General features: G+C 33.7%; 195 protein-coding genes (2 of these 195 only partly in view). 111 read left to right on the plus strand and 84 right to left on the minus strand.

The window, feature by feature from the left end:
* The 5 genes from ACQUQZ_RS12660 to ACQUQZ_RS12680 all read left to right on the plus strand — a co-directional run.
* Positions 1–1,079, plus strand: partial view of an OmpA family protein gene (locus ACQUQZ_RS12660; RefSeq protein WP_435355359.1) — the 3' portion only. 781 nt of this gene lie to the left of the window's left edge; the window shows 1,079 of its 1,860 coding nt (coding positions 782–1,860); the start codon falls outside the window, past its left edge; its stop codon occupies positions 1,077–1,079.
* Positions 1,080–1,178: 99 nt separating this feature from the next.
* Positions 1,179–4,547, plus strand: a complete 3,369-nt coding sequence (locus ACQUQZ_RS12665) for a hypothetical protein (RefSeq protein WP_435355360.1) — start codon at positions 1,179–1,181, stop codon at positions 4,545–4,547.
* 173 nt (positions 4,548–4,720) lie between these two features.
* Complete coding sequence (locus tag ACQUQZ_RS12670; RefSeq protein ID WP_435355361.1) at positions 4,721–6,349, plus strand: sulfatase family protein; 1,629 nt, start codon at positions 4,721–4,723, stop codon at positions 6,347–6,349.
* A 220-nt stretch (positions 6,350–6,569) separates the two neighbouring features.
* Positions 6,570–8,684, plus strand: a complete 2,115-nt coding sequence (locus tag ACQUQZ_RS12675) for a PQQ-binding-like beta-propeller repeat protein (RefSeq protein ID WP_435355362.1) — start codon at positions 6,570–6,572, stop codon at positions 8,682–8,684.
* A 115-nt stretch (positions 8,685–8,799) separates the two neighbouring features.
* Positions 8,800–9,510: a hypothetical protein gene (locus ACQUQZ_RS12680; protein WP_435355363.1), complete on the plus strand. Its 711-nt coding sequence runs from the start codon at positions 8,800–8,802 to the stop codon at positions 9,508–9,510.
* A 65-nt stretch (positions 9,511–9,575) separates the two neighbouring features.
* On the opposite strand, the gene ACQUQZ_RS12685 is transcribed toward ACQUQZ_RS12680, so the two are convergent.
* Genes ACQUQZ_RS12685 through ACQUQZ_RS12700 form a run of 4 tightly spaced genes read right to left on the minus strand, consistent with a single transcriptional unit; the run spans position 9,576 to position 12,766 of the window.
* Complete coding sequence (locus ACQUQZ_RS12685; RefSeq protein ID WP_435355364.1) at positions 9,576–9,977, minus strand: hypothetical protein; 402 nt, start codon at positions 9,975–9,977, stop codon at positions 9,576–9,578.
* 6 nt (positions 9,978–9,983) lie between these two features.
* Entirely contained in the window at positions 9,984–11,111 is a 1,128-nt protein-coding gene (locus ACQUQZ_RS12690) for a flavin-containing monooxygenase (RefSeq protein ID WP_435355365.1), read from the minus strand.
* Positions 11,098–11,724 (minus strand): aminotransferase class IV, encoded by a 627-nt coding sequence (locus ACQUQZ_RS12695; RefSeq protein ID WP_435355366.1) that lies wholly within the window; start codon positions 11,722–11,724, stop codon positions 11,098–11,100. The genes ACQUQZ_RS12690 and ACQUQZ_RS12695 overlap by 14 nt, the downstream gene beginning before the upstream one ends.
* Positions 11,708–12,766, minus strand: a complete 1,059-nt coding sequence (locus tag ACQUQZ_RS12700; protein ID WP_435355367.1) for an aminodeoxychorismate synthase component I — start codon at positions 12,764–12,766, stop codon at positions 11,708–11,710. The genes ACQUQZ_RS12695 and ACQUQZ_RS12700 overlap by 17 nt, the downstream gene beginning before the upstream one ends.
* Before the next feature lie 120 nt (positions 12,767–12,886).
* On the opposite strand from ACQUQZ_RS12700, the gene ACQUQZ_RS12705 reads away from it, so the two are divergent.
* Positions 12,887–15,901, plus strand: a complete 3,015-nt coding sequence (locus tag ACQUQZ_RS12705; RefSeq protein WP_435355368.1) for an amidohydrolase family protein — start codon at positions 12,887–12,889, stop codon at positions 15,899–15,901.
* A gap of 347 nt (positions 15,902–16,248) precedes the next feature.
* Positions 16,249–19,056 carry a TonB-dependent receptor gene (locus ACQUQZ_RS12710; protein WP_435355369.1) on the plus strand — a complete coding sequence of 936 codons (2,808 nt, stop codon included), beginning with the start codon at positions 16,249–16,251 and terminating at the stop codon, positions 19,054–19,056.
* Between the two features lie 153 nt (positions 19,057–19,209).
* Here ACQUQZ_RS12710 and guaA read toward each other — a convergent pair whose 3' ends face one another.
* The gene (gene guaA, locus ACQUQZ_RS12715; RefSeq protein WP_435355370.1) at positions 19,210–20,739 is read right to left on the minus strand and encodes a glutamine-hydrolyzing GMP synthase; all 1,530 of its coding nucleotides are present in this window, start codon (positions 20,737–20,739) and stop codon (positions 19,210–19,212) included.
* 160 nt (positions 20,740–20,899) lie between these two features.
* Between guaA and ACQUQZ_RS12720 the strand changes: the two genes are divergently transcribed.
* Positions 20,900–22,072: a tyrosine-type recombinase/integrase gene (locus tag ACQUQZ_RS12720; protein WP_435355371.1), complete on the plus strand. Its 1,173-nt coding sequence runs from the start codon at positions 20,900–20,902 to the stop codon at positions 22,070–22,072.
* Here ACQUQZ_RS12720 and ACQUQZ_RS12725 read toward each other — a convergent pair.
* A complete protein-coding gene (locus ACQUQZ_RS12725; RefSeq protein ID WP_435355372.1) occupies positions 22,040–22,255 on the minus strand; it encodes a hypothetical protein in 216 nt (71 codons plus the stop codon). The genes ACQUQZ_RS12720 and ACQUQZ_RS12725 overlap by 33 nt on opposite strands.
* Positions 22,256–22,762: 507 nt before the next feature.
* Between ACQUQZ_RS12725 and ACQUQZ_RS12730 the strand changes: the two genes are divergently transcribed.
* The 10 genes from ACQUQZ_RS12730 to ACQUQZ_RS12775 all read left to right on the plus strand — a co-directional run bounded on the left by ACQUQZ_RS12730 (position 22,763) and on the right by ACQUQZ_RS12775 (position 30,804).
* A complete protein-coding gene (locus tag ACQUQZ_RS12730; RefSeq protein ID WP_435355373.1) occupies positions 22,763–23,359 on the plus strand; it encodes an HAD hydrolase-like protein in 597 nt (198 codons plus the stop codon).
* A gap of 3 nt (positions 23,360–23,362) precedes the next feature.
* Entirely contained in the window at positions 23,363–23,989 is a 627-nt protein-coding gene (locus ACQUQZ_RS12735) for a hypothetical protein (protein WP_435355374.1), read from the plus strand.
* Positions 23,990–24,001: 12 nt separating this feature from the next.
* Positions 24,002–25,000, plus strand: a complete 999-nt coding sequence (locus ACQUQZ_RS12740; protein ID WP_435355375.1) for a DNA-processing protein DprA — start codon at positions 24,002–24,004, stop codon at positions 24,998–25,000.
* Positions 24,963–25,301, plus strand: coding sequence for a hypothetical protein (locus tag ACQUQZ_RS12745; RefSeq protein ID WP_435355376.1), 339 nt, complete (start codon positions 24,963–24,965; stop codon positions 25,299–25,301). The genes ACQUQZ_RS12740 and ACQUQZ_RS12745 overlap by 38 nt, the downstream gene beginning before the upstream one ends.
* A 133-nt stretch (positions 25,302–25,434) precedes the next feature.
* Positions 25,435–25,881, plus strand: coding sequence for a hypothetical protein (locus tag ACQUQZ_RS12750; protein WP_435355377.1), 447 nt, complete (start codon positions 25,435–25,437; stop codon positions 25,879–25,881).
* A 401-nt stretch (positions 25,882–26,282) separates the two neighbouring features.
* A complete protein-coding gene (locus ACQUQZ_RS12755; RefSeq protein WP_435354955.1) occupies positions 26,283–26,837 on the plus strand; it encodes a hypothetical protein in 555 nt (184 codons plus the stop codon).
* Positions 26,838–27,209: 372 nt separating this feature from the next.
* Positions 27,210–27,719 carry a hypothetical protein gene (locus tag ACQUQZ_RS12760; RefSeq protein WP_435355378.1) on the plus strand — a complete coding sequence of 170 codons (510 nt, stop codon included), beginning with the start codon at positions 27,210–27,212 and terminating at the stop codon, positions 27,717–27,719.
* Positions 27,720–28,315: 596 nt separating this feature from the next.
* A complete protein-coding gene (locus ACQUQZ_RS12765) occupies positions 28,316–28,618 on the plus strand; it encodes a helix-turn-helix domain-containing protein (protein WP_435355379.1) in 303 nt (100 codons plus the stop codon).
* Positions 28,615–29,892 carry a DNA cytosine methyltransferase gene (locus ACQUQZ_RS12770; RefSeq protein ID WP_435355380.1) on the plus strand — a complete coding sequence of 426 codons (1,278 nt, stop codon included), beginning with the start codon at positions 28,615–28,617 and terminating at the stop codon, positions 29,890–29,892. Before ACQUQZ_RS12765 ends, ACQUQZ_RS12770 begins: the two co-directional genes overlap by 4 nt.
* Before the next feature lie 27 nt (positions 29,893–29,919).
* Complete coding sequence (locus ACQUQZ_RS12775; protein ID WP_435355381.1) at positions 29,920–30,804, plus strand: hypothetical protein; 885 nt, start codon at positions 29,920–29,922, stop codon at positions 30,802–30,804.
* A gap of 659 nt (positions 30,805–31,463) precedes the next feature.
* On the opposite strand, the gene ACQUQZ_RS12780 is transcribed toward ACQUQZ_RS12775, so the two are convergent.
* Complete coding sequence (locus ACQUQZ_RS12780; RefSeq protein ID WP_435355382.1) at positions 31,464–31,829, minus strand: hypothetical protein; 366 nt, start codon at positions 31,827–31,829, stop codon at positions 31,464–31,466.
* A gap of 126 nt (positions 31,830–31,955) precedes the next feature.
* Entirely contained in the window at positions 31,956–32,552 is a 597-nt protein-coding gene (locus ACQUQZ_RS12785) for a Crp/Fnr family transcriptional regulator (protein ID WP_435355383.1), read from the minus strand.
* Positions 32,553–33,011: 459 nt separating this feature from the next.
* On the opposite strand from ACQUQZ_RS12785, the gene ACQUQZ_RS12790 reads away from it, so the two are divergent.
* The 6 genes from ACQUQZ_RS12790 (at position 33,012) to ACQUQZ_RS12815 (ending at position 37,627) form a co-directional block, all read left to right on the plus strand.
* Positions 33,012–33,266, plus strand: a complete 255-nt coding sequence (locus tag ACQUQZ_RS12790) for a hypothetical protein (protein WP_435355384.1) — start codon at positions 33,012–33,014, stop codon at positions 33,264–33,266.
* A 416-nt stretch (positions 33,267–33,682) separates the two neighbouring features.
* Positions 33,683–35,206 carry an SBBP repeat-containing protein gene (locus tag ACQUQZ_RS12795; protein ID WP_435355385.1) on the plus strand — a complete coding sequence of 508 codons (1,524 nt, stop codon included), beginning with the start codon at positions 33,683–33,685 and terminating at the stop codon, positions 35,204–35,206.
* A gap of 395 nt (positions 35,207–35,601) precedes the next feature.
* Positions 35,602–35,952, plus strand: coding sequence for an epoxide hydrolase (locus ACQUQZ_RS12800; RefSeq protein ID WP_435355386.1), 351 nt, complete (start codon positions 35,602–35,604; stop codon positions 35,950–35,952).
* A 5-nt stretch (positions 35,953–35,957) separates the two neighbouring features.
* A complete protein-coding gene (locus ACQUQZ_RS12805; protein WP_435355387.1) occupies positions 35,958–36,455 on the plus strand; it encodes a hypothetical protein in 498 nt (165 codons plus the stop codon).
* Positions 36,452–36,592, plus strand: coding sequence for a hypothetical protein (locus ACQUQZ_RS12810; protein WP_435355388.1), 141 nt, complete (start codon positions 36,452–36,454; stop codon positions 36,590–36,592). The genes ACQUQZ_RS12805 and ACQUQZ_RS12810 overlap by 4 nt, the downstream gene beginning before the upstream one ends.
* The gene (locus ACQUQZ_RS12815) at positions 36,593–37,627 is read left to right on the plus strand and encodes a winged helix DNA-binding domain-containing protein (RefSeq protein WP_435355389.1); all 1,035 of its coding nucleotides are present in this window, start codon (positions 36,593–36,595) and stop codon (positions 37,625–37,627) included.
* A 472-nt stretch (positions 37,628–38,099) separates the two neighbouring features.
* Here the strand turns inward: ACQUQZ_RS12815 and ACQUQZ_RS12820 are convergent, their stop codons facing one another.
* Together ACQUQZ_RS12820 and ACQUQZ_RS12825 are read right to left on the minus strand one after the other, a co-directional pair.
* Positions 38,100–38,969 (minus strand): sugar phosphate isomerase/epimerase family protein, encoded by an 870-nt coding sequence (locus ACQUQZ_RS12820; protein ID WP_435355390.1) that lies wholly within the window; start codon positions 38,967–38,969, stop codon positions 38,100–38,102.
* Positions 38,970–39,305: 336 nt separating this feature from the next.
* Positions 39,306–40,229, minus strand: a complete 924-nt coding sequence (locus ACQUQZ_RS12825; protein ID WP_435355391.1) for a LysR family transcriptional regulator — start codon at positions 40,227–40,229, stop codon at positions 39,306–39,308.
* A 92-nt stretch (positions 40,230–40,321) separates the two neighbouring features.
* On the opposite strand from ACQUQZ_RS12825, the gene ACQUQZ_RS12830 reads away from it, so the two are divergent.
* Both ACQUQZ_RS12830 and ACQUQZ_RS12835 read left to right on the plus strand, forming a co-directional pair.
* Positions 40,322–41,074: a carbonic anhydrase family protein gene (locus tag ACQUQZ_RS12830; protein ID WP_435355392.1), complete on the plus strand. Its 753-nt coding sequence runs from the start codon at positions 40,322–40,324 to the stop codon at positions 41,072–41,074.
* 46 nt (positions 41,075–41,120) lie between these two features.
* On the plus strand, positions 41,121–42,086 hold the full coding sequence (locus tag ACQUQZ_RS12835; RefSeq protein ID WP_435355393.1) for a sodium-dependent bicarbonate transport family permease: 966 nt from the start codon (positions 41,121–41,123) through the stop codon (positions 42,084–42,086).
* A gap of 179 nt (positions 42,087–42,265) precedes the next feature.
* Here the strand turns inward: ACQUQZ_RS12835 and ACQUQZ_RS12840 are convergent, their stop codons facing one another.
* The 11 genes from ACQUQZ_RS12840 to ACQUQZ_RS12890 all read right to left on the minus strand — a co-directional run bounded on the left by ACQUQZ_RS12840 (position 42,266) and on the right by ACQUQZ_RS12890 (position 54,619).
* Entirely contained in the window at positions 42,266–43,777 is a 1,512-nt protein-coding gene (locus tag ACQUQZ_RS12840) for an FGGY family carbohydrate kinase (protein ID WP_435355394.1), read from the minus strand.
* 52 nt (positions 43,778–43,829) lie between these two features.
* The gene (locus ACQUQZ_RS12845; protein WP_435355395.1) at positions 43,830–44,786 is read right to left on the minus strand and encodes an ABC transporter permease; all 957 of its coding nucleotides are present in this window, start codon (positions 44,784–44,786) and stop codon (positions 43,830–43,832) included.
* A gap of 25 nt (positions 44,787–44,811) precedes the next feature.
* Positions 44,812–46,296, minus strand: coding sequence for a sugar ABC transporter ATP-binding protein (locus ACQUQZ_RS12850; protein ID WP_435355396.1), 1,485 nt, complete (start codon positions 46,294–46,296; stop codon positions 44,812–44,814).
* Between the two features lie 19 nt (positions 46,297–46,315).
* Entirely contained in the window at positions 46,316–46,912 is a 597-nt protein-coding gene (locus ACQUQZ_RS12855; protein WP_435355397.1) for a DUF2291 family protein, read from the minus strand.
* Positions 46,909–47,856, minus strand: a complete 948-nt coding sequence (locus ACQUQZ_RS12860) for a D-ribose ABC transporter substrate-binding protein (RefSeq protein WP_435355398.1) — start codon at positions 47,854–47,856, stop codon at positions 46,909–46,911. Before ACQUQZ_RS12860 ends, ACQUQZ_RS12855 begins: the two co-directional genes overlap by 4 nt.
* Positions 47,853–48,866: a transketolase family protein gene (locus tag ACQUQZ_RS12865; protein ID WP_435355399.1), complete on the minus strand. Its 1,014-nt coding sequence runs from the start codon at positions 48,864–48,866 to the stop codon at positions 47,853–47,855. Before ACQUQZ_RS12865 ends, ACQUQZ_RS12860 begins: the two co-directional genes overlap by 4 nt.
* 11 nt (positions 48,867–48,877) lie before the next feature.
* Complete coding sequence (locus tag ACQUQZ_RS12870) at positions 48,878–49,696, minus strand: transketolase (protein ID WP_435357653.1); 819 nt, start codon at positions 49,694–49,696, stop codon at positions 48,878–48,880.
* A 123-nt stretch (positions 49,697–49,819) separates the two neighbouring features.
* Entirely contained in the window at positions 49,820–51,214 is a 1,395-nt protein-coding gene (locus tag ACQUQZ_RS12875) for an L-fucose/L-arabinose isomerase family protein (RefSeq protein WP_435355400.1), read from the minus strand.
* A 90-nt stretch (positions 51,215–51,304) separates the two neighbouring features.
* Positions 51,305–52,264 (minus strand): sugar phosphate isomerase/epimerase family protein, encoded by a 960-nt coding sequence (locus ACQUQZ_RS12880; RefSeq protein ID WP_435355401.1) that lies wholly within the window; start codon positions 52,262–52,264, stop codon positions 51,305–51,307.
* 27 nt (positions 52,265–52,291) lie between these two features.
* The gene (locus ACQUQZ_RS12885) at positions 52,292–53,809 is read right to left on the minus strand and encodes a nucleoside hydrolase-like domain-containing protein (protein WP_435355402.1); all 1,518 of its coding nucleotides are present in this window, start codon (positions 53,807–53,809) and stop codon (positions 52,292–52,294) included.
* A 39-nt stretch (positions 53,810–53,848) separates the two neighbouring features.
* On the minus strand, positions 53,849–54,619 hold the full coding sequence (locus tag ACQUQZ_RS12890) for a DeoR/GlpR family DNA-binding transcription regulator (RefSeq protein ID WP_435355403.1): 771 nt from the start codon (positions 54,617–54,619) through the stop codon (positions 53,849–53,851).
* A gap of 188 nt (positions 54,620–54,807) precedes the next feature.
* Here ACQUQZ_RS12890 and ACQUQZ_RS12895 point away from each other — a divergent pair, with 188 nt between their 5' ends.
* From ACQUQZ_RS12895 to ACQUQZ_RS12905, 3 genes are read left to right on the plus strand one after another with little or no spacing between them, the layout of a single operon-like run.
* Complete coding sequence (locus ACQUQZ_RS12895; protein WP_435355404.1) at positions 54,808–55,992, plus strand: esterase; 1,185 nt, start codon at positions 54,808–54,810, stop codon at positions 55,990–55,992.
* 42 nt (positions 55,993–56,034) lie between these two features.
* Complete coding sequence (locus ACQUQZ_RS12900; protein WP_435355405.1) at positions 56,035–57,321, plus strand: nucleoside hydrolase-like domain-containing protein; 1,287 nt, start codon at positions 56,035–56,037, stop codon at positions 57,319–57,321.
* A gap of 39 nt (positions 57,322–57,360) precedes the next feature.
* Positions 57,361–58,776: a nucleoside hydrolase-like domain-containing protein gene (locus tag ACQUQZ_RS12905; protein ID WP_435355406.1), complete on the plus strand. Its 1,416-nt coding sequence runs from the start codon at positions 57,361–57,363 to the stop codon at positions 58,774–58,776.
* A gap of 82 nt (positions 58,777–58,858) precedes the next feature.
* On the opposite strand, the gene ACQUQZ_RS12910 is transcribed toward ACQUQZ_RS12905, so the two are convergent.
* From ACQUQZ_RS12910 to ACQUQZ_RS12925, 4 genes are all read right to left on the minus strand, one after another.
* Positions 58,859–61,354 carry a M4 family metallopeptidase gene (locus tag ACQUQZ_RS12910; RefSeq protein WP_435355407.1) on the minus strand — a complete coding sequence of 832 codons (2,496 nt, stop codon included), beginning with the start codon at positions 61,352–61,354 and terminating at the stop codon, positions 58,859–58,861.
* Between the two features lie 91 nt (positions 61,355–61,445).
* Positions 61,446–62,450: a hypothetical protein gene (locus tag ACQUQZ_RS12915; protein ID WP_435355408.1), complete on the minus strand. Its 1,005-nt coding sequence runs from the start codon at positions 62,448–62,450 to the stop codon at positions 61,446–61,448.
* 364 nt (positions 62,451–62,814) lie between these two features.
* Positions 62,815–64,278, minus strand: a complete 1,464-nt coding sequence (locus ACQUQZ_RS12920) for an MBOAT family O-acyltransferase (RefSeq protein ID WP_435355409.1) — start codon at positions 64,276–64,278, stop codon at positions 62,815–62,817.
* Between the two features lie 82 nt (positions 64,279–64,360).
* Entirely contained in the window at positions 64,361–65,395 is a 1,035-nt protein-coding gene (locus ACQUQZ_RS12925; protein ID WP_435355410.1) for a hypothetical protein, read from the minus strand.
* Positions 65,396–65,495: 100 nt separating this feature from the next.
* On the opposite strand from ACQUQZ_RS12925, the gene ACQUQZ_RS12930 reads away from it, so the two are divergent.
* Positions 65,496–66,716, plus strand: a complete 1,221-nt coding sequence (locus ACQUQZ_RS12930; RefSeq protein WP_435355411.1) for an ABC transporter permease — start codon at positions 65,496–65,498, stop codon at positions 66,714–66,716.
* A 93-nt stretch (positions 66,717–66,809) separates the two neighbouring features.
* Positions 66,810–68,156, plus strand: a complete 1,347-nt coding sequence (locus ACQUQZ_RS12935) for a DEAD/DEAH box helicase (protein WP_435355412.1) — start codon at positions 66,810–66,812, stop codon at positions 68,154–68,156.
* 140 nt (positions 68,157–68,296) lie between these two features.
* Here ACQUQZ_RS12935 and ACQUQZ_RS12940 read toward each other — a convergent pair whose 3' ends face one another.
* The 5 genes from ACQUQZ_RS12940 to rbfA form a co-directional block, all read right to left on the minus strand.
* Positions 68,297–69,499, minus strand: a complete 1,203-nt coding sequence (locus ACQUQZ_RS12940) for a nucleoside permease (RefSeq protein ID WP_435355413.1) — start codon at positions 69,497–69,499, stop codon at positions 68,297–68,299.
* A gap of 54 nt (positions 69,500–69,553) precedes the next feature.
* Positions 69,554–72,070, minus strand: coding sequence for a M1 family aminopeptidase (locus tag ACQUQZ_RS12945; protein ID WP_435355414.1), 2,517 nt, complete (start codon positions 72,068–72,070; stop codon positions 69,554–69,556).
* A 117-nt stretch (positions 72,071–72,187) separates the two neighbouring features.
* On the minus strand, positions 72,188–73,252 hold the full coding sequence (locus ACQUQZ_RS12950; protein WP_435355415.1) for a hypothetical protein: 1,065 nt from the start codon (positions 73,250–73,252) through the stop codon (positions 72,188–72,190).
* Positions 73,253–73,396: 144 nt separating this feature from the next.
* Positions 73,397–74,518 carry an ABC transporter permease gene (locus ACQUQZ_RS12955; RefSeq protein ID WP_435355416.1) on the minus strand — a complete coding sequence of 374 codons (1,122 nt, stop codon included), beginning with the start codon at positions 74,516–74,518 and terminating at the stop codon, positions 73,397–73,399.
* Positions 74,519–74,671: 153 nt separating this feature from the next.
* Positions 74,672–75,043 (minus strand): 30S ribosome-binding factor RbfA, encoded by a 372-nt coding sequence (gene rbfA / locus ACQUQZ_RS12960; RefSeq protein WP_435355417.1) that lies wholly within the window; start codon positions 75,041–75,043, stop codon positions 74,672–74,674.
* Positions 75,044–75,307: 264 nt separating this feature from the next.
* On the opposite strand from rbfA, the gene ACQUQZ_RS12965 reads away from it, so the two are divergent.
* Positions 75,308–76,666 carry a hypothetical protein gene (locus ACQUQZ_RS12965; protein WP_435355418.1) on the plus strand — a complete coding sequence of 453 codons (1,359 nt, stop codon included), beginning with the start codon at positions 75,308–75,310 and terminating at the stop codon, positions 76,664–76,666.
* Positions 76,667–76,819: 153 nt separating this feature from the next.
* On the opposite strand, the gene ACQUQZ_RS12970 is transcribed toward ACQUQZ_RS12965, so the two are convergent.
* From ACQUQZ_RS12970 to ACQUQZ_RS12980, 3 genes are all read right to left on the minus strand, one after another.
* Positions 76,820–78,001: a glycosyltransferase family 4 protein gene (locus tag ACQUQZ_RS12970; RefSeq protein WP_435355419.1), complete on the minus strand. Its 1,182-nt coding sequence runs from the start codon at positions 77,999–78,001 to the stop codon at positions 76,820–76,822.
* A gap of 101 nt (positions 78,002–78,102) precedes the next feature.
* The gene (locus tag ACQUQZ_RS12975; RefSeq protein WP_435355420.1) at positions 78,103–78,669 is read right to left on the minus strand and encodes a WcaF family extracellular polysaccharide biosynthesis acetyltransferase; all 567 of its coding nucleotides are present in this window, start codon (positions 78,667–78,669) and stop codon (positions 78,103–78,105) included.
* Between the two features lie 106 nt (positions 78,670–78,775).
* Positions 78,776–80,032: an NAD(P)-binding domain-containing protein gene (locus ACQUQZ_RS12980; protein WP_435355421.1), complete on the minus strand. Its 1,257-nt coding sequence runs from the start codon at positions 80,030–80,032 to the stop codon at positions 78,776–78,778.
* 149 nt (positions 80,033–80,181) lie between these two features.
* Here ACQUQZ_RS12980 and ACQUQZ_RS12985 point away from each other — a divergent pair, with 149 nt between their 5' ends.
* Positions 80,182–80,508 carry a DMT family protein gene (locus ACQUQZ_RS12985; protein WP_435355422.1) on the plus strand — a complete coding sequence of 109 codons (327 nt, stop codon included), beginning with the start codon at positions 80,182–80,184 and terminating at the stop codon, positions 80,506–80,508.
* Between the two features lie 76 nt (positions 80,509–80,584).
* Here ACQUQZ_RS12985 and ACQUQZ_RS12990 read toward each other — a convergent pair whose 3' ends face one another.
* On the minus strand, positions 80,585–81,889 hold the full coding sequence (locus tag ACQUQZ_RS12990; protein ID WP_435355423.1) for an amidohydrolase family protein: 1,305 nt from the start codon (positions 81,887–81,889) through the stop codon (positions 80,585–80,587).
* A 252-nt stretch (positions 81,890–82,141) separates the two neighbouring features.
* The gene (locus ACQUQZ_RS12995) at positions 82,142–82,420 is read right to left on the minus strand and encodes an HU family DNA-binding protein (RefSeq protein WP_435355424.1); all 279 of its coding nucleotides are present in this window, start codon (positions 82,418–82,420) and stop codon (positions 82,142–82,144) included.
* A gap of 216 nt (positions 82,421–82,636) precedes the next feature.
* Here ACQUQZ_RS12995 and ACQUQZ_RS13000 point away from each other — a divergent pair, with 216 nt between their 5' ends.
* Together ACQUQZ_RS13000 and ACQUQZ_RS13005 are read left to right on the plus strand one after the other, a co-directional pair.
* Positions 82,637–83,353 (plus strand): LytR/AlgR family response regulator transcription factor, encoded by a 717-nt coding sequence (locus ACQUQZ_RS13000; protein WP_435355425.1) that lies wholly within the window; start codon positions 82,637–82,639, stop codon positions 83,351–83,353.
* A complete protein-coding gene (locus ACQUQZ_RS13005; protein ID WP_435355426.1) occupies positions 83,350–85,242 on the plus strand; it encodes an ATP-binding protein in 1,893 nt (630 codons plus the stop codon). Before ACQUQZ_RS13000 ends, ACQUQZ_RS13005 begins: the two co-directional genes overlap by 4 nt.
* 116 nt (positions 85,243–85,358) lie before the next feature.
* Here ACQUQZ_RS13005 and ACQUQZ_RS13010 read toward each other — a convergent pair whose 3' ends face one another.
* Complete coding sequence (locus ACQUQZ_RS13010) at positions 85,359–85,601, minus strand: HU family DNA-binding protein (RefSeq protein WP_435357654.1); 243 nt, start codon at positions 85,599–85,601, stop codon at positions 85,359–85,361.
* A gap of 111 nt (positions 85,602–85,712) precedes the next feature.
* Here ACQUQZ_RS13010 and ACQUQZ_RS13015 point away from each other — a divergent pair, with 111 nt between their 5' ends.
* Both ACQUQZ_RS13015 and ACQUQZ_RS13020 read left to right on the plus strand, forming a co-directional pair.
* Entirely contained in the window at positions 85,713–86,453 is a 741-nt protein-coding gene (locus tag ACQUQZ_RS13015) for a class I SAM-dependent DNA methyltransferase (RefSeq protein WP_435355427.1), read from the plus strand.
* A 2-nt stretch (positions 86,454–86,455) separates the two neighbouring features.
* Positions 86,456–86,947 (plus strand): GNAT family N-acetyltransferase, encoded by a 492-nt coding sequence (locus ACQUQZ_RS13020; protein WP_435355428.1) that lies wholly within the window; start codon positions 86,456–86,458, stop codon positions 86,945–86,947.
* 106 nt (positions 86,948–87,053) lie between these two features.
* Here ACQUQZ_RS13020 and rpiB read toward each other — a convergent pair whose 3' ends face one another.
* A complete protein-coding gene (gene rpiB / locus ACQUQZ_RS13025; protein ID WP_435355429.1) occupies positions 87,054–87,482 on the minus strand; it encodes a ribose 5-phosphate isomerase B in 429 nt (142 codons plus the stop codon).
* Positions 87,483–87,693: 211 nt separating this feature from the next.
* Between rpiB and ACQUQZ_RS13030 the strand changes: the two genes are divergently transcribed.
* Positions 87,694–88,422, plus strand: a complete 729-nt coding sequence (locus tag ACQUQZ_RS13030) for a TIGR00730 family Rossman fold protein (protein ID WP_435355430.1) — start codon at positions 87,694–87,696, stop codon at positions 88,420–88,422.
* A gap of 84 nt (positions 88,423–88,506) precedes the next feature.
* Here ACQUQZ_RS13030 and ACQUQZ_RS13035 read toward each other — a convergent pair whose 3' ends face one another.
* The 7 genes from ACQUQZ_RS13035 to ACQUQZ_RS13065 form a co-directional block, all read right to left on the minus strand.
* Entirely contained in the window at positions 88,507–88,932 is a 426-nt protein-coding gene (locus ACQUQZ_RS13035; RefSeq protein ID WP_435355431.1) for a BrxA/BrxB family bacilliredoxin, read from the minus strand.
* Positions 88,933–89,048: 116 nt separating this feature from the next.
* Positions 89,049–89,360 carry a DUF59 domain-containing protein gene (locus ACQUQZ_RS13040; protein WP_435355432.1) on the minus strand — a complete coding sequence of 104 codons (312 nt, stop codon included), beginning with the start codon at positions 89,358–89,360 and terminating at the stop codon, positions 89,049–89,051.
* Positions 89,361–89,469: 109 nt separating this feature from the next.
* Positions 89,470–89,886, minus strand: a complete 417-nt coding sequence (locus ACQUQZ_RS13045; protein ID WP_435355433.1) for a SufE family protein — start codon at positions 89,884–89,886, stop codon at positions 89,470–89,472.
* Between the two features lie 67 nt (positions 89,887–89,953).
* Positions 89,954–91,177, minus strand: a complete 1,224-nt coding sequence (locus ACQUQZ_RS13050; RefSeq protein ID WP_435355434.1) for a SufS family cysteine desulfurase — start codon at positions 91,175–91,177, stop codon at positions 89,954–89,956.
* A gap of 105 nt (positions 91,178–91,282) precedes the next feature.
* Positions 91,283–92,053 carry an O-methyltransferase gene (locus tag ACQUQZ_RS13055; protein WP_435355435.1) on the minus strand — a complete coding sequence of 257 codons (771 nt, stop codon included), beginning with the start codon at positions 92,051–92,053 and terminating at the stop codon, positions 91,283–91,285.
* A 74-nt stretch (positions 92,054–92,127) separates the two neighbouring features.
* On the minus strand, positions 92,128–94,671 hold the full coding sequence (locus ACQUQZ_RS13060; protein WP_435355436.1) for an ATP-dependent Clp protease ATP-binding subunit: 2,544 nt from the start codon (positions 94,669–94,671) through the stop codon (positions 92,128–92,130).
* A 242-nt stretch (positions 94,672–94,913) separates the two neighbouring features.
* Positions 94,914–95,555 carry a WbqC family protein gene (locus ACQUQZ_RS13065; protein WP_435355437.1) on the minus strand — a complete coding sequence of 214 codons (642 nt, stop codon included), beginning with the start codon at positions 95,553–95,555 and terminating at the stop codon, positions 94,914–94,916.
* 112 nt (positions 95,556–95,667) lie between these two features.
* Here ACQUQZ_RS13065 and ACQUQZ_RS13070 point away from each other — a divergent pair, with 112 nt between their 5' ends.
* Positions 95,668–98,976 (plus strand): OmpA family protein, encoded by a 3,309-nt coding sequence (locus ACQUQZ_RS13070; RefSeq protein ID WP_435355438.1) that lies wholly within the window; start codon positions 95,668–95,670, stop codon positions 98,974–98,976.
* A gap of 31 nt (positions 98,977–99,007) precedes the next feature.
* On the opposite strand, the gene ACQUQZ_RS13075 is transcribed toward ACQUQZ_RS13070, so the two are convergent.
* From ACQUQZ_RS13075 to truA, 3 genes are read right to left on the minus strand one after another with little or no spacing between them, the layout of a single operon-like run.
* On the minus strand, positions 99,008–99,982 hold the full coding sequence (locus tag ACQUQZ_RS13075; protein WP_435355439.1) for an L-threonylcarbamoyladenylate synthase: 975 nt from the start codon (positions 99,980–99,982) through the stop codon (positions 99,008–99,010).
* Positions 99,982–100,452, minus strand: coding sequence for a GNAT family N-acetyltransferase (locus ACQUQZ_RS13080; protein WP_435355440.1), 471 nt, complete (start codon positions 100,450–100,452; stop codon positions 99,982–99,984). Before ACQUQZ_RS13080 ends, ACQUQZ_RS13075 begins: the two co-directional genes overlap by 1 nt.
* A gap of 27 nt (positions 100,453–100,479) precedes the next feature.
* On the minus strand, positions 100,480–101,211 hold the full coding sequence (gene truA, locus ACQUQZ_RS13085) for a tRNA pseudouridine(38-40) synthase TruA (protein ID WP_435355441.1): 732 nt from the start codon (positions 101,209–101,211) through the stop codon (positions 100,480–100,482).
* A gap of 286 nt (positions 101,212–101,497) precedes the next feature.
* On the opposite strand from truA, the gene ACQUQZ_RS13090 reads away from it, so the two are divergent.
* From ACQUQZ_RS13090 to lepB, 5 genes are all read left to right on the plus strand, one after another.
* Positions 101,498–102,280: a ParA family protein gene (locus ACQUQZ_RS13090; RefSeq protein WP_435355442.1), complete on the plus strand. Its 783-nt coding sequence runs from the start codon at positions 101,498–101,500 to the stop codon at positions 102,278–102,280.
* A gap of 156 nt (positions 102,281–102,436) precedes the next feature.
* On the plus strand, positions 102,437–103,372 hold the full coding sequence (locus tag ACQUQZ_RS13095; protein WP_435355443.1) for a ParB/RepB/Spo0J family partition protein: 936 nt from the start codon (positions 102,437–102,439) through the stop codon (positions 103,370–103,372).
* Positions 103,373–103,454: 82 nt separating this feature from the next.
* On the plus strand, positions 103,455–104,120 hold the full coding sequence (locus ACQUQZ_RS13100) for a DUF5683 domain-containing protein (protein WP_435355444.1): 666 nt from the start codon (positions 103,455–103,457) through the stop codon (positions 104,118–104,120).
* A 27-nt stretch (positions 104,121–104,147) separates the two neighbouring features.
* Positions 104,148–104,864: a 4-hydroxy-tetrahydrodipicolinate reductase gene (gene dapB / locus ACQUQZ_RS13105; RefSeq protein WP_435355445.1), complete on the plus strand. Its 717-nt coding sequence runs from the start codon at positions 104,148–104,150 to the stop codon at positions 104,862–104,864.
* Positions 104,865–104,983: 119 nt separating this feature from the next.
* Positions 104,984–106,129: a signal peptidase I gene (gene lepB, locus ACQUQZ_RS13110; RefSeq protein ID WP_435355446.1), complete on the plus strand. Its 1,146-nt coding sequence runs from the start codon at positions 104,984–104,986 to the stop codon at positions 106,127–106,129.
* A gap of 82 nt (positions 106,130–106,211) precedes the next feature.
* On the opposite strand, the gene ung is transcribed toward lepB, so the two are convergent.
* On the minus strand, positions 106,212–106,877 hold the full coding sequence (ung, locus tag ACQUQZ_RS13115) for a uracil-DNA glycosylase (protein WP_435355447.1): 666 nt from the start codon (positions 106,875–106,877) through the stop codon (positions 106,212–106,214).
* A 204-nt stretch (positions 106,878–107,081) separates the two neighbouring features.
* Here ung and apaG point away from each other — a divergent pair, with 204 nt between their 5' ends.
* From apaG to ACQUQZ_RS13195, 16 genes are all read left to right on the plus strand, one after another.
* Positions 107,082–107,471, plus strand: a complete 390-nt coding sequence (gene apaG / locus ACQUQZ_RS13120; protein WP_435355448.1) for a Co2+/Mg2+ efflux protein ApaG — start codon at positions 107,082–107,084, stop codon at positions 107,469–107,471.
* Between the two features lie 164 nt (positions 107,472–107,635).
* On the plus strand, positions 107,636–109,036 hold the full coding sequence (fumC, locus tag ACQUQZ_RS13125) for a class II fumarate hydratase (RefSeq protein WP_435355449.1): 1,401 nt from the start codon (positions 107,636–107,638) through the stop codon (positions 109,034–109,036).
* A gap of 100 nt (positions 109,037–109,136) precedes the next feature.
* Entirely contained in the window at positions 109,137–109,361 is a 225-nt protein-coding gene (locus tag ACQUQZ_RS13130; protein ID WP_435355450.1) for a hypothetical protein, read from the plus strand.
* Positions 109,351–109,683: a type II toxin-antitoxin system RelE/ParE family toxin gene (locus tag ACQUQZ_RS13135; protein WP_435355451.1), complete on the plus strand. Its 333-nt coding sequence runs from the start codon at positions 109,351–109,353 to the stop codon at positions 109,681–109,683. Before ACQUQZ_RS13130 ends, ACQUQZ_RS13135 begins: the two co-directional genes overlap by 11 nt.
* Before the next feature lie 6 nt (positions 109,684–109,689).
* Positions 109,690–110,028, plus strand: coding sequence for a tRNA-binding protein (locus tag ACQUQZ_RS13140; protein ID WP_435355452.1), 339 nt, complete (start codon positions 109,690–109,692; stop codon positions 110,026–110,028).
* An 83-nt stretch (positions 110,029–110,111) separates the two neighbouring features.
* Positions 110,112–110,540 carry an HYC_CC_PP family protein gene (locus tag ACQUQZ_RS13145; protein ID WP_435355453.1) on the plus strand — a complete coding sequence of 143 codons (429 nt, stop codon included), beginning with the start codon at positions 110,112–110,114 and terminating at the stop codon, positions 110,538–110,540.
* Positions 110,541–110,619: 79 nt separating this feature from the next.
* Entirely contained in the window at positions 110,620–111,207 is a 588-nt protein-coding gene (locus tag ACQUQZ_RS13150) for a helix-turn-helix domain-containing protein (RefSeq protein WP_435355454.1), read from the plus strand.
* A gap of 69 nt (positions 111,208–111,276) precedes the next feature.
* Positions 111,277–111,834 (plus strand): 5-fold beta-flower protein, encoded by a 558-nt coding sequence (locus tag ACQUQZ_RS13155; protein ID WP_435355455.1) that lies wholly within the window; start codon positions 111,277–111,279, stop codon positions 111,832–111,834.
* 73 nt (positions 111,835–111,907) lie between these two features.
* Positions 111,908–114,427 carry a heavy metal translocating P-type ATPase gene (locus ACQUQZ_RS13160; protein WP_435355456.1) on the plus strand — a complete coding sequence of 840 codons (2,520 nt, stop codon included), beginning with the start codon at positions 111,908–111,910 and terminating at the stop codon, positions 114,425–114,427.
* Between the two features lie 26 nt (positions 114,428–114,453).
* Positions 114,454–115,194 (plus strand): PepSY domain-containing protein, encoded by a 741-nt coding sequence (locus ACQUQZ_RS13165; RefSeq protein WP_435355457.1) that lies wholly within the window; start codon positions 114,454–114,456, stop codon positions 115,192–115,194.
* On the plus strand, positions 115,191–117,536 hold the full coding sequence (locus tag ACQUQZ_RS13170; protein WP_435355458.1) for a multicopper oxidase domain-containing protein: 2,346 nt from the start codon (positions 115,191–115,193) through the stop codon (positions 117,534–117,536). The genes ACQUQZ_RS13165 and ACQUQZ_RS13170 overlap by 4 nt, the downstream gene beginning before the upstream one ends.
* Positions 117,537–117,604: 68 nt before the next feature.
* Positions 117,605–118,126 (plus strand): DUF3347 domain-containing protein, encoded by a 522-nt coding sequence (locus tag ACQUQZ_RS13175; protein ID WP_435355459.1) that lies wholly within the window; start codon positions 117,605–117,607, stop codon positions 118,124–118,126.
* A gap of 32 nt (positions 118,127–118,158) precedes the next feature.
* On the plus strand, positions 118,159–119,217 hold the full coding sequence (locus ACQUQZ_RS13180; protein WP_435355460.1) for a YncE family protein: 1,059 nt from the start codon (positions 118,159–118,161) through the stop codon (positions 119,215–119,217).
* Between the two features lie 31 nt (positions 119,218–119,248).
* Positions 119,249–121,477 (plus strand): TonB-dependent receptor domain-containing protein, encoded by a 2,229-nt coding sequence (locus tag ACQUQZ_RS13185; RefSeq protein WP_435355461.1) that lies wholly within the window; start codon positions 119,249–119,251, stop codon positions 121,475–121,477.
* Positions 121,478–121,562: 85 nt separating this feature from the next.
* A complete protein-coding gene (locus ACQUQZ_RS13190) occupies positions 121,563–122,642 on the plus strand; it encodes a beta-propeller fold lactonase family protein (protein WP_435355462.1) in 1,080 nt (359 codons plus the stop codon).
* A 25-nt stretch (positions 122,643–122,667) separates the two neighbouring features.
* Entirely contained in the window at positions 122,668–123,021 is a 354-nt protein-coding gene (locus ACQUQZ_RS13195; RefSeq protein WP_435355463.1) for a heavy-metal-associated domain-containing protein, read from the plus strand.
* A 51-nt stretch (positions 123,022–123,072) separates the two neighbouring features.
* Here the strand turns inward: ACQUQZ_RS13195 and ACQUQZ_RS13200 are convergent, their stop codons facing one another.
* From ACQUQZ_RS13200 to sucC, 3 genes are all read right to left on the minus strand, one after another.
* Positions 123,073–123,951 carry a helix-turn-helix domain-containing protein gene (locus ACQUQZ_RS13200; protein ID WP_435355464.1) on the minus strand — a complete coding sequence of 293 codons (879 nt, stop codon included), beginning with the start codon at positions 123,949–123,951 and terminating at the stop codon, positions 123,073–123,075.
* Between the two features lie 4 nt (positions 123,952–123,955).
* On the minus strand, positions 123,956–124,699 hold the full coding sequence (locus ACQUQZ_RS13205) for an alpha/beta fold hydrolase (RefSeq protein WP_435355465.1): 744 nt from the start codon (positions 124,697–124,699) through the stop codon (positions 123,956–123,958).
* A 313-nt stretch (positions 124,700–125,012) separates the two neighbouring features.
* A complete protein-coding gene (gene sucC, locus ACQUQZ_RS13210; RefSeq protein ID WP_435355466.1) occupies positions 125,013–126,230 on the minus strand; it encodes an ADP-forming succinate--CoA ligase subunit beta in 1,218 nt (405 codons plus the stop codon).
* Positions 126,231–126,446: 216 nt separating this feature from the next.
* Between sucC and ACQUQZ_RS13215 the strand changes: the two genes are divergently transcribed.
* The 3 genes from ACQUQZ_RS13215 to ACQUQZ_RS13225 are packed head-to-tail and all read left to right on the plus strand — an operon-like array spanning position 126,447 to position 128,747.
* Positions 126,447–127,115 (plus strand): ABC transporter ATP-binding protein, encoded by a 669-nt coding sequence (locus ACQUQZ_RS13215; protein WP_435355467.1) that lies wholly within the window; start codon positions 126,447–126,449, stop codon positions 127,113–127,115.
* Between the two features lie 54 nt (positions 127,116–127,169).
* Positions 127,170–127,952 (plus strand): queuosine precursor transporter, encoded by a 783-nt coding sequence (locus ACQUQZ_RS13220; RefSeq protein WP_435355468.1) that lies wholly within the window; start codon positions 127,170–127,172, stop codon positions 127,950–127,952.
* Between the two features lie 12 nt (positions 127,953–127,964).
* The gene (locus ACQUQZ_RS13225; protein WP_435355469.1) at positions 127,965–128,747 is read left to right on the plus strand and encodes a nucleotidyltransferase domain-containing protein; all 783 of its coding nucleotides are present in this window, start codon (positions 127,965–127,967) and stop codon (positions 128,745–128,747) included.
* 159 nt (positions 128,748–128,906) lie between these two features.
* Here the strand turns inward: ACQUQZ_RS13225 and ACQUQZ_RS13230 are convergent, their stop codons facing one another.
* The 3 genes from ACQUQZ_RS13230 to ACQUQZ_RS13240 form a co-directional block, all read right to left on the minus strand.
* Positions 128,907–129,425 (minus strand): YfiT family bacillithiol transferase, encoded by a 519-nt coding sequence (locus ACQUQZ_RS13230; protein WP_435355470.1) that lies wholly within the window; start codon positions 129,423–129,425, stop codon positions 128,907–128,909.
* A gap of 55 nt (positions 129,426–129,480) precedes the next feature.
* Entirely contained in the window at positions 129,481–130,272 is a 792-nt protein-coding gene (locus tag ACQUQZ_RS13235) for an inositol monophosphatase family protein (protein WP_435355471.1), read from the minus strand.
* A gap of 67 nt (positions 130,273–130,339) precedes the next feature.
* The gene (locus tag ACQUQZ_RS13240) at positions 130,340–131,986 is read right to left on the minus strand and encodes a DUF4139 domain-containing protein (RefSeq protein ID WP_435355472.1); all 1,647 of its coding nucleotides are present in this window, start codon (positions 131,984–131,986) and stop codon (positions 130,340–130,342) included.
* Between the two features lie 213 nt (positions 131,987–132,199).
* Here ACQUQZ_RS13240 and ACQUQZ_RS13245 point away from each other — a divergent pair, with 213 nt between their 5' ends.
* The 5 genes from ACQUQZ_RS13245 to ACQUQZ_RS13265 all read left to right on the plus strand — a co-directional run bounded on the left by ACQUQZ_RS13245 (position 132,200) and on the right by ACQUQZ_RS13265 (position 139,740).
* The gene (locus ACQUQZ_RS13245; RefSeq protein WP_435355473.1) at positions 132,200–133,270 is read left to right on the plus strand and encodes an Ldh family oxidoreductase; all 1,071 of its coding nucleotides are present in this window, start codon (positions 132,200–132,202) and stop codon (positions 133,268–133,270) included.
* 148 nt (positions 133,271–133,418) lie between these two features.
* Positions 133,419–133,829 carry a hypothetical protein gene (locus tag ACQUQZ_RS13250; protein WP_435355474.1) on the plus strand — a complete coding sequence of 137 codons (411 nt, stop codon included), beginning with the start codon at positions 133,419–133,421 and terminating at the stop codon, positions 133,827–133,829.
* Between the two features lie 164 nt (positions 133,830–133,993).
* Positions 133,994–135,079: an efflux RND transporter periplasmic adaptor subunit gene (locus ACQUQZ_RS13255; protein ID WP_435355475.1), complete on the plus strand. Its 1,086-nt coding sequence runs from the start codon at positions 133,994–133,996 to the stop codon at positions 135,077–135,079.
* Between the two features lie 25 nt (positions 135,080–135,104).
* Entirely contained in the window at positions 135,105–138,302 is a 3,198-nt protein-coding gene (locus tag ACQUQZ_RS13260) for an efflux RND transporter permease subunit (RefSeq protein ID WP_435355476.1), read from the plus strand.
* A complete protein-coding gene (locus ACQUQZ_RS13265) occupies positions 138,295–139,740 on the plus strand; it encodes a TolC family protein (protein WP_435355477.1) in 1,446 nt (481 codons plus the stop codon). The genes ACQUQZ_RS13260 and ACQUQZ_RS13265 overlap by 8 nt, the downstream gene beginning before the upstream one ends.
* Positions 139,741–139,752: 12 nt before the next feature.
* Here the strand turns inward: ACQUQZ_RS13265 and ACQUQZ_RS13270 are convergent, their stop codons facing one another.
* From ACQUQZ_RS13270 to ACQUQZ_RS13280, 3 genes are all read right to left on the minus strand, one after another.
* Positions 139,753–140,592 (minus strand): MBL fold metallo-hydrolase, encoded by an 840-nt coding sequence (locus ACQUQZ_RS13270; RefSeq protein WP_435355478.1) that lies wholly within the window; start codon positions 140,590–140,592, stop codon positions 139,753–139,755.
* Positions 140,586–141,503: a serine hydrolase gene (locus ACQUQZ_RS13275; protein WP_435355479.1), complete on the minus strand. Its 918-nt coding sequence runs from the start codon at positions 141,501–141,503 to the stop codon at positions 140,586–140,588. Before ACQUQZ_RS13275 ends, ACQUQZ_RS13270 begins: the two co-directional genes overlap by 7 nt.
* A gap of 180 nt (positions 141,504–141,683) precedes the next feature.
* Positions 141,684–144,308: a TonB-dependent receptor domain-containing protein gene (locus ACQUQZ_RS13280; protein ID WP_435355480.1), complete on the minus strand. Its 2,625-nt coding sequence runs from the start codon at positions 144,306–144,308 to the stop codon at positions 141,684–141,686.
* 543 nt (positions 144,309–144,851) lie between these two features.
* On the opposite strand from ACQUQZ_RS13280, the gene ACQUQZ_RS13285 reads away from it, so the two are divergent.
* The 5 genes from ACQUQZ_RS13285 (at position 144,852) to ACQUQZ_RS13305 (ending at position 150,351) form a co-directional block, all read left to right on the plus strand.
* The gene (locus ACQUQZ_RS13285; RefSeq protein WP_435355481.1) at positions 144,852–145,892 is read left to right on the plus strand and encodes a glycoside hydrolase family 113; all 1,041 of its coding nucleotides are present in this window, start codon (positions 144,852–144,854) and stop codon (positions 145,890–145,892) included.
* A gap of 207 nt (positions 145,893–146,099) precedes the next feature.
* The gene (locus tag ACQUQZ_RS13290) at positions 146,100–146,690 is read left to right on the plus strand and encodes a M949_RS01915 family surface polysaccharide biosynthesis protein (RefSeq protein ID WP_435355482.1); all 591 of its coding nucleotides are present in this window, start codon (positions 146,100–146,102) and stop codon (positions 146,688–146,690) included.
* A 104-nt stretch (positions 146,691–146,794) separates the two neighbouring features.
* The gene (locus ACQUQZ_RS13295; RefSeq protein ID WP_435355483.1) at positions 146,795–148,390 is read left to right on the plus strand and encodes a peptide chain release factor 3; all 1,596 of its coding nucleotides are present in this window, start codon (positions 146,795–146,797) and stop codon (positions 148,388–148,390) included.
* An 85-nt stretch (positions 148,391–148,475) separates the two neighbouring features.
* Complete coding sequence (locus ACQUQZ_RS13300) at positions 148,476–149,312, plus strand: amidohydrolase family protein (RefSeq protein ID WP_435355484.1); 837 nt, start codon at positions 148,476–148,478, stop codon at positions 149,310–149,312.
* Between the two features lie 22 nt (positions 149,313–149,334).
* Entirely contained in the window at positions 149,335–150,351 is a 1,017-nt protein-coding gene (locus tag ACQUQZ_RS13305; RefSeq protein WP_435355485.1) for a zinc-binding alcohol dehydrogenase family protein, read from the plus strand.
* Between the two features lie 70 nt (positions 150,352–150,421).
* On the opposite strand, the gene ACQUQZ_RS13310 is transcribed toward ACQUQZ_RS13305, so the two are convergent.
* The 3 genes from ACQUQZ_RS13310 to ACQUQZ_RS13320 form a co-directional block, all read right to left on the minus strand.
* Positions 150,422–150,922 (minus strand): NADH-quinone oxidoreductase subunit C, encoded by a 501-nt coding sequence (locus tag ACQUQZ_RS13310; protein WP_435355486.1) that lies wholly within the window; start codon positions 150,920–150,922, stop codon positions 150,422–150,424.
* Positions 150,923–151,001: 79 nt separating this feature from the next.
* Positions 151,002–151,919, minus strand: a complete 918-nt coding sequence (locus ACQUQZ_RS13315) for an aspartate carbamoyltransferase catalytic subunit (protein ID WP_435355487.1) — start codon at positions 151,917–151,919, stop codon at positions 151,002–151,004.
* A 132-nt stretch (positions 151,920–152,051) separates the two neighbouring features.
* Positions 152,052–153,290, minus strand: coding sequence for a 3-phosphoshikimate 1-carboxyvinyltransferase (locus ACQUQZ_RS13320; RefSeq protein ID WP_435355488.1), 1,239 nt, complete (start codon positions 153,288–153,290; stop codon positions 152,052–152,054).
* 283 nt (positions 153,291–153,573) lie between these two features.
* On the opposite strand from ACQUQZ_RS13320, the gene ACQUQZ_RS13325 reads away from it, so the two are divergent.
* Genes ACQUQZ_RS13325 through ACQUQZ_RS13335 form a run of 3 tightly spaced genes read left to right on the plus strand, consistent with a single transcriptional unit; the run spans position 153,574 to position 155,433 of the window.
* Complete coding sequence (locus ACQUQZ_RS13325) at positions 153,574–154,587, plus strand: hypothetical protein (protein WP_435355489.1); 1,014 nt, start codon at positions 153,574–153,576, stop codon at positions 154,585–154,587.
* Entirely contained in the window at positions 154,584–155,003 is a 420-nt protein-coding gene (locus ACQUQZ_RS13330) for a DUF3592 domain-containing protein (protein WP_435355490.1), read from the plus strand. Before ACQUQZ_RS13325 ends, ACQUQZ_RS13330 begins: the two co-directional genes overlap by 4 nt.
* A gap of 16 nt (positions 155,004–155,019) precedes the next feature.
* A complete protein-coding gene (locus ACQUQZ_RS13335) occupies positions 155,020–155,433 on the plus strand; it encodes a DUF3592 domain-containing protein (protein ID WP_435355491.1) in 414 nt (137 codons plus the stop codon).
* 5 nt (positions 155,434–155,438) lie between these two features.
* On the opposite strand, the gene ACQUQZ_RS13340 is transcribed toward ACQUQZ_RS13335, so the two are convergent.
* Both ACQUQZ_RS13340 and ACQUQZ_RS13345 read right to left on the minus strand, forming a co-directional pair.
* The gene (locus tag ACQUQZ_RS13340; RefSeq protein WP_435355492.1) at positions 155,439–156,032 is read right to left on the minus strand and encodes a hypothetical protein; all 594 of its coding nucleotides are present in this window, start codon (positions 156,030–156,032) and stop codon (positions 155,439–155,441) included.
* 65 nt (positions 156,033–156,097) lie between these two features.
* Complete coding sequence (locus ACQUQZ_RS13345; protein WP_435355493.1) at positions 156,098–156,694, minus strand: DUF502 domain-containing protein; 597 nt, start codon at positions 156,692–156,694, stop codon at positions 156,098–156,100.
* 97 nt (positions 156,695–156,791) lie between these two features.
* On the opposite strand from ACQUQZ_RS13345, the gene ACQUQZ_RS13350 reads away from it, so the two are divergent.
* Positions 156,792–159,593 carry a M16 family metallopeptidase gene (locus tag ACQUQZ_RS13350; RefSeq protein ID WP_435355494.1) on the plus strand — a complete coding sequence of 934 codons (2,802 nt, stop codon included), beginning with the start codon at positions 156,792–156,794 and terminating at the stop codon, positions 159,591–159,593.
* A 58-nt stretch (positions 159,594–159,651) separates the two neighbouring features.
* On the opposite strand, the gene ACQUQZ_RS13355 is transcribed toward ACQUQZ_RS13350, so the two are convergent.
* Both ACQUQZ_RS13355 and ACQUQZ_RS13360 read right to left on the minus strand, forming a co-directional pair.
* Positions 159,652–161,565, minus strand: coding sequence for an ABC-F family ATP-binding cassette domain-containing protein (locus ACQUQZ_RS13355; protein WP_435355495.1), 1,914 nt, complete (start codon positions 161,563–161,565; stop codon positions 159,652–159,654).
* A gap of 111 nt (positions 161,566–161,676) precedes the next feature.
* The gene (locus ACQUQZ_RS13360; protein ID WP_435355496.1) at positions 161,677–162,558 is read right to left on the minus strand and encodes a carbon-nitrogen hydrolase; all 882 of its coding nucleotides are present in this window, start codon (positions 162,556–162,558) and stop codon (positions 161,677–161,679) included.
* Between the two features lie 172 nt (positions 162,559–162,730).
* Here ACQUQZ_RS13360 and ACQUQZ_RS13365 point away from each other — a divergent pair, with 172 nt between their 5' ends.
* Positions 162,731–164,080, plus strand: a complete 1,350-nt coding sequence (locus tag ACQUQZ_RS13365) for a DEAD/DEAH box helicase (RefSeq protein ID WP_435355497.1) — start codon at positions 162,731–162,733, stop codon at positions 164,078–164,080.
* A gap of 46 nt (positions 164,081–164,126) precedes the next feature.
* On the opposite strand, the gene ACQUQZ_RS13370 is transcribed toward ACQUQZ_RS13365, so the two are convergent.
* From ACQUQZ_RS13370 to ACQUQZ_RS13390, 5 genes are all read right to left on the minus strand, one after another.
* Positions 164,127–165,317: a DUF4105 domain-containing protein gene (locus tag ACQUQZ_RS13370; protein ID WP_435355498.1), complete on the minus strand. Its 1,191-nt coding sequence runs from the start codon at positions 165,315–165,317 to the stop codon at positions 164,127–164,129.
* A gap of 82 nt (positions 165,318–165,399) precedes the next feature.
* Entirely contained in the window at positions 165,400–166,401 is a 1,002-nt protein-coding gene (locus ACQUQZ_RS13375) for a LiaI-LiaF-like domain-containing protein (RefSeq protein WP_435355499.1), read from the minus strand.
* An 85-nt stretch (positions 166,402–166,486) separates the two neighbouring features.
* Complete coding sequence (locus ACQUQZ_RS13380) at positions 166,487–166,981, minus strand: PspC domain-containing protein (protein WP_435355500.1); 495 nt, start codon at positions 166,979–166,981, stop codon at positions 166,487–166,489.
* Positions 166,982–167,070: 89 nt separating this feature from the next.
* Entirely contained in the window at positions 167,071–167,292 is a 222-nt protein-coding gene (locus ACQUQZ_RS13385; RefSeq protein ID WP_435355501.1) for a PspC domain-containing protein, read from the minus strand.
* 301 nt (positions 167,293–167,593) lie between these two features.
* A complete protein-coding gene (locus ACQUQZ_RS13390) occupies positions 167,594–168,196 on the minus strand; it encodes an N-(5'-phosphoribosyl)anthranilate isomerase (RefSeq protein ID WP_435355502.1) in 603 nt (200 codons plus the stop codon).
* Positions 168,197–168,408: 212 nt separating this feature from the next.
* Between ACQUQZ_RS13390 and mnmA the strand changes: the two genes are divergently transcribed.
* Positions 168,409–169,533 (plus strand): tRNA 2-thiouridine(34) synthase MnmA, encoded by a 1,125-nt coding sequence (gene mnmA, locus ACQUQZ_RS13395; RefSeq protein ID WP_435355503.1) that lies wholly within the window; start codon positions 168,409–168,411, stop codon positions 169,531–169,533.
* Positions 169,534–169,649: 116 nt separating this feature from the next.
* Entirely contained in the window at positions 169,650–171,290 is a 1,641-nt protein-coding gene (locus tag ACQUQZ_RS13400) for a S8 family serine peptidase (RefSeq protein WP_435355504.1), read from the plus strand.
* A 64-nt stretch (positions 171,291–171,354) separates the two neighbouring features.
* On the opposite strand, the gene ACQUQZ_RS13405 is transcribed toward ACQUQZ_RS13400, so the two are convergent.
* Positions 171,355–171,885 (minus strand): NUDIX hydrolase, encoded by a 531-nt coding sequence (locus tag ACQUQZ_RS13405; RefSeq protein WP_435355505.1) that lies wholly within the window; start codon positions 171,883–171,885, stop codon positions 171,355–171,357.
* Positions 171,886–171,950: 65 nt separating this feature from the next.
* Here ACQUQZ_RS13405 and ACQUQZ_RS13410 point away from each other — a divergent pair, with 65 nt between their 5' ends.
* The 6 genes from ACQUQZ_RS13410 (at position 171,951) to ACQUQZ_RS13435 (ending at position 177,233) form a co-directional block, all read left to right on the plus strand.
* The gene (locus ACQUQZ_RS13410) at positions 171,951–172,832 is read left to right on the plus strand and encodes a DUF2911 domain-containing protein (protein ID WP_435355506.1); all 882 of its coding nucleotides are present in this window, start codon (positions 171,951–171,953) and stop codon (positions 172,830–172,832) included.
* 198 nt (positions 172,833–173,030) lie between these two features.
* A complete protein-coding gene (locus ACQUQZ_RS13415; RefSeq protein WP_435355507.1) occupies positions 173,031–174,314 on the plus strand; it encodes a type IX secretion system plug protein domain-containing protein in 1,284 nt (427 codons plus the stop codon).
* Between the two features lie 100 nt (positions 174,315–174,414).
* A complete protein-coding gene (locus tag ACQUQZ_RS13420) occupies positions 174,415–175,050 on the plus strand; it encodes an oxidoreductase (RefSeq protein ID WP_435355508.1) in 636 nt (211 codons plus the stop codon).
* A 31-nt stretch (positions 175,051–175,081) separates the two neighbouring features.
* On the plus strand, positions 175,082–175,507 hold the full coding sequence (locus ACQUQZ_RS13425; protein ID WP_435355509.1) for a hypothetical protein: 426 nt from the start codon (positions 175,082–175,084) through the stop codon (positions 175,505–175,507).
* Positions 175,508–175,557: 50 nt separating this feature from the next.
* Entirely contained in the window at positions 175,558–176,172 is a 615-nt protein-coding gene (locus ACQUQZ_RS13430) for an IMPACT family protein (RefSeq protein ID WP_435355510.1), read from the plus strand.
* A gap of 86 nt (positions 176,173–176,258) precedes the next feature.
* Positions 176,259–177,233, plus strand: a complete 975-nt coding sequence (locus ACQUQZ_RS13435; RefSeq protein WP_435355511.1) for a glycoside hydrolase family 16 protein — start codon at positions 176,259–176,261, stop codon at positions 177,231–177,233.
* A 62-nt stretch (positions 177,234–177,295) separates the two neighbouring features.
* Here the strand turns inward: ACQUQZ_RS13435 and ACQUQZ_RS13440 are convergent, their stop codons facing one another.
* Positions 177,296–179,653 carry an ATP-binding protein gene (locus ACQUQZ_RS13440; protein ID WP_435355512.1) on the minus strand — a complete coding sequence of 786 codons (2,358 nt, stop codon included), beginning with the start codon at positions 179,651–179,653 and terminating at the stop codon, positions 177,296–177,298.
* Positions 179,654–180,201: 548 nt separating this feature from the next.
* On the opposite strand from ACQUQZ_RS13440, the gene ACQUQZ_RS13445 reads away from it, so the two are divergent.
* The 4 genes from ACQUQZ_RS13445 (at position 180,202) to ACQUQZ_RS13460 (ending at position 183,172) form a co-directional block, all read left to right on the plus strand.
* Entirely contained in the window at positions 180,202–180,660 is a 459-nt protein-coding gene (locus ACQUQZ_RS13445; RefSeq protein ID WP_435355513.1) for a GNAT family N-acetyltransferase, read from the plus strand.
* Positions 180,635–181,420, plus strand: coding sequence for a diadenylate cyclase CdaA (gene cdaA / locus ACQUQZ_RS13450; protein WP_435355514.1), 786 nt, complete (start codon positions 180,635–180,637; stop codon positions 181,418–181,420). The genes ACQUQZ_RS13445 and cdaA overlap by 26 nt, the downstream gene beginning before the upstream one ends.
* 50 nt (positions 181,421–181,470) lie before the next feature.
* The gene (locus ACQUQZ_RS13455; RefSeq protein ID WP_435355515.1) at positions 181,471–182,511 is read left to right on the plus strand and encodes an aminotransferase class V-fold PLP-dependent enzyme; all 1,041 of its coding nucleotides are present in this window, start codon (positions 181,471–181,473) and stop codon (positions 182,509–182,511) included.
* 91 nt (positions 182,512–182,602) lie between these two features.
* On the plus strand, positions 182,603–183,172 hold the full coding sequence (locus ACQUQZ_RS13460) for a MarC family protein (RefSeq protein ID WP_435355516.1): 570 nt from the start codon (positions 182,603–182,605) through the stop codon (positions 183,170–183,172).
* A 201-nt stretch (positions 183,173–183,373) separates the two neighbouring features.
* On the opposite strand, the gene ACQUQZ_RS13465 is transcribed toward ACQUQZ_RS13460, so the two are convergent.
* From ACQUQZ_RS13465 to ACQUQZ_RS13480, 4 genes are all read right to left on the minus strand, one after another.
* A complete protein-coding gene (locus ACQUQZ_RS13465) occupies positions 183,374–184,414 on the minus strand; it encodes a DUF4097 family beta strand repeat-containing protein (RefSeq protein WP_435355517.1) in 1,041 nt (346 codons plus the stop codon).
* Between the two features lie 43 nt (positions 184,415–184,457).
* Positions 184,458–185,363, minus strand: coding sequence for a HEAT repeat domain-containing protein (locus ACQUQZ_RS13470; protein WP_435355518.1), 906 nt, complete (start codon positions 185,361–185,363; stop codon positions 184,458–184,460).
* 14 nt (positions 185,364–185,377) lie between these two features.
* On the minus strand, positions 185,378–185,902 hold the full coding sequence (locus tag ACQUQZ_RS13475) for an RNA polymerase sigma factor (RefSeq protein WP_435355519.1): 525 nt from the start codon (positions 185,900–185,902) through the stop codon (positions 185,378–185,380).
* A 231-nt stretch (positions 185,903–186,133) separates the two neighbouring features.
* Complete coding sequence (locus ACQUQZ_RS13480) at positions 186,134–188,041, minus strand: ATP-binding protein (RefSeq protein ID WP_435355520.1); 1,908 nt, start codon at positions 188,039–188,041, stop codon at positions 186,134–186,136.
* Between the two features lie 322 nt (positions 188,042–188,363).
* Between ACQUQZ_RS13480 and ACQUQZ_RS13485 the strand changes: the two genes are divergently transcribed.
* Positions 188,364–190,922, plus strand: a complete 2,559-nt coding sequence (locus tag ACQUQZ_RS13485) for a zinc-dependent metalloprotease (RefSeq protein WP_435355521.1) — start codon at positions 188,364–188,366, stop codon at positions 190,920–190,922.
* A 155-nt stretch (positions 190,923–191,077) separates the two neighbouring features.
* Positions 191,078–191,719, plus strand: coding sequence for a response regulator (locus tag ACQUQZ_RS13490; protein WP_435355522.1), 642 nt, complete (start codon positions 191,078–191,080; stop codon positions 191,717–191,719).
* On the opposite strand, the gene ACQUQZ_RS13495 is transcribed toward ACQUQZ_RS13490, so the two are convergent.
* From ACQUQZ_RS13495 to ACQUQZ_RS13505, 3 genes are read right to left on the minus strand one after another with little or no spacing between them, the layout of a single operon-like run.
* On the minus strand, positions 191,697–192,269 hold the full coding sequence (locus ACQUQZ_RS13495; protein ID WP_435355523.1) for a Uma2 family endonuclease: 573 nt from the start codon (positions 192,267–192,269) through the stop codon (positions 191,697–191,699). The genes ACQUQZ_RS13490 and ACQUQZ_RS13495 overlap by 23 nt on opposite strands.
* A gap of 44 nt (positions 192,270–192,313) precedes the next feature.
* On the minus strand, positions 192,314–194,131 hold the full coding sequence (locus ACQUQZ_RS13500; RefSeq protein ID WP_435355524.1) for an ATP-binding protein: 1,818 nt from the start codon (positions 194,129–194,131) through the stop codon (positions 192,314–192,316).
* A 4-nt stretch (positions 194,132–194,135) separates the two neighbouring features.
* Entirely contained in the window at positions 194,136–195,971 is a 1,836-nt protein-coding gene (locus tag ACQUQZ_RS13505) for a histidine kinase (RefSeq protein WP_435355525.1), read from the minus strand.
* A gap of 200 nt (positions 195,972–196,171) precedes the next feature.
* Between ACQUQZ_RS13505 and ACQUQZ_RS13510 the strand changes: the two genes are divergently transcribed.
* The 9 genes from ACQUQZ_RS13510 (at position 196,172) to ACQUQZ_RS13550 (ending at position 212,560) form a co-directional block, all read left to right on the plus strand.
* On the plus strand, positions 196,172–196,369 hold the full coding sequence (locus tag ACQUQZ_RS13510; RefSeq protein ID WP_435355526.1) for a response regulator transcription factor: 198 nt from the start codon (positions 196,172–196,174) through the stop codon (positions 196,367–196,369).
* 53 nt (positions 196,370–196,422) lie between these two features.
* Positions 196,423–196,743: a LytR/AlgR family response regulator transcription factor gene (locus ACQUQZ_RS13515; protein ID WP_435355527.1), complete on the plus strand. Its 321-nt coding sequence runs from the start codon at positions 196,423–196,425 to the stop codon at positions 196,741–196,743.
* A gap of 134 nt (positions 196,744–196,877) precedes the next feature.
* Entirely contained in the window at positions 196,878–197,261 is a 384-nt protein-coding gene (locus ACQUQZ_RS13520; protein ID WP_435355528.1) for a hypothetical protein, read from the plus strand.
* A gap of 44 nt (positions 197,262–197,305) precedes the next feature.
* Positions 197,306–198,121, plus strand: coding sequence for a nuclear transport factor 2 family protein (locus ACQUQZ_RS13525; protein ID WP_435355529.1), 816 nt, complete (start codon positions 197,306–197,308; stop codon positions 198,119–198,121).
* Between the two features lie 145 nt (positions 198,122–198,266).
* Positions 198,267–203,081: a M43 family zinc metalloprotease gene (locus ACQUQZ_RS13530; protein ID WP_435355530.1), complete on the plus strand. Its 4,815-nt coding sequence runs from the start codon at positions 198,267–198,269 to the stop codon at positions 203,079–203,081.
* Between the two features lie 196 nt (positions 203,082–203,277).
* Positions 203,278–204,861, plus strand: coding sequence for an immunoglobulin domain-containing protein (locus ACQUQZ_RS13535; RefSeq protein ID WP_435355531.1), 1,584 nt, complete (start codon positions 203,278–203,280; stop codon positions 204,859–204,861).
* Positions 204,862–204,872: 11 nt separating this feature from the next.
* A complete protein-coding gene (locus tag ACQUQZ_RS13540) occupies positions 204,873–209,423 on the plus strand; it encodes a LamG-like jellyroll fold domain-containing protein (protein ID WP_435355532.1) in 4,551 nt (1,516 codons plus the stop codon).
* Positions 209,424–209,534: 111 nt separating this feature from the next.
* Entirely contained in the window at positions 209,535–210,881 is a 1,347-nt protein-coding gene (locus ACQUQZ_RS13545) for a DNA/RNA non-specific endonuclease (RefSeq protein ID WP_435355533.1), read from the plus strand.
* Between the two features lie 44 nt (positions 210,882–210,925).
* On the plus strand, positions 210,926–212,560 hold the full coding sequence (locus ACQUQZ_RS13550) for a CotH kinase family protein (RefSeq protein WP_435355534.1): 1,635 nt from the start codon (positions 210,926–210,928) through the stop codon (positions 212,558–212,560).
* A 9-nt stretch (positions 212,561–212,569) separates the two neighbouring features.
* Here the strand turns inward: ACQUQZ_RS13550 and ACQUQZ_RS13555 are convergent, their stop codons facing one another.
* Positions 212,570–213,037: a GNAT family N-acetyltransferase gene (locus ACQUQZ_RS13555; protein WP_435355535.1), complete on the minus strand. Its 468-nt coding sequence runs from the start codon at positions 213,035–213,037 to the stop codon at positions 212,570–212,572.
* Positions 213,038–213,159: 122 nt separating this feature from the next.
* Here ACQUQZ_RS13555 and ACQUQZ_RS13560 point away from each other — a divergent pair, with 122 nt between their 5' ends.
* The 8 genes from ACQUQZ_RS13560 to lptC all read left to right on the plus strand — a co-directional run bounded on the left by ACQUQZ_RS13560 (position 213,160) and on the right by lptC (position 223,391).
* Positions 213,160–214,188 (plus strand): phytanoyl-CoA dioxygenase family protein, encoded by a 1,029-nt coding sequence (locus tag ACQUQZ_RS13560; protein ID WP_435355536.1) that lies wholly within the window; start codon positions 213,160–213,162, stop codon positions 214,186–214,188.
* 103 nt (positions 214,189–214,291) lie between these two features.
* Entirely contained in the window at positions 214,292–214,981 is a 690-nt protein-coding gene (locus ACQUQZ_RS13565; protein WP_435355537.1) for a TatD family hydrolase, read from the plus strand.
* Positions 214,982–215,023: 42 nt separating this feature from the next.
* A complete protein-coding gene (locus tag ACQUQZ_RS13570; protein WP_435355538.1) occupies positions 215,024–217,819 on the plus strand; it encodes an SNF2-related protein in 2,796 nt (931 codons plus the stop codon).
* A gap of 52 nt (positions 217,820–217,871) precedes the next feature.
* A complete protein-coding gene (locus ACQUQZ_RS13575) occupies positions 217,872–219,797 on the plus strand; it encodes a hypothetical protein (RefSeq protein ID WP_435355539.1) in 1,926 nt (641 codons plus the stop codon).
* A gap of 101 nt (positions 219,798–219,898) precedes the next feature.
* The gene (locus tag ACQUQZ_RS13580) at positions 219,899–220,684 is read left to right on the plus strand and encodes a tRNA threonylcarbamoyladenosine dehydratase (protein WP_435355540.1); all 786 of its coding nucleotides are present in this window, start codon (positions 219,899–219,901) and stop codon (positions 220,682–220,684) included.
* A gap of 85 nt (positions 220,685–220,769) precedes the next feature.
* Positions 220,770–221,483, plus strand: a complete 714-nt coding sequence (locus ACQUQZ_RS13585; protein WP_435355541.1) for a type III pantothenate kinase — start codon at positions 220,770–220,772, stop codon at positions 221,481–221,483.
* Complete coding sequence (locus ACQUQZ_RS13590; RefSeq protein ID WP_435355542.1) at positions 221,476–222,774, plus strand: hypothetical protein; 1,299 nt, start codon at positions 221,476–221,478, stop codon at positions 222,772–222,774. The genes ACQUQZ_RS13585 and ACQUQZ_RS13590 overlap by 8 nt, the downstream gene beginning before the upstream one ends.
* A 29-nt stretch (positions 222,775–222,803) precedes the next feature.
* On the plus strand, positions 222,804–223,391 hold the full coding sequence (lptC, locus tag ACQUQZ_RS13595) for an LPS export ABC transporter periplasmic protein LptC (protein ID WP_435355543.1): 588 nt from the start codon (positions 222,804–222,806) through the stop codon (positions 223,389–223,391).
* Here the strand turns inward: lptC and ACQUQZ_RS13600 are convergent.
* From ACQUQZ_RS13600 to msrB, 5 genes are all read right to left on the minus strand, one after another.
* Positions 223,388–223,720 carry a c-type cytochrome gene (locus ACQUQZ_RS13600; protein WP_435355544.1) on the minus strand — a complete coding sequence of 111 codons (333 nt, stop codon included), beginning with the start codon at positions 223,718–223,720 and terminating at the stop codon, positions 223,388–223,390. The genes lptC and ACQUQZ_RS13600 overlap by 4 nt on opposite strands.
* 178 nt (positions 223,721–223,898) lie before the next feature.
* Entirely contained in the window at positions 223,899–224,522 is a 624-nt protein-coding gene (locus ACQUQZ_RS13605) for an SCO family protein (RefSeq protein ID WP_435355545.1), read from the minus strand.
* A 67-nt stretch (positions 224,523–224,589) separates the two neighbouring features.
* Positions 224,590–224,979 carry a hypothetical protein gene (locus ACQUQZ_RS13610; RefSeq protein ID WP_435355546.1) on the minus strand — a complete coding sequence of 130 codons (390 nt, stop codon included), beginning with the start codon at positions 224,977–224,979 and terminating at the stop codon, positions 224,590–224,592.
* Between the two features lie 34 nt (positions 224,980–225,013).
* The gene (gene recN / locus ACQUQZ_RS13615) at positions 225,014–226,672 is read right to left on the minus strand and encodes a DNA repair protein RecN (protein WP_435357655.1); all 1,659 of its coding nucleotides are present in this window, start codon (positions 226,670–226,672) and stop codon (positions 225,014–225,016) included.
* 331 nt (positions 226,673–227,003) lie between these two features.
* Positions 227,004–227,492 (minus strand): peptide-methionine (R)-S-oxide reductase MsrB, encoded by a 489-nt coding sequence (gene msrB / locus ACQUQZ_RS13620; protein WP_435355547.1) that lies wholly within the window; start codon positions 227,490–227,492, stop codon positions 227,004–227,006.
* A gap of 123 nt (positions 227,493–227,615) precedes the next feature.
* On the opposite strand from msrB, the gene ACQUQZ_RS13625 reads away from it, so the two are divergent.
* Entirely contained in the window at positions 227,616–228,137 is a 522-nt protein-coding gene (locus ACQUQZ_RS13625) for a C40 family peptidase (RefSeq protein WP_435355548.1), read from the plus strand.
* A 99-nt stretch (positions 228,138–228,236) separates the two neighbouring features.
* A protein-coding gene (locus ACQUQZ_RS13630) for an eIF2A-related protein (protein WP_435355549.1) crosses the window boundary here: on the plus strand, positions 228,237–230,686 show its 5' portion. The gene runs 673 nt beyond the window's last position; the window shows 2,450 of its 3,123 coding nt (coding positions 1–2,450); the start codon lies at positions 228,237–228,239; its stop codon lies beyond the right edge, outside the window.

Here is a 230,686-nt window from a genome sequence, read left to right on the forward strand (position 1 = left end):
TTTCGGGAAATTCAGAGGAAATTTATATTGAAGTAAAAGGTGACATTTTTGTTGCACCATTACCAAATAAATTTAGAGGTAGCCGTCAGGTGCCTGTCAATGTAATGGTGATTGATGCCATGACAAAGAAACCAATTGATGCGTCAGTTTTTGTGGCGATGAATAGTCGAAATTCTGCTTCTTTTAGTGCAAAAAATGGTGTTTCACTAATGCAGTTGAAAGCTGGAAATAATTATACTTTGGCTTGTGAAGCACCAGGTTATCTTCCCGCAAATCAAATAAAAGTTAGTTTAGAAAATGCAAATGGCACAGAAACGGTAACCAATACCATTGAAATGATGCCAAAAAACATTTCATACAACATCAAAGTTTTAGATGCGGATAATAATAGTATCAGTAATGCAAAAATTAGGATTTTTGATCTAAGCAATAGCCAAATCGTACCAATTGATATTCATAGCAATGCAAGATTGGTATTTGGTAATATGTATGGACTGACTGTTAGTGGTGGTGGTGCAGAATACGTTGGCAATTGGATTCCTGAAACGAGTGATGCAACAGATAACTTTATTAAAACTGTGAAATTGGATACTAAAGCGATTGTAGCTACCCCAGTAGCAGCAACTAAAACTAAAGTTGACAAAACAGAAAATCCTTATGTTACTGCACCTGCCATCGATATGTCAAAACCAGTTGAGACATTCAAGTTGAAAAGTGATCCAAGTATTACTTACGAAACTAAAAAAGTTTATACGCTCAATGACATCTACTTTGATAGAAGTTCGGTGATTGTGAAATCTGAATATTATATTGATATCAACCGTTTGATTGAGTTAATGACTTTAAATCCAAAATTAAATGTTCAGTTGGCTGGCTATTCTGATAGTTTTGGTGATGCTAATATCAACCAACGAATTTCATTGCGTCGAGCAAAATCATGTGCCGATTATTTGAAAAGAGCGGGTATCAATATGAATAGAATGCTGGTTCAAGGACTTGGTGAAAGAGAAATAATTTTAGATGAGAAAGGAAAAGAAGATACTTCAAAAAGTCGAAGGGTACGGTTCATAGTTTACTAAGTATAAAAAAACGCCATCAAAAGTGGCGTTTTTTTTTGTTACTTTTCAGTAGGTTCTTAGACCAAAGTGATTTATTTTTGGTAAAAAAACCTTATAAAGATGCACACATTCGATAACATAATAGGATTTAGAAAAAAAATGAACCTCCCCACTCAAAAATATTTCATTAGTTACCGATCATTAGTCGCTTTTTTTCTATTATTCTTTGCTTTTTTTGGAGCTATTTCTCAGAAGCTTTCAAATGAACAAATCAATCATTACCTCAACGATCTTCAAAAAGAGCAAATAATTTCTGAATATGGAAAAGATGCTTTTTTGAAAACAATCAATAAAGAAAATAAAATACTTAATCAAAGAATGGCTGGAAGTCCGTTGGGGACTTTTGGAAAAATTCCAGATTCATTGATCAAATCCCGAACGGCGATTCTGGGGTTTGTAGGAATTTTTGAATTGATGAGAAATGTAGGTTCAGCAGCCGATGAGATGATACGACTAAGAGAAATGTCTGAGAAAATGTTGGGTGAACGCATGTTTTTCAAACCTGAATTAGAAGGCGAAATAAACCCTAAAAACCCATTGACCTTTTTAGGAGCTGAACTAAATCTACGTCCTTCTAAAGAAAATTACCTAACGATTGCCAATCGCTTAAAAGCTATCAATTTGATTGATCAAAAGGTTTATGATGAACTTCTTATTTGGCTAAAAAAAGACCAAATCTTACTCATCAAAGATTTTGGCTTTTTCATATATGCAGCCAAACAGACCTATTTCTATGATAATTATGATGCTTTGAAAGCACAACAATTAACTTTTATAGATAGTCTTAGAAGTGCAAAATTATTAAATGCCGACAAAGCAAAAGCTTTGATCGACTCATATAAACCGTACGAACTTAAAAGTAAAATTGATATTTTAACAAATTGCGAAAATGTCGTTATCATTCCTGCCGAACAAGGGAATTTAACCAGAGAAGAAATTTATCAAAATTTGTTTAATCAAGTTAAAAGCAAACTCATTCCTGAATTTAACTTTGAAGAGTTAAGCGTCAGTGAAATAACAAAAAAAGTAGATGCTAATCAAAACGGGAATATGATGGGCATACCTTTCGCCAATCCATTTGCCAAAAATAAATTAAACTATAAACTCAGTTATAAAGTTGAAAATAATAGTTATTTGCAAAAAGCTGATACTGATTTTTCATTGATAAAAACGCTGCAAAAAACCATTCCACCCGATGTACATATTGATAGCAGTGTGATAAAAACCTATGCCAATGTTTTTTCATTCTTAACAGGCATTACAGGAAAAGATTTTCAATCAATTAATGATTTCCTAACTGATAAAAGCTCTTCTAAGAGATTGATTGTTATTGGAAATGATTATAATCCTTTTATTCCGGTTAAAGAATCTCGTAAAGTTTTGATGCTCGTTGATAGTTCTCAGAATTTGGTTTTTAGAGGAGCAATCAAGGAAAACCCAGCTTTTTCAAGCTTTTTTGGTGACAAAGTCGATTTCAGTCATAAATTTAGTAAAATAAATCTCAATAATTGGATTGACGATTTTCAACAAAATGATATTCTACCTAATTTAACACAAATTGAAAAAGATAAAATCATTGCTGAACTTCGATTTGAGCCAAATAATCGACGAAATATCAAACGAAGTATTTTATTGAGTTTCCCTCAAATAATAGCCAAAGTAAACTTTTCGCCTAAAACAACCGAATCACAAGTTGCTGTTTTCAAAAATTTTATCACTGAATTAAGTCGAATATCACATGGCCAATTTGTGCCTGAGAAAGTAGTTGATAACTTTGAAACTGAAATTCCTAAGGGTAGTAAAAAAGATAGAGTATTAAAAATTAACTATCGTTTGAATGGGAAAAAGTATGAATCTACACACCCTATTCCAAGAATTGCATTAGAAGAGGACGCACCTATCAACCCTATGTATCCGAGGCAAGCAAATATTGAAGACAATTTAAACTTTAATGAAAGTGAGTGGTTGGGTTTGGTGAATAGATCGCTTGAAGAAAATGCCATTGATGGTCAATTTTATAAAATAAAATCAGGTTTTAATTATTCATTTTATCGAAATGATGAAAATTATATTTTTTTGACAAAAAGCCAAGCCTCATATATTGAGAAAAAACATGTAGAAGTCTTTAAAGAAACAGAAACACCAAACTTATATGGAAATTATCAAGAACAAGTGTCGGCTTTCAGTGCAGAGGCATTTGCAGATGCATTGAAAAGAGAAAACATGCTTTCTAACGAACAATCAATTGACGTAAAAAAAGCTAAAGAACCATCAGATATTCTAAAATACAGTACTCAAGCGGTAGTGATTGATATGAATGAACTTTTGGGAAAATCAGATACTGAACTTTATACGTATATTCTCAATAAACTTGCAACAAAACTTATTCCAGAAGCAAAATTTAGTGAAATTAAGTACCTGAAAGATAATATTGACGATACTTCTAACAATGATTTTAGCAAACATAATATTTCAGTAATTATCAATGGAAAAGTTTATGAGCAGACGCTTAATATATCGCTGAAACACAACATACAAAACGCTCTGGATTCTCTTAAAAAAGAGAATGCCCCATATTTTCCTTCAATCGGTGAAAATCAATTTAAGGTTATCAATGATTTTTTGACAGATATTGCTTCTCCAAAACGCCTTGTGATTGTTTGTGATTATCGTAGTCCCAAGCTTTCATTTGTACTTTTTGATAGTACTCAAGCCACATTAGTAGCCGAAACCTTACCCAATAATTATGTTGACTTTTTGATGTATGACCGTCAATTTAGTAGAGACACTCTACAATCTTCATTAAGTGAATTTAGCCGCATGGGTTTCATTGAAAAATTATCAAATGAAGAAAAAGAAGCCATTATTGTTAAATTTCGCCGTTATAATGGTAATGGTATAAACCTTCTTGAAACCCTTCCTAAAATAGTCGTTCAAACCAATATTTGGGATGCTGATTCATACAAAAATGTATTCAAAGACATTATAGATTCACTTAAAACTATTACAAAAGGACAATTTTTGCCTACAAATTTAGTTGATAATTTTGCAAAAACTTTAAAGAAAAGTAATTACTCGGATCGAAATTTCAAATATAGTTTTGTACTAAATGGCAAAAAATATGAAGAAAGTCAATTTGTTAAAGCTCTTCCAAAAGTAAAAAAAGGGCAGTCAAAAATTGACTACGAATACTTTGATTTTGACACTGTTAAGTTCATTAATTTGGTCAATCGTTCATTGACAGAGAATAACTCAGCCTATACTTTTTATGAAATTTTTAGTGAAGAAGAAGAAGGTTCAGTCGGCCCAAAATTCGTTTTTTTAAATTCAAAACAGTACCGTTGGCTAAAGAATAAATATCCTGAAATATTTGAGTTATACAACGAAAATAATTGGCCCGATAATGATGAACTGAAAGAAGAAAAGTGATATAACAACTTAGAGGGCATTTATTAGAACTACAAAAATTCTCTATTAACTTATCAATTTATTAAATTAATAAGTATTCAAACATATTTTAAAAAAAATTAATAATAAAGAATTGGATTAAGAAAAAAAACATGAAATTTGTAACATTCTAAGATAAAATATTACAAAATTCCATGAAAAAAATATTGTTTACGTTTTTGATCACGCTAACAATTATTTCTGTAGCATTTAAAGTTGTCAATAAACAAGTATCCAACCTACAAAAACCAAATATCCTTTGGATCACTTGTGAAGATATGTCGCCACATTTAGGATGTTTCGGTGAAAAAGTGGCAAAAACTCCAAATCTTGACCAGTTGGCCAAAGAGGGTGTTCGTTATACCAATGTTTATTCAACCGCAGGTGTTTGCTCTCCAAGTAGAAATGCAATCATTACTGGTATGTATCAAACCTCGGCGGGTGGACATCAGATGCGTACCTTACAAACACCCGCTACACAGCAATATTCTCCCGTTGCTTCTTATTCAGCTGTTTTACACGAACAAGTTAGGTGTTTTCCTGAATATTTAAGAAGAGAAGGCTACTACTGTACCAACAATGAAAAGCAAGACTATCAATTTAAAGCACCTGTTACGGTTTGGGATGAAAATAGTACCACAGCCGACTGGAGTGGTCGGAAAGATAAAAATCAGCCATTTTTCTCAGTTATCAATCTCATGATTACGCATGAATCACAAGTATTTATGAGAGACAAAGAACCACTATTAGTCAATCCATCTGATGTCATCGTACCACCCTATTATCCTGATAATCAAATCATTAGGAAAGATATTGCGAGATTTCTAACAAACGTGCAATTGATGGATAAACAAGTTGGTGAGATTTTACAGAAATTAAAAGATGATGGGCTTTATGATAATACCATCATCTTTTTTTACAGCGATCATGGCGATGGGCTTCCCTTCTCAAAAAGAGAATTATATGATAGAGGTTTAAAAGTACCTATGATTGTTCGATATCCAAATGCTCTCAAAGCAAATACGATTGATAAACAACTGATTAGCTTTGTTGATTTTGCTCCTACTGTTTTATCATTGGCAAATATTACCATTCCAAAATACATGGAAGGTCAGGCATTTTTAGGTCAACAACAAACTAAAGTTGCAAGAAAATACATTTATGCAGCCAGAGATAGAATGGATACTGAATATGATAGAGTGAGGGCAGTGAGCAATGGTAGATATAAATATCTAAAAAATTATATGCCTGAAAAGCCTTATTATCAAAATATTGCATTCAGATTACAGCAAAAAGGCATGACTGAAATTCTTAGATTAAGAGATGAAGGCAAACTCAATGAACAGCAAATGTATTGGTTCAGAAAAACCAAACCTTATGAAGAACTTTTTGATACCCAATTAGATCCGTACGAATTCAAAAACTTAGCAGAAAACCCAAAATATAAAGCAAAGTTATTAGAATTAAGAGCTAAACATCAAGAATGGTTAAAAAAGTATGGCGATTTAGGAGCAATTCCAGAAAAAGAGATGCTGTCTAAATGGTGGAATGGAAAAGACAAAGCACCACAAACTAATCAGCCAATGTTAAAAACTTTTTCAAATTTGACAGTTTTAAGTTGTTCAACTAAGGGTGCGTCGATTGGTTATAAGCATCATTGGGCTGATAAGTCTTGGGAAGTATATGCTAAACCAATAAAAGTTGCTAAAGGAGATTCTCTTTATGTTATTGCCCATAGAATAGGATATGAAGAAAGTGATATTGTCAAAACAAAGATCAATTGAATTGATTGCCAAAATAATGGAACGCTGATTCTTATGATAATTGTGATTTAATTCACAAAATCTTCCATAAAGTAATAAAAAATCATACTTTATCTTAAAATTCATAAAAATCAGCGTTCAATATTTTAATTTCTTATGTTGATAGCTTAATTTTTTTTATTCCATTTCAAAACTTATCGCTCACATAATTACAATTTGTATTTTTCAAAAACCTTAATTTATGAAACTCAAAGTATTTATCGGGACATTGGCATTGGTCGTTTTTATAATTGCTTCTGCTTTACAAACAAACGATCTGAACGATAATGTAGATTGGGCCGAATATTTAGGCGGAGCCGATAGAAATCATTATTCGACATTGACACAAATTAAGCCAGAAAATGTTAATAAACTTCAAGTAGCTTGGACATATTCCACCCCAGATTCTGGACAAATGCAAGTCAATCCAATTATTGTTAAAGGTATTTTATATGGTGTTACAGCATCTGTTCAAGCATTTGCTTTAGATGCTGCAACTGGTAAAGAAATTTGGCGATTTGGAGACCCATTAAAAAATTGGGCAAGCACAAGTCGAGGTGTAACATATTGGCAAGAAGGCAATGCGGATGCCCGAATTCTTTATACAGTTGGTCCAAATCTTTGGGCTTTAGATGCTAAAACTGGAAAGCCAATAGATTCTTTTGGAGATCATGGGAAAACAGATTTGCATACAGGTTTACCTGAAGTTTCACAAAAGAAATTTGTTATTTCAAACACGCCAGGAACTATATTTGGAGATTTAATTGTCATGCCACTTCGTCTTTCAGAAGATGCAGATGCTGCCCCAGGAGATATTCGTGCATTCAATGTAAAAACAGGCAAATTAGCTTGGACTTTTCATACAATTCCCTATCCAGGTGAGTTTGGCTATGAAACCTTTCCTAAAGATGCGTATAAAAATACCTATACAGGTGCAGCCAATAACTGGGCTGGGATGGCTGTTGACCGCAAAAGAGGAATTATCTATGTCCCGACTGGCTCGGCAGGCTATGATTTTTATGGCGGGAATCGCAAAGGACAAAACTTATTTGCCAATTGCCTTTTGGCTTTGGATGCTCGTACTGGTAAACGTCTTTGGCACTTTCAAACTACGCATCATGATATTTGGGATAGAGATTTACCTGCTCCACCAAACTTAATTACCATTACCCGAAATGGCAAAAAAATTGATGCTGTAGCACAAGTGAGCAAGCAAGGCTATGTGTTTGTTTTTGATAGAGTGACTGGGAAACCTATTTTTCCAATAACTGAGACACCTGTCCCAAAATCAATGCTTAAAGGAGAAGTTGCGTGGGCAACGCAGCCAATTCCTGATAAACCAGCTCCCTTTGCTCGTCAGTCTAAATCACTGAATGAAAATGAGATAAGCCCTTATGCCGAAAATCGTGCAGAATTGATTCAGAATATCAGAAATTATAAAACTGCCACTTACCATCCAGGAACTAAAGAAGGGACAATCATCTTCCCTGGCTATGATGGTGGTGCAGAATGGGGAGGAGCCGCTGCTGACCCAGAAGGTGTTTTGTATGTCAATGCCAACGAGATGGCTTGGGTGCAAACAATGGTGGAAACACCTAAACAAGTAACAATGACAAATCTGAGTGCAGGTGAAAAATTGTATATGTCCTATTGTGTAACTTGTCATGGAATTGACAGAAAAGGTAATCCTAAATCAAATTATCCTTCCCTAATAGACATCTCAAAACGACGAGATAAAGGCTTTCTTTCACAAATAATTGGCAATGGAAAAGGTATGATGCCTGGCTTTCCAGCACTTAGTTCGAATGAAAAACAAGCCTTGGTTTCTTTTATTTATGGAGATGAAAAAAAAGAAATAGGTTCAACATCAACTGTATCTAAACCAACTTATTTACCTTATAGAAGTACTGGATACAATAAATTTTTAGATAGTAAAGGTCTGCCAGCAATTACACCACCTTGGGGAACCATGAGTGCCATTGATCTAAATACTGGCGAATATCTTTGGAAAATACCCTTTGGATATGAAGAAAGTCTAAAAGAAAAAGGCATCACTAATACCGGTACAGAAAATTATGGAGGCCCTGTAATTACTGCAAGTGGCTTACTTTTTATTGCTGCTACAAAAGACGGTATGTTTAGAGCATTTGATAAAAAGACTGGTAAGTTACTTTGGGAAACTAAATTACCAGCAGCGGGTTTTGCAACACCATCCACCTATCAAGTAAATGGCAAACAATATGTGGTCATTGCTTGTGGTGGAACAAAATTAGGCACTAAAAAAGGCAACCAATTTGTTGCTTTTGCACTTCCTTAAAAAAAGTAGATTGTTTCATCATAGTTTAATCAACAAATCCCTTGTGAATTTTCGTGAGGGATTTTTTATTGAAATATTATATCTTTGCAACTTTCTAAAACTAACCTATCTACTAATGAAATTATTTTTTACTTATATTTTATTACATTTTTCTTTCTTATCATTGGCAAATAAAGCCATCGATTCAACTCAAAAAGTTTGGCATTTCAATGGCATTATTCAATTAAATAATAATGGAATCTCGCCAGTACCTGCATTTTCGTTAGGAAAACCTGCACTGATGTCAACATTTTTTATAAGAAAAGGTAATTTCACTTTTAGCCCAGAATTTAATTATGGTTCTGACGGTAAGCCTTGGGTTGTAAACCAATGGATACGCTTTCAAAAAAATCATGAAAAAATTACTTTCCGCACGGGAGCAAACTTGTCTTTATTTTTTAGACGTTCAGATGAGGAGGTTAAATTAAACCAGTATTTAGCATTAGAAGGCTTTGTTGGGTATAAAATTTCTGAAAAAAGTAGCTTGAATTTAATCTATTGGTATAGTCATGGATTAGACCCATTAGCTGTTAAAAGTGGACATTTTATTAGTTTATCTACTACCATTTCAAAAATTCCACTCTCAAAATCATTATTTTTAGAACTACGTCCAAATGTATTTTACTTAAAAAATCAAATTCCTTTTGAAGGCTTATTTGTTTCGGCAATCACAAGTCTTTCCCTTAAAAAAATGCCCATTTCTTTATTTATACAAGGCGTTCAACCAATAAAAGTAAATCCATCCACGCCGTTTAATTGGAATTATGGAATAAATTATATTTTCTAAATGTGTATTCACCAAAAGAGCCAAAATTAACTTTTGGCTCTTTTATTAAAAATATATTTCAATTGTTAAGATTTTCTTCGCTTCACCTTAATTACATCTTGATAAACATTGCCATCTGAAACAACTTTAACAAAATACTTTCCTTTAGGAAGTTGGCTAATATTATAGATTTTCTCAAAATTACTCACATCATAATATCTTGTACCATAAACCAAATTATCGTTCATATCTCTGATTTCTACTTCCAAAGTTTTGATTTTTTTTTCTGGAACTTTGAGTTCAAAGCGTTTATTTGAATATTTTATTTCTGGACGGTCTTCATTACGGGCAAATGCCGACCCGCAAATCATTGCCGAAAATATCAAAGCTGGTAAAAGATTCTTCAATTGCATAATTGTATGTGTTTTTAAGATATTATTGTTTACTAAAACATAACTAATATCATGCCAACCGAATACAATAAACATAAAATATTACTGATTTTTGTTCGCAATTTTTTGAGCTATTTTTGCCGAACTCAAATGAATATCACGCAAGACCCCTGTTAATGGAAGATTAAAGCCTAAAAAATATAGCCCTGCGAATGAAGCGTCATCGCTCCAAATACTTTTTGGATAAGCTCTGTCATTCAAAAAAGGAGTAATATTTTCAACTAAATCGGTCAATCTTGCATGATAGCCAGTTGCTAAAATAACAGCATCAAAGTCGATTTTTTGTCCATCAATAAAAACAATTGAATTTTCTGCAAACTCCTTAATATCAGGCAATACCACGATATTTTTTGCTTTAATTTCTTTCAAAGTACCAACATCTATCACAGGCGTTTTGCCTAAGGTACGAAGCTGTTCTGAAGGTGCTAAAGTAGAAATGGGAATACCAGTTCCCGCCATAGCCCCAGTTGATAGTTTCTTAAAAATGTTTGAGATGAAATCATAAAAAGTATTGCCAAATTGAATTAAAAATATGGCTAATCCTTGAGTCGAACGACCTAAAAATTCTCGTTTGACAATATTTACTGGGGTACGAATGGAAGTAAATGTTTTTGCACCATTTTCAAATAAATCAAGAGCAATTTCAGCTCCTGAATTGCCATATCCAACCACTAATACAGACTTATCTTTATACGGTTTACCATTTTTATAGATAGATGAATGTAAAATTTCACCCTTAAAAACTGTTTGATTTTTGAAAGTTGGGATTGCTGGAACACGATTATACCCTGTTGAAATAATCACGTTTTCTGTGTCAAAAACATGAGTTTTAGTGTTGACAACCCACTTCTCGCCTACTCTTTTGATATTTGTAACTTCTTGATTATAAATTGGTTGTATATTAAAATACTTCCTGTACGCTTCCAAATATTCTATATATTTTGCTTTAGGAACAAATGTTGGATAATCTGCTGGAAATGGCAAATGCGGCAATGCTGAATATTTTTTATCTGTATGTAAATGCAGACGATCGTAGTGATTTCTCCAAGCATTCCCCACATTTTCAGATTGCTCCAAAATAATGAATGGGATATTTAGTTTACTTAGTCGTCCTGCAATAGCCAAACCAGAAGGGCCAGCTCCAATGATAATATTTTTATGCGATTCCATTATTAAGTTTTATAGAAATAATATTTTTATCAACCTCAAAATCATAAGCCAAATCCAAATCTCTCATGGCATTGATTAAAGCAATTTTTTTGAATTTTTTCAAATCAGAAACTTTAATTTCATCTTCTGTAAGTAATTGATTATCAAGCAAATATTCCCTTTTAGTTCCTAAAAGGAGAAAGGTGTTGGGCGTAAACCATTTTGTTCCATCGAATAGTGCAATATTGGCATAAGTAGCATCCGTAATTAAATCATTTTGCGTGATAATGACATCATCAGCATTTGGATATATTTTCAATAGATTTTGGAATTTACCTCTATCTTCATACTTAAATTCATAATTAAACGATGGATATTCATCTAATTGCAATACTTTTGGGTGTTTAAATTCGTAAGCGAAAAACTCCACTTTTTCAATTTCTTCTCCATAGCTCACCCGACAACGGTAAATCCCCTCTCCTATCCAATCTGGAATTTTGATGGTATTGGCAAAGTCAAAATCATGACTCATTCCAAACAAATTCTCTCGACTCCATCTGACTCGATTGTCGTGATATGATAGATTATGCAGTTGTCGATTTTGACACTTGATGGTTTCAAACAATAGGGACATATATTTTTTGTATCATTTCTTCATATTCTTTTTCAGCAATACTATTGGAAGTAATACCTCCGCCACTTTTGAAAACCAAACCTTCTGGCTTTTGTTCAATAAAACGAATCATGACACCCGAATCGAAAGTTTCACCATCAAAAATGCCACAAACACCAGTATAAAAACCTCGATTTTGCGACAATTTCTCAAATTGAGTAGCATAAGTATATTTTTCAGCCTCTGAAATTATTTCCAACGTTTTCTCTTTAGGTGCTCCCGAAATCGAACCCGCAGGCAGCATAGAAAATACAATATCGCCCAACTGCTCTTGCCAATTGTTTGATAATAAGCCACTTACCTGTGAACTCACCTGTAATATTTCTTGCTTTTCATTGGTTTGAATTCGGTCGATGTACCTAAATTTTTCGACCCAAACTTTATCAGCCACTTTACTCAAATCATTTCTGATTAAGTCAACAATGGTTGTATGTTCATAAAACTCTTTTTTATCTTTTAAAATAGTTTGTTCAGCATTAGGATATGCCGCATTAATCGTTCCTTTCATTGGAAAAGAGGAGATTTTTCCTTCTTTATCAATCTGTACAAAAATTTCTGGTGAAAAACAGACAAACTTACTTTTTAGATAGATTTTGTATTTTGCTTCACTTCCTTCAAAAATATCTAACAAACTGATATTTAAATCAATCGGAGTTTCACACGTAAGATTTGTAAGAAAACTATTACCTTGAAAAATATTGGTCTGAACATGGTCGAAAGCTAATTTGTATTTATGGAATTTAATTGGAGATTTATTAAGTTGAACCCCTGCCCCTCCTAGATAGAGAGGGAAGTTTTGTTTAGCTCTCCCCATTTTTATGGAGGGTTGATTGGGGGTATTGCTCTTCCCATTCACCCAAAACTTAATTTCTTCATCATTAATATTTTCTAAGGCTTCAATGATACAATTCTCCCCTTCAAAATCACTAATCAATAAAAAAGGAATCTTTTTTGAAGCAAACTTATTAATTTTTGAGATGGATTTTTGTCTATTAAAATTCACTTTTGGATGTTGAGTTTTAGATATTCGGCTATTCTCATTACAAAAGTATCAATAGTTTTGTTTATTGAACAAAAATTCTCAAATTCGCAATATCATTCATCAAACATCATAAACCTACCCATGAGAAAACTCCTTACCTGTATTCTTATTACATTTATTAGTATTCCTGTCTTTTCCCAAGTAACTTTTCAGCGAAATGGCGTCTATGATGAGCGGCCAGCTCAATACGCCTTCAAAAATGCAACTATTGTAGTTGATGCTCAAACAGTACTTGACAATGCCATGATTTATATCAAAAATGGCGTAATTGAGTCTGTTGGTAAAGATTTACAAGTACCAGCAGGTACATTTGTATATGACCTCAAAGGTAAAAGAATTTATCCTTCATTGATTGATATTTACTCGGATTATGGTTTGCCAGAAGTAGTTAGACCTGCGGGTGGCAGAGGTTTTGGTGGTCAACCTCAATTAGAAACGAACAAAAAAGGAGCTTTCGATTGGAATCAAGCGGTAAAACCAGAAGTAGATGCTACCAATGATTTTAAAGTAAATGCTACTAAAGCTGAAGAAATGCGTAAAAACGGTTTTGGAAGTGCAGCCATTCATTCTGCTGATGGAATTGTTAGAGGAACTTCTGCATTTGTTAGCTTTGGCGATGGTCGTGAAAATGAGGTCTTATTGAAAGGTAAAGCTTCTGCTCATTACTCACTTGATAAAGGAACTTCTACACAAACATATCCAGTTTCGGCAATGGGTTCGGTGGCTTTGCTACGTCAAACCTATTATGATGCCGAATGGTATAAAAAAGGAGGAAGTAGCCAAGAACGTAATCTCTCATTAGAGGCTTTCAATGCTATGCAAGCATTGCCACAAATCTACGAGGCAAATGATAAATTGGGCATTTTAAGAGGTGATAAAATCGGAAAAGAATTTGGTGTACAATATATATTTAAAGGAATTGGTGATGAATACCAACGTTTAGATGAAATCAAAGCAACCAATAGCTCGCTCATTGTACCATTAGCATTCCCAACAGCTTATGATGTTGAGGATCCTTTTGATGCTGCAATGGTAAGTTTAACTGAAATGAAGCATTGGGAAATGGCACCTGCCAATGCTGGTGCATTAGCAAAAGCAGGAATCAACTTTGCTTTGACGAGTGCTGGTTTGAGAAATAAAGCCGATTTTTGGACAAATATCCGTAAAGCTATTGAATATGGTTTACCAGAAAGCAAAGCTTTAGAAGCCATCACTTCAACTCCAGCCAAATTATTAAAAGTAGATAACTTGGTGGGTAGTTTGAAAAAAGGAATGCTTGCCAATTTCATCATTACTTCTGACAATATTTTTAGTAAAGACAATGTGATTTATGAAAACTGGATTCAAGGCAAACGTTATATTATAAGCGATATGAACATAGCTGATATTCGTGGAGTTTATGATTTGACTGTTGGAGAGAAAACTGGACTAAAATTAAATATCACTGGAAAAGCTGATAAACCAGAATATTCGATTGCCCTTGATTCGACTAAATTTACACCGAAAGTTACTCGCATGGGTGATTTGTTTACGATAAGTAGCAAATTTGATAAAAAGGAGAGTAATGATACTCGTTTGAGTGGTTATTACGATGGAAAAAGTTTCAAAGGTGAAGGAGTTTTGGTAGATGGCAAACAAATAAAATGGTCGGCTATTTATAAAGAAGCTGCCAAAGAAACTACCAAAAAAGATTCAACTAAAGCAAAAACACCTGAAATTGGAAAAATTGTTTTCCCTTTTACTGCTTTTGGTAATGAAGAAAAGCCTAAACAAGAAACACTTTTGATAAAAAATGCCACTGTTTGGACAAACGAAAAAGATGGAATTGTAGCCAACACAGATGTATTACTCCAAAATGGAAAAATTGCAAAAGTGGGTAAAAACATAGAGGCTCCAGCAGGGGCAAAAACCATTGATGGTACTGGAAAACATTTAACTAATGGTATTTTTGATGAACATTCACATATTGCTTTGCTTTCAATCAATGAAGTACAAAGTGTTTCAGCAGAGGTCCGCCAAGAAGACGTAATCAATTCTGAAGATATTAATATCTACCGTCAATTGGCAGGTGGTGTCACCTCTTCACAATTATTACATGGTTCGGCTGACTGTATCGGTGGCCAATCAGCAATTATTAAATTAAAATGGGGCGAAAATCCTAACAATTTATTAATCAAAGGTGCTGATGGTTTCATCAAATTTGCTTTGGGAGAAAACGTTAAAAATGGTAATAATCCAACACCTTCGGGTCGTTATCCACAAACTCGTATGGGTGTTGAACAAGTTTATATGGATGAGTTTCAACGTGCAAAAGAATATGAAAAAGCATGGAAAGATTATAATGCTTTAGCTAATAAAACAGGTGTTGTTCCACCAAGAAAAGACATTGAATTGGACGTAATTGTTGATATTTTAAACAAAAAACGTTTTATCACTTGTCACTCTTATGTTCAGTCTGAAATCAATATGCTGATGAAAGTAGCTGAATCTTACAACTTTAATGTCAACACTTTTACGCATATCATGGAAGGCTACAAAGTAGCTGATAAAATGAAAGCTCATGGTGTTCATGCTTCTACTTTCTCTGACTGGTGGGCTTATAAAATGGAAGTAAAAGAAGCAATTCCCTATAATGCTTCGATTATGGCAAAAGTGGGTGTCACCACAGCGATTAATTCTGATGATGCGGAAATGGCTCGTCGCTTAAACCAAGAAGCAGCAAAAACGATTCTTTATGGCGGTACATCTGAAGAAGACGCTTGGAAAATGGTTACACTCAATCCTGCTAAAATGCTTCATTTAGATAATCGTTTAGGAAGTATCAAAGTAGGTAAAGATGCTGATGTGGTGTTGTGGAACAATAATCCATTATCAATATATGCTCGTCCTGAAAAAACTATTATTGAAGGAACAGTTTATTTTGATAGTGAAAAAGATGAATTGGCTCAACAATCAGTTGCTAAAGAACGTAATCGTTTGATGTTGAAGATGTTGGCAGAAAAAACAACAGGTGCAGCAACACAAAGACCTACACCAAGAAGAAATCAACGCATTGAATGCGACACGATTATGGAAATGCTTGATTCTGAGAAATAATTACAGCGATTTTAAAATATTTCATGTCTAATTAATTCTTGAAATAGTACAAAAATAAAAAAGGGTTTGTCTGATGACAAGCCCTTTTTTATTTTTACGAAAATCATAAAAAAACTTTATTACCAATCATAATTTTGCCAAAAACAAAATAAACTATCTTAATAATTGCCTAATTATCAATAAATAAATTTAAATATTATAATAGTGTTAATAATTAATATAAAATAAGATTCTGCTATTTCTTAGAATAGTAAAATTTAATTCCGAAAACTTGCTTATTCACAACTTTTCATATTATATTCGCAAAGTAATACTTACTTTATCTAAATAAAAACTAAATTAATTCTATGATGAACACTTTCACCAAATTAGTGATGGTGTGTATGCTATTGATTAGCACTACACTTTTCGCACAAAATCGTTCTGTAAGCGGAACAGTAAAAGATGCCACTGGTACAGGCGTGCCAGGAGCAAGCGTAACAATTAAAGGGACTACCAAAGGAACATCTACTGATGTTGATGGTAAATTTTCTATTTCAGTTACATCAGGTGCTACGCTTCAGTTTTCAGCCATTGGTTTTACAACACAAGAAATCAAAGTTGCAGAACAATCAACGATTGATGTCAAGTTAGTAAATGACGACAAGGCTTTAAATGAAGTTGTAGTTGTTGGTAGTAGAGCTACCCAAAGATCATTAACTGATTCACCACTTCCGATTGACATTTTTAGTGCGACAGAATTGAAATCTACTGGACAACCTTCTTTTGACAAAGCTCTTCAATACCGTGTACCATCATTTAACACAGTAAATACGCCTGTAAATGATGCCACTACCCTACTCGACCCTTGGGAAATTCGTAATATGGGCCCAAGCCGCAGTTTGATTTTGATTAATGGCAAACGTAAAAATCTAAGTTCTTTGCTTTATGTACAGTTTTCTCCTGGTCGTGGAGAAACTGGTGTAGATTTATCTGCCATTCCTCAACAGGCGATAAAAAGAGTTGAAATCTTAAGAGATGGTGCTTCTGCACAGTATGGTTCAGATGCCATTGCAGGTGTAATGAACATCATTTTAAAAGATAAATATGATTATACTACTGTAAATGTAAATACAGGCGTAACCTCAAAAGGAGATGGTGGGATGTATAATGTTTCATTGAACAGTGGTAGTAATGTAGGTGGCAAAGGGTACATTAACTACACCGTTGATTTCTTGCAACAAAACAGTGCAGTTCGTTCAGGAATCGTACATGTACCAACTGAAATAGCAACCTTTGGTGGAAGTCCTGAAGCTGACGCTATGATTACCAGGTTTTTGAAAGATTATCCAACTGCTGGTAATATTAATGGTAGTGGAGAAACTACTGCGGGTAGATTCTTAATCAATACAGGTTTTAAATTATCAGAAAATCAAGAAATTTATGGTAACGCCGCAATGGTTGTTAAAAGAGTTTCAAGTTTTGCCAACTATCGTACTCCTTATTGGAGACAAGATCGTGGTTTATTACATAGTCCTACCGACAATAATGGCGTTAATTATGTAACGCAAGCAACTTTAGCTTTCCCTGATGAAGACAAAGTTGATTTATACAAAGGATATATTGGTTATGTTCCTACTTTTGAAGGTGATTTGTTGGATTATAATGCAACAATTGGAGCAAAAGGTGAAACAAATGGTTGGAAACATGATGTAAGTTTGACCACTGGTTTCAATTCACAAACCTACACCGTTGATAATACTGTCAATCGTTCATTAGGTAAATCAAGTCCGACACGCTTCAAGCCTGGTGGTTATCAATTTGGGCATTTGGTTGGTAACATTGATATTTCTAAGCAAGTAAATGAAAAATTAGGTATTGCCTTCGGTATGGAAGCTCGCAACGAACAATACACTATTATTGCTGGTGATGATGCTTCTTATGACCGTGAAGGTTCTAACTCTTTCCCAGGTATTAATAAAATTAACGCTGGTACTAACAAACGTTTCAACGTTGGTGGCTACTTGGATTTAAGCTATGACATTACAAAGGATTTCTTGCTTAATGGAACTGTTCGTTCAGAAAAATACAGTGATTTTGGCAATGCTAATGTTTGGAAATTATCTACTCGCTATAAGTTGGCTGATGATAAAGTTGTTATTCGTGGTTCTGCGTCAACTGGCTTCAGAGCTCCAAGTTTGCACCAAATCTATGCACAATCAGTACAAGCAGCTTTCGTAGGTGGTACAATCCAATCATCTGGTTTATTTAATAACCGTTCGGCACAAGCACGAGCATTAGGTATTCCTTCATTGAAACCTGAGAAATCGCTTAACTATACAGTTGGTATTGCTATTACACCAACTAAAAACTTCAGTATCACCTTAGATTACTTCTCAATTGATGTAAAAGATAGAATTGTTTACAGTTCATCAATTACTACTTCTGATAAAAATTTAGCGAGTCCTGTTACTGATTTAGGTAGAATATTAAAAGGAACAGCCGTAGGAGCAGGGAATTATGATTTATCAAGTGTACAATTCTTCATCAATGGTATCAAAACAAAAACTTCGGGTATCGATTATGTAGTTTCATACAGAAATGTTGCTTTAGGAAAAGGAAAACTATCTTTCAACTTAGCAGGAAACTATATGTTGCAAAACAAAATTGTTGGAACTCCAGCAGAACCAGCACCTGTAAAAGCAGCAGGATCAAGTATCTTAAATACACAAATCAAATCATTGTTGACAGAAAGCCGTCCTAAAACTAAGGTGATTTTAGGTATTGATTATTCAGTTTCAAAATGGAATATCAATTTGAATAATACACTTTTTGGAAAAACAGCCTTCCAAGATTTGGATAATGGTGGTGGAGATATGGAGAATATCAAAGCTGAGTTCAAGCCAGCAGTGGTGACTGATTTGAGCGTTGGTTATTCATTCAATAGCAAAGTTTCATTGACTTTAAATGCCAATAACTTATTGAATGTAATTCCTAAATGGGATTTAGTAGCTTTGAACGAAAAAGGTAAAGCTGCAATCGCAAATCCAGAAGACAAAGCTTTATTAAGAGGTTTCTTAGGATTTAGTGGTCGTTATGACATTCTTGGTTATAATGGTTCTCAGTTTAGTCAATTAGGAACAGTTTTTAATGCTAACTTCCAAGTTCGTTTCTAAGCTTTAGGATTATATCTTATTGATAATTAACCAGTTAACACAAAACAAAAACCCCGATTATGTTAAACATATATCGGGGTTTTATTATTTTATTCAAAAACATAAAAATTCACAAAGCAAAGTACTCATTGTTTAAGCAAAATTTTTCAGTCATTACTCCCACTCAATCGTAGCAGGTGGTTTTGAACTGATATCATAAACAACACGATTGACACCTTTGACTTTATTGATAATTTCATTGGAAACGTCTGCTAAAAATTCATAAGGCAAATGAGCCCAATCGGCTGTCATACCATCTACACTTGTCACGGCACGCAAGGCAACCACTCTTTCATAAGTTCGTTCATCACCCATCACTCCTACGCTTTGTATTGGTAAAAGCATCGTACCAGCTTGCCAAACATGATCATATAAGCCATAGTTTTTCAGGCCATTGATAAATATCGCATCTACTTCTTGTAAAATTTGTACTTTTTCAGGAGTCACATCGCCTAATATCCTAATACCCAAACCTGGGCCCGGGAATGGATGACGGCCTAAAATATTTTGAGGAATATTTAAAGCTTTACCAACTTCACGTACCCCATCTTTAAACAGTAATCTCAATGGTTCGACAACCTTTAGTTTCATAAAATCAGGTAAACCACCAACATTGTGATGAGATTTGATGGTAGCAGATGGGCCTTTTACTGAAACAGATTCAATCACATCAGGATAAATTGTTCCTTGTCCGAGCCACTTAGCCCCTTCAACTTTATGCGATTCAGCATCAAAAACATCAATAAAAGTTTTTCCAATAGCTTTGCGTTTTTCTTCAGGATCTGTCAAGCCTTTGAGAGCAGTATAAAATTGTTCTTTTGCATCAACGCCCACAACATTCAAGCCTAAACCTTTGTATGATTCTAAAACCTCCTCGAATTCATTTTTTCTTAAAAGTCCGTTATCTACGAATATACAAAATAGGTTTTTTCCAATGGCATGATGAATCAATGTAGCAGCTACGGATGAATCAACTCCACCCGATAGACCCATGATAACTTTATCATCGCCCAATTTCTCTTTTAATTCTTTGATACTCGCTTCGGCAAAAGAATCTGGTGTCCAGTTTTGTGAACAATCACAAATATCTACGACAAAGTTTTTCAAAATTGTTTTACCTAAAACCGTATGCGTCACTTCAGGATGGAATTGAATACCATAGACGGGCTCATCTTTGATTTTGAAGGCAGCAACTTTTACGGTATCGGTTGAAGCGATAATATCAGCATTAGCAGGTGGACGTGCAATGGTATCGCTATGTGACATCCAAACTTGGGTATTATCACTTACATCTTTGAATAAAGCATAACGGTTATCAACTTTGTTTAAAATCGTACGTCCATATTCACGAATAGATGAAGGAGCCACTTCTCCCCCACCTGTTTGGGCCATCATTTGAGCTCCGTAACAAACACCCAACACAGGTACTTTCTGAGCAAATGCTTGCCAGTTTACCAATGGAGCGTCGGCATCTCTAACAGAGCATGGACTTCCCGAAAGGATAATTCCTTTGATTTCAGATGTGATTTCAGGAATTTTATTGAATGGGTGTATTTCGCAATACACATTGAGTTCTCTGACACGGCGAGCAATCAGTTGCGTAAACTGTGAGCCAAAATCAAGAATAAGGATTTGTTCGGTCATGGTAGCTTTCTAAAATACAAAATTAGGTGAAAAAGCCATTTGGTGCAAATCTTTTATTGATTTTGGATTGATTGTAACGGAGTAAGACATTTTTTTTACAAATATTTCAAAAACTTCATACGTTTTCTTAATTTAGTACTACTAAATCACGCCACACAACATGATAAATATTTACATTGATAAAAAAGACTCTGACTTATTGCTTGTGCAATTTTCTGACATCAGCTCTAATGTCATTATCACTCAAATACCTAACCGCCGTTGGAGTCGTTCTCGTGGGTGTTGGGTGGTAGAAAATACTCGTCACAATGTGGTATTGATTGGCAAACTTTTTGGCAAAGAAAATTGCAATTTCTCAAAGGAAATTATTTTAAAATACAAGCCTACAATTAGCATTGATGAGATTAATCAATATTTGTCAAAAGCCAAAAAGAACCTAAAAAAACACACAATCTTTAGAGAGGATTACAAACATCCTATAATTCTGGCCTTGACACAAAGTATGCAAATTAGAAATTATAGTTATAAGACAATAGGCAATTACCGCTCTCAGCTCATCAAAATGATTCATTATTTCAGTCCAAAAGAATTGAATGAAATTACAAAAACTGCATTTGAGGCTTATCTTGCATATTTGGCTAATAAAGAAAAACTAAGTGGATCTTCTTTAAACGTGGTAATCAATGCCTTTAAATATTATCAAGAAACGATCTTAGGCAGACAATCAAAGGAGCTATTTACGATGCCCAAAATCATTCAATCAAAGCAATTGCCCGAAGTATTGAGCGTACAAGAAGTTGAATTCATTTTACAAAAAACTGAAAACCTGAAATATAAAACTATTTTTAGTTTGATTTACTCGACAGGTTTGAGACTTTCTGAAACTTCAAATTTAAAGATTAGCCACATTCATCGTCACAATAAAACTATTTTCATTAAAAATGGTAAAGGTAAAAAAGATAGATATGTAGTTTTATCAGACAAAATCTTAGAGATTCTTAGGGAATATTACAAAAAATATCGTCCAAAAGAATATTTATTTGAAAATGACTTTGATTACGAACCTATCAACAACAGATCGATCCAAAGAGAATTTGTTAGAGTGATTAATAAATGTCGAATCAACAAACGGGCTACTGTACACACATTAAGGCATAGTTTTGCGACACATTTACTGGAAGCAGGGGTAGATATTAGGTATATTCAAGAGTTGCTTGGTCATAGTGACATAAACACCACCATGAGGTATACACATGTAAGTAATAAGGCATTAAAAAACGTCACAAGTCCGTTTGATAAGCTAAATTTCAATCTTTCGAAGAAGAGGTCGTAGCCGTGCCAAACTATAAAATTTCCGATTAAGATAATAGCCTTTTGTATAGCCATTAAGTACCATTTTTATTTCTCGGCGGGTAGCAATATTGTACATTTTGTTTTCTGTACTTATAATAAATCCAGTAAGCCCTTCAAGATACCAAGCTGCGGTGATTTTTTTGGGTTTTAAACTTAATTTCACAAATGTTAAAATGCTTATTATCAATTATTTATCAGTGTACAAATTTATAAAAAAAAGTTTAAAATTTCAATCAACTTATTTTAAAAAAATAAGTTGATAATCTATTAATTATCAATAGATTATCATTATACAAATATAAAAATATCATGATTTTATTCAACATTTGGAATTGAATAAAATAAATAATAATATTGTAATTAAGAACATCTATCAACAAGTTCTTCAATCACTTAATAATCAATCACTTGTAGTTGTACACTGTCGTCCAATTACTAGTTGGAAAAGTTTCTTTCTCTACCGAATAATAAATAAACAAAGTTCTTCTTGGGTTCTATTTTCGTTTTAGGTTACTTGCTGATAGTTTCATTAATTTTAAACAACGACTTGTGGGTTATACGCTTGCGTCTATTTATGAGTTGAAGGAAAGAAACTATTAACTAACAAGCTTTGTTAAGACCGACCTCTTCAACACGTCAACTAAAAATCCATAAAATAAAATTGATGACAATGAAAAACGTAAATGAAACTCAATTAAATATAATCAATAAAATATATGAAGATACTATTCTAGTGTTTGATATGGACGGAACATTGGTAGACACTGATTTTGCAAACTTCTTATCATATAAAAAAGCGATATTATCAATAATTCAAACTAATAAAGATATTCTGTTCAATCCAAATGAAAGATTTAATCGCACTACTTTAAAGAGGATAGAATCAAATTTGACAGAAATAGAATATCAAAAAATAATCCAACAAAAAGAGGAAAACTACAAAGAATATTTGTCACAGACACAACTGAATAAATCGGTAGTAAACATTCTAATACAATTTTTCAAAACAAATAAAACTGTTTTGGTTACAAACTGTCGAGAAGACCGAGCATTAATAACATTAGACTATCACAATCTTACAGACAAGTTCAGTAACTTACTTTTTAGACAAATTTCAGATGATGAGAAGCGAACAAACAAATACATAAACGCAGTATCAATTTTAAATCTATCGGCTAACAAGGTGGTAGTTTTTGAAAATGAAAAGCAAGAAATTGAAGATGCTATACTTGCAGGAATTCCAATTGAAAACATATTAATCATTTAAGACATGACACCATTTACAATTGAACATAACAATTATTTGACGCAGAACATTCAAGGGTATTATCATACTGATTTCGGAGGTGTGACGTTACCAAATAACCCCAATTTTCTATACAAATTAAAAAATGACCCACATCATAATTGGTCAGACTATAGAATTCAAGAAGCCCAACATGAATTATTACAAATACTTCTTAATGACCTACCAGAGATACTAACTAAAATTGATGTAAACCAGTTAACAGTTTGTGTTGTTCCAAGAGCCAAAGCAGATAATACTTATCGTCCAAATCAATTACTTTTCAAAGCAACGGTGAGAAATGCAATAAATCAGTTTGGCAACAATTTTATTGATGGAACAAATTTTATTGTACGACATACTGACACAAAAACAACACATCTTAGAAAACCAATGGAAGGGATTGTTAATGAGGGTTCAGAGCCTTATCCTGGTATTAGTTTCGATACGTGTAGTTTTTCAAACAACATTATTGGTCGAGATATTCTATTGATTGATGATATTTACACAAAAACTGTAAATATTGATGAAGATATGATACAATCTTTATTAAATTGTGGGGCAAATTCAGTTACGTTCTATTCAATTGGAAACACTGTTCACAATCAATAACAAAAAATCAAAATGAAGTACACGAATAATGCACTTAATATCATAACAGCAAAATCCTACAAAGGGATTGGCAAAGCTTGGATAATTAAAAATTTAAAAGGAAATGAAAGTGTTGAGGAAATTGTTACATTGCTAAATAATAATTCAAAGCAAGATGATTTTATCACAATTGATGATTTTGAATTCAATAGAAATCAAATAATGAATCAAGTTGAAGTTTTTGAAAAAAGTTGCGATGGAATCGTTGCAATCGGTGACAAAAACTTTCCAAAATATAAAGGAACTGTTAAGGAAAGTGAAAGACCTATATTCCTTTTTTACAAAGGAGATATAAGTCTACTGGATTTCGAAAATAGCAAAATTACAGTTATAGGACTTCTCAATCCAGACGAAGCAATTGAAGTCAGAGAGCAAAAAATAGTCACAGAAATCGTCAAAAGAGAGATTATAATTGTTAGTGGTTTAGCTTTTGGTTGCGATAGTATCGCACACAAGCAAGCTCTTATTGGAGGAAAAACTATTGCAATCTTACCAAGTCCACTAAATAATATTATGCCAGCAAAAAATAAAGCTTTGGCATATGAAATAGTCGAAGAAGGAGGGCTTTTAGTAACTGAATACTTGGACGAGCATAAATCTGCAATGGATTTAAGTAGTCGATACAAAGAGCGTGATAGATTACAAGCCCTATTTTGTGATACTATAATTTTAGCAGCAAGTTACGCACAAGATTCTGCTGAAAGATGGGCAATATTTGACAAAAAATTAGATAGTGGTGCAAGGTTAGCAATGGGATATGCTAAAGATTACAATATTCCCCGAGCAGTAATGTATGACCAAAGTATTGACTTTGATAATCCAATGTTTGACTTAAATCGACAGTTAATATCTGAACAAAAGGATATTACAATCCTAACAAGGAAAAGTTTGGAGGAAATTATCAATAAAATAACGTCAAAAAAAACAAATAACAATGACGGTTTTACATATCAACCAAACTTATTTAGTTAATCAAATAGCTTTACATATTTTAGCTCAGAGGCTCATGCGACTGGCCAAAAGCGAAACTCAAAGTGTAAGTTCTCAGCAAAATTTCAAACGCATGGGCTCATCCGACACTCTAAATGCGTGGTATTCACTCAACTTCGTTCTGACAAATAAATTTACTTGCTTTTCAATTTCTTTTTTTAGAACTTGGTATGCAGATTTGGTTCGGGACAGTTTATTAGCGGGTCGTGGCTGGTGTGCATATTTAGTTTTCAGCAGCATATTTTGTGGGGTTGGCTTGGTCGGGGCGGTTGGTGTCGGGTGACACCAAATTAGAGCGGTCGCTAAGTTATTCGAGTCCAACACGAGCAAATAAGTAAAAGTTTGATAATCAACTAATTAACTCTAAAATCACTTCCAATCTTCTCATTTGCGGTCGTTGGAAATATTTAAAACATATGATTCCAAAAAAAATAAAAATCTTACGCATCGAAGATTATCATACTCATTATATAGGTAAATTTGATAGTGGTAAACAATTTTTTGGATATGAACATTTTGTAAGTAAGCCTTCTCCTAATGAAATAGATTGGCAAAAAAATCGTCATGAATATGTTGTTTTATATCTCTTTGACGAAAATGGCAGCCTTGAATCATTCAAATATTGGTATGCTGGCACAACAGCAGAACTAAATTGTGATACCAATAAAAAACTTGACGAATTAGTAAAAAGTTTAGGCAAAGTAAGATTCTGTAACATTAAAGTAGCACCATCCCATATAGAAATAGATGGAATCATTTTTGGTCTTATTCCTAAAATAGATGATGATTATGAGAGAATTGAATTAGACCCAAGTAGTACAATAGCATTCAGTGAACCTTGGGACGGAGAATATGATACTTAATAGGGAATAATCTAATGCATTACGTACGCTGAAAAAATAGTTTGACAGTTCTATTTTTAGCTCATATGCACTTTCGACGAATTCAAAGCGAAGTTTTTAAGTGTGAATTCTCGAATATTTCGCAGCAATTTGTCTCAGTTTTTAGGCTCGTTCGACAATTTATAAGCGTGAGTTTTCATAGGCTTTTTTCCGCAAAAACTTCAACGCTAATTCTCTTTGTTTTTTAGTATTTTGTTCGCAATTTTGGCGGGCGACAGTACAAAGTAGTTGGTGTTCAAAGTTCTTGGCTCCCAACTCGAAATGATGGCGTAAACGCTTGAAAATTCAAAAATTAACTAAAAATCAAACCCCAGCATCTCCATCATGGTCGTTGGAAAAAATTTAAGCAGTTCAAAATAAAAATGAATATCAAAAAAACAATCAATTTGGAAATATTCAGAAAAGTAATTGAAGAATCAGCTGATGATTTAAAAAAAGAACAATCCAAACATTACTTGTCTTTTGACTATGCTGGCATAATTCCTAATGATGATGAAACATTTAGATACGATTTAACACCAAAAAATACAATTGTGTTTGCAACAACAGGAGGGGATGGAGTTCATTACAGTATTTTTGAAATTTCAGATAGTATCCAACCGATTATTATGACAGTACCAATGAATTACAGAAATTCATCAAAAGATTGTAATATAATTTTAGCTGAAAACTTAAACGAATTTTTATCAATAGGATTTTACAAAGGCTGGTTTTCATTAGAACAAATATGCTATGATTATGAAGGGACAATTCAATATTATGCAGATACAAATGAAGAATTAAATGAGGAAGAAAAAAAGTTTATAAAAAATTTAAGAAGTAAAATTGATTTTCCCCATATTCCTTTAAAAAAAGAAAGGCTAATTGAACTTGAATCTAAATACTACGAAGAATTAATTTTTGACAATGAATATTAAAATACTTTGTCCCTATACAACTGAAATAGCTTGACAGCTTTTATCAAGCTCATAGTTACTGCCGACGTGAGATTAGAGCGGTTTGCAAAGTGTTTACTTTCAATAGCTTCTACGTTTTTGGGTCTACTGCACTTATCGTTTTCGGCGACATGAGATTAGAGCGATTTGCATAGTTTTTTTTCGCAAAAACCTGTCTGATTATACTATGTTTTTAATATCTTAGCACTTTCATTTGTTGGGCGACACCAAATCAGCGAAGCTTTTAATATTAGTGAGTCCAACGTGACGAAAGAAGTAAATATCTATAAATCAATTTCTTAATTCAAAATAATCACCCAACTTCTCCTTTCGGAGCGTTGGAATTTTCCAAAAATGGAACTTGATATTTTAGCTGAAAAAGAAAATGTGATTTGTGAAATGGTCAGTAACTTATACAGAACCAAGTCAAATGATGATAGTGAAATATTTACCTCTATTTACAACCAATACAAGTCAATTCATTTACAATATTCAGAACTTTCAAAGAATAATCTTGAAGCTTTAAAAAGAGGGTTGTTTATTCAGTGGTATCAGAAAACAGAGCCAAATTTCTTATCGGGAATTTCAGACTTAGAACAGGATGCGGAAAAGCAAATAGTTAATAATTTATTTACCGTTATTAATACAAAACAAGTTGACTCTGAATTAATATGGATGTTAAACTATTACAATAGCTGGGACTGGGTTTTTCTAAACTACGAAAACTTTAGACGATTTGATACAAATTTAGTAAATGAAGCTAATAATCGACTTCCAGAAAATATCGATAAAAAACTCATGCTAAAACGTGGTCAAATGGGTAAATACTGGCTTTCGTTAATAAAATATGGTAGTACAGAATGAGTTTACTGTTTGATAATTCTAAGCACAAAGTCTCGGTCGACACACAAAATTTGTTGGATTATCTGTTTTTCAAACGCATAGTTTTCGGCTAACAGGACAGCTTTTTGGCAGTTTTATTGGATTTTCCGCTCTCAAAGTGGGTTTGCGACAGGAAATCTGCGTGGTAGTTTCGCAACTTTTTCTCCTAAACTCAAAATATTTTAGTACAGCTTTGCTTTTTTAGATTTTTCCGTGCAAATTTATTTTCCCCAATGGAATTGCAGCAGTCAAGTTGATGGGGTGGATTGACTGGCTGGCTGGGCGTCTTGCGACGCCATATTAGAGCGGTCGCAAAGTTCATCGGCTCCAACTCGAAAGCATTGTGTAAAGGCTTGATGCTTTATTAATCAACTCTAAAATCACTCCAAGTCCATCACAATGCTGGTCGTTGGAAAAATTTGTTCAACAATACAAAAAGTACGACAAAACTTTCGTATATTTAAAAGTTACCTGCAAGCTTACCGACCCGACACCGAAAATCTAACCGATAAAAAAATCAACAAAAAAGTTTGAGATTAAATAATTTAGACTAAATTTGTCCAAACAAAATATGTCTAATGAAAACATTTGGAGAAATCATAAAGGCGAAACGTGAAGAGCAAAATTTGCCCCTTCGTGAAATTTCAGCATTAACAAGCATTGACCAATCAATAATCAGCAAATTTGAAAAAGGAGAAAGAAAACCTTCAAGAGAACAAGTCTTGAAGTTTGCTGAAATTTATAATTTACCTCAAAACGATTTAATAATTTCTTGGCAGAGCGACAAAGTCGCTTATGATTTAATGCAAGAAAATGATGCAGAGGAAATTTTAAAAGTAGCTGAATCGAAAGTTAAATATCTTAAAACCATAAAAAAATGAAAAAGAATTTATTATCACTTTTTTCAGGTTGTGGTGGAATGGATATTGGCTTTGAAGGCGGATTTAAAATTCCAAAAGCAACAATAAACACAGATATTCACAAAGACTGGATTCAAAAAGAAGATGATATTTATTATTATCTTAAAGAAACTTTTTTTGAAACAAAATTCGCAAATGATATTAGCGAACACGCCAAAATTGCTTGGAATGACTATTTTTCAAAAAAACGTGGTTATGATTTGAACGGAACTTTCAAAGTTGGAAGTATCGTAGATATTGTAAAAGAATATCGAAACGGAAACAAAAAAGTATTTCCACAAAATGTTGAAATTGTGACAGGTGGGTTTCCTTGTCAAGATTTTAGTGTTGCTGGAAAACGAAACGGATTTAATTCACACAAAGACCATCACGGAAACATCATAAATTCAGACATACCAACCGAAGAAACAAGAGGAAAACTCTATATGTGGATGAAAGAAGTTGTAGAAATTACATTACCTAAAATTTTTATAGCAGAGAATGTAAAAGGATTAGCAAATTTAGGAGAAGTAAAAGAAATTATACAGTCCGATTTTTCAAATATAAATGGAGATGGTTATTTAGTTTTATCTCCAAAAGTTTTACATTCTGGACAATATGGAGTTCCTCAATCAAGAGAGCGAATTATTTTTATTGGCTTTAAAAAATCGGCATTAACAAAAGAGGCATTAGCTGAATTATCAAAAAAAGACATTGCAGAGGAATTTAATCCTTATCCAGTCGCAACGCATAGACTGAACGGAGAAATGCACTATTCATCTGTTGAACATTTGATGAAAATGTTTACGAAAAGTAAAGAAGTTTTATTGGATTTAAAAGAACCCGAAGAGACTTCTGATTTTTCCCAAATGCACTACTCAAAAGCTAAATTTATGGGTGTGCATTGTCAAGGACAAAAAGAAATTGAATTAGAAAAACTTGCCCCAACAATTCGTTCAGAACATCACGGAAATATTGAATACAGAAGACTTGCCATAGAAAATGGAGGAAAAAAAACCGATGAATTGCAAAAAGGATTTAAAGAAAGACGTTTGACATTAAGAGAATGTGCAAGAATTCAGACATTTCCAGACGATTTCAATTTTGTAATTCCAAATAATGTAACAAATACAAAATTTTCGGTTAGTCCGTCAGTTGGTTATAAATTAGTAGGCAATGCCGTTCCGCCTTTATTAGCCTATCATATTGCAAAAAAGATAGAATCGAACTGGAAGTTCTATTTTAATTCTTTGTAATTTTGTAGCTAAATTTTAACATAATAAATGGATTCATCAATACAGCCCAATTTACTAAACTCATTCTTAATTGTATATTTCTACAAAATAGAAAACGAGCTAAACAACACTAAAAACGGACTTGAAACTATAAAATTTCAATCCGAAGAAGCAAATACCGATGAGTTTTTGAAAAGGTATTTTCAAGACTTTTTAACCATACATAATAATGTAAAAGATATAAAGCTCAAAAAACTTGCAGTAAAAATTGATTCCGAAGAGCATATTATAAATATCGAAAAACTAAAATCGTACAGAATTTCCAATGTTTTGTTGCCTGAACATCTTACAAATGAACAAAAGAAAGAAATTACAGCATCAAAAAAATCAGTTTATACAAGCCCCGATTTGTATTTGGAAATAACAGACGGAACAAATATTTATTTTGAATCTGTTGAATTAAAATCAACAAAAGACAACAATATTCCTGGTTCAAGTGTACAACAAGTTTCGCCATTTGAATGGGTAATATTTGTAAAAAGGGACAATGAAAAAGTTTTAGTAACAACTGGCTTTTACATCAACAGTATTACTGAAAAATTACCATTTCCTGACAGAAGTCCAAGACCACAAATTGGTTTTAAAACATTATCTGACTGGAATAAGAAATATAGAAAAGTTGAAAATGAAGTTTTGACAATCGAAAATATTACCGAAATCAATAACGACAAAATCAAACTTCTAACAGACTGGCAAGACTATTTGGCTTCTGAATGGTTAGAAATAATAAAGTCAGAACAAGGCAGAAATAATGAGAAATGGTTTAATAATGCGATTAGAAAATTTGCTTTGAAATTTTTAGAATTTAGTGAAACTTTGACAGAAAGCGAAAAGGAAAATCTAAAAACGAACTTGACAAAACTAATTAAATAACGAGTGGACAAAAAAAGCCAGCAGGTAACAAGGGTTTTGCAAAAAAGCGGGTTCAGTGCTAAATTGAACATTCGGAATTCTAATTAACATTTGTGCTAAACCGAACATTTGTGCTTTCTAATCTGCTTTTTCGCAAAGCCTAAAACCGTTACATACTTGTGTATTTTTTAACTCAAAAGCTCATTCGACTGGACAAATGCGAAGTTTTTAAGTGTGAGTTCTCATCAAGCCTTCGAACTCATAGTCACTTTCGACGTTTCCAATGCGTGATATTTACTCAAATTTCACACTCAGTAATAAATTCTTTTGCATTTCATTTTCTTTTTTCAGAAATTGGTGTGCAGATTTGGTGAGCGACATTTAGGCAGAGCTGTTTCTACGCTTTTTAGTCCTTAGCACGCATTTATCTTGGGGACATTTTGAAGGCGTTGGTGTTCAAAGTACCTTGCATCCAACTCGAAAGCATTATGTAAAGGCTTGATAATTAACAAATTAACTCTAAAACTACTCCTAAGCCATCATAATGCTGGTCGTTGGAATTTCTTAGAATCTTAGATTTAAACATAAGTATGAACTTTCATAAATGGCAAATGAACTTAGTGACTAAAGATGTTGATTAAACCAAACATTTTTAGTCTCTTAAAGTAAAACATCCTAATTTACGCCGTTTTTAAGAAAAGATATAACGATTTTATTTTCCCTTCTTCAATAATAGCTACATCTACGCCAGCCGCTACTGGTTGCTGACCCGAAGCACCTAACTGCCAGCTAATGTGCTGAATATTATGATTGGATTGTGAGGCTTCTGTAAGCATAAATTCAAAATCAGCAGGCCAATTTTGCTGTAATTTCTGAATAAGATTTTCAATAGATTCAATCCCTACAATAGGTTCATTTTTATCATCTTCATAAAACAGAATCTCTTTATTGTATATTTTCTCCATTAAGGCTATTCTTTCGGCTGAATTGCGATTGTTCCAAACTCCTAATAAGCTGTCTTGTAATAACATTGATGTTGCTTCCATAATAGTAAATTTTGATATTGTTTTTGTTATAAAATTACAACGGCAAAATTAGGTACTACTTGGTTATTCAAACATTGATATTTACTAAGAAATTTCATTGACATTTATCAAGAGGATTGAGAAGGATTATTTTTTCAGAAGATTCTTACGAATACGGCTCAAGGTCTCGGGTGATATTCCAAGATAAGATGCAATCATGCTTTGTGAAAAACGGTTCAAAAATTCAGGGTACATATTTATTAGACTGTCGTAACGTTCTTCTGCACTCAAACTTATTGAAGAATGGATACGTTTTTGGGTAGCTACAGTTCCTTTTCGGTCTATTTCTTTAATCATTAAATCTATTGCAGGTATTGTTGCAATAAGTCTTTGCATCTTGATATGTTCTATCATTAGCACGTCAGAATCCTCCAATACTTCAATATTATAAAGCGATGGCGTATTGAAATTATAACTTTCAAAATCGCCCAACCACCAGTTTTCTATACCAAAACGGACAGTATGTTCCTGCCCTTTATCATTGACAGCATACATTCGCCCAGAACCCTTGATAAAAAACGACATATACTTACAAACGTCACCTTCTTGTAGTAAGTATTGCCTCTTTCGTAAATGTTTTCGTTTAAAAGCAGCATCTATAAGGAGCTTTTCTTCCGTACTCAGTATCAATGAAGATTTGGACTCAACGTATTGATAAAACGGTTCTAAGTGTATGACAGCCATCTGAAATTTAATTGAAACAATATGGCGAATTTACATAAATCTTGATAAATGTCAACGTAAATTTACTGCATATATCAATCTGTAGTTTTTCGTATGCTTCTAAAATAGTTTGACAGTTTTTAGCTCAAAAGCTTGTGCGACTGGACAAATGCGAAGTTTTTAAGTGTTAATTCTCGAAAACTTCGCCATTTTTTGGTTCTTTGTCCCCAATGTTACTTGCGACGTAAAATTGGCTTGGTATTCAAAGTTTTTTTTCTCGAAAACTTTGCGGTTTATACTACGTTTTTTATATCTTTAGGTCGCTTATTTTTCGGGCGACACTCAGAAAGAAGAGCTTGCAAAGTTGGTTTATCTCCAACGTGAGCAAGCAAGTAAAAGTTTGATAATCAACTAATTAACTCAACATTCGCTCAAAAATCATCTTGCTTGCGAGCGTTGGAAATTTAAAAAAAAGATAAAATGACAGAATCATCGAAAATAAACGGACATTTAATCGAAATTTTTTATAGTAATTGGAACGGAAAGGAAATCATCAAGTATGATGGTAAAATAGTGGCAGAACGAAGAAATTTAAGTACTTTTTCTTCAATTAACTCCTTTAAAGTTGAAGAAGAAGGTGAAGAGGTTGTTTATGAAATACAATCTCTTGCTGGTATTTTTGGACATGGATTTGCTATTCGTAGAAATGGAATCATCCAAGTTCATAAACCTTGAAAAAGCGGTGCGTATGCTGCTGAAATAGTTTGACAGGTTTTAACTCAAAGGCTCGGTGGACTGGACAAAAGCGAAGTTTTTTGTGCTAATTTCTTAAACGCTTCAACGTAAATTAGCCCGCCTGTAGGCACTTGTGACATAATTAAAGCGAAGTTTTACAGGTTTTTTTTGCAAAAACTTCTACACCAATTCGTTGCTTTTTTAGTCTTTTGTTCGCACTTTTGTCGAGTGACATCCTGAAGGCGTTGGTGTTTTACGTTTGTAAAGTCCAACTCGAAAGCACTACATAAAGACCTGATAATCAGCAAATTAACAATCAACAAATTAGCTCTAAAACTACTCCAAAAACTATCATAATGCTGGTCGTTGGAAGCATGAACAAAATAAAATACATTTAGATATTACTCAAAATATCAATGAAAAAAACATATTTAATATCCTATTTTTTAATAACATTATTTAAAATTAATGCACAAAATATTTCACTAACACCAAATACCGTTACAGTACCACGCTTAAATTATGAAGCAATTTTAGCCTTAACTAACCCTACTGAGGGACAAATTGTTTATGATTTGACATTTCATTGCCTCCGTATTTACAATGGGAACAAGTGGCTTTGTTCATTTCAAAATCCTTCTGAGCCTAATCCAATGACTTTATTAGTTTCTTCAGGTGGTACAAATTTTGATAGCGGACAAAAAGTTGTGGTTGATGCTTCGGGAAACATCTATGTAACAGGATATTATTCAGGAACTGCAACTTTTGGAACAACCATCAAAGTTTCTGTAGGACAAAATGACATATTTGTAGCAAAATATAATAATGTTGGTATTTTACAATGGGTGCAGTCTGCAGGTGGCACTTCTGATGACAGAGGCTATGGAATTGCAATTGATGCAACTGGCAATGTTTACATTACAGGAAGCTTTTTTGGAAATACAACATTTGGTTCAAATACTATCAATTCTACCGGAGGACATGATATATTCATATTAAAATATAATAGTGATGGTATCATGCAATGGGTACAATCCGCAGGTGGGGCATCTAGTGATTACAGTTATGGAATTGCTAGTGATGGTAGTGGAAATGTGTACATTACTGGGTATTATACAGGTAGTGCTACGTTTAGTACGACGATACTCACTTCAAATCAAGGTATACTGGATCCTGAAATATTTTTAGCTAAATACAATAGTTCAGGGGTTTTACAATGGGTACAATCTGCTGGTGGGAATGGCACTCAAATTAGCAACGGAGTAGCTTTAGATGGCTCTGGAAATATCTACATCACAGGAAGTCTTAACATTAGCGGTAATTTTGGTTCAAACAATATCTCTGTAATAGGATATCAAGATATATTTGTTGCCAAATATAATAATTTTGGTAATATTCAATGGGTAAAATCAATGGGAGGTTCTTCTTCTTCTGCTTCGGGAGATGGAATTGCTGTAGACGGAAATGGAAATGTATTTGTTACTGGAGTTTTTACTGCAACAACATATTTTGGAGATATGTCAAAAACTTCAACAGGAGATCTTGATGCATTCGTATTTAAATGTAATAGTTTGGGTAATATTCAATGGGTGCAATCAATGGGTGGTATAGGTCATGAGAGAAGCTATGGAATAGGTACAGATAGTTTTGGAGATGTTTGTATTACAGGGTATTTCGAAAATACTATTAATTTAGGGACAACGACTATAACCTCAGTAGGCAATACTGACATATTTGTAATAAAGTATAATAGCTTTGGTTCCTTTCAATGGGGGCAAACTGCTGGAGGAGTCAGTGGTGACCAAGGAAATGGTATTACAGTAGATACTGTTGGAAATATTTATATTACTGGATATTATATGGGTACCGCTACTTTTGGTGTTTCTAACAGAAGTTCAGCAGGTGGTAGCGATATTTTTGTGGCAAAAATAGCTAAATGAAACTAGTATGGTTTGTCCATCCTTTCCATGTTCCTAACATAGTTTGAGAGTTTAGGGATTTTGCAAAACTCGAAGTGCAAATTTTCAGAAACTTTTTAGACCACTTTTTCCATATTTTCTAGCTTAAAGGAAATAATAGAGGGAATTTTTATTAGTCCTCTTTTACTACATATTTTTAAAGCGTGGCATGCTCTTAAAATAAAAAAAAACGAGAAGTGTATTTTCATTTATAGTTTTTTTTCAGTCTTTAGTTCTCAAATTTGGTTCGTCAACAGGTGATTAGTGGATTTGCCAAGTGAGTGCATAATGGTTGTGAAAGGGGCGTACCTACCGATTATCTAAAAAAGTTAGCCGACTATTGGCGAACAAAATTTGATTGAAAAAAACAAGAGGGTTTGCTCAACAAATATCCAAAATTTATTACACAGATTGATAGACAAAATATCCATTATCTGCACATAAAATCGCCCAAAACTATTGCCATACCATTGATGCTTATTCATGGTTGGCCTGTGTCATTTGCAGATTTTATTAAAGTCATCGAGCCACTTACCAATCCAAAAACAGAAGGTGAAATTACGTTTGATTTGGTTATTCTTTCTATTCCGGGTTTCGGATTTTCAGTCCCTGTAAAAGACAAAGGTTGGAATATGATAAAAATTGCATCGGCTTTTACCACTTTAATGAAACAGTTGGGTTATGAAAGTTTGCTGTTCATGGTGGGGATATTGGAGCCGGAATTGTAGGAATTATGACAAGTGTTGCCGCCTATAATTTGATAGGTACACATATTAATTCTGATTTTTTTGCGGTGGCTGGACTTGGGATATTTCCTTCCGATAACTCCTATTTTACTGAGGAAGAAAACAAGACCTTGGAGCAAATGAAACAATATAAAAACTATGGAACAGCCTATTTAGATATTCAGGTTACAAGACCTCTCACAGTTGGCACAGCATTAAGAGACAGCCCGATCGGTCAATTAGCATGGATGATTGAAAAATATAAAGAATGGATAAATTCAGATAAAGACTTGCCAGAAGATGCCATTGATATTGACCAACTTTTGCCAAATGTTTCTTTATATTGGTTTAATCAATTATGTGCGTCAATTGCTGAAATTCTTGCAGAAAACATGAGTATGGCTTTCGATTGGGGTATTGATAATTCACAAAAACAAACCAATGGGCACAGCCCAAAATTTTATCTGCAATGGCTTGCTTTTGAAAAACAGAAGATGAATCTTTGATAAAAAAATTAGTTACTTTTATGGGTGAACCTGACAGATGGACTTTTTATGATAAAGGATGTCATTTTCCTACAATGGAAGTACCTGATTTGTTGGTAAATGATATCAGAGTATTTTATACAAGCCTCGTAAAATAGATGAATAGAGCGGAAATCATACAGTTACGTTTGTTTAATCAAGGCTTATCTGAACCTTTTTTTGATAAGCCTGACGAAGTGATTGCTCATTTTGGGGCGATGCAAGCACAGGATTATTCAATGGCACTTTGGGCGGTAGGTTTACGTATGAAAAATGCCAACCGAACTTTTGTTGGAAGTCAAATTGATTCAGGAAGCATTATCAGAACTCATATTTTGCGTCCAACTTGGCATTTAGTACATCAAAAAGATATTCAATGGATGATGGAACTTTCAGCCCCAAACGTAAAAAAAGCAACGCAATATATTGATAAAAAAGAGGGTTTAACAGATGATTTTTTCTTGAAAGCATGGAAAATAATTGAGCAGCAATTCAAAGAAGCTGATAATCTTAGCAAAGAAGATATGATGTTCTGCTTATTAAAGAACCATATCGTCGTCAGTAATTTGTTGGCAACCCAAATCATTATCAGAGCCGAATTAGAAATGTTTTTATGTAACGGATATAAAAAAGGAACATATACTTTATTTGAAAAGAGAGTGCCGCCAAGTAATAAAATATCAAAAACCGAAGCGATTATAAAGCTAACTCAAATATATTTTCAATCACGAGGACCTGCTACCATAAAAGATTTTATATGGTGGAGTGGTTTGAGTACGACCGATGCTAAAATCGGCATGGCAGAATTAAGCAAAAAACTTAACAGTTTTATACACAACGAACTGAAATATTATTATTTCGAGCCTAAAAATTCCATCGCGGAGCGTTCGGTTTTCGCTTTATTACCTTGTTATGATGAGTACACAGTAAGTTATTCTGAAAGCAGATGTATAGTTTTGCCGAATAACGCTGATAGCTCAGAAACAGGAAATGGTATTTTTAAGCCTATTTTACTATCCGAAAATGAGATAATAGGTACTTGGAGAAAAAGTAAGAAAAGCCCCTTTGTAGAAATTCAAACATTTTCAGAAAATATAGAAATTCCTGCAAAAAACATTAAAGAAAGTATTGAGAGTTTTAACATAAGTAAATAATTTAGAATAATCGACAATTTGGGTTGGGCAAAATACTTTAGCTCTTTAAAGTTGAGTGTCAAGTTTTTACCAATATCAAGAATAATATTTTCAATAACATTATTTCGATTAAGGCAGTTTTTAAGTCTTTAGCACTTTCAATAGTTGGGCGACAGACAATCAGCGAAGTTCCAACTAAAGAAGTTAATATTTATCATTCAATCTATCAAAATAATCACCCAAATTCCACTTTCGAAGCGTTGGCAATGTATCAAATCTTCATTTTTTTTAATATAAATTAGGTTCAAAAGATTAAAATATTTTATATATATTTCAATAAAAAAGCGAAGTTTTCAAGCAGAATTCTCGAAAACTTCGCAACAATTTATTTAAGTTTTAAATCTCATTAAACATCCGTATATAAAATATCATCAGTAGGTATTTATGTACGAAATGTTATTTGAATATTTATTGCATCAACATTTGGCTTGAATTAATTAAAGCCAAACTTAATTAAGCCTTGCTTGCTTAATTTTAGAGCATCCATTGGTTGTAGTCCATCAAAAGTTTGATCTTGTTCTACGATATAATATTTCATTCCTGAGAGCTTTTTATTATCCAAAATTCTCTTGAAATCTATTTTTCCTTGTCCGACTGGTGCAAATCGCTCTTGAGAATCCATATCTTTTACATGCCAAATTTTAAAACGGCCTGGATATCTCTGGAAGTACGCCACTGGGTCTGCACCAGCCTTAGTTACCCAATACAAGTCCATTTGAAAATTCACATATTTAGGATCAAGATGTTCGAGCAAATAATCTATTGGTACAATACCATCTTTGTTTGCTTGAAATTCAAAATCATGGTTATGGTAAAGAAATTCTAAGCCAGCAGCCTTAGCTTTTTTTGCTATTGTATTCAGAATATCAGCAAGCTTCTCTACACTACCCTCCATTCCTAACTTTCTTGTTTTCGTGTCAAATTTAAACATTCCCATAGGTGGAACAGGAGCGATGAAGTATTTAAAGCCAGCCGCTTTCACATCAGCTACTAATTTGTCGGCATTCTCAAGTGTCATTGAGCCCATGTGAACAGAAATAGGTGTAAGGCCTAAACTTTTTAGATAAGATTTGAATTCGTCTGGAGTCATTCCATAGAATTTACCATCTTTATAATCTACTGCTTCAATATATTTATAACCCAAGTCGGCTACTTGTTTTAGGGTCGCTTTTGCGTCTTTGCCCATTTCATTGCGAACTGTGTAAAGTGTCATACCTCCCCATTTTTTTTGAGAAAAAGCTGTTAGGCCCATTGACATCAAGATAAATAGACTAAGGAGTCTAAAAAAAAGTACATTTTTCATTGGATAAGATTTTTTTGATGGAAATTGATTTTGAACATAATCTTCATTATTGAACAAAATTAGTAAAATAATTTTATTATCTAAAAAATAGACAATAATGTTTCCTATTATTTTTTCACGTAATAATCATATTTATTACTTCTTGTAAATTCGAGCATTAACATTTCCCTTTTTATTTGAGGAAATTCATGAATTTAAACGATAAAATGGCAAAAATCTATCTAAACCCATCCTTTCAGATGATGTTTGAAAGAAGTTTTAAAGTAATAACTTCTTGTACTTAGGATAACTTGGAAAATTTATTAACAAATTTTTATTAACTGTATTGAAAAAGAATTAATATGATTCATACCAACTAAATGTATTTTGAACGATAGACTCTTTCTCTTTATTTAAATAATCCAAAAACGAAAGACAAACAGGAGAATGCTTTTTTTCTTTCAGCCAAATTAAACTCCACATTGTTTTAATGGGCAATCCGTTGATAGGAATTATTTGCAATTCATCATTATGTAATTCACTTTTAATTCCAATTAAAGGCATAATTGAAAATCCCAATCCAGCTAATAGTGCCTGCTTCACCGCTTCATTAGAGGTGAGCTCCATTTTTTTTAGAGCAGAAATATTATTATTTTCTATAAATTTTTCCATTGTTTGCCTTGTTCCAGAACCTTCTTCTCGAAATATTAAAGGTAATTCATTAAATACATCTTTGGTCTCAACATCATTTTTAAATGTTGTTTTTAAGTTTCCTACTAAGTATAATTTATTTTGGAGTAGGTCTAATTTATCAATATTTAACTTAGCTGGTAAAATAGATACAAGAGCAAAATCAACATCATTATTTTCTAAACTTTCCACGACCTTGCTCTTATTTGTTACATCCATCAATAGTTCTACACCTGAATGTTGTTTCATAAAATCAGACAAGAAGTAGGGCATTACATACTTCCCTGTTGAAACAACAGAAATTTTTAAACGGCCACTTAATTGACCTTTATAAGCCAATGTTTTGTAGTTAATCGCATAAACTTGATTAATAATATTTTCAGCTGCTTCAGCAATTTCTTTACCAAAATCAGTTATATAAATTTTTCTACCAACAACTTCTGTCAATGGTATTTCAAACTGATCTTGAAAGTTTTTGAGCTGAATGGAAACCGCTGGTTGAGTCAGATGCAACTCTTCAGATGCCTTTGTTACGCTTTGGGTCTTTACAACTTTCAAAAATATTTGTAGTTGATTTAAAGTATAATTCATAATTATTTTTTATATAATACATTACAAATATAAATAAATATTTATGAATTAAAATCCTCAATTTTGCAGTGTTAATCAAAAAATCAAAAATAATGATACAAAAACTATTAACAGTCAGCACAATTATGGTTAGCCTAACACACTTTTGGGCATGTGATTCAAGCACAAAAAAAAGTAAGGCAGAGGTAGTTAATCAATCATCGTCAGTCAAAAAAAATAGTCACGTAATGACAAAAGTTGAACAAGACTTACTAACACCAGCAGACGTTTTACAAGATTTTAAAGATGGAAATAATCGCTTTAAAAATGGTAATACAACTCAACGTGAACATTCTGAAGAAATCAGGAAAGCGGCAACGGGTGGTCAATTTCCAAAAGCGATGGTTTTAAGTTGTTTAGATAGCCGAGTTCCAGTAGAAGATGTATTTGACCAAGGTATTGGAGATGTTTTTGTTGGTAGAGTTGCAGGTAATTTTGTAAATACAGATTTATTAGGAAGCATGGAGTTTGCTTGTAAAGTTGCAGGAGCAAAATTGATATTAATCATGGGTCACCAACACTGCGGGGCGGTAAAAGGTGCAATTGATGATGTGCATCTTGGCAATATCACCTCAATGTTGTCAAATATAAAACCTGCCGTTGAAATGAGTAAAAACTTTGAGGGCGAAAAGTCGTCTAAAAATGAAGCCTTCGTCAAGTTAGTAGCACAAAATAATGTAAGGAATACTATTTCACAAGTAAGAGCCAAAAGTGAAATATTACGCACAATGGAAAAGAATGGCGAAATAAAAATAGTCGGTGCTTTCTACACTTTGCGAACAGGCGAACTTCAATTTATTGAATAGAACACTGAATCAATTACAATTTACAAAACTAAAACTTTCTGATAATATGAACTTCAATTTACTAATAGAAAATTTAAGCAATCCAGCACTATTATTCTTTATTTTAGGAATTCTTGCGGTTTATTTAAAAAGTGATTTAGAAATTCCCTCTAATTCATCAAAATTCATTTCTCTTTACTTATTATTTTCAATAGGTTTTAAAGGAGGTCAAGAGTTATCTCACGAAGCATTTACCAATGAAATTATTTGGTCGATGTTATTTGGAATCAGTATTTCATTGCTTATTCCAACATACACCTTTTTCATTCTAAAAAGAAAATTAAATGTTTATGATGCAGGTGCCATCGCAGCTGCTTATGGCTCTGTAAGTGCAGTAACATTTGTAACGGCGGTTTCATACCTCGAATCACAACAATTAAGTCTTCATGGATATATGGTAGCAATCATGGCTCTAATGGAATCACCAGCAATCATTATTGGCTTGGTTTTAATGTCACTATTTAATAAGGAAGAGAGCTCCACCAACATAAAAATACCAATGGTGATGAAACATTCATTAACCAACGGTAGTGTTTTATTGATACTTGGAAGTTTGGTAATTGGCTTTTTAGCAAATGCCAAACAAGCCGACGGAATCAAGCCTTTCACCAACGATTTATTTAAGGGATTCCTTGCTATTTTTCTTTTAGATATGGGTATAACAAGTGGGCGAAAATTGAAATCTTTCTTTTCATTTGGTTTATTCCCATTTGTTTTTGCATTAGTTATCCCATTAATCAACGGTTGCTTTTTTGCCATTTTTAGCTCAATTGTTACATCAGATATAACAAATAGGTTCATCTTTGCAGTATTGGCGGCGAGTGCGTCTTATATAGCTGTTCCAGCAGCAATGAAAATAACAGTTCCAAAAGCCAATCCAGGGCTTTATCTCCCAATGGCACTTGCCATTACTTTCCCATTAAATATTACCATAGGAATGCCCTTATATTTTCAGATTGTAACGATACTTTAAATAAATTGAAACAAGGTAGTTTGAAAATTTATTTAAATAAGTGGTCACCTAAAAATCAAAATAATTGATTTAACGATGTCAGTAATCCTTTTACTGGCATCGTTAAGGTTCAAAAACAAACTAATTTTTAAAGGGTTGATAAAAGTCACATTGTTATCTTTAGAACCGCCTTTTACAAACTATTTAGCTATAATTCTTAGCCAACCTTCGTAACCTTTTTCGACAATTTTATTGTTTTTATTTGGAGATATGACCTCAGTTTTTGCAGTATTAAGTTTTTTCAGTTGTTCTATACTTTCAAAAACACCACTTTTGATACCAGCAAGATACGCTGCCCCGAGTGCAGAAACATCTGGATTTGATTGTTTTTGTAGTGGTAAGGTCAGTAAATCACTCAATAATCTTATTACAAAGCCGTTGCGAGTGAGTCCGCCATTTACTGAAATTGATTTCAGTTCGCCATCCATATCTTTTTGCATGGCTGTAATTACATCTTTTATTTGGTATGGAATGCTCTCCAATGCAGCTCTTACTATGTGATTTTTAGTAGTCCCAAAAGTCATTCCCTCAATAGATGCTTTACGATTCATTTGCCAATGAGGAGCCCCCAAGCCACTGAAAGCAGGCACCAAATACACACCCGCATTATCATTTACTGAAAGTGCCATATTTTCCGTTTCAGCAACATCTTTAAAGAAGCCTAACTCATTTTTAACCCATTCTATTGTAGAACCACAGGCAACAATTGCTCCTTCAAGAGCAAAATCAATGCGGCTTTCTGTACTCCAACAGATGGTAGTGAGCATACCGTTTGCTGAATTGACTGGTTTTGCACCAATATTCATCATAATTGAACTACCAGTACCAAGCGTAACTTTAGCGGTACCTGATTCAAAGCAGCCTTCACCAAAAGTGGCCGCATGGGAATCACCGATTAAACTATGAATTGGGAGTTCTGAGTTTGGAATTTTGAATTCAGGACTTCCTTTTAAAATTAATTCCCAACTCCACACTCCAAACTCCGTACTTGAAGCACAAACTTCAGGTAATTTGAGCTTCTCTAAACCCCAAAGTTTCAAAATTTCTTTGTCCCATTCAAGGGTATGAATATTAAAAAGAAGTGTTCGATGGGCATTGGTATAGTCAGTTTTGAACGATTGGCCGTTGGTCATTTTCCATAAAAGCCAACAATCAACTGTGCCAAAATAAACTTCACCACAATCTAATTTTGCTTTTAAATCGGCATCATTTTCGAGCAACCAAAGCAATTTTGTGGCTGAAAAATAAGGGTCAATAATTAGCCCAGTTTTTTGTTTAATTATATCATTTTGACCATCGTTTATCAATCTCTGACAAATTTCAATAGATCTCTTGCAAGCCCAAACTATTGCTGGAGAAAGAGGTTTTCCTGATTTATCCCAAAGTATAAATGTTTCTCTTTGGTTGCTAATGCCGCATGAAGCGATCTCTTCGATGTTAAAACCCTTTTTCTCAAAATCTTTGATACAAAGCGAAACCGAATCTAAAACATTTTGGTAAATGCTTTCGGGGTTTTGTTCTACAAAACCATTGTCAAAATAATGGGTATGCAAATCGGCATGACCTTTGGCAACAGCATCTCCTTTTTCATTAAAAATTATGCTTTTAGTACTGGATGTTCCTTGGTCTATTGCGAGAATGTATTTTTTCATAGGTACAATATAAACTTCGGAAAGGCTTTGTGCCTTGCTGAAGTCATAAAAATTACTTTTTACTTTTTTTATCAATAATCACGGCCAAAAGTATCACTAAGCCTTTTACGACCTGTTGCCAAAATGGTGAAACATTAAGCAATACCAAGCCGTTGTTGAGAACACCAATAATGGTGGCACCGATGACCGTACCCATAACAGTACCTACCCCACCCGAAAGAGAAGTGCCACCAATTACTACTGCGGCAATAGAATCCAATTCATAACTAGCTCCTGCATTGGGTTGTGCAGAGTTGAGTCTTGATGTAACCAATACCCCTCCTACTGCCGCCATCATACCAGCAATGCCATAAACTGCCAATTTTATATTATTTATGTTGATACCCGATAAAAAAGCAGCTTTTTCATTACCTCCAATAGCATAAATATAACGGCCAAAGGCTGTCTTTTTGGTAATAAAAACCACAATCAAAACTATTACCAGTGAAATCCAAACAGGAACAGGAATACCCAACAACCAACCTAAGCCAATAAATTCAAAATTTGAACCCAAATTAGAAATAGGAATACCTTGTGTGTATAGCATAGTTGCACCACGAGCGATAGTGAGCATGGCGAGGGTAGATACAAAAGGTGGCAATGAAAATTTTGTAATAGCCCAACCATTAAAAAGTCCCATCAAAAGCCCAATGAGCAATGATACTAAAATGCCACCCAAAACTGTAAATCCAATGAAAAGGTCTAATGTAGGAATTGAAATGCCATTTTTGAGCAAACCTGCACAAACTGCCGAACTAAAAGCTAAAACCGAACCAACCGATAGATCTATGCCTGCCATTAAAACAACCAGTGTCATGCCAACTGAGATACATACATTTACAGAAATTTGTCGTAGTACATTCCATAAATTATTGGAAGTTAGAAATTTATCCGACAACAGACTAATTACCAAACATAAGGCAAACAAGGCAATAAGTGACTGTGATTTTTTGAGTAATTCTTTGTTCATTATGTAATTATTTTAAACAAGTATTTTATATAGCTGCCTTGAGTAAAAGGTTTTCATTTGCTTCGGCTGCATTGAATTCTGCTTTGATTTCACCTCCACTTAATACATAAATTCTATCAGATAGAGCCAAAACTTCTGGTATTTCAGACGAAACTAAAAGGATACTTCTGCCACTATCCGCTAAATTTTTAATGAGTTCATAGATTTCACTCTTAGCTTTTATGTCTATCCCACGAGTGGGTTCATCAAGCATTAAAATTTCAGGGTTGGTGGAAAGCCATTTAGCCAACACTACTTTTTGTTGGTTTCCACCACTCAGATTCATACATTGTTGCTGAGCATTTGGCGTTTTGATAGAAAGCTCATCAATATATTTTTTTGCCAAATCATTATCTTTATTAAAACTTAATAAATCATCAGGTTTTAGGGTGGTAAGACTAATATTTGAAGCTATGTCCATATTTAGCACTAAACCTTCGTTTTTACGGTCTTCGGTTAAGAAGGCCATTCCTTTGGCAATCGCGTCTTTTGGATTTTTTATTTTAGTCTTTTCACCGTTTACAAAAATTTCTCCTGAACATTTATCGGCATTAAGGCCAAAAATGGATTGTAATATTTCGGTACGACCCGCCCCCATCAGTCCAAAAACGCCAACGATTTCGCCTTTTTTTAGCTCAAAAGATATATTATTTAGTAAAAATCTATTTTTGATTGTTGGATGAGGTAATGTCAAGTTGGCTACTTTTAATGCAAGTTTTTGATTATTGAGATTTTGTTGTTTTTTATTGATTTGAATATCTCTACCAACCATTTTATTGATAAGTGCCTTCTCTGTAGTATTTTGCATTTCGCCTGCATCAACTGTTTGTCCGTCACGCATCACTGTATAGTATTGAGCGATTTTAAAAAGCTCGTCCATTTTGTGCGAAATATAAACAATCGTCTTGCCTTGTGATTTGAGTTCTTCTATAATGCTATGCAGATTTTCAATTTCAGCATCACTAAGGGCAGAAGTTGGTTCATCCATCAAAATTATTTGCCTATTAGCGAGCAATACTCTTGCAATTTCAATTAGTTGCTGTTCGCCAACTTTCAAATTTTGTAATAGTGTTTTAGGAGCAAGCGAAAGTTTTAGTTTTTGAAGCAATTCTATTGTTTTTTGCTCCATTGTTAAGGTATCAAGTAGTCCCCATTTATTGATAATTTCGTTGCCAAGAAAAAGGTTTTCAGTTATACTTAAATGTGGTATCAGATTTAACTCTTGATGAATAATGCCAATACCAGCATTTTGAGCATCGGTTACACCTTTAAATTTTTGAAGCTTTCCGTCAAGCAATATTTCACCCTCAAAATCAGTATAAACGCCCGTAAGTATCTTTAAAAGAGTTGATTTACCAGCACCGTTTTCACCTAAAATAGCGTTTACTTTTCCTGCATAAAAACTAAGATTTACATCTTGAAGTGCTTTTACTCCTGGAAAACTTTTGGAAATATTCTTAACTTGTAACATAGGGCTGAAGGTACGTTTCTTATTGTTTTTCTATATCAACCAGTGTTATTTTTACAGGCAGATTTTCTTTTTTACTTTGGCTAATTACACCTTTTCCAATAATTTTATCTCCCACATTAATAGCTTTCAGTTTTTTGGGAAGTACCTCCTCTCTGATGAGTTTGTTCAATGACTCCGATATTTGATTAAACTCAGTATTAGTTTTAAAATCTGTGAGTTTTACTAATCGTGAAGCATCACGAATGGCATTCCCAAAAATAAACTTTGTGTCTATCGTATATTTATTACCGTTATTTAATTTTAGTATGTAACCTTCATTGGTTTTAGCTGAGATTTCTCCAGAAATTTTAACCATAAAATACGCCGAATTTCCAATACTCAACTTATTGCCAAATTGTGTAAAGGCAGCCTCTTTGTTTGTAGAAAGTTGGGGCAATAAATCTTCAATACTGATAATAGAATCATTTTTGAGAATGCCTTGATAATAGAGAGAATCGGTATATTTAGTAAAATCAAACTTCTTTGCAGAATCGTTTTTTAATTGACTCAGTTTTTTGAAATAAACTGAGTTGTAAGCAAGTAAGCCGATTATGATAACAACGACAATTTTTTTCATTTTTTTGAAAGATAATTTTTGGCATTCGTTTTTGTAATCATTTCCACTTCAACTGGTATTCTTTGAGGAAACACTCGTTTACCTTTAAAAAACTCATCGGCATATTTTGCAGCAGTTTTGGCCATAATTCTAGGGTATTGCATACCTGTTGCTATTATTTTACCCTCAGCAATTTTCTCCACTACTTCATCGGCCCCATCAAAGCCAAAAATTTTCACTTTATCGGCTTTTCCAGCGGCAAGTAGAGCCTGATAAGCCCCGAGTGCCATGGCATCATTTCCACAAAAAACAGCATCAATATCTGGATTAGCTTGCATGATGGTTTCTAAAACTTCCATGGCTTTGTTTCGGTCGAAATCTCCACTTTGTTGAGCTACCATTTTAAAATTAGGAAACTTATCTACTACTGAATGAAAGCCTCCAGACCTTGCCCATGTATTATTATCACCCACCAAACCTATGATTTCTACATATTTGCCTTTTTCATTGAGCGATTTTACAAACTCAATTCCAATTTCTACGCATCCCGAATAATTATCTGATAAAATCTGACTTGTAGATGCGTCGTTAGTATTCACTTCTCTATCCATGCAAAAAACAGGCACCCCCGCTTCTTTTGCTTTTAGAATGTTAGAAATAGAACCATCGGCATCAGTCGGATTAAATAAGATTGCATCGTAGCCCGAAGAAATCAAACTTTCAAAATTATCCGATTCAATGGCAGGGTTATTTTGCGAATCAAAAATCTTGGTTTCGTAGCCCAAATCTTTAGCGTATTGTGAGGCAGATTCAGCCAAAACTACAAACCATGGATTATTTAGCGTAGAGATAACTACGGCAACTTTAGGTTTTTCTGTATCTTTTTTACTGGAACATTGACTCAAAAGGAGCATGATGGATATTCCCATTAACAAAACATAAACTAATATTGTAAGTTTTTTCATGCCTGAACTAAAGTTTGATTTTGTTTTGCTAAAATTTCTAATCCTGTTTTTGCTAAACCAGATTTAGAGATACCATAATGCTCAAAAATCTCATTTTGCGACCCCGAAACTGTATGATCATCGGGTAAGCCAACAATTTTAAAGCGATTATGAAAGCCATTTTGTAAAAGTAAGGATGCCACCGCTTCACCCAAGCCACCATAAACGGAGTGTTCCTCGACAGTTAGAATTGGACTACCATTTGAAGCTATTTTTTTAATAAGTTCACTATCCAATGGTTTTAGGGTGTGCATACTTACCACTGTACAAGTAATATTATTCTCTTTATGTAAGATTTTAGCTGCTTCTATACAAGGCAAAACTGCTTCGCCGATAGCTATAAAAGTAAGATCAGTACCTTCCATCAAAACACGCCCTTTGCCAATTTCAAAATTTTTAGAAGCTGTATAAAGTTCATCATTTTCATCAATATTTGATGGCATAGTTTTTTTGCCAAATCTTAAATAAACTGGCGATTGCATTTCTGAAGCGGCAAGAATAGCTTGTTCAGTTTCAAAATTATCAGCTGGAACTACAATTGTAATATTGTTGATAGCTCTTAAAACTGCAAAATCGTGCAAACTATGGTGCGTTGAACCCAATGCTCCATAACTTACTCCAGCCGAAATACCAACCAATTTTACAGGATTATCAGAATAACAGACATCATTTTTAATTTGCTCCAGCGAACGAGCCGTAAGAAAACAAGCTGGCGAAACGGCAAAGGTTTTTTTACCCATACTCGACAAACCCGCTGCGACGCCTACCAAATTTTGTTCTGCAATACCAACTTCAACAATTTGGTCAGGAAATCGCTGTCCGAATGGCACAAGTTTCCCTGAGCCACGTGAATCGCTCGTAACAACGGTAATTTGTTTATCATTTTCAGCTAATTTTTGGAGAGTTTCGGAAAACACTTCTAAATTGGCTAAAGATTTTAAAGCTGTATTATTTTCAGTAATATGTGCCATTTATTTTATTCTTATCCTTCGATTAGATTTAATTCTTCAATCGCTTGATTATATTGCTCTTGGGTTGGTACGCCGTGATGCCATTTTATGTTATTTTCCATGTAACTTACACCTTTGCCTTTGGTGGTATGAGCAATAATAAACGATGGTTTTCCTTGCTCGAATGGTAAACTTTTAAGGGTTTGGCTTAATTCTTCGAGGTTATGTCCATCTACATGCTTTACAGCCCAACCAAATGCTTCAAGTTTTTTGTCGATTGGCTCAAGTCCCATTACTTCGGCATTGGGTGCTGTAATTTGTAGTTTGTTATAATCGAGAATCGCACAGAGGTTATCCAATTTATAATGTGCTGCAAACATCATGGCTTCCCAGTTTGAGCCTTCGGCCATTTCTCCATCACCCAAAACAGTATAAACTTTCACGGGTGAATTATCTTTTTTTGCTGCCAAAGCCATGCCTGAGCAAATAGATAAACCATGCCCAAGACCCCCAGTATTTTGTTCGACACCTTTAATATATTTGGTTGGATGTCCAATATAAGGTGAGTTATATTTACAAATCGTCAGCAAATCTTCTTCTGGGAAAAAACCTTTATCGGCCAAAACTACGTAGAGAGCTTCTACACAATGTCCTTTACTCTGTACATATCTATCTCGAAGATTAGATTCCCAATTTTCAGGACTTACATTAAGAATTTCATTGTATAATACATTGAGAATATCAATTATTGACAAACTCCCGCCAGTATGCCCTGCTTTGGCATTGAAAATGTACTTGAGGATTTTTTGACGATATTCTCTTGATTTTTTTTCTAATTCCTTCACAATTATATAATTATTTTACCAATGTAAATCTGTAGTATTTAGACGTGTTATTTGGATAGCATTATTCATATACAGCGATTTAGAATTACAGATTAATATTTTTTTCATCATTCGTAAATCTAATATCAATTAATGCTTATAGACTTCCCAACCCATATAATTCCCCAATGCTTCTTCTAAAATTGAAGCTGTTTTAGAAGCATTCATTACTACATGATGCTCGAAACCGTTACGGCAAATATATTTCATAAGCCCTTGTAAATCAGGTATTTGAGCCACTGCTCTATTACCAAAAGTAGTAAGTGGATCATTTGTTAATTCGCCCTCACCAATATAAGCTTTGATAATACCCTTAGGATCATCAGTGCTTATTCTTCCGTAAGTGAGTGGCATGGCTGGCGTTCGTCCATCCAATGCACCATATGTATTTTCGACACCGACAGATGTTCCAAGAATTGGAGCATTTGAAATCTGAATATCTGGCAAGAACGACTTTGCCCAGTTGCCACAATGAAATAGGACACACTTTTCAGGATCATCGGCATAATTATTATTCCAATCAACCAATGCACTTGGTGAGCCAGAAGCCAATTGCATGGCATACATACTCAATGTACCCGTTACATCAACTTCACAAGCACTTGGAAGCATATTTTCTGACATGATACTCATGCTTGTACATACATTACAGCCATAGTTTTGTTGAAGAGAAGTCCAGCACTGAATAGCCGTTGCATCAAGAGCATTTTCTTCCATTATTTGCTTCAAAACAACATCCAATTTGGCTATTTGAAGCATTGCTTCATTGGGTGTTTTTCCTTTCGGAGCATAAGCGTTGATTGATTCAATGTGCTGCTTTACTATTGTATCATCGGCTGTGAGTTTATTCGCTCTCCCCAATATTTCGGATAAATCGAAAGTCGTTACTGTAATCCCACTTCTTTGGAGAATCTTCTCTGAATATCGAACAGTATTAAAAGCACCTGGTCTGGCACCAATCGCACCAATTCTGACATTTTTTAAACCTTTTACAACCCTACAAACTGCCACAAAATCCATTAGATCTTTTTGAAATTCGGGAGCAGATGGCAAACTAACATGCTGACTGGTCAGTGAATATTTGATGCCATATTGATAAAGATTATTACAAACTGAAATTTTTCCACACCATGAATCTCTGCGATTGACAACGTTCATTTTCGAGAGGTCGTCGGGGTAGGCTTGTATCAATACAGGTACATTTAAACCCGAAAGTTTTAAAGTGTCAGCTACACCTTTTTCATCGCCAAAATTGGGCAATAACACCAATATACCTGCTATCTCTTCTCGGTGTTTTTTAAACAATTCAGCACATTTTTGGGCTTCCTTGTAGGTTTCTACACCGCCGAGTTTGGTATCGTTACTAGCTAAAAGTATCGGTTTTAGATTTAACTTTGAAAAAACTTCAATGATTTCTAATCTTGCTTTTTCTACCAAACTATCAGGAAAGAAATCCCTGTTTCCTATGATTATTCCTATCGTCATAATTTAATTTTAATATTTGAAGAGTACTGAGGATTGGGTTTGAGTAATAATATGCCACACACCTTTTCCTTCAATACCCATCATAGCCATTTATATTTTTGTTTTCAAATACTCTAAACTCCTTTTCAAAGCGATTTCTGGTGAAGCTACCATGTCTTGTTCAACAAAATAATGCTCCACCCCTATCTCTTTCGCTTTTTTTACGATGCCTTTCAAATCAAGTACACCATCACCTGCGGTTGTCATATTTGAGAAAAGTGGAATCCATTGTGAAGCATTTCCCCCATCGCCCGAAAACTCTTTTTTCTCTTTCATGTCTTTCAAATGTAGCATTTTATAACGATTTGGATATTTTGTCAGGAAATCAATCGGATTTGCTCCTCCTGATGCTGTCCAAAAAATATCAAGCTCAAAAAAGACTAAATTTGGGTCGGTATTGTCTAAAATGATTTGAAGCGGAATTTGTCCATTCATAGGCTTAATGCCATAGCCGTGATTATGATAGCCAAAATTGATTCCATTTCTTTTAGCATTTTCGCCGATTTTATTGAAAGCTTCTGCTATACGTTTATAATCATCAATCGTTTGGCGTTTTTCATCAGGAATGGCAGGCAAGGTTACATACGTCTGTCCCAAAATATGAGCAGCTTCTCCTAATTTGTCCATGCCGTTTTGTAAAGTATCTAAATCGGTATGCATGGCTGGAGTTTTAAGCCCATTATCTGCCAAAATAGTTTTTACCTCTTGAATACTTTTCCCAAAATAACCACTTCCGCTAAAGCCTAACTGTGGCGTGACAGCACTCCAACGTTTTTGAGCTGACTCAGTACTAAATGGAAATGGTCCGTATAACTCCAATTCTTTATATCCCATTTGTGAAAGCATTTTTATACCACCCACAAAGTTTTCCGAAAGCATTTTAGGTAATGAAAAAAGCTGAATCCCAATCTGATTTTTCATACCCATTTCAGCAAAAATATCCTGTAATGGAGTCACAGCTGCTGCTGTTAAAATCCCTGTTTTCTTTAAAAATTGTCGTCTTGTTGTCATCTTTTTTTAATTTAATAGAACTTAGAACTATTTAATACTTACTATAACTCTCTGATAACGAGTCAATTGTGGTGTTCCATTGTCTTTTACCTCTAAAATCAAATGTATGGTTTCTCCTTTTTTAATGTCACTTGGGACTTTGAAAGAAGCCTTTTTTTTGTCTGCATTTTCGATAGAAATTTTACCATTATATGTATCAACTTCCTCATACTGCCACCAATGATAACTTAAAGTATTCCCATCAGGATCAGTAGCCGTTCCATTAAGTTTGACAATACTATTAGGTGCTGCAGTCAAATTTGCAGGAATATTTAGCTTAACGATTGGCGGATGATTGGCATTTTTATAATTTTTTATGCACCAATCTGCCCGAGAAGCAAAATCATTTTGCAAAACTTCCAACCAGCGAGTTTGAGCGAATGCTAAATCTGTTTTCTTTGTAAATGTGTTAAAATCTGCTGCATTTTCTCCATCTTCCCATCTATTTGGCGATGTTTTAGATTGTACCAATCGACCTCCCCAACCACCAAACTGTGGATTTTCTAGATTTCCTAAGCCTACATTTACTAAATGTAAAAATGCGGGAGAATCGCCCTCTGAAATGAAATCATATTGCCCAAAACTACCCCATTGATTTTTTTTAATTTTGGCAGGATCACTATAAATATCTTCTATTTCGCCTGCGGGTGGGTTTCCATCGCCATAACTATAGTACATTTTAGTTAATGCCCCATGATTATTGATTATTTTTTCACCCATAAATTTACCTTCTAAAAATGGGTGTAACTCAATTGGTACAGCCGTTTTCCAAAAGTAGGCTAAACACCAAAATTGCTTAGAATTATAATAAATCTTGATGTCTTTCCAATTGACTGAAATGTACTTACGATAGGTTGCATCTTGATCAAGAATTGCATAAATAATGGCTTTTTTACATACTTTTTCATAAATTGATTGCCATTTTGGGGTATTTTTGTAATCATCTTCAATTGATTTCAATGCCCTTGCAATGGTATTTGTACCACCCCAAACTTGCAAATAAAGTGGCGTCATATCATCATCAAGTAATTTCTTTTTGATATAATCAGAGCCTTCTGTATCTTTTTCCATCTCACCCTCAAAATCAATATTCCCGATTCGTATCAAACTTTTCAAGTGTTGGGCACTTGGATAACCTGCTGCGTTAGTTTTAAGACTTGGATAAACTTTTCCGTAAGCATCAACCAAATTATAAATCCACTGTGTTCCAGGCCAACGCAACTCGGTTCTTTCTCCATACATTTTTTTAGTCATCTCCATTTCGGAAGTGAACTTTGTGCCTTTCCCATCACCTTTATAATGCCATTGTGAACTTGAAATAATCAAACCTTCAATAGAAAATTCATTAGAATAAAGTAGTAATCTAATGAATGAATCTACATCATCTAATTCACCATCGGTCGTAACAATGGTTCTTGGCTTACTTGACTTTTGATTTTGAGCCAACAATAAATTAGAGGCCAACGTGAGGAAGCAAATAGTTAAAAAAAGAATGCTTTTTTTCATTATTTTTTATTATGTTTTGTACTAAAGTTAATGATATATTCAATTTGCAAGAATTAATTCTATTTCGTTGTCTTTGAAAACCTGCTTGTGCTTTTCTTCAATGCCTGAGTCTGTAATGATAAAATCAATCAAGCTCAATGCACCGAGACTTGCCAATGCACTTTTACCTATTTTTGTACTATCTGCCACCAAATAAGTAAGCTCGGCGGCATCTATCATGGCTTTTTTTACTACTAAATCACTGATTGATGGATAAGTCAAGCCCGATTTTAGGGAAATCCCCGCAGTTGCCAAAAATAGCTTTTGGACATTTAATCCCTTAAAAAAGTCTGCTGCTTTTTGTCCTGTCAACGAGAGAGTTGGAGGCTTAAATTCTCCCCCTGTCATAATAACTTCAATATTAAGTCCTGTTCCAAGCATCAAAGCTATATTTAGTGCATTCGTAATAACGGTTAAGTTTTTGATGCCTGAAGATTTTATTTTTTTAGCTATTTCGGTGGTTGTACTGCCTGAATCAAGAATAATTGTATCGCCATCTTCGATAAACTCTATACATTTTTGGGCAATCATTTCCTTCTTGTCGAGATTATCTTGATGAACCAATGAAAAGTTTTTCACTTGATCTTCAACATTTTTTAATGTTGCCCCGCCGTGTTCTTTTATAATCAAATCCTCGGCTTCGAGCTTTTCTAAATCTTGTCGTATCGTTACTTCTGTTACTTTAAAAAGGCGAGCCAAATCGACTACTTTTGCCGAGCCATCTTCCTTTAATAATTCAATAATTCTATCTCTTCTCTGGTTTGGTAGCATGATGTTTTTGGTCGATGTTGATGATTCATTTTAATCAAAATACATTTTCTTAAAGCAAAACTAAAAGAAAATAAACGAAATAAAAAGAAAATAAATGAAAATGTTTGTTTGTTATTTTTTTGCTTTTACTTTCGTGTTCAAAAATAAGTTAAATTTTTTCTTTGAATAACACATTCTCCTCTAATAACATGAAAAAAAGAATTTCTTTTACGAAAAAAAACAAAAGTTTGATTATTTGGGTGTTTTTTATTGCTCTCCCATATTTCGTACAGGCCCAAAGAAGGGCAAGTAATATTATTTCTCCTGAAGTTTTGTCAGACAACTCAGTTGTTTTTAAGGTGAAAGCTCCAAATGCCAAAAGTGTGCAGGTTGCAGGTACATGGTCGAAGGGATATAAGCCTAATGAAATGATAAAAAAAGATTCAGTTTTTGAAGTGAAAGTTGGCCCACTTCCATCAGATATGTATGAGTATGACATTGTTATTGATGGCATTCCAATGCTCGACCCACTTAATACAATGGTTACACGTGATGGAGCTTGGATTCAGAACAGATTAATGGTTCCAGGAGGATTAGCAGATATAATAGATGTAAAGTCTGTTCCACACGGTGATTTAAAATCAGTTTGGTATGATTCGCCAACGATTGGCACACAACAACGTAGAATGTTTATATACACGCCACCAAACTACGATAAAAATAACAAGAAATACCCAGTTTTATATTTACTACATGGAGGTGGTGGAGACGAAGAAGTTTGGTTGAGTCGTGGCAGAGCCAATTATATTTTAGATAATTTGATTGCGGCTGGAAAAGCTGAGCCAATGATTGTTGTCATCACCAATGGAAATGCTGTGACACCAGCAGCACCACTTGACCGCCCAGCAGCTATGCAAAATAAAGTACCTTCGGGAATTGGCTCAATGGCGGCAGGAACATTTGAAAAAAGTTTAATCAAAGATGTAATTCCATATGTCGAAAGCAATTATCGAGTAATCCCTGATGCCAACCACCGTGCCATTACTGGCTTTTCAATGGGTGGCTATCAGACCCAGAATATTACGAATGCTAATCCTGCGATGTTTAAATATATTGGGGTAATGAGTATGGGTCTGTTTTCTACTTTTCGAAATGATGGCTCATACAAGAAAGAAGAGCATATTAAGCAACTCGAAGAACTTCAAAGAAATAATCCAAAAGTATATTGGATTGGCATAGGAAACGACGATTTCTTATACAAAAGTGTAGTTGAAATGAGAAAATTATATGATGAAATAGGGTTCAAATATACTTATCGTGAAAATGAAGGGAACCACGACTGGAATTCATGGAGATTGTATTTATCAGAATTTGCTCCACTTTTATTTAAGTAACTTAGTAATGTTTTATTTCTATCTTAGAAAAACATGTCTAAAATGATAATTAAAAATTTCGTTTTTTTAGGTGTTTTAATCCTTTTTCTACTATCAGAGGCATTGGTTTTTGCACAAAAAAGAGAAAAACCAAGAATACTGATTAGTACAGACATTGGTGGCACTGACCCAGATGATAATCAGTCAATGATTCATTTGATGATGTATTCCGACTTGTTTCAAGTTGAAGGCTTGATTTCTTCACCTTTCGGAAAAGGTAGAAAAAAAGACCTATTAGATATGATTGATTTGTACGAAAAAGATTTTATAAAATTGAAAAAATATAATGCTAAATTATCAAGCCCCCAAGCTTTGCGAGCAGTTTGTAAGCAAGGTGAGATAGATTCTGCCCCGTATCAAGGATTTCGAAAATCATCTGAAGGCTCTGAGTGGATTATCAAATGTGCAAAAAAGAAGTCGAATCAAGTGCTATGGGTATTGGTTTGGGGTGGAATAGAAGATTTGGCTCAAGCCTTGCACGATGCTCCTGAAATTGAGAATAAAATAAGGGTGTTTTGGATTGGTGGCCCAAATAAAAAATGGAGCATTAATGCCTATTCTTATATAGTCGAACATCACCCAAACCTTTGGATAATAGAGTCTAATGCCACGTATCGAGGTTGGTTTATGGAAGAAGAAAATGCCCCTGCCAACATGCACGAAGGTGCATATTATGAAAACTTCATCAAAGGACATGGAGAAATGGGAAAAGACTTTATCAAATATTACAAAGGTCATATAAAAATGGGTGATACACCTTCATTAGCATATTTGATGAAAGGAAACCCCGACAATCCAAAGGGTGAAAGTTGGGGTGGGCAATACATCCCCATTGCTTACAGTTCAAGGTATATTTTTGAAAGAAACACCACAAAAGATGATAATTTCCCTGCTTATGGTTTAGTGGAATGGAGGTTTAAAGGCCCCAATATTAAGATTCCGTCCGATTCTGCTTGTTTTACTTTTGAAATACAAAAACAGGAATGGCCAGGGTATTATCTTGGAAAAGGTATATATGGCGTTCGTTATTCTTCAAAAAAGCCAGAAGTAGGTTCATACATCACTCATAGTAAAATCAAAGATTTAGACGGGCAAAAAGGCGAATACACCAGTACTTCACCTTGGCCAGGTATGCACAACAAAGATGATTTTAAAGTTGGTAAAAATTGGTACACCGATTTATCAAATTCCGAATATTTTCTTGATGGACAGCAAGGAGCCAAAACAATTTCAAAGTTCAGAAAAGAATATCTGAGCGACTGGGCAAAACGGTGGAAAAGTTTAGAATAATCTCATTTTTTTTATAAAACTCAACCTTATCTTTTTTCCATGAAAATTTTTAAAATATTTATCATCTTAGCTCTTTGTCAATTTTTTGTTGAAAAAGTTATTGGGCAAAGTACAAAACCAAGAGTAATCGTTTTGACAGATATTGAAAACGAACCCGATGATGCCATGTCAACGGTACGTTTTCTTACTTACTCCAATCAATTTGATATAGAAGGACTCATTGCCACTACATCCATTCACCAAAAAAATAAAGTAGCTTCGTGGAGGCTCAAAGAAATTGTTGAAGCCTATGGAAAAGTGCAACCCAATCTTTCACTTCACGAAGAAGGCTACCAAAGTGCTGAAAAACTTCTTTCACTCATAAAAGATGGACGACCCAACTATGGCATGCAGGCAGTTGGTAATGGTATGGATTCTGACGGTTCAGAGCTGATCATAAAATCAGTTGACCGAGCCGATTCTCGTCCTGTTTGGGTATTAGTTTGGGGAGGGCCCAATTGCCTTGCCCAAGCATTATGGAAAGTAAAAAATACCAGAAATGCCAAAGAAATAGAAAAGTTTGTTGCAAAACTAAGAGTTTATACCATTTCTGACCAAGATGATAGTGGCCCGTGGCTCAGAAAGACTTTTCCAGAATTATTTTATATTGCCAGTCCAGGCTTTCATGCTCTGGGTGGTTACCACTATGCTACTTGGACAGGCATCAGTGGTGACAAATTTCATGGTCGTTTTGCTGGTGGTAACTTTTCAACTGTCACTAACACTTGGCTCGATAAACATATTCGGTCTAAAGGCCCTTTAGGCAAACAATATCCTTTTGCTACATTTTTAATGGAAGGAGACTCTCCAAGTTTTATGTATTTAATTAATAATGGTCTTGGAAATTCTGAGCATCCAAACTGGGGAAGCTGGGGTGGTAGATACGAATTTTATCAACCACGCACCGAAAAATGGTTTTTAGAACCAGAAACTCGCCCTCTTTATACCAACGCCGAAGATGAAGTCTTTGGTGTCGACAGTAGTTGGCACACAAGCAATAAAGCGACTATCTGGCGTTGGCGTGATGCCTTTCAGAATGATTTTGAAGCCCGAATGGACTGGACTATTAAACCTTACAAAGAGGCAAACCACCCTCCTTTTGTTAAAATTAATAATGAAAAATACATCAAAGCCAAAGTGGGAGATAAAATTAATTTGAGTGCCGAAGGTTCAACAGACCCAGATGGAAACATACTTTCTTACAAGTGGTTTTACTATCCTGAAGTTGGTACTTTTTCTATCTCTACTGCACGTACGGGAAATCCACTAAAAATCGAAGATGCAGACAAAGAAAAAGCATGGTTTAGAGTTCCCCAAAGCACTCGATTAGGCACTATTCACATTATTTTGGCCGTTACTGACAATGGTATTCCTTCTCTTACTCGATATGAACGAATCATTGTTGATGTGCAATAAGTCAAGAGCTTTCTCTACCAAAAGTTGGACTTTAAAAATATCTAAAATCTGAAGATAGAAGCCTACTTCTATCTTCATTTTCTTATCTACTTACAACAATTTTTTGAGAGAAATTTCCTTTATCGCTATTTAACACAAGTAGATAAACTCCTTCTTGGAACGAACTACAATCAACCGTAATATTATAAACGCCTGACTCTTTCTCAGATTCATCAATAATGTACATAAGTGGCTTTCTACCTTTCATATCTGATAAAAGCAAACTCATCTTGGTTGATTCTTTTAGCTCAAATTCAACATTTATCATTGAGGAAACTGGATTTGGATAAGCATTGATACTTACATTTTGAATTTTTAATTCTTTTTTTTCATTTATTATAGTTATCTCTTCTTTTGTAGCTTGTATTTGGTCTTCATTTGCGGCGACATTATCTTGCTCAATTGCCAATTTATTATTGTTGGAACTGCAAATATATGCTTTGAAAGTACTACCATAAGGAACTCTTAATCCACCTATTCCTCCATTTTTACGAACAGATGATTCAATTTTTATTACTTTTCCAGCTTCTAAGATTAGACTTGAATTTGGCTTAACTTGCATTAAACCAACATATAAATCGCCAGTGAAATTAAAATTACAAGTAGATAAAAAAAGTTTATTCGAGGAGTTTGAGATAATTCCCGATGCGGCATAAAAGCCTGAATAATTATTATCAGCCGTCATAGCGATACCACAAACCATTTGCCCTACTGGCGTTGAGCAAGGTGTTGGAGAAGTTGCTAGTTGAGCAGGTAATAAGGGATTGCTTATCCCCACTGCAGCAAAAGCATTTTTCACTGTTGCAAGCTCTTTAGAATTAGCACCATAAATTTCTTCTGTAGCTTTGATAGCAGCAATTCTAAAATCCAAAAATTCACTTTGAGCACTCAAATATTGGGTTTCTGTACGATATACTATTTTGGCAGCACTCATTATTCCAATGCCAGTTATGGCATAACTTACACCAAAATCATTTGTTCCATTCCCTCCTTGTGAAACCAAATAGTACCAATGATTAATCACACCGCTATTGAGATGAACACCTCCATGATCATACACCATATTCCAATTCCAATACTTTCCTCTATAAGTATCAGGATTTCCTTTGGCGTTAGGGGTGGCCATATTTCTAAAACCAGTATGACTGCCTAAATCAAAATCTTCACCAATAAGCCAAGTTTTTTTATTTGGATAATAAAAATATTCAATTGTCGCTCCCCAAATATCACTTAATGCTTCATTTAAAGCTCCTGATTCTCCTTCATAGATTAAATTAGCAGAATTTTGACAAAATCCATGTCCTAATTCATGTGAAACTACATCTTGTGAAACAAGCGGGTCATAGTTAATATTGTCACCATCACCATAAAACATCTCCTCTCCAGACCAAAAAGCATTAACATAGTTTTCACCTAAACCTTTCAAATAATGCACATAACTCCTAAGTTTATAACCATTTCCATCGATGCTATTGCGGTTAAAGATATTTTTAAAAAAATCATAGGTATTTTGAGTACCAATATGAACATCAAATGCAGCATTATCTTTATTCTTATTTACTTTTGTTGTCCAATTATTATCCGTACTAGTAAAATCAGTGGCATTTGCAATATTAAAATTAACATCTCCACTTGTTAGATTCCCCACATTAAACGTTTCTATTCCCTTTCCTCTGCTATAATCACGCAATCGGTATGTGTTTGTGTTGTAAGTTAAATCAATTATACTTGTTTGATTGCCAGCATAACGAGTTGGTAGTGAAGCATTTGTTTGTGCTACTACCTTAATATTTTTTTCAATATCTTTTGCCTCAATCTTTACTTTTTTATCAAATTGGTATTTAGTCTTTGTGCTATTTTTTGAAAAACAATCATGTAAAATTGCATTAGAAAACAAAATATTCCCATTATTTGCATCTACAAAAACTAAATTTCGTTGTAATGGTTTTGAAGAAAAAATATTGAATTTATAGGCTAAATGTGGTTCGCTATTGATCTGAATAAATACTAATTCACCTACTAAATCTTTACGTATAAAGTTTGATGAGATAATCGAATTACGCTCCAATCCTTGATAAATAGTTAAATAATTAAGAGCAAATTCCAAGGCATTAGTGTTATTTATATTCGGAGTAGTGCTTGTATTTAGCTCTATCGGTGTATATTTTCCATTTATGACAGTTACATTATCAGCTTTTGTATGAACAGTATAAGTACTAAATTCTACCTTAATATCTTTAAAATATTGTTGATATTTCCGATGACGAAAACCTAATTCGTCGGCTTCTTGGTTGATTAGTTTAAATTGAATATAAGCATTTGGTTGAAGTTTGTTTTGTAAAATGTTCAAATCATCTTGAATATTTTTTGATAAATTATCAGTATTTGATACATTTTCAGCATCCTTGAATTCAATAAATGATGGATTGCCATTTTTATCGACATATCTTTTTTCGATTTGAGCATCGGCCAATTGACCTAAAAACAAAATACACAAAATATAAACTAATCGTGATGGATAAAGGCTAAAAGTTTTCATGGCTATAATTATATTGAGATTTTGATAAAAAATTAAGCTAAACTCGTTCTCAGTAAATGGTGTGTTTGATTGCGATTTCTACCCATAATTTTTAATTATTTGCACAGGTTTCATGATTTTGTTTCTTTTCTAAGTGTTTTATTTTGGAAGATAATTGGTTGATCCTCTCTTCATGTTGAATGATGTAGAGTGTTAATTCTTCAATTTTTTGAAGGTGTTTTGCAGCAATTTCTCCTAAATTGATACCCTTATCAATCACCTCATTTGAAGTGGGCATGTCTGGTAAATGTTTGTATTTACTGATATAGCGTTTAAGATTCGGAATGCTTTTTAGTTGGTAATTTTTATCAAAAACGAAGTCTGCCCAGTTGACTGAAGTTTTGGGCGTTACAACAATCTGTTCAGTTAAAATTCCATCTTCAACGAATAACTTGTAGCCCAATGGTGCTGAAGAAATTCCTGTACCAATAATCACCCCTCCCTTGTTTGGATTAATAATATTATCTGTTCCTATTTTGGCAGTTGGCCACGAGGAAGGATTTGCAGTACCACTATTTCCATCAGTATTATTTGCAATACATGTCACTGAAAAATAACGAGCGATAATTGACCCCTGGGTTCCTAAAATATAAGCTTTTTCATTATTTTTCCATTGCATGGCACTTGCACCAAAGGGCGAGTTCTTTGTATAAATAAAAAGCCCATTTGATTCAACTTTTATTTGAAATACTTGATTATCAGGGTCATCGAAGCTACTTTTCAATAGTATTTTGTTGGTAAGTGCTTCTTTGCTTAAATATTTCCCGTCATAAGTTTTAATAGTGAAGAATGAGTTGTTGGGGACTGGAGCATTTTCAACTTTGAATGTGCTGGTCTTAATATCTGCTACTGTTGCACGACCATAAACATATTGTACGTCAGTATTTGGATTATAATCTAAGTAGCTATTATTAACCATAAATTGATAACAATTTCCGGAAACAATTTGCCCATAGGTTCGAATTAATAATAAGCAATAAAAAATCAAGGTAAAAATCCATGATTTAAATAAAATAGCCTTAGATAAAACTGCGTCAAAACTTAATTGAGTTTTCATGACCTTAAATGTTTAAGTGAAAAATAATCTTTATAACTTGTACAAAGATTAAATATTAACTTAAAAGCATGTTAAGGGTAAATGATAGCTTCTTTTAAATTTAGTGAATTTACTAGGTATAAAAGAAGCTTGAAGACTACTATAAAGGCAAGTATATTTTAGAAGAATTTATATGATAAATCCCCATATATAACTGATAATCAATTACTTAAGAAAAAAAATACATTCTTCAGTTGATTAAAGAAAAGTATTAAACATCATAACCTAAAAAAACGATTGAATAATATTCAAAGGAAGAAATAGTAAATCAAGGGACTCAAATCATCCCCTAATAGCAATTTTGTAGAAACAAGATTATTTGATTTTAAAACTGGAAATATATAAATTGTGCAGGTTTATCAAACACTCCCAAAAGAAAGAAAAGCATAATAAATACCACATAGATTCCCCAACGAAGGATTAGTGGTTGGCTGGCAATAATTCTTCTCATACTTTTATCTCGCTGAATATAGTGAATTATTTCCATCAAGATGATAAGAGCTATCGCAATACAAAACTCAAATAAAGTTTGATTAAGAAATACATTTTTTGATACATAATCAAACTTAAATAATTCAGCAATGGTAGGTAAATTGGTAAATAAATGGGTAATTAAATGCCAACATTGGCTCATTTCAAGGTAATTACCTCTAAAAAAGATCCAAGCAAAAGCAACTAATGCAAATGTAATCGAAGCTTGAATTGTCTTAAATAAAAAGGGGATTTTATTAATTCCAGTAATTTTATTGATATAATCTCTTGGTTTTTGAGTCAAAATCGCTCCTATTAAATAAATGCCATGCAAAGCTCCCCAAATAATAAAATTCCAATTTGCTCCATGCCAAAGGCCACTCATGGTAAAAACAAAAAACAAATTAAAATATCTTCGGTAAACATTTACTCGATTTCCACCCAAGGGAATGTATAAATAATCTCGAAACCATGTAGAAAGTGAAATATGCCATCTCCGCCAAAACTCTGAAATGCTTTTCGAAAAGTAAGGTCGATCGAAGTTTTTCATTAACTTAAAACCCATTACTTCAGCCGTTCCAAGAGCAATATCTGAATAACCAGAAAAATCACAAAAAATTTGAAAAGAAAAGAAAATTGTTGCTACTATAATTGGTAGTCCTTGGTGCTGGGTTGGGCTATCATAAACTTGATTGACAAAAATTGCCAAACGATCGGCAATCACTACTTTTTTAAAAAGTCCCCAACCAATCAGTTGCAATCCACTCACAACTCGTTGATAATCAAACACTTTTACTTCATAAAACTGTGGTAATACGTTTTGTGGTCTTTCGATTGGCCCAGCCACCAACTGCGGATAAAACATCACATAAAGGGCATATAAGCCAAAATGTCGTTCGGCTTTTTGATTACCACGATACACTTCAATCGTATAACTCATGGCTTGAAAAGTGTGAAAAGACAAACCTATGGGTAGTACAAAATCTAACAATTTATAATGAGCTATATTGGCTTGAGCTAAAGCAAAAATAGCAAAATTAGTATATTTAAAGAATGCCAAAACGCCAATATTAGCAACCAAACTCATAATCAAATACCATTTTCTCTGCCTACCTTCTGACTTTTCAATCAGTAATCCTGCATAATAATCAACAACAATAGTGAAGCCCAGAATTAGTAAATATTCAGGTCTAAAAGCCATATAAAAAACACAACTTGCTACCAATAACCACCACCAACGATGCTTGTGTTTCAAAACAAAGTAAACGAGTGTAACAATTGGAAAGAATATGACAAATTCTATTGAATTAAAAAGCATAGATTTTACTGAAAATTGGTTATTGGACAAAAAAAATATAAACAACTGATCATCAATTATTTATCTATCCAAATGAATCAAGTTATAATTTTTTTAGAAATCTTATGAGATTTTGAGTGCGAACATCTCGACCTTTTACATTTAAATGATAAGTCATATCTTGACATAAGCTATCTGGATAAACAAAATCTTCAGGTTTACCCAAAATTGGAAAATGAGCTTTATTTTCCAATTCTCCTTGCAATTTATTAATAATTTCCTTGTCAAATTGATAGGATGAAGCTGCATACGATGGATATACATAACATACCTTCACCCCCATTTTTTGCATTTTTTCATAGAAATCATTCATATCGGCAATCGGTTTCTTGAAACTTACCTTATCATTAATGATTGCTCGTGGAATAGGATTGATGATAGGATTGTTAAAGTGACTTATCAAATCACCATATTGATTGATTGCTTTTCTAAAGAAAATATTGTCGATATCATCAATACTTGCTTCGTTAGATTTATGTTTAAATAGTCTTTCAAGTGTAAGTCTAAATGATGAAACCCTCACTTGGGCATTTTCGCCAATATATTTGATTAATGTATTTACGGCAGACACCACACTTATTGCTTGTGGGAAAGTTTCTAAAAAAAGGCTATTTTCTTTCAATTTTTCATCATCTATTCTATATGAAAACCATTCTTTTGCTTTAGGAAAAAAATTAGCCATTAAGATTTTTTCCTTAAAATTTCCTTCACTCGAAATGATATATTCAAAGCCCATAATTACAGTGTCACCCTTGTGCAATTCGGGTGCAATTTGTTGAAGCATAAAGTCAGTGCCATAATCGTAGTGCATTGACATATTTACAACTGGATGCTGCAAGGAATCTTCAATCATTTTACTATTGATTCCATAAGCAAAATTTGACCCAGCAATCATAACAATTTTTGGTGATTTCAAGCTTTGAAGACGAGCATATTTATCAATAATTGCAGCGGTATAAGAGTTTTCAAGGTCATATTTTTGATAAGGATTGAAGTCGTATAGCACCTCAATGATACCCCAAGTCAAAAGAAATAATAAGGAGATTTTGAAGAGAAATCGTTTTATTTTTATATTCATATTATCTGAGTCTGACCAGTATTTTTCTATAATTTAGCTTATGTGAATCTAAAAAATGATAGTTTTGTAAAAACAATTAGCTTTCAATATCAATCAGCAAATGAATTTACCTCGTTTTATAGCTCAACGGATTCAAAACACTAAATCTACTTCTTTTACTTCCACTGTTACTAAAATCGGGGTGGCAAGTATCGCTATAGGTTTGGCAATCATGATTTTGTCGTTTAGTATTTTAATTGGCTTCAAACGTACTATTAAGGAAAAACTTTTTAGCCTTAGTTCGCACATTCAAGTCAGCAAAATTACATTGAATCAGTCGTTTGAGGAAACTCCAATGCCAATAAATACAAAATTTTATCAAAATTACAGAAAAAACTCACAAATCAGGCATGTGCAGGCTGTTGCCAATAAAGCTGGTATGCTAAAATCGACCGAAGAATTGGCTGGAATTGTCATCAAAGGCGTAGGAAGAGACTATGATTGGCAAAATTTCTCAGAAAATTTAGTTGAAGGAAGAAGGATAAATTTTCAGGATTCTACATATTCAAGTGAAATAATTATCAGTCGAAAAATTGCAACGCAACTTAAAATCAAGCTTTCGGATGAAGTTTTAGTTTATTTTATACAAAATCCACCTCGCATTAGAAAGGTAAAAGTAGTAGGTATTTATGATACTGGATTAGAAGAATTTGACAAAAATTTTATTTTAGGAGATTTATCATTAATTCAGAAAATGAATGAATGGGATAATCAAACAGCTGGACATTATGAGATATTTCTAAATGATTTTGATGAATTAAACTCCACTGCTAAACAAGTTTTTGATGAAATCGATCAAGATATGCAAGTTTTGAAAGTAACTGAAATGTTCCCTGCCATTTTCGATTGGCTCAACCTCATGGATAGAAATATCATTGTTATTTTAGCTTTAATTTTGGTTGTGGCAAGTTTCAATATGATTTCGGTCTTACTGGTGATGATGATGGAACGAACGCCGATGATAGGCTTACTAAAAGCTTTAGGCTCAGACGATGCTAAAATTCGTAAGATATTTATATTCAATGGTTTAACAATTATTTTAAAAGGAATTTTTATAGGAAACATGATTGGACTTGGGCTTTGTGGCATCCAATTCTTTTACCGTGTGATCCCATTGGAAGCTGAAAGTTATTATATGAATTATGTACCGATTGATTTTAATTGGGGCATCATTTTATTGATAAACTTCATTACAATATTATTGGTATTGGCTGTAATCACTATCCCAACTTTTGTGGTTTCCAGAATGAAAGTTGTTGAAGCATTAAAATTTAGAGAGTAATTCTAATTACCAGAAATCAACAATAAATGATTGAATCAAAAGTCGATTGGTAAAAAAAGCGTACCTTTGCTGTTTATTTTAATATACAGGGATATGACTTTTGATGAATTAAACCTCAATAAATCACTCTTAAATGCCTTGAATGACTTGGGTTATACAAACCCAACGACAATTCAGCAAAAGGTGTTTTCAGTAGTGATGTCGGGCAAAGATGTGTGTGGAATTGCCCAAACAGGTACTGGAAAAACTTACGCTTATTTACTTCCTGCTTTACGACAATATGAATTTCCTAAAGATAAGCGAAATGCAGTTCGTTTGCCCCAAATTTTAATCATTGTTCCTACTCGTGAATTAGTTGTTCAGGTCGTAGAATCAGTCAAAAAGTTAAGCACATACATGACACTTTCGGTTGTTGGTGTTTATGGTGGAGTCAATATGAAACCTCAAATTGCTGAACTTGCCCAAGGTGTTGATGTTTTGGTAGCAACACCAGGTCGTTTAGTAGATTTGATGACTAATGGCGTAATTAAGACAAAAAATATCAAAAAATTGATCATTGATGAAGTCGATGAGATGCTCAATCTTGGTTTTCGAGCTCAATTAAAAGTAGTTTTGGATTTACTTCCCCTTAAAAGACAAAACTTAATGTTCTCAGCAACATTGACCGAAGATGTTGAATTATTGATTGATACTTATTTTAATAATCCTGTCAGAATTGAAGCTGCTCCGGCGGGAAGCCCACTCGAAAATATTGCACAAACTGCATATATTTTACCTAATTTTTACACAAAAATTAATTTTTTAGAACTTTTATTCATTCAAAATCCTGAGATGAATAAAGTTTTGGTATTTACTGCAACCAAGAAATTGGCAGATGATTTGTTTCAACAATTAGACAAGAAATTTCCGAATGAAATTGGTGTAATTCACTCCAATAAAGCTCAAAATAATAGATTTAATACGGTAAAAGAATTTCAAAGTGGAGAAATTCGTATTTTGATAGCAACTGATATTATTGCAAGAGGGTTGGATGTAGCAGAGGTTTCTCATGTTATCAATTTTGATATGCCAGAAGTGCCAGAAAATTACATTCACCGCATTGGTCGTACAGGCAGGGTTGATAAAAAAGGCATTGCGATTACTTTTATTACAAAGAAAGACGAAGAGCAAAAGGCAAATATCGAGAATTTAATGAATTATAAAATTCCGATGAAAAAATTACCCAAAAACCTTGAGATTTCAGACGAACTTACGGAAGATGAAAAGCCAAAGGTAGTAATGAAAGACATTGTCGTAAAAATTCCTAAAAAGGAAACTTTTGGACCTGCTTTCCATGAAAAATCTGAGAAAAACAAAAAGGTTAATGTAAGAAGAAACCACGATGCCGAAATGAAGAAAAAATATGGCAAATCGTATAGAAAAAGTGTAGATAGGTCATGATAATGATCAATTATAAATTGTTAATTATCAATTATTTATTCTATAACTATATTCTTGATAAGAAATTGATAATCAATTACTTACAAAATTTTTATAGCACAAATTGATAATTAACAATTTATAATTAATCATGATAATTTTTAAGCTTTGACTCTTGTATTATCTTTAAAAACCAAGATAAATATCAACAATACAACTCCCGAAATTGCCGCTGGAACCATCCAAACAGAAGTCCAATCATGAGTTGAAACCTCCCCTATTTTGGTTGTATATTTGTCTAAGACTTTTCCTGATAAAACCGATCCAATACCCATTCCGACCCCATAAGTGGCGAAAGTGATAAGACCTTGTGCTGAGTTTTTGATTTTTTCGCCTGCTTTATTATCTGTATAAATTTGTCCAGTAACAAAGAAGAAATCATAACATACACCATGAAGAACAATGGCAAGATATAGCATCCATTCTGACGAAATACCATCACCATACCCAAAACATACAAAACGCACAATCCACGCAATAAGCCCAACAATAAGCATCTTTTTAATACCAAATTTACTCAAAGCAAAAGGAATCAAAAGCATAAAAACTACCTCAGAAACTTGCCCAAGCGACATCTTATTTTCAACATTGCTCATGTGCGATTCAGTTAATGATAAATTTGCATGAGCGTAATAAAAGGATAAAGGAATACAAACCAAGATCGAACAAATAAAGAAAACTAAAAACGATTTGTCTTTAAATAATACAAAGGCATCAGTCCCTAAAATCTGACCAAAAGAAGTAGATTGCGTTGCTTTTGGTGGAGTATCAGGCAATGTGAATGCAAAAACAGCCCAAGCAATTGAAGTAAACATTGCTATCTGAAAAATTGTAACCTTATCACCCACTTCATAAAAACCGACAATATTGGTAATCACAATCCAAGCCACTGTTCCTACCACACGAATCGTCGGGAACTCCTTTTCAGGATTTTTCATTTGATTCATTGCAATTGAGCTTGACAATGCTAAATTTGGAGCAAAAGTGAGCGTATATGCCAAAATATACCAGAAAAAAGTATCTGGGTCTTGGTTTTGAATCAAAAAATAAAGAATGATAGCTCCTAAAATATTCAAAACACCCATTACTTTTTGAGCTGAAAAAAAGCGATCGGCAACCATTCCCATAAAAAATGGAGCTACAATTGAAGCGATTGAAAATGTTGCATAGGCATTCCCGATTTGATCACCTGTGGCGTGAAGTGTGGTAAAAAGATACTTTCCCATTTGTCCGTACCATGCTCCCCAAGTGGAAAACATCAGAAACATCATGGTCATTAATTTGATTCTAACAGTAGTGTTCATTTTAGATTAGGGTTTTAATTGATGGTGTTTTTTGTTATTTTTTCAAATTTTATCTTACAAATCTTTAAACTGCTTATATATTTTCTGCAAACGTACATCTCTTTCAGCAGCAATAATATCTTTAATTATCTTTTTCACCCCTACATTTTCATCAATCAAAGTTAAAGTTTGAATTCCTGCAAATCGTACATACCATTGTGAGTCTTTGGTAGCAATCTTTGTTAATAAAGGCAAACTTCTCACTTGAATATCAGGTTTTGATTTCACCAAATATGTTCCAAATATACCCAAAACTTGATAAAGTTCACTTCCTTTCATATTTTTTAAATGGTTTTCAAACCATTCATATCTTGATGGAGAAGCTTCATCGGCAAAATAATTGGCGACGGCGGCAAAAATATTAGGATTAGTTGAAGTATCAAACTTTAAGGCTAATTCAACTGCATCAGGTGGGCGGCTCGCCAAAATCGCTTCAATAGCTGCTGCTTGTACGGTATATGACGAATCTTTCAATGCTTCACGAAAAAGTTTATCATTTTGTGAGTTTTGAAAACCTTTGACAGCCAAAATCGCATCTGCTCTCACATACGAACGTGCATCATTTTGAATACAATATTGGAGAGCGTGTTCTACTTCTAAGAAATCATCTCCATCGTAATCAAAAAACTTCTGAACGGCAAACTGACGAACCCTCCAAAATTTATCTTTTGTGGCATCAATTAATAGTTTTCTAATGGCTTTATCAGAAGGAGGATTATAGAAAGTGGTGTCATCTTCGGGTATAAAGGTGAGCGTTTCTAAAACATTCAGTTTAGTTGCAATATGGTCAGCATTATAAAATTGTTCAATCAACTCCTCTTTTGATTTTTGATGTTCAATTTTTCCTACTAAAATATTTTCTGGGTCAAGAAGTACCATTTTTGGGGAAGATTTCGCTGCAAATTCAAATATTTGCTCAGCTTTATCAACTAAAATTTCATGTATAACTTTTTGATTATCGGCTAAAACGGCAACTTTTAATGGTAAACGATAAACAGGTGAATAGGTTGTATCTTGTATTTGCTTGATTCTTAATTTAATTATGCCATCTTCAAAAATATGGGATGCTTGTAAGATTGGATGTCCAGGTTTCATAAACCATTGATCAAAAAACCAGTGTAAATCTTCTCCTGTAACTTTTTCAAAGGCAATTCTCAATTCATCAATTTCTGTATTTCTGAAAGCATTTTTTTGCAAATATTGCTTCAGAGATTCAAAAAAAGCCTCCTCACCTACTTGCTTTCTCAGTAAATGTAGGATTCTTCCCCCTTTTGCATAAGAGTGAGAATCAAACATATCTTCCTTGTCTAAGTATCTGTAACGAATCAAAGGTTCTTGTTTTTCTTGTGATTCTGCAAAATATTGATTCAGAGCATTATATGCTACCAAATCACCTTCATCTTTGCCATATTTTTTGGTCATCCATAAATATTCTGCATAATCAGCAAAAGATTCATTAAGAGGTAGATTTGACCAAGATTCGCACGTAACCAAATCGCCAAACCAATGATGAAACAATTCATGAGCAATTACACCGTCATCATTATCATCAACTAATTGGTGCGAATCTTTTTGGATAAAATCACCATGAACAGTAGCGGTAGTATTTTCCATTGCTCCTGAAACATAATCTCTTACCGCAATTTGTGCATACTTATCCCACTGAAATTTTACACCAAGCATTTGCTCAAAATATCGAATCATTTCGGGTGTTCTTCCAAAAATATTCAGAGCATACTTTTCAAATTTAGGTTCAACATAATAGCTAACTTCAAAATCTTTAAAATTGGGATCAACAACTTTTTTAAATTCACCTACTGCAATCATTGTTAAATAAGGCGAAGCAGGCTTATCTTGTTTCCAATAATCTGTGCGTGTACCATCCGAATTTTGTTTTGAAGAAATCAGTTTGCCATTAGAAAGTGTGAGAAATGAAGCATTGCCGCCCAATTGGTTATCAATAGTGATAAAAATTTCCTGTGTCATTTTCTGATTTGGTGAATCAATGGTAGGAAACCAACATGAATTTGCTTCGGTTTCTCCTTGTGTCCAAATCTGTCTTGGTTTGTCAGTTTCTTCTCCTAATGGATTAATAAAATACAGTCCTTTATCAGCAGTGATGGCTTGGCTCCCTCCTAAAGGCAGCTCATTAGGCTTTGCAATATACTTGATTTGAACAGTCAGTGTGTCTTTTCTTGTATAAGTTTTACCTAAATTAATTTTTAAAATAAGATCATCATAATCATATTTTACGGCCTTATTGTACATCGTAACTTCCTGAATATCAAAACCTTTGGCATCTAATTCAAGAAGATTTTGTTCATAAAAATGAGGCTTGAAAGTAATTGTTGCTATACCTTTGAGGGTTTGTTTCATCCAATTAGGCTTGATTTCAAGTTTGGTATGAATCAAATCATTCTTCTTGGTTCGCTCCGCATTATATTTGCCTTGAGCAGGAATAATTGGTGTTTTTTCTTGGCTATAGGCAGTCCAAGTAAAACATACAAAAAACAAAAAATGAGAAAACTTCATTAAAATAATGAGTGAAAGAGTAAATGAGCGAATGTCCGAATAATTCTATAGTGAAGGATTGCTTCAACTTAAAGTCAAATAGGCGACCCTCATCAGAACTTTTCACTCAAAACTCAATTAGTGGCTTAATTTTTTTTCTTTTTTAATGGGTTTACGAAAATCAGTAAAATAAATTTCTTTTTGTTTTCTTAAAATATATCCATCTTCAATCGCTTCAACCCAATATTCACGTTTAAACTTAAAGTCATCCAAGCTTGCATAACCACCTTTCAACGTTAGAGTTACAATATTTTTTTCAGCATTATATTCCCAAGAAGTTTCATCGGTATCAATATCTAAAAAATCTACCCCTGCACAAAACTTCACTTTTGGATCACTTTCATAATCATAAGCGATCTTCCCTTCCGAATCAAAACTCATAATCAAATTATTAATCGTCAATTTAGATTCATTATAGGTGGTTAGAAAAATATCATTCCTTTCAATTTTATTCTTCACTAACATCCATCGTTTTGATTTATCTAATAAATCTTTTGTTAGAGCTACATAATCTACAGCAATTACGGGAGTAAGTTTATTTTCAACCGGCTTGCTTTCCGCAAAGTTTTGAGTGTTAACTTCTAACTTTAGTTCGTTTTTAGCATTAGGTGATTCATCAATCTTCGGTAGAATGGCTAAATCTGCCTGTACATTAGGCCCTTTTTGAACAACGCTATCAATTTTCTCAATTACTTCAACGGTCTTATATTTCTCTCTTGTAATTTGTTTCTTTGTAGCAATTGCTACTTTTCTTTTAACTTGAGCAAATTTAGTCTTTTCTAACTTTGCTTTCAGTTTCAAATCATCATAAAATTCTTCACTTATTTGTCTCAAGATAAAAGCATCTTGGAGACGTTCAACCGCATAGTTTCGCTTAAACTTAAAATCTTCAAGACTTGAATAGCCCCCTTTTATAGTTAATATAATTTGATGATTGGCTGAATCTAATGCCCAAGAAGATTCATCTGTGAGAACATCTAAATATTGAATACGAGTATTAGATTTGAAAGCAAAATTGGTTTCATAATCATATTCAATTTTCCCTCCCGCTTGAAAGCTCAACACAAAAGTATTTGCTTTGAGTTTGTTATTTCTGTACGAAGTGAAAATTATCTCATTTTTATCAATTTTATTATTAATCAAAATCCAACGTTTCGAAGGATTTAATAATTCATGCAGCCATTGTTCGTTTTTTTGAGCATAAATTGGAGTAAATATAAAAAGTAAAATAGCAATTTTTAAGTATTTAATCATTTGGGCTGATAATAAGCTAAAACGTTAGTTTGTTTACGAAATTTTGGCTGCCCTTTGGGCTGGTAAATATGATGCAATAAGTGTAATAATAATAATTGCTATTGCTGTTAATACAAAATCCGACGGATTCATTTTCACTGGGTACGCATCTATAATTGCACTCTGCATACCCATTTTAACTATTCCATATTTTTCTTGCAAATAACAAATTAGTCCCCCAACAATCAATCCAACAATTGCTCCTACAAAAGAAATAATCGCCCCCTCTTTAAAAAATATTTTCTTGATTAATGCCTCATCAGCACCCATTGCAGAAAGTGTTTTTAAGTCATCTTTTTTGTCGATAACAAGCATTGTTAAAGAAAAGAAAATATTAAATGATGCAATGCCAATAATGAATATTAGAGCTACAAAGATGAAAAGCTTCTCCCATTTTATCGCCCTAAATAATGTTGCATTCTGCTCATCTTGGTTTTGAATCAAATAATTGCTTCCCAAAATACTTGCGATTTCATCTTGTACATTTCTAAGATTTGCCTCTGGTTTTAATTGCACCTCTAAAGAAGTTCGTTTGTTTCCATATTCAGTTAACTGCTGAGCAAAAGAGAGTGGCACATAGACAAAATCATCATGAAATTGTTCTAATGAATAAACCCCTGAAACATTGATAATCAATGAATTAATATTATCTTGAGGGTTAAGCGAAATCGTTTTGTTATTTCTTGGATACCATATTTCGAGTGGTTCGATAATGTTTTGCAATGAAATATTCAAAGCCATGTATACGTTTCCTCCAATAAAAGCATAGTTTATACTATCTTTAGAAAGCACAAAATTCCCCTCCACCAAAGATTCTTTTAAACGACTGTGCTTTTGGAATGTGTCATCAACACCTTTAAGATTAACAACCATTTGCGAATTATTATATTTCACAAGAGCATTATCTTGAATGACTTCTGTCACATAAGCAACACCAGACAATTCCTTTATTTTCAGCAACTTATCTTTTTCTAAAACAAAACTTTTCCCACTCGCTGCTGAAATTTTAATATCTGGGTCAAAAGACTTAAAGATTTGTCTATTTAAATCTTCTAACCCATTAAAAACTGACAAGACAATTACCAAAGCCATTGTACCAACACCAATACCCAACATAGAAATAATGGATATAAAATTGATAAAGCTTTTCTTCTTTTTAGAAAAAAAATACCGCTTAGCTATTAATAATGATAGGTTCAAAAAGTTTTTTTGGTTTAATAGAGTCCTTCAATTACCTTGTTTGCCAACATTTGTCATAAATCACATAACTTAATCTTCATCAACGGGAGCAGGAGGAATAAGAATATTTGCAAATAAAGCATCAATCTTCTGAGCATATTCGGCAGTATCATCAATATAAAATTGCAATTGAGGGATAATTCTAAACTGATGTCTTACTCTTTCAGCCAAATGATTACGAATTACCTTCGTATTTTCCCTTATGATTTGTAAAAGTCCTTCTTTGTCTTTTGCAAGCAAAAAACTCATATAAACTCTTGCTATCGCCAAATCAGGCGTTGTTTTCACATCAGTTATTGTTACAAATGCACCATCAAATGCAGTTCTCATTTCACGTTGAAAAATCTCTCCCAAGTCTTTCTGAATTTGTTTTGCTACCTGTCTTTGTCGTTTCGTTTCCATCTTAAACTAATTTTTGAATGTTGGAATGATTGAATGATTGAATTTGAAATAAACCCAATATTTAAAAACAGATGATCTATTCAATCATTCTATCATTCACTCAATCATCATTATTTTCACAAATATCCGCATTTTTTTGGGTTAAATAAAGTAAAGTTTCTTACATCAAATACTTTTTTCATAACTTTGCAATGAATACTAAATTTTACTGCCTTGTTAACATTTTTTAGATTAAATTCTCTGTTTCATATTTTTTCGCTGCTTTTGCTTGTTTTGCTTGTAAAGCTACCTTTTTTTGGTGACAAACTTCCAATTCTTTTACCAGAGTTAGAATGGATGATTGTAGGCGAAAAGATACATAATGGTAGTTTTTTATATAAAGAACTCTGGACAAATGTTGGCCCTTTATCTGCATTTGTCTATTGGGTTATTGATGTTTCATTTGGTAGAACACAATCAGCTTATGAGTTTATTGCAATATTAATTACCTATTTTCAGGCATTATACTTTACATTTGTTTGTAATACACGCCAAACATTTCTCGAAAAAAATTACACTCCAGGCTTAATATATATATTAATGATGAGCCTTTCGTTCGACATGACGAAGCTTTCACCTGTTTTACTTTCTACTACATTCCTACTTTTTGCATTCAATAAATTAATTAAACAAATGGAACGCCGTGAAGGCGTTTCTGATGAAGTATTTGAAGTAGGACTCTATATTGGTATCGCTGTTTTATTTCATCAACCTTCAATGATTTTTATTTTTTGGGGAATCGCCTCATTAATATTTTTCACAAATGCCAACCTTAGACAACATTTCCTTGCTATTCTTGGCTTTACTTTACCGCTTTTTCTCGCTGCTTTGTATTTCTATTTCTATGATAGTCTTGATGAATTCAAATATAACTGGTTTAGTGGTATTTTCAGGATAAAACAATACAGCTTAGAAGATTTTAAAAGTGCATTAATAGCCATTTCAATTCCATCTGCACTCTCATTCTTTGGTTTTTTAAGTCTTACTCGTGTAAGTCGTTACAACAGTTATCAACAACGTACACAACAAATTATGTTGATTTGGATATTTGCGGCTATGTTGGCTCTATTTTTATCGCCCAATGTATCACCTATGCAATTTATTATTTTTGTTCCGTGTTTTGCCTTTTTTATTACTGGTTTCTTCCTTCATGTTCGTGGAACTTTCTTGCCAGAAACACTCTTTATGACGCTTTTTGTTTTTATATTATTTGCTCAATATCAAGGAGTTACCCCATTAATTGGCAATGGTTTCAATCAACTTGCCGATATGAGAATTAAGCCCAAAGACTTGCCGCGTTTCATGAAAGGGCAAAAAATGTTGGTGATTGGAGAGAGAATTGATGAATACAAAGAAGGGCAATCGGCTACTTGCTATCTCAACTGGGATTTATCAAAAATAGATTTGGAGAATCCCGATAATTATGAAAGTATCATAAATATCTTTGATAATTTTAAGAAAGACCCTCCAACAATCATTATTGATAAGCAGAATGTGATTCCAAAAATATTTCAAAGGATTCCAGCTTTAGCTGCTGATTATAGAGCAACCAAGTTTAAAGGTATCTATCAACGAAAATTTTAAGGTTTTTTTAAGTTCAAATAAGTATTGAGCTTTATTTAGCAATAACTATTTTACATTCACATCAGTATTTCTTGTAAAACTGTTTTTGGTATCGATAAAAAAAGGTTCTCTTTGTATCAAAAGAGAACCTTTTTTATTATTAAATCTTGCAAATTAATTTGCACTAATACTTTCAGTAAGTCTGATCTTTTCAGCTTTAGGGTTTGGATTAGCTGGTTTATCACCAACGTTTAATTCATCTTTCTTCAATTGAAGCCTTCTTACCTCAAGTAAACTACCTACCAAGAAATAGCAAATCAATAAGAATATGATAAAGAAACATAGCTCAGTATTCGTAAAATAACTTCTTGCCATGTAGGTAAGGGCGGTAAGAGCGATTGTTACAAAATATAGAGAAAATGAAGCCTGAAGATGCGATAAATTATTGTCAATCAGCAAATGGTGCATGTGAAGACGATCAGCTTTAAAAGGAGATTTTCCACGCAAAATTCGAATGGCAAATACTCGAATGGTGTCAAAAATAGGGATAATTAAGATAACAATGGCAATCACAGGAGCACTTACAAAAGAAATATCTGATTCCCAAGCGTGCATTACATTGAAGTGTATAAATTTAACCGCCAAAACTGTAATAATATAACCAATAATCAATGAACCTGTATCGCCCATAAAAATCTTGTTGGTATGGGAAAAATTAAATCGCAAAAAGCCAACCAATGAGCCCGCCAGACACAAAGCTAAACAAGCCAAAGAATAATGGTGATTAACAAGAAACCAAAGCCCAAATCCTGTGCTAGCAATCATCGCAATTCCACCTGCTAAACCATCAATACCATCAATCAGGTTAAAGGCATTAATCATTGCCACAAAAAAGAAAATTGTCAAAAGAATACTAATGATATACGGGATGTGGCTAATACCAAAAATTCCAAATAAATCTGAAATTCTTAAATCACTACCAACAACAACAATTGCTGAAGCCATGATTTGTACAATGATTTTTTTGGTAGGAGAAAGTGCGTATAAATCATCCTTTACACCCAAAAAGAACAGAATAACCGTTCCTGCAAAAACTTTATGAATTAAAATACCTTCATCGCCAAAATTCCAAATCATATACCCAATGAGTATGCCTGCAAAGATAGCAACGCCACCAAAAGTTGGTGTAGGTGTCTTATGAGAGCTTCGTTTAACAGGGTTATCCATCAACCCTCGAAGTCCACTAATATTAATGATTACGGGAATTGAACGCAAATTGATAACCATTGCAACAATTGCCGAAATCAGGATTTGAATATTTTTGTCTGGTATAAGTGATTCAAATGTAGAGAACATCAGAAAGAATATTTATCGAATTTTGGGCTAACAATTATTTACAAAATAAATACTTTTTCAAACAAAAAAAGTATAAATACGGAATATTTTTATTGATTTATTTATCTAATGGCGATAATTCGCTCACGGATACGTTGTGCTGGATTACCCTGATAGATTGAATAAGACTCAAGATTCTTTGTAGCAACCGAATTGACAGTTAGAACAGCGTGTGAATAGCAAGTTACACCTCCACAAACTACAGCTTTTGCTCCAATCCAGGCACCTTCTTCAATAATGATTGGTTTCACAATTAAATCAAATGTATCTTTTCCAAAATCATGATTTCCTGTGAGTAGCATCGCACCTTGTGAAATACAAGCATTATCTCCAATTTTCACTTTATCTAAATTATCAATCCAAATACTTTCTCCAAGCCATACATTATTTCCAACTTCCAAATTCCATGGATACTTAATATTGATTCCGTGCTTCATCATTACATTACTACCAATTTTAGCACCAAATTTCCTTAAAATAAAAACTTTTATCGAAACGGGTATCAATAAGTATGATTTAATAAAAATACGATTTGCCAAAAACCAAAACACTGAAAGGAAGATCCCCCTAGTAAGGTTTGATTTTTTATACCAATCATTATTATATTTTGATAAATCTGTTTTAATCATTTAGACAACATTTATTTAAAAAAGTTACAAAATTTGTAATATGTTTTAACTCATTATTAATAAATATACTACTTTTTAATTTATAAGTAATTGATAATTAATGCTTTTATAAAGATTGAAGTTTAGCGATTAATTGACCACTTTTTTGTCGTCCTTCATCAAGTCGATCAGATAAATACGCTTTTGTTGCTTCAAAATGTTTTCGGTAGCTTTCTTTATCTCCCATTTCTACAATATTAGCCCATTCATGTACGGCTGTATGAAAAGCCAAATCTTCTCCTCGTATTGATTTATCAAATAGAGCGGCCGAAATGGTTTCTTCCAATAAATCTTCATTGAGAAATAGATACTCAGCCATTCCTACACGAAGTTTGAATGGAGGTGTTTGACAAATCAAGTTTTTATAAGGATTTGTTCCTAATTTATGCCAAGTATCAACCATTGCTAATAGACTAAGATGAGAATTGGGTTTATGTCCAAAATCTTGACTTAAACTAAATTCACTCATAATTTTGTCATCCAGCATTAATGTTTCTGATTTGTCTTTAAAAACAAGATCGCGTGCTGCATAAATTCTTTTTCTGAACTTTTTTTCGTTTTCTTCGATCATCAATTCAAAAAGTTCACTTTCTGCCTTTGCATAGCTTCTAACATCTTTTTTGGCATAAGGATTGAGCAAGGCAAGTCCCGAATAAACATGAAATTTATAGCTATAAATGCGTAAAGTCATCAAAAACTTTACATTATCGAGTCCATTTGGATGCAAAACATTTTCCCATGGATAAACTTTTCTGTGCATAAAGGCAGTCCCAATACTTTCAAATCCAACGTGTGTAACCGCCTGAATATCAGCCATCATGCGGTCATGTGCATGAAAATCTTCTAATTGATGAATATTTGAACCAATTTTAGTGAAAATTTTTATTGTCTCATCAAAAGCATCATTGTTTGCTCGATGGTTGATAAGCACAAGCGTTTGACCTATTGGATTGACAGCAGGGCCGTAGAGGGCATGACAAGTAACAATTTGGGTATCTTTCGGAAGATACTTTTCAAAAGCAATAATTTCGGGGGTTTTTACAGAAGTTTGCCCAGCTACAATCGCACCATATTTAGTAGATGGCCCACACTGGGCAACTACTTTTTCAATATTTTCGGCCTCAACTGAATATAGAATAAAATCACAAATACGTGAAACAGCTATGCCATCACTCAAGATTTGGATGCCAAAACTGTTTAATTCGTTTTCTAAAATTTCTCGATTTTGTGGCAAATCACAACCATATACCTCATAACCAGCATTTGCCCAAATTCGAGCAAACATTTTACCCATATCGCCTAAACCTATAATTCCTATTTTCATTAATTCAATAAGTCAATGTGAGCATGAGTGAATGTTTAATTTTTCAGCACATACATATTCTTTGTCTAATAATATTTAATTTTGGTCTTTAATAGTACAAATTAACAAAAATTCACTCATTCACTCATTCACTCATTCGAAATTATTTCATGCGTTCAATAGTATTACTTATCGTTTCCAATACATTCATGACCTTTGCATGGTATGGACATTTGAAACGTCCTGATTTGCCAATATGGAAAGCAATATTGATTAGTTGGGGAATTGCCTTTTTTGAATACCTTTTTATGGTTCCTGCCAATCGACTCGGCTATGGACAATTCAATGCCTTTCAGCTAAAAACAATTCAAGAAGCGATAACCTTGGTTGTTTTTGTAATTTTTGCTGTACTTTATCTGAAAGAGCCTTTAAAATGGAATTATTTAGTAGGATTTGGGCTCATATTTTTGGCTGTCTGGGTTGTTTTTAGGAAATAAAAATCTCCATTTTATAAAAAAGGATTACATAAATATTTATGTAATCCTTTTATTTTTTTAATAACATCTGGCAAGTCTATTTTTCTGAAATGCCATATTTCTCAACATATTTCTTGTTTAATCTTTTTTGTTTGTCGTCTAAGTCAATCTTTTTACCTCTTATAAAAGCATAAACAACTTTGTTAGTTTTCATATCAAGAATATCGCCTGTCGAGACCGCAATGGTAGCCATCTTTCCAACTTCGAGTGTACCTACTTGCTTATCAATATCCAAAATTTTTGCATTATTTAAAGTAATCATTTTTAAGGCATCTTCCTTCTCCATCCCAAATGCAGCAGCAGTTCCTGCCGCAAAAGGTAAATTTCTTGTACGCCAAAACTCTTCAGTATAAAACATTCCTGTAAGAATACCCGCTTTCATTAATTTTGCAGGAAGTTTATATGGATTCCAAACATCTTCGTCAACTGTACTTGGAAGACGATGCGTTGGAGCAACAATTACTGGAATACTATTTTCTTTCAAAAAATCAATAGCTAAATCAGCTTCTTCTCCACCAACAATTACAATATTTTTGATTTTATATTGTTGGGCAAGTCTCACCGACTCAATAATTTCTTTGCCCGATTCAGTTCTAATAAATAGTCGCTTAGAGCCATCAAAAAGCCCTCTTGTGGCTTCTAATTTTGCATTTTTAATAGTTGGAGTAGTCGTTTCAGCATAAGCGAGTGCATCTGCGAAAAACTTATGCAAATCGTTTTTTTGTTCGATATATTTATCGTTTTTCTTGATTACAAATTTAGACTCTTCAAAGCTAAATTGACGAGCAATAAGGGTTGGATAATTTAACCAAATGCCATCATCTTTTTTTAGGGCTGCATCCTCCCAATTCCAACCATCATATTCCATCACAGAAGAAGTACCCGAAATAATACCTCCTTCTGGAGTTGTTTGACCAATCAACACTCCATTTCCACGAATAGTAGGAATCACTTCAGAATCAGTATTGTGAGCAATCAAAGTTCGCACATTTGGATTGAAAGAGCCCGTTTCGGTTTGGTCAAGAGTTGATCGAACCGATGTAATTTCTATCAAACCTGCCCATGCTGCAGGAGCAATAATGCCTGGATAAACAGATTTACCACTTACATTGATGATTTCAGTATTTGATTTGTTGAAATTTGTTGAAGCATCTCCGACAGCAGTAATCATTCCTTTATCGAATACGATTGTACCATTTTGAATAATTTTTCCATCGCCAACATGAATAGTGGCACCCACTAATGCAATAGGCTTTGATTGAGGTGATGCGGGGGCAGGATTTTGTGAAAATCCTAAAAAGCTTATAAATAGTAAACTGAGAAGTGATAATTGTTTGTTCATGGGTAGGTTTTAGTTTGATGAACAAATTTTGCAAAAAATATATACATTTCCAAACATGCTTCTAAATATCATTGTTTTATATATTCAAAGCCAAACTCGAACTTATAGGTATTATTTGATTAACTATAAATAATCAACAAAAAAACACAAAAGAATAAATCCTCTTGTGTTTAATTTGAATTTCTCTACTTTTGGGTTTCTATTAGTGCTTTTGTTTATTTTTTAGGAATACGATTGTTATGTAACAATTTACTAAATTTTAGAAATTTCCTTTTTCAGCAATGGCGAAGGAAAAAAAGCAGGAATATAATGCTCTGATAATGAAATTGTCTTTTTTTCTTTAATTAATTGTACTTTTTTTGCAGAACGTTTTTTATGAAAAAAAGTACCAAAGCCTTTAAATGTAATCTTATTTCCCTGAACAATTTCATGCTTAATCACACCAAATAAAGATTCAGTAATTACACACACTTCAATTAGATCCAAATTAGTTTTATTGGAAATTGCTTGATTAAGCTCGGCTTTTGTCATACAGATATGGTTTTGATCGCAAATGTTGTTTTTGAGTCAAAGTTTTTAAATCTTTATTGGATTATTTAAACAATGAATATTACATTCAAAAGTAAAAAGAGTAAATAATGTAGCAAAATAAAAAAACTAAGAATTTATAAATCCCACTATTTTGTAAATGAAACTACCTAAATCGTCCACAAAAAATAAACTATAATTTTCAACCATTTCTTTATAATGAAAATCAATACCCTAATCATAGATGACGACATAAATTGGCAAAAAATTATTAGCAAATTTGTGCAATTGAATCCAGTTCTTACATTGATTGGCACTTGTAATTCAGCTATGGACGCCTATTCCAAAATGATTGAATCGGAAATAGATCTATTGATTTGTGATATCGAAATGCCCGACATTTCAGGCCTTAATTTTATAAAAAGTATTCGTAATGCTCCCTTAGTGATTTTTGTCACGGCTCATCGTGATTATGCTTTGGATTGTTATGAAGTGTCACCAGTAGATTTCTTGTTAAAACCACTTGACCTCGAACGTTTCATTAAAAGTATTGAAAAAGTAAGACAACGATTGTCGAATACGCCAGAATCTGTAAGCATCGAACCATACTTTTTTGTAAGAGAAAATCTCAATTATATTCAAATTGATTATAAAGACGTATATTATATGAAGGCCCAAGAAAATTTTTTGGAGATTGTTACAACCAATCAAACATATATGCCATTATTATCAATCACGAAAATGGAAGAGCATCTCAAAAGTGATGTTTTTATGAGGGTGCATCGTTCGTACCTAGTAAACCGTTCAATGATAAGTTCGATTGCAAAAAATGATATTATTCTTCGTTCTGGGAAAACAATTCCGATCGGAGATCAATATAGGTCCCAAATCAACCGTAAACACATAGAGGGAAGCCTTATCAGTAGAAATAATTGAATTTAAATTTGATTATGGCAAATTTCCTATGGTCATATTATTTCAAAAATATTTTAATTCCCTTATTTCTTTTTGGGATTATAAACTTATCTACAAATGCACAAGAAATTACTTTTCTAAAAAGGCAATTATCAAATGTAAAAACTGATAGTAGTCACATACGCCTATTATACGAGATAGGTATAAAGTACGAATTTTCAAATATTGACTCCAGTATTGCATTTTTAAAACAATCTCTGCTTATTGCCCAACAAAAAAATGATTTAAAGGCAGCTGCAAATGCCATGTATAAGATCGGTTTTATGTATTTGTATTATATTAAGGATGAATCAAGTGCAGGTGCATGGCTCAACAAAGGAATTTCAATTGCTAAACGTAATCAAGACAATACAAATTTAGCTAATTGCTATATGCTATTAGGTATTATTTCAGATCATCAACATATTGGCAATCCATTAGACTTTTATAGTGTGGCACTGACTTATGCTAAAAAAACCAATGATTGGAAAGTCCAGACATATTGTTATGAAATGTTATCTTCATATTATCAAGCGAAAGGGATCTACAAGGAAGCGATAAATGCTGCTTATAAAGCTCTAAGTATTTGTGAAAAATACGATATTGACAGTTGGTTTTCAGGTGGCTTGGATTATTGTGAATTGCTTGATAAACAAGGAAAATTTGATGAATCACTTTCTTTTCGACAAAAATTGAGTGCTTCAAAAAAGAAATTAAAAAAGACTAAAGGCTATTTCGTCTATATGAATGACATTGGTAGGCTGGAAACAAAATTGAAGAACTATCCTGAAGCTGAAACTATTTTTTTTAAAATTTTAGATATTGAAAAAAATAAACCTAAAATTGACACTTTTCACTTGCTTTTTATCTTTCGTAACCTTGAAACATTGTATCTTGAGCAAGAAGATTATAAGAAAGCATGGCAAGTAAGTAAGAATTTAGCCGAAACTCGCTTATGGTTACAAGAAAAACGACAAACACAAAATAGCAAGTTGCAAATGACTCAGCAAAAGGCAAATTTAGACCTTGAAAAGAAAGAAATAGAAATTACACTTTTGGAATCTCAAAAAAAACAGCAATTAATATTTTTAGTAGTCGTTATTTTTTTTGTGTTTTTACTTATCAGTTTTTTGATTTTTCTACAAAGAAATAACCAAAAAATAGAAAAGCAAAAGGTTGAATTGGGATTACTTAATTCAAACAAAGATAAATTGTTTGCTATTCTTTCACATGATTTGCGGTCGCCAGTAGCCAGTCTTAAAAACTATATGATGCTCATTAATTGGGGAGCATTAGATCAAAATGAGTTCGCATCAGCAGCAAATGAACTGAGCTTTAAGGTTAGTAATATTCACAATATGTTAGAAAACTTGTTAAACTGGTCGCTTTCACAAATGGGAGGATTAAAACCACAAATTTCTAAAACCTTAATTTATAACATTGTTGATGAACAGATTCTTTTATTGAAACCTTTCTTTGAATCAAAAAAAATAGTCATTGAAAATCAAATTCCAAAGGAAGCTCATATAATAGTTGATGATAATCATTTAAAGATTATCATCAGAAACTTACTACAAAATGCCATAAAATTCACCAATATCGGTGGGGAAATAAATTTTACATTTTTAGAATACAATAATAATTATATAATTGAAATAAAAGATAATGGTGTTGGGATGTCCAATAAAAAGCTTAATGACCTTTTTAATTTGAAAAATAATGCTTCAAATTTAGGTACGAATAAAGAATATGGAACAGGTCTCGGATTAGTATTGATCAAAGAGTTAGTGGATATTAATTCGGGTAAAATTGCATTTAAAAGTGAAGATGACAAAGGAACTACAATTAGTATCACATTTCCCAAAAATTAAAAAAAACACAAAAGAAAATTCCTTTTGTGTTTTAGTCGATTGATTTTACTAATTGGGTTATTTACAATTTATTTGAGGTATGTGTTTCATTCGTTTATATCCATTTTGCGTTAACACTATTTGACTTGAAAATGTTTGGAAGGCACAAAAGCAGGAATATGGCGTTCTGAAATTAAAATTGTCTTCTTTTCTTGAATTAATTGTGCTTTTTTTGCAGAACGCTTTTTCTGTAAAAAAGTACCAAAACTTTTAAAACCAACTTTGTTACCGTTTACTATTTCTTGTTTGATAATGTTAAACAAAGACTCAGTAATATACTTAACTTCATTAATATTTAAATTTGTCTTTTGAGCAATAATTTAATTAAGTTCAGCTTTGTTCATAAGCACAAGAATAGTTAGAATGTTAAGTAATTTTTTATTTTTTTCAACAAATAATTCAGCAAACTAAAAAAGGTTTTTTATATTAAAATGAGCAAATTATATACAAGCTTAGCCAAGGTTTATCATGAAATTTATCAAACATTATTTAATTATGATGATGAATTTGCCTTCTATGAGACTTATCTTCAAGCACATCAAATAAAATCAATTGTTGAAATTGGTTGTGGTACAGGGAACTTAGCCAAGCGTTTAGTCGATGCTAATTACGAGTATCTTGGAATTGACCTTTTCCAAGAAATGCTTGATATCGCTACCCGAAATGCACCCAATGCTTCGTTTACACAAGGCGATGTTCGCAACTTTTCTTTGCCTTCCACTTCTGATTGTTTTTTAATTACAGGAAGAAGTATTAGCTATCTTACAACTACATACGATATTTTGCAAAGCATGGATTGCATTTATAAAAATTTAAAACCAAATGGCATATTAATGTTTGATGCGATTGATGCTGCTCAATTATTCTTAGACTTTAAAGAATTGAAAAAAGATGAACTGATAGCCTCTTTTGGTGAAAATTACTATAAACGTAATAGTGAAAGTAAACCAAATTTGAAAACAGGCTGGACATGGGACTGGAGTTCGGTTTATTATCAATTAGATTCAAATCAAACATATCAAGAAATAGGACAAGATTTTTCAACTTTACGGGCTTTCACAAAAGATGAAGTTCGATTACTACTAAATATGTCGGGTTTTGAGTTACTCGAAATTTTACCAAAAAAATCCTATGCGTGGGATGACAATTTTTTCATTGCCAAAAAAATTTAGACATGATTGATATAAGAAAATTTAATATTGAAACTGACGGCGATGCTATTTGGGAAATTATTCATCAAATAATCATCGAAGGAGATACTTTAGTTTTTAGTCCTGATTCAACAAAAGAAAAAATGCTTACTTACTGGGCAGCGGATGATAAATTGGCTTATGTAGCAGAATTAAACGGAACAATTGTTGGGACAATGTATATCAAACAAAACCAACCTGATTTAGGCTCGCATGTGGCCAATGCGGGATATTTGGTTCATCCCTCACATCGAGGAAAAGGAATTGCTGAACAAATGTGTCGACTTTCATTAGAAGAAGCACGGAATTTAGGTTTTAAGGCAATGCAGTTTAATATAGTTATAAGTACTAACACAGTTGCGGTAAGAGTTTGGCAAAAATGTGGTTTTGAAATCATCGGACGTTTACCAAAAGCTTTTCAACATCAAAAATTAGGGTTTGTAGATGCTTTTGTGATGTACCAATGGCTTGCTTGATATTTTTTAATTTACAATTTATTTTGAAAATATTCCAATAAAAAAAGCCTTGAAATGTATCAAATTTGACTTATTTCAAGGCTTTTTTAGATAATCTACTCATTTTTTAACAAGCAATCTTATCAGCTCTACGAGCGTGCCTTCCACCTTCAAACGGTGTTGATAAGAACGTTTTTACACAAGCTAATGCCAAATCAATATCTATAAAGCGAGCAGGTAAACAAATAACATTAGCATTATTGTGTTGGCGAATTAATTCCGCAACTTCAACATTCCAAGCTAATCCTGCACGAATCCCTTGGTGATGATTGGCAGTCATACAAACCCCATTTCCACTTCCGCAAATCAAAATTCCAAATTCATATTGTCCACTTTCAACTGCACTGGCCAATGGATGTGCAGTATCTGGATAATCCATTGAATCGGGCAAATATGGGCCATAATCTGCGGTTTCATAATTTTGTTCTTGAAGCCAACGAAGAACAATTTTTTTGTACTCAAAACCTGCATGGTCTCCTGCAATTGCAACTTTCATAAAATTTGTTACTCCTATTTTTGTTTAATTACTTTCCTATATTTGGAGTGAATTAGATAAGAAAGAATCATTATTTGTGATTTTAAACTTTTTTTTGCAAATATACGTTTTCAATATCCAATTCTTCTTAATATTCAAATAAGAATTGTTTTTTTATCCAAATTAGATATATCTTCAACACCTAAAAATTTTGTACGACAAAAATAAGATTATGATTGAAAAAGAAATTGAGCTAAATGAAGAAGAATTAATTCGAGAAGCATTTATAGAAAAAGGTTGGAATGAAATCCAAAGTCAAGACTCTTGGCAAATATTAAAAACAGTTTCTGAATTTGTCGAAGGTTTCGACCGATTGGCAAAAATCGGGCCTTGTGTCACTATTTACGGTTCTGCAAGAACAAAACCTGACCACAAATACTATTTACTTTCGGAAAGTATTGCAGCCAAATTGGTAGAAAAGGGCTATGGAGTTATCACAGGCGGTGGCCCTGGTGTCATGGAAGCTGGTAATAAAGGAGCAAGAGAAAATGGGGGAAAATCAGTTGGTTTAAATATAAAATTACCTTTTGAACAAGTCCCAAATAGATTTGTTGACCCTGATAAAAGCATCAATTTCGACTACTTTTTTGCTCGAAAAGTTTGCTTTATGAAATATTCACAAGGGTTTGTCATTATGCCAGGTGGTTTTGGCACTTTAGATGAACTTTTTGAAGCATTAACATTGATTCAAACCAAAAAAATCGCTCGTTTTCCAATCATTATGGTTGGAAGTGAGTATTGGTCAGGCCTACTTGACTGGATAATGAAAACGATGTGCGAAAAGGAGAATAACATTAATCCAGAAGACATGAACCTCATCAAATTGGTTGATACAGCTGAGGACGTTGTAAAAATCATCGATGAATTCTACGGCAAATATCTTTTGAAGCCAAACTTTTAAGAGTGCTGAGTTTAGAGTTCTGAATTCTGAGTTAAAACTGAGTAAAAAAACTCAGAACTCATAATTCAGAACTCAGAACTAAAATCAAGCTTCCTCTCCAACGATTTCTTCCAAAACAGCAACTAAATGTGAAGCAATCATTTCAGCCGAGCGACCTTCGATATGGTGTCTTTCGATAAAATGAGCAATTTCTCCATCTTTAAAAATCGCAATTGCTGGTGATGAAGGTGGAAAAGGAATATAAGTACGCATTTGCTGAACAGCGTCAGTATCAACACCTGCAAAAACTGTTACTAAGCTATCAGGTTTTGCTTCTGAACGTTGTAAAGCTAACTTCACACCTGGACGACAAGTACCTGCCGCACATCCACAAACAGAATTAATAACCACCAAAGAAGTTCCTTGTTGATTGCTAATAAAATTATCTACATCTGACGGAGTCAGTAATTCTTGAAAGCCTACATTAACTAAATCAGCTTTCATGGGTGCTACTAAATGAGGAGGATACATAGTATAAATCGCCCCCCTGCCCCTAAAGGGGAGCTTTTTTTGTTAGTTTAAAATGTTGTAGGGGAAGCTCAACATTTATTTTTATTTTTTATTCCCTTCGTGGGTTGGCTTGTTTTTTACATAAAACCAAGTTCAAGTTTGGCAACTTCCGACATCATATCAGTTGCATAAGGTGGGTCGAATGTAAGTTCTACGCTCACATCACTGACACCTTCAATCTCACGAATTTTCTGCTCCACTTCCACAGGAATCGACTCAGCCGATGGACAAGATGGAGAAGTTAGCGTCATCAAAACATAAATATTATTTACTGGAAAAACCTTGATGTCATATATTAAGCCTAATTCATATACATCTACAGGAATCTCAGGGTCATAAACTTGCTTTATGGCTTCAATTACTTTATCTTTTAATTCTTGATCAGTCATTTTTATATTAAGATTAAAAAGATTTAACAGATTAGTAAGAATGATTACCTTGGTTATAAAGGATTTTCTTTCTTTTAGTAAATCTTTTCTATTTGGTTATTATTAAAGTTTATATTGCTTGATACGCGACTGCATAAGCCTTCATTTGTTTGACCATTGATGCTAATCCATTTGAGCGTGTTTGGGCTAAATGGCTTGCTAAACCTACTTTTTCTATAAAATATAAGTCAGCATTCATTATTTCTTGTGGCGTATGGTTTGTTAGCACTTTTACCAACATACTCACCAAACCTTTCACAATAATTGCCTCAGAATCTGCTTCAAAATGGAGTTTACCTTCATTTATAAAAGCATGTAGCCAAACTGTTGATTGACAACCTTTGATGATATTTTCTTCAGTTTTAAATTCATCAGCTAATTTTGGCAGTTTTTTACCTAAATCTATGATGTACTCGTATTTTCCTTCCCAATCATCAAACAAATCAAACTCCTCAATGATTTCGTCTTGTATTTCGTTTATTGTCATTTATATTCTTCTGTTCAATTCTCGATTTATTTAAAATTACTTAATAGTGAAATAACTTTAAACAATTTTAAAGTACCATTTTCTTAACCTTATGAATTCCTATCACTAATTTATCAATTTCCTCGGTTGTGTTATAAACAGCAAAAGAGGCTCTTGAAGTTCCGGGGATTTTAAAACGATTCATCAAAGGTTGTGTACAATGATGTCCTGTCCGAACAGCGATACCTTGCTGATCTAAAATTACACCAACATCTTGTGGATGAATGCCATCTAAAACAAATGAAAGTACAGAAACTTTCTTTTTTGCTTGACCAATTATTCTTAAACCATCAATTTCTGATAACTGTTCAGTAGCATAGATAAGCAAATCATTTTCATAATTTGCGATATTTTTCTTACCTAAATTATTGATATAATCGATGGCAAATTTCACGGCTACTACATCAGCAATATTTGGCGTTCCAGCTTCAAACTTGTATGGTAAATCATTATAAGTTGTTTTCTCGAAAGTAACTTCTTTAATCATTTCTCCACCTCCACGATAGGGAGGCATAGCATTAAGGAGGTCTTTTTTCCCATAAAGCACGCCCATTCCAGTTGGGCCATAAATTTTATGAGCAGAAAAAACATAGAAATCTACGTCTAAATCTTGCACATCAATATCAATATGTGAACTTGCTTGAGCTCCATCAATCAATACTTTGGCTCCTACAGCATGAGCTTTTTCAACAATAAATTTCACATCATTGATAGTTCCCAAAGCATTGGAAACATGTACAACTGATACAAATTTAGTTTTTTCAGAAAGCATTTTTTCATATTCTTCCAAAAGTAAATCGCCATTATCATCAATTGGTATGACTCTCAAAACGCATCCATTCTGCTCACAAAGCATTTGCCAAGGTACAATATTAGAATGGTGTTCGAGTGTACTGATAATAATTTCATCTCCTTCTTTCAAAAACTTTCTTCCATAGGTCTGAGAAACTAAGTTGATACCATCAGTAGTACCATAAGTAAAAATGATTTCTTCTAAATGTTCTGCATTCAAAAAGTTCTGAATTGTTTTTCGAGAGGCTTCAAAAGCAGAGGTAGCTTTTTCAGCTAAAAAATGAATACCTCTATGAATATTTGCATTATAATGACCATAATAATTGGCCAAGGCATCTAAAACTTGAACTGGTTTTTGAGTGGTTGCAGCATTATCAAAATAAACTAAAGCTTTGCCGTTTATTTGCTCATCAAGAATTGGAAAATCTTGACGTATTTTATTTATATCTAAAATTGACATATTTTATTTTTTCTTTCGATTACAAAAACAACAAACATTCAAACGATTTAGTTTAGAAATATTCTAAATTAGTAGAACGAATTTCGAAATCAGTTCTATGGTAACTCAAAGTTTCAAGACAAAATCTTGTTTCGTTTGCTTTTTATTGAAGAAAACTATCCCCACCCAAAATAAATCTAATGAGACCGTGACAGAAGAATGATTTTTGATATATTGCCAAGCTTGTTTCATTTCATCCGACCAATAAATATCATCAAAAATAAAGCAGCTACCTTCATGAGCTTTTTCTAAACATTGCTCAAAATACCTAACTGTTGGTTCATACCGATGATTAGCGTCAAAAAAAACAAAGTCTAAACTTGGAATTTCATTCAATTTTTGAGTCAATGTTTCATCAATATTTCCGACAATAATATTAATATTTTTTAATGAAAGTTTGGTAAAGTTTTCTTGAGCTATTTTAGCAGTTTCGGGGCAACCTTCAAAGCTAGTTATTTGACTATCAACTACTTGAGATGACAAATAAGCTGTCGTTAGCCCAAAAGAAGTCCCTAAATCAAAGATGTTCTTATATTGATAAAGTCCAATAATTCGATGAAACAGCTGTCCAAGTTTAGGAGATTTTTGAGAATTTTTGGCAATATCTTTTATCTTTCTTTGATTAGATAAATTTAATTTTGAACCCGCTCCAAAATCTGTTATTGAAATAATTCTTTCATCTTTCAATAACTGTTTCCGTAAATCTTCTATTTCTTGAAAGCTATTCGAATGATTTTTGTCTTTTATAATTTTAGTATAAAACTCAAACAAAAATGGAGAATGCAGCGAATACTCGTCTTTGGCTCTGAAAAGATATTTTATGTAGTCATAAATCATGTTACAAAAATAGCAAAAAAGCACGACAGATTGTCGTGCTTTTTATAAGATTTATTAGATAAAATCTTATTCTATTAATCATTTTGAATCGTTTCCTCTTTTTTCGTTCTTCCGAAAGTCAAAGATTCACCTTCCCCACTGAAATCTACTAAAATTGTATCTCCTTCTTGCACATCCCCTTTCAAGATTTCTTCAGCAAGTGGATCCTCTACATATTTCTGAATCGCACGGTTCAAAGGTCTTGCTCCATATTGTTGGTCATACCCTTTTTCAGACAAGAAATCTTTTGCTTTATCTGTCAATTCAATTTTATAACCAATGTTTGTAATACGAGCAATCAAACGACCTAAAGCAATATCAATGATTTTATGAATATCATCACGAGTCAATGAATTGAAGACAATCACATCATCCAAACGATTCAAGAACTCGGGTGAAAAAGTTTTCTTCAAAGCATTTTGAATCGTACTTTTAACCATTTCATCTTGATTATCAGTACGTGATTTTGTTGCAAACCCAATACCAGTTCCGAAATCCTTCAAATCACGAACACCAATATTTGAGGTCATAATAATAATTGTATTACGGAAATCAACTCGACGACCCAGACTATCAGTCAAAACGCCATCGTCTAATACTTGTAACAATATATTATAAACATCAGGGTGTGCTTTTTCGATTTCGTCAAGCAAAACAACTGAATAAGGTTTTCTACGAATTTTTTCTGTTAATTGTCCACCTTCTTCATAACCAACATATCCTGGAGGGGCTCCCACTAAGCGAGAGATACTAAATTTCTCCATGTACTCACTCATGTCAATTCTGATGAGGGCATCTTCTTTGTCAAATAAGTAAGTTGCAAGAGTTTTGGCTAATTCAGTTTTTCCAACACCAGTTGGCCCTAAGAATATAAACGAACCGATTGGTTTCTTAGGGTCTTTCAAACCAACACGTGTACGTTGAATTGACTTCACTAACTTCTCAACGGCAGGGTCTTGTCCAACAATTCTTCCACGAAGTGCATCTCCCATATTAAGGATTTTCTCTCCTTCATTCATGTTCACACGCTTCACAGGAATACCTGTCATCATCGCAACCACATCACCTACGTTATCTTCTGTTACACTATAACGCTTGGTTTTAGCTTCTTCTTCCCACGCATTTTTTGCACGATCAAGTTGCTCCAATAATTTTTTCTCACGATCACGTAGTTGAGCTGCTTCTTCGTAACGTTGGCTTTTGACAACAGAATTTTTTTCTTTTTTGATTAACTCAACTTGCTCTTCTAAGAAAATAATATCTGGAGGAACTGAAATATTATTGATGTGAACTCTTGCACCAACTTCATCTAATACATCAATAGCTTTATCAGGTAAATATCGGTCGGTGATATATCTTTCTGATAATTTCACAGCCGCTTCTAAAGCTTCTGGTGTATAGCTTACGTGGTGGTGATCTTCATATTTATCTTTAATATTATTCAAAATCTCAATGGTTTCATCAATTGAAGTTGCTTCAACCATTACCATTTGAAAACGACGAGCCAAAGCTCCATCTTTTTCAATATACTGGCGGTATTCATCTAAAGTTGTGGCACCAATACATTGGATATCTCCACGAGCCAAAGCTGGTTTAAACATATTTGACGCATCTAATGAGCCACTTGCTCCACCAGCACCAACAATCGTATGAATTTCATCAATAAATAAAATCACATCAGGTGATTTTTCTAATTCATTCATCACCGCTTTCATTCGCTCTTCAAATTGACCACGGTATTTTGTACCAGCAACCAAAGAAGCTAAATCAAGCGTTACCACACGTTTTCCGAATAAAATTCTTGAAACTTTTTTCTGCACAATTCTCAAAGCTAAACCTTCAGCGATGGCTGTTTTACCCACACCTGGCTCACCAATTAAAATTGGGTTGTTTTTCTTACGTCTTGAAAGAATTTGGGCTACACGCTCAATTTCTTTTTCACGTCCAACAATCGGGTCTAATTTGCCTGCTTCGGCAAATTTGGTCAAATCTCTACCGAAATTATCTAAAACAGGAGTTTTAGATTTTTCAGGATTTTTTTGGTCGGCTCTCTGCTGAGAACTGTATCCGCCAGTGCCTCCACCGAAAATACGCTCATCGTCGTCGTCAGTTTCGGGACGCTCCATGACGGGTTTCTGACCAGTCAGTTGATACTCAAGCATCTCTTTAGTTTGTTCGTAATTAAGGCGGAATTTTTGTAAAATTTGTCCTCCGAGGTTATCGCCGTCTCGCAAAATAGCAAGGAGAAGATGCTCAGTACCTATTGTTAATGATTTGAAGATTTTAGCCTCCAAATGCGTAATTTTTAATACTTTTTCAGACTGTCGGGTCAATGGAATATTGGCCAGATTCTTAATATTATTAGTGGCAGTACCTTTGGTAGCCTGCTCAATTGTGATACGTAGCTCGTCCAATTGAACGCCTGAGTCTCTCAGTAGATTCAATGCCATGCCTTCGCCATCACGAATCATCCCCAAAATCAAATGTTCGGTTCCGATATAATCATGTCCAAGCCGAAGTGCTTCTTCACGGGCTAGGGTGATGATTTCTTTTACTTTTTGTGAAAATTTAGGCTCCATTTATTTTAATGTAGAATGAAGAATGTAGTAATGAAGAATTATTTACCGCTGTGATATCATACTTCATATTCTACAATTCAGAATATTTTTACAATCAAAAATGTTTTAAATGAAATTACAAAATAATGTACTTATTACGAATAGAATGTTAGTTTTTTTAAATAATCATTCTTAATTCTAAATCCTACTTTCATAATTCATCTTTACATACTGCAATATAACGGATTATTGATAAAGTGTGTTCAAATCGTAGAAGATTTTTTTAATATTTCTAAAGATTGATTGCCACGACAAAAAAGTAAATCAATAATTGACAAGTTTGGTACAAAATCATTGCCAAAATTTTGCTGATAAGCTACTGCTTGATAAAAATCATTGCTTTTATAGTCTTTTTTTGCATTTATGAGCGAACGAGCATCAAAAACGCCCTCATTTACTTCTTTTTGATAAAAATCAGTCTGCCTAATTGTCTTGTCAACCTTTAAGAGTTTCAGACAAATTGTCAGAAAACTATAATTTAGGTCCCATAAAAATTTAGGTTTCTTGTCATAAACTGCTTGAAAATAATCAGCAAAATATTCGAAAAATGGTGATTTCCCATAAGCAGCATTCATTGTTCGCCAATGAATGGTTTCCCATCTTTGGCTGTAATCAATTTCAACATCTTTCATCAAAATCTTTTTATTCCCATCGATAACAGGAATCGTTAGCATTTCAACTTTATTGGAGCCTTTCAAATAGCATCTATTTCTATAAGATTGTTTGGCAAAGTATTCGTTGCTTTCAAGCACAATCTCATCAAAATTTAATACACAAGTAAAAAATTCGAGACTGGGCAAATATTGCAAATCAATTAGAATATGTTGAGTATCAGGTGTTTTCATTTAGCAAAAAAAAGCATTTATAAAAAATTATACAATTCATTTCAATAAAACCGTTAGAATGTATGGATTTTTTCTGAAATTTGTAACACAAGCATACACTTTCTCAAAACGCATGACGAGATTTTTTACATTTCTTACTATTCTTATTTGCTCGGTGAATTTCACATTCGCTGCTAATCTTTTTCCAAATAATAATAAAAAAACAAGTAAGGTTTTTGCTGATATTCCATTAAGTTTATCAGCTAAAGACAAACGCTCTAACATACAACTTAGACCAAAATTTACTGTATTATCAGTCAATGGTGGCAATGTGATTCCTTTGAAAGAAACTGATGGTCGCTTTACAGTTATCGTCAAAAGTGGTGAATCGTACAAAATTATTGCAGAACTGGAAGGGTATCATACCAAAGAGAAATTACAAGTAATTGCCGCTGACCAAGACAAAGAAGGGTTTAATGTAGTAATTGATATGGAACCACAACCATCAGCCTCTTTAATTTTAAAGGCAGTTGATGATATTTCAGGTGATTTGGTTGAGGCATCATTTAAAATTACTGCTAATGATAAAGTTTACTCTGGCAAAACAACGAAAGAAACTCCTTTTTATAGATTAGTTATTATAAAAGCTGACCTCTACCAAGTTGAAGTGACTTCTGGCACGCATACTCCAAAAAAAGAGAGCTACACTTTTGAAGTTGGAGATCCAGCTCGCTCTTACAATAAAGAAATAAGATTAGAAAAGCCTGGTAATGGAGTAAAAATTACCATCATTGGCGAAGATACAGGCAAATTACTCAAAGGTGCGAATTTAAACATCATCAACACAACCGATAATCAAACAATTATTGATAATCTTTTACCTGAAGGCGAAGCCGTTGTTGAATTTAATCCTGCCAAAAGATATGTTGCTACTATCTCAAACGAAGGCTATACCACTTTAAAAATTGATTTGAAAGCCACCACACAAAAAGAATATGTCATCAAACTTCCTTCCGAAACATACTTCTCAATTGGTGCCTTTGATAGATTATCAGGTAAACGTATTCCTGCAAATTTCAAAATTACCTTTAAAGATAATATCCAAGAAATCAAAGGTTCCGCCGATGCTGACATTAGATTCAAAGCTGTTGAGAAAGGAATTTATCAAGTGGAGGCAAGTTATCCAAATTATGCAACAAAACAGCTACCACTTAATTTAGAAAATATTGCTGCAGGAAAAATTAGTCACAAAATTAATTTAGAAAGTACCATTGATGAATATGTCATTTTGGTTGTTGACGCAGAAGACAAACAAATGATTGCGGGAGCTGATGTAAAATTATTCGATGAAAATAAGCTGCCAGTTCCTGTAAAACTCAATCCAAAAACAGGGGAATGGAAAATTGTTCTAGAAAAAAACAAGGACTATTCCATTGAGGTAGCTGCCAATGATTATATTAAACAAACAGGTACTTTGCAGCGTAGTACAAGCAAATTGATTGGTATCAATATGCAGAAAGTTTTTCAAACGATTTTCTTTTCGGCAGTTGATGGCCTTACCAAAAAATCTATCGTAGCACAATTCAAAGTTATTCGACCTGAAAGAGAGCCAATTAATGGCTTGGCTGATGTGAACAAACAGTTTAAGGTAGATTTATATCCACAAAAACCTTATATTTTAGAAGTCAGTGCCGATGGCTATAAAACAATCAGCGAAAATCTACTTTATGATGCCAATAAAACCGACAAAGAAGTAAGCAAGGTTTTTGAACTTCAGAAAGATGCTTATACTTTCTTATTTAAGGTTACTGATGCACAAAAAAAACAACTTATTTCAGGTGCAAAGTTATCAATTTTAGATTTAAGTTCGAGTCAGCCAATTGTTGCAACATCAGAAAAAAATGGTTTTTCGGCTAATTTAATTCCCGGCAATAACTATTCTCTTTCTGTTGAAGCGGAAGGTTATGAATATTCTACCCAGAACATTAATCCACGGGTTTTGGCTTCCAATAATCAATTTGAGCATGAAATACCTATGTTCAAAAACGCCATAGAGCGTTATAAATTGATGGTTTTAGATGAAGATAAAGGTAATAATGTACCCAATGCCAATCTTCGAGTTTTTAATATGGCGAATGAACCTATTACCATTACATCCAACCCCCTTGCTTCTGAATGGTTAGCTGAATTAAAAAACGATGAATCATATTCAGTAGAAATTAAAGCGGAAGGATATTTGGCATTTAGAGGTGTATTACCCAAAAATACCAATTCAAAAACAATCAAACTTAAAGTCAAAAAAGTACCAACCCAAGAAATTGCCTTCTCCCCTATTGATGCTCTCAGTAAAAAATCAATTGTTGCTGAATTCAAATTATTAAGTGGAGGGGAATTGATCAGTGGTACAATTGCTTCGGGAGGAACAAGATTAAAAGCGATTTTAGTTCAAGATAAAACCTATGAATTAGAAATTATTTCTAATGGGTATAAAGTTTATAAAGATGTGGTTAATTTGGCAAATGCAGCCAACAACGTTATAACTGTTGAATTGAGAAAAGAGGCGTATACTTTTAATTTTAAAGCACTTGATACAAAAAATAGACAGCCAATACCAAATGTCAAAGTAAAAGTATCAGATACTGACAATCAAGCTATTACATCAAAATACAATGTTGAAAGTCAAGATTTTCAGGTTAATCTAAATCCTGATAAAATTTATTCAATTGAAGTAGAAGCTCCAGGTTATGAACTTTATGGTGAGAAATTGGACGTAGCAAATTTAGCTGCAAGTTCTGATTTCAAGCGTGATATATTCATGGTAAAAAAAGAAGTTGAAAAGAAGCCAGAGCCAAAAATTGAACCTAAAAAAGAAGAAACTAAAATAGTCGAAAAACCAATTGCCGAAAATAAAGTAGATGTAAAAGTTACTGACCCTAAGCCTGCCGAAAAGAAACCTGAGCCTGTAACTCCGCCAGTTCTTGCTAAAAAAGCTCCTGAAAAGAGAGAATCTGAAGCTAAAACTTATCAAGATAATGCAACTGTCATTACTGATGATGATTTTAAAGTAAAGGTTGAAGTATTTGAAAACTTGGGTATTGGTAAAAAATTCAGACTAAGTAATCTTTATTTTGAACAAAGTAGTACAACAATTAAGCCTCAATCATTTCCTCAATTGGACAAATTGGTGAATACAATGAAGTTAAATCCAAAAATGAAAATTGAAATTTTAGGTCATACCGATAATAATGGCGACCCAAGGTTGAATCTTTCACTTTCTCATTTTAGAGCTACCGTTGTATCTAATTATCTTTTCAATAGAGGTGTTGCGGCAGATAGAATAAAAGTTACTGGGAAAGGGCAAGAAGAGCCAATCGCACCAAACGATACAGAAGAAAATCGGATTAAAAACCGCAGAGTAGAATTTATAATAAGAGAAAACTAAAACCTGCAAGGTTTTCAAAACCTTACAGGTTTTAGTTTTCCAGTGTAGCCGCTCTTCTGATTCGGTCATTGATTGCACGACCTAAGTCAATTTCTGGCAGAATTTCTGTATAAATTATTTCAAAACCTCTGACATCTAATGCTCGCATATAGGCAAAAAGATTTTTTGCTGCTTCTCGAAAATCACCTGTGGGTGAGAGTATTAATTGATTCTCACGAGGTATATTTGGATGAAACTCTCTAAAACCAAGAAAACCAATGGAGAATTGGGAGTTGATAAGTGGAATGCCACCCGTTGAGAATTGAGAATTAAGAATTACTAATTGGGTTCTTGGAGCATAATGGCTTTTTAACATGCCTGGAGCTTGTGGATTTGAAGACGAATGTTCTTGTATTTTGATTTTTCCTACCACTTGTTCTATTACTTCAATTGCCAAGCCTCCTTTGCGATAAACAATTATTTCATCTCCAATAAATCCAATAATCGAAGATTCAATTCCAACCTTACATTCTCCTCCATCCAAGATATATTTAATCTTAGTACCCAGTTGATTATCAACATGTTGTGCTGAAGTTGGTGAAATATAGCCAAATGGATTGGCACTTGGGGCAGCTAATGGGAAATCTAAATTTTGTAATAATTCAAGAGCCAAAGGATGATTAGGAATTCTTACTGCGACAGTTTCTAAACCCGAAGTTACTAAATCTGAAATATTTTCCTTTTTAGGCAAGAGTAAAGTTAATGGCCCCGGCATAAACTTTTTGGCAAGCAGTTGAGCTTTTTCGGGAATTTCACGCACAAAATCTGAGATGCGTTCAATACTCGAAGTATGAACAATCAAGGGATCAAAAGTTGGACGATTTTTTACTTCAAAAATTTTCGTAACAGCCTCTGCATTAAAAGCATTTCCAGCTAAACCATAGACAGTTTCAGTTGGCAAACCAATAACTTCATTCGCTTCCAGTAGCCTAATTGCTTGTTTGATATCTTGTCCTATAACTGCCATTAAATTAATTCTTTTTCAAAATAAGCCACATCCGACTCAGGATTGTAATTATAAGGCTGTGTTTCTCTAAAACCTAATGAAGCATATAAATAATTAGCAGACTGTAAACGTTTTAAAGTATCCAATTTCATTATTTTATATCCTTTTCCTTTTGCTTCTTCAATGATTGTTTGTGTCATTTTCTTACCTAAACCCAAACCTTGAAACTCAGGTTTTACATACAGTCTTTTCATTTCACATATACCTTCTTCTAATTTCCAAAGAGCTACACAAGCCGCTGGTTGTGAGTCAATTTTTGCTAAAAAAATAGCACCTTCAGGCTCGGCGTATTTGGCAGGAAGTTTGGCTAATTCACTTTCAAAATCTTGAAAATCAAGACTTATTTCTAAGAATTTTGCATATTCTCGAAACAAATTTTTGATTTCTTCTAAATCTTCTTTTGTTGCTATTTTTAGTATTGATAGTTGCATACTTGATTATTCATTCTGCTTTTTAATTTAATCATACCCAACCTCAACCAAAGTCAATCCTTCAGGCGGCACTGCTCTTCCTGCTTTATTTCTATTTTTTGATAAAATAATCTGTTCAAAATCAGACAATTGCATTCGCCCTGCTCCTACTTCTATCATTGTTCCTACGATTGCTCTTACCATGCCACGTAAAAACCTATCTGCCTTAATATGGAACAATAAAAACTTCTCTTGGCGTTCCCAGTAAGCATATTCAATCTTACAATCAAATGTAGCAACATCAGTCTTAACTTTACTAAAACATTGAAAATCAATATGTTTCAATAAAATTTCGCCAGCCTGATTCATCAAATCTATATCTAAATTTGTTCTAATAAAATAGGCCATTTCATTCCAAAATGGGTTCTTATCTTGAACGATTCGGTAAAGATAACGTCTATGGGTAGCATCAAATCTTGAATGAAAATCATCTGCAACTTGTAAAATACGCTTAATTGCAATCGCTTTTGGTAATATGCCATTCATGCTATGAGCAAATTTATCTACATTTGGAATCTCTTCCTCAATATCAATATGAGCATATTGCTGAAAAGCATGCACACCCGCATCAGTTCGACTACTTCCTGTAATCTCAATTTTTTGTTTCAAAATGATAGATATGGCTTTTTCTATTTCCTCCTGCACGGTCATCGCATTAGGTTGTATTTGCCAACCATGAAATTCAGTACCTTTATATGAACATTCAATTAAATATCGCATAATGCAAAATTACGATTTACGAACGACGAATGACGAATTTTGTAAAGAGAATTTATCAAACAAATAAAAGTAGCGTTAATTTTATCGTTCAGAATCACCAATTAAAATTCGCTTAAATTTTTATTGATTAAACGCAATTCTACATCCATAACTCAACATTCACAATTATTTTTTTCAAAATCTTATCCACATCGTGGAACATTTTTCCCACAGCGTGGAACATTTAATTGTTTCTTAACATTAAAAGTTGGATATTTGAGCCAGTAATTTTCTCTAACCACAAGAAATGGGAAAAATAATAGCAATTGCCAATCAAAAAGGTGGTGTAGGCAAAACCACAACGACCATTAACTTAGCAGCCAGCTTGGCTGCCCTCGAATTTCGTACCCTTATAATTGATGCCGACCCACAGGCGAATGCCACATCGGGTTTAGGTTTCAATCCTAAAGAGGTTGAAAACAGCATTTACGAATGTATGGTAGATGATATACGTCCACGTGACATTATCATCCAAACCGACTTTCCAAATCTTGATTTGTTACCTTCACACATCGACCTTGTTGGTGCAGAAATCGAAATGATCAATCTGCCGAAACGTGAGGAAAAAATGAAGGAATCGCTCATGGACGTGAAAGACATGTATGATTTTATCATCATTGATTGTTCGCCTTCATTGGGTTTGATAGTAATCAATAGTCTCACTGCTGCAGATTCTGTGATTGTACCAGTTCAATGTGAATATTTTGCACTGGAAGGGCTTGGAAAATTGTTGAATACCATTAAAATCATTCAACAAAGACTCAATCCTGCATTGACGATTGAAGGGATTTTACTAACAATGTATGATTTGCGAGTGCGTTTGTCTAACCAAGTCGTACATGAAGTAACAACACACTTTAGGAATATGGTTTTCCAAACCCTCATTCCTCGCAACATTCGCTTATCTGAATCGCCAAGTTATGGTGTTCCAGCTCTTGCTCAAGATGCTGACAGCAAGGGTGCAATCAGTTATTTGAATCTTGCACGTGAGATTTTAGTAAAAAATGGTAAACTTGGACAAGATAGTTGAGTAAAAGTGTGATCAGAATTTTGTTTAAACATTTATTCTCGATTGCTTACTCATTTTTAGTACTTCTAAATTCCACAATCATTTTATTTTATAAGAAATTACATTAAAGGTGTTTAAGCAAAGATTTAACAGAATCTATGTACATCAAAAAAATATATGGAGACAAAGGTAGCAACAACAAAAAAGAATATGACTGGGCTTGGAAGAGGTCTGGGAGCATTGCTGTCTGATTCAGGTTCAGAAAGAAATCCTGAGAAAGCTTCAGAAACACCTGCCACTCGTCGAATGGAAGCGATGAGTGGTATGCACGAAATATTGATTGAGTCAGTTGAAACCAATCCTTTTCAACCTCGTACGCATTTCGATCAAGAAGCTTTACAAGAATTAGCTGAATCAATCAAGGTCTTAGGTATTATTCAGCCGATAACAGTTAAAGAATCGAGTCCTGGAAAGTATATTTTAATTTCAGGAGAACGCCGTTTACAGGCATCTAAATTGGCAGGATTAAGTAAAATTCCTGCTTATGTTAGAACTGCCAATGACCAGCAAATGCTCGAAATGGCTCTCATCGAAAACATTCAACGTGAAAACTTGAATGCGATTGAGATTGCCCTAAGCTATCACCGACTCCTAAGTGAATTTCATTTAAAACAAGAAGAATTAGGCGACCGAGTTGGGAAAAATCGTACAACTGTCAACAATTATTTACGTTTGTTGAAACTCCCCGATGTCATTCAAGCTGCGGTAAGAGATAGTGAAATTTCGATGGGTCACGCTCGTGCTTTAATCAATATTGATAATCACGAAACACAGATAAAGCTTTTCAATAAAATTGTTGAAGAAAATTGGTCAGTACGAAAAGTAGAAGACGAAGTGAGAAGATTGACTTTGGTGATTCCTGAAGAAACAAAAAATACTCGCCAAACTTCAATCAAGCAAGAAATTTCTTCTCTACAATTTAGACTTCAAGGCTATTTTGGAACAAAAGTATTGGTTAAGGCTGATGAAAAACATAAAGGAGAAATAAAAATTCCATTTACTTCAAAAGAAGAATTAGATAGAATCTTGAATGCCATCAAAGTTACTGATTAATAAGGTTAAATAAAGTTAAATTCTTGGTTAGAAAGCATCAAATAACAAAATCGCTCGTTGATTAACCAAAAACTTGGAAAATATGATTAGGATTTTGGCAATATTGTTCTTTTTTTCAACTGCTACTTTTGCACAAAAAATAGACTCTCTCAGAAAGGTTTATAATAGCCGAGCCTTAGAAAATGTGGAGCTAAATAAAAAAATGGTGGTTGATTCGGTAAAAAAGATTGGTTTACGAAATGTGCGAAAAAGTGCGATTGGCTTGAAAAAAATGATATTCAGCGATTCTACTCAAAAAGGCAATATTCCACGTAAAGTTTTATTCCGTTCATTAATTTTACCTGGTTGGGGGCAAGCTACGAATAAGCAATATTGGATAATTCCAATTGTCTATGCCGCTGCTGGGGGTGGCATTTACGCAATCAAATTCAACAACGATAAATATAAATTTTATAAAGGATATTTGGCAAACTTCGTGATTGATGGGGTAAAAGAAGTAACAATCAATGGTAGAGGTCCATTTACACAAGCACAAGTTGAACCCGCTGTAAAAGCCTATCATCGTCAAAGAGATTTATCATATATTGGTATGGCACTGGGTTGGACTTTACAGGCAGTGCAAGCAAATGTCTCGGCTCACTTAAAAGGATTTGATATGAACGACGACATTTCAATTAAATTAGAACCAAGTATTCAGTCCTCATCCTTCGGAAATGCCGTTGGTGTAAAAATTGGGCTTAATTTTTAATAATAAAATAAATTTATACGTTAAAGTATGCGAATAGCACTTTTAGGCTACGGAAAAATGGGTAAAGTCATTGAACAAATTGCTTTACAACGTGGACATGAAATCTCAGCAAAAATTGATATTAACAATCGTACCGGGCTTTTATCACTCAATAGTGATAATACCGATGTAGTGATTGAATTTAGTTCGCCCGAATCTGCTTATGGAAACCTAAAGTATTGCATGGAGTTTGGTCTTCCAACTGTTTGTGGTACAACTGGCTGGCTTCAACATAAAACAGAGATTGAAAAATTATGTCTTGAAAATAAGGCTGCTTTTTTCTATGCTTCAAATTATAGTATTGGCGTAAATTTATTTTTTGAGTTGAATAAAAAATTAGCTCAATTAATAAATCCTTATAAAGAATATAAAGTTTCGAGCAATGAAATTCACCATACCGAAAAGAAAGATGCTCCAAGTGGTACAGCAATTACATTGGCAGAAGGAATTATTGAAAACCTCACTGAAAAAAGTAAATGGGTGAACAATCAAATTGCTGCTGAAAGTGAAGTGCCAATTTGGTCGTCCCGTGAAGGAAAAGTTCCTGGAACGCATACTGTGAAATATATTTCTGAAGTTGATCAAATAGAAATTTCGCACATTGCACATAGCCGTAATGGGTTTGCTTTAGGTGCCGTGATAGCAGCTGAATGGCTCAATGGTAAAAAAGGTGTTTTTGGAATGAAAGATTTGATGGGATTTTAAAAGTAATAACTATTAACTCATTTTAATAAAAACAACAAATTTTAAGCTAATCACTAAAAGCTAATATTGGACAGCCGTAGTGGCTAATCATTAGAGGCTAACAACTAAATAAAAAATCAATGGCAGAAGTATTAACAACAGAAACCAAACCTGTAAAGAAAAAATCAGCAATAAGAGAGTGGTTCGATTCAGTATTATTTGCAGTAGTAGCTGCTACATTAATTAGATGGTTATTTTTAGAAGCTTATACAATTCCAACGGGTTCGATGGAAAAAAGCCTTTTAATCAACGATTTCCTTTTTGTGAGTAAACTCCATTACGGTTCACGTACACCAAAAACTATTTTACAAGTACCATTGACCCATCAAAAAATTTGGTTTACTGAAATCCCTTCATATTCAACTTTAATTCAATTACCTCAATTCCGCTTGCCTGGGTTTACCTCAGTTAAAAATGGTGATGTAGTTGTATTTAATTATCCAGGATGCCCTACTCGACCTGATGAATTTGGTGGATATGATAAATATCCTGTTGATTTAAGAACAAACTATATCAAACGATGCGTTGCGATTGCAGGTGATATATTGGAAGTACGAAAAGGACAAGTTTTTATTAACGGTAAAGCATCGGACACACCTGAAAAATCGCAAATTGAATACGCTATTGAAACCAATACGCAAGTAAATGAAAAGATTTTCAAGAAATATGAAATCACTGAGTTTCAGCAAGATATGCGTATGACAGATAAAACCATTTATTATGTGACTGCATCTCAGAAATCAATCAATGATATGAAAGGGCTTGATTTTGTGAAAAATATTACGCCAATGCTTCAGGAAAAAGGAGATACATCAACGTATGCAACTAACCCAACTTTCCCGCAAAATTCAAGATTATTCCCTTTTAATAGAGATAATTTCGGGCCAATTACGATTCCTAAAAAAGGTGTGACTGTTCAATTAGATGAAAAAAATCTTGCTTTGTATAAAAGTGTTATTTTGACTTTTGATGGTAATTCTGATGCAAAATTGGTTGATGGAAAAATCATTTTAGATGGCAAACCTATCACTTCTTACACATTCAAACAAGATTATTATTTCATGATGGGTGATAATCGTCATGGATCTGATGATTCTCGTTTCTGGGGATTTGTGCCTGAAGATCATATCGTTGGAAAAGCAGTATTTATTTGGATGTCGATTGATAAAGATGGTAGTTTCTTGAATAAAATTCGTTGGAGTCGCTTATTTTCAATCATTAGATAACAGAGGTTTAAAATGACAAAGGCACCGAGAAATTCACTTCTTTGTGCCTTTGCCACTTTATTCCTCTCTGACACTTTACCCCCTACCACTCAATCTCCTTCATTCCCTTACTTCTCAAATAATTATTGGCTTGACTGAAATGTTTGTTTCCAAACCAACCACCAAAATTGGCCGACATTGGTGATGGATGTTTTGATTTTAGCACAAAGTGCTTTTTTGCATCAATAATTTTGCCTTTATCTTGGGCATATTTTCCCCAAAGCATAAAAACAACGCCTTCTTTTTCGTCATTAATACATTTTATTACAGCATCTGTAAACTGCTCCCATCCTTTATTTTGATGTGATCCTGCCATACTCGCCTTGACTGTCAATGTTGAGTTCAGCATCAAAACTCCTTGTTCAGCCCAACGTTCCAAATTACCACTTTTAGGAAAAGGTATGCCCAAATCATCACCCAATTCTTTAAAAATATTTATCAATGAAGGAGGAAATGTGACACCATCATTCACTGAAAAACTTAGGCCATTAGCCTGACGAGGACCATGATAAGGGTCTTGCCCAAGAATCACTACTCGTGTGTTTTCAAAACTACATTTATCAAAAGCATTAAAAATTAATTTTCCAGGAGGATAACAAACCCCGTTCTGATATTCTGCTTTGACAAAGTTTATTAGATTTTCAAAATAAGATTTTTCAAACTCATTTTTTAATCTCTTTTTCCAACTTTCATCAATTTTTACATCCATGTTCAATAAATATATATTTGTATTTAAAAATATTTTGTAATTTTAATCCTTTAAATCATTAATACCCATTCTTAGTAGCTGTTTGATAAGTTTTTTTACAATAAAATTCAAAATTAAGTTACCATGACGCTAATTTACACGTCATAAACTTAAATTACTCAGAAAAACTTGCAAAATTTCATTGCCCTAACGCTATTTTTAATTATGACAACTATTGCAATAACTGCTGGTGTAAAAGTGAGTGTTATTACTGAATACCAGCCTTCCTATTCCAGTCCTTTACAAGAACACTATGTTTTCACTTATCGCATTCGAATCGAAAATAATAGTGATAATACAGTACAACTTTTACGTCGTCAATGGTATATTTATGATTCCAATGCCACTGTACGTCAAGTTGAAGGTGAAGGAGTTATTGGCTTGCAACCCATTTTAGAACCTGGTGAAGTTCATGAATACGTTTCTGGATGTAATTTAAAAACTTCTGTTGGCAAAATGGTCGGCAATTATTTGATGGAACGCCTTATTGATGGGAAACAATTTTATGCTGAAATACCCGAATTTAATCTAATTGTGCCTTACCGATTGAACTAATGTCTTATTGAATATATCTAATAAAGAAAGCACGGCATTGGTCGTGCTTTCTTTGTTTAAAAAATCGTAAAATTATTATAGTTTTTCAATAGTATATTCAAAACTACCTTAATTTTGCAAAACAAATAATTTATTTTAAATCTAATAATATATTATAAAAAATCATGCAATACAGAATAGAAAAAGATACGATGGGCGAGGTACAAGTACCTGCTGATGTTTATTGGGGTGCTCAAACTCAACGCTCAATCGAAAACTTTAAAATTGCTCAAGACATTAATAAAATGCCTAAAGAAATCATTAAGGCATTTGCATATTTAAAACATGGAGCAGCACTGACTAATCAAGAATTAGGTGTGTTGTCAAAAGAGAAGGCAGATTTAATTGGAACTGTTTGCAATGAAATTTTAGCAGGAAAATTAGATGACCAATTCCCTTTAGTAGTTTGGCAAACTGGTTCGGGCACACAGTCAAACATGAACTGCAATGAGGTAATTGCTTATCGTGGACATGTATTGCAAGGTGGAGATCTGGGTGATAAACAAAAATTTTTACACCCAAATGACGATGTAAATAAATCACAATCATCAAATGATACATTTCCTACGGCTATGCACATTGCAGCCTACAAAATGTTGATTGAAGTGACGATTCCTGGCATCGAAAAATTGCGTGATACTTTAGCAGCAAAATCTGCCGAGTTTATGAACGTGGTAAAAATCGGTCGTACACACTTCATGGATGCAACGCCATTGACTGTTGGACAAGAATTTTCAGGATATGTTTCACAACTAAATCATGGATTAAAAGCAATTAAAAATACTTTAGCACATCTTTCTGAGTTAGCTCTTGGTGGAACTGCCGTAGGTACTGGAATTAATACACCAGAAGGTTATTCTGAGTTAGTGGCTAAACACATCGCCAATTTAACTGGACTTTCTTTTATTACTGCTGAAAATAAATTTGAAGCATTGGCAGCACATGACGCTATTGTAGAAGCTCATGGGGCATTGAAAACAGTTGCGGCAAGTTTAATGAAAATTGCTAATGACGTTCGTATGCTTTCCTCTGGACCACGTGCAGGTATTGGCGAATTGTTCATTCCTGATAATGAGCCTGGCTCTTCAATTATGCCTGGAAAAGTAAATCCTACCCAATGTGAGGCCTTAACAATGATTGCAGCACAAGTAATGGGCAATGATGTAGCCATTAATTTTGGTGGAGCAATGGGGCATTTTGAATTGAATGTATTCAAACCTGTCATGATTTATAATTTCTTGCACTCAGCTCGTTTGATTGGTGAAGGTTGTATTTCATTCAACGATAAATGTGCGATTGGATTAGCTCCACTAACAGAAAATATTACCAAACACGTCAATAATTCATTGATGCTTGTTACGGCATTGAATACCAAAATTGGTTACTATAAATCTGCCGAAATTGCACAAACTGCTCACAGAAATGGTTCAACTTTAAAAGAAACTGCCATTAGCTTAGGCTATTTGACAGCCGAGGAATTTGATGCTTGGGTAAAACCAGAAGAAATGGTTGGTAGTTTGAAATAATAAATTTCATACATGGTATGACTGTTATTCTAATCGGTCATGCCATGTATGAAAACTAAATAAACAAAAGATTTGTTGCAAAAAGATAAATCAGTTATTTATGAATGCTTCTTCAAATTTTAGTATTCCGCTTACATTTAAGCAAATTGTTGGTTTGGTAAAACAATTACCAAAATCTAAACAAGCAAAATTGGTTTCTCTTATTCAAAGTGATGAGGAACCAAGCAAAGAGCAAATTCTTCAGAATCTTAAGGAAGATTTTATAGCCTTACAAAAAGGCACATTAAAAACTCGACCTCTAAAAGATGTTTTGAATGAATTATGATGTTATTACTTCTCAAAATTTTGTAAAAGAATTAAAACGTCTTACAAAAAAATATTTATCATTAAAAAATGATGTAGCTTTGCTTGGTGAGAAATTAGCAATAGAACCAACCCAAGGAACTCCACTCGGAAAAAATTGCTATAAAATAAGATTAGCTATTGAAAGTAAAGGGAAAGGCAAAAGTGGTGGTGCAAGAATTATCACAGCCGTTTTTTCGGTTCAAGAAAAAGTAGTTTTACTTTCTATTTACGACAAATCAGATAAAGAAAACATCACTGACAAAGAGCTTACTTTCTTATTAAAAGAAAATACAATCAACTAAATTTTCATGGAAACAATCACTTGGCAAGACTTTGAAAAAGTAGAACTACGTGCAGGAACAATCATTGAAGTAACTGATTTTCCAAAAGCTCGAAAGCCGTCTTATAAACTTTTGATTGATTTAGGTGAAGAAATTGGCATAAAAAAATCCTCCGCTCAAATTACAAAACTTTATTCTAAAGAAGATTTATTGGGCAGACAAGTCATTTGTGTGACCAATTTCCCTCCACGACAGATTGCCGATTTTATGTCTGAAGTGCTTACTACAGGTTTTATTTTAGATGATGGGGAAGTTGTGCTCTCGCAAATCGAGCGAAAAGTACCTAATGGCAGCCGTTTGGCTTAAAATCTAATGATTTTATTTGGAAATCTCATAATAAATTTGATACATTTGTAAATAATTTCATAGATTTATTCTATAATTCAAATATGAAAAAGGTATTATTTCGCACATTCAACGTTATGATGGCAGTAGTTGTACTGCTTAGTAGCACTGGCTTTGGCTTGGTTGAACACTCTTGTACAGTGCGAGGTAAACAAACTTCCCTTCATAAAAGTGGCGATGCCTGTTGTGGAATTACAAAACAGCAGCAAATTCCTCAAAAAACTACTATAAAAAAATCAAAATGTTGCAGTGAAGATGAAAAATATGAAAATGTTGAGTATTCATCTTCAGCTTCTCAATTGGTTGCTAAATTTGCACAAAACACATTAGATTGGGTAAAATCAACAGTTATTTCATTTACAAAAACTGTTGTAGAGGCTATTCTTGAAAATATTTCTTCTGCCAATCATTCCTCTGCTTCTCCTCCATCTGGGCGAGAAATTCTTGCATTCATTCAATCTTATTTAATCTGAGTAAAAGTAGTGTTGAAAGCTTAAAATTAGCAAACTAGCATACTGTTTGCAGAATTTTCTATTTACTACTTTTACAATCATGCAATTACTCATCAAAAACATGGTGTGCAACCGTTGTGTACGTGTTGTACGTGAAGACCTTGAACATATTGGACTAAAAGTATCCAATATAGGCTTAGGTTTTGTTGAAATTGATGGTAATCTTGATGAAGTTTTCTACAAACAAGTTCAAAATCTTCTCCTAAGAGATGGCTTTGAACTAATTGAGAATCATCAGGCAGCCATTGTTGAAAACATCAAACGATTGATTATCAATGAGATACATTCGCAAAAAAATGAAAAGCCCATTTCTCAAAATTTCTCAGATTTCCTTGTAAAACACATTGGGCATGAATACTCATATTTAAGCACACTATTTTCTACTATTGAAAAAACTACTATTGAAAAGTATATTATCTCACAAAAAATTGAACGAGCCAAAGAATTACTTTTCAATGGAGAATTCAACCTTTCTGAGATAGCATGGAGTTTAGAATATAGTAGTGTAGCTCATTTATCAAACCAATTTAAGCAGGTTGTTGGTATCACACCAAGTGAATATAAGCGTCAAAAAGTAAAAAACCGTTTACCGCTTGATGGAGTCAAAAAAGATGTAAAAATGATCTAAAATTCTGTAACATATACACCAAATAGGGTTCATACCTTTGTTGAACAAAAATTTAAACAAAGTAAGAATATGAAAACTTTAAAAAACACAATCGTTTTGCTCTTCATAGCAACTTCATTTATTCATTCAGTTGTAATTGCACAAGATGCCAATTACAAACACCAAATGTTGAGTATTAACCAAAAAGGTGAAATCAAAAAAGGTGAAGTGAAAGTAGGTCAAATTACCAAAGAAAATGTAGTCAATGATGCGAAAGGTAATAAAATTGCATACATTGATGGGCAAGGAAATTTAGTTGATGCCAAAGGTCAATTAATGGGACGTATGGGCAAAGATGGAAAAACCTACCATAATGTCAAGGGGGATGTGGCATTTAGCGTCAAAGATGATGGTAAAAGTTGTAATATTTATGACGCCTCTGGTAAAAAAATTGGCAATATCCACTCAAGTTATAAAGGAATGGCTTGTGTACTTTATTGCTTCCAAAACAATATGGATATGAAAGACCATGCTCAAATGACTGGAGAAGGCAAATATACTTGCCCAATGCACCCTGAAGTTACAGGAAAAGAAGGTGATAGTTGCCCAAAATGTCACATGAAATTGCATAAAGTGGCTAAAAAGTAATCGTTAGAAAAAGTAAATATAGCTAATGGGAAATCCGTTGGCTATATTTTTAAATTATTAAAATCATAAAAAAATGACGCACACCTATCAAATAAATGGGATGTCATGTAATGGTTGTAGAACAAAAGTCGAAAATTCACTGAATGAAATTGATGGAGTTTCAGCAGTTGTAACTTTAGAACCACCCGTGGCAACCATTACAATGGGAAAACATATCCCTACCGAACAATTGCAAGAATCATTATCAGTAGCAGGAAAATATACAATCGAGGAGACTAATACGGATAAAATTGCAGCGTATCATGCAAATAAAGTAGAAAAAAAGCCAATTAAGCACGAAGAAAATAAAAACGCTCATAATCATAGTGGAGGAAAATACTATTGTCCTATGCATTGTGAAGGTGATAAATTATATGATAAAGCAGGCGATTGCCCTGTTTGCGGAATGGACTTAGTACCTCAGGCTAATATTTCACAAAAAAAAGAATATTCATGCCCCATGCACCCTGAGGTTGTTAAAGATGAACCAGGTGCTTGCCCAATTTGTGGAATGGATTTAGTTCTAAAAACAACCACTGAAAGCGACGAGAATAAAACTTATAATGATTTGTGGAGGAAAATGAAAATTTCACTTGCTTTCACAATTCCTATTTTCGTCATTGCTATGAGTGACATGATACCCAACAATCCATTGATGAAAATCATGAATCATTCTTCGTGGAATTGGGTACAGTTTATTTTAAGTCTTCCTGTCGTTTTTTATGCTTGTTGGATGTTTTTTACCCGTGCATGGAAATCCATTATTACTTGGAACCTCAATATGTTTACACTTATTGGCATTGGTTCGGGTGTAGCTTTCCTTTTTAGTTTGTTTGGATTGTTTTTCCCAAGTATTTTTCCAAATGAATTTAAAGATGAAATGGGCACAGTACATCTTTATTTTGAAGCAACAACGGTTATTCTAACCTTAGTTTTATTAGGACAATTATTAGAAGCAAAAGCCCACAGCCAAACAAGTGGAGCTATTAAGGAATTATTGAAGTTAGCCCCAACAGAAACCACTATTTTAATTAATGGTTTTGGCAGTAAAATTTCAATTAATGATGTGCGAAAAGGAGATTTATTACGCATAAAGCCCGGTGAAAAAATTCCTGTTGATGGGAAAATCACTGTTGGTGACAGCTCAATTGATGAATCAATGATAACTGGAGAGCCAATTCCTGTTGATAAGAAAGTTGGTGATGCAGTAAGTACAGGTACAATCAATGGCAATAAAACCTTCGTGATGATTGCCGAAAAAGTAGGGGCTGAAACATTGCTTTCGCAAATCATTCAAATGGTCAATGACGCAAGTCGCTCAAAAGCACCTATTCAGAAATTAGCAGATAAAATTTCAAAATATTTCGTCCCCATTGTTGTAAGTACCTCAATCATTACCTTTTTTATTTGGGCAGCATTTGGCCCCGAACCTGCTTTAGTTTATGGTTATATCAATGCAATTGCCGTTTTGATCATTGCTTGCCCATGTGCATTAGGCTTGGCAACTCCGATGTCTGTGATGGTGGGAGTTGGTAAAGGAGCTTCTTCAGGAATTTTAATAAAAAATGCCGAGGCTTTAGAAAAAATGAATAAGGTTAATGTTTTAATCACGGACAAAACTGGTACAATTACCGAAGGCAAACCATCAGTTGATAAAATATTTTCTTTAAAAAATGATGAGTTAGATAACTTATTGCAAAGCATTGCTTCTCTCAATCAATATAGTGAACACCCATTGGCTCAAGCTATTGTAAATGATGCCAAAGAAAAACATATTTCTTTGATTGAAGTAAATGATTTTGAAGCAATTGCTGGCAAAGGAGTTGTTGGAACAGTAAGCAATCGTAAAGTAGCTCTTGGAAATAAATCGCTCTTAGAACAATTAGGTATAATTACATCAAAAGACTTGGAGGACAAAATTATTGTTGAGCAAAAAACTGGAAAAACTGTATCTTATATTTCAATTGATGGTGTAGCTGTTGGTTATGTATCAATCACAGATGCCATAAAAACCACAAGTAAAGCAGCTATCAAAGAACTAATGGCTCAAGGTGTTGAAGTAATAATGCTTACAGGAGATAATGAAAATACAGCAAAAGCAGTGGCAGAAGAACTTAATTTGAGCAGTTTTAAAGCATCTTGTTTACCACAAGACAAATTAAATGAAATCAAACGATTACAAGCAGAGGGAAAAATTGTGGCAATGGCTGGTGATGGGATAAATGATGCTCCTGCTTTGGCTCAAGCAGATATTGGAATTGCGATGGGTACAGGCACAGATGTCGCCATTGAAAGTGCTAAAATAACTTTAGTTAAAGGTGATTTACAAGGTATCGTAAAAGCTAAAAATCTGAGCCATGCGGTAATGAAAAACATCAAACAAAACCTATTTTTTGCTTTTATTTATAATACATTGGGCGTACCAATTGCTGCTGGTGTTTTATATCCATTCTTTGGTATTCTGTTGTCACCAATGATTGCTGCACTGGCCATGAGTTTTAGCTCAGTTTCAGTCATTGCCAATGCTTTAAGATTACGAAGTATTAAACTTTGATTTTACATAAATTACTATATTTAATCATGAAAAAAGGCGAATTTCAGAGAAAAGTAAGAAAAACGCATCGTTGGTTTGGTGTCATTTTAGGTATTCAATTTTTGTTTTGGACAATTGGTGGGATATATTTTAGTTGGTCTGACATGGATGAAGTACATGGTGACCATCAAAAAGCCCATATTCATCCATTGGGTAGTGATCTAAAATTAATCAGCCCGCAAGAAATTATTCAAAAAATCAAAGCAAAAGATTCTGTTAATTTCATCTTTGATATTCGCCTTATTCAACTTTTAGGAAGTCCGGTTTATCAAATTACTTATTCAAAAGAACATGATAGAGGCAAAAAAATACAGCTTGCCAATGCTGAAACTGGAGAACTTCGCCCTACCCTATCCAAAAATGAGGCAACCGAAATAGCTCAACAAAATTTTTCAAACGATGCAAAAGTTAAACAAGTTGAATATCTCACAAGCACCAATGGTCATCACGAATACCGTGAACAACCTTTGCCTGCTTATGCAATAACTTTTGAGCATCCATCCAATACAACTGTTTATGTCGCCAGCGAATTGGGAACGGTGCAGAAATTCAGAAATAATAAATGGAGAGTCTTTGATTTCTTGTGGATGTTACACACGATGGACTACCAAAGCCGTGACAATCTTTCAAATTGGCTATTAAGAGCTTTCTCTATTTTTGGATTATTTACTATCGCAACAGGGTTTACGCTATTTTTTGTCAGTCGCAAAATATCCACCAAATTATGAAATTTTATTATTGTTTTTTCATCACTTTTTTACTAATCAATGTATCAACTTTTGCCCAGCATGAGCAACATCAAGTGCCTATGCAGCAAAAGCAAAATGCAGCCATACAAGAAGAAAATAAGATACAAACAACTAAACCCCAAACAATTACATATTTACCAAAAGTAGTTAGATTTGATTTATATGTAAGAGATACAACGGTGGTTTTTGGTAATAAACCCAAAAGAGCCATTGCGGTAAATGGACAAATACCGATGCCCACTTTGACCTTTATGGAGGGGGATACGGCTGAAATTTACGTACATAATGAACTAAATGAAGAAACCTCATTGCATTGGCATGGTTTATTTTTACCAAATAAATATGACGGAGTTCCAAATTTAACACAAATGCCTATTAAAGCTCATACGACTCATTTATACCGATTCCCAATTATTCAACATGGTACGCATTGGTATCATAGTCATACTGGCTTGCAAGAACAGATTGGTATGTATGGCTCAATGATTTTAAATAAAAGAGTTTCAGACTCAACATTTAGGGCAGGAATTGATGATTTGCCCACCATTCCAATTATTTTAAGTGAATGGACAGACATGAAACCCGAAAATGTTCATCGGATGTTGCATAATGCTACCGATTGGTTTGCTATTCAAAAAGGAACAACGCAAAGTTATGGTGAAGCAATCAAACAAGGATATTTCAAAACAAAAATTACCAATGAATGGAAGCGAATGAATGCAATGGATGTCAGTGATGTATATTATAATAAGTTTTTAATTAATGGAAAGAAAGAAACAACAACTCAATTATTCAAAGCAGGAGATAGAGTTCGATTAAGAATTTCAAATGGTGGAGCATCAACCTATTTTTGGTTAAAATATGCGGGTGGAAAAATAACTGTAGTGGCAAATGATGGCAATGATGTCGAGCCTGTAGAAGTGGATAGATTAATTATTGCTGTTTCTGAAACTTATGATGTAATAGTTAATATTCCTGAAGATCAAAAATCTTATGAATTTTTAGCTACTTCAGAAGACCGAACTAAATCTGCTTCGTTATTTTTGGGTGAAGGTAGTAAAATAAAGGCGAAGCCAATGCCAAAACTCAAATATTTCGAAGGAATGAAAATGATGAATGGCATGATGAAAATGAACGGAGATTTAGATGACATGGGTATGCAAATGTCTTTAAATCAAATGGACATGAATGTGGTGATGTATCCTGAAATAACAGGCGAGATTGAAAACAAAAAACATGTCATGAAAGATAGTTCATCAACAATGAAGATGGATGAAGCTCAATATAATAGCAATGAAATGTCAGATATTGTAACATTGAACTATTCGATGCTTAAATCTCCTGCGAAAACAAATCTACCTAAAGATTCTCAAATCAAGGAGTTGCGTTTCGAATTGTCTGGTAATATGAATCGTTATGTTTGGAGTTTAAATAACAAAGTGGTTTCTGAAAGTGATAAAATTTTAATAAAAAAAGGCGAAAACGTAAAGATTATTCTCTACAATGGTTCTATGATGCGTCATCCGATGCACTTGCACGGACATGATTTTAGGGTACTTAATGGTCAAGGAGATTATGCTCCGTTAAAAAATGTCATTGACATCATGCCAATGGAAACTGATACTTTAGAATTCAATGCCAATGTAATGGGAGATTGGTTTTTTCATTGTCATATTCTTTATCACATGATGGCAGGCATGGGTAGGGTTTTTAGTTACGAAAATCAAACAAAAAATCCTGAAATCACAAACCCAAAATTAGCTCAAAGAAAATTATTTGCTGATGATAGAGAGTTTCATTTCATGGCGGAAAATGATTTTGCTACCAATGGCAATGATGGAATGGCCATGCTTCAAAATACCCGTTGGAGCATAGGTTCTGAATGGCGACTAGGATATTCTGATATGCACGGATATGAGGTCGAAACACATCTGGGTAGATATATTGGAAAAATGCAATGGTTTATGCCATTTATAGGTTTTGATTACCGTTACAGAAAACATGGTATCAACTTTCAAGAGAAAAATATTTTTGGCCAAAAAGATACCAAAGATACTCGACAAGCACTTTCAGTTGGATTTTCTTCAACTTTACCGATGCTTATCAAATTTGAATCAGAAGTATTTACGGATGGCACAGTACTTTTACAACTCCTACGTGAAGATATTCCTTTAGGAAAACGTTTAAGAATGAGTTTTATGGTCAATTCTGATAAAGAATACATGGCTGGTTTTCGTTATATCTTGAATAAAAACATCGGTCTTACAACTCATTATGATAGCGACATGGGTTTTGGCGTAGGACTAAATCTAAATTATTAAAAATACGTATCTACCTAATAATCAAATATTATTTAAAAATATTTTTCAAATTCAAACAAATAAAAACAATGAAATTATTAAAAATCGCAGCACTTTTAATAGTAATTTTCGCTTCTAATTCATTTGCTCAAAATACTAAATTTGATAAAGTAGACGCTCTTGTAATTAGTCAAACGAATGAATTATTGACAGCTTATTATGCCGTAAAAGATGCCTTGGTAGCAACAGACGCTAAAAAAGCAAGCATCGAAGCAAAGACTTTCTTAGCGAAATTGGATGCCATTGACGAATCAAAAATGACAGCAGAACAAAAAAGTTTCTTCAAAACTTTGAATGGCAAATTAAGTAACGATGCTGAACACATCAACGAAAGCAAAGATGCCGAGCACCAAAGAGAGCATTTTGGAGATTTATCGACCAATCTTGTAAACTTAGTAAAAGCTTTTGGTAGCTCAGATGATGCTTTTGTGCAATATTGCCCAATGGTAAAAAAGAGTTGGTTAAGCAACAATAAAGCAGTTAAAAATCCATATTATGGCAATAAAATGCTTACTTGTGGCAAGGTAACAGAAACAATTTCAAAGAAATAATCCAGATCATTTCAAATTACATCACATTTTAAATGAAAAAGATAATCACTTTATCTATGTTTTCTTTGGGTTTGCAATCATGCCTTACAAATGATGCAAACCCTGAAATCAATATTATTGCCCCATCAGCATTTGTAATAAATGGTGAAAGTACTACCATCTCGGTGATTGATTTAGCTACCAACGAAACAAGAAGTACAATTTCTTTAGAAAATTCGACAATTGATAACCACAATGGTGCTAAAAATTTAGATATTCAATTTCCTCACCATATTTATCTTTCGCCCGATGGCTCAAAACTAAGTATTGGTGTTCCTGGAGTAGATTTGAGCGAAGGCCACTTGGGTAATCACGAATCTACTGGGCATATTCTGATTATTGATGCAAAGAATGGAAATATATTATCAAAAACTGAATTGCCGAAACCTAACCACAATGCTATTTTTTCTCCCGATGGTAAAGAAATTTGGACAACTTTAATGGAGCATCATGGCAAAACCTTGATTTATGATGCCTCAACTATGGCACTCAAAAACACAATTTTAGTTGGAGAAGAACCTGCTGAAGTTACATTTTCGGCTAATAATAAGTATGCTTTTGTAGCAAATGGAGGTAGTAATACAGTTTCAGTATTGGATATTTTAGAGAAAAAAGTAATAAAAACAATTGCAGTGGGCGAAGAACCAGTTGGGGCTTGGCTTGGCGTAGATGGAAGAATGTATGTAGATAATGAACTGGGACAATCCATTAGCATTATTGATGTGGAGAAATTAGAAGTAATTGAAACCGTTAAATTAGAATTTAAGCCAGGCTATGTAGCTTATAATCAATTACTTAATGAAATGTGGGTAAGTAATGCAGGGCAAAGTTATGTTCATTATTTTGTTAGAGAAAATAACACTTGGAAAAAAAAGGGAAGTTTTCAAACTGGATTAGATGCTCATGCGATTGCCTTTACAAAAGATTGGAAAATTGCTTATGTAACCAACCAAGGCAATTTAAGTGTTTCGGTTATTGATGTCATTTCTCACCAAAAAATCAAAGATGTACAGGTTGGTCAAAAACCAAATGGTATCGTTTTGAAACATTGAATTCATGAAAATATTTAAAAAAAAATATCAAATGTCGAAATTTAAAAAGATATATATATCCTCATTATTACTTATATTTATTTTTAACTTTCAATTGTTAGCACAAAATGTAACTGGCATTGTGGTAGATAAAAGTAATGGTAAAGAAGAACCTATCATTGGTGCAACGATTAATTGGCTCGGTACAAAAGTAGCAACAACAAGTGATGTTGAAGGCAAATTTTCAATTGCTCGCTCAAAATCAATCAAATTAGTTGTAAGTTTTATTGGTTATAAAGCTGATACACTTATCATCAACAATGAAACTGATTTAAAAATTTATTTAACATCAGAAAATCAACTACAAGAGGTGGTTGTAAGAAGTACATCTACGGCCATTGACAGAATGTCACCCATTCATACTGAAATTATTACTTCAAAAGCCTTGGCTAAGGCGGCTTGTTGTAACCTTTCAGAAAGTTTTGAAACAAATGCCTCTGTATCTGTCAGTTATGCAGATGCCGTCACTGGTGCCAAACAAATTCAATTATTAGGTTTAGCTGGAACTTATGTTCAAATGAATGTTGAAAATATTCCATCATTGCGTGGTTTGGCAAGTACGTTTGGTCTTAATTATATTCCAGGCACTTGGGTTCAGTCAATTGATATTGGTAAAGGAGCAGGTTCGGTCATCAATGGTTATGAATCTATGACTGGACAAATCAATGTTGAATTACAAAAACCAGATTTAGCTGAAAAAATTTATTTGAATACCTATTTAAATAGCTTTGGAAGAGGTGAAATTAATTTGAATTTAGCACACAAATTCAAAAAAGCATCCCGTTGGTCGGTAGGCTTATTGACGCATGGCTCAACTATGCAAACAACGCTTGATAAAAACAATGACAATTTTTATGATTTGCCTAAATATACCCAAGCCAATTTTATCAATCGCTGGAAGTACCAATCTGACAAGTTTATGGCTCAATTTGGCATAAAATTCTTGCATGATGAGCGTTTAGGTGGTCAAATCAATAAAAATCCGCTGTCATTAGATAACTTAATTTACCGTTTTTCAAATAATACTAATCGTGCTGAATTTTTCTCAAAAACTGCCAAATTATATCAAGATAAACCTTATCGTGGACTTGGTTTAATTTTTAGTGGAATCATGCACGATTCAAAATCACAATTCGGTTTTAGACCTTATGATGGAAAACAGAAAACAATTTATGGTAATTTAATTTATCAGGATATTTTTGGCAATACCAATCATACTTACAAAACGGGTTTGAGTTTTCTTTATGATAAATATGACGAGACCTATGCTGATATTATTCGTGCAAGAACAGAAATAGTACCTGGAGCATTCTTTGAATATACTTACAAATACCTCGACAAATTGACTGCCGTAGCAGGAACAAGGCTTGATTTTCATAATATGTATGGTACGATTTTCACTCCTCGATTACATATTTTATACAATGCAACCAATAATACCGCAATCCGATTATCGGCAGGAAAAGGATTTAGAACTGCTAACCCATTTGCTGAATATTTTGGCAACTTAGTTAGCTCTCGTACAGTCAGGTTTTTAGAAGTAATTCGTCCAGAGGTTTCATGGAATTATGGATTAAGTGTCACTAAATCTTTTGGCAAATCGAATTTTATTTTGGATATTTTCCGTACCAATTTTCAGAATCAACTTATTGGTGATACAGAACATCCCAATTTTATCTATTTTTATAATTCTCAAGGTAAAAACTTTGCTAATTCTGCCCAAATTGAATTAAACTTAGTACCAGCTGCTCGTTTAGAATTCAAAATCGCATATCGTTATGCTGATGTTTGGCAAACATTGGGAAAATCATTAAATCAAGAAATTACAGTTCGTAAAATGTTTATCCCACGAGACAGAGTTTTGTTTAATGTTGGCTATGCTCTTCCTTACGAAAAATGGAAATGGGATTTAACTTTGCAATACAATGGCGTGCGTCGAGTACCTAATTTGTCACCAAGCTATGTACATACAAGCTATGAAGCAATGCCAATTAGATATGCTCCAGCATTTTTCAATCTAAATGCTCAAGTTTCCCGTTCATTCCGCAGATGGGATGTATATGTAGGCGGAGAAAATTTATCGAATTTTACACAAAAAGACCCAATTGTTACGCCAGATAACCCATTTGGTAGTCGATTTGATGCAGGAAGTGCATGGGGGCCAGTAATCGGAAGAGTAATTTATATCGGTACAAGGTATAAATTAGGGGGCAGAATCTGAGGTAAAACAGTTTAAATCATTCAAAGCTTAGATGATATACTTGGATGGTGACTAATTTCGTTTTAGTATAAACATCAGCACTTTAATGAAACAATTAAACGCACATAGATACAAAAAAAATATACAAATATTCAAGCTTTTATGCGTTTTTGCATGTATTGTTTCATGTAAAAAAAAGGGAACTAATAATCCAGAACCAGTAGTTATTGATTATCCAAAGGCCTATGTGGTCAATGGTGGAAGTAATACCATTTCCATATTAAATTTACAAGATTTAACAGAAAAGCAAATCATACAATTGACTGATGTTGGTCGTTTCCCACATCACTTAAATCTATCGCCTAATGGAAAAAAAATAGCGGTTGCCATACCAGAATTTGATTTTACTTTAGGTCATGCTTTATTACATAATGCCACTGATAAAAAAGGCGGAGTTGCCGTAATTGATGCTCAAACAGGAACAACATTATTGAAAATAGCACTACCAAATGCCAATTTCAATGCAGCTTTCAGCCCTGACGGTTCTGAAATTTGGACGGCTACTGCCACTCATACAGGAGAAATGTATGTTTTTGATGCCAATACAGGTATACAAAAAACAAAAATCGCCCTTGGTGCGGACCCAAGCGAAGTTACATTTTCAAAAGATGGGCAATATGCTTTTGTTGCATTAGGAGAAAGTAGTTTTGTGTATGTTTTGAAAGTAAGTACCAAAGAAATTATTAAAACGATAAAAGTTGACCCATATCCAACGAATGTTTGGGCAGGAAATGATGGTAAAATTTATGTTGAAAACAAAGTCGCTTTATCAATCAATATCATTGATACACAAACTTTGACAGCAATTGAATATATAGATATCAATTTTAAACCCGGACAAGTAGCTTATAATCAATCACTTAATGAGTTATGGATTTGTCAGGCGGGCGAAAATAAAGTAGCCTATTTTGAACGTAAAAACAATGTTTGGAATTTAAAAGGTAATATACAAACTGGCGATGATGCCCATGCTGTTACTTTTTCGAAAGATGAAAAAACCGCCTTTGTGGTGAACCAAGTTGGAAATACAGTTTCAGTAATTGAGGCAGCCAAACATTCAAAAACCAAAGACATAAACGTTGGAAAACAACCCAATGGAATAGTTTTAAAAGAAAATATCGATTAGTATCAACAAAAAACAAAATAAAACAATGAAAAAAGTAGTATCAATTTTATCTATCTTATTGATTATCAGCAACTTTGTAATGGCTGTTGAACCACCAAAAAATGCGGAAATTAAAATTAAAACTTCTGCTATATGCAGTATGTGTAAGAAACGCATTGAACGAGATTTAGGCGTTTCAAAAGGTATTGTTAATTCAAACTTAGACCTAAACGATAAGGTTGTAACAATCACTTACAATACCAAAAAGACAAATCCAGAAAAAATTAAACAGGTCATTTCTAAAATTGGTTACGACGCAGATGAGGTTGTAGCTGACCAAAAATCGCATGATGCTTTACCTGATTGTTGTCAGAAAACTGCGGCTAGTCATAAAGATTAATTCTTTATTCTATGTGACTACACAAAATACAATAGATAAAAACTATGTAAACTATGTGTCAATTATTACAGTACGATACGCCGAAGCGGAACGGTGCGGTTCAAAAAACTTAAATAGCACTTCGGGGCGGCGTGCGTACTGTTCGAGCATAATTTTGGGTGAGGTATTAGCAAACTGCTTAAAATCTTTGGCTAAATGGTAATAATCGGTATATCCAAAATTCAAGGCAACTGTCAGCCAGTCGGTACCTGGATTTGTCTCTTTGTATAGAAAAGTTTGATAAAAACGATTGATGCGACTATAAAATTTAGGACTTATCCCCATTCGTTCGGTAAAACGACGCTCAAATTGTCGAGGGCTTAGGCAGGCTTGGTCAGCAAGCCAATTTAACGAAAAATGGGTTGGATTTGTAAGCAACAACTCGCCAATTTTATCAATTTGATTGGCATCATTTTTTAATGCTCTGACTTTTTTTAGAAAGAATTCATCTGCTATCCCTACAATCTCTACTTCATCTTTAGCATTGGCTATCAAGTCATTGACAATTCGCATCTCTGTACTAAAAAGTGGTTCTGCATCACAAAATTTTGTAGTAAGCTCTTGGTTCGGGATTCTCAACAAGCGGTGCATAGCCCCAGCCTTAAAATTTACCATTAGCATCAAGAAATCAGGCTGAAAAATAGTTTCAAAATTAAGCCTGCAAACCTGCTGCCCGAATATAGCAGTTGAAGCCACTCGTACCGATTCGCCCGTTGCTGGGTTTTGATTGTTTATATAACCCCTTGCAAAAAAATTGAGCGATTGCTCTATCCGTGTTGGATATGGTTTGGTAGCAAATTCCTTTGGAATAGGCGTATCAAACCTCACAATAAGGTAGCTTTTGATATAAGCCTGCAAAGCTAAATTCGGTAGTATTTCTTTGACCAGCATATTTTTATTTACATTTGCTCAAAGTTATGATAAAATTCTTGACTTGATTTCGCATAGGGTAATGGTCGCCATTCATTTCTATCATTTTCCAGCCTCGTTCTTTGGCTCTTTGTGCAAAAAAAGCAAAATTTGCTTTGTTAGCATCGCCACTTGGTAACATCAAAATATAAAAACTTTGAATACTTTTAACCGCAGGATTTTTAATTGATAGCGTTTCAGTCTGCGTTTTTAAAGGGTGCGGCACATCAGTTGGTGGCGTAGGTTTAGTTGGACCAAAAAAGTACTCAATCATGCCATCTTTAACGTGGGGCATAATCATAGCCCTTGCTTCATTCTCACCTCTTGCTGTAAACAAACTTTCGCCATCATTAGGTACAAAAGCATCCAAATAAATCAACTTTGCAATGCGTTCAGGTATTCGTTCTGCCACACCTGAAATAACCATACCACCATAGCTATGCCCTACGAGTGTAATATCATGTAAATTTTCAAACAAAATCATATTGACAATATCCTGAATATGAGTACTAAGATTAATCTCGGAGTTTGCCAAATGAACTCGTTCACCCAAGCCTGTCATCGTAGGGCGATACACTTGATGCCCTTGGGCAGAAAGCATCGAATCTACCATTTTATACTCCCAACCACCACCCCAAGCACCGTGAACAAAGACATAGGTTTGCTTTTGGGCGTTTGCTCTAACATTTATGAAGAGTAACAAAACAAAAAATAAAAAGTGCTTTATCATTACTGAAATATTTAAAGTTCAAGGCAAATATATGAAGCACCTAAAGGTCATTACAAGTAAAAATACGACATTGCAATTAATAGTTATAGACTTGTTTCTTTTTATAAGACCAAATACATATTGATAAAAGTAAAACAACAAAAGAATAAATCAATTATTTTTATTAGTCTTATCTCATGTTACTTTGCTGAAGATTGTACCATAGAAGCGATATAAAAGGCACTTTTGCAAAATTGTTTAGGTAAATTATTTTCAAAACAAAAAAGCCTCTTATTCATTCAGAATAAGAGGCTCTTGTATAAAAAGCGAAAAATTAATTTTCGTTCAATACTTTCTCAACTAATTCGGCTGCTTCTTTTAAAACGATCGCTGAATATACTTTCAAGCCTGAATCGTTAATAATTTTTGCACCTTCAGCAGCGTTTGTTCCTTGTAAACGAACAATAATTGGAACTGGAATTTCGCCAATAGCTTTGTAAGCCTCAACAACTCCATTCGCAACACGGTCACAACGAACAATTCCACCAAAAATATTAATCAAAATTGCTTTAACATTTGGGTCTTTCAAGATAATTCTAAAACCAGCCTCAACTGTTTTAGCATTTGCTCCACCACCTACGTCTAAAAAGTTAGCGGGCTCACCACCTGATAATTTAATGATGTCCATTGTAGCCATTGCCAAACCAGCACCATTTACCATACATCCTACGTTTCCGTCAAGTTTTACATAGTTTAGGTCACTTTCAGAGGCTTCAACTTCCAATGGATCTTCTTCAGCTTTATCACGCATTACAGCCAAATCTGGATGGCGATAGAGAGCGTTGTCATCTAAATTTACTTTAGCATCAACAGCTAAGATTTTATTATCGGAAGTTTTTAAAACTGGATTAATTTCAAACATCGAAGAATCTGACTCAACATAAGCCTGATAAAGAGATGTTACGAATTTAACCATTTCTTTGTTTGCCACACCAGTCAAACCTAATTTATCAGCAATTTTACGAGCTTGAAATGCTTGTAAACCTACACGTGGATCAATCCATTCTTTGAATATTTTTTCAGGATGATGCTCTGCCACTTCTTCAATGTCCATTCCACCTTCAGTCGAAGCCATGATTACGTTACAGCCTTTAGCTCTATCAAGCAAAATACCCATGTAATATTCTTTCGGCTCGCTTTCGCCAGGATAATAGGCATCTTCAGCAATCAAAACTTTATTTACTTTCTTGCCTTCTGCCCCTGTTTGGATAGTTACAAGTACATTTCCGAGCAAATTAGTCGAAATTCTTTGTACATCATCGGCTGATTTTGCCAATTGTACACCTCTTTGCTCAGTGCCTACGATGCTACCTTTTCCACGTCCACCTGCGTGGATTTGTGATTTTACAACAGCAAACTTAGAGTTTGTCATTTCGGCAATTTGCTGATAAGCCGCTACTGCTTGTTCTGGTGTTTCGGCTACGATTCCACGTTGGATTCGCACACCATAACGGCTCAATATTTCTTTACCTTGATACTCGTGAACGTTCATGTAAAGTAGGATTTTTTTAAGTTTTAAATTTTTTGCTAAATTAGTGAACAAAAGTGAAATAACAATTAGTAATTATGAGTTAATTGCTAAATTGCTATAATAATACAAGAACATGCCAAATTATGTGCTATTTTCATTAATTTTAAGCACAAAATAGAGATTAAAATTTTATAACTAATTATATTTCTGCGATTCTGGAGAATCGTACCACAATTTATGCTCATTGCAAAAAACATCAAAAAAAATTACGGTAATCTACAAGTGTTGAAAGGCATTGATTTAGAAATTAGTCAAGGCGAAATTATCTCGATTGTAGGAGCTTCGGGGGCAGGAAAAACGACATTACTCCAAATTCTTGGAACATTAGATAGAGCTGATTCTGGTGAAGTATTTCTTGACAATATCAACTATAACTCACTGAAAGACAAAGAGTTAGCTCGATTTAGAAATGAGAAAATTAGCTTTATTTTTCAGTTTCATAATCTAATGCCAGAGTTTACAGCATTAGAAAATGTATGTATTCCTGCATGGATTGGTGGAAAAAAAAATACTGAAATAACTCAAAAAGCAGAAGAAATTTTGACAATGCTTGGCTTAAAAGATCGAATCAAACATTTTCCTTCACAACTTTCGGGTGGAGAGCAGCAACGAGTTGCCGTAGCCAGAGCATTAATAAATTCTCCGGCGGTGATCTTTGCCGACGAACCCAGTGGTAATTTAGACTCAAAAAATGCCGAAGAATTACACCAAATGTTTTTTGAGTTGAGGAAACAATTTAATCAGACTTTTGTTATCATTACACACAACGAACAATTAGCAAATATGGCTGACCGAAAATTAGTCATGCAAGATGGGCAAATAATTCTTAATTCTGACGGGATTTAGTGTTATTCAACAAAAAAAATCAGAACTCATCATTCAAAACTCAGAACTAAAAAAATGTCTGATTCAATAAAATCAAAAAAACAAACGCTATACTTAATCTTGTGTGGCATTTTTTTGACAAATGCAGTCGTTGCGGAAGTAATAGGTGCAAAGATATTTTCGGTGGAAGCTACTTTGGGTATTGCCCCCTTACAAATTCCCCTATTCGGTCAAAAATTCAATTTTAATATGTCGGCAGGTGTATTAAATTGGCCATTTGTATTTATTACTTCCGATATAATTAATGAGTATTTTGGCAAAAGTGGTGTCAAGAAAATATCATATTTGACCGCTATCTTGATTGCTTACGCTTTTATTATCATCTATATTTCTACGATTGTTGCTCCTGCCGATTTTTGGATAAATCATAATAATAAAGATTCATCAGGCAAATATTTGAATATCAATGAAGCTTATGGAATCATTTTTAGACAAGGTTTGGGTATTATTTTAGGCTCAATTACAGCCTTTTTGGTTGGCCAAATCTTGGATGCCACTGTTTTTCATTGGTTGAGAAAATATACTAATAATAAAATGATTTGGCTAAGGGCAACAGGCTCTACTTTGATTTCGCAGTTGATAGATAGTTATGTGGTAGTATTTATTGCTTTTTACTTATTCAGTAATTGGACCCTTACCGAAGTATTAACAACTGGTTTTAATAACTATATTTATAAATTTTTTGTGGCCATACTCCTCACGCCTTTGATTTATTTAGCTCACAATCTAATTGATAAATATTTGGGGAAAGAACATGCCCACCAAATTATTGATGAGGCGACTTTTACGCCCATGTAATTGTAATTGGTTATGGTTCAAGTTGAGTTTGCAGAGTACGTAAAAAATGTTTTAATCCATGACAAATCTGTTATTGGCTTGGCTGTTGCTGGCTCTTGGCTCACTAATGAAATTGACAAATATTCCGACCTTGACCTTATCCTTGTAACCAAAGAAAAAATAGGTGGTGATAAAAATAAAATGCTCGCTTTTGCAGAAAAATTTGGTCAGCTTTTATCAGGGTTTACAGGTGAACATGTTGGAGAGCCAAGGGTATTAATTTGTTTATACGACAATCCTCTTTTACATGTTGATATAAAATTTGTCACACTTGAAGAATTTCATTTTAGAATTGAAACTCCTGTAATTTTATTGGATACAGACGGTAAATTACAAGAAGCACTCAATAGCTCTACTGCTAAGTTCCCCTACCCAGATTACCAATGGATTGAAGACCGTTTTTGGATTTGGATTCATTATGTTCTACTTAAAATTGGAAGAGGAGAGCTTTTTGAAGCGTATGATTTTTTAGCCTTTTTGAGGATGATTGTTTTTGGCCCTTTATTTCATATAAAAAACAAAAATTTGCCGAGGGGTGTCAGAAGGGTAGAAATGCAAATCGACAAAGCTGATTTCGCTGAATTGAAATCTACTTTGCCGATTTATGATAAACAATCAATATTGGAAAGTCTTCAAAACGCAGTATTTATTTATCAAAAGCTAAGATTAAATCTTTTTGATAATAATATCGTTCTCCAAAATGCTACTGAGCAAAGAGTCTTGCTCTATTTTGAAGAAATAAAACAACAAATCTAAGAATAATCTACTGTTTTACTGATTCGAAATCAATATTGGCTTTACAGTTTCCTGTGCAGCTGGCACAGCCTCCACTTTTCGCAGAAAATTGTTTTCTAATGACATTGCCTAAATAAACCAATGCTCCAAGAAAAACAAGACCGATAATCACTTTTTCTATCATTTCAATGCCTGAATTATGTGTTGATAATGATGCTCCGAATGCCAAGCATACAAGGCTATAACTTCTTTTACTTCAAAAGATTTTTGATACCCACCATGATAATAAGTCTTCTTTAAATCTTTCTTATCCAAATTTTTGAATAAAAACACCATTCTTTTATGTATGCCTTCAATAATCTGCAAAGAAGACTTAACTGGCAAACGATGGTCGGGAAGTAATGCCCAAGCGGCCTCATCATACCCTTTGATTGGGGGATTCTCTTCGGTCAAAGCAAAACGAATGCGGGTAAACATATTAATATGACTATCGGCAATATGATGAATAACTTGTCGAACAGTCCATCCATCAGGTCGATAAGGTGTATCTAATTGACTATCAGTAAGTTTTGAAGTCAGTGTTTTTAATCTTTGTGGCAATTTTTCCAAAACTTTTATATGCGATCGAGTATCTGCACTCGAATATTTTTTGCCATATTCAAAATCTCCAATTGGATATTTTAATTTTTCTAAGTTCATAAAATAATGAATGGTCAAATATCAAAACTCTTTATTCTCAATTCTTAATTATCTTCTACTTCCAATAACGTTGAATTTCGGCCAACAGTTCCGCATGAACGGCAGAACCTACCACTACATCTCCACCAAAAAGGTGATTATCTCCACCCGAAAAGTCAGAGGCAAAGCCACCTGCTTCTATCACTAATAAAATCCCAGCAGCCATATCCCATGAATTGAGGTTATATTCATAAAAACCATCAAAATAACCACAAGCCGTATAGGCTAAATCTATGGCAGCCGAACCCATTCTGCGTAAGCCATGAGTTTTTTGCATCAAAGACTCCAAAATCAAAAGATATTTGTCCTGATTCTCAAATTTATAATAGGGAAAACCTGTGGCCAATAGACTTTCTCCCAGGTGTTTGATTGGTGAAACTTGTATCTTTTCCCCATTTCTAAATGCACCTCCACCCTTGGTTGCTGAGAAAATTTCTTTGGTACAAACATTATAAACAACACCAACCAAAACATCTTTTCCATGAGCCAATGCCAAGCTTACCGAATAATTTGGTAAACCATGAATGAAATTAGCTGTTCCATCAAGTGGGTCTATTATCCAGTTAAGTCCTTCACTATCAGATGTTTCAGCCGTTCCTTCTTCCGTTATGAAACCAGCTTCTGGAACTATTTTTCTTAGACCTGTAACAATTAGTTTTTCAGTTTCTTTATCTACATAAGAAACTACATTGTTGACATCTTTATATTCGACAGAAGAACGTTTAAACTTTGCCGATTCTTGGGCAATAAATGCTCCTGCCTCTTGAGCTACTTCGATTGTTTGTTGGCAGATTATTTCTAAATTCATATTTTTTTGGGTAAAACCTGTAAGGTCTCGGAGACCCCGTCTGAAAAAGACCTTGCAGGTTTTTCATTTATAGGCCTTGAATATTTTTTCCTTTTGGATATTTTACATTGTATTTTAACAAAACTTCTTTGTTTTCTTGCGGTTGTAAAGTTAGCTTCCAAGTGAGCTTACCATTTTCACGATTAAAATCTGCACCTTTAGCATCTTCCAATTCAACTTCGATTCGGCTATCTTGTGAAATGGGTACTTGGTCTTCCATGATAATATTTATGGCTTCAGACTTTGTATTTCGAAGCGTTATCCGATAACCAAAAGATTCACGAATATTTGAACCGACATTTTTTCTTGACTTAAATTCTTCAATAGTTTCACGTTTTGAAATGATTTTTTTATCACGACCCAGTGAAATCAATAAAGAATCTTTGGTTTCTCCACCCGCGATATCTGATGTACCTACAAATGTTCCTTCAAAATAAATATTGGCTGTACCTGGCAAAAGATTATACTTTTCCCAATCAGTAATAATAGCTGTCAAGAAGGCATCTTTATCATATTTAGGCACTACATAATATCTATAAGTTGCAGGTAATGAATGATTCCTAATATCAACCATCTCGGCATTCCCACCAGAATTGATTGTATAAGGCAAAGCAATCTCAAAATTAACAGCCAAAGTCGTTTGTACTGTATTAACAAAAGATGCTGTCGTCGCAATATCTGCTTGTGCTGGAGCTGCCTCCATTGCCATTGCTTGTGGTGCTGCCATTGTCTTAAACTCTCTTGAATTTTTTGTTTGAATCACAACAGGCTCATAAATATTGATATACTGGGCATATAGTTCAGGTTTTGTGCCACCTTCGGCTGGGTTTGCAGTTGAAAGTGTCAATTTAATATTTTTCCAATCAATACCTGTACTTTGAAATACATTGGCTTTATAACCTAATTCAACATTACTTTTTACATCTTTAGCCCTAATATCATAAATTGGCGACCAGCCCGCACTGTTGGCAATGTAAGTTAGATTCAATTCAACATTTGAAAAGGTTTTAGCTGTCAAAGTTAGTTCTATTTCGCCTGCGGGTTGATTTACGTTTGACCCTTGTGAGTTGAGTTGCTGCTGTAAGCGAGTAATTTTATCTTGTAAGTCTTTCGATTGGCGAACCAATTGCATTTGACGAGTACCAATTTCAGTTAGCTTTGTTCTGAAAAAATCCAACATTTCCTTCAATTCTTCAGGTGTAGCACCTTCTTTTTCGTTCTTTACATTGGCATTCGCCATGAGCATTATCCGTTCATTCTCAGCAACTTTTACCAAAACATCAACCGTTTCATACTCAGCTTTTGCCATTTTAAGGGAATCTTCTAAAATACTTCTTTTTTTATTACCTAAGTAATTTTGCTTGAATTTAACTCCCATTATTACTACATCACCTTTCCCTCCTATCTGAACACTATTTGGATCGGCTGTTGTAGCGATATTACCTATGATTAATTTGGTTGTACCTGCCTGTACATTTGTTTTGACTTTAGCATCAATTTGAGCTCGATTCAGAAATACAGTTATGTGTTGATTGTCAGCATCTACACGTACTTGACTTTGTGAAAAAATTGGAAAGTGCATGCCAAAAAGCAAAGTTCCAAGCCCCAAAATGAATGAAAGTAACGAACTTTTAGGAGTTAACAAGAAGAAAATAGATTTTAAATAGGTTTGCATAGTTGATTTTGTTTTTTTCTTAAACGAAGGCATCTGCCTTTATTGTGTGAATGATTCGTTAATGTACCAATATTAAAAGCAATTTTAAGAAAAATTCTTTGTTTTCCCTGCATAATTTATAGTAATTTGCTCAAAATTATTGTAAATCAATTATTCAAATTGTTTTTTAATGCGAGCTGGAAGCAGTCACTGCTCTATTCGCTCTACATTCAAATGATTCAAGAAAATAAACTCCGTCGTTTCACAGAAAATATCTTCTTAAGTATTGGTTGTTCAAGTAAAGATGCAAAATTAGCAGCAGATGTGTTGGTTTCTGCTGATCTTCGAGGTGTTGATTCGCACGGAACAGCTCGCTTAGTTGGTTATGTACGTCTCTATGATAATGGAAGATTAAACCCTAAGCCTGAAATTAAAATTCTTCACGAAACACCTTCTACAGCTGTTATTGATGGTGATAGAGGTTTGGGGCTTGTTGTGGCTCCTTTTGCTATGAAAGTAGCAATAAAAAAAGCAAAACGAGCTGGTTCAGGTTGGATTTCAGTACAGAATTCAAATCATTTTGGTATTGCTGGTTATCATTCTATGTTGGCTTTGCCACATGATATGATTGGTTGGGCAATGACCAATTCAGCTCCTTTGGTTGTACCAACTTTCGCTACTGAAAAAATGTTAGGTACCAATCCAATTGCCGTTGCTGTTCCTGCCGGAAATCAGCCACCTTTTGTAGCAGATTTTGCAACAACTGCAGTTGCTTATGGAAAATTAGAGATTTTACAAAGAAAAGGTTTACCTGCTCCAATCGGTTGGGTACAAGATGCTAATGGAAATTATACCGACGATGCCAATGCCATCAAAAACGGTGGAGGTTTAGTGCCACTTGGTGGCGATCGTGAGCATGGAAGTCATAAAGGCTATGGAATGGCTGCAATCGTTGATATTTTTTCAGGTGTTTTGTCTGGAGCAAATTTTGGTCCTTGGGTACCTCCTTTCGCCACAGCGGGATTTCATGGAGTAGCGGCAGAGCAAGTGGGTAAAGGAACAGGACATTTTCTTGGTGCGATGCAAATTGACGGTTTTCGTCCAAAAGAAGATTTTAAAGCAAGCATGGACACTTGGATTGAACGCTTTCGTGCAACCAAACACATTGAAAATCAGCCAGTCATGATTCCAGGCGATCCTGAGCGAGAACTTGAAAAAATTAGAAGGGCTGAAGGAATTCCATTGAATGAAAAAGTAATTGAAGATTTGAAAACCTTAGGTGAAAGATTTAAGGTTCGTTTTTAAATAAATATTTTACGGATATTTTTTTAAATCAAAAAATATAATTAATAAAAGAAAGTATATTAATTATAAAAGATTGATTTCAGATTAAAAAATTTTAATTTATCAGAAATGTTGTTTTTTATGACTTTGCTCATATTTTTGTTACGATATGAAAAAAGTCAGAGCAAAATATCTTATATCGTTGTGTATCTTTCTATTGAGTTTTAATACTCAATCGATAGCTAACACCTATATAAAAAATAGCTTTTATTCTAACAAACATTTAAAATCTACAGCTTCTGACTCTCAACTACAAAAATTAAATATAATTACCAAAGCCGTTTCTTCAAAAAGTAGTGATCGCCTATTCATTAATGAAAAGGAGGAAAAAGAAGAAACTGGCGATGAATCTTTTGTTTCAAAAAAAAGAATATTCAATACCTTTTTTTCTTCCTCTCTTTTTTATATCTCCCTCAATAATTTTTTATTAAAAATTAAGCAAGCTTTACTTTCATACAAACAATTCTCAAATTTATTATCTTCTTGCTTATTCATTGTATTTGGTGTTTTTAAAATATGAAATTCTCTATTTCATCATTAGCTTAATACTTACTCACCCGATTGATTCTCTAACATCCTTTTATTTATTATAAAAAAATTGGCCATCAACAATGACTAAAATCATTGCTGTGCATTTTCGTATTCAATTTTTAATTAACACAATTTCAAATAAAACATTTTACCATGAGAAAAACGCTAATTTTTTTGAGCTGTGGGGCATTGTTATACCTAAGCAGTTGTAAATCAAACAAAGAGGACGAAAAAAAGGAAGAGTCCAAATTACTTGTAACCAATCCTTTGAGGAAAGATACCACTATCACAAATGAGTATGTCTGTCAAATTCATGCAATACAACACATTGAATTGAGAGCTTTAGAAAGAGGTTATCTAAAGAAAATTTATGTGGACGAAGGAAAGTTTGTTAAAAAAGGACAGTTAATGTTTGAAATTCTTCCCATTCAGTACCAAGCTGAGGTTCAGAAAGCACAAGCTGAGGCTAATTTTGTCGAGGTCGAGTATCAAAATACGAAGTCGCTTGCTGATAGTAATATCGTATCAAAAAACGAATTGGCTTTGGCAAAAGCAAAGTTGGACAAAGCCAAAGCTGAACTGGCTTTAGCACAAGTTCATTTAGGTTTTACTGAAATTAGAGCTCCTTTTGATGGAATAATGGATCACTTTCAGGTAAGATTAGGAAGTCTTTTAGAAGAAGGTGATTTACTGACTACTTTATCGGATAATAGTCAAATGTGGGTTTATTATAATGTTCCTGAGGCCGAATATCTCAACTACAAAACAACCGAAACCAAAGACAAATTAATGAAAGTTGGCTTATCAATGGCAAATCAGCAATTATTTGAATATCCTGGAATTGTTGAAACCATTGAGGCAGATTTCAATAATGAAACTGGAAATATTGCTTTTCGAGCTACTTTCCCAAACCCAAAAAGGCTATTAAGACATGGCGAAACTGGCAATATACAAATGGTTATTCCTTTAAAAAATGCTCTAATTATACCTCAAAAGGCTACATTCGAGGTATTAGAAAAGAAATATGTTTATGTAGTTGGAAAAGACAACATCGCAAGAGCAAGAGAAATTACCATAAGTGCCGAAATGCCCGATATATATGTCATAAAAAGTGGGTTGACAGAAAAAGATCAAATCCTTTTGGAAGGGATCCGTAAAGTAAAAGATAATACCAAGATCGAGTTTGATTATATCGCACCAAAGCAAGCACTTGACAACTTGAAAGTGTATGTTGAGTAATATTAACGACTAAACAAATAATCACATGTTTAATAGATTTCTTAGAAGGCCTGTTTTAGCCATCATATTATCGCTTGTGATAATATTTATGGGCTTATTGGCCATGAAAACACTTCCAACATCACAATTCCCTTCCATTGCTCCACCAATGGTAATGGTTTCAGCTTCTTACCCAGGAGCAAGTGCAAAATCGCTTGCCGAGTCTGTTATCATTCCTTTAGAGCAATCTCTCAATGGAGCATGGGGTATGAAATACATGACCTCTGATGCAACTAGTGCAGGCGAAGCTAACATTCAAATCGTTTTCAACTTAGGTACAGACCCAGATGAAGCTTTAGTTCAAGTTTCTAATAGAGTGCAACAAGTTACCAATAGATTACCAACACTTGTGCAAAGAGAAGGTGTAATCATCACGCCAATCATGCCCAGTATGTTAATGTATGTTAACTTATATAGCAAAGACAAAAATGCAAATATGAAATTCCTTTTTAATTATGCAGGTATCAATATGATACCCGAATTACAGAGGATTAATGGGATTGGTCAGGCAAAAATATTGGGTAGTAGGCAATATGCTATGCGTGTGTGGTTAAACCCCGACCGAATGAGAGCCTATAAAATTTCGCCCGATGAGGTAATGGAAGCATTGAATGATCAAAGTATCATCGGTAAAGCAGGTCGTATTGGTAGAGGAGATGGCAATCGTTCAGAGTCATTAGAATATGTGTTAGCTTATTCCGACAGGTTTAGCACACCCGAACAATATGAAAATGTCATTATTAAGGCTAATCCTAATGGAGAAATGTTGCATCTAAAAGATGTCGCAGAAGTAAAATTAGGCAGTGAATACTACGACATCTATTCAAACCTCAATGGAAATCCTTCGGCCGCCATCGTTCTAAAACAGACTTATGGAAGTAACGCCAGCGAAGTGATAGAGAAAGTTAAAGAACAACTGAAAGAACTAAAGAAATCTTTTCCTCCTGGAATGGATTATGAAATAAGCTATGATGTTTCAAACTTTCTTGATGCTTCCATTGAAAACGTAATTCATACATTAAGGGATGCTTTTATTTTGGTAGCTTTGGTAGTTTTCCTTTTTCTCGGTGATTGGCGTTCTACACTCATTCCAACGCTTGCAGTGCCCGTATCTTTAATTGGATCATTTATAGCAATGCAGATTTTTGGACTTACAATCAATATGATTACGCTCTTTGCACTTGTTTTATCAATTGGTATTGTGGTGGATAATGCGATTGTCGTAGTTGAAGCCGTTCACTTAAAAATGGAAGAGGAGCATCTTTCTCCTTATAAAGCAGTAAGAAAAGTAATTGGAGAAATAAGTGGGGCTGTCATAGCGATTACATTATTAATGACTGTTGTTTTTGTTCCAGTAGCATTTATGACTGGACCTGTTGGAATCTTTTATAGGCAGTTTTCAATAACAATGGCTACTTCGATTGTAATTTCTGGTTTGGTTGCATTAACTTTTACGCCAGTTTTGTGTGCAATGATATTAAAAAATACGCATGGTCAACCAAAGAAAAAAACTTGGCTTAATAAATTTCTTGATGGTTTTAATGCTGGTTTTGAGAAACTTACAGGAAAATATGTTAGTTTTTTGAGATTAATAGTTAATCGGCGGGTAATTACTTATGGGGTATTTTTTGCATTTAGTTTAGGGATTTTTGGAATTTCCCAAAAGTTACCTTCTGGTTTTATCCCAAGTGAAGACCAAGGAATGATTTATGCAATTGTCCAAACTCCACCTGGATCAACATTAGAAAGAACCAATGACATCGCTGATCAACTCCAAAAAATTATTCAAAAAGTAGATGGAGTACAATCAATTTCATCTATTGCTGGGTATGAGGTGCTTACCGAAGGAAGAGGTTCAAATGCAGGAACTTGTTTAATTAATCTAAAACCTTGGTCGGAAAGAAAGCACACCGTAAATGAAATCATTTATGAACTTGAAGAAAAAGCAAAAGCAATTCCAGGAGCGACTATCGAATTTTTTGATCCTCCTGCCGTTCCTGGCTATGGGGCTGCTGGAGGTTTTGCCTTACAGTTATTGGATAAAACCAACTCTGGAGACTACAAACAACTTGAAAAAGTTAAAAATGATTTCATGAAAGAACTCGAAAAACGTAAAGAATTAACAGGTTTATTTACTTTTTTTAGTGCAAATTATCCTCAATATGAAATCGAAATAGATAACGAATTAGCCATGCAAAAAGGCGTTTCTATTGGCAATGCAATGAATACCTTGTCCATTTTTATTGGAAGTACTTATGAACTTGGCTTTATTAAATTCCAACGATTTTTCAAGGTATTTGTCCAATCTTCCCCAGAATACAGGAGAATCCCAACGGATGTACTAAAACTTTATGTAAAAAATAAAAATGATGAAATGGTTCCTTTTTCGTCATTTATGAAAATTAAAAAAATACAAGGTGCCAATGAAATCAACCATTATAACATGTATAATACTGCTGCTATTAGAGGTGCTCCAGCCAAAGGATATAGCAGTGGTGAGGCGATACAGGTGATTCAAGAAGTAGCAAAAAATACACTTCCACAGGGGTTTGATATTGATTGGGCCGCCCTTTCTAAAGATGAAACACTAAGAGGAAATGAAGCCATCTATATTTTCTTAGTTGTTCTTGCCTTTGCTTATTTTGTATTGGCAGCACAATATGAAAGTTTCATTATTCCATTAGCTGTAATTTTATCTTTACCTGCTGGTATTTTTGGATCTTTTCTTCTCCTCAAGTTAATGGGTTTAGCCAATGATATTTATGCCCAAGTAGGACTTGTCATGTTGGTTGGTTTACTTGGAAAAAATGCTGTTTTAATTGTAGAATTTGCCATGATGAAGCATAAACAAGGTTTTACAGTATTGGATGCGGCCATTGAAGGAGCAAAAGTACGTTTCCGACCTATCTTAATGACATCTTTTGCTTTTATTGCTGGCTTGATTCCATTAATTTTTGCTCAAGGTGCAGGTGCAATTGGTAATCATACCATTGGGGCTTCTGCACTTGGTGGGATGCTTTTCGGTACAATTTTCGGGGTAATCGTCATACCAGGCCTATACTTTATTTTTGGCACAATTGCATACGGAAAAAATCTAATTAGAAATGAAGATGAAGAACCATTAACCGAAGATTTTGTCCACTCAGTAGACAATTTCCCTCAATCAGATGAAGACAATGAATAAATTAAGGAATAAAATCACTTATCGGTACTTTGGATTTGTTTGTGTATTACTATCATTTTCGGCATGTGTTGCCCCAAGCAATATTGTTGATAAAAAAGCAAACAAAAAGGTTCCTGAGCGTTTCAAAAACTCTCAGGATTCAACTAATACAGCAAAATCAAAGTGGAAAGACTATTTCACCGACCCTTTCCTATCCGCACTGATTGATACTGCTTTGCATAATAATCAGGAATTGAATATTACATTACAAGAAATTGAAATTTCTAAAAATGAAATAAGTGCCAGAAAAGGAGAATATTTGCCTTTTGTAAATATCGGTGGTGGAACTGGTATAGATAAAGTTTCAAGATATACCAGCCAAGGAGCAAGTGATGAAATATCTCAAATAAGAGAAGGTAAATCTACTCCAAGTGTATTGCCAAATACTTATTTAGGGGCTTTTGCAAGTTGGGAAGTTGATATTTGGCACAAATTACGCAACGCTAGAAAAGTAGCTGTTTATAATTATCTTGCTTCAATTGAAGGGAAAAATTTCTTAGTTACAAATCTTGTCGCTGAAATAGCCACTTCTTATTATGAATTAATGGCTCTTGATAACCAATTGGATATCGTAAGGCAAAACATTGTGATTCTGAACAATGCCCTTGCCATTATAAAATTAGAAAAGGAAGCAGCTAAAGTAACTGAGCTTCCAGTAAGAAGATTTGAGGCAGAAGTATTTAAAACACAAAGTTTGCAATACGCTATTCAGCAAAAAATTATTGAAACTGAAAACCGCATCAATTTCCTTGTGGGTAGATTTCCGCAACCTGTTCTGAGAAATTCTCAGCATTTCAATAGCTTAACTCCAGCTAAAATTAATGCAGGAATTCCATCACAATTATTAGAAAATAGACCTGATATCAAACAAGCAGAATTACAACTGGAAGCTGCCAAACTCAATGTAAGTGTTGCAAAGGCAAACTTTTATCCATCTTTGAATATTTCAGCGTCTTTAGGCTTAAAGGCATTTAATCCAATTTATTTGGCAAATCTACCGCTATCATTGATGTCTTCTTTGGCAGGTGATTTAGCAGGGCCTCTGATTAATAAAAATGCCATAACTGCCACTTATAATAATGCAAATGCTAAGCAAATACAAGCAATTTATAATTTTGAAAAAACTATTTTGAATGCGTACATCGAAGTGATTAATCAATTATCAAATATAGATAATTTAGAAAAAAACTACATCATGAAAAACAATCAAGTTCAAGCTCTCACGCAATCAACTGAAATATCACTCAAGTTATTCAAATCAGCAAGAGCCGATTATATGGAAGTGTTATTAACACAACGAGATGTATTGGAAGCAAAAATGGAGCTTGTTGAAACCCGAATGATGCAGATGAATGTATTGGTAAATACCTATCGGTCACTTGGAGGAGGTTGGAATTAATGTATTGAAGTCTTAAAAAACTTCAATACATTCACCTAATTGTAAAATCTTATAGTTTATTCCATATTCTTCAGCCTTTTGAATAAAGTTCTCGGGATTTTCAGTATTAAATTCAAACAAATCATAATGGTGCGGAATGGTCAATTTCGCACCAATTTCTTTCCCCAGCCTGGCGGCCTCCTCAAAATTTAAGTTCCCAGCCACACGTCTTTCTGGCTTATTGCCATTGATTGGTAAAAAGGCAAGATCAACTTTAAAATCTTTCAAAACTTCAACGATTCCATCATACCAAAGTGTATCTCCTGAATGGTAAATTTTGTATGTCCCAAATGAAACGATAAATCCCATAAATTTAAGATTTCCTGCCTCATCTCTTTCGATAGAATTATGAGCTGCAGGCACACCTGTAATCTTAAACCCTTCAATATCAACACTTTGCAAATCATTTAAGCCAATTGGAAAGTCAGTTTCGCATTTTAAACGTTCGCAAACGAATGTACGGTTGGCTTCTGGAATGATAAATTTGATACTTGGATTATTTTCAAAAATTGGTACTAAAGTTTCTGCATCTAAATGATCAGTATGGTTATGGGAAGAGGTAACAACATCAACCATATTCAACATTGAAGGTTCAACAACTCGCTCACTAATTCGTGTATGAGGCTTATCAGTTTGAGCATATTTTTTACTCAAAGAATCAGATAAATATGGGTCAAAAAGTAAATGTTTTCCTTGATATTGAATTAAAAATCCGCTTTGTCCCAACCACCAAGCTCTAAAACCCTCAGTTTTATTGATTGTTGAGTTAATATCAGTAATCAACTCTTTGTCTTTTTGAATAGGTTTTACCATTTTTCATAACCCTCCACTGGTTTCCAATTTGATTTCGGTTCATAATAATTCCACAATAATGCACTTACTTTTCTTAACAATTCATAACCTTCATTCTTTCTTGTCCAAGACTCGTCTTTTTGATTTTTTGTAATAATGCTGTAAACATACTCTCCATGTGGAGCATGTACCAATACTGTTTCAGAACGAGAGCGATTGACTGCACCATGTTTAGTGCCAGTTTTGATATACTCAGGAATTTGAGAGAGTCCTTCTCCGTCCCAAAATTGTCTGCCGAGGTTACGATACATTCTATCAGAAGCATCTGGTGATATTATTTTTCCATGACGAATCATCGTAAGCAAATCTGCCATTTCTTTAGGAGTTGTTTGTCCCCAGCCATATTTTGTCCGATTGGCTTCTCGACCTGGTGTACGAGAATTAACTCTTGTTGATTGAAAACCCAATGAATCCAAAATAGCATTGATTCGCTTTCCTCCTCCCGATAATGCCTGTAGCCATAAACTGCCGGTATTATCACTTACCGAACACATCAAAAAAACGACCTCATTCAAGGGTAATTTTGCTCCATCTTTTAATGAACCCACAATCCCATCATCGTAATCAAGAGAATCCTTATAAACAATTTCTTGGTCGTATTTTAATTCACCTTTTTGGATTTTATCGAATGTACCAATCATAATTGGTATTTTCACCATGCTTGCTGTAGGAAAAATTGTATCAGCATTGATTGCTACAAATTTATTGGTTTTCAAACTTCTAACATAAATGCCAACATCGCCATTAAAACCTTGCAAAGTCTCTTGAAGTTTGTTTTTTAACTTTAAGTCTTCTTTCAAAGTTTGAGAAAAAGAGATGTTAGGTGCAGCTAAAAAGCTGATTATTAGATATTTGAATATATGTCTTATCATGATTCTAAAGAAGGTTTGTTGTCTAAATGTGGTATATCTATAAGATGTACCACATTATTTTCTACTAAAAAGCAATTTAGAAAATTGCTCTACAAATTACAAAAAAACCATGTCTTTCGACATGGTTTTTTATCATCTGAAAATTTATTGTTGAAGTGTAAATGCGAAATCTCTAAACTATTATCTCGGACGACCACCACCTGCTGCAGGCTGAGGTGTAGCAGCACCTGCATCACTTTCACCTGCTTTCGCATCATCGTTACTAACTTTTTTCTTGCTTCTAAACAAACTACCACCATTGAAATCCATTTTACCAAATGAATAGTTGATTGTGAAACGAATACCTCGGTTATAGATATTTCTTACACTTGTAGTCTTATAAGTAGGGTCACTTGACTCACTTGTAATTTTCAAAGATTTAGTAAACGGATTATCCAAACCAATATTGAAACTTCCTTTTTTGTTGGTAAAGTCTTTTTTCACACCCAAGTTATAAAATCTAAATGCACCTTGATAACCTTGTAGCTGAATCTGACGGCTTCCCATAAATCCAAATGCTTGAGCTCCCCAACCTTTACTGAATGTATAGGCAGCATTGAAATTGACGTTGGCATTCCATCCACTATTTTGGATAGCAACAACTGTATTTTTATAAGTTTTGTCAGCTTGAAGCACTGGAATTACAATCGTTCCACTCAATAAGTTGTTGGTAATATTTGTTCCTCCACCAATTCTCAATTTCTTTGTTGGTTGTAAATTGATAAAGATACTTCCACCATAAAAATTAGTTTTACCGATATTATCAAACGTTGAGGTTGTAATTCCTTGCTCATTTACTGATCTCACACTAGTAATATTATTATCAGTAAATCTTCTAAAAACTGAAGCATTGATAGAGTTTGCTTTGAAATAAGTGCTATAGTTTAACTCAAAGTTATGGCTCAACTCAGGTTTCAATAATGGATTTCCATAAGAAATATTCAATGGATCGGCGTAATTGACAAATGGATTTAAGAATTCAAGTGATGGACGTTGAATACGCTGTACATAACTAACTCTAAACTTATGATTTTTTGGAAAATCCTTAGAAATCGACACACTTGGTATAATATTATCGTAAGGGTCAATTTTTGTTGGTGAATCAGAAGTTTGAAACTTAGCGGTAATTTTAGTATTTTCATAACGAGCTCCAACTTTTACTCCCCATTTTTTTGGTAAAGAAATCGTAAACGTTGAATAGGCAGCTACTACATTTTGGTCGTAATTGAAATTATTGGTACGATTTGCCTGAATTACATAATCTTTGATTTGAGAATCATAATTAAAGAAATCGAACTCACTTGACACCACACGCATGATATATTTTGCACCCATTTCAAAAATATTTTTCTTGAAAGGATAAGTATAATCCATTTGTAAGGTTGTTTCATTATTAATTCCGTCATTATTACTTTTAGTAAAAGGAGTTACACCTCTGACAGATTCAAAATTTGTAACTCTTACATTGCGACCATGTTGTGCTAAAAAAGCCAATTCATGTCCTTGATCTTTGAAAGTTTTGGTATAATTGAAATCAAAATCAAGGCTATGGTTTCCTCTAATATTTTTAACATCTTGAGTAAAATTCTGTAAAATAGCTCCTGCTGCAGTTTTCAACAATGATGTTTGTGTGCCAGGTGAATTAAAATTACCTACGCCATATCTTGCAGTTAAATTAAATGAGTTTTTGGCATTTGGATCATAATCAATTGATACTTGTGTATTTCCAAATAATCTTTGATTTTGTGTTTTATCTGTTTGATTAAAAACCGTTTCAAAACCTCTAACTGACGAATTACGAGTCGTTGAACCATCTCCTGGTGTATTGTATGAGCTGTTACCACCAAAGTTTAAAGACGTACCAACCTTCTTTTTTCTCAAATTAATATTTCCAAAGGCATTAGCTCCACGCACACCTGCCCCACCATTTACAAAACCAGTCAAGCCTTGAAGGTTATTTTTCTTAGTTATAATATTGATGATACCTGCTGTACCCTCGGCATCGTATTTTGCTGATGGTGAAGTGATAACCTCTACTTGCTTAATCATATCAGCAGGAATCTGCTTAATTGCATCTGCAACATTGGTTGCCAAAATACTTGATGGTTTATTATTTATTAAAACTTTAATATTTCCACTTCCACGCATTTGTACGTTTCCGTCCATATCAACTGTTAACATTGGTACTTTACGCAATACATCCTCGGCTGTACCACCCTTACTTGTAATATCTTTATCGGCATTATAAACAAGTCTATCTACTTTATCTTCAATCAATGAGGCTTGTCCTGTAACAGTAACTTCATTCAAAATTTTGCTGTCGGTAGCCATCATCATATTACCAACATTTATTTCAACTTTGTTACTTGCCAAATCTACTTTTGCAATAGTGGCATTTTTATAGCCAATGAAAGAGGCAACTACTTTATATGAACCTTTCGCCAAATTTTTGACAGTAAATGCACCATTCATATCGGTCATAGCACCATCAACTACTTTATTATTTTTATCATAAACAGCCACTGAAGCAAATTCAACAGGTTTATTAGTAGTAGAATCTATCAATTTTCCAGAAATTTTTGCTGAACCACGAGGAATTTCTTCTTGAGGAACTTGTTGTTGCTGTGGATTCATACCTGGAAAACCGCCACCGCCCATTCGATTACCGCCGCCGCCGCCAAATCCACCGCCGCCACCGCCGAATTGAGCAAAAGTATTGGCTGTAATTGCCATTATTATTATTAAAATCGAAGTAAACTTTTTCATTCTTTGTTGATTGATTAGTAAGATGTTTTGTTATAGTTGGAAAACACGGAAAATCTTGATTTTGTACAAAATTATATTATTTATACCTAAACAAAACAAGGTATTCTACCAAATGATTTATTAAAATTACAAGTAGCTAAAAAGAGTAGACAAATGGCTTAGATTAATAGACATTGTCATATTTAGGTTATTAACTTTACCTATTTTTTTATCATTTTAATATGCAAGAAAATATCTTTCTTCCCTTACATATTTGTTAATGAAAAATAAATAAAGTATCATTTTGGAAGCAGATATTTTCTTCTTGTTGGATTGATTAAGAATTTTTTTTGGGCTGTAAAACTCTCAGCATTCATTTGATTAAACAACGACTTCCACTCCTGATATCGTTCAGGCTCTGTTTGATGGAATTTTTTAGTATCAATTTTCTTAGAAATCAGATATTCGTCGAAACTCATTTTGAACAATTAGCATATTTACTTGCAAAGCTATTGACAATTTATCAAATTTACTAATTCTTCTTGCAACCTTAGTCAATATAAAATGTATAAATATCTTATTATCAGCACGTTATGGTTATTTGGCTTTGTTGGCTGCCAAAATAAAGCTGTTTTGTATGAAGGTCGAAAACTGAAAGGGGTATGTTTTGTGGCTCCGCCTCAAAAAATAGATGCTGAGGAGTTCGATCCTGTAAAAAAAATCAATGCTGAATGGGTCGCTCTTACGCCGTACGGTTTTACAAGAGATGGTAGCCCCAATTTTCAATATAATAAATCTTCTGACGGACATTGGTGGGGTGAATCGCCTAAAGGAACAGCAGAATGTGTTAGAATGGCTCATGAAAAAGGGTTAAAAGTGATGTTAAAACCACACGCTTGGATTCAAAGTTTCAAAAGCTCTTATACGGGTGATATGAATTTTGAAACTGATGCTGAATGGCAAATTTTTGAAAAATCTTATGGAGAATATCTATTAGATTTTGCCAAAGTTGCCGACTCTACACATGTCGAAATCTATTGTATTGCTACAGAGTTTAAAAATTTCGTGGCAAAAAGACCTGAATTTTGGCATAAAATCATTCGAGACATCAAAAAAGTGTATCATGGACAATTGACCTATGCTGAAAACTGGGATTGCTATGAAAAAGTACCTTTTTGGGATGAATTAGACTTTATTGGAATTGATGGCTATTTCCCACTTTCAGAAGAAAAATCTCCAAATGCTGAAATTTTGAAAAAAGCATGGAAAAAGCATAAAAGTGAAATCGAAAATTTTAGTAGAGAAGTACAAAAACCTGTACTTTTTACAGAAATGGGTTATCAAAGTACTGACTTTACCACTCATAAACCTTGGGAATCATATTCAAAACATCCTGATAATGATTCATTACAAGCAGAGGCATATAAAGCTTTTTTTGATTCAATATGGCAAGAAAAATGGTTTGCTGGATGCTTTGTTTGGAAATGGTTTCCAATGATGAAAAGAGACAATGACTTTGGTAAAAAACATGAATTCAGAGATAAATATACGCCACAAGGTAAAATTGGTGAAGCAGTTTTACAAAGTTATTTCCAAAAACTCTAACATCAAATATTTATGAAAATACCATCGCTTTTTTTATTTTTACTAATATTATTTTCTTGTCAAACAAAAACTGCACAAATGTAGAATATTTTAAATTTGTCAATGGCAAATATAAACCCATCAAAGAAGCTTCAAGATACTGGGGAACTGGTTGAACCACTCGTTGTACTAAATAATTTATTAACAATAATACCTACAAAACTAATAATGAAACTAATTACATTAATTCTTTGTGTATTTGGCTTTACTTGCTTTTCGCAACAGATTTCCACTAAAACAATTCTCCCTTCGATACTTAGAAAACTAACCGATGATAACGCAATTGTTGAAAAAGCACTTCAATTTGATGACAAAAATGGAAAAAATTATTTAGTAGCTACAATCCACCAAAATAGGTCGGACGAATGGGTTTCTAAAGCAATATTAGTTCAACATTATATCGAAAAGAATAATCAATTTGTATTACTTCGCCAAATTACTGATAATGAGAATCACTGTGAATTTGATAATGATTTACAGTTTCTTGATCAATCACTTATTCTCAGCGATTTAGACAAAAATAATCTGGTAGAAATTACTTTTTTATATAAAGTTGGTTGCCGCAGCGATGTAAGTCCAATTGGGTTAAAACTCATGGTGATTGAAAATGGCAACAAAGCAGCCATACGTGGCAAAACGATGCCCAAAGGCTTTGATTTCAAAAAAGAAAAAGTCGCTGATGCTGCTTTTTTAAAGCTACCAAAACCTATTCAAGACCAAGCCAACAAACTTTGGGATAAATTTGCTCCTGAGTTTTAAAAAGTATGACGGATTTCCTATTCTATCAAAAACAAACGAGTTTGGAAAGGCATTTTACAAGAAAATTAACTAATTTTGCACTCGTTTTACAAAATTAGCTACAAATGTCATTTACTGAAGAATTACACAAACGCCGTACTTTTGCGATTATTGCTCACCCTGATGCTGGAAAAACCACGCTTACTGAAAAACTCCTTCTTTTCGGAGGTGCTATCCAAACCGCAGGTGCTGTAAAATCAAATAAAATCAAGAAATCAACGACTTCCGATTTTATGGAAATCGAAAAACAGCGTGGTATCTCGGTAGCAACATCAGTAATGACTTTTGAATATAGAAACCTGAAAATCAACATCTTAGATACACCTGGACACAAAGATTTTGCAGAAGACACTTACAGAACGTTGACTGCAGTCGATAGTGTAATTTTGGTGATTGACTGTGTAAAAGGCGTTGAGGAGCAAACCGAAAGATTAATGGAAGTATGTAGGATGAGAAAAACGCCTGTGATCATTTTCATCAATAAAATGGATAGAGAAGGTCAAAATCCTTTCGATTTATTGGACGAATTGGAGCAAAAACTCAATCTGAAGGTTCGTCCTATTACATGGCCAGTCAATGGTGGTTCGAGTTTCAAAGGTGTTTATCATTTATTGGAAAAGAAAATGAATTTTTTTGCAGTAAATAAAACCCGTTTGGAAGACAACATTGAAGAAATTGCCTTAGAATCTGACATCTTGGATAAAAGTGTGGGACAAAAAGATGCCGATCAATTGCGTGAAGATGTAGAATTGATTGACGGTGTGTATGAAACTTTTGAAAAAGAAGCTTATTTGGCTGGAGACCTTGCCCCAGTTTTCTTTGGAAGTGCAGTGAGCAATTTTGGTGTGATGGAACTGCTCAATACTTTTTGTGATGTTTCACCACTACCTGTACATCGCATGACCGACAAACGCATGGTAGAGCCAGATGAAAGTAAGTTTAGCGGTTTTGTTTTCAAAATTCATGCTAATATTGACCCTCGACATCGTGATAGAATTGCTTTTCTCAGAATTTGTAGTGGAGAGTTTAATCGAGGTAAATTTTACAAACATGTAAGATTAAACAAAGAAATGCGTTTTGCCAGTCCATTTGCATTTTTAGCTGATAGAAAAGACGTTGTTGAAGAAGGCTATCCTGGTGATGTGATTGGCTTATACGACACTGGCACTTTTAAAATTGGTGATACACTCACTGAAGGTGAAGAGTTACAATTTGTTGGTATTCCGAGTTTTTCTCCTGAGATTTTCAAAGAGGTAATCAATAAAGACCCTATGAAATCAAAACAGTTAGAAAAAGGGGTACAACAATTAACAGATGAAGGTGTGGCTCAGTTGTTTATTCTTCAGCCAGGAAATAGGAAAATTATTGGAACTGTTGGTGAACTTCAATTTGAAGTAATACAACATCGTTTACTCAATGAATATTCGGCAAGTTGTGTTTTTGAAGCTCGACCTTACTCAAAAGCTTGTTGGATTACATGTGATGATAAAGCAAAATTAGCTGAGTTTATTCGCTTAAAAAGTAATTTTATAGCTTTTGATAAAGACGAAAATCCAGTATTTTTGGCGGAAACCGATTGGATTTTAAGAATGAATATTCAAAACAATCCTGATATTAAGTTTCATACGACTTCCGAGTTTAAAGTAGCTTTGTCATATTAAATTGAATAATATAAATTAGTAAAGCCTTCAAAAGACTTGCTAAAAATTAATCTGGAAGCAAACAAAATATCCAATTAAGCCTATAATGGAAAGCATTCGCATTGATTCTCATCAACATTTTTGGAATTATGACCCCAAACGACACACGTGGATGTCGGATGAAATGACACTGCTTAAAAATAATTTTCTTCCACCAGACCTGCTACCATATTTACAAAAATGTAACTTGGATGCTTGTGTAGCAGTTCAAGCTGAGCAATCAGAAGATGAAAATACTTTTCTGCTTAATCTTGCTGAAAATTTTGATTTCATCAAAGGCATCGTTGGCTGGGTTGATTTTCAAGCAGATAATTTGGAAGAACGACTATCTTATTATAGTCAATTTCCAAAAATGAAGGGTTTTCGACATATTTTGCAAGATGAACAACAAAGAGATTTCATGCTTCGTCCAGCTTTTATGCGTGGCATTTCAAAATTAGAAAAGTATAATTTTAGCTATGATATACTAATTTTTACTGATCAATTACCCTATGCTCTTGATTTTGTCAAAGCTTTTCCTCAACAATCTTTTGTTATCGACCATCTTGCAAAACCATTGATTAAACAACAAATTGTTGGCGATTGGCGTACCTATATTGAAAAAATTGCTTCGTATAGGAATGTATATTGCAAAATATCAGGAATGGTGACAGAAGCAGATTGGAAACAATGGAAAAATGAAGATTTTAAAATCTACCTTGATTTAGTCGTTGAAGCTTTTGGGATTGATCGCCTAATGTATGGTTCTGATTGGCCAGTTTGTACTTTGGCTGCCAATTATGAAGAACAATTTGCGATCATTCAAGAATATTTTTCAAGTTTTAGTCGATCGGAGCAAGACCAGCTTTTTGGTATAAATGCTTCAAGTTTTTACCATTTATAAGTATTTCAAATAAAAAAAAGCCATGAAAGCAATTGTTTTAGAAGAACCTGGTAAATTTCAAAAGATAAAAAAAGCTTATCCTCAAGAGCCAAAAGTAAATGAGGTCTTATTAAAAATGAGGCGTTTGGGCGTTTGTGGAACAGACCTTCATGCCTATAATGGCAAGCAACCTTTTTTTTCTTACCCAAGAATTTTGGGGCATGAGATTGCGGCTGAAGTAATTGCAATTGGCTCAGAAGTAGGTCATTTGAAAATAGGCGATTTATGTGCAGTGATGCCATACCATAACAAAGTGGAAGATCAAGCTGTACGTAGAGGCAAAACAAATTGTGGAGGTTCATTGAGCGTTTTTGGTGTACACGAAGACGGAGCTATGCAGGAATTCATCACCTATCCTGCTCATTTAGTTTTTCCTGCCAACGAATTATCACTTGATCAGATTGCTATGATTGAGCCATTAGCCATTGGTAGCCATGCAGTTGAGCGAGCTGGCATTCAGCCCGAAGATATTGTTTTGGTAGTTGGTGCTGGCCCCATTGGCATTGGAACAGTAGCAATGGCCATATTAAAAGCGGCTAAAGTTTTGGTTTTAGACATGAACCAAAATCGCTTAGATTATATTTCAAAAAAATTCCCTTCGGTTGAAACAATTCAACTCAATAATGATGTAGAGAATTCTTTGAAAACAATATTAAATGGTGATTTACCAACGGTAATTTTAGATGCCACTGGAAACAAAGAATCGATGCAAAAATGTTTAGAATATGTGGCTTCGAGTGGAACAATCGTATATATTGGTTTATTTATTGGAGATATTACTTTCCATGATCCACTTTTTCACAGAAAAGAAATTACACTCAAATCATCTCGAAATGCCGTTGCAAGCGATTTTACAAAATTAATTCGATTACTTAAAGCAGGGTTGGTAAATATTGATGGCTATATCACGCACCGTTTGCCTTTTGATACGATTCATGAAACTTTTACAAAACTCTATTTACCTGAAGAGCAAGTGATAAAAGCAGTGATTGAATTTTAGTTTTTAAAAGTATGTGACACGATCGAAAGACAGTTTTGGTATTAAAAAATAATTCTAGCGTGACACATGATTAATATTTTACCTTGATTCCATGATAAAGCTCTTGTTCTTGGTAATCTTTTCGAAGTGGATGCCCTTCCCAATCGGCAGGAAGTAGAATTCGTCTCAAATCTGGGTGACCAATAAAATCAATTCCAACTAAATCATAAGCTTCACGCTCATGCCAATCGGCTGTTTTCCAAATGGGTGTTAAGGAATATACTTGTGGAAGTGGCTCACCCTGTTTATTTCGTTTAACTTCTACCTTCAAAATAATACTGTGTTCATACGGTATCGAGTTGAGGTGATAAATTACTTCCATTGTTCCCACTTCTTCGCCATTATCAATTGCTGTGATACAAGTAAGAAAATCAAAATATAATTTGGGTTGCACATGCAGAAACTGACAAACTTCCAATAGTTTATCATTTGCAATCGTCATGCTTGGTTGAGGAGAAATTGTATCTTCTTTAAAGATAACCTCTTGCCCAAACATCGCCACGATTAAGTTTTTAATCTCTGAATATTGCATGATTTAATTGATAACGCAAAATGGATAATTGTAAACGTTAAAAATAGATAACAAAAATTCCTAAAACCTATCCCCGCTCTTACTGTGCCAATAAATAAAGTACAGCCATTCTTACAGCAACACCGTTTTCTACTTGGTCAAGAATAATAGAATGATGTGAATCTGCTGCATCACTTGTCAATTCAACTCCACGGTTAATAGGACCAGGGTGCATCAAAACTATCTCTTTATTGAGTTCGTCAAGCATTTGTTTGTTAATACCAAAATACAAAGAATACTCACGTAATGAAGGGAAATATTTTATATGCTGACGTTCAAGCTGAATTCTCAATACATTCGCAACATCGCACCATTGAAGTGCTTCTTTTACATTATAAACAACTTTTACGCCAATTTCCTTGATGTATTTTGGCAAAAGTGTATTTGGGCCACAAACCATCACTTCTGCTCCTAATTTCTGCAAACAAAAAATATTTGATAAAGCTACTCTTGAATGGAGAATATCACCGATAATAGCCACCTTTTTGCCTGCCAAATCCCCCAATTTTTCTTGCATCGAAAAAGCATCTAATAAGGCTTGGGTTGGATGCTCATGAGTGCCATCTCCAGCATTAACAATATTGGCAGATATATGTTTTGATAAATAATGTGGAGCTCCAGGACTACTGTGCCTCATTACCACCATATCAACTTTCATTGCCAAAATATTATTGACAGTATCAAGTAGTGTTTCGCCTTTTTTTACAGAACTACCTGATGCTGAGAAGTTTACGACATCGGCAGAAAGACGTTTTTCAGCCAATTCAAAAGAAAGACGTGTACGGGTTGAGTTTTCAAAAAAAACATTAGCAATCGTAACATCACGCAGAGAAGGCACTTTTTTAATGGGGCGATTAATAACATCTTTAAACTCTTTGGCTGTTTCCAAAATAAGCTGGATGTCGTTGGTCGTAAGGTCTTTTATGCCAAGCAGGTGCTTTGTACTAAGTGATTGCATTGCGTTTTGTGAAGAAAGATTTTGCAAAAATAGTTAAAAGAGTTCTGAATTCTGAGTGCTGAGTTATGAATTTTATAAATCAAATTCTTACAGCACAGTTAAAGTTTAATAAAAATATCCTAAATTTTTAAATCAAGACTCAGAATCCAAAACTAAAGAAATGTCTTCCCAGAAACTTGGATATGATTTTACAACCACATTTGGCTCTTCAATCGTTACATCCATCAACATTGCTAAAGGTGCAAACGCCATTGCCATTCTATGGTCATCATAAGTATGAATGCTGAAAGTTTTTTGAATATTGAAATCTGAAATCGTTCTAACTACGTATTCTGTGTTTTTTACAACTTCAACCAATTCTCCTCCAAACTTTTGTAGCTCATTTTGGAGTGCTACAATTCTATCTGTTTCTTTGATTTTTAGACTTTCAACACCTGTAAAAGTTGCTTCAATACCTTTAGCGGCACAAGTTACAGCCACGGTTTGAGCTAAATCTGGACAATTGGTAAAATCCCAAATGAGTGTTTTTTCGGCAGGAATTTTAGACAATAGAACACCATTTTCGGTAAATGTGCTTTTGACTCCTAAATGGCTCATTATTTTTACTATGTCGCTATCACCTTGCAAGGAGTTTTCTTTTAATCCTAAAAGTTCGACTTGTGTTTCCTCAAATGTCGAAAGAGCAACAATACTGTACCAATAACTTGCCCCAGACCAATCAGATTCAACTTTATAAACCGTTGATTGATAAGCATTTGGCAAAACTTTGATTGTTTTTTGTTCCCAATTTGCTTCTGAGTTGACACCAAATGCTTTCATTTGCTCAAGTGTCATCTTGATATATGGAATCGAACCTAAATCGCCTGTCAATTTGATTATTAAACCTTGCGGCAAGGTTGGAGCAATCATCAATAAAGCTGAAATATATTGGCTACTTACATCACCACGAATAGTTACTTCATTTGATTTCTGCTCACTAAAACCTTTGATATGCAATGGAGGATAACCTTCTTTATTTAAAAAATCAATTTCAGCACCAATCGTCCGAAGAGCATCTACTAAGATACCGATAGGACGCTCGCACATACGAGGTGTGCCTGTCATGATTTTATTTTGATTGGTTGCGGTGAAATATGCCGTCAAAAAACGCATGGTTGTGCCTGCATCAATTACATCGGCTGTTTGGTCAGTTGACTTCAACAAACGAATCATTGTTTGTGTATCACGAGCAGTTGAAAGATTCTGTAAATCGCCAGAGAAATTAGCTAAAGCATTGATAATCAAGGCTCTATTACTTTCAGATTTTGAAGAAGCTAAGGCTATTTTGACGTTGAAAGGTTTGGTATTTTTACGGAGGAGTATTTTATCCATTAATTTGCATTGATTCTGTATTCGAACGCAAAGATAAGGATAAAGTCTAAAAAAAAGGTCTATTATGTTGTTAAAATCTATACTTAATCATAGAATCTGTTCTTCAAAAATTTGTAAATATTTTAAGATATGATTAAATTTCGCAATATTAAACATTCAATTGGGTTTTACTTTTTTTATTTATTGTCTAAACTACATGAAGAGGAAATAAAAATAAGTAGTAGAAATTCAGGCAATATTTTGAATAAATCATTAAAACTTCAATCAAACATGAAGAATCGCCATGAAAAAACTCATCCTTACGCTCATTTTTCTAACAGCTACAAATCATATTTTTGCCCAAATCGGCACAAAAGTACAAGCAAGCAAAACTTCATTGGCAGGGAATTGGTCAAATAATCAATTTGGATTTGCCATGATTCTACAACTTAATACTGACGGAAGCGGTACATTTGATGGTGAAAAAATAACTTATACAAACACTGCTGCCAATCTTTCTGTCAAACAAGATGGTGAAACGATAGTTTATAAATATGTCCTGCTAAATGGTAAACTTACACTTTCGGGAGGAGATTTAGATGCTCCAATCACGTTTTCAAAAGATGGGGCAATGAGTAATGTTTCTACGCCAGCAAACGCCTCAACTACGCCTCCAAACTCCAACAATTCATCGAATTCAAATCTATTAGGGGCATGGTCAGCTAATGGTGAAACTGTCATTTTTAATGCTGATAAAACAGGCACATATAATGGCAATCGTTTCAATTACTCTATTTCGGGCAATATCCTTACGACATCTGATAATACAGGAACAACTGTTTTTAATTATTCTGTCAATGGAAACTATCTGACACTTGTTGGTGGTGGTGTAAATGTAATTATGCAAAGAGGAGCTGCTGCAAGTGGATCTCAATCAAACACTTATAATAAAAATACTGGTGGAGGGATTGACCAAAGTATTGTTGGAAAATGGTGTTGGGTCAATGCTTCTTCGACATATACAAGCAGCATCAGTAGCAGCAAATGTATTGTTTTGAATGGAAATGGCTCTTATGAATATTATGCCGAAGGTTCAATCAGTGGTTATGGTGGTGGTGGATATGGTGGGTCGGCAAGCCAAAGCTCGGATCGAGGCACTTGGAAATTAGAAGGCAATCGCATTCATGTGCAATCACAGGCACAAGGTTATAAAGTTTATTCGTTTGAAAAGCGAAATCATCCAAAAAATGGTGACCCAATGATTGTTCTTGATGGAGATACTTATGTAACATTCTATCAAAAAGCTCCTTGGCGATGAAATTACCACCATTTCAAAAAAAGCCAGAATCATTTCTCGTCAGAAATAGTTCAAATATTTTTTTATTTGCGGGGATGGTTTTCTTTGTTTTGGCTTCGTATCTCTTTCTGAGTCAATATCTATTTATGAAAAACGCTCAAATGGTTATTGGAAAAGTCATTTCCTACGAAATTCCGAAAAGCAAAACCTTGAGAGTGCCTGTTATTGAATACAGAAGTTTAGATAATCACACACATATTTTTAGACATACTGAAGGCACAAATCCACCGACCTACCGCATAGGTGAGCAAGTAAAAATTTATTATAATCCACTTGAAAATGAGGACGTTATCTTAGGATTCAGCTTTATTCCTTTGATAATATTAATGATATTTGGTACTTTTTTTACCATTATTGGTTTTGCCATGAAACAATAAAATATTCTAAAATCCAATGAACAAACAAACCGACCCTCTCCGCTATGCAATGGCTATTTTTCTACTCATAGGCCTCATTTTCAGCGGATTAGCTATTTATTTTTTTAAAACGCAACAAGATTTTATCAAAACCGCTATTCAAACCGAAGGCAGGGTTATCAATTTACAAAATGGTAGAAAAGGAGGAAAAGCTCCAATCGTAGAATATGCTGATAAGGAAGGGAAAACTCATTTTTATTACCATGATGTTTATACCAAGCCTTCATCTTACTCGCTCGGTGAGCAAGTAAAAATATATTATAATCCCTCATATCCAGATAATGCACGTTTGGGAGGAGATTATTTTTTGATTATGATTTTTGGATTTATAGGTGTGATCTTTACTTTCATTTCCATCGTCTGTATCAAGGTTTTTTGGAAACCTATGTAAAATTGTTACAAAGACTGAAAGATTCGTAGGCGATAATTTTCAGTAATTCTCCGACTACGAAATTGATTTGAAATAATACCAATAATTGGCTGAGCAAGTGATAATCCTATGGCAATCGGTAATTTTTTATTAGATAATGGCGGAACATTCCAAGCTGCCCATTCAATAAAAAGGTATCCAACGGGTGCAAAAGTATATAAATTAATATGTATTTTTCTTTTAGGATGCTTATAAATTCGCTTTATTTCATCAAGTTTGATTTCTACATATTCATAGCGATTGGTGACTTCATTGAGCGAAGTAATTATGATTGAAGAGTCTTTTATAGCATAAATATCATTTTCAAACAAAAAGTTATCTTTTGTTCGGAATCTAAACATATCCCCTTCATAAAAGCGGGTTCGGTTGCCTCTTCTAAGGTTTTCAATGACCAAATAATGACCTTTATTAAAAATAGTTTTGGCTCTATTTGGGTCTTGTTTGTAAATCAGTTCTTCAACCGAAAGTGCTTGTCTTTTATGAAAATCTTGGGCAAAGAGATTATTGCAGGCAACTAAAATGAGGTAAGTAAAAATGAATTTTAGTTGAAAACATTTCATGATTCTTCGCTTTTATCTATAAGGGTAAACAGAATGTGGTCGCTGCCCAATTCGCTCCACATGATTTATTCTTTTATTGAAACTCCGCCCGAAACGATAAGTTTCATTACTTCGGCACTTGGCATATCGAGCATTTGCACATTTTCTTTAGGAACTAAAATTAATTCACCCGAAAAAGCATAACTATGCGGACAATAGACAGCCACCATATTATTAACGCCCAAGTTAGTCAAATCATTTTGTGTGATGAAGCCTATTTTATGCACACCCGCTTCTTTATTGATTAAAATAATAGCAGCCTGAGTAAATTTACGTTTATCCCCTACAAATGCAGAAATTAAATCTTTGAAAGCAAAATAAAAAATTCTGACCAAAGGCAGATGGCTAATGGCATTTTCTATCAAATTCTGAATAGTTTGGGGCAATAAGACAGAAAAAGTAAAGCCTGTAATCATCGTTCCGACAATTACAATGAGTGTCCCTAAACCTGGAATAATTAAATCGGTGTTGGGGTCAGCAGTGGGAATACGAATCCTGATAATATTATCAACAAAATCAAAAGCACCCAAAAGTATAAAAATTGTAAAACCAATTGGTGCTACAAATAGTAGTCCTCTAACAAAATAAGAAAGTAAACGACTTAGTATAGGTCTTTCTGTCATAAATCAAAAAATTTTGTACTTTTAGCACGTGGTATCTAAAATATAACCGTTTTATAATAATAAAAGTTTTCTATCATTTAACATCTACATTTTATTTATGAGAAAAATCACACCCTATTTCCTATTTTTTGCTGTTTCTGTACAAACTTTTGCACAAAAACTTAATATTCCTATCCCCAATAATCCTGCCGTAAGAGTAGGAACATTGAAAAATGGATTAAAATATTATGTTTTGAAAAACTCTGAGCCGAAAAACCGCATGGAACTACGCTTGGTAGTCAATGCAGGATCTGTTTTGGAAACTGACGCACAACAAGGTCTTGCTCATTTCATGGAACACATGAATTTTAATGGAACAAAAGATTTTCCAAAAAATGAACTCGTCAATTTTCTTCAAAAATCAGGAATGAAGTTCGGTGCAGACTTGAATGCTTCCACAAGTTTTGATGAAACTATTTATCAATTACAAGTGCCTACCGATTCAGCGAAATTATTCGAAAGGTCTTTCCAAATTTTAGCTGATTGGTCAAGCTACGCAACCCTCGATACCGCTGAAATTAACAAAGAAAGAGGAATTATTTTGGAAGAAGAACGTGCCAGAGGTAAAAATGCTCAATCACGTATTCAACAAAAATTACTTCCTATTTTATTCAATAATTCTCGCTATTCTCAAAGAATTCCCATTGGAAAAGTAGATATTTTAAAAACTTTTAAGCCTGAAGAAATTGTGAAATTTTATAAGGATTGGTATAGAACCGACCTTATGGCAGTTGTTGCAGTTGGCGATTTTGACCCAGATAAAGTTGAAAACCTCATCAAAGAGAAATTTTCTCCAATAAAAGCAAGTAAAAATGGGCCAAAACGTACTAAATACGAAATCCCAGCATCAGCTGGAACACAGGCTTACCAAATTTTAGATAAGGAAATCCCACAATCAACTTTCCAAATGATTGTTCGACTTCCAAGAGAAAAAACGCTTACGCAAAATGACTATCGCACCGATATTGCTGAAAGCTTATACAACCAGATGATTAGCACACGTTTGCAAGAAGCATCCAAAAAACCTAATGCCCCATTTGTATTTGCAATTATGGGTTATAGCCAATTTTTGGCTGGCTTAGATGTTTTTCAAACCGTTGTTTTGCCTAAAAATGCAGATGGAATGGAAGCTGCAATCAAAGCAATGATTGACGAACAAGAACGTTTGAAACGTTTTGGTTTTACAAAAGGTGAATTGGAACGTGCGAAAAAAGAATATTTTGTTGGAGTTGAGAAAAGCTTTAAAGAAAAAGACAAAACAAAATCTGCAACATTTGTTAACGGTTTAGTACAGAATTATTTACAAGGTAGTGCTTATACCGATGCCGATTTTAGATATGAATTTGCAAAATCCCATTTGGAAGGAATCACCGTTGAAGAGGTTAATGCGATTACAGGCAAAATAATGAAAGAAGAAAATCGAGTAGGCTTAATAGTTGGTTCGGAAAAAGACAAGGAAAAATTGCCAAATGAAGCCAAATTGATAGAATTAATCAACTTCAAAAATCCAGATTTGAAACCTTATGAAGATGAAGCGGTTTTGACGCCAATTTTAGAAAAAATACCTGAAGGAACAAAAGTAGTTTCAGAGAAAAAAATTGAAGAAATTGGTGTAACCGAGTTAGTTTTTGCGAACGGAGTAAAAGTGGCATTGAAACCAACAAACTTTAAAAACGACCAAATTGCATTCTCGGCTTCGAGCAAAGGAGGTACCTCCCTTTACAGCGATGCAGATTATTTTTCGGCAGAATTAGCTTCTACTATTGTTTCACAAGGTGGTGTGAGTAAATTATCTGATAATCAATTAGATAAGGCATTAGCGGGAAAAGTTGTACAAGTTTATACGTATATAAATGAGTTGACTGAAGGTGTGGGTGGAAATACAAGTCCAAAAGACTTAGAAACAGCCTTACAATTGATGTATGCTTATGTTACTCAACCTCGCCGTGATGACGAAGTAGTAAAAAGTTTTTTAAAAAACGAAAAAGAGCTTATGGCCAATGCTCTTAAAACTTTGACACCTGAAAAAGTGTTTGGAGATTCGGTCACCACCACGCTCTATCAAAATCATTTTAGAAGACGCCCAAGCATGCCAGAAGATATTGACAAAGTAAATATTGACCGTGCCATTGAGATTTATAAAGAGCGTTTTGCTGATTTTAGCGATTTTACATTCGTTTTTGTTGGAAGTTTTGAAGTTGAGAAAATCAAACCATTGCTTGAAAAATATATTGGAGGCTTACCTTCAACTAAGCGTCAAGAATCATTTAAAGACCTCAATATCAGTAAAGTAAAAGGAAAAGTTGAGAAAAGTATCTATAAAGGTTTGGAAGATAAAGCAAGAGTAAGTTTACAATTCAATGGTGATTTTGGCTATTCTGAGGAAGAATTGGTCAATTTAGATGCTTTAGCTGAAGTTCTTGACATAAAACTTACTGAAAAATTACGTGAAGAAGCAGGTGGAGTTTATACACCAAGTATCAGATCTTCTTATGAAAAACTACCGAAAGCTACTTACAATTTGACTATTTCGTTTGGTTGTTCACCAGCAAATGTCGATAAATTAGTAAAAATCACTTTGGATGAAATTGCAAAAATCAAGGCAAATGGTCCTGAAAAAGTAGATGTAGAGAAAGTAACTGCGGAAGAAAAAAGAGAAGTGGAATTACAATTAAAAGAAAATGGTTTTTGGAATTCTTATTTATTAGATCAATATGCTGATGGACAAGATTTGAATTTCATCAATCGCTATCAAAGTCAATTAATTGATAAAATTAGTGTAGAAAGTATAAAAAAAGCTGCCAATCAGTTTTGTGCTGAGAATTTTGCAAAATTTGTACTTTTACCTGAGAAAAAATAAGCTGTTATATGACAAAAGCGTCCTTTTAGATTAAAGGACGCTTTTAATAAAAACTTTTTCAGCCCTCCATTTCTAATATTTTGGCTTCCCATAAATCATTCATTTTCTTCAATTCAAGTTTTACAACTTCATAATCGCTATTTGTTTTTTGCAAGGCATGATTGTCTCTAAAAATATTGGGGTCAGCTAATTGTCCTTCTAAATGAGCCATTTGATGCTCTAAATCAGTAATTTTTGTTTCTATTTCAGCCACTTCACGCTCAAGTTTCTTAATCAAATTTGCATTTGCTACTGGTTTATTAACAGTTGTTTCAGCTTTTTTAGCAGATTGCGTATTTGCGGGAGTTGGCACTTGTGGGCTATTGATTATAGCCTTTTTATTATCCTCTTGCCATTGTTCAAATTCATCATACGTTCCAGGATATTCTTTGATTTCATAATCTTCGATATACCAAATTTTGTTGGCAACTTGACTTACAAAGTGTCTATCGTGTGAAACAACCACATAAGTACCTTCATACTGGTCAAGTGCTTGAATCAGAATATTGACCGACTGCATATCCAAGTGATTGGTAGGTTCATCAAGCAATAAGAAATTGGCTTCTGAAATCAACACTTTTGCCAAAGCAACCCTTGATTTTTCACCTCCCGAAAGTACTTTAATTTTCTTGAATACATCTTCGCCGTTGAATAAAAAGCAACCTAAAACCGAACGCAGCTCAGTATCTGACTTTCCCCCATCAGCATATTTCAATTCTTCTAAAAGGGTCTCTTCTAAATGCAAAGATTCCATTTGGTGCTGAGCAAAAAACGAGAAATTAACATTATGTCCTAATTTACGTTCGCCAACTACATTTTCATCTCCAGCAATGATTCTTAATAAAGTTGATTTCCCTTTACCATTTGCTCCAATAAGGGCGATTTTATCGCCTCTTTCAATAATGGCAGTTGTATTTTTTAAAATCACTTTTTCGCCATAAGCTTTGCTTACATTTTCTAACGAAAATACATTTCTGCCAGGATTTACACCAAATTTAAATTTGAAATGCACTTTTGCTGTGGCATCAATTACATCATCAATGATATCCATTCGATTGAGTGCCTTCACTCTCGACTGTACTTGTCGGGCTTTGGTAGCTTTAGCTTTAAAACGCTCAATAAAACGCTCAGTCTGACGTATTTGTGCCTGCTGATTTTCATAAGCTCCTTTCTGAATTTCGCTACGCAATGCCTTTTCTTCAACATAAAAAGAGTAATTCCCTGAATAAGAAACCAATTTTGCACCAGTAACTTCAACAGTAGTATTACACACATTATCTAAAAATTCTCTATCGTGAGAAACAACCACAACAGCATTTTCGTAATTTAAAATGTATTTTTCAACCCACTGAATCGAAGGCAAATCCAAGTGGTTGGTAGGCTCATCAAGCAGAAGAAGTGCGGGTTTTTGTAAAAGTAATTTTGCCAACATTACACGCATACGCCAACCTCCAGAAAATTCTTTCAATGGCTTTGATAATTCTTCGGTTTTAAAACCTAAACCTTCCAAGATTTCCTCTGCTTTTGATTGAATTGTATAGCCTCCCAAATGGTCAAACTCTTCTTGCAAATGCCCTAATTTATCAACCAGTTCATCACGATAATTGACGTCCATTTCGTGTAAAACTTTGTCAATTTCTTGCTGCAAATAGTTTTCACGCTCAAAAGCCTGCATTGCTACTTGCAAAATCGAATCTTGGGTTTGATACGAAAGTAAATCTTGGTTCAAGAAGCCAATAGAGCAATCTCCAGCTTTTGAAATACTCCCTGCATCAGGTTGATATTCGCCAACAATCAAACGCAGCAACGTAGATTTCCCCATTCCATTCAAACCAATCAGACCGATTTTGTCTTTTGGTTTAATCTGTAAATTTGCTCCGTCAAAAATTGGTCTTCCGCCAAAATAAAATGATAAATTACTGATTGTAAGCACTTTATATTAATTTATAATGATAAATTTTTTGTAGCACAAGTTGTCCGCAACTCCGATTCCAAATTGTGTAAATTTTGATTGATTGCACAATTTAAAAAATTGTGCTACACTTTAATCAATAAACCGTTTCAAAATCGGCCCATAACTATCAACTCTTCTGTCACGCAGATATGGCCAAGTAGTACGGTATTTTTCGGTTAAATCTAAGTCAATTTCTTGCACATGAACCTCCTCTTTATCATGCGAAGCTAAATATAATAAACTTCCAAAAGGATTTGCTACAAAACTTCCACCCCAAAATTGTTGGTCAGCTTCTCGCCCTACCCTATTTACTGATACTACATGAAGCCCATTTGCCACTGCGTGGCTGCGTTGGATTGTCTGCCACGCATTATATTGTTCAACATTTGCCGAAGCTTCTTTTTCGTTGGTGTCCCAACCAATCGCAGTTGGGTAAAACAAAATTTCTGCACCCATCAATGCTGTTATGCGTGAAGCTTCAGGATACCATTGATCCCAGCAAATCAACACACCTAATTTACCAAACTTTGTTTCAAAAATTTTATAACCTAAATCATCTGCCGAGGCATCTCCAGGCGTAAAGTAAAACTTTTCGTAATAACCTGGGTCATCTGGAATGTGCATTTTGCGGTATTTCCCCAAATATTTCCCATCTGCATCAAGTACGGCTGTTGTATTGTGGTAAAGTCCAGCAGCACGTTTTTCAAACAATGATGCAATGATTACTACATTATTTTCTTTGGCAACTGTTGAAAGTAAATCAGTAGTGGGGCCAGGAATGGCTTCTGCTAAATTGAAATTAGCATGGTCTTCTACATCACAAAAATAAAGTGACGAAAAAAGTTCTTGTAAACAAACGATATTTGCACCTTTTTGGGCTGCTTCTTTGATTCCTTTAATTGCTTTTTGGGTATTTTCAGCTACGTCCGCTGAACATGACATTTGTACTAATCCAATATTTACTTTCCGCATAAATCTCTATTTTTTGACAAAGATACTGCCTTTAATGAAGAATGTAGAATGTAGAATGTAGAATTATTAGTTATTGTTAAAATAAGCCCCCAATCTTGAATTGATTATTTACTAAGAAAAAAGGAGTACCTTTGTAAAATCCTATTTGTTAGGACTAACAAAATCATCATTTATGTCATTTGAATCACTGAATCTTATTGAGCCTATCAAGCTCGCACTTGCTGCCGAAGGTTACACAACTCCAACACCCATTCAACAACAAGCTATTCCAATTATTTTATCAGGTAGAGACCTTTTGGGTTGTGCTCAAACTGGCACAGGGAAAACAGCGGCTTTTGCTATTCCAATTATACAAAAATTACATCAAAATACTGAGTTTCGTAAAGGTAGAAGGAAAATAAAAGCGTTAATTGTTACACCAACTCGTGAATTAGCCATTCAAATTGGTGAAAGTTTTGAGGCTTATGGTGCAAATACAGACCTAAAATATACCGTCATTTTTGGTGGAGTAAAACAAGGAAAACAAACCGATGAACTCCATAATGGCGTTGATATTTTGGTGGCAACTCCAGGTCGTTTACTTGATCTGATTACGCAAGGATTTATTAGCTTATCAGCACTCGAAATGTTTGTTTTAGACGAAGCAGATCGTATGCTTGACATGGGTTTTGTGCATGATGTAAAACGTCTGATAAAACTTTTGCCTGCCAAACGCCAATCTTTATTTTTCTCGGCAACCATGCCCGATGAAATCGTTAAATTGGCTTCAACGATTTTAGATAATCCAGCTTCTGTAAGCGTTACGCCTGTTTCTTCTACGGCAGATACAATCAATCAGTTTTTATATTATGTTGATAAAAAAGATAAAAATGCTCTTTTATTGCAAATTCTGAAAGACAAAAACATGGAAACTGCTTTGGTTTTTACTCGAACCAAACATGGAGCAGATAAAGTTGTAAAAATGTTATTGAGCCATCAAATAAAAGCTGAGGCGATTCACGGAAATAAAGCTCAAAATGCTCGTCAAAGAGCATTAACCAACTTTAAAAGTAAAGAAACCCGTGTTTTGGTAGCAACTGATATTGCCGCTCGTGGCATTGATGTAGATGAATTGGCTCACGTAGTAAACTTCGAGATTCCGAATATACCAGAAACGTATGTGCATCGCATAGGTCGTACTGGACGTGCTGGAGCCAATGGCACTGCTTATTCGTTTTGTGAGGATGAAGAATTGGCGTATTTGAAAGATATTCAAAGATTAATTGGCAAAAAAATTCCAGTAGTTGAAGAACATCCTTTTGCAATTAAACCTAATTATTCTGTTCCTCCGCCACAAGTGCAAAAGCCACAAGGGAGAGGTGGCAGACCTAATAATAATCAAAAAACAAGTTCGAGACCAAATACAACTGCAAACGCAAATCCAAGAGCCAATAATAATCCAAGACCCAATAATGCTGCCCCTGCACAAGGTTCAAGCAAACCAAAAAAGAAATGGTATGGTAATGGTGGAGGAAAAGGGTGAAATTTTTCAAGATTTGACAACTTTTGTAAAGTTGTCAAATCTAAACTCAAAATGAAGTCAATTTTTTTCGCAATCTCCACCAAACATAAAATGCTCTCACTGCCAAAGCAAGTACTACTGGAATCAGCGAATAATTAATTTCTTGTGGGAAGAACTTCCAACAAATCAAGAACAAAACAAGAATGATTCCATAGGCAAGAAAATGCTTTGATAACCATGAACGACTGTTTTGTTTTTTCAAAAGTAAAGCAATTGGAAATAAAAGTGGGTATGTCCAGATGATATTGAGGTTATTTTCGGTTACACCATGATCAGTAAAAAACCAAAGTAAAAAGATAAACCAACCAAAAATCCCAGCGATGGTGAAGAATATTTTATCAAAAATAAAACTATTTTTTGTCTTTTTGAATTGATAAATAGTAAATCCAAGCACTAAAAAGAAGAACGTCCAAAAGAACATATTAGGCGTAATTAGTTCTTTCTCTTTCACAATGACAGGCATCATTCCTCTATTCAATTCTATTTTGGCCAAAACAAGTGGTTGCCATGTACTGTCTTTTTGAATTTTAGCATTATCAAAAGCATCGCTCAAATTATCAGGCAAAAACATCGCTCCATTTGCCCCTGTGATTTCGTCAGATGGCTCACCAATGGCTAAATCCATTCCAAAATCTGCCCATAATTTCTCATTTTTTCTTGCATAAATATCTATCCATTGACGGTATGAACTATCAGCATGAAGTGTTTTTGAAAATGTAAGACTATCTTTACATACTTTCTTCAGAACATCTCGCAGACGAGTCGAGCAGTTATCGTAGAAAAATTTATAAGCATATTCTCTATTCTCAGGCAAATAATTGGTTTGAAGGAAATCATATACTCCTTGTTTTTGGGCTTGTGAAAGATTCAAAACTTGTTCTGTTACATATCTTTGTTCTTGCGTCCAGCCTGTGATTTCATTTTCAAAATAATTACCGCTGATTTGATAAGGCAATGTTCCTCTCAAAAATTTTATATAAAATCCTTGTGTACGGAAATCGAATGCTCCGTAATTAAAAACAACATCAAGTCCTTGTAATGGATCTTTGATTCGATAAGCACTGTGTCCAAAAGTGGAGTATAATTCTGCCCCAGGAGAAACTGTCAACAAGCTAATTTTAGCATTAGGAGATAAAGTTTGGGCGAAAATTTGAAAAGAAAATATTGAAAAGAATGTAAAAATGAAGGCTTTTTTCATGCAGAATAGGGTTTTCTGCAAATGTAATAAATCCTTACAGGTTTTGAAAACCTGTAAGGATTATTTAAGCAATATTAAGAGTTTAATAACGATTTACTTTCAAAGAAGATAGGCCGCTTTCTACATCTAAAGTGATTTTTTTTGTCGCTTTATCGTAGCCTTTTGTTTGCCAAACGCCAGCTCTTACTTTCTCAAAATCATCAAAATCTTTGGCATTCAGAGCTCCATCCATTCTGATTTCACAACCAACGCTTTCTGGTACATGAATTTTAACTTCGGCAACGCCTGATTTTACATCAACTTCCACGTTGTCCTGTTTATCTCCAAATTTTAGATCAATTGAAGCAGCTCCAGTTTCAAGGTTTAACTTTTTGACTTTATAGTTACTTAAATCAAAGTCAACCTCGCCAGCACCAATACCCATATCAATAGTCCAAATGGGAGCAGTTGAAAGTTTTAACAATACATCATTCCCTTTATTATCACCATCGAAATGAAAATTACCATTTTTCTTATCTTTCATACTAAAATCTATTACTTTTCCATCGGTGGTTTTTTCTTCCTCTAAAGTATAGCCACCTTTAAACTGCAATAAAGTTGTTGCTTCAAATAGTCGATTGTTCGATTCTTCTAAATCAAATTCCGCAGCACCACCTTTCAAATTCAAAGTTGCTTCTTTTACTTCAGGTGTCATTTCAACTGCAAAATATTGTTTGTTTCTATCACCCGAAATAGTATCAGTTTTTGAATATGAATCATCCTCGTCATCATCATCAAAATCATCAATGTCGATATTGATTCCATCGTTTACATCGTCTTTGAAATCACGCACACCATCATCAACACATGTATAAAGCCCCAAAGGGATAGCAAAAGCAATTAATAAAGCCGACGTTGCATTATATACGCTTTTCTTATGATTAAAGAAGGCAGCAGCACCCGCTGCAATAAGCATTAAAGGCCAAAAACGAGCGATTTGTCGAAACGACCAGTCTAAATGAAACCAATCCAAGTTGGTCCCAAGAAACAGAAAACCCACTACAACGAGTACGATTCCCCAAAAAATATTACCTTTTCTGTCCATTTTATCTATAATTTATCATCCAAGAAAAACCTGTAAGGTCTGCGAAGCGTCGCACTGTTTCAAGACCTTACAGGTTTAAGAGGATTTATAAGTTTGAAGAAGTGTCGTTATTAGTGAAATTTGTAAAATTATCATCTTTCCGATCTCTTACAATGAGCCACACACCCAATCCAACCAAAATTAAAGGCCACATTTGTCCAATATAATGCCATAGATTAATATGGAAAAATGTTTTGAACGAAAAGATAATACCAAGAATGATGAGGACTGCTCCTCCCACTAAATTGTTGTTTTGATTGTGTCTGCTCATGTTAGTAGAGTTTGAGGTTTGAAAATTTATGTTATCGTTTGAGTTAAAATCTTGCGAATCGGCCACGCCTGCAAAGCCAAATTCATACTTGGTTGGTAATACCGCCCATAATATAATATAGCTAATACCTGCTGGAAACGGTGTAAAAAACAATAGTACAAAAACTACACGAATAAGTGTAACATCAATGTTAAAATATTCGGCTAAACCTTGTGAAACTCCTCCGAGCATCGACTGACGGTTTTTTATTCTATATAATCGCTTTTCCATAATAGTAATTAGATATTAGTTGATTGGTTACTGGCTATAAAACGCTATTTATAAGCAATTAAACATAAACCAGTAACCTATATTCTTTATTAATTAGTTTGAGAATAATTAATTCTTGCCATCTGTGATTCTTTAGTTGGCATCACAATCCAAAGAACGATGTAAGGTATAACAGCAGGGATTGGAGCAAAAAATGCAGCTACCAACAACACACGTACCAAAGTTACATCTAAATTAAAATATTCAGCTAAACCAGCAGCTACGCCACCAATCATTTTATTACTTTTGATTCTAAATAATCGCTTTTCCATTGTCTTAATATTGTTTATATGTTTGTTTTTTTCTTTTTAATTAACCACTTTCGCTGTGATTATGAAACAAAGATATAGGTGAAAGACGGTACTATGTATAGCAAACTACATGAATGGAAAAAAATAATGTCAAAGGGATTTTTTTGATGAAGGTTTTGGAAAATTGAGGTTGAGTGGCGAAAATAAAGGGTGAAATTTGGTAATAATTGAAACAAATTGTTGCCAATAGTGAAAAGCCAAATAGCATATTCAAAATAAATCTGCAACAAAATGTTTCAAAACATAGAAATTGATCAAAAACTTAATCAATTTCTATGTTTTCGAGAATATCTCTCAAATCATCATAATCTTTTGAGCCTGGACGAAGTTCATTTGTACCTTTTAGAGCGATTCCTTTCAAGTGCATTTCATCTAAAAGCTCGTTGATATTTTCGACAGTAATTCCAAAATCTAAAACAATTGGGTAATTAAAAGCATATTCTTTTAATGTATAGCGAGCAAAATCTGATAACTCTCCCCCATCTACCAAAAAAAACTCAACAAATTGATTATATCGTTCTAAATAATCCTCAAAATAAGCACTATCAAAATCAAGTTTCAAAATGATCGGTTTACTCAAATCTGATATATGTGGTAAAAGTGAAGCATCTGCAATTTGTAGAATATCAATTTCATAATCTTGAACCAAAGTCTTTACTTCTTCATAATCACCACTTTGAGTCTCTCCTACTGTCAAAACTCCAGCCACCCAAGATTTGATCTCTTTCATCTTATCAGGTGAAATATAATCTGCTGAATGTTTATCCATCACAAATCCAATCATCTCTACCCCCATTCCAGCACAATAACGAGCATCTGACAAATTGGTGATATTACTTACTTTTACGAGTGTTTTTAAAGCCATTATCTTGAATTTACGATTTACGATTTTGGATTGGCGATTTATCTTTTTCAATAATCCAAAATTCTAAGACTCAAAATTACCTCAGAACTATTCATTATCAAATTCTGTTAGCTATTTTTGTACTAAATTTTTATTTCAAAACCTGCAAGGATTGAAAAACCTTACAGATTTCAATAACAAAAACGGTTGGCATTGAACCAACGCAGTAAAAAATGAGCAAACACGGACGAATTTTAGTCGCCATGAGTGGCGGTATTGACAGTTCAGTGGCGGCAGTAATGCTCCACGAACAAGGCTACGAAGTGATCGGCATGACCATGAAAACTTGGGATTATGCTTCTTCGGGTGGTAGTAAAAAAGAAACAGGCTGTTGTAGCCTCGACTCCATCAATGACGCAAGAAACATTGCCGTCAATTTAGGTTTCCCACATTATATATTAGATATTCGAGAAGAATTTGGTGATTATGTCATTGACCATTTCACGGGTGAATATTTGGAAGGTCGCACCCCAAACCCATGTGTTTTGTGCAATACGCATATTAAATGGGACGCCTTGCTTCGCCGTGCTGATAAATTAGGTTGTGAATTTATTGCAACCGGACATTATGCCAATCTTCGAGAAGAAAACTCTCGTTTCATCATTTCAAAAGGAACTGACTCATGGAAAGACCAAAGTTATGTACTTTGGGGTGTTTCGCAAGAAAGTCTTTCTCGCACAAAATTACCTTTGGGTCATTTGAAAAAATCGGAGATTCGAGAAATGGCTACTGAAAGAGAACTTTTTGATCTGGTTAACAAAAAAGAATCTTACGAAATCTGCTTTGTACCAGATAATGACTACCGAGGTTTCTTGAAACATCGAATAGAAGGCTTAGAAGAAAGAGTAAGGGGAGGGAATTTTGTTTCTCAAGATGGAAAAGTTCTGGGTAAACATGAAGGTTATCCTTTTTATACAATCGGGCAAAGAAAAGGACTTGGAATGGCTTTTGGAAGTCCCGTTTATGTGACTGAAATTCGAAAAGATACGAACGAAGTCGTATTGGGAAAAGAATCAGATCTAGATAGAGACGGCATGATGGTTGGAAAATTAGTCATGCAAAAATATGCCAACTTAGAAGGAAATCCACTTGAAACTACTACCAAAGTGCGTTATAAACATGATGGCTCACCAGCACAAATCATGCAAGAAGGCAATAAAATGAAGGTATTATTTCACGAACAAGTAAGTGGAATAGCTCCTGGACAAGCAGCCGTTTTTTATGAAGGAGATGATGTTGTAGGTGGCGGCTGGATTTTGAAAAGTTTTAAGCAAGAAGGTGATTTTATGACAAATTGAAAACACTCATCAACCCTCCCCGATTTTGGGGAGGGCATTCTGTTTTACAAAACTTCTCAAATAAACAAGATTTTTCCATAAACTTCGTTAATATAAAAATATTCAAACAGTAGCTTATGAAAAAGATTTTACTCGCTTTACTTTTTATATCCATACATTTTCAAGCATTTTCTCAAAATCAATACTTAGTCTTATTCAAGGACAAGGCCAACACTCCATACGCAGTTTCACGTCCAAAAGAATTTCTTTCTGACCGCTCCATTAAGCGTAGAGTTAACCAAAATATTGCTGTAACAGAACGTGATTTGCCACCCAATCCTAGTTATTTAAATGAAATTGCCAAAACTGGAGCAAAAGTTCTATATAAATCACGCTGGATAAATGGAGCTTTGATTGAGACTGACGCAATTACACTCGATAAAGTCTTAAAGCTCACCTTTGTTAAAGGCTTAGAAGGCAGAGGCGATATCCGTAATACTCGACAAAATTCTGATAATCAAACAACTACTACAAAAGATAAATTTGGATTAGAAGGTATTAACGACAATGGGCTTTCACAAACACAATTAGCTATGCTTGGTGCTGATAAAATGCACCAAAAAGGCTATCATGGTGAAGGAATGCTAATTGGAGTTTTGGATTCAGGCTTTTTGAATGCTAATCAACTGACATTTTTTAAAGATTTATTCAATGAAAAAAGAGTAATAAGCACATGGGATTTTGTTGACAATGAAGCAAACGTCTATAATGATCATAATCATGGCACAAATGTTCTTTCGTGTATGGCAGCTTTTGAAGATAGTAGAATAGTGGGTACCGCTTATAAAGCTAATTATCTATTACTCAGAACTGAGGACGTTTTCTCTGAAACAAAACGTGAAGAAGCCAATTGGCTTTTCGGTGCAGAAATGGCCGACAGCGTGGGTGTAGATGTCATTAATACTTCTTTAGGCTATAATGTTTTTGATAATCCTGCACAAGATTATAAGTATTCAGATATGAATGGCGACCGTGCGTTGGCCACCCGAGCAGCCGATTGGGCAGCTCAAACGGGCATTTTGGTTGTTGCTTCGGCAGGAAACGAAGGTTCTTCATCTTGGAAATATATCGGCACTCCTGCTGATGCTGATTCAATTATTGCCGTTGGGGCGGTTTCAAGTACTCGAAATATTGCATCTTTTAGTTCTTATGGGCCTTCGGCAGATGGACGAGTAAAACCTGAATTATCGGCACAAGGAGCAAGTACAATTGTTGGAAATACGAATAATACAGTGGGAACAAGTAGCGGTACTTCATTTTCATCACCTTTGATGGCAGGATTTGTTGCAAGCTTTTGGCAAGCATTCCCAAAGCTAACAAACATGCAAGTGCGTGAATATTTGATTCGTTCAGCAAGCCAATATGACAGTCCAGACACCCGAGTTGGCTTTGGTATTCCCAATTTCGATAAGGCTTATGAAATAGCAGAATTAGAGGTTTTAATAGCTGAATTAAAAAAATCAGGGCAAGAAGTTGCTGTTTTTCCTAATCCATTTAGTGACCCACAAGGACTCAAAGTCTGGGTATTGAAAGATGATGCAGGACAAAATTTTGAATTTTCATTAGTTGATATTTCAGGAAAACCAGTTTGGAATTTATCTTCAAAAGAAAAGAAAATCACCTTGCCTATCTTTAAAGATGATTTAGCACAAGCGGTTTATATTTTGAAAGTTACAGCTGAAAACCTCAGTTTTACGACAAAAATTGTTAAAAACTGAAAAGAGTTCTGAATTCGGAGTACATATTCACAGTTTTTTTAACTCAGAACTCAAGACTCAGAACTCAGAACTTTCTCGCCATTCTTGTTATTGATTCAGAATCATTCAATTCTGAAACTTTTGCAATTCCAATCCAAGCTAAATCATTCGATTCTTCTGAAATTACCAAAGGAATATTTTTATCAGCTTCAAACAAAAAGCGAATATCGTAATGAAAGTGAGCGGCAATACCTTTCCGTTCAGGAATTAAATGAATATCCACATCAAAGATTTCATCGCTAAGTACTTGGATATCAGCCACGCCCGTTTCTTCAATAGCTTCTTTCATAGCCACATTTAATACATCGCTATCACCATCGCAATGTCCTCCAGGCTGAAACCATTTATTTAATTTTCGGTGATGTGTAAGTAACACAAATTGACGAGATTTATCCACAATCCAAGCCGAGCCAGTTACATGACCAATACTTAATTCTCTTTTGAAACAATCTTCATTTGTTTGCACAAATTCAATCGTTTCATCTATCATTTTGGTTTCATTTTCATCGAAACCTTTTTGTTTTTTTAACAAATCAAGGAGTTGAATTCTGTGCATAGTCAATTTTTTGGGTAGATTTGCAGTAAAATTAGTTCAACCAATCAACAAAATCAGTAATCCAAATGAAAAAAAACTTTCTAATTGTTTTAAGTTGCTTATTATCAAGCACTTTTGTTTTTGCACAAGTTACCCCAGCCCCAAGTCCAGCAGCTACAATTTCACAAGTTGTAGGTGTTTCTAAAATATCCATTGACTATTCTCGTCCATCACTGCGAGGGCGTGAAATTTTTGGTAAATTGATTCCATTCGACAAAGTTTATCGCACAGGTGCCAATGGAGCTACAAAAATTGAAACTACTGGCGATATTATGGTACAAGGCCAAACACTAAAAGCGGGCAAATACGCAATCATGTCGATTCCAAATCAAACAAATTGGACAATCATTTTTAGTAAAAATTTGAATGTCACTGAGCAAAATTATGCAGCAAGTGATGATGTATTACGTGTAATGGCTCGTCCACAAGATGTTTCAACTGTTGAATCTTTTACAATTGACTTCACTGATGTCAAAGATGACGCTACAACAATGAATATTTCTTGGGAAAAAACCAAAGTTTCTTTAGCAATCACTGTTGACAATGTGGCTGCCATTGAAAATGCAGTAGCACTAAAAAGCACTGATGCTTCAAATACTTTCCAACAAGCTGCTGATTACATGTTACAAAAAGGAATGGACTTGAACAAAGCATTGGGATTGGTTGATAAATCTTTAGCTCTTCGTGAAGGTTTCCGCAACAATTGGATTAAAGCACAGATTTTAGATAAACTTGGAAAACCATCAGATGCAATGGGCTTTGCTTTAAAAGCACAAGCTTTAGGAGCAGGTGATAGCAGCTACCAATTCTTCAAAGATGGCATCGAAAAAGGTATTACTGACATTAAAGCAAAAATCCCAGCAATGCCAGCAGCACCCGTAGAAACTCCAAAGAAAAAGAAATCATAAAAATTATGAGTTCAAAATTATTAGTTCTGAGTTAGACTTTCTATAATATTAGGTGGCTAAGCGAAGCCGATACCACCGAACCAAAAGAACAAAAATCTCCAAGACGAAGGCTTGGAGATTTTTTATGAGCGGTCAATTTTACAATTCATATCAATCTTGAAAAATATTTCGTTAGTTTTGGAAAAAACAATTGATTTCATGCGAAAAACACTATTTGCAATTCTTTTTTTAATTGATTTGTCGCTTTTAGCTCAAACTAAACAGTTACGTTTTGAAGATTTTACTTACGAACCAAATATAAAATCTGTACTGCTTTATCCGCTGGTTGGTGAACCAAATGATGCCGCTCGAAACTTAAATCCACCCATAATCCAATTGCAGGACAATAAAAATCTTTGGCTTGAATTTGATGATTTAAAAGCAAGTTACGAACAATTTCATGTCAGAATTCTAAGCTGTACAATGGATTGGAAACAATCAGTTTTATCGGAAATTGAATATATGCCCGAATATAATGACTTGATTATCAATAATTATCGGGTTTCTCAAAACACAAAAGTGCCTTATTATCATTATAAAATTGAGATACCTAAAATGCTACTATCAGGTAATTATTTATTGGTAGTTTGGCGTGATCGCAAGAAAGATGATATAATTATTACTAAAAGATTCATGGTTTATGAAAATCGGGTTGGTGTAAGTGGAAGCGTGCGGCAAGCACAATCACCCGCAAAAAACAAAACACACCAACAACTTGATTTTGATATAAGTTTTGGAGGATACTCTTTAATGTCACCACGAGATGAGTTAAAAATCATGATTCGACAAAATTATCGTTGGGATAAAACCTCCAAAAACTTAAAACCTTTTAGCGTGGATGAAGGTAGTAAAAAATTAGAATTTCGCTTTTTTGACGATGAAAATACTTTTCCTGCAGGAAATGAATTTCGTTTTTTTGATGCTCGAAGCACCTATAATCGAGGTTTATTTGTGGATCGAATTCACCGAGGAAAAGAAGATGATATTTGGATTTCTCCACAAAATAATAGAAGTAATTTTGCATTTATTGAAGCGAATGATTTTGATGGAACATTTGTAATTGATAACCGTGAAGGAAGCAGTGGCGAAACTGAAGCTGATTATATTCAGACAACATTTCAATTAAAAACACATGAATTGGAAGCTGACGAAAAGGTCTTTGTAAACGGTGGTTTCAACGACTGGCGTTTAGATAAAAGAAATGAAATGATTTACGATAATGATTTTGGTGGTTATACTACCACTATTCAACTCAAACAAGGGGTTTATAATTATAATTTTGTTGTGCAAAAAGGCAATAACCCTCCTGATGAAGTTTATTTTGAAGGTAATTTTGCCGAAACACAAAATACTTATGAGATCTTTGTTTATCATCGTCCCGTAACGGCCCGTTGTGAAAAAATCGTGGGCTATAGAGTAATTGACTTTAACAAAAGAAGATAAATTTTAATTATAATAATTAATGGATAATTCTTAATTTAGTTATTTTTTCAATTCTTAATTTTCAATTAATTATTATCAATTATTCATTAAACATTAAAATATGAAAACTGCATTAGTTGTTGGAGCAACTGGATTAATAGGTAAACATCTTACTATCAAACTATTGGCGAGTAATTTTTACACAAAAGTCAAAGTTTTAGTTCGTAAACCTCTTGAAATAAAGCATCCAAATTTAGAACAAATTGTTGTTGATTTTGATAATTTAGATACTTCAAAAATCATAGCCGATGATGTCTTTTGCTGTTTAGGCACAACAATGAAAAAAGCAGGCTCAAAGCCAGCATTCTATAAAGTAGATTTTACATATCCACTGGAAATAGCAAAAGCTGCTCTGGTCAATGGTGCTAAACAATATCTTATCGTAACTGCCATGGGTGCAGACGAAAGATCAATGTTTTACTATAATCGAGTAAAAGGAGAAATCGAAAAAGCTTTGAGCGATTTACGCTACCCTACCCTACTGATTTTTCGTCCTTCGATGCTCATTGGTGAAAGAGAAGAACCTCGTTTAGGAGAAAAAATTGGAGAAAAATTGATGAATCTATTTAGCTTTTTAATCCCTGAAAAATATCAAGCTATTAAAGGTGAAAAAGTGGCTGAAGCAATGCTCATATTGGCACAAAAAGGCATAAAAAATAAAGATATTTTTGAATCGGGTACTTTGCAGAACTATTAAACTTTTTTTTTATTTTAAAACTAACCTAATCATGAAAAAAAGAGTCATTCTTGCTTTCTTTTTAACAAGTCTCGCTAATTTTTTATTTGCACAAACTCCAAGTACAACCTCGGTAAAAGTTGCTATTTTAAATAGTACAAAATTTTTCATCAAACAATATCCTGAAGATGCCAATGGTAATCCATCAGCTGATATTAGTTTGTCTTATAACAATAAAATAAGAAAAATTTCAAAAATCACGGGAAATGCTGAATTGATAGAAAAGGTTGATTTCGCATCAAAAGGCATTCCAAAAAAAGCATTATCAGCTTGCGGAGCTTGGTGGGCAGGTGCTGGCGATTATTTCTATGTGATTAATGCCAGTAATCAGTTCGTTGTCTATAAGGGATGGCAAGATGAAACACAAACAGAAAAGGGTTATCATTGGAAAAAATTTAAAACTTTTAAGACTTTATAAAACTATATAGACCTAATGAACGAATTCGAAAATTCGTCCTCCGTTAAATCATGCTTTTTGAAGATACTTATAAAACCATCAAATCACCAGCAGAAGGGCTTTTCAAAGACAGAGGGAGTAAGTTCTTCGCTTTTGCATATCCAATTGAACACGAAAACGAAGTTAAGGACTTGGTAGAAAATCTCCGTAAAGAGCATTTTAAGGCAGTACATCATTGCTATGCTTATCGCTTAGGGATTGATAAAAGTAATTTCAGAGTGAATGATGATGGTGAACCATCTGGAACTGCAGGTAAACCTATCTTAAATACACTTCTTTCGCATGAAATAACCAATGTTTTGGTTGTGGTTGTTCGTTATTTTGGTGGTACTTTGCTCGGTGTGCCTGGTTTGATAAATGCTTACAAATCAGCTACTGCCGAAGCCCTTGCTAAGGCAAATATCATTGAAAAAACTGTCAATGAGGTCTATAATGTAAATTTTGAATTTGTACAGATGAATGATATTATGAAAATTGTCAAAGAATTTGGTCTAAAAATACGTAAACAAACCTACGACAATCAATGTTCTATGGAACTTGAATTCAGAAAATCAATCACCAATCAGGTTATCGGTAAGTTCGAAAAAATTGATAATATTGCTATTGAATATTTATTTACAGTTTAGAAGGCAACTGGAAATGAGGAAATAAAATTCTTTCAAAACAATTGGTCATAAAAACTGCTTATATTGCCATAAACCTATTCAAATCTATGACAAATCTCAATTTTAATGCAGCTATCTTTTTAATTTCAATAGCATTATTCTATACTTCTTGTTCGAAAAGCGATGAGCCTTGCAACAAAAAGATGTGGTATCAAGATGCTGATGGAGATGGAAAAGGTAGTAAAGTAGTAAGTTTTGAAGCTTGTGAGCAACCAATCGGCTACGTATCCAACTCTGATGATGACAATGATGTTGTCATAAAACCACCAGTATCAATCATTCCTACCAAGGGCTATACAACTCCAACAAGCTATTCCAATCTAAAATTATTATGGGCTGATGAATTTGATGGCACAACTCTCAATGAAAAGTATTGGAATTTTGAAATGGGAAACAACAATGGTTGGGGTAATAATGAACTGCAATACTATAAAAAAGAAAATACAGCAGTAAAAGATGGATATTTAGTGATTGAAGCAAAAACAGAAAATGCTGGAAGTCAAAATTACACTTCATCAAGATTAACAACCCAAGAAAAATTTAACTTTAAATATGGTAGAGTTGACATTCGTGCTGCTTTGCCAAAAGGGCAAGGTATTTGGCCAGCTTTATGGATGTTGGGTAAAAATATTACGACTGTCAGTTGGCCTAAATGTGGTGAAATTGACATCATGGAAATGATTGGCGGAAATGACAAAGACAATACGTTATACGGTACTGCTCACTGGGATAACAATAATAACCATGCTCAATATGGTGGTAATACAAAATTAGTGTCTGGAGTTTTCAATGACGAATTTCATGTTTTTTCTATCGTTTGGGACGCTAAAAAAATTGTTTGGTATTTAGATGATAAGCAATATCATATTATTGACACAACTCCTGCGGGGCTAAGTGAATTTCAAGAAGAGTATTTTTTACTTATCAATTTAGCCGTTGGAGGCGATTGGCCTGGAAAGCCAGATGGTTCAACGACTTTCCCTCAATATTTAGTAGTTGATTATGTACGAGTATTTCAGTAATTATTATTGAATATAATTTGCCTTGTTCCTAAAGCTATTACACATATTTTAGGAACAAGGCATCATGCAACTTTTAGCATTAAATATTTATAAAGAATCGCTTCTAATTGAATAGGTGTAAAAGGTTTGCTCAAAATCTCAACCATCCCACATTCTAATGCTTTTTCTCTTTGCTCAGTTAGAGCATTTGCCGTCAATGCAACAATAGGCGTTTGGGTATTTAGGTTTTCAGTATTAATAATTTTCAAAGTAGCTTCATAGCCATCCATGACTGGCATCTGAATATCCATTAAAATTAAGTCGTATTTTTTAGTTTGAGCTTTTTGAAAAGCTTCTAAACCATCAAAAGCAACATCATAATTAATTACCCATTTGTCGAGAAGTGTACAGGCATATTTACGGTTCATTGCATTATCTTCTACTAACAAAACCTTCATACCTTCAATCGCACGATAAGTTATTTTTGGGGTATTTTCTTTTGGCAAAAGGCTTTCTAATGAATATTTGCTTGGCTTTACTCTTTTTAATTTCAGAGTAAAATATACTTGTGTTCCTTCTCCAACGACACTCTCTACCCAAATATCTCCTCCCAAGAATTCCACTATCTGTTTACAAATAGATAACCCTAAACCACTACCAGGTGATTTTATTTTATTATTGTCATAAATTTGGGTAAATTTGTTAAATATAAAATCCAGCTTATCGTTAGGAATACCAATACCTGTGTCAAACACCTGAAACTCAAAAAGTGTATCCTCTTCTGTTTGTTTCAATACTTTTACCTGCAATCCAATGTGACCAGTTTCAGTAAATTTATCTGCATTTCCCAATAAATTGAATAAAACTTGATACATTAAAGTCTCATCACCATGATAGAACTGTTCCAAGCGTACATCCAACATAAAATCTACCTCCAAGCCTCTGGCACCAACTTTCATTTGGAATGTCTGCTGAATAGTTCTCAACAAGCCCTTTAAATCAAAATCTTTGGGGTGGGTGCTAATTTTACCCGCATCCATCTTGGCTATATCGAGCAAATCAGAAATCAAATTGAGCAAAAACTGAGAGGAGTTTTTCAAAATATCCAAATACTCAAGCTGCTGATTATTTGGTTCTGTATCATAAAGGAGGTGTGTAATACCAATAATAGCATTGAGTGGCGTTCTGATTTCATGACTCATATTGGCCAAAAATTGTTTTTCGGCATTTCGGGCATTTTCAATTTCTTGTTCGGCAAGTTTCCTATGAGTAATATCTCTAACAATATCCCTAGAGCCTAAAAAAACACCATCTTTTACAATTGCAGTGGCATTTACTTCAATATAACGAACTTCATTATCGCCTCTTATTATTCTGCCAACATAATTTTTATAAAATCCATCTGTCAAAAGCTTTTTGAGATAGGTATTTGAATGTTCTTTGTCGTCGGGATGTACAACTCTATCTAAGTCATATTCTTGCATTTTGTCCCTCGGAATACCTAATATATCTAAATATGTTTTATTGGCATCCATTATTTGTCCAGATGCCGAAACAATAGCCACTCCATCATTAATATTCATAAAAAGGTCTTGATACCTTTCCGTTGATTCGAGTAGTTGCTGCTTATAGTCAGTAAACTTCAATAAAATCGCCTTAGTTTGAAGAGTCAAACTTTCAGCATTTTCAAAATCTATATTTTTATCAATTGTAATACCCATTTCCTTACACAAGGCTTCGAGAACATCCTTTTGATTCATATTCGAGCGTCGAAGCTGGATATTTTGTTCTTCTGTGATATCAACAAGCTGACGATTATGTGCAAATTGAAGCAATTGCCAATGATGTACAAAATGTCCTACAAAAAACAAAAAAATACTCAATGCTACTACAACAATGATTGTATCTAATAGAATGACGTTTGCGGGTACGAGCGTAAAATATCCTAAAAAAAAGATAGCTAAACAAAAAATATTATACCAAATTCTTTCCTTAGTATTAAGTGGGAAAGACAAATTGAAATAAGAAGATGCTAATGCAAGTATGGTGAATTCAGTTCCATAGTTTTTGGCAACAAAAGTTGTAAAATATTGAATAAATGTCAGCATGATTACACCAAAATAAATCCAATTTCTCACAGAGGAATGAATATTTTCGTATAGTTCAGGTGATGACAATTGTTTTACTTTACTGTGTATTAAGAGGAAAAGCAGCTCTGTAATCCCAAGTACTGCAATATAAGAATACCACCAGAAAGGTTGGAGAACATTTTTTAATTCAATTATATCAATAAAAGTAAGACATGGAACCCCAATGATACCTATTTTTAGTGCTAATAAGATTGCCTTTGTCTGAAATTCTAATCGTTCTTCTTCAAACTCTTGTAGGTGTCTGGATTTTAAAGGTATAGTAAACCAATCTTTTATGTTGTAAAAGCCCATTGTAAAATTCGTTGATTCTGAGTATAGATTAAATCATCTCACTTATTACTTAAGAAAATATTATTTTATTAAATTGGGTTAGAGTTAAGGTGTAATTCTCTACTGTAATATTATTTTCTTCATGGGACATTTTTAATTAACGAAGTTAATTTATGAAAGTTTAAATAAAAAAACAAAGATTTTTTATTTAAAAATAAAATTTAATATGTGTTTCCCAATTGTTTTACCAATTATTCAAAGAAATAGTTTGATTAAAAATTCAACACAATTATTAATCAAAATGTACAAATTAAATCATAGACCCATTGATTATGAAGAATTTATGTGGCAAAGTTAATAATTTTATGTTGAAAAATCCCATCCTTTTCTGATAGAAAAAAAAACGTAAATGAATCTACAAAAAAAACGTAAAATCAATAAACTATGAATAGCAGAGCAAAACATATTATCCATACTTTTGTATCTATCATTTTCGCAATAATTGTTCCAAACAAAAAAATATACTATATTCGTGGTCTTGGTATATTTAAAAGCATTAAAAATTACTAATGAAAATTTCTCTTCGTAAAGCTACAAAAAGTGATGCTGATTTGACTTTTAAAATAGAGCAATTTTCAATAAAAGAATATGCAGATTCGCTTTATTTTACTGGGAAAAGAGCTTATCACAACGAATTTAATCATACAAATATTCAAATAGTTGAGCTGAATGAAATGCAAAATATCCAAGCAATTGGGTATTTAGAAATTGAAGAAAAAAGTTATTCATTTGAAATAATAAATATTTTGATTCATAAGGACTTTCAAAACCAAGGTTTTGGAAAATTTTTACTTAATGAAATCATTCATGAGGCACAATCAAAGTCAAAAAGTATTGAATTACAAGTTTTAAAAAATAACCCAAGAGCAAAACGGTTTTATGAAAATGCTGGTTTTCAGGTATATTTTGAAACCGAATTTGAATTTAAAATGAAATTTTCGCATGCAAATAGGATTTTTAGAAATTAAATGGACTGATCTGTTAGACATAACACTTGTCGCTTTCTTGTTATACTATATTTATAAATTGGTCAAAGGTAGCGTTGCCAGTAGGGTTTTTATGGGCTATCTACTTATTTACCTTTTTTATCTCATAGTCAAGGCCATTGGTTTAGAGTTATTGACAAGAATTTTAGAATACTTCATGGGCGTTGGTGCTATCGCTCTGATTGTTTTATTTCAACAGGAAATTCGCCGTTTTTTACTATTAGTTGGCAAGTCCACCACACTAAGTAACAATCAATTTTTTAATAAATTGCTTGGTAATAAAGAAAATAACGAAGGAAAATACCCCATTAAAATAATTGTAGATGCCGCAAAAACAATGTCTAATGAATTTACAGGAGGCATTATCGTCATCCAAAAAGAAGATGATTTAAGTAAATTTGCAGAGTCAGGAGACATTGTCGATGCAATATTATCTAAAAAGCTTTTAGTTTCACTTTTTAGTCAATATAGCCTTTTGAGCGATGGAGCTGTTCTTATCACCAACGGACGGATAAAAGCCGCACATTGCATTTTACCAATTGCCAGTAATGAAGACCTTCCCAGTAGTTATGGTTTTCGTCACAGAGCAGCTTTAGGGATTTCTGAGGCCACCGATGCAGCCGCTATTTGTATTTCAGAAGAAAACGGTAAAATTACTTTGGCCATTGATGGAAATATAAAAACTATTTCATCATCAGAATTAGAAAGAGAATTAAGACAATATTTACTAAAAGAGTTTTGAGTTCTGAGTTAAAATTCTCAGTGAAACACTCAGAACTCAAAACTTTTAAAATGATTACTTTTTATCCAGGACCTTCAAAAGTGTATCCAGAAGTGGCAATTTATATGCAAGATGCCATGAATGAAGGAATTTTGTGCCAAAACCACAGAAGTTTGGCTTTTATGGATATGTTGAAAGAATGTATTCGGCTATTTAAACAAAAACAAGGGATTCCTGATGATTATTATGTTTACTTTACTTCTTCAGCAACAGAATGTTGGGAAATCATCAATCAGTCGCTTATATTAAAAAATAGTCATCATGTTTTTAATGGTGCTTTTGGAGAAAAATGGTTTGATTATGCCAAGCGTTTAAACTTAAAAACTACCTCTACTAAATTTGATTTTCAAGAAAAATTAGATCCCACAAAACTCATTGATACGGCGAGCGATGTCATTTGTTTTACTCAAAATGAAACTTCAAATGCCACGCAAATCTCTATTGATTTTCTAAAAAAAAATAAGGATGCACTTATTGCCATTGATGTAACTTCTTCACTCGGTGGCGTTGAATTAGATTGGGAATTGGGTGATATTTGGTTAGCGTCTGTTCAGAAATGTCTTGGTTTACCAGCTGGGATGGGAGTTATGATTTGTTCTCCAAAAGCATTGAAACATGCGAATGCAATTGGTGATAGAAAGTATTATAATAGTTTACTTTTTATTCATGATAACTTTCAAAAATACCAAACTCCATATACGCCCAACATTTTAGAAGTTTATCTTCTGATGCGAGTCATGCAACAAGTTCCTGATATTCAATCAATTAGCAAAAAAATAAAAGCTCGATCAACGGAGTTTTATGAGTTTATTGAAACCCAAACTTCACTAGAATTATTGATAAAAAATCAAGAAGTAAGGTCTGAAACGGTAATTGCCATCAAAGGTCGAGAGAGCGAAATTTCAACTTTAAAACAAAAAGCCAAAGAAAAAAATATCACATTAGGCAATGGTTATGGTGAATGGAAAGATACGACATTTAGAATTGCCAATTTCCCAGCGATTGAAGATTGGGAGTTTGATAAACTTAAAGATTTGCTAAAAGAAGTATAATTTTTTATAAATTAATCGTAAATAGATATTTCTTTCAAATGCTACAAAATCGAACAATTAGAAAAAATAAACATCCTAAACATTTACAACTATGAACTTTGATTTCAAAGAAATTATATCTGTGACAATCATCTTATTTTCAGTTATTGACATTTTAGGAGCAATACCAATAATCATTGATTTACGTAAAAAGGCAGGTAGTATTCATGCCGAACAAGCGACTTTAGTAGCTGGAGGCTTAATGATCACTTATCTATATTTGGGAATAAGCATTTTGAATTTATTTGGTGTAGATGTCAAATCTTTTGCGGTGGCTGGAGCATTAATCTTATTTTTGATAGGATTTGAAATGATTTTAGGTAGAAGTATTTTTAAACATGAAACGACCAATAGTAAGGCCACTTCGATTGTACCATTGGCATTCCCAATTATTGCTGGAGCTGGTACAATGACTACCATTATTTCATTGAAAGCCGCTTATCAAGAAGAAAATATTGTAGTTGGAATTTTGCTAAACTTGCTTTTTGTATATACAGTACTTCGTACCTCACAGCAACTTGAGAAGATTCTTGGCCCAACAGGGGCTGATATCCTACGCAAGGTTTTTGGAATGATTTTGATTGCGATTTCAATTAAATTGATAAAGACTAATTTGTTATAAGATATTATTCAAGTTTTTCTTTGAATCGTTCCTATTACTGAACGGAGTAGGAACTCCGTTTTACTAACAGATAAAGAGCAAAGCATTGGCCTCGCCCTATCATAAACCTAAACTAAACGTATATGATTTTGATGTCATTAAATTTGCCTCCTATCCATTGCTGAATAGGAGGACTTTTTATCGCTTTTTCATAATTTGTGTTTACTTTTTCTTTCGCAAATAAATATTCCCGTGATCTGACCTTATTGTTAGACTTACACCTCCGCCATTGATTGTCCCTGTGGTTTCGTTTGAACAATCACAATCATCAGAATTTAGGCTTGAACCTGCCAATGTCCAAGTTTTCTTTCGAGCCATATCTTCTGCAACAATATAAGCTGGCGATTTCGCAGTTGCAATAGCAGGAAAATCTTTTTCACCTTTCTCTCCTTTTTCACCTTTCTCTCCTTTTGTGTCAATAGCTGCTATTTTCTCCCCCCATTTATTATAAGATACTCCATCTTTAACAAAAACCGTTTGACCGTTTGCTAAAGTAGAAACTTTAACATTTTCTTTGGTTTCAGTTTTTTCTTCTTTTTTCATTGGCTGAATATCGAAATCAGTGAATAAATCGGCATAAGTTGCTTTAATATTCAAATTCGCTTTTGTATCGCTTGGCAAGGTGATATCTACTGCTCCACTTGCCGAAATAGAATTAGGCTTGCTTTGATTAAGTTGGTCATAGACCACATAAATTTTACCATATCCACCTCTTGCTACAATTGGACCACTGACATTATTTATTGTTAAGGTAGAATATGAAGTTTGAACTTCCACTTCACCTTTCATGCCTGAAATCTGCCATTTCCCATAAGCATTGCCATTTTCACGCACACTAATGCTTACATCTTTTGGAATTTTTATGCTATAATTGCCATAATATTTGCTTTTCGGTATCTTAATTTTCATGATTGCTCCTTCTACAATTACATTTGCCCCAACACCCGTATTATCAATCCCCCCACCTGGTGAAACAATTTTTAGTCCTTCAGCTTCTGCTGGAAGTTCTCGTTTATCTTCGAGTGCTTCAATGATAACTTCATTGCCAGTTGTGCCTACGATCTCTAAGCCCATATTGGCACTCATAATAACAATTCGTTTGTCATTACCACTAAAATTCACTTTATAAGTATTGGTTTTTAATTGTGCAAACACCGATTTGCTTAGTATTAATAGGAATACAATTTTTAATAAATTTTTCATAATTTTTAGAATTTAATAATATACATAACTTATAGTCAACATTTTATAAACTTAATAATTTTGATCCTTCTTCTGCTTTTTGTCTTACAAATGCAGATATACTTTCATCTTCAACCAACAATCGAAAAGCAGGTAAAGCACGTCTTTCGTTGAGTTTGGTTAGTAATTCAATAATTGAAATTTGTAAGGTTGGTTCTTGTTGCTTCAACAAAGATTTCACGAGAGCATTACGAACATTTTCATCATAACCAAAGCGACCAATGGCATCAGCAGCAGCGATGCGGACATTAATGTTTCTATCGTAATCAAGTGTATATATGAGTGCTTTTAGCACTTCATCGTCAGGTTTTTGTAAATCATAACTATAATTTACAGCCTGAATGCGTTCGGAAGCTGACTCTCTTTTAAGCATCGAAAGTATCAATAGATCTTTGGTTGCTTGCATTTCCTTCTTCAAGTTGCCAATTTCATTCAACACATTAGGTTCTACTTGTTTATTGGATACTAATTGCTGTTTTTGAACAATATATTGTGTATCAACCCTCACAATGGGCACTTCTACAATTGTTTCAATAATTTTTGGAGCCTGATTTGTAGCTGTAAGCACTTGTTTATCAACCGATTGTCTTCCAATAAAAAACATTAATAGTAAACCAACAACAGCAGCCGCATATTTAAAATAAGCATATTCATAAAACTTAAAGGTCTTATTTTTAGGAGCCAATTTACTTTTTTCTTGCAATAAAAAGTTATAAAATACACTATCTGCCTCTGAATCAAAATCTTTTTCAGGTGGCTTATTTATTGAAAAATAGATGGTCTTAGCTTCTTCAAACTCTTGCTTTGTTCCTTCATTTTCGTCAAAAACAGTTTCTAATGTCTTATAATCTTCAGGTGAAAGCCTGTTTTCAAGAAAATCAGCTAATAATTCCTCTTTTATTTTTCTCATGTCCTTTAATTCATTTATTCAACTAAATCAAGACTCAAATATATTTCTCTCAACTTTTTGATTGCTCGATGCACTCTTACTTTGACCACCGAAACTGATACATTAAGTACCTCAGAAATCTGTTCATATTTCAGTTCTTCATAGCGACTCAATTGTAATACTTCACGGTATTCATCAGGAAGTTTCTGTAAAGCCAATTGTACTAAATTATATTGTTCATCATCGTAATTTTCCTCTTCATAAATCTCTAAATTTTCGGTTAATTGACTGTTTTTTAGTGAATTATCTTTTAAATGGTCATGATAAATATTTCTTGCGATGCGGTAAATCCACGTTCGAAATTCATAACCTTCTCGAAAAGTATGGCGATAATGAAGCAGTCGATAAAAAACTTGCTGCGTCAAATCTTGACTTAAATCTCGCTCTACACCAAACCGTAGGTAGAAGTTAAATAAAGGCCTTTTGTAGCGTTCATACAAAATTGCGGCTTTATCTAAATCCCCATTCACAACAAAATTCATTGCGGACTCATCTGTCATAAAAGCATAGCTTGGTTGAAGGTTTCTGAATATGCTTACTGGAAGAAGTTGAAAAGGTTACAAAAATTCATAAAAAAAATAAAAATCTATTCGAAACAAATTTTCAAGGCTTATGATTTTTGAACCATTTATAAGGACAAAAGCTACTCACCCTTTCTTAAAAAGATGAGTATTTACTTATAATTAAGATAAAACTTGTAGCTCTCCAAATTTTAAAGTAATTCGTTAAATTTAGGTGGCAATTATGACTTGAAAAGTCGTTAGATTTTCTTGAGTATGATCAAATACAATCTTAATATCATTTGTTTTGGCAAATTCTTTTATCAGAATCAAGCCTGTTCCTATTCCTTCTTCACCAAAATCAAAACTATACCCTTTGTTAAATAAACGATCTATCTTCTCAATTTGGCTTTCAGTCATCGAATCTCCCTGATTACTGATAATCAGCACGAAAGTATTTACTTCCAAAGCTGCTTTGATAAATATTTCTTTTCCTTCAGAAGTATATTTGATGGCATTATCAAGCAAATTACGAGTAATCAACGATAAAACGTGCATATCTGTTTTGATAGTAATATCTTGAATTTCTTCCTTGATATTTAAATGCTTTATTAAGGCCATATCTCGGTAAATTGGCAAAATATTTGAAAAGAATGTTGTAGTCTGAATGAGTGTAGGCTTTAAATGTATTTGCTTTTGTTGAATAATACTCCATTCCAAAAGATTATTGAGCAATGAAGCCAAATTTAAGCCTACTACATCTATTTTTTTCAATACTTCTTTAAGCCTTGCGTATTGTTTAGTATTAACTAGATACCCAACAATTTCTGAATACCGCTGATATGAATTCAAAGGGCTTCGTAAATCATGAGAGATAATGGTAAATAATTTATCTCGGCTTTGCGTTAATTCTTTAAGTTTTTTGTTGGTAGAACGAATTTTAATGGCCAAAAAGCTAACAACCAGAACAATTAAAATGGTAATAATTAATAGCGTTATAATTATTTGAGCTCTTTTGTTGATTGATTGCTTTTCGAGTTCAAGTTTTTTTATAAGTAACTCTTTTTGCTGAGTTTCATATTTAGTTTGGAGTTCTTGAAATTGTGTAACTGTTCTTGTGCTATCCAAAATGCTTCTTATCCTCATTTCTTTTTCTAAAGATTGATATGCTTTTTGATAATCTTTTTGATCATATTGTATAGCTGCAAGATTTGCATAATAGCTATCAATCAATTCAGGTTTATTGATATTTAATTTATTGTAGATTTCTATCCCTTTTTTATAATAGAATGCTGCCTTCTTGAACTCTTTGATATAAGAATAGCCTACACCCAAATTATACAATAGACTTAAGGTTCTTTTAAAGGGTTTAGAAGGCGAACTTTGATAAGCCATGAGGTAACACCATTGTACTTTTTTATAATTATCTTCCTTTTTACCCTCTTTAAGTCGAAAATAAGCATTGGCAGCTCCTGTAAAAATACTGGGTTTTATGTAATTATATTCGGAGTGGTTTTTCAACAATTTTAAAGCAGTTTTAAAATACACTAACTGTTCTTTTGGGCTTTTATCAACATAATGGCCAAATTGAAGCATCGAATTGATAATAAGTAGCTTAGTTCTTACATCACTGATATGACTATAATATTTTAAAGTTTTTTCAAGTCTATCGAACACACTCTTTTTTCTATTTTCATGACTTACTTGAGGATAATGTGCTGATCCAATGATTAGATGATTGGCAACAACCATTCCTAATGAATCTTTGTGTGCTTCAAAATATCTATGAGCCTTCAAGCCATTTTCAAAACATATTTTATTGTTGTTATAGTAATTTAATAAAGCTTTAAGATAATAAAACATAGCCTGTCCTAATGAATCTTTCTTTTTTAAAGCTATGGTTTGGATAGTTTCTACATCTTTTCCAAAATCATTGGAATAATAATATCTGCTCCATTCCAAATTGATGAGTAGATGAAGGTAGTTTTCTTTTTTACTTTTTCTATGCTCAACAATTTTCTGAAGGCTATCAATATTTGAGCTAATTTGATAGTCACGTACTTGTTTATATGATTTTTCTTGAGCAATAGCTAAAGTGCCAAAAAGGCTTAAAAAGAGTAGAAGGTTTATAGTTTTCATAGGTTTTTATATGGTTAGAATGTCCATAAATAAGATAAAATTAATAATTTTATGAAAAACAAATAAACACTTCATCAATAAATTAATGACAAAGTATTTTTTGTAAAAGATAAATGCTTCATTTTACGTTACTCATAGTGCTAATAATAAAAACTCTCTGTCAGAGATTTCACCCAATTTAGGTGAGTAGTAAAACATGCATTTCTACGAAATTTGTGCTTTAGTCTAAATTAACTTACCTTTTATCAAATCAGCATTCAAACATTAACTGAATTTGAGTAGTTTTACAAATAATATTCTTCAAACAAATAAAACCTACATTATGAAATTAATAAAAATTACTTTTTTATGTTCACTTGCTTTGATAAGCTCTTTTGGAGCATTTTCCCAAAAGAAAGACGATAAAAAGCCAGAGGAAGTTAAACCTGCTACACCAACTCCTGTTGCCGCTCCAAAACCGCCAGAAACTCCAAAAACTGGCCCTAAACCATATAAAGAAGTAATTACTGACAAGGCCAAGACGAGTAAAGGCCTAATGACAGTTCACAAAATTGAAGAGAAATATTTCTTTGAATTAGCCGACTCAATCATTGGTCGTGAGATCATGTCAGTTACTCGTTTTTCAAAAACAGCTGCAGGTGGTGGCATTTTTGGTGGTGAAGAAGTAAATAGCCAAGTCGTAAAATGGGAAAAAGGGCCTGATAATAAATTATTTTTACGTTCAATCACTTTGGTTATTGCCAGTGGCGATAGCACAAAACCTATTTTCCAATCAGTAAAAAACTCAAGTGCAGACCCAATTATTGGCGTTTTTGACATCAAAGCATTTAGAAAAGATACTTCTTCAGTGATTGAAGTAACTGATTTCTTTAAAGGTGATAATCAAGTTTTTTCTCTTGACCCAGTTAGAAAGCAATTGTTAAAGATAGCGATGTTACAAGCTGACCGTTCGTTTATTCAGCATATCCGTTCTTATCCAATCAATACTGAAGTTCGTACAACCAAAACTTTCAGTGTTATTCCTCCAGCCGTTTCACTTTCACCAATGCCACAAATCGGGCAATATTTACCAGCTTCTCGTGATGCAGGCGTTGTAACAATGGAGTTTAATACTTCATTTGTGATTCTTCCAAAAACGCCCATGCGTAAACGTTATTTCGACCCACGTGTAGGTTATTTTGCCAATCAATATTCAAGCTTTGGTGAAGAATCTCAAAAATCAGACAATGAAGTCTTTGCAGTAAGATGGAAACTTGAGCCAAAAAACCAAGCAGATGCCGAACGTCAAAAACGAGGTGAATTAATTGAACCTAAAAAACCAATTGTTTATTATATCGACCCTGCTACGCCTCAAAAATGGCAAAAATACTTAAAAGCAGGGGTAGATGATTGGCAAGTTGCATTTGAAAAAGCAGGATGGAAAAATGCCATCAGAGGCGAATATGTCACTGAAAAAGATAGTATAAGCTTAGAAGATGCTCGTTTTTCAGCCATCAGATATTTTGCAGCCGATATTCAGAATGCTTATGGACCAAATGTACATGACCCCCGAAGTGGAGAAATTTTAGAAAGTCATATTGGTTGGTATCATAATGTAATGCGTTTGTTGCGTAACTGGTACATGATTCAAACAGCAGCATCTGACCCCCGTGCAAGAAAGAAAAACTTTGATGATGAATTAATGGGACAATTGATTCGTTTTGTTTCTTCTCATGAAGTTGGACATACCATAGGTTTGCGTCATAACATGGGTGCAAGCTCAGCAACACCAGTTGAAAAACTACGAGACAAAGCTTGGGTAGCGAAAAATGGCCATACCTCTTCAATCATGGACTATGCACGTTTTAACTATGTTGCACAACCAGAAGATGGAATAACTGATTTCTTCCCTCGCATTGGCGACTACGATGTTTGGGCGATTCAGTGGGCTTACAAATATTTCCCAGATGCCAAAAGTGCAACAGAAGAAAAAGCTATTTTGAATGAATTGACAAAAGAAGCTGTAAAAGATCCACGTAAGCGTTTTGGTACCGAAATCAGTCCTTTCGACCCACGCTACCAAACAGAAGATTTGAGTGACAATGCGATGCGTGCCTCAGAATATGGTATTAAAAATTTGCAAAAAATATTACCAAATTTGCCAGAATGGAGCAAAGAAAATGGAGAATCTTATAAAGAATTAGCTGAATTATATGCCAACGTTTCAGGGCAATACCGTCGTTATATTGGTCATGTTACTAAAAATGTTGGTGGAATTTATGACACTCCTAAAACGTATGACATGGAAGGCAGTGTGTATGAAGTTGTACCAAAAGCCACTCAAAAAGATGCAGTAAACTTCTTAAATCGTCAAGTTTTTGATACACCAAACTGGTTGTTAGACAAAAATATTTTAGGCAAAATCAATCCAGAGCAAGGTGTTGAGGCAATCAAAGCGATTCAAGAATCAACATTGAATAGCCTTTTGGCAGGAGATAGAGCAGTTCGACTAATGGAAACTGGCTCGGCAAGTGCCTCAAATTATAACTTAGATGAATTAATGACAGATTTACGCAGTGGTATCTGGTCAGAATTAAAATCTAAGAAAACGATTGACATCTATCGTCGTAACTTACAAAAAGTTTTTGTTGAAAAAGTAACATCTTTACTTAATCCTGGAACAGCGGTAAGCTCATATATTCCACAAGGTGCAACTTATGGTTTTGATAGCCGTATGGTTGACTTGAAAAAAACGGATTTGCCTTCAATTGCAAGAGCCCATTTGGAATCTTTAAAAGGAGAAATCAAAGCAGCATTGCCTTTGACAACTGATAAAATGAGCAAATATCACTTACAAGATGTATTGCAACGCATTGAAATTGCTTTGAATCCAAATAAATAACCACAGTTTTTATGAAATCAAAAAGCGAGGCGAAAGTCTCGCTTTTTTTGTGGTTTTAAAATCACCCCTACCATTAAATAAGTTTTCCTTAGCATATTTCATGAAAAGGCATATATTTGAGCTTTTGAAAAACGCCCAAAAATGATTCACCGCTCATGATTAAACTTTTGCTTATTGACGACCATCAAGTATTACTCGATAGTTTGCGTTTACTCTTCAAATCAATCGAAAATGTAGAAGTTGTAGGTGTTTTAAATGATAGCAGAAGAGCAGGTCAATTTCTTGATAATCAAGATGTTGACATACTGGTTTCTGATTTACACATGCCTTATGTAAGTGGTATTGATCTCACTTTACAGCTCCGAAAAACACACCCAAAAGTAAAAATTTTATTATTGACAATGGCTGAAGATGCTCTACATATTCGAGAAGCATTGCGAGCTGGTGTCCATGGTTATGTTTTAAAGAAAACTGGAAAAGATGAATTAGAAAATGCCATTTTGAAATTAATGAGTGGCAAAAAATATTATAGTGAAGCTGTGATTGATGAACTTGCAGCCACAGCCGATGAAGATTTTAATGATGCACGTCCCGAAACAATAGAGCATTTGACAGGGAGAGAAATTGAAATTTTAAAACTAATCACTCAAGAAAAATCAACGGCAGAAATTGCCGAAATGCTTTTTATCAGTATTTCAACCGTTGAAACACATCGAGCCAATCTGATGAAAAAACTCAATGTCAAAAGTGCGATTGGAATGGTAAAATTTGCCATTAAGCATGGCTTGGTGGAGTAGTTTTCAATGCAAAAATATCATTGACACTTATTTCAAATGCAGGCAGAACAGGTTTTGCAGAACAAATATCGTCATCCATACAAACTTGCACTTGCTTACGTGAAGTATAGATATAAACTAATTTAGGGTCTGGGAAAACACTCCAAACAACTTTTACACCAGCTTTAAAATATTCTGTTATTTTTTCTTCAATTTTATAGGGATTATCACTTTTAGAAATAATTTCGATAACAAATTCTGGAATTTCGTCTTCGCCAACAGCAGTATTTTCAACTTGTTGTTGAGTGAAGTAAGCAATATCTGGTCTTCTCATCTGAATTCCAGAAAGTTTTGTATCATATTCAGAAACCAAAGTCCCTTTTTTCCAAAATCCTTTTTTAATGAAAAAATTATTCAAATTTGCAAAAATATAAAATTGTTTTTTGTCCATTCCTTTAAATTGTATTATTTCTCCATCATTCCATTCATATTTAAAGCCATCTTCTGGCTCCCAATTTTGGAATTCCTCTAAAGTTCTTGGTAATGCCAATATTTCATTTGCCGTTCTCATACTTTTACTATTTTAGGTCAAATATAAATAATTGTTCTTAAACATCAAACAGGAATCAAAACCTCATTGATAACTCCTTGATTTTCAATATTTTGCAAATTCCAAACACCATTTAGAGACTCCACTCTGGCTTTTATATTTTTCATACCTTTGCCATCACTTTCATTCTTAAAAGTACCGATTCCATTATCAGAAACTATCAATTCTATTTGTTTTTCGGTACGAGAAAGTGATATTTTTGCTTCAGTAGCTTTTGAGTGTTTGATGATATTATTGACTAATTCGAGGCAAATACTATATAGTTCAAACTCAATTTTATTATCTACTCTGCCAAAGTCCTCTGCAATATGCAAGTCGAAATGAATCTTGGCGTTCTTGCTGATTTTTCTCACAAAACCTTGTAGTGTTGGCACAAGCCCTTGTTTTTCAAATTCTTCAGGAAGAAGATTATGTGACAATAAACGTACATCATTATAGGCTTTTTCAAGGTTTTCTCTTAAATTTTGATGAATTTCCTTTTCTTCATCATTCATCTTTGATTTGTCTATCATATCAACATTCAGCCAAAGTGCTGAAAGTGTACTGCCCAGATTATCATGTAAGTCGAGGGCCACTCGCTGGCGTTCGATGGTTTGACCTTTCAAAAGTGCCTCCGAAATTTCTTTGTTTTTACTGATTAGATCTTGATTATTTTTTTTGAGCGTGCGGTTTGTTTTTAAAATATAAACACTGACTATTACACCTATTACACTTAAAAGAACCAAAAACCATCTAAGCTGCGATTGTTTAGATTGCTCAGTTTTTAACTTACTTAATTCAACCTGCTGACTTTTAACTTTTTGTTCATTTAATTCAAGTTGTGACTTTAACCCTTCTTCTGTATTCGTTTTTGCTTCTATCGCAACAGAATCTTGATAAATACTTTTTTGTTCTAGGTAAAAAAGTGCTAACGACAAGTTTTTCAGACCTTTTTCAATTTTGTAACCAAACTCATAATATCTTTTTGAGATTTCGATATAAGGTTTATATTCATTATAAAAATTCGTTAATTGCAAATAGTATTTTTTTGCAGATTTAAAATCTTTATTATTTAGATAAAAATTAATTATTTCAAATCTTACATCTTGCTGTAAACCAATTAACTCGTTTTTAGGAATCATTTTAAGGGCATTTAGCTGATACCTCATTCCTTTTTCTACTCTATTTGTGTACATATAGCATGTCCCTAAATTTAAGTCATTGATGATTCTTTCATATAAGGGTAAATCTTTAAATTTTTCAATTTCTTCAAAGATTGGCAAAGCCAAATCAAGTCTATTCCTAAACACAAAAGTGTTTGCCTTATAGTTTAAAGTTTTGATGAGCCATTTTTGGTCGTTATGATTTTTTGCAATTAAAATGGCTTTATTTATATATTTTTGTGCCGAAAGGCTATCTGATTTGTGGGTTATTAGCATAGAAAGCCGCATCAGTGCATAAATTTGCATTTGGTAATCGCCAATTGCTTCCAATTCTCTATCAGCTTCTATGAATAGCCTAGTAGCTTCGGGTACATTTCTGTGAAACAAATCCGAGTTTGCATAAAAAACCTTATATCGTGCAATTCCTTTTTTCCATTTTGATTCGTAAGCTATCTTTTTATAAACATCATACAAATCTTTTGATTTCATTTTGACTGACGACTCCATAATTGAGTCTAACGCCATAAGTCTGAGCGTATCATTGCCAAAACTCTGTGGTAATTTGCTAAGAGAGTCAAACTTCGCTTTATACAAAATATACTTTTTTTCGTCTTTATTCTGACATAAAGCACTCACAGTAATAAATAATGAAAGCATCAAAAATTTAATTCTTAAAATCATGGTGTTAAATTTTTATTATTATTGTAGTTTTAGTACCTATATTGTTATTACTTTCTATTTCTAGGTCACCATTAAGACTGTCAACTCTTGCCTTTACATTTTTCATTCCTTTACCATCGCTTTCATTCTTAAAAGTGCCTATTCCGTTATCAGAAACCATCAGTTTTATTTGCTTTTCATTGCGAGAAAGTTCAATTTTTGCTTCACTTGCTTTTGAGTGTTTCATTATATTATTGACTAATTCGAGGCAAATACTGTATAATTCAAACTCAATTTTATTATCTACTCTGCCAAAGTCTTCGTCTATTTTTAAATTAAACTTTATTGTTGAATTTTTATTCATTTTCCGTACAAACCCTTGTAGAATGGTAGTTAAACCATGTTTCTCAAATTCTTCGGGAAGTAGATTATGTGAGAGTAAACGCACATCATTATAAGCCTTTTCGAGGTTCTCTCTGAGGTTTTGATGAATTTCTCGTTCCTCAGCATTCATTTTTGATTTATCAATCATATCGACATTCAGCCAAAGTGCTGAGAGTGTTGAGCCAAGATTATCGTGCAAATCGGCGGCTACTCTTTGGCGTTCAATGGTTTGGCCTTTGAGAAGAGCGTGAGAAATTTCTTTGTTTTTTTGTCTTAATCTAAAATTTGAATAAAAAGAAATGCTGATTACTAATAAAAGAAGAGCAATAAGTGCAGAACCAAAATACTTTATAGTCGACTGTTTTTCTACATCATTTTTTAATTTCTCATTCTCCAAAGCTGTAATTTTTAGTTTACTTTTGTCAGTTTGATATTTGATATTGAACTCAGTTATAGCTTTTTCATGTACAACATCATTTAATTTATCTTTCGATTCTTTGTATTCGTGCAGATAAAAATATGCCTTTTCAAAATCTTTCTTTTTGACATAACATTTTTGAATAATTTCAATGAATTCTAATCTATAGTTTTCAGTATCATTTCTGTAACCATCATGTAAACGAACTTTATCAAGTAGTTTCAAACCTTTAAAACAATAGTTCAATGATGTTTCAAATTCTTTCTCATCAAGGAAGAATTTGGCTGCCGATTTAAAAAAGATTTGTAGAACATAACTTTTATAGCTTGGTGCTAAAAAAGCAGCTTCGTTTTCAAACAATATTGGAATTTTATCGTAGAAGCTTTCAGCTTTTTTTATCTGTTTTTTAATTAGAAAACAAGCTGCAAGGCTGGAGTAAATGGTTGGTAGAATTACTTTAAAATTAGACTTTAGTTGCAACTTTTCAGCTATCTCCAAATAATAAATAGCCTTATCATAATCTCGAAAAGATAAAAAATATTCACCCAGATAGTCGTAAGCACGAGCTAATTCAAATTGTGATTTTGATTTAATTGCCAACGATAGTGCTTTTTGGTAGTATTCTAAGGCAATTATTTTATCATTCGGATTTGGCATTGTATAGTTATAAATCGTACCAATTCTCATGAATGCGTAGGCAGATTGTGCAAAATATCCTCTCTTTTCCAACTCTTTTTCGATAATCAACAGACTTTCGATACTTTTTTTACCATTTGAAGAATTGACACCCTTATCTGCTTCTCTAATATTATTTAATAAACAAGCGATTGCGTTCTGTTTAATATTACAATAGAATTTTATGGAGTCTCTCCATCTTTCATTTTCAAATGAAGCACACTGAGTTAAAGCGTGAAACGCTTCCACTATTGCACTATCTCTTTTAATAATATTGTTTATTTGTCTTGCTTGTTCCAATTGCATAATCAGAATTTCCTGACCATAAACAATATTTCTAAGCAAAACCATTAGAACTAACAAAAACCAGTACTTATTTTTCATAGTTTAAAAGAATTGTTAACAACTAATTCTTGAAATTTCTACAAAAGCCATCACATTTCCAAGCCCCAACTCCAAATATCATGGTAAACCATGAGTAAAAAATCATGGTTTACCACTACTAAATTTCATGGTAAACCCTTACTATATATCATTTCAATAAACTACAACTTTGTAAGGCAAATCAAACCCACAAAATGGCAATGGCACTGACAAAGCGAGAACATCAAATATTGGAGCTAATAGCCAATGAACTCACAACCGAACAAATAGCCCACACTTTATGTATAAGCATTCCAACAGTAGAAAGTCACCGCCGTAATATGTTCCGCAAGCTCGGTGTACAATCAGTAGTAGGCTTGGTAAAAGAAGCGTTGAAGAATGGCTGGATAAAAGTTTAATTGTTTATGATCAAAGGTGAAAGATAAATTAAGAACCTAAAACAACTCTTGCTATGGAAAACACTATTCCGATTGGTGGATTTCGTTGGGTAAAACCCAATGAAATCATGCTTCTTCAAGCAGATATTAATTATACAGTTATCCATTTCAAAGATGGAGAAAAATTTATTGTTGCCACGCCACTCAAAAGCCTTCAAGCACGCTTTGAGCCTTTTAACTTCTACCGTACTCATAAATCTTTTATGGTTAACCTTGAATTTGTGGAACATTTTTTAGAGCCACATAAGCAATTACAAATGACTAACAATAAAAAGGTGATGGTTTCAAGGCGAAAAGTAAATGGCTTGAAAAAATCACTTTTAAATGACCGATAAATCGAAACTTCTACCGTTAAATCGGATTTTGTAAGCTTACTTATAAATATTATAACATTTGTCTCAGTATTAATAGCCCTTATACGATAGATAAAGTCAATGTTTTTCTTCAAAAAATAACCCTAATTAAAAAAATGAAAACTTCCAATTTCTTACTATTTCTTGCCATTTATGGCATTCTTACTGGCTGTATGATGCTCTTCAATTCAGGCAGTTCATTAATAAATTATGGAGTTAAGCCAATTGATCATTACCATATTTCTATTATCCAATATGTGGGGATTAGCAATATTACAATGGGCTTGCTTTCTTTTTTGTTACGTAATGAACATTCAAAAGTTACTCAAGCCATTCTACTTACCACCTCAATTACTACAGTTGGCAGTTTTTTGAAGGGTTGTTATGATGTGTATATAGTAAATCTTCCGAGCAATACCTTTTTCTGGATCGATATGAGTTTTAGGTTTTTGGTGGGTTTGATAAGTTTATATTTTGTATTTAAAACAAAAGAAAACTAGTCTTAAAAATTTAAAAAACTATTAAACTTTAATCTACCAAAACAATGAAAACTTTAATTACACTATTCGCATTTCTGCCAAGTTTAATTTTTGCACAAGCAACACTTACTAAAGCACAATTGGAAGAATATGACAAAAAATTAAAAGAAAATCCTGTCGAAACCGTCAAACAATATACCCACAAAGATTTCACTTTTATCAGTGGCAACGGTAGCAGAGTGGGTTATAATGAATTGTTGGCCAATTATACTTACAACAAAGAAACAGTAAGAAATCTGACCGATGTAAAAATTACACAAGTAAATCAAACAGCGAGTGTTACTGGCAAAATTGAGCATGAGTGGTTTGCTATCAGCAACCCAGCTAAGGTCAGTAAATATAAGGGTATGTTTACGTATATCTATGTTTATGATGCTGGTGCTTGGAAAATAATATCGGCACAGCACACCGATTTTGCCAATAAAGAACAAGAAGTAGCGGCTATCAAGAAAGTGATTGAAGGTGAAACACAAGCCTATCTTGATGGTGATGGCAAAAAGCTATTGAGCTATTGGGCTGATAAAAAGACTAACGAACACGCAAGCCAGTATTTAGTCCAATTCTTAGGTCAGCCTTATGCCACTGGCGAAAGCATGGCCAAACTACAAAACTTAGTAGTCCCAAATCTCAAAAAGCAAGATTTTAAAATTGAGCGAGATGATATAGATATCAGAATAAACAAAGACATGGCTTGGGCCACTTACACGCAAAAGGTCAACGCCAATGGAAAAATCTTACAAACTGACCGTGAAACACGAATCTTAGAACGCATCAATGGAGATTGGAAACTTGTGTATGTTGGCGAACAAGCAATGAAGTAAGAAAAACAGTGATTGTAAAAATAGAAATATCAAAACTAATAATTCAAAACGTCAAATATTTTGCAAAATCATGAAGAATATTGTAATCATCCTATTGTCTTTAATGATAAACCACTCATTTGCTCAGGTGGAATCATTCACTCAAATGAAAAACAACGATGATAACTACTTTAATAATGAGCAAATAAATATGCCGATTTTAAAAATAAAAGCAGATTATTTTGAAAATAAAGCTAGTGGTTCTGCAAGAATAACTATAACCGAATCTACTGTTTATATACCTGTGGTGGTACATGTAGTTGAATCAGGGCAGCCAAATGAAATTTTCCCAACGGAAGCTGATATCATTGCTAAAATAGCGGGATTAAACAGTATTTTTAATGGTACTTCTTCAGGAAATCATTTGAATATAGGAATACAATTTAGAATGGCAAAGCATTCGCCTAATTGTTTGACTACCAATGGAATAAATAAAGTAGTAGATTTTTCTAATAATATCAGATATAAAAATGGTGGAATACAGTTTGAAACAAGTAATGGAATTTCGGAAGTTTCTCTAAAAAAAAATACACAATGGGATGGCGGGGAATATCTTAATATTTGGGTAGTAAATGAAATAGACGGAATAAATTCTGGTGCTTTTACAAATTTTTCTGATAAAGCTACAGCATTGAATGGAATTGTTATAACTGCCAATGATTTTATTAATGACCCAACGGTACTTGTCCATGAATTTGGACATTTTTTTAATTTATTAGATTTATTTAAGAATATTATTGAGCCTTCGTATAGAAACTGTGGTGATGATGAAGTAAGTGATACAGACTTAGTAAGTATTTATAGTGGCCCCCCTCGCATAGGCAATAACTCCTGTGTCAATAGACCATATACGAATTTAACTGAAAATAATTTCATGTCTCTAAACAATACCAGAACATTGTTTACACAGGGACAAAAAGAACGTATGGTTAAGTCATTAGAACATCCTAATAGAAAATCATTGATTAATTCATTAACAGATGAAATTGCCACTTGCATATTCAACTCTACCAATACGCCAATATTCACAACAAATACTTTTAAAACTGTAGGAATTGGAAAAGGAGGATACATTTACGCAGGAACGGCTAATAATGGATTATACAAATTCAATGGACATGACTGGGAGAAATTAGCAATTTTAACCAACAATAATATAAATGATATAAAAGCAGATAAGAACGATGGTATTTGGATAGCACAATACGGAAATACATCGGCTACCCAAGCCATCAATGGTGGAGTTAATTATTTGCCTGATGCAACAGAAACTGGTCATATTTATTTTTCTCCATCCACCTCTGGATTACCTAATAGAAACTGTCGGGCTTTATTTATTGATATTGCAGCGACACAATTAAATCCCAGAATTTGGACGGCAAACATGTCACAGGTTTTTAGTGGAGAAATCACATCAGGTGCAATTGGTTTAGGTGTATTTGATTCTTCACCAACTTTTGAAAAAATAACAGGAGGCATAGACTTAGCAGCTCAAACTGTAAGTGTTCAAACTATTGGAGGAAACGCAAATGAAATATGGGCTTTTGTATCTGGAAATTATGGTAAAAATCAAATCTTAGTTTATGATAGCCAAACCGCAGCATACAAAAAAGCTTATGATAATACCAGTATTGGTTTTTCATTTCCAAGTAATTTTTTAGCGAAATCCATATATTTTGACAAGTTCAAATATTTTGATGAAATCGAACAAAAAGAAAAAATATTAGATAGACGATGGGTTGGGGTATCGAATAGTGGTGTTTTAGTACATCAAAAACCTTATGACCAAATTTCAGATGGTTTATGGTATTATTTAAATACAACCACTCATCCCTATATTTTCCCTACTGGGTCAGTAGTCAATAATAATAGTATAACTTCTGACGAAAATGGATACATATATATAGGTACTAACAAAGGTTTAGTTGTATTTAATGGATTAGATTTAGCTGATATTAATAATTTTAAACTTTTTACAACTGCTGATGGCTTACCATCAAATAATATTCTTGACATAGTTGAAAACAAACCATTTGGTAAATTAGTAATCGCCACAGACCAAGGTATCGTTTTGTGGAGTAAATCAAAGGTGAAAAATAATAGTAAAAAAATTGAATTATTAAATATTAGTGAAAATTTTAATCAAAACCACTATACTGTACCTCGTGAATCTACGGTACACCATTATTTCATCGCTAAAAATAATTCAACAAATAAAGCCCAAGAAGGAGTTTATATCATTTACAAAATTAGTAATAATCCAGATGCATTTCTAATTTCTCAACCAAGTGATGAAAAGGGACTCATAGACCTTAATTTTTCTGTTGGCGGAGGAGATGTCACCATTTCATCAGATGATTATATACCTGCAGGCTCAAATGAAGTTACTGTCAGTTTTGTTGAAGCTTATGATGAAAACCTAGAATTAATTGATATTGGAAATAATAATTTTAAGAATAATCCTTTCAAAGTTTCTGTTATTGACAAAGCAGAGCCTGTTCAAAAAGAAATGGGTGCAGGCATAAGCCTTGAAGCTGGAGTTGAATATGGGTCTGCTGAAATTAAGTTTTTAGGTTTGAAGTTTGGAGCAAAATCAGCCAGTCTTAATGCAGCATATATCTTTAAGCCAACAGTAAGTGTTGTTATTGATAAAAATAACCCTAATTTATGGTTGTCAAGCTTTACTTTTCCACAAGGTATAAAATTAGAAGGCAATGCAGGTCCTAAATCGCAAATGAAAGATCCTGTAATAAATATTACAAATGGTGGGGATGCAAGCATTGAATTAGCACTTTCTGGTTCTTCTATTGAAGAATATTCATACCTATTAGATTTGCAAAAATCTCAAGATCGATTCTTCTTCGGTAGCCAACTCATGAATATGGCTCTCACTCCTGGAACACTAATGGCAGGTGTTTTTCTTAGAAGACTCTCAACCTTCTCAGAGACCTTTGAGTCAGAAAAACTGGGATTTAACTTTAATATTGAATGTAATGCTGAAATTGGACTTAATTATAGTCAAGAATTCCAAAACGAAAACATTAAAAATCTGATTGGTTTTGAATACGGAGCAAGTTTATTTTCTACCGACTATAGTCTTTCATTAGAGAAAACTAAATCTAATGAAATAAATGAAGAAATAAATATATCTGCTGATATAGCCACTAATTTAGGGGTTTTAGTTGGTATATTACCAAATGAAATTGGTGAACCTGATATTTTACCATTCATTTTGAACACCAATCCTAAGGCATTTTCAGCTTCTGTTACCAGACATTTAGACTCTTATGGAGGTAATTTGTTAGATGCAACAGCTTCCTTTAGTAATTCAAAAGATATTAAAATAGGCAGTGATGGGTATAATTTAAAATACAATAATAGTATTAATTATAGTAAAGATGCTATTCAAAAAATAAGTACTATACCGTTAAATTTCGTATCAAAATACTTTAAGGACGGAAATTTCATCTCATCGCCTATATCTTTAGCGGCCAATTATCTTGCCGGCTCAGGGAATCCAGTGGCTCAAATCAAGGCTTATCAAAAAAAAGTTTTTGATAAGCCGTCTGGTACTTTCAATTCAAAAGAAATTATAATCAAGAATGATAGAGAGATATTAAATAAAATAGATCATCAGGCAATAAACTTTGCTATTAAGGCTGTTGTTGGTGTTGATTTTGAATTAGGCTATTCTGAATGGAATAAATATACACATAATTTTAAAGATTATGTATATTCCAGAGAATTTAACAAAATGTTACAAACCACGGATTATGCTAAAATTGAAGAAAATCTTGAACTCCCAAAACAAACGCCTATTAAAACATTTTTAAATAATTTAAAAACCGAAGTTGATAATGCACCAATTGCCCTACTCAATGCAGCTATCTCATTTTTATCCCAAACTTCAATATTCCTTGGAGGTCAAGGAATTTATTTATCAAACAACAATAATGGTGCAACATTAAGATTAGGATTAGACGCAAAACCATATCTAGGTGGAACAAAAAATACTACAACAAATCAAAGTGCGACTCCCAGTATCTTTACTTTCAATATTCCTGGCGGAAATGCAGCATTTAATACTAACAACGAAGTTCTATTTAAATATTATTATCCCGAAAATCAGTTAGATGCAGTAACTTTAAAGGATACTTTTAAAATAGTAACGGATGTATTTTTCCTAAATGTAAGAAATAATAATTCTAATCTTACAAGTGCTCCAAATGGTTTTTTCACACTAAATACTCAATTCAACACTTCTGAATTAGAATTAGCGGGCTTATCAACTTCTTTAATACCAAAAGTGCTTTTTCTACCAATAAATAGTAAAAAATGGGAAGTAATAGGTGATATTAATCAAACTATCAACTTTAATCGTTTGGGTATTTTTGCCATTGGAGTTGGTTTAGAAAAAGATTTTATTGCACCAATGATTAACGTTGTACCTCCGCTTTCATTTGTAGATGGTCAAAATTTTCAATTTTCGTTAACCGACAATCTTTCAGGAATTGATTGGAGTAAGACCTATTTTATTTGTAATAATACAAATATCCCTTTTCAAAGGGTTGGTAGTAACAATAAAGTAACTATTCCAATTTCAGCTCTTCATACAATTGGAACAGTCGTACCCGAAACATTTGCTATTCAAATACTTACAGTTGACTTACAAGGAAATAAAAAGAATTATTCAAATACTTTTCCTTGTTCTAAGTCATTGAAATTTTTAAGTGTAGTAGGCTATCCTTCAGGTTTATCAAACAAACAACAAGCCAGTCAAACCATCGAAATAAAAGGCTCTGCTGCAACCAGACCTCCTTTAGAAATAAAGGCAGGCAAAAATATCATTTTAAACCCAGGATTTGAAGTTAGACCAATTAGTGGTGAATATTTCAAGGCAAATATTGGTGGATGCAATTGAAATCATTAGTTACATCACTGGAGACTTGATAAAAGGAATGATAGACAATAGAACTTTGAAAATCTAATAATATTGTAACTGGTACACCAATTGTAAAAGGGATAAACCCAGTAGCAGTATGAATATTGATATGCTAATAAAGCGTTTCATAAAGGAATATTCATTACCTATTACCCAAAATTAAACAAAAAAATATATGAAAAAAGCTATCTACTTTCTAATTTTCTTTTTCATGATTAAAGATGGATTTTCTCAAGAAACGCTTACTGATGAGAGGACTACTCAATCTATTACAGCTTTGCCTATTTCACCCAGTATTTCACCAAGTGGTGGACCGATAAATAATGGTAGCACGGTTTCGTTAACAGCTACGGGTTGCAACGGTACTGTAAATTGGTATGCAAATAATACGACAACTGTCATATTAGCAACTGGGACAACCTATACTACACCAGCTTTAGTCAATAACGACACATCTCCTGATAATTGGATTGAATATCTTGTTTACAATTCATGTACAATTTGCGGTATTGAAAGTTTGAGAAATTACGCAACTTTTCGTATATATAATGAGCTACATTACCCAACTTTTACAAGCACGCCTTCATGTAGTGGACAAACCACAACCATTACTTCACATGGTTGTAGCAATGGTGTTGTACAATGGTATGATAGTTATATTGGGGGAAATTTGCTTCATACAGGCTTAACTTACACAACTCCTATTTTAAATTATGTCAGTGGTGGAAACAATAAGCGAGAATATTATGCGAGTTGTAAAATTGGGCCTCATCCAAGTGGCAGATGGCCATTTTACTTAATGATTTTTAAACAACCACCAATACCCTCTGCCAGCTCTGCCAGTATCGCTTGTAATGCTTCAGCTACACTTACAGTTACTGGTTGTAATACGGGTTCACCTGATAATTTCAAAGTTGCTTGGTATTCAGACCCTGTTTCGTTGTTGAGTGTAAGCTCTGCGACTACTTTTATCACACCTAAGCTAAATGCAAGCACTACTTATTATGTTGCTTGCCAAAATACTTGTAATTCTGAACGTGTACCCGTTCCTGTTACTGTTGCTTGTACCCCCTTCGGCCCACCCGTAATTTCAGCTAACAAAAATAATATATATAGTGGAGAGGGTATTAATCTAACAGCAACGGGTTGCAGCAATAGCATCAATTGGAGTGATGGTGGTACAGGTTCCAGCCGATTAAATGTAATATTCAATTCGAATCTTATACTCACAGCTACATGTTCACAAGGATGTATTGTTAGCAACAAATCCGATCCTATAGCTATTGTAGTACACCCCAAACCAATACTATTGATTACAAATCCCGCTACTGTAACGCTGCCCAATACTGTAAATATTACATCACCTGATATAACTACTGGTAGTACTTTTCCAAGTGGAACTGTGTTAAGCTATTATACCAATAGCGAGAGAACTATTATTTTAGGAAATCCATCAGCAGTGGCCATCTCGGGAACTTATTACATAAAAGCAATTACTACAAATGGTTGTATAGATTTTAAACCGGTAAATGTTGTAGTAAATGTAATTGACTGTAACATGCCTTTAGTATTGGGGAGTACCGACAATTATAGTTCGGGCACATATTTGAAGAAAACTAACGAAACCATTACTGCAACCAATATTATTGCGGGCAATGCAAATGTTACTTATCGCAGCAACAAGTCAATAACGATGAACAATGGCTTTAAAGTAAACAACGGTGCTATTTTTAAAACTGAAATAGCAGGCTGTAATTAACAAATAAAAAAATGAAAAAACTCCTCTACCTCCTACTCTCACTACTTTATATTGAAACTGCATTCTCTCAACAATTCCCAACTTTTGATTGGGCAAGAGTTGCCAGTGAAGGCTATCCCGATATTCCTTTAGTTGGTACTAATTATGGCTCAGACATTCGGATTATCAAACGTGATGCTGCTGGTAATTTATACGTAAGTGGGCAAATCAATAAAGCTATGAAATTTGCTAATCAGGATATTTATGCTCAAAATTTTAACGGTAGCATCTATGGAAGTTATTTTATGAAATTAAATCCGACGGGCGAAACTATTTTGTGGGTCAAAACGATGGTCTTTGCAGGAATTTCAGATTTTGAAATTGACAATGATGGCTTTATTTATGCTGTTTCTGAAGGAGGTGGTGGTGGCAGAATAAAGTACGGTGATGCTACTATTGCTGGAGGCAATGCTTACCCTAACGTTGAAGTAGCTAATTATTATAAAATAAACGCCGGTAATGGCAACTTAGTTTGGATGAAAAATGCAGGAACTCCCGGTTTTGCACCCTCTATTTATCCTTTTGTTGAAACAGATAACAATGCTCTATATACGACCGATTGTTTGGGACCCAATGCTAACAATAGCACTACTGTCCGAGGGTATCGTTTGATAAAAATTTTAAAGTCAGCAGCAAACGCAGACCCCGATGAACATATCGAAAACAAAGCATGGATATTAGATAAAACTTGGTTTGCAGCAAACGTTGACCCTTTGTTTGAAAACCACATTTTTGATATGAAACTCACTAATGATAAGCAAAGTCTTTGGGTTTATTTAATGACGGGCGATGCTTGGATTGATGATTTTTCAAATCAATTATATGACACTCGTGATATGATTTTATTGAGACTTGATAATCTCAATAATGCAACGCCAACCGTAGGTTATAAGAAAAAATTCACAACGCTTATTCCTCTAAACAAAGGAGATTTACAAATTGATAGTCAAGGTAATATACTTGTTACAGGTGGATTCCAGCCTGATGCAAATAGATATGTACAGAATTCTAATGGCAAAGCCGATGTCATTTTTGGGGGTATAACTTATGAATTTCCTTTTGGAATTAGTAAACAATATATTGCAAAACTTTCACCTACTGGTACCGAAACTTGGATTAAATTTTATGATGTACAAAGTCCTTATCAATTTAGAAGTCTTACACTTGATGCCAATGATAATATATATGTAGGTGATATGTTTGGAGGCATTTCTACGATAGGCAATTTTACTGATTTGAATAGTGCGTTGAAGGTGTTAAAATTAACTCCAAACGGCGAACAAGTTTATTTATGGTCAAACGAAGAGGGTAATGGTATTGGAGGGGAGCCTGTTCTTTGTGCAACTGGAATTGATGGACTTTTAATTGGCACTGGTGGAACACAAAGAAGACTGCCTGATGCACAAGCATATTTTAAGGTTGGCACGAAAGAAGTATTTGATGGTGGTGGTTTTGTGCTTTCAAATTTAAAACATTCTGGAACAGCAAAACCTTTTGAGGAATTTAAAAGACTAAAAAATATAAATACGAGTGCTGATGTATTAAGTCAATATAGTTCACATCCCAATAACTTTACTGAGTTAGGCGGTAATCTTGTATTCTTTGCTTGGGGTGGAGACGATTTAAATAAAGCTTGCTATTTATGGAAAACCGATGGCACTGAAAATGGAACTACAATTTTGAAAGAAATTTATAACAACAATTACGAGAGTGGAAACAGACCATACAGTGGGGAAATTATAAAAACACCAACGCACTTATATTTTGAAGGACAAAGTAAAGTGCCAAATACAAACACTTATCAACGAGAAATATGGAAATCTGATGGTACAATAGCTGGTACAGTTAAAATAAAAGCATTTCTTGGCGGTAGTCAAGGTGATGGAGGAACTAAAGAATCTCTTTACGATATTTTTGATATGGAATATTGCAACGGACTGGTGTATTTCACGATGACAGATAATAATTTGAGCAAAATAGATTTATGGAAAACAGATGGTACAGAAGCTGGAACAGTCAGAATTTATGAAAATTGTCAATCTCAATTACAATCTTATAATAATCAAATATATTTTTTTATTGCTGGCACACCCGATCAATACAATAATGTGAGTTATTCGATGAGAAGACATAACGGAACGTCTGGTGGTTTTGTAAAATCCATAGGCTCATCCACTACTACAAAAATCCCAAGATTTTTTGGAGTAGCTAATAATCTTATACTATTTGCTGCTGATGGAACTATCGTTGTTAATGGAAATAATGTAAATTCAGGTATGGAACTTTGGAAGTCTGACGGTACTGCAGCGGGTACAACAATTGTCAAAGACATAAACCCAGAAGTTGCAAATAATTTTCCTCCTGGTCCATTTTCATCTGGAAAAGATGCGATCAAATATGCTAATAATTCAAAATATTATGGAGCAAACTTTAATTTGCCAAATCTAGACACTAGAAGTATTATTCATAATAACATACTCTATTTTAATGCAGACGATGGTGTTAATGGTAGTGAAGTTTGGAAATCTGATGGAACAGAAGTAGGTACGGTTTTAATAAAGAATGTCGCTACTGGAAGTTATACTGATATATGGGGACAAACCTACCCTTCAAGTTCTGACCCTGCATACTTCTACCCTTTCAATGGCAATATATATTTTATGGGTTTTGATAATGTAAGTACTGGAAATAGAGGTTTTCATAAAACTGATGGGACGACAAATGGAACAGTATTGGTAAAAAGCAACATTTTGTATGGTGGATACAATATTGATGCCTACTACAATTCTGGCTTTGGTAGTGTTGATGCAAGTGAAAAAATGCCTTATGCAGTTCTAAACAATAGGTTGTATTTTGCTGGAAAAGAAACACCGACCCCAGTGACAGCTCAAGACAGTGAAATTTGGTCCACAGATGGCACAACAGAGGGTACAAAACAGTTAAAAAATTTAACAAAAGTGGCTTCCAGTACTCCTGTAAATATGTACTCTTGGAACGGAAGTTTGTATTTCACAATGCATAAGTATCAAAATTTAAGAAACTTTTACTACCCTGCTGTGGAAGCTGAACCTTGGAAATTCACACCTGCCGCTTGCACAAATCCAGCTCCAGCAGGTCCTTTGGCTACTGTACCGACAATTTTAGCAAGTTATCCTGCAACAATTAAATCCAATGGCTGTCTTGGAATTGTAAAATGGTATGCAGAGGCATCTGGTGGTTCACCTATTTTTGTAGGTGATAATTATACTACGCCTTTACTAAATAAAACTACCACCTATTATCTCTCATGTACATTCAATAATTGCGAAAGTCAACGCAGCCTTGCAACAGTTACGGTCAATCAACCTAATTGTACCACTTTACCTGCGGTACCATCAAGTTCGGGTGGAAATGTAGTAAGTGGAAATAGTATAATACTTTCAGCAATAGGTTGTACAGAACAAACTCGTTGGTATGGACAAGCATCAGGTGGAGCTATTTTGGCTCAAACTCCTACTTTTGTTACGCCAATCCTAACAACACCCACAACCTATTATCCTGTCTGTTTTGTATTAGGTTGCGAAAGCCCAAGAACAGTGTTGGATAATATTACAATTACACCATCAAGTGGTCAAGCTCTTGATTTTGATGGTACCGATGATGTGGTTACTGTACCTACAAATATTGGTTTCAACGCTCCGAATTTTACTATGGAAGCATGGGTAAGATTTGATGTCAATAACAGAAATCAAACCATTATGGATAACAGCCGAAGATGGATATACTACAATTACGCTCAAGCAGGTAGTTCAATCAAATTTGGATTTGAAAACAATGGAGAACCCAGAGAGACAGGGTTTTTATTTACTCCAACAGCGGGTATCTGGTATCATTTAGCTTGTAGTTTCAATAATACTTCAAAAGAATCTTATTTCTATATCAATGGTGAACTTCAAGATGTTCAAAACCTTAACTACGCACCAGGTCAGACTAATTTTGGAATGAAAATTGGCAATCATTATACATTTACTGGATGGGAATTAGACGGAAGAATTGAAGAAGCACGCTATTGGAATATTGTCAGAACTGAAGCAGAAATCGGAGCAAGCTATAATACTGAACTGAGTGGCAATGAAAGTGGTTTAGTATTCTACTACAAGTTTGATGGAGAAGCTACTTGCGATGTACAAGACTGCTCTCCAAATCAATTACACGGCACAAGGTCAGGAGCAACAGGAACTAATAATAAACCAATATTCGTCAATACAAGTGTAGCTCTGACAAACGTTGCTTGTGGTGTTTCAAGTGCATGTGTTTTGCTGAACCCTTGTATGTCGTCGCTCTCAATTACATCAAATTACACCACGGGTGATAATGTAACTCGCCAAGCAAGTGCGATAAATGGTTTAATTACTGCCACAAATCAAATAACAAATACAGCAAAAGTCACTTATCAATCAAAGGCAATATTACTGAATCCTGGATTCAAAGTTGAGCTTATTTCTGGAGGAGCATTCAAAGCTGAAATTGGTGGATGTAACTAAATTAAAAACTTCTTTTTTGCTGTAAAACGGCTGATTTAATACTAAATGTTAAATCAACCGTTTTCTTTTTATTTTTTTACTAATTTTACAGAATAATAAAAAGAAAAATTCATGCACCACAAAACTAAAATAATTTCTTCATTCATAATTCTGAGTTTATTTGTCAGTTCTTGTCTTACAAGTATTACTCCCAAAAACACGAATACTGCTGTTACTGGTTTTCCAGAAGGATTAGAAAGTGCCTCAAAAAGTGGCTACGCTGGCGGAAATATTGAACTGACTGGCGGTGTTTGGTATTTTGAAGATGCCTTGATTGGTTCAACAGCAAATGATGTAAAAAATGGAACAAAAGCCATCAGAATTAGAGAAAATGGCTTTATTCGAATGAATTATGATATTTTAGGGGTAAAGGATTTTAATATTTCTCATGCCGCCTATCAAGGTGATGGCGATAGTGAATGGGAATTATACATTTCCAAAAACAGTGGTGTGAGTTGGACAAAATTTGGAAATACCCAAAAAACAGCGGGCAATAAATTTACCACAACAGCCTTTACTATCAATGAACCAAATAAAATTCGATTTGAAATAAGGAAAGTTTCGGGTGGTGCTAATCGGCTTAATATTGATGATATTATTATCAATTCTTTTGGAACTAACACCAACGCAACAGTAGCTACTCGTGATGATAATTTGGCTTTGGGCAATCCAAGCAATGCAAATTTGAATGAGGAAAATAATTATTTGATGATAAAAAATCAATATGTTTTATCTTACAACCGTAGCAAAAGTACCGCCAATTGGGTCAGTTGGCATCTAAGCACCGCATGGAAAGGTAATATTCAACGTACTGACAATTTTCGTCCAGACCAAACACTTCCAAATGCTTGGTATAAAGTTCAAACTTCTGATTACACCAATTCAGGCTTTGATAGAGGTCATTTATGCCCATCTGATGACCGTGATGGAAGTTTGGCAGACAATGATGAAACATTTCTCATGACAAATATTGCCCCTCAAGCTCCCAGTAATAATAGAGGTTTATGGGCTGACTTAGAAGCCTATTCTCGCAAAGTTGCCGAAGCTGGCAACGAATTATATATCATTGCAGGAGTTTATGGAAAAGGTGGTACTGGTAGCAATGGTGGAAAAACAAACACTCTTGAGAATGGAAAAGTTGTAGTCCCAGAGTCTTTTTGGAAAGTGATTGTCATTCTTCCAATTGGCAGCAATGACATTAGTAGAATTGATATGCAAACACGTGTAATCGCTATCAATGTTCCAAACAAAGAAAGTGTAGAAGGCACAAAATGGGGTGATTATAGAATCAATGTTGATGACTTAGAAAGCCTGACAGGGTATGACTTTTTATCAAATGTACCAAGTAGTATCCAAAAGATATTAGAATCACGTAAAGATGATGGGCCAACATTGAAAGTTAGCAGTTTTAGGTATTAGTAAATACAAGTTTCCAACTTGTTAGAACCAACAGAACCAAGCAAATGAAAAAAATATACTTTTCTATTATACTGACAATCAGCAGTTTAACTAATGTTTTTGCACAATCACTCTCATCATCCAATTTACCAATTGTTATAATCAATACCAATGGAGCAACCATTTATGACGAACCAAAAATCAAAACTGATTTAAAAATTATTTTTAATGGTATTGGAAAAATTAATAAGATTACTGATGCCCCTAATCATTATGATGGATTGGCTGGAATCGAGTTCCGAGGGTCTTCTTCTCAACAATTCCCCAAAAAAGGCTATGGAATCGAACTTTGGGACGAAAAATTAGCATCAAAAGAAGTAAGTCTATTTGGAATGCCCAAAGAATCTGATTGGATACTTTTTGCTTCTTATAATGAAAAAAGTTTCATGCACAATGTCCTTACCATGCGAATCGCTCGTGAAATGGGAATGTATGCTACTCGCACCCAATATGTGGAGGTGGTCATCAATAATGTGTACATGGGTGTGTATGTTTTTGAAGAAAAAGTTAAAAGAGCTAATGGTAGAGTTGATATAGCAAAACTCAAAGAAACCGACTTGAAAGGTGATGATATTACTGGTGGATATATTTTTAAAGCTGATAAAACTACGGGTTCAAGATTAGGAGGTTGGTATTCACAATACCCAAATTATACTGATTTTAGAACTAATTATACCTATTATGCGTATGACTCACCAAACACAATTACTTCAGAACAAAAAGCTTATCTTAAGAATTATGTTGACAACGCTGAAAAAATACTGAACGATGCCAATTATAGAGATAAGACGAATGGCTATAGAAAATATTTTGACACGAGGTCATTTGTTCAGTTTTTGTTAGTAAACGAAATCTCAAAAAATGTGGATGGTTATCGCATAAGTACTTATTTCAATAAAGACAAAGACAGTAAAGGCGGAAAGATAAAAGCTGGCCCACCTTGGGATTATGATATTACTTATGGCAATGCTAATTATTGTGATGGAGATTCCCCTTATGGCTTTGCCTATAGTTTTAATAAATTTTGTAGCGATGATGGTTGGCAAGTGCCTTTTTGGTGGGAAAGAATGTTGAGTGACTCTTCTTTTGTTAAAGAATTAGGTCAAGAGTACGCATTTCAAAGAAAATCTGGAGCTTTACAATTCGATAGAATTAACAAACATATAGATTCACTCACCAATGATTTGAAAGAACCAATGGTAAGAAACTTTCAAAGGTGGCCAATTTTGGGTTTATATGTTTGGCCACAACCACAACCTTATGCTAGCTCTTGGTATGGAGAAATTGATGAATTAAAAAATTTCATTAGAAAAAGACTTGATTGGCTGGATAATAACATCAAAACAAATTTTGCCATCACGGCCAACGAACCTGAAAGTGCAGGTATCCATATTCAAGCATTCCCAAATCCGTTTTTAGAAAGAATTAATATCAATATTCAAGCCCAAACACCTGAGAAAGCAAATATCACACTTGTCGATAATTTAGGAAAGGTATTATTTAAAACCACCGAAAACCTTCAAATTGGAGACAACGACTTTTACATACAATTACCTGAATATCAGGTTGTTAGTGGAATAAAATTTTTAAAAATAGAAATAAATGGAAAAATAACCACTAAAAAGCTTATTCAACAGTAAGTATTTTTCCTAGTTGAGCGAAGTTGAAGGACGAATCATGTAAGTGTGGTCAATTCCATCTTCTACATAGTTGTTTCCTGTCAGTTCAAATCCGAGTGATTGATAAAATTTTTCCAAATACCTTTGAGCTCCAATTTTAATTGGTTCATTTCCAAACAACTCAATCGTTTTTTCGATAGATTTTTGCATCAAAAATTTCCCTATCCCACCCCCTCTTGCACTGGCTGAAGTTACGACTCGGCCAATGGAAGCATAACCTTCATAGTAAGTATTTTTATCAAAAAGGCGTGTATAAGCAACTAATTTTGAGTTTTCATCCAAAATCATTAAATGATAAGCCAATTGGTCTTTTCCATCGGCATCCACAAATGGACAGTTTTGTTCTACTATAAAAATCTCCTGACGAAGCACCATAATAGCATATAACTCGTCCAAGTTTAGCTCATAAAATGGCACACATTTGATTGTTCTATTCATGAAATAACTTTTTTAATAATTAGCTCAAATTAACAAAAAAAACATATACCAGTAAATAAATATTTTGTCAACTTATTATATATGACTATATTTAAGTTCAAGAAACAATTAACCAATTAGCTATGTCTGCATTAAAAGAATTTGCCAAGAAAATCTATTACCGCTTCAATGGCCCAACAGAGTTTGATTCTGCAACCCTCCCTTGGATTGATAAAGCTGATGCAAATATTTCAGAATTTATTAAATCACACCCCCAAAGAACTGATTTACCTTATAATTTAGAGGAGAAATTGAACTTTTGGAAAAAAAATGGATATGTTGTTTTGGAACAAATTATTCCTCATGAACTGATTGATTTATATTGGGCTGATGTGATGGAAGTGATTAATAATCCAGCAAAATTCAAAACAATGATTCAAATTGACAGAGATGAATATAAACCCAATTTGATGCGTCATGCCTATGAATGGACTACCGAACAGATTTTAGGCAAAATGGTAAAAATCAATGATATTCACAACCAAAGTTTGGCTGCAAAAAAACTGTTTTTATACAAAGATATCATTGCTTTTTTGGAAGCTATCTTTATGAGACCAATTGTTGGTATGCAAAGTTTGAGCTTTTTATATGGAAGTCAACAACCCACTCATGCTGACTATCCTTGGGTGACAGCCAATATGCCAAGTAATTTAGCTGCTTCGTGGATTCCTGTAGAAGATGTACATATTAATTCTGGCCCATTGTATTATTTTGCTGGCTCTCATCAGAAAGTAAAAAAATTTAATTTTGGTAATGGTATTTTCTATGATGGAAAATATTCTACAAAAACGCCTCTTGAATATGCAGATTATCTCAATAATACTTGCGAAAAATTAGGTTTGGAGAAACAAACACTTTTAATAAAAAAAGGGGATATTTTGATTTGGCATTCGGCTTTGGTGCATGGAGGTTCGCTCATCAATGACCCTAATCAAACTCGAAAATCTTTTGTGTGCCATTATTCATCGGATATTGGACTGCCTTTTCATAGAGCTGCTCCGCACGAGGAACCAAAAAAATTCACACTAAATAATGCTACACTTTATGAAGACCCAAGATTTCCTGAACAAGAAAATGTTCTTAGCGAAAGAGGTGAATCATTTAAAGGTTGATTAAAAATCTTTATACTTTAAAAACCACAAAGAAAAGGGCTTATTTTACTATTCTCTTTGTGGTTTTCTTAATTTTGTATATTCCCCACTATCCAATCAAAAGATGTTTCTGAATATTCATACCCATCATCCTGAAAAATATGATAATGAACAAATTATATTCAATTTGATTATTCCCGAGTCAGAAGAAGCGTTAGAATCTTTTACGGAAGAAATACCAAATGTATGGCTTTCGGCAGGAATTCATCCTTGGTACATTGCTGAAGATAATCAAAAAAAACAACTTGATCTTCTGAGTAAACTAGCTAATTATCAACAAGTTAAATTTATTGGGGAATGTGGATTAGATAGACTCAAAGGCTCGTCCCTACCCTTGCAAGAAGCAATTTTTATCAAACAAATTCGCATTGCAGAAGAGGTCAAAAAGCCTATTTTAATTCATTGCGTAAAATGTTTTAATGAATTGATTTCAATCAAAAAAATCGTACGCCCAAAAGTTCCGATGATCATTCATGGCTTCAATAATAATCTTGAAATTGCTCAATCATTAGTAGAAAGAGGCTTTTATTTTTCACTCGGAGCTGCATTAATGAATGAAGAATCAAATGCAGCAAAAGTTTTACAACAAATTCCGCTCGAAAAGCTTTTCTTTGAAACAGACGATAAAGAAATTTCCATTCAAAAAATCTACGAAAAGGCTTCATATCTATTAAATTTACCATTAAATAGTTTGAAAGATGTTATTTTTACCAATTATTTATCAATGTGGGGTGAACATCCTGTTCGCCGTTAAAGATGAAAATATTTTCTTAATAAATCACTCAACTCATCAAATATGACAAATTCCTTTAATGAGTCGTTTAATACTTTTAAAAGGCAGACATGGCAGAGTAAAAATGTCAAACCCATTGATATTTTGCTTATGTTTGTTAGTGATGCTTCTGGAGTTTTTCTCGAAATAGTAGATAAAAATTTAAAACCTGTTGAAGTAAATTACCAAGCTTATACTGGTGAAGTACGAAATACCTTGCGTCAAATTGATAGCATCAAAGAGCGAAATGCTTTTGTGATTGAATGGGGCAAAGAACAAGGAAGCATTTATTTATCAGAACATGAGTATTTACTCCACGCTCTAAAAAACACTGATTTATTGATTAATGAATCAGGTCAAAAATTACAATTTGCTGAAGCAGAGCATTCATTAATATTTAATATCCAACCACTAAGAAATAATGAAAAAAAGCTTTCTATCAAGGCTGTTTTAATCATAAACAATGAAACGATTGATACACCACTTTTACCAATCTCCGAAAGTTTTTTATTGTCAGAAAATACGATCTATGAAATCAAACCTTTGGGTCATAATTTCAACCGATTAAATGCTTTTAGTTCTGAAATAGATAGTCAAGATTTAGAGAAATTCTTGTCGTTGTTGTTTTCCTATTTAGATAATTTTCAAATTGAATACAAACAATATAAAGTTGAGGAGCTAAGAGAAACACGTACAACTGAACCAGCTTTGGTGTTCGAGAAAATAGATATTGATAATGCACTACACCTACGGATAACTCAAATTTTACAAGGTTTTGATGTAGAATTTTTAGAACAATTTGACCTTCATCGTTGTGTTGAAATCAATGAATTAGAGCAAATTATACGAGTTGTTTACATTGAACAAAAACCCATTGAAGATCTTTGTGGAGTTATTTTAAAATTGCTAAAAAAACATATTCCCAAAGAAGTAAAACGAAAGTCGAATGAAATTTACCAAGAAGGGAATCTTTTTGTGGTGCCACAAGAGGTTGCTAATGAATTCATTTACAATGAATTATCTGCTTTATTGCTGAGTTGGAAGCTCTTTGGTGCTGAAAAACTAAAATCTTACAAAATCAACACTTCACAGCCACGTTTAGATGTAAGTCTTTCTTCGGGAATAGATTTTTTGGAAGGAAATGCAACGCTTGATTTTGATGGAGAAAAAATCTCTCTTTGGGAAGCCTTGATGCAATACAAAAACAAGCGTTATGTAGAACTTTCTGATGGTTCACATGCTTTGTTGAATGAATCTTACGTACAGAAATTACAACGATTATTTAAGAAGAAAAAAGATAAAATTGAGATTTCATTTTTCGATTTACCTTTAATTGAAGATCTGATTGATGAACGAAATGCTTCAGCGGTATTCAAAAAATCAAAAGCTATTTTTGAAGGTTTTAATAACATAAAGAGAAATACACATAAAATACCTAAAATCAAGGCTAAACTACGCCCCTACCAAGAATATGGTTATCAGTGGTTGAACTACTTACAGCAGCATAATTTAGGTGGTTGCTTAGCCGATGACATGGGTCTTGGAAAAACAATACAAACCATCACGCTCCTGTCTGAAATTTATCCAAAACAAGAAAAGCCAACTTTGGTTGTCATGCCTAAAAGTTTGTTGTTCAATTGGAAAAATGAAGTCATAAAATTCAGTCCAGCAATTACGACTTATACATATTATGCTGAGAACAGAAAAATCGAAGATGCAGTAAAATACAATCTGATTTTTACGACTTATGCGATGCTACGTAATGATATTGAGATTTTTAAAGACGTTGATTTTTATTATATTATTTTGGATGAGTCGCAAAATATCAAAAATATGCAATCTCAGACTTCAAGGGCAGCTCTTTTACTGAAATCACAACATAAATTGGCATTGAGCGGGACACCAATCGAAAATAATCTGGGGGAATTGTATTCACTTTTTAGATTCTTAAATCCTGCCATGTTTGGCTCTACACAAAATTTTAATGATAATTATCTAATTCCGATTCAAAAAGACCGAGATACAGATACCATCCTTGAATTACGAAAAAAAATATACCCTTTTATTCTTAGAAGATTAAAATCTGAAGTTTTAACCGAACTTCCAGATAAAATTGAGCAGACACTCTACGTTGAAATGTCGGAACCTCAAGCAAAGCTTTATGAACAAAGACGTTTGTTTTATCAAGAAGCTATCAAACAACAAATCAGTACCTCAAGTATTGAAAAAAGTCAGTTTTTTATTTTTCAAGCGTTCAATGAGCTACGGCAAATTGCTTCATTACCTGAAACAAAATCTGATGGCAAAATCAATTCACCCAAATTAGAATTATTGACTGAACAAATGACTGATGCCATTGCAAATGGCCATAAAGTACTTGTTTTTGTTAATTATTTGGCAGCAATCGAACTAATTGAAGGTGTTTTAGAAAATGAAGGAATTGAATTTGTGAGTATGACAGGCTCGACTCGTGACCGCCAAAAATTAGTTGATAAGTTTCAAAATGACAGCAATTGCAAGGCCTTTGTGATGACATTAAAAACTGGTGGCACAGGTTTAAATCTTACCGCTGCCGATATGGTTTTTATTTTTGACCCTTGGTGGAATGTTGCTGCTGAAAGTCAAGCAATCGACCGCACACACCGAATCGGTCAAACTCGAAAAGTTACAAGCTATAAATTGATAGCTCAGAATACAATCGAAGAAAAAATATTACTTTTGCAGGAAAAAAAGAAGCAACTATTTGATGATGTAATTTCAGCCGATGCTGCTTCTGTGAAAAGTTTGAGCGAAGAAGATATAAATTACCTTTTAAAGTAAAACAATTTTCTAAATTGTAAAATTGAACAAATTCCATTTGTTCTACAAAAAAATGGCAAGAGAACGTGATTTAGATAAAATATTTGATGATTATGATGCTTTTTTAGCATCAATGGGTTTGGGTGGAAATAGAGATAATATGAAACCTAAACCTTCTGTTTTTGGCAAAAAATCTGTCGAAATTAATCAATTAGCTAAAGAATTAGATAATGGTTCTTTCAAAAGAGAACATTTACAGGCTTATCGAAAAACAATTCTTGCAATGTATGCTTCCAATACTCCTTTGATGATTCAAAACGGGTTTGATGAAGTTGAAATAGCTGAATTAAAAACTAATTATAATAAAATTGCCAAATTAGATTATTGTCATATTGTATCAAAATTGTTTAGAAATAAAGAAATTTATCAGTTTTTCTTGGCAACTTTAGAAAGTGACGTGAAGAAAGTTTTTGATACGATGGTTTGGCAAGAAACACTTTCGGATGATGAAATTTTAAAAGAAACTGGAGTAGAGATATTCATTCAAACAGAAAAGAAAACATATAATAATAAATCTTTTTTTGAAAAAGATTTCAAAAAAGATTTTACAATTTTTTGTTACGAAACCCAGTCTGAATATAACTATCTGTCAAATTCATACAATAAAAACTTTTTCATCGAAATTCCCATCGAGCTCCGCAAGGTGTTAAAAGAATATTATGAGAAACCATTATACTACGATTTTATACCTTTAAAAGAAACTCCTAAAACTGATTTTATCGCCTATAGCGAAACTGAGATTTTTACAATTTTCCCACACCTTGTGAATCTAAATCAACAAGGAAGCATAAAAACCTCAAGCAGTGGAAAAGTAATATCAACTTCACTTTCAAAAATCCGTAAAACTCTCAATATCAATGAGTTATATCCAGATACAGCTTCAAAAGAATTACAGTTTTTAAAAACATATTTATTGGCTTCATTGGTTGTAAGTCAAGATAAACCTAAAAAAAACGAAACCTTTCTAGGTTTATTAAAAAGCTATATTGATACAACTTACATAAAAAAATACCACAGCCATACCCATCTTTTAACACATCTGAAAGGTGGTCATAATCTCTTCCAAGTACAAGATGTTGAAAGTACCTTCTTAGAGGTTTTGAAACTTTTGCCTATCAATGAATGGATAAGTACTCAAAATATTCTTGATTTTATCTCTCTCAGAAGTTTTGATTTCAAAATTTCAACGATAGCTCAAATGTGCCAATATTTTACTTATGAAACAGAAAATCGATATGGCAAAGACAAAAACCACATAAGCAAAACCAATTATAAAAGTTTCACCACCGAACCTTTTATCAAAGGAAGTTTGATGCTTTGGGCATGCTACGGCCTTTTAGATATTGCGTATAATTACATTGATACCAGCGAGTTAGGAACAACTTACTATTCAAACTATGATGGTATAAAAGCAGTTAGACTTACAAATTTAGGTGCATATCTTTTAGAGAAAACTGCTCAATATGAGACTCCAAAAATAGAAAAAAGCTATGAACTTGCATTTTCAACTGAAAGTTTAATGATTTTAGTTGAAGGAGAAACCAATATCACTGATGGCCTTTTAGTCAACTATGCTGATAAAATCGGTTCAAATCGTTATGCAGTATCAAATGAATCTTTTTTGAATAATGTAACTAACAAAAAAGATCTCAAGATGAAAATTGATATTTTCAAACAAGTAGTAAGCAATAAATTACCTCCTAATTGGTTAAGTTTCTTTGAGAACCTCGATCGAAAAGTACATCCTTTGAAACAAGTTGAAGAAGTGATGGTTTTCAAAGTTCCAAATGATGATCCAGAATTAATAAAATTGCTGACTCAAAATCAAGTAATCAAAAAAATGCTTTATAAAGCCGAAGATTTTCAAATAATTGTATTAAAAAAAGATTATCCGAGCCTAAGAAATAAGTTAAAAACTTATGGTTATTTACTCAATTAGTTCTGAGTTTAGAATTCTGAATGCTGAGTTGCTTTAAACTCAAAACCGATTTGGTTAAATATTTCAGAACTCATAACTCATCACTCATAACTCAAAAAATTATGCCCGCTTGGCTTTCTCGCTCCGAATTATTAGTTGGAAAAGAAGGAATTGAAAAACTTCAAAATTCCCATGTTTTAGTTGTAGGTTTAGGTGGTGTAGGTTCTTTTGCTGCCGAATACATTTGTCGCTCAGGTGTGGGTGAAATGACTATCGTCGATGGAGATGTTGTTGATCCGACGAACAGAAATCGCCAATTACCTGCTTTGGCTACCAATCATGGTGAACCAAAAGTAGATATTATGGCAGAAAGGCTCATGACAATTAATCCTGAATTAAAATTACATGTCGTAAAAGAGTTTCTCTCGCCACAAAAGTGCCGTGAAATTTTGGAAACAAAATTCGATTATGTGATGGACTGTATTGATAGTGTTACGCCAAAACTCACCTTATTATCAACAGCCTATGAAAAACAGCAACGCATCGTTAGCTCCATGGGTGCAGGTGGAAAACTTGACCCAACCAAAATCAGAATAACAGATTTATTTGATACTTACGAATGTCTTTTTGCACAATATGTTAGAAAAAGAATCAAAAAATTAGGTGTAAACAAAGGAATTAAAGCTGTTTTTTCAATAGAGCCGGTCATGCGAGATTCTTTGATATTGACCGATGGAAATAACTTCAAACGTTCTGCCTATGGTACAATATCGTATTTACCTGCCGCTTTTGGAGGAGTATGTGCTTCAGTTGTGATCAGAGACTTATTAGAATATCCCATAGAAATTACTAAAAGGCCAAGTAATATTAAGAAAAAAGTAAAGTTAAAACCAACGATTAATGAGTGATTTAAGATTGAGTGAATGTTAAGATAATTTTAATTATAGCTAAACATTCTCACAGACAATTCTTTACTCATTCATTCATTAATATATGAACGCAACAATAGACATCGGGAATACATTTGCCAAAATAGGTTTTTTCGATGGAAATGATTTACTGGAAATAAAAAAAGGCTTGTCGATTGATGAGCTACGAACGGCTCTTTCCTTAAAAAATGTTAAAAACTTAATCATTTCCTCGGTTACTCGAAGTCAAACTGAATTGGAAGATCTTTTTAAACAAGATGATTTTAAAAAAGTTTTCTTGAATCCAAATACACCCTTACCCATTAGAAAAGACTACGAAACACCTGAAACCCTTGGTTCTGACCGAATTGCAGGGGCGGTTGGTGCGAATTATTTATTTCCAAATCAAAACGTTTTGATCATTGACATGGGTACAGCGATCAAATATGATTACATTTCAGCTGACGCCGCATTTCGTGGAGGGATAATTTCTCCAGGGATGCGAATACGATTTGAGGCACTTCATACGTTTACTAAAAGGCTGCCTTTAGTTGAAGCAAATGAAATCCCTAATTTAATTGGAAAAAGCACTATTAGCTGTATTCAGAGTGGTGTAGTCAATGGAATTATTGCCGAAGTCAATGGAATGATAGAAAATTACAGAAAATTAGGTAATATTCAAGTAATCTTATGCGGAGGAGATGCACCTTTCTTTGAAAGTCAAATAAAAAAGCCGACCTTTGCACTCTCAAATTTAGTCTTGATTGGTCTGAACAGAATTTTACAATACAATGTTTAAAAAAAATAGCCTAACTGCTTACTTTATTATCTGTAGTTTTTTTACTGCTGAAACCTTTGCCCAAAAAGATGCACGACTTTATGGAAATTCTCCTTATTCAGCTTTAGGTATTGGTGATGTTCTTCCAGGAAACTCTATTGCCAATGATGCAATGGGTGGCACAGGATTAACTTTTGGTAATGGTATTTATATCAATAATATAAACCCTGCCATGTTGGCAAAAAATAGATATGTTGCCTTCAATACAGGTTTACGTGGTCAATACAAAACAATAACTGACGGTACTAATAGCCAAACGGATTTTGGTATGAACCTCAGTCATTTAGTTTTTGCCTTTCCAATCAAGACCAAATGGACAACTTCGATTGGCTTACAACCTGCCACGAGCGTAGAGCATGAAGCACGTTTTGAACAAGTGATTACTGGTACTACCAATTCAGTGCAACATATTTACAAAGGTTCTGGAGGCTTATCAAAGGCAACTATTGGCAATGGTGTATTACTCGGAAAATCTTTATTTATAGGTGCTGATATTGGCTATTATTTTGGAACTATTAAAAAAGATACCACTTCAAGATTATTGCTCAACAATGGAGAGGATTTCTATCTTCGATATTCTGATAGAGTTTCGGTTAATGGTTTTCAAATGAAAACAGGTTTTGTTTGGCAACAAAAACTCAACGATAAATGGAATTTGAATTTTGGAGGAACTTATGAATTACAAAGTAAATTGAAAGGTGAAAAAATACGCACTTTCTCAACTTTATATGATTCGGGAAATGGCCCATCTGTTATTAAAAAACCTGATACGCTTGGTATTTCTAATGGTACAATCACAATTCCTTCACGTTTGGCAGTAGGTATCAGTCTCGAAAGTCCATATAAATGGGTATTTTCAGCAGAATATAGCAAACAAGACTGGACAAAATACCGTAATTTTTATGGCAAAGCTGAGTCAAACTTAGTTGCAAGTGATAAGTTAGCAATTGGTTTTGAATACCTACCTAAAGCAACTTCAACAAAATATCTCAACCAAGTTTTCTACCGTTTAGGTTATCAACAAATCAAAACACCTTATTTTGTGAATGGAACGAATATAAAAGATAATAGTTTTTCTTTTGGTATTTCAACACCATTGGCCTATAGAAGTGTGAGTTATATTGATTTAGCTCTTTCTGTGGGTAGTAGAGGTGTGACAGGTAATGGCTTGGTAAAAGAGAATTACTTTAAAATCTCTCTCGGATTCTCGTTGGTTGATACTCGTTGGTTTATTAAACCTAAAATTGATTAAAGAGTCCATTTTTGGTCAAAAGTTAAAAAATGCTATTTGTAACTAAAAAATACTTTATTGTCCTATTTAGGATAAGTCTTTCATACTTATTATTTTCATGTGAAGAAAAAAAGAAAGATGCGGTTGTACAGCAATACAATGGGCCTTTGATGGTAATGGACAACCTAAGTGTCATGTTTAGTGATTCAGGGCGGACTACCGTAAAATTCACCACCGCCAAACATCTAAAATTACAAAATGAAAATGATATTTATCCCAAAGCAGTATATGTCACTTTTTTTGATAAAAATGGCGTTGAATATTCTTCATTAAGGGGTGATTCGGGGAGATACTACAAAAGTGAAGGTCTTTATAAAGTGATGGGTAATGTATTTTTCTTTAACCGAGTGCAACAACAAAGTCTTTCTACTGACCTCCTTTTTTGGAGTCCTGTCAAGAAAAAAGTCTATACTGATTTAAAATTTATCATTAAGACGCCCAAAGAAGAGCTTCATGGCGTTGGCATGGAAGCTGACCAAGATTTTACACATTATACAATGCGTAGAGCAAAAGGCTCTTTTGATGTTGATTCGTTGTCTTCAAGTAATGAATCGGCAGTGGATACTACAAGTAACTAAAGTTTATTCAAAACTTTCTCTACTTCCTCTGTTGTAGTGACTTTATCTTCAACTTTCCATTCATTGTAAATGTACGTCACAACTTCGGCAATATCTAAACTTTGGAGTTGATTATTGGCGGGCATTGGTTGATTATATTTTTTGCCATTGACCATAATTTCGCCCGAAATACCATTTTTAATTAACAAAATCACCTTAGATTTATCTTTCAAAAAGTCACTTCCAGCAATTGGTGGATATAAATTTTGTAATCCTTTGCCATCTATTTGATGACAATTAGCACAGTTTTTTTCATAAATCTCTTTTCCACCAATGTAATATTGTTCCAATTTTAACTTTTCTTTTGATTGACAAGAATTTAGTAAAATCAGAGAAAATAAGAGACAAAAGTATTTTACGAAAAGTCGATTAATTATCTTGTAACAAAGTTTTAGTGATTTAATAAAGAGAGAATTTTCAAACTCATCATATCTCATATCCCGAATCTCATATCTTGAATCTTCCATCTTATTTCTCATTTAATAGCACTTCCATATCCTTTATCAACTTCGTTACGTCTTCTTCTTTTGTGCCGTCATATAGACCTCTTACTCGACGTTTTTTATCAACCAAAATAAAAGCTCCGCTGTGAATGATACCACCAGCTGCCGTTGAATCTTCACCTGCGGTTACATAATATGATTTCTCACCAATTTCATAAATTTTATCCTTTTCACCTGTTACAAATTGCCACATTGGTTTTTTTACACCCAATCGAGCTGCATATTCTTTCAAAACTTGTACTGAATCATGTCGTGGGTCGATGGTATGAGAAAGAATACCTACTTGCGGATTTTCTTTGTATTTTTCATAAACCCTTAACATTTGCTTTTTCATTACAGGACAAATCGTTGGACAAGTAGTAAAGAAAAAATCGCTCACATATATTTTGCCTTCAAAAGTCTTATTTGAAACTTCCACACCATTTTGATTAGTAAACGTAAAATCAGGAATTGTATGATAAACAGAATCTCCATTCACAAATTCTCTTTCACCTAAAATTGGGAGTTTACGGGAAGTGTTATCACACGAGAATAATGCAAGCGTTCCAAAAAGCAAACAAAAAAATGGCACAAATATTACTTTTTTCATAATTCTTTTATATTTCGATACTTTTAAAACCTGTAAGAACTGAAAAAGTCCTTACAGGTTTTATTTTTTATTTCAAAAACTCGTCTGCCTTTTTCTTTGCATCAAGTGTTGACTGTTTGATTTTTTCGCCTTCTGCTTTTAATGCTGTTAAGATTTTTACCTTTTCTTCATCATCTTTCATGTCTGCTGCATCTCCTAATTTTGGCATCCAAGCTTCCATATCATTATAAGCTTTGTCTAATGCCAATGAAATATCTAAAGCTACTTTTTTTGTTGTTGTGTCAGCCTCTGCTTTTTTCATTACTTTTTCTTTCAAATCTTCCAAATTCATGCTTATTGGCATTACTTCATCATGAATTTTAAAAGTTTCTTCTTTGAGTTTGGCGGCCTCTTCTGCTGATTTATTAGTACATGAAAAAACAAAAAGTGATACTAAAAGGATAAACAAATTTTTCATTATTATAATAAGGTTTTATATTCTAAATTCATAATTAAACGTTAATTCCGAGCATTTCTATTGCACTGTGAATAGCACTTTCTGATGGGCTTTCGCCACCAATCATTTTTGCGATTTCAATAATTCTTTCATCAATTGATAATGTTTTGATACGACTCACTGTTTTAGAAGAAGAATTATCTTTATACACAAAAAAGTGTGATGAACCTCTGCCTGCGATTTGATGCAAGTGCGTAATTGCGATCACTTGAATGCTTTGAGCCATTTCTCTCATCATTTTGCCAACTTTTATTGCCACTTCACCAGAAATACCAGTGTCTATTTCGTCAAAAATAATGGTTGGTAATGAGCGTTTATCTCCCAAAACATATTTAATTGCCAGCATCAAGCGTGAGAATTCACCACCCGAAGCAACATCTTTTAGTTGTCTTGGATTAACGCCCTTATTGGCACTGAACAAGAAATTGATTTGATCAATTCCTTCATTATTTAAGTTAATATTTTGATGCTGAATTTTGAGGGTTGCATTAGGCATTCCAAGTTCGATAAGCAGGCCAACCACTCTTTTTTCAATTTCAGCCAATACTTTTTGCCGTGCTTTTGATAAAATTTCTGCTGATTTATTGGCAACTTCAAATGCTTTGTTTACACGTTCTTTGGCGGCGGCCAGATTTTCACTAAGATTTAAAACTTTACTTACTTTTTCTTCTAAAATAGCCTGAATTTCTAATAATTCACCATTAGATTTTACCGCATGTTTTTGTTGAAGTTTATATAATAAATTCAATCTTGCTTGAATATCTGTTATTTGCTGTCCATCCAATTCGATATCATCTTCCTCGGTTTCTATATCTCTTGAAACATCTTTCAATTCAAGTAAACAGCTCTGAATCCTATCTTTATATTGCTGATAATCAGGAGAATAACTGGCAATTGGGTTTAAATTACTAATAGTCGATTGCAAGATGGAAAGTACGGATTGCTCAGAATTATTGAGGTATTCGTAAACAGTACGAAGACGTAATTTTACTTCTTCGGCATGTTCTAAAATGTTCAAATTTTGTTCTAATTGTTCTTGCTCATTGGCATCTAACTTTGCCTTAACAAGTTCATCTAATTGAAAACTATTGTAGTCAAATTCTTTCTTATTTTGGTCAGCTTCAACTTGCAATTGTTCATAAGAATCTTGCAATTTCTTATAAGTGCGGTATTTTTCTTGGTATTCAACTAATTTATCATGGCATTGAGCGTACGTATCAATGATACGCAATTGATATTCATTTGAACCCAGCAAAATAGAATCATGCTGTGAGTGAATATCCATCAATTGTGATGAAATTTTGCGAAGTGTTTCTAACGTTACTGGCGTATCATTGATAAAAGCTCTTGATTTACCACTCGGAGAAATTTCTCTTCTGACTATACATGAGCTTTCAAAATCAAGTTCTTCTTCTTCAAAAATATTTTTTATATAAAAACCCGACATATCAAAAGTACCTTCGATAATACATTTTTCGGACTCATTATATAAAGTTTTAGTATCAGCACGGTTGCCAAGCAATAATCCAATTGCTCCGAGCATAATTGATTTTCCTGCACCAGTTTCACCCGTAACAATATTGAAATGAGCATCTGGCGAAAGCTCAAGGTGCTCAATTAGGGCGTAATTTTTGATAAGCAAATGTGAAAGCATGAAATCTGTCTCTGTTTGGTAAAACAATTTTTTAAATTGTTCTTTTGCAAATCCACAATTCAGAGAATTGGGCTACAAGTTTTATTATTGAGCAAATTTAGAAGTAAAAACCGAATGGTTTATTAAATTAAAATGAAAATTTTAAAACGAAATGGAGTGGTATTCCTACCACCCCATTTTCGCATTGTTTATTGGCTATAAAATTTTCAACCTATGTGTTCAATATTTTATTATTACCTGACATTAAAGCATATATACGCGTATAATTAAAGGTTTTTTCTCTTTTCAGTCAGTATTTTTATAAGGTAGGTTTTATCTTACATTATATATATTATTTCTTCACAAACTTCAAAGAAGCTGAATTTAAACAATATCTTAATCCTGTTGGTTTGGGGCCATCTTCAAAAACATGTCCTAAATGAGCTTTGCAACGGTTACAAACTACTTCAGTACGAACCATTCCATAAGCATTATCGCTTCGCTCCTCAACGCTACATGAATTTAACGGTTTCCAAAAACTTGGCCAGCCAGTTCCAGATTCAAATTTGGTATCCGATGCAAAAAGGTCAAAATCACAGCAAATACATTTGTACGTACCTTTTTCGTGATTATCCCAATAAATCCCAGAAAAAGCACGTTCAGTTCCCGCTTTTCGAGCAACATAAAACTGTTCAGCATTTAATTGTTTTTTCCATTCTTCATCAGTTTTTTTCACAACTTCAATCTGACAGTCATTAGCTTTTTTAGCTTTATCTTTCTGTGAATAACTTTGACAAGCTAAAAATATAAATGGTAGTAATAGCAAAAATTCCTTTTTCATTTCGTTCAGTTGTTAATAATGTTGTCTTTATTATTAGTAGATACGATAAAATGTATAAAATAGTTTAGAAAAATTTTAGTTTGGCATAATTTTTCTTATTCTTTTATCAAAAACCAACCTGCAATGCTTTCTTGCAAAAATTATCGAATCTTACTGCTTTTTACCATCTTGATGGCTGGTCTTTCTTCATGTAGTATTTTGCGAAACAAACCTTCTGTAAATACAACAATCAATAATAATCATCGATCAACTAATAATTATTCAAAAAAAATCATTCAAACTGCTCGTTCTTATACAGGTGTGCCGTATAAAAGTGGTGGCAATGATACATATGGCTTAGATTGCTCAGGGCTTTTATGTATTACATTCAAAGAATTGGGTATCAAATTACCACGAATTTCATGGCAACAATCAGAGTTCTTTCCTGCCATTGATTTACCACATATTCAAAAAGGAGATTTGGTTTTTTTTGTTACCTCAGGCAAAAATATCAGTCATGCAGGCATTGTTACTGAAGTTAAAAATGAAGAGGAGATCATTTTTATTCATGCATCTACCAGTAAAGGTGTAATCGAAGACAACATGATGACAAATTATTGGAAATCTCGATTTGCAAAAGTCTGTCGCCCCAAATTTAAAGATTGATTAAATGCACTAATAATTTTCTATAATTCATAAGCGATTTTGCTATTTTTTTCGTTGTGTTATAGGTAAGCAACGAAAGACAAAATCACGCACGTACGTATGAGGAAATATTATTTTCTATATATTTTACTGATTATCAGTAACTTAAGCTTTTCTCAATCACAATATTTTGGACAAAACAAACCTCGTTACAAAACTTTTGGATTCAAGGTTTTACAGAGTCCACACTTCGAGCTATATCATTATTTTAAAGATAATACGATTCCAAACGACATAGTTATCAATAGTGAGCATTGGTATAAAATACACCAAGAAGTGTTCAAATTGGCATTTATTAAGCCAAATCCACTAATAGTTTATCAAAATCATCCTGACTTTCAAGAAACAACAGCCATCGGTGGACAAATTGGTGAGGGAACGGGAGGTGTCACTGAAGGTTTACGTAATAGAGTGGTAATGCCAATGATGTATTCCAAGCGTCAGACGGACCATGTTTTAGGGCATGAATTGGTTCATGCTTTTCAGTACCAATTAATGACTGTTGGTGATTCAACACAATTGGGAAATATTCAGAATCTACCGCTTTTTATGGTAGAAGGTTTGGCAGAATACATGTCATTGGGGCGAGTAGATGCCCACACTGCTATGTGGTTGAGAGATGCTGTTTTGAGTGATGATATTCCGAGTGTAAAAGATTTGATTACGAAGGAATATAAATATTTTCCTTATCGTTGGGGACAAGCTTTTTGGGCATATATTACAGCAACTTATGGAGATGATATAATTCGCCCCTTGTTTCGAGAAACAGCCAAATATGGTATTGAGGTAGCATTTTCAAGAAACCTAAAGATGAATCTTGATAAATTTTCCACTAAATGGAAGCAGTCTTTACTTGATACTTACACACCTTTTCGTGCTAGCACATCTACCCTACCCATAGGAAAAGAAATTGCGTCACAGAAAAATGCAGGTGAAATGAATATTTCTCCTTCGATTAGTCCTGATGGGAATTTTATCGCTTATATATCATCAAAGAATGTCATCTCACTTGATATTTATATTGCTGAAACACGCACTGGAGAAATAATCAGAAAAATTGAAAGTACTTCTTTTGGCTCTCATGTAGATGCTTACAGTTTTCTGGAAACGGCGGGATGTTGGTCGCCTGATGGAAGGAAATTTGCTTTAGTTATTCAAACTAAAGGCCGAAACAAACTCTCAATTATTGATGTGGCCTCAGGTAATAAGCAAAGTTTTGAATTAAAAGACTTAGATTCATTTACCAATCCTGCTTGGTCTCCTGATGGAAGTTCAATCGTAGTTTCTGGTCTGATGAATGGCGAAAGTGATTTGTATTTATATAATTTGAAAGATGAGACAGTCAAAAACTTAACTAATGATGCCAATTCTGATTTACAACCAACTTGGTCGCCAGATGGAGAATGGATTTATTTTGTTTCTGACCGAGACAATAAATTTAATCGTTTAGAAAAAGCGACGTATGCCATTTCAAGATACAATATTCAAAGTTCTAACATAGAAACTTTCTCGTTTTTCCAGGGTGCTGATAATCTTAATCCTCTTATTGACCCAACTGGCAATTATCTTTATTTCTTATCTGATGCAGATGGTTTTAGGAATTTATATAAGTACCAGATCAATGATAAAAAGTTAGAAAAACTCAGTAATTATTTCACTGGAATCAGTGGAATAACTATGTATTCGCCAGCTGTAAGTATTGCCTCAAAAACAGGACAAATTGTATATAATTACTTTAAAAATGGAAAATACGAGCTTTTTTTGGCCAATGAAAGAGATTTCCAAGGAAAAATAGTCGAAAATAAAATTGAAAAATCAGCAGCTACTTTAGCTCCATTGGCATGGCGTGAAGGTAGAAATATTGTACAAAACAATCTTGAAAAACAAACACTTTTAGTTCGGGTTCCTGAGAAGAAATTAAAAGTTTTAAATTATAATCCAAAATTCAAATTAGACTATTTTGGAAATTCGGGTCTTGGAATTTCAGCAAGCCGTTGGGGAACAGGCTTAGGTGGAGGGATTGTTGGGCTTTTTAGCGATATGCTCAACCATAATCAGGTTTCTGGTGTAGTATCTTTGAATGGTGAAATTCAAGATTTTGGTGGACAAATTCAATACTTAAATCAGAAAAAACCATTGCAATGGGGTGCAAGTGTTTTAAGAATTCCTTATAGATTTAGTGATTATACCCAAAAAACAAAATATGTAACCGATAGCAAAACTCGTGAAAGCTTTGGAATTCCCAAGACCGATTCTTTACTCCAAGCAAGTTATAACCTGTATCGCTTATTTATTAATGAAGTAGGACTTTTCGCTATTTATCCAATTAGCACCGCCAAAAGAATTGAAGTGGGAGGAAATGCCAATTGGTATAGTTATAGCGGACGAACATACAGCGATTTTTACCAATCAAATAGTAGTGGAAATTACTATGTTGGGTCTCAAAATCCAAGTCGAGTTTCTAAATCAACATTAGAATCTTTAGATTATAAACCATTCAACTTACAGCA

The organism is Emticicia sp. SJ17W-69, assembly GCF_051209875.1.
In the GTDB taxonomy this organism is placed as follows: Bacteria; Bacteroidota; Bacteroidia; order Cytophagales; family Spirosomataceae; genus Emticicia.

Excerpts from the sequence above, each read along its gene's own strand:
- ACQUQZ_RS12665 (WP_435355360.1), top strand. The coding sequence starts at position 1,179 with ATGCACACATTCGATAACATAATAGGATTTAGAAAAAAAATGAACCTC.
- ACQUQZ_RS12670 (WP_435355361.1), top strand. The coding sequence starts at position 4,721 with ATGAAAAAAATATTGTTTACGTTTTTGATCACGCTAACAATTATTTCT.
- ACQUQZ_RS12675 (WP_435355362.1), top strand. The coding sequence starts at position 6,570 with ATGAAACTCAAAGTATTTATCGGGACATTGGCATTGGTCGTTTTTATA.
- ACQUQZ_RS12680 (WP_435355363.1), top strand. The coding sequence starts at position 8,800 with ATGAAATTATTTTTTACTTATATTTTATTACATTTTTCTTTCTTATCA.
- ACQUQZ_RS12685 (WP_435355364.1), bottom strand. The coding sequence starts at position 9,977 with ATGTTTATTGTATTCGGTTGGCATGATATTAGTTATGTTTTAGTAAAC.
- ACQUQZ_RS12690 (WP_435355365.1), bottom strand. The coding sequence starts at position 11,111 with ATGGAATCGCATAAAAATATTATCATTGGAGCTGGCCCTTCTGGTTTG.
- ACQUQZ_RS12695 (WP_435355366.1), bottom strand. The coding sequence starts at position 11,724 with ATGTCCCTATTGTTTGAAACCATCAAGTGTCAAAATCGACAACTGCAT.
- ACQUQZ_RS12705 (WP_435355368.1), top strand. The coding sequence starts at position 12,887 with ATGAGAAAACTCCTTACCTGTATTCTTATTACATTTATTAGTATTCCT.
- ACQUQZ_RS12710 (WP_435355369.1), top strand. The coding sequence starts at position 16,249 with ATGATGAACACTTTCACCAAATTAGTGATGGTGTGTATGCTATTGATT.
- guaA (WP_435355370.1), bottom strand. The coding sequence starts at position 20,739 with ATGACCGAACAAATCCTTATTCTTGATTTTGGCTCACAGTTTACGCAA.
- ACQUQZ_RS12720 (WP_435355371.1), top strand. The coding sequence starts at position 20,900 with ATGATAAATATTTACATTGATAAAAAAGACTCTGACTTATTGCTTGTG.
- ACQUQZ_RS12730 (WP_435355373.1), top strand. The coding sequence starts at position 22,763 with ATGAAAAACGTAAATGAAACTCAATTAAATATAATCAATAAAATATAT.
- ACQUQZ_RS12735 (WP_435355374.1), top strand. The coding sequence starts at position 23,363 with ATGACACCATTTACAATTGAACATAACAATTATTTGACGCAGAACATT.
- ACQUQZ_RS12740 (WP_435355375.1), top strand. The coding sequence starts at position 24,002 with ATGAAGTACACGAATAATGCACTTAATATCATAACAGCAAAATCCTAC.
- ACQUQZ_RS12745 (WP_435355376.1), top strand. The coding sequence starts at position 24,963 with ATGACGGTTTTACATATCAACCAAACTTATTTAGTTAATCAAATAGCT.
- ACQUQZ_RS12750 (WP_435355377.1), top strand. The coding sequence starts at position 25,435 with ATGATTCCAAAAAAAATAAAAATCTTACGCATCGAAGATTATCATACT.
- ACQUQZ_RS12755 (WP_435354955.1), top strand. The coding sequence starts at position 26,283 with ATGAATATCAAAAAAACAATCAATTTGGAAATATTCAGAAAAGTAATT.
- ACQUQZ_RS12760 (WP_435355378.1), top strand. The coding sequence starts at position 27,210 with ATGGAACTTGATATTTTAGCTGAAAAAGAAAATGTGATTTGTGAAATG.
- ACQUQZ_RS12765 (WP_435355379.1), top strand. The coding sequence starts at position 28,316 with ATGAAAACATTTGGAGAAATCATAAAGGCGAAACGTGAAGAGCAAAAT.
- ACQUQZ_RS12770 (WP_435355380.1), top strand. The coding sequence starts at position 28,615 with ATGAAAAAGAATTTATTATCACTTTTTTCAGGTTGTGGTGGAATGGAT.
- ACQUQZ_RS12775 (WP_435355381.1), top strand. The coding sequence starts at position 29,920 with ATGGATTCATCAATACAGCCCAATTTACTAAACTCATTCTTAATTGTA.
- ACQUQZ_RS12780 (WP_435355382.1), bottom strand. The coding sequence starts at position 31,829 with ATGGAAGCAACATCAATGTTATTACAAGACAGCTTATTAGGAGTTTGG.
- ACQUQZ_RS12785 (WP_435355383.1), bottom strand. The coding sequence starts at position 32,552 with ATGGCTGTCATACACTTAGAACCGTTTTATCAATACGTTGAGTCCAAA.
- ACQUQZ_RS12790 (WP_435355384.1), top strand. The coding sequence starts at position 33,012 with ATGACAGAATCATCGAAAATAAACGGACATTTAATCGAAATTTTTTAT.
- ACQUQZ_RS12795 (WP_435355385.1), top strand. The coding sequence starts at position 33,683 with ATGAAAAAAACATATTTAATATCCTATTTTTTAATAACATTATTTAAA.
- ACQUQZ_RS12805 (WP_435355387.1), top strand. The coding sequence starts at position 35,958 with ATGACAAGTGTTGCCGCCTATAATTTGATAGGTACACATATTAATTCT.
- ACQUQZ_RS12815 (WP_435355389.1), top strand. The coding sequence starts at position 36,593 with ATGAATAGAGCGGAAATCATACAGTTACGTTTGTTTAATCAAGGCTTA.
- ACQUQZ_RS12820 (WP_435355390.1), bottom strand. The coding sequence starts at position 38,969 with ATGAAAAATGTACTTTTTTTTAGACTCCTTAGTCTATTTATCTTGATG.
- ACQUQZ_RS12825 (WP_435355391.1), bottom strand. The coding sequence starts at position 40,229 with ATGAATTATACTTTAAATCAACTACAAATATTTTTGAAAGTTGTAAAG.
- ACQUQZ_RS12830 (WP_435355392.1), top strand. The coding sequence starts at position 40,322 with ATGATACAAAAACTATTAACAGTCAGCACAATTATGGTTAGCCTAACA.
- ACQUQZ_RS12835 (WP_435355393.1), top strand. The coding sequence starts at position 41,121 with ATGAACTTCAATTTACTAATAGAAAATTTAAGCAATCCAGCACTATTA.
- ACQUQZ_RS12840 (WP_435355394.1), bottom strand. The coding sequence starts at position 43,777 with ATGAAAAAATACATTCTCGCAATAGACCAAGGAACATCCAGTACTAAA.
- ACQUQZ_RS12845 (WP_435355395.1), bottom strand. The coding sequence starts at position 44,786 with ATGAACAAAGAATTACTCAAAAAATCACAGTCACTTATTGCCTTGTTT.
- ACQUQZ_RS12850 (WP_435355396.1), bottom strand. The coding sequence starts at position 46,296 with ATGTTACAAGTTAAGAATATTTCCAAAAGTTTTCCAGGAGTAAAAGCA.
- ACQUQZ_RS12855 (WP_435355397.1), bottom strand. The coding sequence starts at position 46,912 with ATGAAAAAAATTGTCGTTGTTATCATAATCGGCTTACTTGCTTACAAC.
- ACQUQZ_RS12860 (WP_435355398.1), bottom strand. The coding sequence starts at position 47,856 with ATGAAAAAACTTACAATATTAGTTTATGTTTTGTTAATGGGAATATCC.
- ACQUQZ_RS12865 (WP_435355399.1), bottom strand. The coding sequence starts at position 48,866 with ATGGCACATATTACTGAAAATAATACAGCTTTAAAATCTTTAGCCAAT.
- ACQUQZ_RS12875 (WP_435355400.1), bottom strand. The coding sequence starts at position 51,214 with ATGACGATAGGAATAATCATAGGAAACAGGGATTTCTTTCCTGATAGT.
- ACQUQZ_RS12880 (WP_435355401.1), bottom strand. The coding sequence starts at position 52,264 with ATGACAACAAGACGACAATTTTTAAAGAAAACAGGGATTTTAACAGCA.
- ACQUQZ_RS12885 (WP_435355402.1), bottom strand. The coding sequence starts at position 53,809 with ATGAAAAAAAGCATTCTTTTTTTAACTATTTGCTTCCTCACGTTGGCC.
- ACQUQZ_RS12890 (WP_435355403.1), bottom strand. The coding sequence starts at position 54,619 with ATGCTACCAAACCAGAGAAGAGATAGAATTATTGAATTATTAAAGGAA.
- ACQUQZ_RS12895 (WP_435355404.1), top strand. The coding sequence starts at position 54,808 with ATGAAAAAAAGAATTTCTTTTACGAAAAAAAACAAAAGTTTGATTATT.
- ACQUQZ_RS12900 (WP_435355405.1), top strand. The coding sequence starts at position 56,035 with ATGATAATTAAAAATTTCGTTTTTTTAGGTGTTTTAATCCTTTTTCTA.
- ACQUQZ_RS12905 (WP_435355406.1), top strand. The coding sequence starts at position 57,361 with ATGAAAATTTTTAAAATATTTATCATCTTAGCTCTTTGTCAATTTTTT.
- ACQUQZ_RS12910 (WP_435355407.1), bottom strand. The coding sequence starts at position 61,354 with ATGAAAACTTTTAGCCTTTATCCATCACGATTAGTTTATATTTTGTGT.
- ACQUQZ_RS12915 (WP_435355408.1), bottom strand. The coding sequence starts at position 62,450 with ATGAAAACTCAATTAAGTTTTGACGCAGTTTTATCTAAGGCTATTTTA.
- ACQUQZ_RS12920 (WP_435355409.1), bottom strand. The coding sequence starts at position 64,278 with ATGCTTTTTAATTCAATAGAATTTGTCATATTCTTTCCAATTGTTACA.
- ACQUQZ_RS12925 (WP_435355410.1), bottom strand. The coding sequence starts at position 65,395 with ATGAATATAAAAATAAAACGATTTCTCTTCAAAATCTCCTTATTATTT.
- ACQUQZ_RS12930 (WP_435355411.1), top strand. The coding sequence starts at position 65,496 with ATGAATTTACCTCGTTTTATAGCTCAACGGATTCAAAACACTAAATCT.
- ACQUQZ_RS12935 (WP_435355412.1), top strand. The coding sequence starts at position 66,810 with ATGACTTTTGATGAATTAAACCTCAATAAATCACTCTTAAATGCCTTG.
- ACQUQZ_RS12940 (WP_435355413.1), bottom strand. The coding sequence starts at position 69,499 with ATGAACACTACTGTTAGAATCAAATTAATGACCATGATGTTTCTGATG.
- ACQUQZ_RS12945 (WP_435355414.1), bottom strand. The coding sequence starts at position 72,070 with ATGAAGTTTTCTCATTTTTTGTTTTTTGTATGTTTTACTTGGACTGCC.
- ACQUQZ_RS12955 (WP_435355416.1), bottom strand. The coding sequence starts at position 74,518 with ATGTTGGGTATTGGTGTTGGTACAATGGCTTTGGTAATTGTCTTGTCA.
- rbfA (WP_435355417.1), bottom strand. The coding sequence starts at position 75,043 with ATGGAAACGAAACGACAAAGACAGGTAGCAAAACAAATTCAGAAAGAC.
- ACQUQZ_RS12970 (WP_435355419.1), bottom strand. The coding sequence starts at position 78,001 with ATGTTCTCTACATTTGAATCACTTATACCAGACAAAAATATTCAAATC.
- ACQUQZ_RS12975 (WP_435355420.1), bottom strand. The coding sequence starts at position 78,669 with ATGATTAAAACAGATTTATCAAAATATAATAATGATTGGTATAAAAAA.
- ACQUQZ_RS12980 (WP_435355421.1), bottom strand. The coding sequence starts at position 80,032 with ATGAAAATAGGAATTATAGGTTTAGGCGATATGGGTAAAATGTTTGCT.
- ACQUQZ_RS12985 (WP_435355422.1), top strand. The coding sequence starts at position 80,182 with ATGCGTTCAATAGTATTACTTATCGTTTCCAATACATTCATGACCTTT.
- ACQUQZ_RS12990 (WP_435355423.1), bottom strand. The coding sequence starts at position 81,889 with ATGAACAAACAATTATCACTTCTCAGTTTACTATTTATAAGCTTTTTA.
- ACQUQZ_RS12995 (WP_435355424.1), bottom strand. The coding sequence starts at position 82,420 with ATGACAAAAGCCGAGCTTAATCAAGCAATTTCCAATAAAACTAATTTG.
- ACQUQZ_RS13000 (WP_435355425.1), top strand. The coding sequence starts at position 82,637 with ATGAAAATCAATACCCTAATCATAGATGACGACATAAATTGGCAAAAA.
- ACQUQZ_RS13015 (WP_435355427.1), top strand. The coding sequence starts at position 85,713 with ATGAGCAAATTATATACAAGCTTAGCCAAGGTTTATCATGAAATTTAT.
- ACQUQZ_RS13020 (WP_435355428.1), top strand. The coding sequence starts at position 86,456 with ATGATTGATATAAGAAAATTTAATATTGAAACTGACGGCGATGCTATT.
- rpiB (WP_435355429.1), bottom strand. The coding sequence starts at position 87,482 with ATGAAAGTTGCAATTGCAGGAGACCATGCAGGTTTTGAGTACAAAAAA.
- ACQUQZ_RS13030 (WP_435355430.1), top strand. The coding sequence starts at position 87,694 with ATGATTGAAAAAGAAATTGAGCTAAATGAAGAAGAATTAATTCGAGAA.
- ACQUQZ_RS13035 (WP_435355431.1), bottom strand. The coding sequence starts at position 88,932 with ATGTATCCTCCTCATTTAGTAGCACCCATGAAAGCTGATTTAGTTAAT.
- ACQUQZ_RS13040 (WP_435355432.1), bottom strand. The coding sequence starts at position 89,360 with ATGACTGATCAAGAATTAAAAGATAAAGTAATTGAAGCCATAAAGCAA.
- ACQUQZ_RS13045 (WP_435355433.1), bottom strand. The coding sequence starts at position 89,886 with ATGACAATAAACGAAATACAAGACGAAATCATTGAGGAGTTTGATTTG.
- ACQUQZ_RS13050 (WP_435355434.1), bottom strand. The coding sequence starts at position 91,177 with ATGTCAATTTTAGATATAAATAAAATACGTCAAGATTTTCCAATTCTT.
- ACQUQZ_RS13055 (WP_435355435.1), bottom strand. The coding sequence starts at position 92,053 with ATGATTTATGACTACATAAAATATCTTTTCAGAGCCAAAGACGAGTAT.
- ACQUQZ_RS13060 (WP_435355436.1), bottom strand. The coding sequence starts at position 94,671 with ATGGAGCCTAAATTTTCACAAAAAGTAAAAGAAATCATCACCCTAGCC.
- ACQUQZ_RS13065 (WP_435355437.1), bottom strand. The coding sequence starts at position 95,555 with ATGAAAACACCTGATACTCAACATATTCTAATTGATTTGCAATATTTG.
- ACQUQZ_RS13070 (WP_435355438.1), top strand. The coding sequence starts at position 95,668 with ATGACGAGATTTTTTACATTTCTTACTATTCTTATTTGCTCGGTGAAT.
- ACQUQZ_RS13075 (WP_435355439.1), bottom strand. The coding sequence starts at position 99,982 with ATGGCAGTTATAGGACAAGATATCAAACAAGCAATTAGGCTACTGGAA.
- ACQUQZ_RS13080 (WP_435355440.1), bottom strand. The coding sequence starts at position 100,452 with ATGCAACTATCAATACTAAAAATAGCAACAAAAGAAGATTTAGAAGAA.
- truA (WP_435355441.1), bottom strand. The coding sequence starts at position 101,211 with ATGCGATATTTAATTGAATGTTCATATAAAGGTACTGAATTTCATGGT.
- ACQUQZ_RS13090 (WP_435355442.1), top strand. The coding sequence starts at position 101,498 with ATGGGAAAAATAATAGCAATTGCCAATCAAAAAGGTGGTGTAGGCAAA.
- ACQUQZ_RS13095 (WP_435355443.1), top strand. The coding sequence starts at position 102,437 with ATGGAGACAAAGGTAGCAACAACAAAAAAGAATATGACTGGGCTTGGA.
- ACQUQZ_RS13100 (WP_435355444.1), top strand. The coding sequence starts at position 103,455 with ATGATTAGGATTTTGGCAATATTGTTCTTTTTTTCAACTGCTACTTTT.
- dapB (WP_435355445.1), top strand. The coding sequence starts at position 104,148 with ATGCGAATAGCACTTTTAGGCTACGGAAAAATGGGTAAAGTCATTGAA.
- lepB (WP_435355446.1), top strand. The coding sequence starts at position 104,984 with ATGGCAGAAGTATTAACAACAGAAACCAAACCTGTAAAGAAAAAATCA.
- ung (WP_435355447.1), bottom strand. The coding sequence starts at position 106,877 with ATGGATGTAAAAATTGATGAAAGTTGGAAAAAGAGATTAAAAAATGAG.
- apaG (WP_435355448.1), top strand. The coding sequence starts at position 107,082 with ATGACAACTATTGCAATAACTGCTGGTGTAAAAGTGAGTGTTATTACT.
- fumC (WP_435355449.1), top strand. The coding sequence starts at position 107,636 with ATGCAATACAGAATAGAAAAAGATACGATGGGCGAGGTACAAGTACCT.
- ACQUQZ_RS13130 (WP_435355450.1), top strand. The coding sequence starts at position 109,137 with ATGAATGCTTCTTCAAATTTTAGTATTCCGCTTACATTTAAGCAAATT.
- ACQUQZ_RS13135 (WP_435355451.1), top strand. The coding sequence starts at position 109,351 with ATGAATTATGATGTTATTACTTCTCAAAATTTTGTAAAAGAATTAAAA.
- ACQUQZ_RS13140 (WP_435355452.1), top strand. The coding sequence starts at position 109,690 with ATGGAAACAATCACTTGGCAAGACTTTGAAAAAGTAGAACTACGTGCA.
- ACQUQZ_RS13145 (WP_435355453.1), top strand. The coding sequence starts at position 110,112 with ATGAAAAAGGTATTATTTCGCACATTCAACGTTATGATGGCAGTAGTT.
- ACQUQZ_RS13150 (WP_435355454.1), top strand. The coding sequence starts at position 110,620 with ATGCAATTACTCATCAAAAACATGGTGTGCAACCGTTGTGTACGTGTT.
- ACQUQZ_RS13155 (WP_435355455.1), top strand. The coding sequence starts at position 111,277 with ATGAAAACTTTAAAAAACACAATCGTTTTGCTCTTCATAGCAACTTCA.
- ACQUQZ_RS13160 (WP_435355456.1), top strand. The coding sequence starts at position 111,908 with ATGACGCACACCTATCAAATAAATGGGATGTCATGTAATGGTTGTAGA.
- ACQUQZ_RS13165 (WP_435355457.1), top strand. The coding sequence starts at position 114,454 with ATGAAAAAAGGCGAATTTCAGAGAAAAGTAAGAAAAACGCATCGTTGG.
- ACQUQZ_RS13170 (WP_435355458.1), top strand. The coding sequence starts at position 115,191 with ATGAAATTTTATTATTGTTTTTTCATCACTTTTTTACTAATCAATGTA.
- ACQUQZ_RS13175 (WP_435355459.1), top strand. The coding sequence starts at position 117,605 with ATGAAATTATTAAAAATCGCAGCACTTTTAATAGTAATTTTCGCTTCT.
- ACQUQZ_RS13180 (WP_435355460.1), top strand. The coding sequence starts at position 118,159 with ATGAAAAAGATAATCACTTTATCTATGTTTTCTTTGGGTTTGCAATCA.
- ACQUQZ_RS13185 (WP_435355461.1), top strand. The coding sequence starts at position 119,249 with ATGTCGAAATTTAAAAAGATATATATATCCTCATTATTACTTATATTT.
- ACQUQZ_RS13190 (WP_435355462.1), top strand. The coding sequence starts at position 121,563 with ATGAAACAATTAAACGCACATAGATACAAAAAAAATATACAAATATTC.
- ACQUQZ_RS13195 (WP_435355463.1), top strand. The coding sequence starts at position 122,668 with ATGAAAAAAGTAGTATCAATTTTATCTATCTTATTGATTATCAGCAAC.
- ACQUQZ_RS13200 (WP_435355464.1), bottom strand. The coding sequence starts at position 123,951 with ATGCTGGTCAAAGAAATACTACCGAATTTAGCTTTGCAGGCTTATATC.
- ACQUQZ_RS13205 (WP_435355465.1), bottom strand. The coding sequence starts at position 124,699 with ATGATAAAGCACTTTTTATTTTTTGTTTTGTTACTCTTCATAAATGTT.
- sucC (WP_435355466.1), bottom strand. The coding sequence starts at position 126,230 with ATGAACGTTCACGAGTATCAAGGTAAAGAAATATTGAGCCGTTATGGT.
- ACQUQZ_RS13215 (WP_435355467.1), top strand. The coding sequence starts at position 126,447 with ATGCTCATTGCAAAAAACATCAAAAAAAATTACGGTAATCTACAAGTG.
- ACQUQZ_RS13220 (WP_435355468.1), top strand. The coding sequence starts at position 127,170 with ATGTCTGATTCAATAAAATCAAAAAAACAAACGCTATACTTAATCTTG.
- ACQUQZ_RS13225 (WP_435355469.1), top strand. The coding sequence starts at position 127,965 with ATGGTTCAAGTTGAGTTTGCAGAGTACGTAAAAAATGTTTTAATCCAT.
- ACQUQZ_RS13230 (WP_435355470.1), bottom strand. The coding sequence starts at position 129,425 with ATGAACTTAGAAAAATTAAAATATCCAATTGGAGATTTTGAATATGGC.
- ACQUQZ_RS13235 (WP_435355471.1), bottom strand. The coding sequence starts at position 130,272 with ATGAATTTAGAAATAATCTGCCAACAAACAATCGAAGTAGCTCAAGAG.
- ACQUQZ_RS13240 (WP_435355472.1), bottom strand. The coding sequence starts at position 131,986 with ATGCAAACCTATTTAAAATCTATTTTCTTCTTGTTAACTCCTAAAAGT.
- ACQUQZ_RS13245 (WP_435355473.1), top strand. The coding sequence starts at position 132,200 with ATGATTCAAGAAAATAAACTCCGTCGTTTCACAGAAAATATCTTCTTA.
- ACQUQZ_RS13250 (WP_435355474.1), top strand. The coding sequence starts at position 133,419 with ATGAAAAAAGTCAGAGCAAAATATCTTATATCGTTGTGTATCTTTCTA.
- ACQUQZ_RS13255 (WP_435355475.1), top strand. The coding sequence starts at position 133,994 with ATGAGAAAAACGCTAATTTTTTTGAGCTGTGGGGCATTGTTATACCTA.
- ACQUQZ_RS13260 (WP_435355476.1), top strand. The coding sequence starts at position 135,105 with ATGTTTAATAGATTTCTTAGAAGGCCTGTTTTAGCCATCATATTATCG.
- ACQUQZ_RS13265 (WP_435355477.1), top strand. The coding sequence starts at position 138,295 with ATGAATAAATTAAGGAATAAAATCACTTATCGGTACTTTGGATTTGTT.
- ACQUQZ_RS13270 (WP_435355478.1), bottom strand. The coding sequence starts at position 140,592 with ATGGTAAAACCTATTCAAAAAGACAAAGAGTTGATTACTGATATTAAC.
- ACQUQZ_RS13275 (WP_435355479.1), bottom strand. The coding sequence starts at position 141,503 with ATGATAAGACATATATTCAAATATCTAATAATCAGCTTTTTAGCTGCA.
- ACQUQZ_RS13280 (WP_435355480.1), bottom strand. The coding sequence starts at position 144,308 with ATGAAAAAGTTTACTTCGATTTTAATAATAATAATGGCAATTACAGCC.
- ACQUQZ_RS13285 (WP_435355481.1), top strand. The coding sequence starts at position 144,852 with ATGTATAAATATCTTATTATCAGCACGTTATGGTTATTTGGCTTTGTT.
- ACQUQZ_RS13290 (WP_435355482.1), top strand. The coding sequence starts at position 146,100 with ATGAAACTAATTACATTAATTCTTTGTGTATTTGGCTTTACTTGCTTT.
- ACQUQZ_RS13295 (WP_435355483.1), top strand. The coding sequence starts at position 146,795 with ATGTCATTTACTGAAGAATTACACAAACGCCGTACTTTTGCGATTATT.
- ACQUQZ_RS13300 (WP_435355484.1), top strand. The coding sequence starts at position 148,476 with ATGGAAAGCATTCGCATTGATTCTCATCAACATTTTTGGAATTATGAC.
- ACQUQZ_RS13305 (WP_435355485.1), top strand. The coding sequence starts at position 149,335 with ATGAAAGCAATTGTTTTAGAAGAACCTGGTAAATTTCAAAAGATAAAA.
- ACQUQZ_RS13310 (WP_435355486.1), bottom strand. The coding sequence starts at position 150,922 with ATGCAATATTCAGAGATTAAAAACTTAATCGTGGCGATGTTTGGGCAA.
- ACQUQZ_RS13315 (WP_435355487.1), bottom strand. The coding sequence starts at position 151,919 with ATGCAATCACTTAGTACAAAGCACCTGCTTGGCATAAAAGACCTTACG.
- ACQUQZ_RS13320 (WP_435355488.1), bottom strand. The coding sequence starts at position 153,290 with ATGGATAAAATACTCCTCCGTAAAAATACCAAACCTTTCAACGTCAAA.
- ACQUQZ_RS13325 (WP_435355489.1), top strand. The coding sequence starts at position 153,574 with ATGAAAAAACTCATCCTTACGCTCATTTTTCTAACAGCTACAAATCAT.
- ACQUQZ_RS13330 (WP_435355490.1), top strand. The coding sequence starts at position 154,584 with ATGAAATTACCACCATTTCAAAAAAAGCCAGAATCATTTCTCGTCAGA.
- ACQUQZ_RS13335 (WP_435355491.1), top strand. The coding sequence starts at position 155,020 with ATGAACAAACAAACCGACCCTCTCCGCTATGCAATGGCTATTTTTCTA.
- ACQUQZ_RS13340 (WP_435355492.1), bottom strand. The coding sequence starts at position 156,032 with ATGAAATGTTTTCAACTAAAATTCATTTTTACTTACCTCATTTTAGTT.
- ACQUQZ_RS13345 (WP_435355493.1), bottom strand. The coding sequence starts at position 156,694 with ATGACAGAAAGACCTATACTAAGTCGTTTACTTTCTTATTTTGTTAGA.
- ACQUQZ_RS13350 (WP_435355494.1), top strand. The coding sequence starts at position 156,792 with ATGAGAAAAATCACACCCTATTTCCTATTTTTTGCTGTTTCTGTACAA.
- ACQUQZ_RS13360 (WP_435355496.1), bottom strand. The coding sequence starts at position 162,558 with ATGCGGAAAGTAAATATTGGATTAGTACAAATGTCATGTTCAGCGGAC.
- ACQUQZ_RS13365 (WP_435355497.1), top strand. The coding sequence starts at position 162,731 with ATGTCATTTGAATCACTGAATCTTATTGAGCCTATCAAGCTCGCACTT.
- ACQUQZ_RS13370 (WP_435355498.1), bottom strand. The coding sequence starts at position 165,317 with ATGAAAAAAGCCTTCATTTTTACATTCTTTTCAATATTTTCTTTTCAA.
- ACQUQZ_RS13375 (WP_435355499.1), bottom strand. The coding sequence starts at position 166,401 with ATGGACAGAAAAGGTAATATTTTTTGGGGAATCGTACTCGTTGTAGTG.
- ACQUQZ_RS13380 (WP_435355500.1), bottom strand. The coding sequence starts at position 166,981 with ATGGAAAAGCGATTATATAGAATAAAAAACCGTCAGTCGATGCTCGGA.
- ACQUQZ_RS13385 (WP_435355501.1), bottom strand. The coding sequence starts at position 167,292 with ATGGAAAAGCGATTATTTAGAATCAAAAGTAATAAAATGATTGGTGGC.
- ACQUQZ_RS13390 (WP_435355502.1), bottom strand. The coding sequence starts at position 168,196 with ATGGCTTTAAAAACACTCGTAAAAGTAAGTAATATCACCAATTTGTCA.
- mnmA (WP_435355503.1), top strand. The coding sequence starts at position 168,409 with ATGAGCAAACACGGACGAATTTTAGTCGCCATGAGTGGCGGTATTGAC.
- ACQUQZ_RS13400 (WP_435355504.1), top strand. The coding sequence starts at position 169,650 with ATGAAAAAGATTTTACTCGCTTTACTTTTTATATCCATACATTTTCAA.
- ACQUQZ_RS13405 (WP_435355505.1), bottom strand. The coding sequence starts at position 171,885 with ATGCACAGAATTCAACTCCTTGATTTGTTAAAAAAACAAAAAGGTTTC.
- ACQUQZ_RS13410 (WP_435355506.1), top strand. The coding sequence starts at position 171,951 with ATGAAAAAAAACTTTCTAATTGTTTTAAGTTGCTTATTATCAAGCACT.
- ACQUQZ_RS13415 (WP_435355507.1), top strand. The coding sequence starts at position 173,031 with ATGCGAAAAACACTATTTGCAATTCTTTTTTTAATTGATTTGTCGCTT.
- ACQUQZ_RS13420 (WP_435355508.1), top strand. The coding sequence starts at position 174,415 with ATGAAAACTGCATTAGTTGTTGGAGCAACTGGATTAATAGGTAAACAT.
- ACQUQZ_RS13425 (WP_435355509.1), top strand. The coding sequence starts at position 175,082 with ATGAAAAAAAGAGTCATTCTTGCTTTCTTTTTAACAAGTCTCGCTAAT.
- ACQUQZ_RS13430 (WP_435355510.1), top strand. The coding sequence starts at position 175,558 with ATGCTTTTTGAAGATACTTATAAAACCATCAAATCACCAGCAGAAGGG.
- ACQUQZ_RS13435 (WP_435355511.1), top strand. The coding sequence starts at position 176,259 with ATGACAAATCTCAATTTTAATGCAGCTATCTTTTTAATTTCAATAGCA.
- ACQUQZ_RS13440 (WP_435355512.1), bottom strand. The coding sequence starts at position 179,653 with ATGGGCTTTTACAACATAAAAGATTGGTTTACTATACCTTTAAAATCC.
- ACQUQZ_RS13445 (WP_435355513.1), top strand. The coding sequence starts at position 180,202 with ATGAAAATTTCTCTTCGTAAAGCTACAAAAAGTGATGCTGATTTGACT.
- cdaA (WP_435355514.1), top strand. The coding sequence starts at position 180,635 with ATGCAAATAGGATTTTTAGAAATTAAATGGACTGATCTGTTAGACATA.
- ACQUQZ_RS13455 (WP_435355515.1), top strand. The coding sequence starts at position 181,471 with ATGATTACTTTTTATCCAGGACCTTCAAAAGTGTATCCAGAAGTGGCA.
- ACQUQZ_RS13460 (WP_435355516.1), top strand. The coding sequence starts at position 182,603 with ATGAACTTTGATTTCAAAGAAATTATATCTGTGACAATCATCTTATTT.
- ACQUQZ_RS13465 (WP_435355517.1), bottom strand. The coding sequence starts at position 184,414 with ATGAAAAATTTATTAAAAATTGTATTCCTATTAATACTAAGCAAATCG.
- ACQUQZ_RS13470 (WP_435355518.1), bottom strand. The coding sequence starts at position 185,363 with ATGAGAAAAATAAAAGAGGAATTATTAGCTGATTTTCTTGAAAACAGG.
- ACQUQZ_RS13475 (WP_435355519.1), bottom strand. The coding sequence starts at position 185,902 with ATGACAGATGAGTCCGCAATGAATTTTGTTGTGAATGGGGATTTAGAT.
- ACQUQZ_RS13480 (WP_435355520.1), bottom strand. The coding sequence starts at position 188,041 with ATGAAAACTATAAACCTTCTACTCTTTTTAAGCCTTTTTGGCACTTTA.
- ACQUQZ_RS13485 (WP_435355521.1), top strand. The coding sequence starts at position 188,364 with ATGAAATTAATAAAAATTACTTTTTTATGTTCACTTGCTTTGATAAGC.
- ACQUQZ_RS13490 (WP_435355522.1), top strand. The coding sequence starts at position 191,078 with ATGATTAAACTTTTGCTTATTGACGACCATCAAGTATTACTCGATAGT.
- ACQUQZ_RS13495 (WP_435355523.1), bottom strand. The coding sequence starts at position 192,269 with ATGAGAACGGCAAATGAAATATTGGCATTACCAAGAACTTTAGAGGAA.
- ACQUQZ_RS13500 (WP_435355524.1), bottom strand. The coding sequence starts at position 194,131 with ATGATTTTAAGAATTAAATTTTTGATGCTTTCATTATTTATTACTGTG.
- ACQUQZ_RS13505 (WP_435355525.1), bottom strand. The coding sequence starts at position 195,971 with ATGAAAAATAAGTACTGGTTTTTGTTAGTTCTAATGGTTTTGCTTAGA.
- ACQUQZ_RS13510 (WP_435355526.1), top strand. The coding sequence starts at position 196,172 with ATGGCACTGACAAAGCGAGAACATCAAATATTGGAGCTAATAGCCAAT.
- ACQUQZ_RS13515 (WP_435355527.1), top strand. The coding sequence starts at position 196,423 with ATGGAAAACACTATTCCGATTGGTGGATTTCGTTGGGTAAAACCCAAT.
- ACQUQZ_RS13520 (WP_435355528.1), top strand. The coding sequence starts at position 196,878 with ATGAAAACTTCCAATTTCTTACTATTTCTTGCCATTTATGGCATTCTT.
- ACQUQZ_RS13525 (WP_435355529.1), top strand. The coding sequence starts at position 197,306 with ATGAAAACTTTAATTACACTATTCGCATTTCTGCCAAGTTTAATTTTT.
- ACQUQZ_RS13530 (WP_435355530.1), top strand. The coding sequence starts at position 198,267 with ATGAAAAACAACGATGATAACTACTTTAATAATGAGCAAATAAATATG.
- ACQUQZ_RS13535 (WP_435355531.1), top strand. The coding sequence starts at position 203,278 with ATGAAAAAAGCTATCTACTTTCTAATTTTCTTTTTCATGATTAAAGAT.
- ACQUQZ_RS13540 (WP_435355532.1), top strand. The coding sequence starts at position 204,873 with ATGAAAAAACTCCTCTACCTCCTACTCTCACTACTTTATATTGAAACT.
- ACQUQZ_RS13545 (WP_435355533.1), top strand. The coding sequence starts at position 209,535 with ATGCACCACAAAACTAAAATAATTTCTTCATTCATAATTCTGAGTTTA.
- ACQUQZ_RS13550 (WP_435355534.1), top strand. The coding sequence starts at position 210,926 with ATGAAAAAAATATACTTTTCTATTATACTGACAATCAGCAGTTTAACT.
- ACQUQZ_RS13555 (WP_435355535.1), bottom strand. The coding sequence starts at position 213,037 with ATGAATAGAACAATCAAATGTGTGCCATTTTATGAGCTAAACTTGGAC.
- ACQUQZ_RS13560 (WP_435355536.1), top strand. The coding sequence starts at position 213,160 with ATGTCTGCATTAAAAGAATTTGCCAAGAAAATCTATTACCGCTTCAAT.
- ACQUQZ_RS13565 (WP_435355537.1), top strand. The coding sequence starts at position 214,292 with ATGTTTCTGAATATTCATACCCATCATCCTGAAAAATATGATAATGAA.
- ACQUQZ_RS13570 (WP_435355538.1), top strand. The coding sequence starts at position 215,024 with ATGACAAATTCCTTTAATGAGTCGTTTAATACTTTTAAAAGGCAGACA.
- ACQUQZ_RS13575 (WP_435355539.1), top strand. The coding sequence starts at position 217,872 with ATGGCAAGAGAACGTGATTTAGATAAAATATTTGATGATTATGATGCT.
- ACQUQZ_RS13580 (WP_435355540.1), top strand. The coding sequence starts at position 219,899 with ATGCCCGCTTGGCTTTCTCGCTCCGAATTATTAGTTGGAAAAGAAGGA.
- ACQUQZ_RS13585 (WP_435355541.1), top strand. The coding sequence starts at position 220,770 with ATGAACGCAACAATAGACATCGGGAATACATTTGCCAAAATAGGTTTT.
- ACQUQZ_RS13590 (WP_435355542.1), top strand. The coding sequence starts at position 221,476 with ATGTTTAAAAAAAATAGCCTAACTGCTTACTTTATTATCTGTAGTTTT.
- lptC (WP_435355543.1), top strand. The coding sequence starts at position 222,804 with ATGCTATTTGTAACTAAAAAATACTTTATTGTCCTATTTAGGATAAGT.
- ACQUQZ_RS13605 (WP_435355545.1), bottom strand. The coding sequence starts at position 224,522 with ATGAAAAAAGTAATATTTGTGCCATTTTTTTGTTTGCTTTTTGGAACG.
- ACQUQZ_RS13610 (WP_435355546.1), bottom strand. The coding sequence starts at position 224,979 with ATGAAAAATTTGTTTATCCTTTTAGTATCACTTTTTGTTTTTTCATGT.
- recN (WP_435357655.1), bottom strand. The coding sequence starts at position 226,672 with ATGCTTTCACATTTGCTTATCAAAAATTACGCCCTAATTGAGCACCTT.
- msrB (WP_435355547.1), bottom strand. The coding sequence starts at position 227,492 with ATGAAAAAGGAATTTTTGCTATTACTACCATTTATATTTTTAGCTTGT.
- ACQUQZ_RS13625 (WP_435355548.1), top strand. The coding sequence starts at position 227,616 with ATGCTTTCTTGCAAAAATTATCGAATCTTACTGCTTTTTACCATCTTG.